We start from the raw sequence: 229,097 nt of genomic DNA on the forward strand, positions 1-229,097 counted from the left end.
CGGCCGGGGTGCCGTCGTCCACGACGTCGGTCAGCAGGGCGGGCAGCAGGTCGTACGCGGCCTTCTCCACCTCCGACTCGATCCGCTGTTCCGCCTGGTCGATGTGGTATCGCTTGAGCTGTCGACCGTCCACCGTGACCGGTCCCGGTGTGCTCAGATCCTTGTCCCGAAAAGCCATGTCGGGACAGTACGACCACTCCCCTGACAGCTAGTGTCAGTGAAGTGCGGGCCAGTCGACTTCTCTCCGTCCTGATGCTGCTCCAGACACACGGGCGGCTCACCGCCGCGCAGCTCGCCGACCGGTTGGCCGTGTCCCCCCGCACCATCTACCGCGACGTGGAGTCGCTGCACGCCGCCGGCATCCCGCTGTACGGAGAGGCCGGGCACGCCGGCGGCTACCAACTGGTCGACGGGTGGCGGACCCGCCTGACCGGGCTGACCGCCGAGGAGGCCGACCGGCTGTTCCTGGCCGGGCTGCCCGGCCCGGCCGGCGAGCTGGGCTACGGCGACGTGGTGGCCGCGCTGCAACTCAAGCTGCACGCCGCGCTCCCCGCACCGCTGCGCGACCGGGCCACCCAGCTGCAGCAACGTTTCCACCTCGACGCGCCCGGCTGGTACGCGGACGGCGACGCGTCCCCGGAGTTGGCCCGCACGGCCGAGGCGGTCTGGCGGCAGCACCGCGTCGAGGTGCGCTACCGGGGGTGGAACGGTGAGGTGACCCGGGTGCTGGAGCCGTACGGCCTGGTGCTCAAGGGTGGTCGGTGGTACGTGGTGGCCGACCAGCCCGGCCGGGGCGCGCCGGCGACCTACCGGGTCAGCCAGATCCTCGCCCTGACCCCCCTTCCGCAGGAGTTCGACCGACCCGCCGACTTCGACCTCCCATCCTGGTGGCGGGCGCACGTGGTGCAGTTCCGCGCCCGGCTGCACCGCGACGAGGCCACCGTGCGGCTCTCCCCCGGCGGCCGGGAGCGGCTGCGGGAGATCGGCAGCGACCCGGTGGTGACCGCGGTGGAGGCCAGCGCCGGGCCGCCGGACGCGCGGGGCTGGGTGACCGCGGTGCTGCCGATCGAGTCGCTCACCCATGCCCACGGTGACCTGCTACGCCTCGGCGCCGACGTCGAGGTGCTGGCCCCGGCGGCGCTGCGCGAGCGGCTGGCCGCCACGGCGGCCGGGCTCGCCGCGCTCTACGCCGCGGGCTGAGCGGTCCCAACACATCCACAATGGAGGTGCCTGAGGGCATCGATTGTCGGCACGGTGTGCCACCCTGGGTGCGTTCTCCCAGCGGTCACCGGAGGTGAGGGTCACGTTACGGCTACGCGCACTGGTCGCCGTACCCGGCACCGGGCCGGTGACCCTCGACGTCCCCGCCGGCACGCTCGCCGCCCTGGTGGCCCCACCCCGGTTCGGCACCGCGGTGGCCCGGGTGCTGGTCGGCCTCGCCGCTCCGGTGACCGGTCGCATCCTGGTCGGTGACCGGGACGTCACCGCGCTGCCGCCGCCACGCCGGCAGATCGGCTACGTGCCCGCCGGTGGCGCGTTGCTGCCGCAACTCACCGTGCGCCGCAACATCGAGTATGGCCAGCGCAAACGCGAACGGGTGCACGAGGTGGCCGACGACTGGACGACCACCGTGGTCGACCGGCTCGAGTTGACGCTCTCCCTCACCCTGCTGCCGCACCAGATCTCCGCCGCCCAGCGGTTCCGGGTGGCGCTCGCCCGGGCGGCGGCCTGCCTGCCCGAGGTGCTCGTGATCGACCTGCCGGCGGGGTCGGCCGGCGACAGTCGCCTCGCCGACCTGATGCCTCGGCTCTCCCCACCCGACGCCCCCGGGGTGGCCGTGCTGGTCTGCACCGCCGACCCGGCCACCCTCGCCGAGATCCCGGTCCGGCACGAGCTGGTCACCGAGCCGAGCGAGGCGACCCGATGAGACCGACCGCCCGCACGAGTCGTCGCACCCTGCTGCGCGCCGCCGCCGCGGGCGTCACCGCCATGGCCGCCGGCTGCTCCGGCGGGGCCCGGTCGGTGCAGGTCGCGGTGGTCTGGAGCACCAGCGAGCTGGACCGGTTCCGCCAGGTCGTCGCCGACTATCCCGGCTCGGTGCAGGTGGTCAGCGCCGGCAACGACATCGACGCGTTTCTGCGGGCCCGGCACCTCGCGGGCACCAGCCCGGACGTGGCGATCCTGCCCCGCCCCGGCCTGGTCACCGAGTACGCGCAGCGCGGTTGGCTGAGCCCGGTGCGCCCGTCCAGCGAGTACGCCGTACCCAACGGGTTGGGCGACCTGCTGACCGCCGACGGCCGGCGCTACGGCGTGTGGGTGAAGGCGGCGCACAAGTCGTTGGTCTGGCACCTGCCGTCGATGCTGCCCGAGCAGCCGACCGACTGGGACGCGCTGGTCGAGCGCACCCGGCAGCTCGGCGCGCTCGCCCGGCGCGACGGCGGCCCGGCGCCCCTGGCCATCGGCGCTGCGGACGGCTGGGTGCTCACCGACTGGTTCGAGAACGTACTGGCCGACGTGGCACCTGAGAGCTACAACGCTCTGGCCAGGGCGGACGCGGACTGGCGGGGCAGTCCGGTGCGCGACGCCCTGGACCGGCTGGCCGGGCTCTGGAGCATCGACGGCGCGTTCCTCGGCGGCGGCCGTCGCGCCCTGCTCACCCAGTACGAGGAGTCGGTGATCCAGGTGGTGCACACCCGGCGTGCGGTGATGCTCTCCGGGGCCGACTTCACCGCCGACGTCGTCGGCCCGTTCCAGCGGGGCCCGGAGGCACCGACCACGTTCCCGTTCCCGGGCGCCCAACCGGGAGGCGGCCCACTGATCGTCGGCGGGGACGCCGCGGTGGCGTTCGCGGACGCCCAGGGCGGGGTCGAGCTGGTCCAGTGGCTCACCAAGGCCGATTCGTTCCGGCCCTGGCTACGTGCCGGCGGCTACCTGTCACCCAACACCAACGTCCCGATCACGAGCTACACCGACGAAGTCGGTAGGAAGCTCGCCCGGGAGATGCAGGCGCCCGGCACGCTGCGTTTCGACCTCTCCGACCAGTTGCCCGGGGCGTTCACCGGCTCGGACGGCGTCGGCATCTGGCGCATCATGCAGGGCTTCTTCGCCGACGTCACCGATGGTGTCAAGGCCGACGAGGCGATCCGCCGCGCCACCGGTCAGCTCGCTCTGGCGGCCCGCAGCGCGGGCGGCGGCCGATGAGCCAGCCGCGGGTCCTCGGCGAGCTGGCCGTGCTCGACGACGTCGGGCCGCCCCGGCGGGGCCGGGCCTATCCGGCGGCGGGGGCGACCTCCGCGCTGCTGCTGCCGGCCGCCGTGCTGCTCGGTGGGCTCGTGCTGTGGCCGGTGCTCCGGACCATGCACGCCAGCGTCACCACCGATGGCCGCTGGGTCGGCGCGGAGCACTTCCGGACCGCGCTCGCCTCCCCGGGCACCGGCGCGGTGGTCGGCCGGACGGTCCTCTGGGCGCTGCTGGTGCCGGCGGTGGTGACGGCACTGGGCTACCTGCTCGCCGCCGCGTCCCGCCGCTCCGAGGAGGGCGGCCTGGTCCGGTTGATCCTCCTGGTCCCGGTGGCGTTGCCGCTGGTCGTCACCGGGGTCACCTTCCGGCTGATGTACGACCCCGACCCGAGCCGAGGGCTGGCCACCCTGGTCGCGGCCCGGCTGACCGGCCGCTCGACCGAGGACGCGCCGCAGTTGCTCGGGCCGGGGCTGGTCACCGTGGCGCTGATGTCGGCGTTCGTCTGGGCCTGGGTGGGCTTGGCCGTGCTGGTGTTCCGATCCGCGCTGGACACGGTGCCGCCGAGTCTCGCCGACGCGGTCCGCGCCTACGGCGGGCGGCGTCGGCACGTCCTGTGGGACGCCCAGTGGCGGCCCCTGCTGCTGCGGACCACCGCGGTGGTCTTCGCGCTGGTGGCGGTCGGCACCAGCCGCACGTTCGACCTGATCCTGGTGATGACGCCCGGCTCGGTCCGCGACGAGGCGTCGGTGCTCGCGCTGCGGATCTGGCAGACGTCGGGTGGCACCACCACCGGCGACGGCGCCGCGCTCGGCGTGGTGTGGCTGGTGGCGGTCGTCGGCGGGATCATGGTGGCCGCGCTCTTCGTCCGGCAGGCCTGGCCGCCGCCGCCCGCCGAGGCCGCCCCACAGCCGGGTCCGGTCGCCCCGCCCCGGCGGGTCATCCGCCTGCTCGCGGTCGGCGCGGCGGTGGCCTGGCTGGTACCGCTGGTGGTGTTGGTCGCCACCTCGGCGCACGGGAGGGTGGACGCCGCCGCGCGCGGCTGGTGGTCGGCGCCACCGAGCGACGAGTCCTACCGCGCCCTGGTCACCGGCACCGAGCTGTGGCGCACGCTGGGCTTCACGCTGCTCCTGGCCACCGCGGTGACCGCCACGGTGCTGGTGGTCGCGCTGTTGGCCGCGTACCCGCTGGCCTGGTTGACCGGGCCGGCCGCACAGGCCACCGGGCTGCTGCTGCTGGCTGCCAGCGTCGTGCCGGTCCAGGTCATCGCCGGCCCGGTCAACGAGGTGCTGGGCCTGGTGCTCTCCTCCGGCACGGCCCAGGGTCTGGCCCTGGTGCACATCGCGTTGGGTGTGCCGTTCGCCGTGCTGGTGCTGCGCAACGCGTTCGCCGACCTGCCGGTCGAGCAGGTGCGCGACGCCCGGCTGGGCGGCCGTCGGTGGTGGCACACCCTGCGCCGGTTGGCCCGGCACAACCTGTCGGCGGTCGTGGCGGTGTCCGTGCTGGAGTTCGTCCAGGTCTGGAACGACCTGGTGGTGGGTCGGCTTTTCAGCGGGCCGGGGGCGTCGCCGCTCGGGCCGTTCCTGGCCGAGCAGACGCGCAGCTTCGTGAGCAACAGCGGCGCGCTGGCCGCCAGTTCGGTGCTCGCCTCGGTGCTGCCGGTGGTGCTGGTGGTGCTGTCGCGGCGGCACCTGGTCGCCGGGCTCGTCTCCGGGGGTGTCCGCTGACCAGGCCGGGCGGTGGCCGCCGCGGCCCGCGCTGGCCGGTGCTGATCGCGATCGGCGGGGTGGTCAGCGGCGTCCTCGCCAACGTGGTCAGCAACCTGGCCAGCAACCTGCTCTCCGAGTTGGCGGCCAGCGTGCTCGGGCCGACGAGCATCGCCCTCGCCGTCGGCGGCATCGTCGGCTTCGTCGTGTACGAGGTACGTCGCCGCCGGGCGGAACGCGACGTCGACCCCGAACCGACCGACGTGCTCACCACACCGGCCGCCGGCGCGCCGAACCTGCCCTACACGGCGGAGTTCACCGGACGCGGCGAGCACGTCGAGGCGGTCCTCAAACTGCTCTCCGAGGAACACGCGGTGGCGGTCCTGGGCCGGCGCGCGGTGGGCACCTCCGCGTGCGCCGTCCAGGCCGCGAACCTGTGCCGGGAAGACTTCCCCGACGGGCAGTACTACCTCGACCTGCGCCGGCACGGCCGACCTCGCTCGGCCCAACAGGTGCTCACCGCGCTGGCCCGGATCCTGGGCACCACCCCACCGGCGTCCGGCCGGCCGGACGCGCTCGTCGCCGCCGCCGACGCGGTGCGCGGCCAGCTCGACGGCCGCCGGATCCTGCTGGTGCTGGACAACGTCGACCGGCCCGACCAGGTCCGGCCCCTCCTGCCGCCGACCGCGCGCACCTGCCGGCTGCTGCTCGCCGGCGGCCCAGCGCTGGTGGGGCTCAAGGGCGTGGTCGCACACTGGATCGCCGAGCCGGGCACCTCCGAGGCGGTCGAGTTGTTCGCCGCCGCGGGCGGGGCCGCGCCCGCCGCCCGGGTTCGCCGTGCCGACCCGCGCACCGACCCGGCGGTACGCGACATCGTCGACCTGTGCGGCCGACAGCCCCGCACCGTCCGCGCGCTCGGTTATCGCACCGCGCAGCACGGCTGGCGGCACTCCGACGTGCTGGACGCGCTGCGCCGCGCGGTGCACACGCCACCACACCAGCGGCTCGCGGTGTCGCCGGCCGCACGGCTGATCACCGAACGGGACACCGCGTACCGGACGTTGAGCCGCGAGGCCCGACGGTTGTACCGGGTGATGTCGCTGATCCCCGCCCCGGTCGACCGGCCGACCATCGCCGCGCTGGCCGGGCGGCACCCCGAGCGGGTGACCGCGCTGCTCGACCAGTTGGCCGCCGCGGCGTTCGTGGTCGGCGCGCCCGGCGACCGGTACGAGATCCGCCCACTGCTCGCCGACAGCGCCCGACTGCACCTGCGGGACGCCGATCCGGTCCGGGCCCGGGTCGCCGCGCAGGCCCGGTTGACCCGGCACCTGGCCGGTCGGGCGGAACGGCACGCGGCCAACCTGGCGGTGCTCGGCGCTCCACCGGACCGGGAGTGGTCGCTGCCGTTGGACGACGACCCGTACGGCTGGTTCGACCTGCACCAGGAGCTGCTGCTGGCGGTGGTGCGGGTGCCGGCCGGCGCGGCCGAGACCCTGCCCCGACGGGTACGCCGGTGGTGGTTCCGGCTGGCCGTGGCGCTCTGCGGGTGGCTGGCGTACGCCGAGCGGCTCGACGAGTGGGAGCAGGTCTGCCGCACCGTGCTGGCCACTCCGACGGCCGACGACCGACCGGAGATCGCCGGGTGGGCGCACAACGAGCTGGGTGTGCTGCGTCGGCGTCGGCACGATCCGCACGGGGCGGCAGCCGCGCTCACCCTCGCGGTGAACGAGCGCGGGCGCGGGGGCACCGCCCAGGCTCGGATGAACCTCGGCCTGGCCCTGCTCGACCTGGGGCAGCTCGACGACGCGGTGGAGCACCTGGAGATGTCCCGGCGGCACCGCTCCGGGGCCGACCGGGCCGGGCACGCCCTCACCGAACTGGGTCTCGGCGCGGCGCAACTCGCCCGGGGTGAGCTGGACAGCGCGCACCACCACCTGGTGCGGGCGGCGAACACCTTCCGGTCGGTGGGTGACGCCCGCGGGTACGCGGCGGCGCTGACCAACCTGGTGCTGGTGCACGCGGGTCTCGGCGAGCACCTGGACGCGGCGCAGGCGTGGCGGGCCGCGCTGCGCGAGTACGAGTCGGTCAACGACCCGACGAGCCGGGCGACGGCTCTGCTCAACGCCGGGGCGACCCTGCTGACCAGCACCCCGGGGCAGGCGCGGGTGGCGTACGACCTGTTGACCGAGAGCCGGCGGCTGCGCGAGGAGACGCGGCCGACGGCAGGGCTGGCGCGCACGCTGCTCTACCTGGGTGACGCCTGCGCCGCGCTGGGCGAGCACGCCGACGCCCGGCGGCACTGGGCGGACGCGGCGACGGTGGCCGAGGAGGTCGGCGACGACCAGGCACTGGCCGCCGCCGACGCCCGACTGGAGGACGACGCCACGGACCGCGTGACGTAGGTCGCTCGGGTTGGCCGGTGGCGAGGCTCTGGGAGACTCTGTGATCGTGGACGCGCTCTCGGTACGGGGACTCAGTCGCAACTTCGGCAACCTGGTGGTGCTCGACGACGTGACTTTCACGCTCCCGGCGGGCCGGATCGCGGTGGTCCTGGGCCCGAACGGCAGCGGTAAGACCACCCTGCTGCGCTGCGTCGTCGGCGCGGACCGCCCGGACGCGGGCGAGGTGCTGGTGCAGGGCCGACGGGCCGACGAGACCGACCCGCAGGTGCGGGCACTGGTGGCCGCCGCCCTGGACGACATCGACTTCTTCCCCGACCTGTCCGTGGTCGAACACCTGGAGCTGGTCGCGTACGCCCACGGGGGTGACGCCGAGCCGGTCGAGGAGGTCCTCGCCGAGCTGGGGCTGGAGCCGGCCCGCGACCAGTTGCCGGTGACGCTGTCCAGCGGTCAGCGCCGCCGGCTGGCGTTGGCCTCGTGTTTCGTCCGGCCCCGTCGGGTGCTGATCCTCGACGAGCCCGAGCAGCGGTTGGACGTACGCGGGCGGCAGTGGCTCACCGAGCGCCTGCTCCGGGAGCGTGCCGCCGGGACCGCCGTACTGCTGGCCTCGCACGACCCGGAGTTGATCGACGCGGTGGTCGACGAGCGCATCGAGATCGGCCGGTGACCGCCCCGACGGCCACGATCGCCGACGAGGCGGCCGGGGTGCCCACCGCCCGGCAACTGCGGACGCACCTGCGTCGGGCGCGCAGCCGGCACCACGACCATTCGCTCGGCGACGTGCTGGGTGACGCGTACGTGATCGTCCTGTTCGTGGGCATGTACGGGTGGTTCGCGGTCAGCGCCAGCCGTGACCTGCTGGATTCCCCCACGGTGGGGCAGGCCGAGCCGGGCGTGCGCTGGTGGTTGGCGGTCGCGGCGCTGCTGGCCGGTGCCGGCCTCGCCTGGCGTGGCCTGCGCGCGCTGGGGCCGCTGCTGGTCACGCCGGCCACGCAGAGCTGGGCGACCAGCGCGCCGGTCGACCGGCGGGCCTGGCTGGCGCCGCGCTTCGTCCTGCTTCTGGTCGGCGCGGCGGTGGGCACCGGGGCGCTCGGGGTGGCGGTCGCCGCGCTCGGCGGTGTCAGCGATCCGGGTGCCCTGGGCTGGGCCGCCGCAGCCGGCGCGGGGTGGGGCGCGGCCGCGCTGGCGCTCAGCGTCGTCGCCCAGAGCAGCCGAGCGGGTCGACGGTGGCCGACGCTTGCCGGTGCGGTCCCGTTGGTGGCGGCTGCCGTGATCACCGGTGTGGTGGTGCTCGTCGGTGGCTTCGGCGACGCGCTGCCCCGGCCGACGGCGACACCGACCATCGCGCTGTTCGCCCTCGCGGTGCCCCTCGCGGGCCTGGGCACGATCCGCGCGGTGCGCGCGCTGCCCCGCGTCGACCGGGCCACGCTGACCACCGGCGCCCAGTTCGCCAACGCCGCCTCCACGGCCATGATCCTGCTGGACCCGAGTCTCCTCGCCGGGCTGGTCGAGAGCCGGCGTTGGCGTCGGGTCGGCCAGGTCCGCAGCAGCCGTTTCCTGCCCGGCCCGGGCTGGTGGGCGCTGCTCCAGGCCGACGTACGGCGACTGCGCCGCCACCCGAGCGCCGTGCTGATCTGGGCCGCGCTGATCGGGGTGCAGTATGCTGCCGCGCTCGCCCTGCCCGGGTTGGCCGGGGCCGCGCAGGTGGTGTTCGCGTACCTCGCCGTCGACCGGCTCACCGGTGGTCTGCGGTCGATCAGCCGCTCACCCGGGCTGCGCCGGGCGCTCGGGGGCAGCGACACCCTCCTGCGCGGGATCCACGTGGTGGTGCCGGCGGTCGGCGCGGCCCTGTGGTGGTTGCTGACCCTGCCGACTGTCGACCCGGGGCCGGCGTGGCTCGCGCCGACGTTGGCACTCGGGGTGGTGCTCGCCGCGTTCCGGGCCGGCACCCGACCGCCGATCGACTACGGCGGCGCGACGGTCAACACCCCGTTCGGGATGGTCCCGGTCCACCTGCTGCGTCAGGGCTCACGCGGGCCGGCGCTGCTCGCCGGGCTGGTGCTCTTCCAACTGTTTCTGGGCTGACCGGCCATCCGCCCGGCCAGCCCAAGGGCGCTCAACCGTCCAACCGGCGGACCATGTTCATGATGGTCTCCACCTGCGCGCCGCCCTTGATCGGGAAGTTGGTCGCACCGAGGTAGCCCCACCAGTCCCAGCAGCCGTTCGGGTTGCTGAGGGTGGTGCTCGCCTGCGGGTAGAGGACGATCAGGTTGTTGGTGTCGGCGTACTGGTTGAGGTTTGCCCGGTCGACGAAGGCCGTGCCCACCGCCCCGGCTCCCTGCACGCATCCGTGCAGGGCGACCAGCAGTCGGCACGACTGGCCGGCCGCGCAGGCCGACGGGACGTAGGCGAAGCCGTTGGCGTCCATGCTCAACCCGTTGGCCCAGCCGTTGACCGCGAACGTGTTCTGGCCGAACCGGACGAGGGTGCCGCCGAGCGCCCCGGTGTTCGGTGCGTCGACCCCGCCGAGCAGTTTGCGCAGCAGCGCGTTCTGCGGGTCGGTGCCGCAGTCGTTGAGGTAGGGCGCCGCGGTCGCCGTGCACCCGAGCGTGCCGTACGGGGTGACCCAGGAGTGACCGGCGGCGGAGCCGCTGTCGTACTGCACGCTGGCCCCGAAGTGCTGGTAGTACCGGACCAGGTCGTCGGTGACGGACTTCTCGACAGTGGTGTCGTTGCCGCCGTGGAACACGTACACCGGATCGCCGGACAGGTTGCCGACCGGGTCGACCCAGCCGTACGACGCCCACGTCCGGGTGTAGGCCTGCAGGGCGGCGAGATTCGTCGGGTACGCGTTGTCCCCGCAGCCGTAGAGCGCCTGCGCGACGGTGTTCTGGGAGCAGTAGTACGGCCCGGCGGCGAACACGGCCGCGCCACGGATGCGCGACGAGTAGGCGACGTGCAGTTGGGTGGCCATGTAGCCGCCGGAGGAGACGCCGGCGACGTAGACGCCGGAGACGTTGTAGGTGCCCAACGACCCGGCGACCGGGGCCTTGGTCGACGGGGTGGCGGCCTGGGCGGGGGCCGCGTTGGTCAGGGCCAGCAGGAGGACGGCGGCGAGGGTGGTGGCGACTTTCAACGGTGTGGACATGGGCGCTCCTCGACAGCGCCGACAGGGGCGTCGGCGCGCGCCGAAGCTACCGTGACATAGAGCACATCGGATATGAGCGCGGCCGACACGGTCGCCGCCGCCGGTGTGGTCCCTCAGGCGGTGTCGCCCGGGGCGAGGTGGCGGTAGCCGGGGATCGTCTCGGTGAACCAGCCGGCGACGCTGGCCAGGCCGCGCTCGTTGAGCTGCGCGTCGTGGATCGGGTACGCCGCGGCGGCGGCCACGGCGGCGGCGAATCGGATCGCCTCGTCGAGGCGCAACCACGACCCCTGGGCCGGGACGAGCAGGGTGTGCACCGGTTCGTCCGGCACGTGCAGTGAGTCGCCGGGGTGGTAGAGCCCGGCACCGACCAGGTAGCCGAGGTTGGGGCAGTCCGGTTGACCCTGGTGGATGGCGGCGTGCCGGCCGCCGTGGGCGCTGACCTCGATGCCGGCCGCCGTGAAACGTTGCCCGGCGCGGACCCGGGTCACCGGCAACGGCGCGAGATCCGGCAGTCGGGCGCCCTCGGGGGCGTACACCGGGACGCCCAGGCCGGCGAGCCGCAGCACGTCCACGTGGTCGGTGTGCTCGTGGGTGACCAGGACGGCGTCCGCGCCGACCAGGGCGCGCGGCTCGCTCCACGTCCCCGGGTCGATGACGAGCACCCCGCCGTCGTGCTCGACGCGGACACAAGCGTGCGTGAATCGGGTGATCCGCATCCGGCGAGGGTATGCCCTCGGCGTCCGGGGACGCGACGATTGGGTCGGCATGCTCGGGGTAGTGCGAACCCCATGCCCCAGCGTTACGAGAACTACCCGAGGGTCGCCGTGGTCACCGGTGCGGACTCCGGCATCGGCAAGGCCTGCGCGGTCGCGCTGGCCGAGGCCGGCTTCGACATCGGCATCACCTGGTACGGCGACCCCGACGGCGCCGAACGGACCGCGACCGAGGTCCGCGCCACCGGTCGTCGGTGCGAGGTCGCCGAGGTGGACCTGACCCGGCTACCGGAGGCGGCGGCGGTGGTGGACGAGTTGGCCGACGGACTGGGCGGCATCGGGGTGCTGGTCAACAACGCCGGCATCGGCGCCTCGACGCCGTTCGTCGACACAGGTTGGGAGCAGTGGCGCGAGGTGCTCGCCGTCGACCTGGACGCGCCGTTCCTGTGCGCGCAACGGGCCGCGCGACGGATGCGGGCCGCCGGCACCGGCGGGCGGATCATCAACATCACCAGCGTGCACGAGCACGCGCCCCGGGTGGGCTCCGCCGCGTACTGCGCCGCCAAGGGTGGGCTGGGTCTGCTGACCCGGGTGATGGCACAGGAGTTGGCCGCCGAGGGGATCACCGTCAACGCGGTCGCCCCGGGTGAGATCGCCACACCGATGACCGGCATGGAGGACGTCGACCCGTACACCCGGGACCGGCCCGGCGTACCGGTGGGGCGACCGGGCGACGCTCGCGAGGTCGCCGCCGTGGTCGCGTTGCTCGCCTCCCCCGCCGCCAGCTACGTCACCGGGGCGTCCTGGCCGGTCGATGGCGGCATGCTGCTGATGGGCCCGCAGGCCAACTCGTTGACCAGCGACGACTGGCGTTCGGTCTGAGCACCCTGAGTAGTCGCGCGCTGCCGTTACCGTCATCCCAGGAGCGGTGGCGGCGATCCGTCCGGGGAAACCGACGCCCCGAACGGGACAGCGAGCAGCAAACCGGGCACGTATCCTCCGCATTCTGGTGATTGCGGGCGGCGGTGGGCCGGCCCGACGACGAAAGGGGACCGGATGCCCGAGTGGGCTGGTCGGGGCGGGCGGCAACGACGCGCCTTCGTCGTCGGTGGGGCACTGCTCGGGGTCGCCGTCGTCATGCTGGTGGGCGCCTGGCGCAGCACCGGCTTCCTCAGCGACCTGCTGCTCAACCTCGGTGCCAGCGTGGTGCTCGCGGCCATCTCGTACGTCATCTTCGACCCGCTGTTCGAGGAGGCCCGCAAGGCACGGGTGCAGGAGCACCTGAGCTTCGACCAGCAGGCGTTCGTGAGCCGGCTGAACCGCTCCGGACGCCGGGTGCGCATCCTCGACACCTGGACGATCCTGCTGGAGCAGCGGCACCGCGAGGAGACCCTGACCGCGATCCGAGCGGCGCTCGGCAACGGCGCCCAGGTGCAGTTGCTCCTGCTCGACCCGGACTGCACCGCCGCCCAGCAGCGCTCCGAGGAGTTGGAACGGCAGCGGGTGGACGTGCCCCGACAGATCCGCGCCAACCTGCGCCACCTGGCCGCCTTCAGCGACGCCCTCGACTCCCGGCTACGGCAACGCCTGCAGGTCCGGCTCTACGACGCGTCCCCGTCGATCCAGCTCTACCAGTGGGACGGGCGGGCGTTGATCTCGTTCTTCCCGATCGGGAAGCTGTCGTTCAACGTGCCTCAGCTGGAGGTCGACATGGACAGCCCGTGGGGCGGGTTCGTGCACGCCCGCTTCGAGGAGTTGTGGGAGCACGAGCAGGCCACCCTGAACCTGGAACGGTACTGGTCGGTCGTGGTCACGCTGCGCCACGACGACTCGGACGTGGTCGAGGTGCGCGTGCCGTACGTGATGGTGGACGGGCAGCACTACGTCGACTGCCGTGGGTTCCGGGTGACCGGGCCGCTGACCGTGCGAGCCATGCTGCCGCCCCGCGCGCCTGGGGCGTCCCCCGCGGTGTTCGCGCTGGCCGAGCCCGCCGACGGCGACCACACGCCGGCCGACGCCGTGAAACGGCACTTCGACCAGAAGTACGGGCACGACAACGGGGACCGGGCGATCTACCGGTTGGTGCCACCACCGGGCCACTCCCGTACCCCGGCTCCCCGCTCGGCGGCGGCCGGCGACACGCACGGACGGTGACCCGACCCGACCGGTCGGCTCGGCACGCGAAACAATGGTGGCCTCGCCCCGTACACCAGGAGGACCGGCCACGTGTCGCCCAGCCCCGCACCGCCGCCCGGGTCGGCGCAGCTGCGCGCCGACTGCGGACGCTGCTTCGGCCTGTGCTGCGTGGTGCCCGCGTTCGCCCGATCGGCGGACTTCGCCATCGACAAGCCGGCCGGGCAGGCCTGCCCCAACCTGGGCCCGGACCACCGCTGCGGCATCCACACCGAGCTGCGGCAACGCGGGTTTCCCGGCTGCACCGTGTTCGACTGTTTCGGTGCCGGCCAGCAGGTCTCCCAGGTCACCTTCGGCGGACGGGACTGGCGGGGCGCGCCCGAGACGCTGCCGGCCATGGCGGAGGCGTTCGCCGTGCTGCGCCCCCTGCACGAACTGCTCTGGTACGTCACCGAGGCGCTGACGCTGCGCCCGCCGGCCGGCCTGCGCGACGAACTGGTCCGCGCCCGCGCCGAGACGGCAGCACTCACCGAGGGTGACCCGACGCGCCTGCGCACGGTGGACGTCGCCGCGCACCGGGACCGGGTCAACCCCCTGCTGTCCCAGGCCAGCGACGCGGCCCGCTCCCCCGGGGGCGTCGACCACCGGGGCGCGCACCTGCCCGGGGCCGACCTGCGCCGAGTCGACCTGCGCCGGGCCAACCTTCGCGGGGCGCTGCTGATCGGCGCCGACCTGCGCGGCGTCGACCTGAGCCTCGCCGACGTCACCGGCGCGGACCTGCGCGGGGCCGACCTGCGCGGCAGCGACCTGCGGAACACCCTCTTCCTGCACCAGTCCCAGCTGGACGCCGCTCGGGGCGACGTACGCACCGGCCTGCCGGCCACCCGCACCCGGCCACCGCACTGGACGGCGCTGCCGCTCACCCCGGTCCGCCAGCCGTCCCGGGCCACGGCCCGTCGCGGCCGGCGCCGATAGGGCCCGGCCCGCGTCAAGTCATGCATGTACCCCGGCGAGCGATGCTCCTCATCGTGTTGATGACCGTGGCGCAGCTCCCGGTCGCGCTGCGGCAACTGCTCGTCGTGCTGCTCGGCCACCAGAACACCGGCAGCTTCGCCACCGCCGGAGTGGCCAGCGCCGGCTGCGGGATCGGGCTGGCGCTCACCGCACCACTGGTCGGCCGGCTCCTGCGCCGGCTCGGTGCCCGGCCGGTACTCCTCGCGACCAGCCTCGCCCACCTGCTCGCCCTGCTCGGACTGGCCGTCACCACCGAACCGGCGGCGTTCGTGGCACTGGCCACCGTGGCCGGGCTCAGCACGCCACCGGCCGTCGGCAGTGGACGCTCCCAACTGGCCCGGATGGTCCCCGCCACCGCGCTGGCCCGCACATACGCGGTCAACGCCGTCGGGCAGGAGCTGCTGTACGTGGGCGGACCCCTCGCGGTGACGCTGAGTCTGCTGATCAGCGGCCCCACGGCCGCACTGCTCGTCTTCGCCGTCATCGGCACCGCCGGGCTGCTCGGCATGGTCGCCGTGCTGCCGCCACGCGACGTCGAACGACAGCCCGGCGGGAAGCGGTCCGCGCTGCCGGGCCGGGCCACCCGCCGCACCGTCGTCGGCACCCACATCGGCTACATGGTCAGCATCGGCGCCATGTGGGTGCTGGTGCCCGCGTTCGCCACCACGGTCGGGCACCCGGACCAGGCCGGGCTGCTGGTGACCATCTGGTCGGTGGGCAGCCTGGCCGGTGGCGTGCTGCTGGCCCGCCGGGGTCGACCCGGCAGCCCGGCGGGGGCGTACCTGACGCTGCTCGGCACGTTGGCCGCCACCTCGCTGGCGCTGCTGCTGCCCCGCAGCGTGCCGCAGATGGCCGTGGCGCTGGCGGTGTTCGGCCTCGCGCTGGCACCGTTCCTCGCCGTCACCGACGAGATCCTCGCCCGATCCACCCCGGTGGCCCGGCTCCCCGAGACGTACGGGTGGTTGCAGACGGCCGGGCAGCTCGGCATCGCCGCCGGGTCCGCGACCAGCGGCGCGGTCAACGACCACGTCGGCAACACTCCGGCGTTCCTGGTGGTCTGCGGCGCGCTGGCGGTGGCGCTGACCGTCGCGCTCAGCCGTCGCCGGACGCTGCGGCTGCCCTCTGCTCCCCCACCGGCCGAGACGGTCGGACCAGCGGTGACCGCCGGCGGGCGAGGTTTCGGCCCGGACGACGCCGGGTAGCCAGCGCCGACGCGGACGGCATCGACGGGGGGCACGGCGTGGGCTACCGAAATCGCCAAGGTGAGCAGCCGGGCGACCCGCAGCACAGCGAGGACGAGGCCGGTCAGGTGCCGTTGGTCCAGGTCGAGGCGGACACCGAGGTCCCGGCGCCGGCCGACACCGACGTTCCTCCGGACGTCGTGACCGAGGGCGACAACTCGGGTGTCGCCGGCGGATCGTCCGGCAGCAGCGGCGGCGGTTCCAGCATGCCCGGCCACCCGGACGCGACCCGCTGACGCGGCCCCTCCACGGGCCGGCGCAACCTCAGCTGCGGGCCGGCACCGCCGAACGGGCCTCGGTCATGCCCTTGTTGGCCAGCCCGTCGGCCCGCTCGTTCTCCGGGTGACCGTTGTGTCCCTTGACCCACAGCCAGGTGACCTGGTGCCGCTCGCAGGCCGCCTCCAGCCGCTGCCACAGGTCGGCGTTCTTCACCGGCTGCTTAGCCGCGGTCCGCCAACCGTTGCGCTTCCAGGACGCCAGCCAACTGGTGATGCCGTTGCGCACGTACGTGCTGTCGGTGTGCAGCTCCACGGTGACCGGCCGATTCAGGCTCTCCAACGCCTGGATGGCCGCCATCAGCTCCATCCGGTTGTTCGTGGTCGGCGTGGCCTCGCCACCGCACAGCTCCCGCTCGTGATCGCCGTAGCGCAGCAGCGCGCCCCAACCGCCCGGCCCGGGGTTGCCACTGCACGCCCCGTCGGTCCAGATCTGCACGCCCCTGCCGGCCGCCGCGTCCACCATGCCCGGCAACCTACCGCGCGGTGACGTCGTCCTCCCTGGCCGGGGGCCAGGGCGCGCCGAGGCGTCGTGCCCCGCCTCCGCGGCAGGACGTCGTGCCCCACCTGCGGGGCAGCTCGACAGGTTCCGGCGCAGACGACGCCGGTCGGTGCCGGTGGAGCGGCCTACCCGCCGGGTGATACGCCGGGCTCCGAGCCGACCACGGCGGGCGGGATGGTTGGCGCGGGTCGGGTGGGCCGCAGCCGGTCGCGGACGCGGTGCGCCGCGTCGCCGGCGGTGGCGGCGATCATCGGCAGCAGCCGGGTGGAGTTCATGATGGCGACCTCCTCGGCCGGTGTGGTCACGCCGTCGAGGAAGCGCAGCACCCGCTCGGCGGGGTTGCGGTCGAAGAGCCGGTCGAAGAAGTCCGGCCCGCCGACTCCGCCCCGGTCCAGCGCCCGCAGCGCCACCGCGTCCATCCAGCGGTGTCGGCGCGGGTACGCCGCCTGCGGCACCGGCGGTCGTCCCGCCGCGAGGGCGCGGGCCACCTGGTCGGCCTGGCGGTACATGGCGGAGAAGGTGAAGCCGGTGGAGGGGCGGGTCGCACCGCCGGCCGTACCGAGTCGGACCACCCGGGGCGAGGGCCGGGCCGGAAACGGCGCGTCGGTCATCGGGATCACGCCGTTCTCCACCTCCCGCACCCGCAGCCCGGCCGGGTCCAGCCCGAGCAGGTCCCGGTAGCCGGCCAGCGCCTCGTCGTACCCGGCGTCGGTGAGCAGGTCGGGCGAGAACTCGGTGTACTCGACCAGGGCGTAGCGGTCGCTCACCGGCAGCACGTAACCGAAGGAGACGCCTCGGGGCGGCTGCGGGGTGCGGAAGTCCATCAGTACCGCGCGTGCCGGGTCGAAGACGGGGCGGTCGGCCTCCAACCACCAGCCGCGGAAGTGCTGCAACCAGGTGGTCCGTCCGGCCCGCGCCGGCGGGCGGGGGCGCGAGTCGAGCACCCACCCGGCCCGTACGGTCCGTCCGTCACCGGTGCGCACCCGCACCCGTGTGCCGTCGTCGGTCACCGTCTCGGCGGGCGCGACGATCCGGGTGGCGTCCAGTCGGCGTTCGGCCTCGGCAGCCCGGTCGTAGACCGGGCCGGAGCGGAGCATGGCGTACCGCAGCGGGGTCAGGTCCAGGGCGCGACGCCGCGCCGCCGTCGCCACCTCGACCTGCTGCCAGCTCGCGCTGAGCAGCGGGTCCAGGTCGGTGCCCGGGTGGCCCCAGAACGCCCAGGTGCGGTCCTGACCGCGCCGGCGGACCGGGTCGACGACGGCGATGCGCAGGTCGTGGACGCCGTGCCGGTCCAGTGCGGCGAGCAGCAACGATGCCGCTCCGCCGCCGCCGAGCAGCGCGAGGTCGACGTCCAGCGGCGCGGAATCGGTCACCGCACCACGCTGCCACACCACTCGACGGCCGCTCACGCCGCTCCCGGGCGGTGCACCGGCCGGCGCGACCTTGACTAGCAACCATTTGGTTGCCTATGGTGATTGGCAACCAGGCAGTTGCATGTTGGGGGAGGGTTGATGGACGAGGCGTTCCGGGCACTGGCCGACCCCAGCCGGCGTCGGCTGCTCGACCGGCTCAACGAGCGCAACGGCCAGACCCTTCGGGAGCTCTGCGACGGGTTGGCGACGACCCGACAGGCCGTCAGCAAGCACCTGTCGGTTCTGGAGGCGGCCAACCTCATCACGACCGCACGGCGGGGCCGGGAAAAGGTGCACTACCTCAACGCCGCCCCGATCAACGCCATCGCCGACCGGTGGCTCAGCCGCTACGACCGTGAGCGCGCCGCCACCCTCGCCGACCTGACCACCGCATTGGAGCGACAACCCATGGAGAGCCCGACCTTCGCCTACACGACGTACGTCACCACCACCCCGCAGCGGCTGTGGGCCGCACTCATCGAACCGGAATTCACCCGTCGCTACTGGGGTGGGATCGCGCTCGTGTCGGACTGGCAGGTCGGGTCACCCGTGCTGTGGCAGGACGCGCCGGGCGACGAGCCCCGCGATCTCGGCCAGCGGGTGCTGGCCGCAGAGCCGTACCGTCTCCTCTCCTACAGCTGGCACGGCTTTCAACCCGAGCACGCCGAGCACTTCGGCTGGTCTGCCGAGGAGCTGGCCTCCCGGCTCGGCGAGCGCCGGTCGAAGGTGACGTTCCAGATCGAGCCGTACGGCACGACAGCCGTCCGGTTGACCGTGATCCATGACGACTTCTCCCCCGACAGCGAGATGCACCGGGCGGTCAGCGGCCAACTCGACGGCAGCGGAGGCTGGCCGGAGCTGCTGGCCAGCCTCAAGACACTCCTCGAAACCGGCGAGCCGATGCCCGAGCCGACCCGGGCCGGCTGACCCGGCGGCCAGCCGGCGTATTTCCGTCGTCGTCGGCAATACCTCGCCATCGACCCAGCCGCGACAGCCCGACATCGACCGGAGGACCGGCGCTGCTCGGGCCGTCCGGGCCTTTCCGCAGCTCTTCCCGCCTTCGGGTGGACACGTGACGGCAACGAGGAATTCTCATTTTCACCTGATCGTGGGCCCAACCCACCTAGTGTTGGGCACACCGGTGCTAGTCACGGAGTTGGCCACCCGAACGACGTCCCACGCAGTCAGCGGACGAAAAGTGAGGGAAGACGCGTATGAAGGTCTCAACAGCACTCTGCTCGGCGGCGCTCGGCGTGGGCCTCGGCACACTCCTGCTGCCAGGCGCCGCACTGGCCGACACCACGGTGTCACCGGCCACCACCCCGGTCGGAGGGACCGTCGTGCTCACCGCGACGACCTGCAACCCGAAGTCGGGTGACGCCCTGTTCCGGGTCACCGGCCCCAACCGCGACCAGAACGTCCGGTCCACGACGGCCGCCGCCGGCGGCGGGCTGAGCGCCGAACTCTTCACCGCCGGATTCACCCTGGGCACGTACACGGTGGCGGCGACCTGCGGCGACGGCAGTTCGGCCGGCAGCGCCACGTTCACCGTCACCCCGATCGGCGGCGCGCCCGCCGGCTCCGGCGGCGACAGCCGCGACAACGGCGCTCTGGCTGCCGGCGGCACGCTGCTCGGCACCGCCCTGGCCGGCGCGGTGATCCTGATCCGCCGGCGTCGTCCGGTGTCCACTGTCGCCTGACCGGCGGCTGTTCCATCCCTGAGGACGGGTGCCCGCGCCGGTGACACCGGCGCGGGCATCCCGACGATCCCTACGGAGGTGCCCACGTGTGGTGGCGGCGGACCCTACCGGCGGTGGTCGCCCTGCTGGGCGTGAGCGGGCTGGGGCTGATCACGGTCGGCCTCACCGCCGACCCGGCCGCGCCGCCACGACCGCCGGCCGACGCGCCACGACGCACCGAGCCGGCACCGGACCTGGTGCCGCTCCCGCGCGCCGCGCCGGTCCGGGTGCAGATCACCGCCATCGGCGTACGCGCGGAGGTCGTCCCGGTCGGGGCCGACGCCGCCGGGGTGCTGGAGGTGCCGCCACTGGACCGGCCCACCCTCGCCGGTTGGTACCGGCACGGGGTGAGCCCCGGCGAGACGGGCAACGCCGTCCTGGTCGGACACGTCGACTCACCGGCCGGTCCGGCGGTCTTCTTCGACCTCGGTCGGTTGCGCCCCGGCGAGCAGATCCAGGTCACCCGGGCCGACGCGCGGGTCGCCACGTTCACGGTGGACGACGTGCGGGCGTACCCCAAGGACCACTTTCCGACCACCCTCGTCTACGGCCCGGCGGACGCCGCCGCGCTGCGCCTGATCACCTGCGGCGGCCGGTTCGACGCCGCGACCGGCAACTACGTCGACAACGTCGTCGTCTTCGCCACCCGCACCGCCTGAGCCGACCCGCCCGCCTGAGCCACCCGCCCCGCTGTCGGGAGCCGGACCCCGCTCGGCAGAATGCGGTGGCACCATCCCTGATCGGGCGGTGCGCCGGCGACGGGGAGGCACACAGTGGATCAGCGACCGGTACGGGACCGGGCCGGTCGAGGCGTACGCGCCCTGGCCCGTCGACTGCTCGGACGGGTCGAGGGCGATTCCCCCAACCCCCGCCGGACCAACCCGGACGCCGTGGTCGACTGCGCCGTCTACGCCAACGGCCGCCGGGAGCCCGGTCGACCGCACTACGCCGACGCGTACGCCCGCGCCCGGCACGGCCGGGACGCCTTCGTGTGGCTGGGACTGCACGATCCGGGCCCGGCGGTGCTCGCCGCGGTCGGCCAGACCTTCGGCCTCGACGAGCTGACCGTCGAACAGGCGCTCGCGGACGGGCACCGGCCCACCGTGCAGCGCCACGGGTCGGTCACGCTGCTGGTCCTGCGCACCGCCGGGTACGTGGAGCACGACGAGCTGACCGACACCTCCGAGGTGATCGACACCGGGGACGTCATGGTGCTGCTCGGTGACCGCTTCGCCATCACGGTGCGGCACGGCGCCGCCGGGGCGCTGCGCAGCGTCCGCGCCGACATCGAGCGCCGCCCCGCGCTGCTGGCCGCCGGCCCGTGGGCGGTGGCGTACGCGGTCTGCGCCCGCATGGTCGACTCCTACCTGGAGGTGGCCGGGCACGTGGAGCGGGACCTGGAGCGGGTCGAGGAGGCGGTGTTCGCCCGCGACCGCACAGCCGACATCCAGCACATCTACCAGCTCAAACGGGAGGTGGTGGAGTTCAAGCGGGCGGTCCTGCCGTTGCAGGCGCCCATGCGTACGTTGCTCGAACCCGACGGCCCGCCGCGTGCCCTGCACCGCTGGTTCGTCGACGTCGACGGCCGGTTGAGCCGGGCGGTGGATCGGGTGGCCGCGTACGACGACCTGCTCACCTCGATCGTCCAGTCCCGACTGGCGCAGCTCGCCGTCGAGCAGAACAACGACATGCGCAAGATCGCCGCCTGGGCGGCCATCGCGGCCACCCAGACCGGCATCGCCGGGATCTACGGCATGAACTTCGACCACATGCCCGAGCTGGCCTGGCGCTACGGCTACGCCGGGGCCGTCACCCTGATGGCGGCGGCCGCCCTGTTCCTGTACCGGCTGTTCCGCCGCTCCGGCTGGCTGTGAACGCCGCAACCCGGCGCCGGCGGCGGGACGCGGGGGCGTGAGCAGGGGCGGGTCTCCGGTGCGGCAGGATAGGGACGTGGGTAAGGGTGCGGGACGTCGGCGGGCGAACACGGCGACGGGACGGGTCTGCCCGTGCGGCTCCGGCCAGACGTACGCGGACTGCTGCGCACCGGCGCACTCCGGCGACAGACCGGCGTCGACGGCCGAGGAGTTGATGCGGTCCCGGTTCAGCGCCTTCGCTCTCGGCGACACCGGCTACCTGTTGCGAAGCTGGCACTCCTCGACCCGGCCCACCTCGCTGGAGCTCGACCCGGGGCAGCGGTGGACCCGCCTGGAGATCGTGGAGACCGAGCGGGGCGGCCTGCTCGACAACGCCGGCACGGTGACGTTCCACGCCCACTACCGGGACGCCGGTCGGCCCGGCACGATGACCGAGCACAGCCGGTTCGTCCGTGCGGACGGCCGGTGGGTGTACGTCGACGGTGACCAGCCCTGACCGCCGATCTGGCGTAGGATGAGGTCGGCGTTGTCCTGCGCCGCACCTCCCTCCCGGCGCTCACGCCGCCGGCAACGCGGAGGCAAAGGGGGCCTGGAGCCCTCGGGACGTGGTGCCACATGCCCCACTCCGGCGGGGTCGGCGGGAGCGTGAGTCCCGGTGACCGTGCCGTTGACCGGGAGCATGTGATGACCAACCAGAGATCGTTCAAGGCCCGGGTCCGGACCCGGATGGAGAAGACCGGCGAGAGCTACACCACCGCCCGCCGGCACCTGATCAATCGGGCCGCGCCGCCGGATACGCCGCCAACTCCGACGTCCACCGCCGCATCTCCTTCGGCGCAGACCGAACCGACCGCCGCGGCCGCCGCTGCGCAGACCGAGCGGATCGCCGACGACCTGATCCGCGCCCGGACCGGCCGCGGCTGGGCCGATTGGTTCGCCCTTCTCGACGCCGCGTCCGCCAGCGAGTGGACGCACACCCGGATCGCCCGCCACCTGGTGACCGTGCACGAGGTGCCGGGCTGGTGGGCGCAGACCGTCACCGTCGGCTACGAGCAGGCACGCGGCCTGCGCGCGCCGGGTCAGCGGCGCGGCGGCGGCTTCGAGGCCAGCGCGAGCCGGACGGTGGCCGTGCCGGCGCTGCGGCTGTTCGAGGCGTTCGCCGACGAGACGACACGCGCCCGCTGGCTGCCCGACGTCGAGGTACGCGTCCGCACCGCCACCGCGCCGCGCATCTTCCGGGCCGACTGGGCCGGTGGTCCCACCCGGATCGTCGTCGGCATCGGCGCGGTCGGCGAGTCGAAGGCCCGGGTCAGCATCGTGCACGAGAAGCTGACCGGAGCCGAGCAGGCCGCGGAGCTGAAGGCGTACTGGCGCGAGCGGCTCGCCGCGTTGAAGGTGCTGCTCGAAACGAACGGAGACCACTGATGAGCATGACCTTCATCAACCTGCCGGTGCGCGACCTGACCACCGCCGCAGAGTTCTACCGGGCGATCGGCTTCACCAGCGACCAGGCCGAACAGGACGGCGGTACCACGGTGCTCACCATCTCCGAGAGCACCCGGCTGGTGCTGCACCTCCGCTCCCGCTTCGAGGCGTACACCGGGGTCGCCACCACCGACACGGAGACCAGCCGGGAGGTCGTCGTCGGGCTGTCGGCGCAGAGCCGGGAGCAGGTCGACGAACTGGTCGACCAAGCGACGGTCGCCGGTGGGGAGTCGCTCGGACCGGGGATGGCCAACGGGCCGATGTACATGCGCGGTTTCCGGGACCTCGACGGCCACCAGTGGTCGTTCCTGCACATGGCCGGCTGAGTGAGCCGCCCGGCGGCGGCTCGTCCAGTCGCCGCCGGGCAGGCCGGTGGTCAGTCCGGCAGATCGGCCGCGAGCTGGGCGAGGCCGGGCAGGATCAGTCAGCAGCAGCTCCCCAGCGGGCCGGGCGGCTGGCGGCGGGTCAGCAGCACCAGCGCCACCACGAGGTACGCCCCGGCGGTCAGCGCGAACGCCACCGCGTTGCCGGCCACCGTGGCGAGCAGACCGTAGCCGGCGTACGTCACGATGATCAACATGTCGGTGGCCATTCCGGCCAGGGATGTGACGGTGGCGCGGGAGCTGCCGGTGATCCGGGCCTGGAGCCCCGCGTCGGCCAGCACGGTGGCCAGCTGCGCCGCACCGAAGGCCACCGCGAGCAGCACGAACCCCGCCGGGTGCCGGAGCAGGGCACCTCCGGCCAGCGCGACACCGACCAGCCCCAGCAGCGCGGCGTAGCCTCGGCTGCTCAGCCGCTCCCCTGCCGGGGCGAGCAGCCCGCCGACGGTCACCCCCGCCCAGAGCAGCAGGAGCAGCAGGGGTACGGCCTGCGCCCCGACGCCGGTGTCCAGGGCGAGCAGCGGGGTGTACTCGTCCAGGGCACCCCAGTCGGCGGCGACCACGGCCACCAGCAGCACGGCGGCCCGTACCGGCGGACGGGTGCGCACCTGCGACACGCCGGCCCGCAGCGTGTCCCACCACCCCAGGTCACCGTCGTCGTCCCGGCTCGCGGGCGGGGCAGTATCGGGCTCGCCCTGCCCTGGTGGTGCGGCACCCACCGGTCGAGCGGCCATCGCCGGCTCGGCGACCGGAACGCGTGCGGCGGCCGGCGCGCGGTGCTCCGGGAACCGGGTGGCGACGATCGTGGCGAGCAGGCAGGCGAGCACGCTGGCCACGCCCACCGCCGGGTAGCCGCCGACGGCGAGCACCGGGCCGGCGAGCACTCCGGAGAGCACCACGCCCAGCACGCCCGCCGTCCGGGACCGCCCGAGCACCCGGGCGTACCGGCCGACCGCGCCGAGCCGGTCCAGTTCGGTCCAGACCAGCGCCTCCAGCGCGCCGGAGACCAACGCTCCTCCGGCCCCCCAGAGCAGAAACCCCATCGCGAACGCCGGGTACGACGGCACCAGCACCCAGAGCGCGAACCCGGCGGCGGTCACCAGCGGGGCGAGGCACAACAGCAGTCGGCGGGACACCACGTCGGCCCACGCGCCGGACGGCACCTCGAACAGGATGCCGGCGGCCGACCAGATGACGAAGAGCGACGAGATCTGCCCGACCGACAGCCCGGTGTCGGCGAAGAACACCACGTACAGCGGGTAGAGCAGGGCGAGGTCGCTGAGGAACGCGTACCCGTAGAGGGTGGCCGTCAGCCGACGGACCGCCGGGTCGGGCACGCTCGAGGCGATGTGAATCATGGGGCCTTCCCGTGGGAGTGGAGACGGACACCGGATGTGCGGTGCCCGCGGTGGCCCACGGGATCGGCCTACGCGGCTGGATCAATGTCGCCAGGTCATGCCCGGATGTTAGCCGCGCACCGTCATGCTCGCCAGCGCTTTCGGCCTGCCCGGACAGCGTGCGGCGGGGTGGGATCCCGAAGGACCCCACCCCGCCGGTGACGTGCGTGTCAGCGCCGGTTCGGATCGACCGGCGGGAGGACCGTGGTCGTCTCACTGTCGTCGCCGGTACGCGGGCCGGGCACCGCGCCGCCGGCACCCACCACCTGGGTCGTGTCGGCGTCACCACGACTCACCACCTGGGTCGCGTCGGCGTCGACCGGTCGGGTCACCATCTGGGTGGCCTCCGGATCGGACGGTCGGGTCACCATCTGGGTGGCCTCCGGATCGGACGGCCGGGTCACCACCTGGGTGGCCTCCGGATCGGACGGCCGGGTCACCACCTGCGTCGCCTCCGAATCGGTGACGACGGACGGCGGACGGGCCGGCTCGGTGTCCGGCGTCGCGGGGGAAGCCGCCGCGCGGGCCAGCTCGGCCTCGGCGTCGCGGCGACCAGCTCGGTAGGCGCGGGCGTGCTCGGCGATCAGCTGCGACTCCTGCTCGGCACGGGTCAGCCACCCCTCCCAACGGCTCTGCATCGGACGGATGAGGCCGCCGCCGACCCCGACGACGAGGATGCCGCCGATCGTGGCCAGCACGGCGATCAGCACGGGAGTGGTGACCGCGGTGGCCACCCCGATCTGGTTCAGCGCGGCGATGACGCCCAGACCGAGGATGAACACCGACGCGGTGGTGGCCAGCACCCGGCCGTACGACAGGCCGCCGAGCGCGCCGCTGATGATGTCCTTGACCGCGCTGGCGATGGCGGCGGCCACCACGACGATGACGATCGCGACGAAGGCGCGCGGGAGCCACGAGATCACCGCGCCGAGCAGGTCGGAGATCGGGTTGGGCCCCCAGATGCCGAAGGCGAGCTGGAGGGTGAACAGCAGCACCGCGTAGTAGACGAGCTTCGCGACGATGTCGCTGGCGTCGTACCGGGAGCGACTCAACGCACGACGGACGCCGCCGCGTTCGACGGCGCGGTCGAAGCCCACCCGCTCCAGGACCTTCTCCACGATCTTCAGCACAGCCTTGGCGATCAGCCATCCGGCCACCAGGATCGCCAGGAAGGCGACGGCCTTGGGCAGGAAGAGCATCACCGAGCGGAGGGCGTCGCCCACCGCGTCGCTGACGTTGTCACTCATCTGGTCATTCCTCACAGGGCAGCGGGACAGTCGGTCCTCGACCTACCCCCACCGGCTTGCGGGGAAACGCCGGCCTGGTTGGACGGGGTCTAGCGCACGGACGAGTCTTGGCAATATTCTCCGGAGTGCGTGCGGCCACTGGAGCTACTTTTCATCCCCCCGCCGTCGGCCGCAGGAGGAGATGTCATGCACGTCGACCATTCCGAAATGGATCGCCGGACGCTGCTGCGGGCCGGCCTCGGTGCCGCCACGGTCGCCGTCGTCGGGAGCGAACTCGCCTTCCCCGCCTCGGCGCAGGCCGCCCCCGGCACCGACCTGGACTGGATCATCAGCTGCGACGAGTGGGCCGCCCGCCCGCCGAAGGACCCGTTGTCGGTCAGCGCCATCGCCACCAACAAGATCATCGTGCATCACATGGCGTTCCCGAACGTCACCGACTACTCCCGCGAGCAGGCGGTCAAGCTGGCCCACGACTGCCAGGACCTGCACATGGACGGCAACGGCTGGTCGGACACCGGCCAGCACTTCACGGTGAGCCGGGGCGGTTACGTGCTGGAGGGCCGCCGGGGCAGCCTGGAGCGACTCGAAGCCGGCGACCGGCAGATGATCTCGGCACACTGCCCGGGCGAGAACGGTCGGGCCATCGGCATCGAGAACGAGGGCACCTACGTCACCGAGACGCCGCCGAAGGCGCTGACCGACTCGCTGGTCAAGCTCTGCGTCGCGATCTGTCGACAGTACGGACTGCACGCCCACGACATCTTCGGCCACTGGGACTTCCGCACCACCGAGTGCCCGGGAGCCGCCTTCTACCGGCAGTTCCCGGACCTGCGTCGGCGGGTGCACGCCGCCCTCGGCACCAAACTGGGCGACGTGCCGGCGCGCCGCTGGCCGGACCTGTGGCGCTTCGTCAACTCCCCCTCGGTCCGGGTCGTGCAGCACCTGCTGGTCCACCGGGGCTACGCGGTGACGGTCAGCGGCACCTTCGACGCCGCGACCGTGGCGGCCGTGCAGGACTGGCAGGCCCGCAACGGCATCCCGGTGGACGTGGACGCCACCCTCACCCCGCCGACCTGGGAGACGCTGGCACCGGAGCTGGACCAGCACGCCGCCGGCGCGCCGGTCACGGCCGTACAGGAGATGCTCGCCACCAAGGGGTACGCGGTCACCGTCACCGGGGCGTACGACCACGCCACCCGGGCCGCGGTGCAGGACCTGCAGGCGCTGCACCGCCTGCCCCGCAACGGCAAGCTCAGCACGAGCACGTGGTGCACGATCGTCGGCGGGTCGGTCCGCCAGTCGTACCGGCACCGTTGAGCCCGTGGCGGCGGTGCGGGTCCGACCCGCACCGCCGCCGGCCCAGCCACCAGCGCGAACGCGCCGGCGAGCGGTTTGAGCCGACGTGCGGGCGGAAAGAGTGCCGGGCATGACATGGGCCCGTCGAGCCGTACCCGCCGCCGCTGCCGTAGCGGCACTCGCCGCGCGGGATCTGATCCAGCGCGACCATGCGCTGCTGCGCAACTTCCCGGTGCTCGGACGCGCCCGTTACCTGTTGGAGGCGATCGGGCCGGAGCTTCGGCAGTACATCGTGGCCGGCAACAACGAGGAGCGGCCGTTCACCCGCGACCAACGCCGCTGGGTGTACGCGTCGGCGAAGCAGCCGACCAGGCGGAGATCGTGCGACTGATGACGCCGGAGGCACCGCAAGGTGGCAGTGCCCCACCGTCGGCCACCGCCGTCGGCGTTCGGCGGGATAAACGCGTGGAGCCGTCGCCGGGAGCACCCGTATCGTGGCGCGGTGCTGATCAGACGCGAGACACCCGCTGACGTCGACGCCATCCGGGCGGTGCAGGCCGCCGCGTTCGCCAAGACCGGCGACGGCAACGGCGTACCGGTTGAGGCGACCCTGGTCGACGCGCTGCGTGCCGACGAGGGCTGGCTGCCCGCGTACTCCCTGGTGGCGGTCGATGCGGACGGCCAGGTGGTGGGGCACGTGGTGGCCACCCGCGGTCGGGTGGGCGGCGAGCCGGTGGCGTTGGGCCTGGGGCCGCTCGGCGTGCTGCCCGGTTGGCAGCGGCGTGGCGTCGGCAGCGCGCTGATGCACGCGGTGCTCGGCGCGGCCGACGCGCGGGACGAGCCCCTCGTGGTGTTGCTCGGGCATCCCGACTACTACCCGCGCTTCGGGTTCGGGCCCGCCGTCAACCTGGGCGTGACCCCGCCACAGCCGTGGGGCCCGCAGTACTTCATGGCCCGTCCGCTGGACGCGTGGCGCGACTCGATCCGGGGTGAGTTCCGCTACGCACGCCCGTTCGACGACCTGTGACAACACCGCGCATCCGCCGCCGGCGCGCCGCTGACCTCGACGGATGCGTCGCGGCGCTCGCCAAGGTTCACCGGATCGACAGGTACCCGCTGAACTGGCCCGCCGACCCGCGTCGCTGGCTACGGGAGCCGCGCCAGGCGGACGCCTGGGTCGCGGTCGACGACGACGCGGCGATCGTCGGGCATGTCTCGGTGCAGGTGCCCAGCCGGGCGGACGCGCCGCTGGCCCGGCCGACGGCCGAGGTGGCACGTCTCTTCGTGGTGCCGAGGGCCAGAGGGTTGGCGCTCGGCGGTGCCCTGCTGGGCCGGGTTCGGCAGTGGGCTCGCGAACGTGGGACCGATCTGTCGCTCGAGGTGACGTCCGAGGGTGCCGCGGCCGCCGCCCTGTACGAGCGCACCGGCTGGCGGCACGTGGGAACCAGCATCGCACCGTGGACCGCACCGGACGGCAGTGCGGTGTCGCTGCGTCACTACGCGCTGTCCTGCGACGCCGTGCCGGCCATCACCGCGAGGCGTCGGGCGAGCAGGGCCGCGGCGTCGCGCAACTCCGGAGGCTCCAGCACCTCCACCTCGTAACTCAGACGTGCGAGGTGCGCCGCGAGCCAGTCCAGGCGCTCCCCGCCGACGACCAGCACGCACCACCCGTCGCGGTCGTCCTCGACCCGTCCCACCTGGGGCGGCACCAACTTCCGCACCTGGTCGGCCGTCGCGCGCACACGTGCCCGGGCGAGATACCGGTACGGCGCCTCGGTCACGGCCCGCTGCACGAAGGCGACCGGGTCCGGGTGCTCGCGCGCCCGGAAGCGCCAGGTCGTGGCGACCGCCGCACCCATCCGGTCCAGGCGAAACGTCCGCCAGTCGTCGCGGTCGACGTCCCAGGCCATCAGATACCAGCGACGACCGGTCGTGACCATCCGGACCGGCTCGACCGTCCGCTCGTGTTGCCCACTGTTGCGGGCCTCATAGGTGAATCGCACCCGCACGGCATCGCGACAGGCCCGGGCCAACGTCACCAGCAACTCCGCGTCGATCTCGGCCACCGGGCCCACGAGCGTCTCCGTGGCGCCGTGCACCGCCCGCACCTCGGCGCGCAGCCGTGCCGGCATGACCTGGTCGAGCTTCGCGAGGGCCCGCAGGGCCGCCTCACCCGCCCCCGCGATGGTTCCGCCCGAGGCGAGGCGCAGCGAGACCGCCGTCGCGATCGCCTCCTCGTCGTCGAGGAGCAACGGCGGCAGCCGGGTGCCCGCACCGAGTTGGTAGCCACCACCGACCCCCGGCACCGCGTGCACGGGATAGCCGAGCGTACGCAGGCGCTGCACGTCACGGCGCACACAACGGTCGGTGACACCCAGCTCGGCGGCGAGGTCTGCGGCCGTCCAGGATGGGCGCCGCTGAAGCAACGCCAGCAACCGCAGCACCCGCTCGGTCGTCGCCTCGACTGTCACGCGCCGATCGTTGCACAACATGCGGAACGTTCCTGTCCGCTATCTACGCAAGGCTGAGCCCATGACCGACCAAGATCACGAGATGGGGAGCTGACATGGCCCGCGACGTGCAGATCACCTTCGACTGCGCCGACCCCGCGGGGTTGGCGGCGTTCTGGGCCGAGGCCCTCGGCTACGAGGTGCAGGGCCCACCCGGGAACTTCGAGTCTTGGGAACAGGCGCTCGACGCGATGGGCGTGCCGCCGGAGAACCGCAACGACGCGTCGGCGGTGGTCGACCCCGAGGGGTTGCGACCACGCCTGTTCTTCCAACGGGTTCCGGAGCCCAAGCGGGTCAAGAATCGCGTACACCTCGATGTGCGGGTCGCCCCCGGGCTGGACGGTGACGAGCGGATGGCGGCCCTGGAGAAGGAGGCCGAGCGGCTCGCCTCGCACGGCGCCACCCGGCTCAGTCGCCATGAGCCCGCTCCCCCGCTGGGTGCCGGTCACCTCGTCATGGCTGACCCCGAGGGCAACGAGTTCTGCCTCGACTGAGCGGTCGTTCGCCCAGCTCACTGCCGTGATTGCCGGGTGCCGTGCGAACATGTGTACGTGTCGCCCGGCGCCAGCATCCTGCACGCCGACCTGGACGCCTTCTACGCGTCGGTCGAGCAGCGCGACGACCCGCGCCTGCGCGGCCGACCGGTCATCGTCGGCGGGGGCGTGGTCCTCGCCGCCAGCTACGAGGCGAAGGCGCGGGGCGTCCGCAGCGCGATGGGCGGCCAGCAGGCCCGCCGGCTGTGTCCGGACGCGATCGTCGTGCCGCCCCGGATGTCGGCGTACACGGCGGCGAGCCGCGCGGTCTTCGAGATCTTCCGGCAGACCACTCCACTGGTCGAGGGGCTCTCCATCGACGAGGCGTTCCTGGAGGTGGGTGGCCTGCGTCGGCTGGTCGGGCCACCGGCCGACATCGCTGCGCGGCTGCGTCGGGAGGTTCGTGAACGGGTCCACCTACCGATCACGGTGGGTGTGGCCCGCACGAAGTTCCTGGCGAAGGTGGCCAGCGGGGTGGCGAAACCGGACGGGCTGCTGGTGGTCGCACCGGACGCCGAGTTGGCGTTCCTGCACCCCCTCCCGGTCGAGCGGTTGTGGGGCGTCGGCCCGGTCACCTCCGCGAAGCTGCGGGAGCACCGGATCCGTACCGTTGGCGAGGTGGCGCGGCTCGGCGAGGCCGCGTTGGTGTCGCTGCTCGGGTCCGGCGCCGGTCGGCACCTGCACGCCCTGGCGCACAACCGTGACCCACGTGCGGTGCAGGTCGGTCGCCGACGCGGCTCGATGGGCGCCCAACACGCGCTGAGCCGTACCCCGCATGCCCCGGCGGAACTGGACGCCATCCTCGCCGGCCTGGTCGACCGGGTCACCCGCCGGATGCGGGCGGCCGGGCGGTCCGGGCGCACGGTGGTCCTGCGGCTGCGCTTCGGCGACTACAGCCGGGCGACCCGCTCGCACACCATCGGCAAGGCGACCGCGGACACGACCCCGCTGCTAGCCGCCGCGCGCGCGTTGCTGCGGGCGGCCCAGCCCGAGATCGACCGTCGTGGTGTCACGCTGATCGGCGTCTCGGTGGGCAATCTGGACGACAGTCCGGTGCAACCGGAGTTGCCGTTCCACCGCGACCCGGGCGCGGAGTTGGACGCCGCGGTGGACGCGGTCCGCGACCGGTTCGGCTCGACGGCGCTCACCCGCGCGGTGCTGCTCGGCCGGGAGCCGGGCGTCGAGATGCCGCTGCTGCCGGATTGACCGATCTGCGTGCGGTGTCCACGCGAGGAGTTGCGACCGGAGACACATCACAGCAGGTCGGCGGTTTAGCCGGCGGCTGACGGGTGACCCTTGGGGGGTACAGCCTGACAAGGGGGGACCCACCATGTCCGACGACACCAGCAACCGACCGAGCCGTAGCGCCGAGCGACCGTACGACGTGACCGACCCGCTGCTCTGGCAACTGGCGATCGACGTGCTGAGCGCCCACGAGCCGGACGACGAGGGTCACTGCCGCAACCTCCAGTGCGCCGGGCAGTCCTGGCCGTGCGCCGCCCGCCAGGGCGCCGAGCATTCGCTGCGCCTGTCCCGCGGCGCGTCCGACTCCGTCGAGTTGACCCTCGACGGCGTCGATGCCGGCGCGGAATCGGTGCCGGCCTCCCGCTGGGGTCGCAACGTCGGCCCGGTGGCGTCGCGTCGAGCGCCGAAGGCGTCTGCCTCGGCTGCGTGACTCGAACCCGGCCCGGCCACTCGGGCTGACCAGCACCGTACACACGAACGCTCGGCCGGTGACCCGGCCGAGCGTTCGTGTGCCATCCGTCAGAGGCTGAGCTTCTGACCGGGGAAGATCAGACCGGGGTCGGCCCCGATCAGCTGCCGGTTGTGCTGGTACAGCGCCTGCCAGCCGCCGGACACCCGGTGGGCGTCGGCGATCTCCGACAGGGTGTCGCCCGGCTTGACCAGGTACGTCTGGCCGCCTGCCGGCGGCGCGGTGCGCTCGTGGCTGCGGGTCGCCGGCTGCTCGCCGCGCGACGACCGCTCCGTGGGCTTCGCGGTGGACTTCGCGGTGGACTTCGTCGACGACTTCGTGGCGGAGCCGCCCGACGAGCCGCCCTTCTTTCCGCAGGTCGGCCACGCGCCGATGCCCTGCCCGTCGAGCACCTTCTCGGCGATGGCGATCTGCTCGCCGCGGCTGGCCAGGTCGGCGCGGGCGGCGTACTTCTTGCCGCCGTAACCGGCCCAGGTGCTCTGCGAGAACTGCAGGCCGCCGAAGTAGCCGTTGCCGGTATTGATCTTCCAGTTACCGCCGGACTCGCACTGGGCGATCGCATCCCAGTTGACTCCGGCCTGGGCCGGGGCGGCCGGGCCGAAGAGGGCGACAGCGCCGGTGACCGCGCCGACGGCCAGGGTGCCGACGGCGAGACGGCGGGTGGTGACCCGTCGATGACGGGGCGTGTGAACAGACGTCATGTGAGCTTCCTCCACGCCGGCGAGGTGAGCTGTCGGGTTCGGGCCGAGGAGCCCGGCCGCACGGTGGCGGCTTCACCCCGAGGTGACGTGCACCGAGGAACATGTGGGTCCCCCGCTCCTGCCCGGGTGACTGGGTTCCGACGGCCGGGGGCAGGATTAGGCGTTGCCGGCCGTGGTGTCCGCAGTGGCGAACCCGACCGACGTTAGGCACGGCCGGTGACGATCGCCCAACCCCTGTGAAGTTCTTCACCGGGGTACGCGGGGCGCCCTCCGCAGCGGTTGCGGCCGGTCGGACACTGTGCAGAGGCCACAGTGGACCGTTTCGGATCAGGCCTCGTGAAGGAACAGGACCACGGTACGGCGCAGCGGTTCGATGTATCGCTCGCCAAAGGAACTCGACGTGTCCGTTGCTGATCGGATGCTCGACGCCGTACGCCGGATCGGCCGGCGGGCCCCTGGTCGGGCGGCCCGCCGGCCGGAGGGGCGACCGTCTACAGAGTGCGCGCCAGCCGGTCGGCGAGCGTCCGGGTGAAGCGGGCCGGGTCGGTCAGCTCACCGCCCTCGGCGAGCACCGCCAGGCCGTAGAGCAGCTCCGCGGTCTCGGTCAGGGCTGCCGGGTCGCTCCCCTGCTCGTGGGCCTTGCGCAGCCCGGAGACCAGCGGGTGCCCCGGGTTGATCTCCAGGATCCGCTTGGTCGGAGGCACCTCGTGCCCCATCGCCCGGTACATCTTCTCCAGGGTCGGAGTGAGGTCGTGGGCGTCGCCGACGACGCAGGCCGGTGAGGTGGTCAGTCGGGAGGACAGCCGGACCTCCCGGACACTGTCGCTCAGGGTGGTGCCCAGCCAGTCGAGCAGGGTGGCGAACTCCTGTCGCTGCTGCTCGCGCTCGGCCTCGGCCTGCTTCTTCTCCTCGTCGGTGTCCAGGTCGATCTCGCCCTTGGCGATCGAGCGCAGGGGCCGGCCGTCGTACGCGCCGACCCGCTCGACCCACACCTCGTCGACCTGGTCGGTGAGCAGCAGCACCTCGTGGCCCTTGGCCCGGAACGCCTCCAGGTGCGGCGAGTTCTCGATGGCGGCCCGGGAGTCGCCGGTGGCGTACCAGATGTCGCTCTGGCCGTCCTTCATCCGCGAGACGTAACCGGCCAGGTCGGTGGGCTCGGCCGCGTCGTGGGTGGAGGCGACCGACAGGATGTCCAGCAGGGTGTCGCGGTTGTCGGTGTCGTCGATCAGCCCCTCCTTGACCACCGCGCCGAACTCGGTCCAGAAGGTGCGGTAGCGCTCGGGGTGGTTGGCCTTCAGGTCCTTGACGGTGGCGAGGACCTTCTTGACCAGCCGGCGGCGGACGATCTGGATCTGCCGGTCCTGCTGGAGGATCTCCCGGGAGATGTTCAGCGACAGGTCGTGCGCGTCGACCACGCCCTTGACGAAGCGCAGGTAGGTCGGGACCAGCGCCTCGCAGTCGTCCATGATGAAGACACGCTTGACGTAGAGCTGGACGCCTCGGCGGCCCTGCGGGGAGAACAGGTCCAGTGGGGCGTGGCTGGGCAGGAACAGCAGCGCCTCGTACTCGAAGGTGCCCTCGCCCTTCATGTGCACGACCTCGAGCGGGTCGGCCCAGTCGTGGCTGACGTGCTTGTAGAACTCGTTGTACTCGGCGGCGTCGACCTCGTCGCGGGGCCGCGCCCAGAGCGCCTTCATCGAGTTGAGGGTCTGCACCTCGCTGGTGGCGGCCTCGCCGTCGGCGCCGGGGCGCTCGACGGTCATCCGGATCGGCCAGGCGATGAAGTCGGAGTATCGCTTGACGATGTCGCGGACGGTCCACTCGGCGGTGTAGTCGTGCAGGTTGTCCTCGGTGTCGGCCGGCTTGAGGTGCAGGGTCACCGTGGTGCCCTGCGGGGCCTCGTCCACCGCCTCGATCGAGTACGTGCCCTCGCCGGTGGACTCCCAGCGGGTTGCGCCGGTCTCGCCGGCCTTGCGGGTCAGCAGGGTGACCCGGTCGGCGACCATGAACGCCGCGTAGAAGCCGACGCCGAACTGACCGATCAGGTCCTGCGAGGCGCGGGCGTCGGCGGATTCGCGCAGTTGGCGCAGCAGCTCCGCGGTGCCCGACTTGGCGATGGTGCCGATCAACTGGACGACCTCGTCGCGGGTCATCCCGATGCCGTTGTCCCGCACGGTGAGGGTGCGGGCCTCCCTGTCGACCTCGAGCGTGACGTGCAGGTCGTCGGTGTCGGCGACGAGGTCCTTGTCGACGAGCGTGGCCAGTCGCAGTTTGTCCAGCGCGTCGGACGCGTTCGAGATGAGTTCCCGCAGGAAGACGTCCTTGTTCGAATAGATCGAGTGGACCACCAACTGGAGGAGCTGACGCGCCTCGGCCTGGAACTCCAACGTTTCGGCCTGCTTGCTCACACCGTCTCCCATCTCGGCTCGTGCGGGGTTTCGCGGAAAGGATACGAGCAGTCACCGGCCGGGGTGCTGCCGCGTCCGGGTCTCATTCCCGATTGAGGGGGGCCACCGGTGTGACATAGCTGACTTTGGTTGACAGAAGTCAGGTGGGATAGCGTGACCGCCATGAAGATCTCTGGAAGCACCGCCCTCGTCACCGGCGCCAACCGTGGCTTCGGCCGCCACCTGGCCGCCGAACTCCTCGCCCGTGGCGCCACCGTCTACGCCGGCGCCCGCAACCCGGACAGCGTGGATCTGCCCGGCGTGACGCCGGTGCGCCTGGACATCACCGACCCCGCCTCGGTGGCCGCCGCCGCCGAGCTGGCCGGCGGCGTGAACCTGCTGGTCAACAACGCCGGCATCGACACCCGCACCGACCTCCTCGAGGGTGACCTGGACCTCGTTCGACAGGAGCTGGAGACCCACTACATCGGCACACTGTCGATGGTCCGGGCGTTCGCGCCGGTCATCGCCGGCAACGGTGGCGGGACGATCCTCAACGTGCTCTCGGTGCTGTCCTGGGTGAACTTCCCGATGCACGGGGCCTACGGCGCCGCGAAGTCCGCCGAGTGGGCGATGACCAACGCGCTGCGCCTCCAGCTCGCCGAGCGGGGCATCCGGGTCGCCGGGCTGCACGTCGGCTACCTGGACACCGACATGGCCGCGACGGTGACCAGCCCGAAGTCCGACCCGGCGGTGATCGCGCGGCTCGGGGTGGACGGCATCGAGGCCGACGCGTACGAGATCGTCGCCGACGACATCAGCCGGCAGGTGCAGGCCGGGTTCCCCGGTGGCGTGTCCGCGCTCTACCCGCAGCTCCCCTGACCCATGACGTGACGGGCCGCCACCGGGAAGAACCGGTGGCGGCCCTTTCTCGGGTACGCGGTCAGCTCGCCTGCAACGCCACGTCGTCGATCACGAAGCTGGTCTGCAGCGACGAGTCCTCGGTGCCGGTGAACCTGAGGGTCACCGTCTGACCGGCGAACCCGGCCACGTTGAAGCTGCGCTGGGTGTAGCCGGCGGCGGCGTTGAGGTTGGAGTACGTCGCCAGCGTGGTGGAGCCGAACTGCACGGTGAGCCGGTCGTACGCCGTGGAGCCGGTGGTCTCGGCGGTGTCGATGTGCAGCCAGAACGACAGCGTGTAGCTGGCACAACCGGCCGGCACGGTCACCGACTGCGTCAGGCTCTCGGTGCGGGTGCTGCCGTTGCCGTTGAGCCACGCCTTGTAGGACCCGGTCCGGGCCGGCTGGCTGCTGGAGTTGGTGATCACGCCGGAGGACGCGGTCCACGGCGTGCTGCCGTTCTCGAAGCCGCCGTTACCGATCACCTGGCCGCCGACACAACCGGGGCTGCCGCCGCCGACAGCGAGCTGCCACAGCGCGTACGCGACACCGTCGGCCGCCCGGTTCAACACGGTGGCGCTGACGTTGGCGGTGGTGTCGCAGGACCGGTGGTAGCACGGGTCGTACGCGGCATTGGCGGTGCCGCCCCACTTGGCCGCCTGGGCGCTGGTCTTACGGGCGCTGGCACCTGCGGCGTAGCCCGAGGTGGGGATGCCGGCCTGCTGGAAGTAGTAGTCGTCGGAGCGACCCTGACCCTCGACGTTCTCCTCGGGCTGCAGACCCAACGAGTCCCAGTACGCCTTCAGCGGCGCCGCCGTGGTCGAGGTGACCCGGTTGATGAAGTAGCCGCCGTTGACCGAGCCGACCATGTCGAAGTTGTAGTAGCCCTTGATGTAGCCGCGCTGGGTGGCGCTGAGCGAGTTGACGTAGAACCGGGAGCCGTTGAGCCCCTGCTCCTCGTCGGTCCACCAGGCGAACCGCACCCGTTTGGTCATGGTCGGGTTCTGCGCGGCCAGGACCAGCGCGTTCTCCAGCAGTGTCGCCGAGCCGGTGGCGTTGTCGTTGATGCCGGGGCCAGCCGAGACGCCGTCCAGGTGGGCGCCGAACATGACCACCTGGTCGGCCGGGCCGCCGGGCCACTCCGCGATCAGGTTGTTCGACGGGTACCTGCAGCTGGAGCAGTACTGCTCGCTGACGGTGTAGCCGGCGGTCTGGAGCCTGCTCTTGACGTAGGTGAGCGAGGCTGTGTAGCCGGCCGAGCCGGCCCGTCGGTTGCCGCCGTTGCTGGTGGCGATGGCATTGAACTGGGTGAGGTGGGCTTGGAGGTTGGTGACGGAAATGTCCGGTGCTGCCAACGCGGCGACGGTGGCGGCGATCGGCCGGGCCATCGTCGTCGCGGTCGTGGGTGACGCGGCCACCGGCTGGGCGGCCAGCGTCACCGTCATCCCGGCGAACACGGCAAGCGCGATTCCCGCGCTCAGCGTTCTGCCTCTCATGAGGGCTCCTCGGGGTTGGAGAGATACCCGAGACACTTACAGATGTCGATGCGATGGGCATCGGTCGTTCGTCCTGTACCACCACCGGTTCGACGATGGGTACCGGCTTCGGCACAGGTGAGTAGAGGTGTCAGGATGGGTAGGTAACACCAGCAGGGGTCGTCGGGCCCGGAACGGGGGCTTGCGATGGGGCCGGGTCGACCGTGACACGACCCAGCATTGACCTGTTCAGCGGCGGTGGCGACACCGGTCGGCTGATGGCGGGGCTGGACTGGGCGCGCACGCCGCTCGGCTCGGTGGACGGATGGCCGCAGAGCCTGCGCGCCGCGGTCCGGCTGGTCCTGTCCTCCCGGTACCCCATGCTGCTGCTCTGGGGCGAGGAGTTCTCCCAGCTCTACAACGACGCGTACTCCACCCTGATCGGCGACAAGCACCCCGCCGCGCTCGGCGACGACGTGCGGGTGACCCTGGCCGAGGGTTGGGACGTGCTCGCCCCACTGATCAAGCAGGCCATGACCACCGGGGTGGCCAGTTGGGTCCCCGCCCTCCGGCTGCTGCTGGAACGGGCCGGCTACCGCGAGGAGGCGTACTTCAGCGTCTCGCACGCCCCGGCCCGCGACGACGACGGCAGCACCGTCGGCGTGTTCACCGTGTGCAGCGAGGTCACCGAGCAGGTGGTCGGCGAACGCCGGCTGCGGTTGTTGCACGACCTGTCCGTTCTCGGTGACGGTCGCACCGTCGACGTGGACGCGACCGGCGCACGCCTGATCGACGCGATCGGCGGTCACCCGCTGGACGTCCCATTCGCTGCCATCTACCTGCGCGACGGGGCGTCCCTGCGGCGGCTCGCCCGCACCGGCGGCGACCAGAGCGCGATGCCGGACACCGTCGACCTGGCCCACCCGGGCCCGGCCGCGCACGCCTGGGGGCTGCCGGACGCCGCCGAGGGTCGTCAGGTCCAGGTGTCCGACGTCGCCGACCGGATGCCGCTGCCCGCCGGCGCGTGGGACGACCCGGTCCACACCGCGCTGGCGCTGCCGCTGCCCTCCGGCGACGAGGACCAGCCGCTGGGTGTCCTGCTGGCCGGGGTCAGCCCCAGCCGAAAGCTCGACGAGGCCTACCGGTCCTTCCACCAACTCCTTGCGCAACAGGCGTCCCTGGCGCTGCGCAACGCGCAGGAGCACGAGGAGGAGCGGCGCCGGATCGAGGCGCTGGCCGAGCTGGATCGGGTGAAGACCGACTTCTTCGCCAACGTCAGCCACGAGTTCCGCACGCCGTTGACCCTCATGCTCGGCCCGCTGGCCGACGCCCTCACCGACGCCACCGCACCCCTGGCGCCCGTGCAGCGGGAGCGGGTGGAGACCGCGTGGCGCAACGCCACCCGACTGTTGACGCTTGTCAACAGCCTGCTCACCTTCTCCAGCCTGGAAGCCGGTCGCGCTCGCAGCGATGCCCGGATGGTCGACCTGTCCGCGCTCACCGCGGAGCTCGCCGGCGTGTTCCGGGCCGCCGTCGAGCGGGCCGGGCTGACCCTGGAGGTGGTCTGCCCGCCGCTGCCACGGCCGGTCACGATCGACCCGGTCAACTGGGAGCGCGTCGTCACCAATCTGCTGTCCAACGCCCTGAAGTACACGTTCATCGGGCGGATCCGGGTCAGCCTGACCGCCGACGACGACGAGGTACGCCTCACCGTCGCGGACACCGGCATCGGCATCGCCGAGCAGGACCTGCCGAAGCTCTTCGAACGCTTCCACCGGGTGCGGGGCGCGCGCTCGCGCAGTCACGAGGGCACCGGCATCGGCCTGGCCCTGGTGCACGAGTTGGCCCGGTTGGAGGGCGGCGAGGTCCGGGTGACCAGCCAGGTGGGCGTCGGCAGCACCTTCACCGTGGTGCTGCCGTGGTCGGCGACACGGCGCAGCGCGGTGACCGGAGCGCCGGTGGACCGGCGGGGCGACGCGGCCCGCGCCGCTGCCGAGGAGGCGGCCGGTTGGCTCGCCGAGGTGGGCGACAGTCCGACGGAGCCCGAGCACGCCTGCGGGCCGGCCGTGGACGAGCTGGCCGGCGCGCGAATCCTCATCGCCGACGACAACACCGACATGCGGGCGTACCTCAGCCGGCTGCTCACCGGGCAGGGCTGGCGGGTACGCGCCGTCACCGACGGCCGGCAGGCCCTCGACGAGGTCCACCGCGAACGGCCCGACCTGGTCCTCACCGACGTGATGATGCCGGTGCTGGACGGTTTCGAGCTGCTGCGCCGGCTACGCGCGGACCCGGCGACCCGTGCGCTGCCGGTGTTGGTGCTGTCCGCCCGCGCCGGCGGTGAGGCCAGCGCGGAAGGGCTGGGCCTGGGTGCCGACGACTACCTGGTGAAGCCGTTCGCCGCGACCGAGCTGATCGCCCGGATCCGGGCCGCCATCCGCCGGGCCCGTGACCGCGACGACCCGGCCGGGACGGGAACGGTCGATGCCGCACCGGCACGGGCCGTGACGGGGGTCGGGGAGCCGACGGCCGAGACCGGGGGGCCGTCGGCGGACGTGCTCGCGAGCACCACCGGCACACCGGGGACCGACGCGTCCGTGCGGGATGCTCCGGCCGACCGGTACGGATCGGGCGACGTCCTGGACGTGGGTTGGACGTACCCGTCCGAGCCCACCTCGGCGGCGGTCATGCGCGGGGATGTCCGCCGGACGCTGCGCGAGCTCGCTGTCGACCCGGACGTGCTGGAGGATCTGCTGCTGGCCGCGTCCGAGGCGGTGAACAACGCCGTCGAGCACGCACAGCGGCCCAGCCGTCCGGAGGTGCGGGTGCGGGTCCAGGTGGGTGACGGTCTGGTCCGGATCTCGGTGCGGGACTTCGGCACCTGGCGGGACCGTCGGCCGGCGATGGACCGGGGCCGCGGCGCGCTGCTGATGAACGCCTACGGCGACGTGCGGCTGGTCTCCACGGTCGAGGGGACGACGGTGACCATCGAGCGTCGGTTGGACGACCCGGCCTGAGTGACCCGCCCGGGGTGACCAGCCGTCGGCGTCAGAGTCGCCCGCCGGCGGCGTCGCGGGCGATGATGCCGTCGAGCCGCTCCCCCGGGGTCAGCGTGGTGGGCTCGAACCAGAAGATCACCACCTGTTTGTCGACACTCCATCGGGCCAGGCGGGCATCGACCTGCCGCCCGTCCACCGTGCCGGTGATGCGGTGGGCGGGGCCGACGAAGTAGCCGAAGGTGGGCACCGGGGCCGTCGACGAACTCTCGTCGTAACCGATCTGATGGAACCCGGGGCTGCGGTCAGCCCCCTGCACGTCGTTGACCAGGATGTCCGTGGTCAGCATGCCGTCCGGGAGGCGGCGACCGGCGGCCAGCCCGATGGTCACCTTCGGCTCGCCGGGCACGGACACCCGGACGACGTAATACACCCGCTGGTCGACGCCGTGGCGCACCTCGCTGTCGATCACCTGGCCCAGCGGCTTCGGCGACGGCACGTCGTCGGCCGTTGGCGGTGGCGGGGTGGGCTCCAACGACCTCGCCAGTGTCGGCGAGACACCGACCGGTGACGGGGCGATGGCGACCGGTGGTGGACGATCGGGCGTCGGCGGACCACCCGACCGGGCGTCGACGGCCACCACGACGACGACGGCGGCCAGCCCGGCGGCGAGCGTCGCCGCCCCGGCTCCGGCGACCCGCCGACGGGTACGCAACCGCCGCCCGTCGCGCATCACGGCGGCCAGGTCGAGGACGGTGTCCGGGCGCTCGGTCGCACGCATGGCGTGGCGGAGCTGCTCCAGCTCGCTCATCGGCGCGCCTCCTCGTCGGCGTGCCGCGGCCCGGCGGTGCGCAGTTTCTCCAGGGCCCGTGAGCTGGTGCTCTTGACCGTGCCCACGGATACGGCGAGCTCCCGGGCCACCTGTGCCTCCGGTAGGTCGAAGTAGTAGCGCAGCACGACGATGGCCCGCTCCCGAGGGCTGAGCGCGCCGAGGATGCTGATCAACCAGCGCCGGGTGGCCACCTCGTCGGCCACGTCTGCGCGCCGCTGCTCCGGCACCTCTTCGGTCGCGTACTCGCGCATCGGCCGCCGCCACCCGTCCACCAGATGGTTGACCAGGGTGCGACGGGCGTACCCGTAGGCGTCGTCGTCGTGGATCCGCGACCACGACGCGTAGGTGCGGGCCAGGGCGGTCTGCGCGGCGTCCTCGGCCAGGTGGTGGTCGCCGGTCATCAGGAACGCGGCGTGCACGAGTCGCGCGGACGCCGCCCGCGCGAACTCGACGAACTCCGCGTCGCCCCGCGCCACCGTGAACCTCCCCCGTGCCACACCGCTATGGACGGGTCAGGTCGGCGAAAGGTTGAGCGGTGGGTCACATCAACTTTTCGGCACGGTCACCCGTCTTCTCCTCCGCGCCGCCGCCGAGCGCCGCGCGAGGGGAGAGACATGTCGACGAAGGTTACCCACCGATGGCGTTCCGCCTCGGCGACGCTGCTACTCGTGGTGGCGCTGCTCACCGGTTGCGGACTGCCGGCCGCCGGGCGGCCTGCGAACGATCCCGTCGCCGCCGGGCCGTCGCCCGACGGGCACGTCGCGCCGGTCGCCACCGGCGGGCCGACCGGGGTCGTCGACGTGGTTCCGAATTCCGTGCCTGCCGTCCCGATCAGCTACCCCGCCTCCGGCGGGAACCGCTGGGCGACAGCGCCCGGCGAGACCGCACCGGCGCGGACCGGCCGTGGCACGTTGCTGCGGTACCGGGTCGCCGTGGAGCGCGACATCCGGGGCCTTCCGGTGGCGGACATCGCCGCGGCGGTCACCGCGACCCTGGACGATCCGCGCGGTTGGACCGCCGGCGGGGCCTGGCGACTGCGCCGGGTGGGAGCCGACGACCCGACCGACTTCACCATCTACCTGGCCACTCCGGGCACCCGTGACACCCTCTGCCAGGACCAGCCGGAGGGCTACACCTCGTGCCGTAACGGTGGTCGGGTGGTGCTCAACGTGGCGCGTTGGGTCAAGGGTGTGCCCGGGTACGGGGCGAGCCTGGCCACCTACCGGGAGTACATGGTCAACCACGAGGTGGGGCACAAACTCGGGTTCGGTCACGAACGGTGCCCCGGTCGGGGCCGACCCGCGCCGGTGATGCAGCAACAGACGTTGGGTCTGCACGGCTGCACCGCGAACGCCTGGCCGTACCCGCAGGGCAAGGTTCGCTACAGCGGGCCGGTCGGGGCGTACGACGACGAGATCCCGCGTCGCGAGGGCGCCTACTCCGCGCACTGACCCCGATCGCTCGCAGGCGCTGCCTCAGGTGCGGCGGCCACGTTCCTGCTCCAGCCGCTCGTCCAGCCGGCCCAACTCGTAGACGGCGTTCAGGCTGGTCGGCAGCCGGCTGACATTGTCCGGCGCGGAACCAGGGTCGGGAGTGGGAGCGGGGGCGGGGGTGGGTGCGGGGGTGGGCACCGGCGCGGCGGAGGGGCCTGGCGCACGGCGACGCAGGACCAGCAGTGCCAGCACCGCCAGGACACCCAGGAGCAGCAGGTAGGACAGGGGCGGCCACCTGTCGCGGGCGGAGTCGGCCGGCGGCGCGGCGACCGGAGCGGGGGCGTCGGCGTCGCGCACGGGCACCTCGGCCTGGCGGGTGCCCGGGCTCTCACCAGCGCCGGGGCGGGCGGGCGCGGCGGGTGCCGCCGGAGGTCTGGCACCGGCAGACGACACGACGGGCGGGGTGGTCACGGTGGGCACCGCGGCACCGGGCCGGGGGGTGGACGACGGCGGGCCTGGCGTGGACGACGGGGTCGGGGTGACGCTCGGCGGGCGGTCGCCGTCCAGCAGGTCGTCGACGAGCCGACCGACACCACCGAGGAGGTCACCGACCGGGCCCGAGGTGGCCGACGGCGACGGTGTGGGCGCGAGGGCGAGGGTCAGCACGAGGGCGACGACGGCAGGCACGACGGCCACCTCCGGTGTATCGATGTGCCAGGCACCGTAACGCATCGTGGTATCGGGTGGGTGACCCTGCCACGCCGGAGGCGGGGACGTGTTGCGCGTCCCCGCCTCCGGCGTCTCTCGTGGTCAGACCGGCAGGCCGCCGACCTGGGTCGAGATCCACGATCGGATCGAGGGCAGGTCGACGTAGATGGACGGGCCGGTGGCGCAGGTGGAGTTGTTGTTGCCGGCCCGGCTGGTCGCGCCGATCAGGTTCCACACCCCGTTGACGCGGCGCACCTGCGGGCCACCGGAGTCGCCGTAGCAGGCGCCGGAGTTGCCGTTGGTGTTGTTGGTGCAGATCTCGTACGGGCCGTTGATGCCGGAGCACCGGCTGTCGGCCACGATGGACGTGTCCAGCTCGTTGGCGACCGCCGGGGCGGAGCCGCAGCCCCGGGGCGCGCAGGTCTGGCCCCAACCGATGATCCGGGTGGCCGTGCCGACCGCGCCGGAGGTGCTCGGGATCGGTGCCGGGGCGTAGGTGACCGAGCTGGACAGTTGCAGCAGCTTGACGTCGACGCTCGGGTGGTTGACCGCCCGGGTCACCCGCACCACGGTGCCGCCGCTGGTGCGGTTGATGCTGCCCACCCGCACCGAGGACGGCGTCGAGCAGTGCTTGGCGGTGACCGCCCAGTTGCCCTTGATCAGGGTGCCGGTGCAGCCGGAGACGTACACCATGAAGGGGTAGTTCTCCGAGGCCGGACGGCCGCCGACCACCGTCGGCGCGATGTCCGAGGCGCCGTCCCAGGTGTACGTGGTGCTGGCCGGTGCGGCCAGGCTGCCGGCGAACAGCGAGTTCACCCGGCTCGCCTCGGCGGAGCTGGGGTTCGCGTTGCGGCAGGAGACCGGTGCGCTGCTGCCGGACATCAGGTCGGAGCAGAGGCCGGTACGCCGGTCCGGCAGGCCCAGGATGTGACCGAGTTCGTGGGCGGCGATGCGGTTGCGGTCGTAGCCCTGGTTGACGGCCGTGCGACCCATCCAGATCCGTCCCGAGCCGAGGCCGGTCGGCTGCGCCCGGGGCCAGCCGTCGTCGACGTAGATGGTGATGCTGGCCGGGGTGCCGGCCAGCAGCCGGACGTTGCTGACCCGGCTGTTCCAGATCTGCGCGGCCTGGTCGAAGTTGGTGCGGAACTCGCCGGTCCGGCTCGCGTCGTAGTAGACGGTTCGGACGGCGGCGGCCGGCGCGCCGGTGGTGAGCTGCACCCCGGCTGCCGCCAGGGTCGCCGCGAGCATGGCCAGCGCCACACGTCGCAGTTGTCGTCGGAACATCACGCACTCCCCTGCGGTCGTCCGGCGACCATCGGCCACCGGTTATCGATGTGTGTCGATGTTAGGCCGTTGGTGGTCGGTAACTGTCATAGCGGAAGCGTCATACCGGCCCGGTCGGCGGCTGTTACCCAGCGGTTACACCGCAGCGAAGCGCCCGTGCCGAGGCAGGACGACGGTGGCGACAGAGGGCCACCGGCAACGTCGCCGCCACGTGACCCCGACCATCGAACGGAGAGCCATGATGAGGATCAGGAGCGCACTGACCGCGTTGGCGGTCGTCCTTGCCGGACTGGTCGCCGGCGTGGGCAGCAGCAGCGCGGCGGGCACCAGAAGCAGCGCGGCGGCCTACTGCGGGATCACCTGGGGCAGCGCGGAGAAGTCGGCCGGCACCCTGAGCGACGCCCCGCTGACCGAGGTACGGACCGGCCGGCACGACTGCTACGACCGGGTCGTGTTCGAGTTCGCCGGGTCGGTCGACGGTTACGCCGTCGGCTACGGCGAGACCTGGACCGAGGGCGAGGGGTTGGCGTTGTCGCCGTACACCGCCGGCGGTGCCCTGCTACGGGTCTCGCTGCGCGCCCCGGCGTACGACGACGCGCACCAGGGCACCGTGCCCTACGCGGTAGGTGAGCACGTCGCGAACCCGCTGCGCTACTCGACGCTGCGGGACGTCGTCTTCGGCGGCAGCTTCGAGGGCTACAGCACCTTCGCGGTGGGTGTTCGGGCCCGGTTGCCGTTCCGCGTGCTCGTGCTGACCGGCCCCGGTGCGCACAGTCGGGTCGTGCTCGACGTCGCCCACCAGTGGTGAGGACGCCTCACCTCGTCGATCATGGAGCTGTGGTGGGTGACATAGCGGGCACCGGTCACCACAACGGGCACCACGACTCCATGATCGACGCAGCCGCGCCACGGGCACGGTAGTCCGGCTAGGCCTCGTGGGTCAGGTGCCAGACCTCGCGCATCGGGGCCCACCAGTCCCCCGAGCCGGGCTCGGCGATCGACTCCTGACACGGGTCGGTCAGCTTCCACCACTCCTGCGTCTGCGGATCGGCGGCGATGAACCGCAGGTCGGCCTCGTAGTCGTCACCGACGTACTCGTAGTAGCCGAAGAGCAGGTCGCCGTGGAGAAAGATGGTGTAGTTGCGGAAGTTGGCGTCGCGCAGCGTCTGCTCGACGCTCGGCCAGACCTCGGCATGCAGCCGCAGGTAGGTTTCCCGCTGGTCCGGGCGAAGTCGAATCACGCAGCCATGACGTTGCACGTCGTGCCCTTTCGTGTGAACTGATCGAGGCGTGCCGAAATCATCCGACCTTAGCGGTTGGACGGTGCTTCGCGGAGAGACTGCCTGGTCTCTGGGATCAGCCGTTCTACCAGGACTGCGCAGCGTGTCGGCGGGTCTACCCTCAGGTGATGGAGGGCCGAGTACTGGTGGTCGAGGACGACGCCTCCATCCGGGAGATCACCGTCCTCGGGCTGCGCCGCGCCGGCTTCCGGGTCGACAGCGCCGTCGACGGGCGGCAGGCCCTGGCGGCGTGGCGGGCCAACCCCCTCGATCTGATCGTGCTCGACGTCATGCTGCCCACACTGGACGGCCTGGAGGTCTGCCGGGAGATCCGGCGGACGAGTCAGGTGCCGATCCTGATGCTGACCGCGCGCACCGACACCATCGACGTGGTGGTCGGGTTGGAGTGCGGCGCGGACGACTACCTGCGCAAGCCCTTCGACCTGCCCGAGCTGGTGGCCCGGGTCCGCTCGGTGCTGCGTCGGGCGAGCGCACCCGTCCCGTCGACACTCATCGAGGTCGGCGGCCTGGAGATCGACGCCGGCGGCTTCGTGGTCCGCCGGCACGGCCGGGAGGTGGCGCTGACCACCACCGAGTTCCGCCTGCTGCTGGAGCTGGCCCGTCGACCCGGCCAGGTCTTCACCCGGGAGCTGCTGCTGCACCTGGTGTGGAGCCACGACTTCCTGGGCGACTCCCGACTCGTCGACGTGGCCGTGCAACGGCTCCGCGCCAAGATCGAGGAGGATCCGGCCCGGCCGCGGCTGGTCCAGACCGTGCGGGGTGCCGGCTACAAGTTGTCGACCGGTTGACGGGAGGGACGGCGATGGCCGGACGCGCGGTGCCCCCGGGCCGCCTGCGGCGCCGGCTGACCGTCGCGTTCGTCCTGGTCGCCGGGGTCTCGGCCGGGCTGCTCGCCGGCGGGACCGGGCTGCTGCTGCGGCAGTCCTGGTGGGACGCGTCGTTGCAGGAGGCCGCCGCCGACGCCCGCTACCAACTCGTCCTCGCCGGGCAGTTCCTCCCCTTGACCGAGCAGCGCAGCACCGACCTGCTCACCAGCTTCGAGGCCAGCGGCCGGCACGTGGTGCTCGTCGACGGCCCGGCCCGCCCCTCGCACCCCGCGTACGCCCCGGAGCTGGGCACCGGGTTGCGGGCCACCGTGGCGGGCGGGCAGCTCGGCTACCAGCGCTCCGCACCGGCGGACCGTCCCCGGCTGTTGGTGGTCGGCGGCCGTATCCCGGGCTCGACCGCCGAGCTGTACGTCCTCACCGTGGAGGACGACGTCGCCACCGACCTGGGTCAGCTGCGGACCGCCCTGGTGGCGGGCTGGGTACTCGTGGTGCTGCTCGCCGCCGGGGTGGGTCACGCGCTGGCCCGTCGCACGTTGGAGCCGGTGGGCCGGGCCAGCCGGGCCGCCCGAGCGCTCACCGAGGGCCTGCTCGCCACCCGCCTGCCGGTACGCGGGCGCGACGAGTTCAGCGCCTGGGCGGCGACGTTCAACGAGATGGCCGAGGCACTGGAGTCGAAGATCGGTGCACTGTCGGCCGCCCAGGCCCGCGAGCGGCGGTTCACCGCCGACGTCGCGCACGAGTTGCGTACCCCGGTGACCGCGTTGGTGGCCGCGGCGTCGCTGCTGCGCGAGCACCTCGACCAGTTGCCCGACGACGCCCGGCCGGCCGCGCGGTTGTTGGTCGGCGACGTGGCCCGGCTGCGCCGGCTGGTCGAGGACCTGATGGAGATTTCCCGGTTGGACGCCGGACGGGAGCAGCCGACCGTCGAGCCGGTCGACGCGACGGCGCTGCTGCACGGCATCGTCGCCGCGCGCGGCTGGGCGGATCGGGTGCTCGTCGGCGGCGACGCCGTCCCGCTGCGCACCGACCCGCGTCGGCTGGAACGGGTGCTGGCCAACCTGGTCGCCAACGCGGTCGAGCACGGCGGCGGGGAGATCAGGGCCACCGTCGTCGGTGAGGGTTCGCTTGTCGTCTTCGAGGTCACCGACCAGGGGCCGGGCATCCCGGCGGAGCATCTGTCCCGGGTGTTCGACCGGTTCCACCAGGTCGACAGGTCCCGCTCCCGGCCGGGCAGCGGGCTCGGGCTGGCCATCGCCCGGGAACACGCGGCCCTTCTCGGTGGCGTGCTCAGCGTCCGCAGCGGGTCCGGCGCCGGTGCCTGCTTCCGGCTGGAACTGCCGGCGGGCAGTGCGACGACCGATGACGATCGCACGGGCCGTTCCGGCGTCGACACTCCGGTGGACGGTGCGGCGTGAGCCCGCGCGGTGTCGTCGGGGCGGTGCTCGTCGCCGCACTGTTCGTGGGCGGCTGTGGAAGTCCCCGCTCCGGGGCGCTCGGCCCGGCGCCCACCACGGCACCGTCGGGCACAGCCCCGGTGACCGCCGCGCCGTCCAGCGCCACGTCGTCCGGACGCCCCGAGCCGACCCCGCCGGCGGACCCGCCAGCGTCGTCCGCGACCACCCCGTCGACGCCGACGAGCGGCCCCGCCCGGGGCACCGTGACCGTCGAGTTGTGGTTCGTCCGCGCCGGGCAACTCGTGCCGACCAGGCGGTCCCGTCCGGCCACCGTGGCGACGTCCCGGCTGGCGCTGACCGAGCTGGCCCAAGGGCCCACAGCGGCGGAGGCCGCCGTCGGGCTGGAAACCCTCGTCCCGGCCGGCGTCGAGGTCACCAGGATCACCGACGGCACGGCGACGCTGCGGGTCCCGTCCGCCGACGACCCTGCGGCGCGGCGGCTCCGCGAGGCACAGGTGGTGTGGACGCTCACCCAGTTCCCCACCGTGCGTCAGGTCCGCCTCGACGGTGCGGACCTGGTCGACCGGGCGGACTACGCGGACCTGCTGCCGCCGATCGTGGTCACCGGACCGATCGTCGGTGAACGCGTCACCACCCCACTCGTCGTCACCGGCACCGCCGACGTGTTCGAGGCCACGGTGAGCGTCCGGGTCCTGGACGCCGCCGGCCGGGAGGTGGCCACCGGGTTCGGCACCGCCAGCTGCGGCAGCGGCTGCCGGGGCGGCTACCGGGTGCTGGTCGGCTGGCGCACGACCCGGGAACAGAAGGGCACGATCGAGGTGTACGAGGTGTCCGCGCGCGACGGCTCGCGGATCAACACGACTACCGTGCCGGTGCTCCTCGCACCCGCCGCCTGACCACCGCGTTCATCGGGCGGACTCCACGAGGAAACGCAATCGTTCCGCCTTCTGCCTGCGACGCAACTCACGAAAGCCTGCACGTTCGGGCAACCGCGAACTAGTGTCGGTACGACATCGTTTCGCGGGGGGTCGTCGAGGATGCTGGGTGGTCAGCAAGTGGGCGCGAGTGCCGGGGTGCCGGCCGCTCGTGGTCCGCGCTGCACCGAAACCGACCTGTTCGCCGTGGTCATCGATCTGGTGCGCGAGGTCGGCTACGACCGGATGACCATCGACGCCGTCGCCGCTCGCGCCCACGTCAGCAAGGCCACCATCTACCGGCGTTGGGACGGCAAGGCCGAGTTGGTCGTCGCCGCTCTGCGCGACCGGCACGTGGGGGTGCACAACCCGCCCGACACCGGCTCCCTGCGCGGTGACCTGATCGAGTTGCTGCGCGCCACGGCGGCGATCTGTGTGGCCGACTGCGACCTCATGCAGGCGTTGACGTTCGCCATGCGGACCAACCCCGAGCTGGAACGCCTGGTACGCCACCAGGTGCTGCCGGCCGGGCGGGTGGCCAGCACCGCCATCCTGGTCCGTGCCGCCGCCCGGGGGGAGATCCCGCCGGAGGCCGGCGAGCGCGAGTTGTTCCACGATCTGGCGCCCGCGCTCACCCTGTCCCGCATCGTCGCGCACGGCCTACCCGCAGACGACGTGTTCCTCACCCAGGTCGTCGACCAGGTGCTGATCCCGGTTCTCCGCTACCAGCACGACCGCCCGTCCCAGGCCTGATCTCTCTCGACATTCGCAACACGGAAGGCTTCACCATGCCCGGAACCACCTCGACCGCCCCCGGCGCGCCCGGCGCCGGGGCGTCGACAGGAGCGCCGCACCCGCGTCGCTGGATCGCGCTGGCGGTCATCGCGGTCTCGCAGCTGATGGTCGTCCTCGACGCCACCATCGTGAACATCGCGCTGCCGCAGGCCCAGGTCGACCTGGGCATCACCGACGCGAACCGGCAGTGGGTGGTCACCGCCTACACGCTGGCGTTCGGCGGACTGCTGCTGCTCGGCGGCCGGATCGCGGACTACTGGGGGCGCAAGCGCACCTTCCTGGTCGGTATGACCGGTTTTGCGCTCGCCTCCGCGCTGGGCGGCCTCGCCACCACGGGTGGCATGCTCTTCGCCGCCCGCGCGTTGCAGGGCGCCTTCGGCGCGCTGCTCGCCCCGGCCGCGCTCGCGCTGCTCACCGTCCTGTTCACCGAGGCCACCGAGCGGGCCAAGGCCTTCGCGGTGTACGGCGCGATCGCCGGCGGCGGGTCGGCCGTCGGCCTTCTCCTCGGCGGGGTGCTCACCGAGTACGCCGACTGGCGCTGGTGCCTGCTGGTCAACATCCCGGTCGCCGCGATCGCCATCGCCTTCGCGCTCCCGCTGGTGCCGGAGAGCCGGGCGCACGGCAACACCCGCTACGACGTACCCGGCGCGATCGTGGTCACCGCCGGCCTGGTCTCCCTGGTCTACGGCTTCACGAAGGCCGCCGAGGACGGCTGGGACGCCACCGGGACGCTCGGCTTCATCGCCGCGGGTGTGGCGCTGCTCGCCGCCTTCGTGGTCATCGAGATGCGCTCCAGCCACCCGCTGCTGCCGCTGCGGATCATCCTGGACCGCAACCGGGGCGGTGCGTTCCTCACCTCGACGCTGATCGGCGCCGGCCTGTTCGGGGCGTTCCTCTTCCTGACCTTCTACTTCCAGGTGGTGCTGCAGTACAAGCCCCTGGAGGCCGGTCTCGCGTCGCTGCCGGTCACCGCCGGTGTGCTGATCGCCGCGGGTGGCGCCAGCCAGCTGATGCCGCGACTGGGCGCCAAGCCGCTGATGCTCGCCGGTTCGGCGCTCGCCGCCGTGGGCATGCTGGTGCTGACCCAGATCGACGTGAACACGTCGTTCCTCACCCATCTGCTGCCCGCCCAGGTCATCCTGGGCCTGGGTCTGGGCTTCACCTTCGTCCCGCTGTCCAGCCTGGCGCTGGTCGGGGTGCCGGAGCACGACGCCGGCGCGGCCAGCGCGACGCTCAACGCCACCCAGCAGATCGGTGGCTCGCTGGGCACCGCGTTGCTGAACACCCTCTACACCAGCGCGGTCGCCACGTACCTTGTCGGTCGGGCACCGAACCCGGTCAACCAGGTCGAGGCGCTGGTGCAGGGCTACAGCGTGGCGTTCGCCTGGGGCGCGGTGCTGATCGTGCTCGCCGGCCTGGCCACCCTGTTCCTGGTGAAGGTGCGCAAGGAGGACATCCCGACCGGTAACACCGTGCACATGGGCTGAGCTGACCGACGTGGCCGCCGGCCGGAACGCCCCGAGCGTGGGGTGGGCCGGCCGGCGGCCGCTTCCGGTAACGTCCCGACCATCGTCGAAAGTCCGTTTGAGGAGATCCATGTCGACCCCTGCTGACCAGATCATCACCGCTCTGCGCGCGGGCCACGAGGAGCTCGCCGCGCTCGTACGGGACCTCAAGGAAGACGACCTGCTCCGCCCGTCGGGTGCCAGCGAGTGGCAGGTGTCCCAGGTGCTGAGCCACCTGGGCAGCGGCGCCGAGATCAACCTGGCGACGCTGGACGCCGCCCGCACCGGTGCGCCCGGCCCGGACGGGGACTTCAACCGCGGCGTCTGGGCGCGCTGGGACGCGATGTCCCCGGCCGAGCACGCCGCCGGATTCCTCGCCACCAACGAGCGGCTGGTCGAGGCGTACGAGGCGCTGGACGCCGAGACCCGGGCCTCCATGCGGATCGACCTCGGCTTCCTGCCCGAGCCGGTCGACGTGGCCACCGCGGCCCGGTTCCGGCTCAGCGAGTTCGCCCTGCACCAGTGGGACACCGAGGTGGCGTTCAACCCGTTCGCGGCGGTGACGCCGGGGGCGGTGACGCTGCTGCTCGACCAGGTCGGCGGCATGCTGTCCTGGACCAGCCGGCCGCAGGAGCTGGCCGGGCGGGAGGCCACCCTGCTGGTCCGGCTGCACGCGCCCGAGCGGACGTTCGGGCTGCGGCTGGGCGAGCGGGTCGAGTTGACCGACGCCCCGGAGCAGCCCGACGGCGAGCTGACCGCCCCGGCCGAGGCGTGGCTGCGGCTGGCCACCGGACGGCTGGGCCCTCAGCACACCCCTGAAGGGGTGCAGGCGACCGGCCCGGTGACCCTGGACGATCTGCGCCGGGTCTTCGTCGGCTTCTGAGCAGCGGCCGTGCGGGCCGGTCTCCCCGGCCCGCACGGCACGTCAGCCCTTCACGCAGACCACCTGCTTGAGGTGCGCGACCACCTCGACCAGGTCCTCCTGCTGCGCCATCACCTCGGTGATGTCCTTGTACGCGCCGGGGATCTCGTCGACCACCCCGGCGTCCTTGCGGCACTCCACCCCGGCGGTCTGCGCGGCCAGGTCCTCCGTGCTGAACGTCCGCTTGGCCTGGGCCCGCGACATCCGCCGCCCGGCTCCGTGCGATGCCGAGCAGTACGCGTCCGGGTTCCCCCGACCCCGCACGATGTACGACCCGGTGCCCATCGAACCGGGGATGATGCCCAGGTCACCCCGGCCGGCCCGGATCGCGCCCTTGCGGGTGACCAGCACCTCCACCCCGTCGTAGCTCTCCTCCGAGACGTAGTTGTGGTGACATGAGGTCGGCTCGTCGTAGGAGACCTGCGGGAACTGCTCGCGCACCACGCCGCAGAGCAGTGCCAGCATGACCGCCCGGTTGCGGCGCGCGTACTCCTGCGCCCACCACAGATCCCGCCGGTACGCGTCCATCTCCGGCGTGCCGGCGAGGAACACCGCCAGATCCCGGTCCGGCAGGTCGGCGTTGTGCGGCAGGCCCCGAGCCACCCCGATGTGCCGCTCGGCCAGCTCCTTGCCGATGTTGCGGGACCCGGAGTGCAGCATCAGCCAGACCCGTCCCTCGTCGGCGCCGCCCTGCTCCAGGCAGACCTCGATGAAGTGGTTGCCCCCGCCGAGGGTGCCGAGCTGCCGCCGTGCCCGCGTCTCCAGCTGCGCCACCCGCCGGTCCAGGCCGGCGAACCGGCCCCAGAAGTCGTCCCAGCCGGCCTGCTCCAGCCCACGGACCCGACGGGTGTCGACCGGGTCCTGCCGCTGGGCGAAGCCGACCGGGATGGTGGCCTCGATCGCCGAACGCAGCGCGGCCAGGTCGTCCGGGAGGTCGGCGGCGGTCAGCGAGGTACGGACCGCCGACATCCCGCAGCCGATGTCGACGCCGACCGCGGCCGGCGAGACGGCCTGCCGCATCGCGATCACCGAACCGACCGTGGCGCCCTTGCCGAAGTGCACGTCGGGCATGACCGCGACGCCCTGCACCCAGGGCAGCGCACCGATGTTGCGCAGTTGCCTGGCGGCCTGCGGCTCGATGGCGTACGGGTCGGTCCAGACCCGGACCGGGGCCCGGGTGCCGGCGAGAGGGGTGAATCCCATGGTGGTCTCCTTCGGTGGTGCGGGTGACCGATATCGATCAGGAACGGGCCATCGGTGGCCGGGCGGCGCGTAGATACGAGAAGGCCGCCCGATCCCGGTGGGGAGGGGCGGCCGGCGGACGCGCGCGTCAGCGTCGCCGTCAGGCGCGCCACCCCGGCCCGGTGCCCCGCAAGGGGTTACAGACAGTGGTCATGAGCGTGGTGAGCAGATAACCGTCGGCAGGAAGCGGACGCCGAGCGGCATCGGTGCGGGCGCGTCGGGACACGGCGTACTCCCCTCGTGGTTTCTCTCGTGGTTGCTCTCTCGACCTTGTACCGATGACAGTAGGAGGGCGGCGGGGCGTCCGCAATGGATATCCCTGTCGACGCGACGCGGTCGGCCCGCGGCGGCCCGACGTCACCTGGCCCCGCCGCGCTCGACGAGAAGCCGGGTCAGGTGTCGTAGCAGCCGTCCCAGGGTGGGTCGAACCCGAGGTCGTCGGGGAGGAACTCGGCATGGTCGGCGCCGTCGTACTCGTGGGACCAGTCGACCAGCCCGAAGACGTGCCCGCCGACCTCGACCTGGAACAGCCGGATGGCGATGTCGGCGAAGAACCGGCCGGGCAACGCGTCCAGCCACTCGGCGAGGCGGGCCTCCGCCCGGTCGATGGAGGCGTCCTCGTCCTCGCTGGTGCCGGCGAACCAGATGTCCGAGTCGACGTGTGTGCCGTCGGCGTCGAAGCGGTGCAGCACCGCGTACCACCGCTTGTGGCGGTACCAGTCGTCTTCGGCTCCGGCACCGTCCTCGAGGGTGGCGGTGACGGAGCCGAAGAACTGACCCTTGTCGTAGTGGCCGATCGTGCTGGTGCGGTAGTCGGGCTCGTGCGCGATCGGCACCAGGTCGGGAATCGCCATGACCCGGGACGCTACGGCAAGGCTATGACTGCGGCACCAGCCGGAACGACTGCGCGGCGGTCCCGTTGCAGGTGTACTGGATGAGCTGGACGCTGTCCGCGGTGGACGCTCCCGGCACGTCGAGGCACTTGCCGCTGAGCCGGTTGACCAGACGGTAGTAGCCGCCGCCCTCGGATTCGGCCCGCCACTGCTGGTTGTTGCCGCCGGTGTAGTTCCAGAGCTGGATCGGCGCGGAGTCGGCCGTCGACACGTTTGTCACGTCGAGCACCTGCGCGCTGTTGTTGCGGTTGTTGACCCGCAGGAAGCCACCGCTGGTCGGCGCGAACTGGTACTGCTGGGCGGCGCTGTTGTTGCAGGCGTACTGCTGGATGGCGGTGCCGTTCGCGCTGGCGGCGGCCCGGGCGTCCACGCACTTGCCGTTGCCCCGGTTGACCACCGTGTGCCAGGCGGTCGGCGAGATGCCGTCGGAGGGCGGGGGCGTCGTCGGGGGCGTGGTGCCGACGCCGGCGAGCCAGTGCAGCCCGTCGATCAGCAGTTGGTTCTGCTGCGGGCTGTCGAAGGTGGAGGACAGCCCGGTCTTGGTGCTGTAGTTCATCGCGTTGTGGCCGAAGTTGGCGTACAGCATCTTGTACTGCCGGTTGCTCCAGACGAGCGGGTAGTAGCCGCCGTACCAGGACTGGTTGGGGTCGGTGCCGACCGGGAAGCTGGACGGGTCGACCGAGGCGAGGATGTCGATGTTGGGGTTCTGCCGCAGGTCGTTGCTCCAGGAATACCATTCGCTGATCGACGAGGGGAACGTCGCGGGCAGGTTGCGGGTGGCGGCGTGGGTGCGGTTGTCGGCGCGCATGGTGACCCGGGTCGGCCCCCAGGTGTTGGTCTGGAACGAGCCGGTGCCGAGGAAGGTGTTGTAGTACCAGCTCCAGCTCGACGGGTTGGTGGTGAACGCGCTGACGTGGAAGCCCAGCCACCCCCCGCCGTTCTGCACGTACTGCTGGAACGCGGCCCGCTGCCCGGCGGGCGGCGCGTCGTCCAGGAACATGATGACCTTGTACTGCGCCAGGTTCGCGGTGTTCAGCAGACCCCAGTTGTTGGTGGCCTCCCAGGAGAAGCCGTGCTGGGCGGCGGCCTGCGGGAACCAGGCCCGGGCGTCCTTGACGAAATCGATGTGCGCGTCGTCCCAGGTGCCGTTGTAGAAGGCCAGGACCTTGAACGTCGGGGCGGCCTGCGCGGAGCGCGAGGCGCTGACCGCGACACCGGCGGTCAACGCGACGACAAGGGCCACGAACAACGACAGGATCCGTCTGGTACGTGTGGAGAGTTCTGCGATCACCTGATCGTCCCTTCGGTGGGGACGCGCGCCGCCGCGTCGAGGTACATCTGTTCACAAGGTTTACAGATAGACGAAAGGTTATTCCTCTCACCTGATCGCGTCAATCGCCGATCGACCGATCGGGTGGGATTCCTGCGGCAACGGGTACCCCGGCCCGGTGACCAGCCCGGACGCCGTCGACGTCGACCAGCCGCTCGCCGTGGACGCACCCGCCGCGCCGCACGACGCCAGCGGCGAACGGGTGTCGACCCGCGACCTGGCCGGCCTCGCGCCGCCGGCCCGGCCCGCGCGCCGCTGGACCCCCGGCCGGGTGGTGGCCACCCCGGCCGCGCTGGACCACCCCCACGGGCAACGGATCGTCGAACGGGTACGGGCGCTGGGCATCGAGGTGGAACACCTGAAATCCAACCGGCTCACCGGGGTACGCGGGCAGACCGACCGGGAAACGTACGCGCGGGCCAAGTCGACCATGGCGATCGTGGTGAGCCCACCCTCGCGGCGCACCCTGCAACCGATCGCGCCCAGCGCCGACTGGCGGGTAGACCTGGCCGAGGGCTGCCCCGCGCACTGCCAGTACTGCTACCTGGCCGGTTCGCTGTCCGGCCCACCTGTCACCCGGGTGTACGCGGACCTCGACGACATCCTGGCCGGGCTGACCGCGTACGCCGGGCGTGGGACGGTGACCAGCCGCAACGCGCGGCGCGCCGACGAGGGCACCACCTTCGAGGCGTCCTGCTACACCGATCCGCTCGCGCTGGAGCACCTGACCGGCAGTTGGCGGCGGGCGGTGCAACACTTCGCCGACTGGGACGCGCCGGTGCAGTTGCGCTGGACCACCAAGTACGCGGACGTGGGCACCTTCGTCGGGCTGCCGCACGCCGGCCGGACCCGGGTCCGGTTCAGCGTCAACTGCGCCCCGGTCAGCGAACGGTTCGAGGGCGGCACCGCCCGGGTGCCGGACCGGCTCGCCGCGCTGCGTCGACTCGCGCTCGACGGCTACCCGGTGGGGCTGACCGTCGCGCCGATCATCGCCCTGCCCGACTGGCGGGAACGTTACGGGGAGTTGCTCGACCAGGTCCGCGCGGCGGTCGACGGGGTCCCCGAGCTGGACCTGACCGCCGAGCTGATCACCCACCGGTTCACCCCCGGCAGCAGGGAGGTGCTGCTCGGTTGGTACCCGCGCACCCGGCTGGAGATGGACGAGGAGTCCCGCACCCGCAAGCGCGGGAAGTTCGGCGCGGTGAAGTACGTCTACCCGCGCGACACGATGGCCGAGCTGCGTGGCTGGTTCACCGCCGAGCTGACCGCCCGCCTACCGGCCTGCCGGATTCTCTACTGGACCTGAGCCGCCCTCACCTCGCGAGGTGAGGGCGGCCCGGCCGCGCGGGCGTTGCCGAGTGGTCAGCTACGGGTGGACCACTGCTGGTTCTGTTGTCCGTTGCAGGACCACAGGATGAGTTTGGTGCCGTTCGCGGTCCCGGCGCCGTTGGCGTCGAGGCAGAGCCCGGACTGGACGCCGGTGATGGTGCCGCTGGCGTTGAGGTTCCATTGTTGGTTGGTGCCGCCGTGACAGTCCCAGATGATCGCCTGGGTGCCGTTGGTGGTGCCCTGGCCGTTGGCGTCGAGGCACTTGTTGCCGTACACCTGGAGTTGTTTGGCGGCGGTGTAGGTCCAGCGTTGCGCGGTGTTGCCGACGCAGTCCCAGAGTTGGACCTGGGTGCCGTTGGTGGTGCTGCCGTTCGGTACGTCGATGCAGCGGCCGGACTCGCCGCCCACGACCTGGACGTTCTGCTGGGGATTTCCGCCTCCGGCGGGCGCATACGCGGCGGCGGTGATGTTGGCCTGCACGGCGTTCTCGGTGGCCGCGGTCGGGTAGCCGGAGGTCAGCACACCCTCGAAGAAGGTGCCCCGGCCGGTGATGCTGTTGTCACCGCCGATGCCGAGCAGGATGGCGCCCTCCTTCTTCATCGGGTGGTAGCCGTTGGGGCGTGGCCCGTCGAAGTAGGTGGTGAGGCTGCCCGACTGCGCGTTGCCGCCCCGGATCGCCCAGTGGTTCGGCTCGCCCTTGACCATGGCGGTGACGAAGCGGTGGTTGATGGACGCGATGTTGTTGTAACCCGCGTTCACCCCGGAGAACAGCCCCCACTCCAGGTCGGCCATGATCCACGGGCCGGCCCCCGCGCCGTAGCCCCACTGCTTGTTGGCGCCGAAGTAGACGGTCTCCATGATGGCGCGCTCGTCGGCCAGGTTGTTCGTCTGCGCGTTGCCGTAGTCGAAGCAGCACCACTGGTTGTAATGGGTGCCGTCGACAACCGCGTAGATCCCCTCCGGCTGGTCGCCGGTCGCGACGCCGTTGGTGTTGTTGTTGCGGTAGCCGGTGCCGGGCGCGATGTAGACGCCGTACGCCTTCTGGCCGCCGACGGTGACCGGCGCGGCCTTCGCGTCGGCGAGGTTGTCCCACCCGCCGGGGGCGGGGCCGGCGAAGCCACCGGGCGGCGCCTGGGTGAGGCGGTTGTTGCGGCCGGACTGGTCGTAGATGACGGTGATGACGCAGGTGGTGTTGGCGCAGAACGTGTCCTGGGTGGCGGCGTTGGCGTAACCTCCCGCGCTCAGCACGCCGACGTCGCGGGTGGTGTTGTCCGACGAGCGTCGGACCTGGTAGAGCGGGCCGTTGTAGGCGCCGTAGAGCGCCCGGGTGGTGCTGTGCGCGGCCACACACGGCGTACCACCCGAGGCGTAGATGTCGCACGGGCCGGTGGTGGCGGCGCGGGCTGGCGGCGGGTCGGAGAGCACGTAGCCACCGGCGCCGGTGGCCAGGAGCAACGGGATCCCTGCGGCGGCCAGGAAGCGGCTGAGTCTTCTTTTCACGTTCGTCGAATCCTCTCGAACGGGTGATGAGGGCGTGGCGCGTGCCGGTGGCCGACACTGCTTGCCAACCACAGTGGAGCGTCGAGGTGGCCCGGCTGGGCATCGGAGTCAACCCGGGAGCGAGCATCATCGATGATCCGGGCGGAGTGAGCGAATCGATTCGACCATGCCCGATGTGATAGACATCATACGTCTATTGTTTGCAATCGAGAAGCGTCGTTGTCTTGAGTTCGGGTGGATCGCTCTGCGGCACATCGCCCTCAGGAGCAGCGGCACCCGCTCGCTACACGCCCACGGCGCCGTCGATGCCCTCGCGGAGGAAGTCGGCGTGGCCGTTGTGCCGGGCGTACTCGTGGATCAGGTGGAGCATCACCAGCCGAAGTGACACGGTCTCGCCGGAGCGGACGTTGAGGCCGGTCACATCCAGCGACGCGGCCCCCCGCTCGATCCGGCGGGCATGCTCGACCTCACGCTCCCAAGCTGCGAACGCCTCCGCCCGGGTGGCCGAGCTGGCGTCGTAGGCCTCCTGGAAGTCGCCGGCCTCCGACCAGACCAACGGAACGTCCTCGCCGTCGATGACCCGTCGGAACCAGGCGCGTTCCACCTCCGCCATGTGCCGCACCAGGGCCAGCAGGGAAAGCGTGGAGGGCGGCATGGACTGCCGGCGCAGTTGCTCGTCGGAGAGGCCCTCGCACTTGAGAGCCAGCGTGGCACGGTGGAAATCGAGGAAGGCGCGTAGCGTCTCCCGCTCGTCGCCAGTGACCGGGGGGCCGATCCGTTCGGTGGTCATTGCGACGATCATGCCGGACGCCCCGACGGCGGCGCTGCTGGGCCAGGCTTCAGCCGACCGACGAGCGGGCAACCGGCGCGGCGAAGAACGTGTCCGGGTACGGCTCGTCGCGCAGGCTGTAGTGCCACCACTCGCGGTCGTAGTTGACGAACCCGGCGTCGGTCATCAGCCGCTGCAACAACCGGCGGTTGTCCCGAGGAGTGCCGGTGATACGGGGGTCGGCGGTGTGCGCCCGGGAGTCGAAACAGTCGAAGCCCGTGCCCATGTCGATGCTGTTGTCGGCGAAACGCTGCCCGCGTGGCGCGGTGCAGGCGACCAGCGGCTGCCCGACCCGGTACGGAGGTTGGCTGGCAGGCGGTTCGTCGACCAGGGTCAGGTCCGCGGTGCTGCCGCGGCTGTGCGCGGTGGGCGCGCCAATGTACCCGTCGGCGAAGAGACGGTCCTTCGCCACGTCCGGGTAGAACTCGGCCTTGGTCTGCTGCTCGCCGGAGCGCTTCGACCAGGCGACGAAGTCGTCCACCGCCGGCTGCGGGCGGTAGCAGTCGTACACCTTGAGGCTGTGCCCGGCGGCAAGCGCGGCGTCCTGCACGCGCCGCAGCGCCTCGGCGGCCTGCCGGGTGAGCAGGCACAGCGGCTCGCGGTAGCCGGTGATCGGACGGCCGACGAAGTTGTGCGGGGTGGCGTAGCGGATGTCGGCGCGGATGCGGGGGTCGAACTCGGTCAGCACCACGAACCCGGGCAGCCGCTCGGCGGGGGGCGGCGTCGGGGCGGGGCGCACCGGCGTCGGCTGGGGTGTCGACTGCGGCGCGGCCGACGAGGCCGGCGCGGGCCGAGGCTCCGCCCGCGAACAGCCGCCGAGCAGCGCGACGAACGCGAGCAGGACGGCGACGCGGGTACGCACCGCTCTTGTCTACCAGCCCAGATCGGGCCGCCGCCGATGGTGGCCGTGATCGACTCGCTTTCGCGGGATACCGGGGTGTCCGGGACAGTTTGATACCGGGACATCACGAAACCCGAGTTGATCAAGACGCAGGCGGCACCTTCGGAGCCGGCCGGCGAGGCCGGGCGGTGCCGTCCGCCCGAGATGTTTCCGGAAGATTTCCGCAACTTTGGTGATCATCAGCACCCACCTGGCATGTCGTCAACGCGCTTCCGTGAGGCAAGATGACGCGTGGAACGGGCACGCCGTTCCGGGACACACGGCGGACGGCACCTTGTTGTCGTTCCTCCGGCTCGGTGAAGGAGACGCGGGTGGGCGCGGACGACGGACGCAGGGTGACCATCACCGCGATCGCACGGGAGGCCGGGGTCTCGGTGCCGACCGTGTCACGAGTGCTCAACGGTCGCTCCGATGTGGCCCCCGGCACCCGGGAGCGGGTCGAGGAGTTGCTGCGCCACCACGGCTACCGGCGTCGCACCAGCCGCAGCGTTCGCCGCGCAGGCCTGGTCGACCTGGTCTTCAACGACCTGGACAGCCCCTGGGCCGTGGAAATCATCCGTGGCGTGGAGGATGTCGGGCACGGCGCGGGCCTCGGCACCGTGGTCTCCGCGATCCACCGGCAGCCCACCGCGGCTCGACAGTGGCTGCAGAATCTGCGCACCCGGGCCACCGACGGCGTCATCTTCGTGACCTCGCACCTGAGCCCGCCGCTGCACGCGCAGCTCCGCCGCCTCAACGTGCCCGTGGTGGTCGTCGATCCGGCCGGCGTTCCGGCCATGGACGTGCCGACCATCGGGGCGACCAACTGGGCCGGGGGGCTCGCCGCGACGGAGCATCTGCTCTCGATCGGGCACCGGCGCATCGGCTTCGTGGCCGGCCCGACGCACCTGCTGTGCAGCCGTGCGCGGCTCGACGGTCACCGGGCCGGGTTGGAGGCCGCCGGGGTGCCGATGGACGACGCGCTGATCTACCCGGGCGACTTCTACCACGCCTCCGGTTTCTCCGGCGGAACGGCGCTGCTCGACCTCCCCGACCCGCCGACCGCCATCTTCGCCGCGAGCGACCAGATGGCCTTCGGCGTCTACGAGGCCATTCGACGCCGCGGGCTGCGAGTCCCGGACGACGTCAGCGTCGTCGGCTTCGACGACCTGCCGGAGGCCCGGTGGGCGTCCCCGCCGCTGACCACCGTGCGCCAGCCGTTGGTCGAGATGGGACGGTTGGCGGCACGGACCGTGCTGCGCCTGTCCCAGGGCGAGGGCATCGACTCGCCACGTGTCGAACTCGCCACGGAACTGGTCGTGCGGGACAGCACCGCCGCGCCGCCGACCGGGTCGCCCGACCCGTCGTGACGGCCGGAACTGTGCCGGAGACCGGTTGGAGCGCTTCCGATCCGGTTCCGGTAAATCCGGCGACGGGTCGGCAACCCGGCCGGGGGGCGTGCGGCTGACGCCGGGCGCGGTGAGCGACGACGGGTCACCCACCGCGCCGCACGGTCAGTGGTGGTGGTGCGGGCGGACGGCCTTGCGGATCGTCGCCGGCAGCGCGGGCGCACCGTCGACCGGTGCGGGGTCCTCGGCGGTCGGGGCCACTCCCCCGGCGGCGATCCGGTCCAGGGTCGCCAGCCCGGCCGCGTCGACCTCGCCGAAGATCGTGTAGTGGGGGCGCAGCGCCGAGTTGGCGTACACCAGGAAGAACTGGCTGCCGTTGGTGTCCGGCCCGGCGTTGGCCATCGCCAGGACGCCCCGGGCGTACACCCGGCGTTCCCCGGTCGGGTCGGTGGGCGCGGGCGGCAGGTCGGTGGGCAGTTCGTCGCGGTACCGGTATCCCGGGCCGCCCTCGCCCGTGCCCGACGGGTCACCGCACTGCAACACGCTCAGCGTCGGGTACGCGGTGAGCCGGTGGCATGACGTGCGGTCGTAGAAGCGCTTGCCGACCAGGTGCAGGAAGCTCTGCACGGTGCACGGCGCGGCGGCCCGGTCCAGGGTCAGACCGATCGGCCCGTGGTTGGTCGCCAGGGTCACCCGGACAGCACCCCGGGCCGGGGTACGTCGCGGGTCGGGCGGCAGCGGCACCGGTCGGGCCGCCGGCTCGTCCGGCGTCTCGGTGTACGCGCACGGGCCGTGCGTGGTACGCGGCGGTCGGGTGGCGGCGTCGGCAGCGGTGAGCTGCGCCGCGGACGCGGTGGTCCCGTCAGCCGACGGGCCTGGCGCGGTGGTCCCGTCAACGGACGGGCCTGGCGCGGCGACCGCGGCGGCGGACGCGCCGACGACCAGCGCCCCGGCGAGGACGGTCACCCCCGCGAGGCGGGTCAGGGCGCGCACCGGCCGGCGGGGTGCCGCCACGCGGGGGCGCGGTGGGGGTTCACTCGACACAGGGATCCTCCTGGACTCGTGGTGCCAGAAAGACCGGAGTCTATGGATGCCAGCGCCGGATGTCGATTCGTCAGGGCAGTCGACGGCGACGCCGCCACAGCAGCCCGCCCATCAGTGCCAGCACGCCCGCGCCGCTGACCGCGGTCACCGACCAGAGCCAGCCCGAGCCGCGGTGCCCCGCCCCGCTGGCCGCCGCCGGTCGGGGAGCACCGGCTGCCGCCAGCGCGGACGGTGCCGCCGACGGTGTGGCGGTCAGCTCGCCCGGATCGACCAGCCGGCCCACCGAGGCGTCCCGGGGCACGGTGAACCCCCAGTCGAGCAGAGCCGCACCCTGCTCCCAGCCACGCTTCGGCGCCGATTCGGCGCCCAGCAGGGTCACCACGAGCCGTCGTCCTCCCCGTTCCGCCGCCCCCACGTAGGTGTGCCGGGCCAGATCGGTGAAGCCGGTCTTGCCGCCGAGCGCACCCGGGTACCGGTAGACGAGCTGGTTCTCGTTCTGGATGTCGAAACCCTTGGTGCGTTGCGCCGGCTGGGCCGGAATCGACGTCTGCTCGGTCAACGCGTACCTGCGGAAGGTCGGCTCGGCGAAGCAGGCCCGGGCGATCAACGCCAGGTCGTACGCGCTGGTGAACTGGCCCGCGCCGTCCAGCCCGGACGGGGTGACCGCGTGCGTCTGGAGCGCGCCGAGGTGGTGCGCGTGCTCGTTCATGGCGCGTACGCCGGCGGCGCTGTCCGTGCCGCTGCCGAGTCGGGCCAGCGCGTTGGCGGCCTCGTTGCCGGAGTTGAGCAGCAACCCGAGCCAGATCGTCTCGATGGCGTACCGGCCTCCCGCGACCAGGCCCACCGCCGAGGAGCCGGGTTCGATGTCCATGTCCTCCTCGGTGACGGTGACCGTCTGCTTCGGGTCCAGCCTGGGCAGCATCGTGGCCGCCAGCAGGAGCTTCTGCACGCTGGCCGGCGTGCCGTACTCGTGCGGGCCGCAACCGCCGAGCACCTGGCCGCTGTCCAGGTCGGCGACCAGCCACGACGTGGCGGTGACCCCCGGTGGCGCGGCGACACCGGCCGGCACGACCAGGCCGGCGGTGTCCAGCCCGGCCCCACCGACGACCCGCTGCGCGGGGACGGCGGGCGGGGGCGACGGCCGGGGTGGACGGGACATCGCCGGCGCCGGAACCCGGGGGCACCGCACCGCCGGCACGGCGGACGCTCCCGCCGCGGCGACCGGCGCGGGAGCGAGCAGGACGGCGGACGTCGTGGCCGCCAGCAGCACAGCTCTCATCTGCCCGACCCTAGTCACGACGATCGCCCGGCGGGACGGGATGCCCCGGTCGGTCAACCCGCGTCGCGCCCGCTGCGCAGATAGTCGTGCAGCGCGGCACTGCCCCGCAGCCTTCGCAGGCTGCGGGTGTGCAGCTCCTGCTCGCGGCGGGCCAGCTCGGCACGGACCCGCTGCGGGCTGCCGGTGGTCCGAAGCTCGCCCAGCACCGCCTCGATGATCTCGAACGGGTACGCGCCTCGACGCAACAGCGCGATGACCTGCGCGGCGCGCAGCTCCGTCTCGTCGTACACCCGGTAGTTGGTGCCCGGGGTGCGGCCCGGCCGCAGCAGTTCCCGCTCCTCCCACAGCCGCAGTTGCGAGGTCCGGACCCCGACCAGGGCGGCGACCTCGCCGATGCGGGCGTCGCGGCGCGGGGTGGGCCGGGCCTGCGACGGGCTGGCCAGCACGGTTTCGAAGGCGCCGAGCACCCGACGGATATCGGCGCGCTCCCGGTCCAGTTCGGCATGCCCGCCGTCGAGCGCCGCGAGGGCCGTCGGCAGGTCGCCCCGGTGCACCGCCGCCATGATCTCCCGGGTACGGATCCAGCCGTGCCCCTCGGCCAGTCGGCGCGCCACGGTGAGCGCCCGCGCGTGCTCGGTCGTGAAGATCCGGTAACCGCTTGCGGTGCGGCGCACCGGCGGCAACACCCCCTGCTCGACGTAGTTGCGCACCTGCTGCACCGAGATCCCGACGGTGCCCGCGAGGTCGACGGCGCGCAGACGTTCGATCGCTCCGGAGGTCACGACGGCAACCATAACGGTTACCACGTGATTTGAGACTTTCCCGAACACTTCGCTGTGGCCTGCTCAGGGATATCGCCGAAAGCCTCTACATGTGGATGAATGAGACAATGGAACCCGTCAGCACCCGGCGGGGCGCGAGTCCCGCCACGACTCCGTGAAGGGTTCGCATGCCGCAGTCAGCTTGGTCCGCCGCCGACAGCCACGACATGATCGAGGTACGCGGAGCGCGGGAGAACAACCTCGCCGACGTCTCGGTCGACATCCCCAAACGCCGGTTGACCGTCTTCACCGGTGTCTCCGGGTCGGGCAAGTCGTCGCTGGTCTTCGGCACCATCGCCGCCGAGTCCCAACGCATGATCAACGAGACCTACAGCGCGTTCCTCCAGTCGTTCATGCCGAACCTCAACCGCCCAGACGTCGACTCGCTGCGCAACCTCAGCGCGGCCATCGTCGTCGACCAGGAGCGGATGGGCGTCAACTCCCGGTCCACCGTCGGCACCGCCACCGACGCGTACGCGATGCTGCGGATCCTGTTCAGCCGGCTCGGCCAGCCGTCGGTGGGCGGCGCGGGGGCGTTCAGCTTCAACCTGCCCGAGGGCATGTGCCTCACCTGTGAAGGGCTCGGTCGGGTCTCCGACCTCGACGTCAACGAGTTGGTCGACGTCGAACGCTCCCTCAACGACGGTGCCATCACCGTGCCCAACTTCGCTGTCGACTCGTGGTACTGGCAGACCATCGTCGGCTCCGGCCTGTTCGACCTGGACGTCAAACTCCAGGACTTCACCCCGCAACAGTGGGAGGACTTCCTGCACAAGCCGGCCACGAAGATCAAGGTGGGCAGCAACAACTGGACCTACGAGGGGCTGGCGGTCAAGGTCAAGCGGCTCCTCCTGGCCAAGGACCGCGAGTCGATGCAACCGCACATCCGCGCGTTCGTCGACCGGGCGGTCACCTTCACCACCTGCGGCGACTGCGGCGGCACCCGACTCAACGCGGCGGCCCTGTCGTCGCGCATCGCCGGACGCACCATCGCGGACTGCTCGGCCATGCAGATCAGCGACCTGGCGACGTTCGTCCGGGGCATCGACGACCCGGAGGTCGCGCCGCTGATCGTCAACCTGCGGGACCTGCTGGAATCCCTCGTCGAGATCGGGCTGGGCTACCTCAGCCTGGACCGCGAGTCGGCAACCCTGTCCGGCGGTGAGGCGCAACGGGTGAAGATGGTCCGGCACCTCGGCTCCAGCCTGTCCGACGTCACGTACGTCTTCGACGAGCCCACCGTCGGCCTGCACCCGCACGACATCGCCCGGATGAACGACCTGCTGCTGCGGCTGCGCGACAAGGGCAACACGGTGCTGGTGGTCGAACACAAGCCGGAGACCATCGCCATCGCCGACCACGTGATCGACCTCGGGCCGGGGGCCGGCACCGAGGGTGGTCGGATCTGCTTCACCGGCGACGTCCCCGGCCTGCGCCGCTCCGACACCCTCACCGGCCGGCACCTGGACCACCGGGTCACCCTGCGCGCCGACGTACGCCCACCCACCGGGCAACTCGCCATCCGCCAGGCCGACCTGCACAACCTGCACGACGTGGACGTGGACATCCCGCTCGGCGTGCTCACCGTGGTCACCGGAGTGGCCGGCTCCGGCAAGAGCTCACTGATCCACGGTTCGCTGCGCGGCCGGCCCGGCGTCGTGATCGTGGACCAGTCCCCGATCCGTGGATCCCGGCGCAGCAACCCGGCCACCTACAGCGGGCTGCTCGACCCGATCCGTACCGCCTTCGCCAAGGCCAACGGAGTCAAGGCCGCCCTGTTCAGCGCCAACTCCGAGGGCGCCTGCCCGGCCTGCAAGGGGATCGGGCTGATCTACACGGACCTGGCGATGATGGCCGGCGTGGCGAGCGTCTGCGAACGGTGCGAGGGCCGACGCTTCACCGACGAGGTGCTCACGTACACACTGCGCGGCAAGAACATCAGCGAGGTGCTGGCCATGTCGGTCACCGAGGCGCACGCGTTCTTCCCGGGTGGGCCGGCGCACCTCATCCTCGGCCGGCTGGTCGACGTCGGGCTGGGCTACGTCAGCCTCGGTCAACCGTTGACCACCCTGTCCGGCGGCGAGCGGCAACGACTCAAGCTCGCCATCCACCTGGCGGAGAAGACCACCACGTACGTGCTGGACGAGCCCACCACCGGCCTGCACCTCGCCGACGTGGACCAGTTGCTGGCCCTGCTGGACCGGATGGTCGACGCCGGCAACACGGTGATCGTCATCGAGCACCACCAGGCGGTCATGGCGCACGCGGACTGGCTCATCGACCTCGGCCCGGGCGCCGGACACGACGGCGGTCGGATCGTCTTCACCGGCACACCCGCCGAGTTGGTCGCTCGCGGCGACACCCTCACCGCCACCCACCTCCGCGAGTACGTCACCGAGCCGGCAATGGTCGCCAAGGGGTGACGCCTGTGCGTGATGCGCGGGGCCCATGCGTGGGCGGACCGGGCTGTGGGCACGGCGGGCCGGGGCGCGTGGAGGTCGCGGCTCAGGCGACGCGGCGCAGCCAGCGCCGCTGCCAGGGCGTCTCGACCGCCTTCGGGTGGTAGCCGGACCGGACCCACGGCACCGCCCGCTCGACCGGCAGACCGTCGAGGATCGCCAACGCGGCCAGGGCCGTTCCGGTGCGCCCCACCCCACCCCGGCAGGCCACCTCGACCCGTTCACCGTCGTGCGCCCGCCGTAGCGCCTCCCGTAGGGCATCGACGGCGTCGGCGCGATCGAGCGGAACCCAGAAGTCGGGCCACCGGATCCGCCGATGCGCCCAGGCCGGCACCGGGCCGGGTGCCAACAGCACGGCGAAGTCGGCGGGCGAGGTAGCCGCAGCGATGCGGCGTCCGCGCACGGTGACCCCACTGGGAAGTACGAGTACGCCCGGCTGCTCGGACCACGGCTGCGCCTCTGTCATCCGGACATTGTGCCGCCGCCCGTTGAGCACAGACAGCGCCGCCCCCGGCCGGTGGGCCGGGGGCGGCGCTGGTGTCGGTGTGCAGGTCGCCTCTCGGCGAGTGGCACGACGCGGCTCCAGCCGAACGGTATTCCGCGAGGGCAATATAGGTGAGGCCCGGGGACACTGAGTCACACCGACACCCTCCACAACCAGCCCGACCCCGACCTTGTTCCCGGACCAGCCTCGCCGCGCACCCCTGCGCCACAGAACCTCGAACCACGAGATCTTGGAACAGTTCCCGTTACGCGAAAACGGAAACTGTCCAAGATCTCGGCGTGGACATGCCGCTGGCCGGCACCCCGTGTGGGGGTGCCGGCCAGCGGTCGGGTCGTTCGGTGGGGGTCAGCTGTTCCAGTGCTGGCCGACCAGGTCGGTGGCCTGCTGCTCCCACTGGGCGTAGGCGTCGGGGTAGGCGGAGACCTGCACGGTCTGTGCGGCCTCGGTCAACGGCATGTCCTGCCACCCGTCGACCTGCTTCAGGCCCTTGAGGAACGCGGTCGTGGAGTACTCAGGGTCGGTGATCTGCTCCGGCGTGCCCCAACCCGAGCTCGGGCGCTGCTGGAACAAACCCAGCGAGTCATGATCGTTGGCATCGCCGAGGTGGCCCAGGTTCTCCAGCTTCGACTCCTGCAGACTCGTCGCGATCGAGATCACCGCGGCCCGCTCCGGCAGACCAGCCTTCTTCGTCGCGGCAATGATCGCCTTCACGTTGGCGGTCTGCTCGTCGTTCAAGGTGATGTGCGACTGCTCGCCCTGCGGCTTCGGCGCCGCCGTCTGCACGGCGGCAGCAACCGGCTTGGCATCCACCGTCGGGGTGGCGGCGTGGGCGGCGATCGGACCGGCGAACACACCACCGGCGAACGCGAGACCAGCAACAGACAACACACTCTTACGCATGATCGTATTCATGGGGGAAGCTCCTTCGGGGGTAAGAACACCCGCCTGAATGCCGCGGATGAGAGCACCTCGTCCGGCGCTGCACTAACAGGGGAAAAGTCTGAGGATCGGCGACCTACAAACCGGGGGGCTTGCGGCACCGGGGGTCGGCGGCCTACGAGCGGGGGCTCGGGCGCCGGGTCCAGGTGTAACGACCCGCAAGGCGGGGTCATTCCGGGGCCGGTCGATACCGTGGCACCCGGTGGAGCGGGGTGCCGGTCGGGCCGGGGTCCAGGTGTAACGACCCGGGGCCGGGGGTGATTCCCGGGGGCTGACCATCGAGCCGACAGGCCGTGGTCCTGCCATCGTCAGGGTGTGTAACGACCCCGACCCGGCCATGATTCCGCCCGACAAGTGCCGCCGATCACAGCCCAAACTAAGCATTACCGGACAAACACCCCGAGCGCCGACGCATACCCACGTCGACAGCGGACCTGACACCTGATCCGGCTGCCTGCGGACGTGACCGGAACCGCGATGATCGACTCGGTTTTCAGGAAGTCGCGGCATCAAACCGCGCCCCGGACACCCCGACATCAAGGAAGGCGAGTCGATCACGGCCCCGGCGGGGAGGTCCGGCCACGTCTCGGGCCACGGACGTCAGGTGCCCAGGTAACGCAGGACGGCGAGGATTCGTCGGCTGTAACCGGCCGTGTGCGCGAGGTCGAGTTTGTCGAAGATGGCGTTGACGTGCTTCTCGACCGCACTTTGCGACACGTGCAGCCGCTGGGCGATCGCGAGGTTTGTGTGGCCCTGCGCCATCTCGTGCAACACGTCCCGTTCCCGTGGCGTGAGCCGACCGAGCGGGTCGGGCCGCCCCGAGCCGGCCACCACCTGACGGACCACCTCCGGGTCGAGGGCGGTGCCTCCGGCGGCGACCCGGTCGAGTGCGTCGAGGAAGTCGTCCACCTGGGCGACCCGATCCTTGAGCAGGTAACCGACCCCCTCGGGGCGGTCGGCCAGCAGCCGGCCGGCGTAACGCCGCTCCACGTACTGGGAGAGCACGAGGACGCCGGTGTCGGGCCACCGTCGACGGATTTCCAGGGCGGCCCGCAGCCCGTCGTCGGTGTGGGTGGGCGGCATTCGGACGTCGGTGACGACCACCTCGGGACGGACGCGTCCGACCGCCTCGACAAGCTCGTCGGCGGTCCCCACCGCTGCGAGCACCTCGTGGTCCTCCTCGGCGAGGAGCCGCGTCAGACCCTCCCGGAGCAGCGTCGAGTCTTCGGCGAGGACTAGCCGCACGGCAACTCCGCCCGCACTGTCGTCGGGCCGCCGGCCGGGCTTGTCACCCGCAGTCGACCGTCCAGCGCAGCGACCCGTCGCGCCAGCCCGGACAGGCCGCGCCCGGTTGGTTCCGCCCCGCCGACGCCGTCGTCGTGCACGCGCATCCGGATCCACCCATCCTGTGCCTCGATATCGACCGTGACCAGGGTAGCGGCGGCGTGTTTCGCGGCGTTCGTGAGCGCCTCACAGGCCACGAAGTAGAGCACCGTCTCGATCTGCCGCTCAGGGCGGACCGGCAGCTCGCAGCGGATCCGTACCGGCACCTCGGATCCGCGGGCGACGATGGCCAGCACCTCGCCCAGATCGCTGCTGTCCAATGCCGACGGGTAGACCCGCCACGCCACCTCGCGCAACTCCTCCACGGCCCGCTGCACGTCCTCGTGTGCCTGTGCGATCAGCGCGCGCGTGCGGTCGGCGTCGCGGGCACGGCGGGCCCGGCCGAGCAGCATGCCGAGGGCGACCAGCCGCTGCTGGAGGCCGTCGTGCAGGTCGCGTTCGATGCGCTGCCGTTCGGCGTCGACCGCGGCGATGACCCCGGCCCGACTGGTGGTCAGCTCCTGGACCCGCCGCGTCAGCTCTGCCCGACTTCCGAGGCTGAGCAGTCGCCGAGCCAGCCGGACGTCCAGCGCCGCGACACTGGCGAACGCTTGGACGTTGAGCAGCAGCAGGACCACCCCGACGCCGATCTGGGACAGGGCGTCGAGGAGGGGCAGTTCTCCGTGCACCGCCGCGCGCAGCACGATCCCGGCCAGCACCAGACCGATGCCGAGCACGGCGTATGCCAGCGCGCCGAGTGCGCCGGGTAGCAGTCGGGCGGCCAGGTAGCCGATCTGCCGCCGGGTCGCCACATCGTCTGGTGTGGGTAACTCTCCCGCCGCGAGCAGCCCGGCGAGGCGGCGACGTTCCATGTGCACCAGCCGCGCCGCGTACCTCCTGGTCAGGCCGACAACCCGACGGTGGGCCGCGGGCACGGTCGCGGCCACGCCGCATGCGGCGGCCGCGATGGCGAGAAAGGCAAGCTCGACACCGGCCGTCGCGATTCCGGCGGCGACGCCGACCGGCAGCCGGAGCCGGTCCCACCACCTGCCGTCTCGCCGCTCCCCCACCACCTCGTCCGCCTTTCGCACCGGGTCTGTCCCGTTGGCTCTGCTTCACCAGACGCGCCAGCCGGCGGGGTGAAGCAGAGCAAGGGAGACGGGGAAGAGTCGTTACCGCTCGTCCGAGGCCCACGATCCGCTGCGGTAGAGGGTGCCGCGACCGGCCGGGTCGGGCACACCGTTCGGCGCGCTCTGCTCGGGGTCGGTCGGTTCGGGGTTGCTTGCGGCGCGGCGGGCTCGCAGCACGCGGGACCCGACGAACCAGGCGGCCGCCGCCACGCAGACGACGATCACCACTTTCTGGAGCATGCCGGCGTAGCCCTCGACCAGGTGCCAGTTGTCGCCGAGCAGGTAGCCGGCGAGCACGAACGTGGTGTTCCAGATCAGGCTGCCCAGCGTGGTGTAGAGCAGGAACGTGCCCACCGGCATCCGCTCCACCCCGGCCGGAATGGAGATCAGGCTCCGGAAGATCGGGATCATCCGCCCGAAGAAGACGGCCTTCACCCCGTGCCGCAGGAACCACGCCTCGGTCCGGTCCACGTCGCTGAGCTTCACCAGTGGGAGCCGGGACACGATGGCGCGCATCCGGTCGCGCCCCAGCGATGCGCCGATCAGGTAGAGCGCGAGCGCACCCACCACCGAGCCCAGGGTGGTCCAGAAGATCGCACCGACCAGACTCATCCGTCCCTGCGCGGCGACGAACCCGGCCAACGGCAGAATCACCTCGCTGGGGATCGGTGGGAAGAGGTTCTCCAGCGCGACCGCCAGGCCGGCACCGGGGCCGCCGAGCCGTTCCACCAGGTCAGTGACGTAACCGACGATCCCGCCCTGCGGGGGTTCCGCCGCGGCGGTGGGGGTTCCGGTGGCGAGCACGGCGTGGGACGTTCGAATCATGCCCCCACGGTACGAAGCGATCCTGAGAGTCGACCATGAGGCCGACCGCCCGACCGCACGGGTCGACCACACCGGTGGGGGTGCGGAAAACCGCACCCCGCTGCGGCTCGCGGCGGTGCAGCCGCCGTGCGTACCCCTGGATGTCGCGGAGAATGCGCGGGCGCACGCCGCCGCGGTGCGCGCGGCGCGCGCCCGGGTGGTGGTCTTTCCAGAGCTGTCGCTGACGGGGTACGAGTTGGACGCGCCGGTCGTGTCCGTCGACGACCCGCGGTTGGCGCCGCTGGTCGAGGCCTGCGCCGAGATGGGCGCGATGGCCCTGGCCGGTGCTCCGGTCGCGGGCGACCACATCGCGATGCTGGCGGTGACCGGGGGCGGTGCGACGGTGGCGTACCGGAAGATGTGGTTGGGCGGCGCGGAGTCCGGCCGCTTTCGACCGGGTGACGCGCCGGCGGTGCTCGACGTGGACGGTTGGCGGGTGGGGTTGGCCATCTGCAAGGACACCGGTGTCGCCGCGCACGCGGCGCGGACCGCGGCGCTCGGGATCGACGTGTACGCGGCGGGTGTTCTGGAGTCGGCCGAGGATTCGGCGGTGATCGACGAGCGGGTCCACCGGATCACGACCGCGCACCGGGTCTGGGTGGCGGTGGCGAGCTTCGCCGGGTCGACAGGTGGCGGCTACACCGAGGCGGCGGGGCGGTCGGGTGTCTGGACGCCGGACGGAGAGGTGTACGCCCGCGCGGGCACCGGCCCGGGCGAGTCGGTCAGCGCCAGCCTCGGCTGAAGGCTGTCGACGCCGGCCCCACTCACGCATGTCGTACGTCTCGGGCAGGATCGCCCCATGAGCACTGTCCCCTCCCGACTGTCGGTGGTCACCCTGGGAGCACGCGACGTCGCCGCGCTGCGGTCGTTCTACCGGTCGTTGGGGTGGCCCGAGCTGCCGGCCAGTGACGACGGCTGGTCGGCCTTCCTGCTCGGCGGTGTGCTGTTCGCGCTCTACCCACTGCCGGAGCTGGCCGCCGAGGCGGCGCCGGGCGTGCCCGCGCCCGCCGGTGGCTGGTCTGGCACCACCCTGGCCTGCAATGTCGACAGCCGCGACGAGGTCGACTCGGCGTTCGCCGCGGCCGTCGCAGCGGGCGCGACCGTGGTGGCAGAGCCGATCGACCGGCCGTGGGGTGGGCGCTCGGGTTACCTCGCCGATCCGGAGGGCAACCGCTGGGAGATCGCCTGGGCGGGCACGGCCCGCTTCGACGAACGCGGCGCACTCATCTCCTTCGGCTGAGTGGTGGTGTTTGCACCCCGACGACGATCTTGAAATGCTTCGCGGATGACTTCCTTCCCGGGGACCTTCGCCGACGACGTCATCGACCAGTCGACCCAGGCGCAGGTCGAGGCGTTCATCGACGAGCACCGCAGAGCGCTCAACGGCTACCTGGACGGGCTGACCGAGGAGCAGGCGCGCCGCTCGTTGGTGCCGTCCCGGACCACGCTGTTGGGTCTGGTGAAGCACACCACCTTCGTGGAGAAGGTCTGGTTCGACGAGGCCATCACCCGCCGGTCTCGCGCCGAGATCGGCATTCCCGCGACCCCGGACGAGTCGTTCGTCCTCGACGACGACGACACGATCGCCAGCGTGCAGCGGGCGCACCGCGAGGCCTGCGACGCCTCCCGCCTCGCGACGTCGTCGCTCGGCCTGGACGACGTGGTGCACGGCAACCGGCGCGGCCCGCTGCCGCTGCGGTGGGTGTACCTGCACGTGCTGCGCGAGCTTGCCCAGCACTGCGGGCACGCCGAGATCCTGCGTGAGCAGATCCTGAGCGAGCAGCGCGGGTAACGCGGCACGGGTCACCCAACCCCGGTCAGCCGGCGTCCAGCACCTCCCGCAGCCGTGCCGCGAACTCCTCGGGCTTGCCCGCGTAACCGAACTCACCGCCGAGGAAGCCGCCGTGGTGACTGGGGAACACCACGGCCTCCTGACCGAGCACGGCCGCCATGCCGAGGGCGGTGCGCGCGGTGTACGTCCCGGCCGACTCCTCCCCGACCGCGATGACGATCCGGGTGGGTGCCGCGGTGAGCAGGTTCGCGTCCGGCCGGTAGTCGGTGACCGCCCACGAGTTCTTCGACAGCAGCGGGTCGTCGCGAGTGCCGTCGTCGTCGGTCGACAGGCCGAACATCGCCGGATCGGGCGTGGGTTGGGCGAAGTAGGCATCGGTGAACTCGCCCTGCCAGGACGTCATCGCGATGAACGCGGCCATGCCGGCGCCGGCCCCCTTCGCCTGGTATGCGTCGTAGAACCCGGCGCGGGCGCGCTCGGCGGCGTCGGCGTCGGGGAGCACGGCGTTGATCGGGGGTTCGTGCGCCACCAACGTGACGACGTCGCCGGGATACGTCGCGACGAGCTCGAGTGCCGTCACCGCGCCGCCGCTGCTGCCGAACACGTCGACCGGGCCGGCACCGAGCGCCTCGATCAGCAGGTGCAGGTCGGCCGCCTGCTGCTGCGGCGTGTGATCGGTCCGGCCGTCCGTGCGGACACTGCGGCCGAGGCCACGCGGGTCGTAGGTGACGACGGTGCGGTCCGTGAGGAGCGGCGCGAGAGCGGTGAAGCCCTCCGCCGCCATCGGCTGGCCGATCAGCAGCAGCGCGGGGCGTCCCCCGGACGGGGGCAGGGGGCCTCGGACGTCGTAGACCAGGTCGACGCCGGGTACGGCGAGGGTGTGCGTCTGCGTTGTCGTCATTCGGTGAGACTACGACCGGCGGGAGCAGGTGGACGGCCACGCCGTGCCGGCGACGTCGAACAGGTGGCCGTCGGTCGTCGACGAAGGGGGCGACCACGAGACGTGCGGCGGAGGTTCACGCTCTGGCCCACCCCGCGGTGTCGGCGAAGCGACGGAGCGTCCAGCGGGCCGGCGGCCAACCGCCCGGGTCGTGATCGCTCGTCCACTCGGTGATCGATGCCGGGGGCACGTCCAGGTCGAACGCCCGGAAGACCGGCTGCGCGCCGAGCGCGTGGAACGCGCCCTCGACGGTCTCGCTGTGACCGACCAGGACCACTGTGGACCCCCGGTGCCGATGGGCGATCTCCATGATCGCTCGGCTGACGCGGACCACCAGTTCGGCCCAGCTCTCGTTGCCCTCCTCGAACGGCCGGAACACACCCCCACCGGCCACCGCGTGTTCGGTGCGGAAGCGGGCGGTCGGCAGGCCGTCGGCGTACGGGGGTGTGTGCCAGGTGCACAGGCCACAGTCGGCCACGGGCCGGACGCCGAACGCGGTGGCGATCGGTTGCGCTGTCTCGACAGCCCTCCGCAGCACGGACGAGTAGACCGCCACGGGTCGGTCGATGGCGACCTCGCCGATGAGCCGTTTGGCGAGATCGTGTGCCTGCTCATGGCCGAGGGCGGTGAGGCCCCGGCAACCACGTGGTCCGCCCACGATTCCCTCGAGCTGGTGGAGCGACTCGCCGTGTCGCACGAAGATCAGACGTGTCCGCATCGGGACATCATGCCAGCGGCATAGACGCAGGTATCAGTCGTCCGTACGGCCGGTGAAGATGCTGCTGGTCTGCGCGAGCAGATCGTCGAGTTGGGCGCCCGTCCGCGCTGCTAGGCGGTCGCGCTCCACCAACTCGGCGATGCGTTCCCGCAGCTCGGCGACACGCTCGGCCCGGTCGCGGGTGTGGCGGTTCAGGTCGGCGAGGTCGTCCCGCAGGTCTTCGGCGGTCTTGCGGTCGACGTCACCGCGGGCCAGCGCGCTGGCGAGCACGGCTGCGAACTGGCCGGTCACCTCGCGGAAACTGACCGGCACCTGCTGCCCGCCGGTCGGGGACGGGGTGCTGGCGGCTGGCGACGGCGAGGGCGACGTCGGCGGTTTCGGCGACTGCGTCGTGGGCTTGGGCGCCGGGGCGGAAGCCGACGGTGCGCCGGCGACGTCGGCCGGGTCGGGTGCGCCCGAGGTGCCGAACTGGCCCTGGGTGAGCAGGGCGCCGAGACCGACGAGCACGGCGAGACCGGCCGCGACCAGCACGGCGAAGGGCCGGCGCGATCGGCGGCGGGCCGGCACGGCGGCAACCGGCGCGGGGCGGACGGCCGAGCGGTCGATCAGGGTTGGTGGGTGGGCTGCCGGCGTGATCCGCAGCAGCTCGGTGGGCGGCTCGACCGGCTGGCCCGCGCCGAAGCGGCGGGCCAGGTGCGCGGCGCTCGGTCGGTCGGCCGGGTTGGCGGCCAGGCAGGCGAGGGTCAGCTCGGCGACGTCGGCGGGGAGGCCGGGCACCCGCAGCGGCGGCACCGGAGTGCCGCGCCGGTGCACCTCTAGGGCGTCCTCCCAGCTCTGCACCGGCAGTGGGGCCTGGCCGGTGAGGGTGCGGTAGAGCAGCGCGCCGAGGGCGTACACGTCGCTGGCCGGGTCGGGTGGGCCGGCTCTCAGCCGCTCCGGGGCGAAGTACGCGGGTGTGCCCATCAGCGGTTCGCCGGACTGGCCGTCGAGGCCGCCGAGCGCGGCGATGCCGAAGTCGAGCACCTTGGCCCCGGTGTCGGTGAGCATGACATTGCCGGGCTTGACGTCGCGGTGCACGACACCGATGCGATGCGCGGCAGCCAGCGCGGCGGCGATCTGCCCGGCCACCCGCACCGCCTCCGGCCAGGGCAGCGGGCCGTTCCGTAGCCGGTCGGCCAGGTTGTGGCCCTCGACCAGCTCCATCACCAGGTACGGGACCACGGCGCCGCCGGCCAGGGTCGCCTCGGCGTAGTCGTACACCTGGGTGACGTGTGGGTGGGTGAGCCGGGCGGCCGCGCGGGCCTCGCGCTGGATGGTGGCCCGCAGGTGCGGGTCGGTGGCGAACTGCCCGGCGAGGACCTTGATCGCGACCGGTCGACCGAGCACGTCGTCGTCGGCCCGCCACACCTCGGACATGCCGCCGAGACCGATCCGCTCGTGCAGTACGTAGCGGTCGTGGAGACGGAGGGTGGGCGTGAAAGGCGACATGGCTTCACCAGTCTGCCTGGCCGAGCGCCACTCGACCACCCTCCGTGCCCGGGCACACACTGTTTGTCCCGTGCGTGCCCGGATGGGTTTCGATCGGGTCAGGAGCAGTGCGGCGTGGCGGGCAGCGGTCGCGGCTGGATGCGGTCGGCGAGCCGGCGCAGGGCGACGGCGGCAGCCTGCCGGGTCGGGGCGAGCGGAGCCCGGCGGGCCCGTTCGATCTGGACCGGGGCGTCCGGTCGGGCCGAGTTGACGTGTCGGTTCATGGCGTCGAGGGCGGTGATGTATCCGGTGGGAAGTTCCATGGTCAACTCCTCGGGACAGGTCCGGTGGAGTCCCGGACGACGAGTGCGGTGGGCAACAACACATGACCGGCCGCGGGGTTCGCGGGCGGGTCGAGCAGCAGTTCGGCGGCGATGCGACCCTTCTCCTCGGCCGGCTGCCGGACGGTGGTAAGGCCGGCCGCGGCGGCCTCGGCGACGTCGTCGAAACCGGTTACCGAGATGGGCGGACGGGCACCGGCCGGCCGAACGGCCAGGGCGTCCAGCACACCGAGCGCGAGGACGTCGGAGCCGGCCAGCACGGCGGTCGGCGGAGCGGGGCCGTCGAACAGCCCGGCGACCGCCTCGGCGGCTGCCTGCCGGCTGTTACCGGGGGCATTGACCAGGGTCAGGTCGGCCCAGCCGACGCCGACCTCGGCGAACGCGTCCGCGAACCCGGCGAGCCGGCCCCGGGTGGTGGGGTGCGGAATCTGCTCCACCCCGGCCACGGTGAGGGGGCCGGCCGGTGCGCCCGGCAGCACGGAGTCGGCGAGCAGCGCCACGCGGCGGTGACCGAGCCCCGCCACGTGAGCGGCGGCGCTGTGCGCGGCGGCCCGCTCGTCGATCCCGACGTACCGCTCGTCGGGGTCAGCGTCGTCGCGGGCAGCCGTGCTGACGAACGGCAACCCCCGCTGCCGGATCACGTCCAACGCCCATTCCTCGTCGGCGACGCAGTAGACGCAGAACCCGTCCACGGCCGCGTTCTCCACTGCCCGCCGGGCATCGGTGACCGCCGGGGGCAGCGGCACCAGCAACAGGCTTGTGCCGTGCCGCTCGGCAGCCTCGCCGACCCCGGCGAGGAAGCGGACGGCGAACGGGTCGGTGAAGGCGTACGACAGGTGCGAGGTGAACAGCACCCCGATCGACCCGACGAAGCCGCGGCGCAGGGAACGGGCGGTGGGGTTGGGGCCGGGGTACCCGAGTTGGCGCGCGGCGTCCAGGATCCGCCCGCGAAGGCTGGCGGAGAGTTGGTCGGGGCGACTGTAGGCGTTGGACACGGTGCTGCGGGAGACGCCGACGGCGTCGGCCACGGCTTGCAGTGTTGGCTTCACCGGCACCTCTCTGTATCGATCCAGTCTGAATCGATACAGAGACTAGCCCGACTGGTCGGCGTCAGTCAATACGATGCGTTCGGTGCCGCCCGCGTGGCGGGCCGCACCGTGACGGCGATCAGGCCGGGTAGAGGTCGTCCAGCAGCCGGCCGAGGATCTCCGGGGTGCGCTCCGGCGGCTCGGCCTCGACGCAGAGGCGCTCCATGGCCACCGCGTAGTAATCCAGGTCGTCACGCTTGTCGAGGTAGAGGGCGCTGGTGAGCTGTTCGATGTAGACGATGTCGGGCAACTCCTGGTCACCGAAGCGCAGGATGGTGAAGGCACCCCCGGCGGCGGCGTGGCCACCGGCTGCGAACGGGATGACCTGGAGCCGGATGTTGGGCGACTTGGTCGCCTCGATGAGGGCGGCGAGCTGACCGCGCATGACCGCGGGGCCGCCGATCGGGCGTCGCAGGGCCGCCTCGTCCACCACGGCCCAGAGCTGCGGCGGGTTCTCCCGGTGAAGCAGCTGCTGCCGTTGCAGGCGCAGGGCGACGCGCCGGTCGATCTCGGCCGGATCGGCCGCGCCGTGCCCGAGCAGCACCACCGCCCGGGCGTAGTCCCCGGTCTGCAACAGGCCGGGCACGAACTGCACCTCGTAGCTGCGGATCAACGCGGCGGCGGCCTCCAGGCCCAGGTACGACTGGAACCAGGTCGGCAGCACGTCGCCGTAGCGGTGCCACCAGCCAGGGCTGTTGGCGTCCCGGGCGAGTTTCAGCAGCGCCTCGCGCTCGTGCTCCTCGGTGACCCCGTAGAGGGTCAACAGATCGGAGACGTCGCGCTCCTTGAAGCCGACCCGACCCAGCTCCATCCGACTGATCTTCGATTCGGAGGAGCGGATCTCCCAGCCGGCGCCCTCCCGGGTCACCCCGCTGGCCTCCCGCAGGCGACGCAACTGGGCGCCGAGCAGCATGCGCAGCACGGTCGGCCCGGTTGTCGGGCCACCCTCGGCGGGAACCATCGTCACGTGCGGACCTCCGGACACCGACCCACGCGGTCGGGTACCTGGCCCGGCCGACGTGTAAGCATGCCATGGACCGACAGTGAGGTGAACTCCTCCGCGCCGGTGATTCGGTCCCACCTCCGGGACGACCCCACCCGGGGCGGTCAGTTGATCAGATGGTCGAAGTCCCCGTCCCGCGCGCCGAGCACGAAGGCGGCGATCTCGTCCACGGTGTAGATCAGCGCCGGCCCTTCCGGGTGCCGTGAGTTGCGAACCGCGATGCCCGCTCCCCCGGGCAGTTCGGCGAGTTCGACGCAGTTGCCGCTCGGGTTGCTACGGCGACTCTTCTGCCAGCTCAGCGGGGGCAACTGATGGATCGGTACGCCATTGGGTGGCTGCTGCATGGAGGCGTCTTTCTGCTCACGAGCCCGCCGGTGGCCGTGGGAGGAGCGGTGACGGCGAGGGGTGCGGTATCGACATCGGACGGTTCTGCACGTGCATCTGCTATTGCATATGCACCGGACGGCGAGCATGATAACGCACATGATCGGTGCCCATCCGTTCACGTTGAGTTACCCCCGCAGGGGCAACCATCAGGCAAAACTGGGCCTGACGCGGCGCGCCGCGTCGACGGAGGGGTGGAGGCGGTCGCGGCGATGGGAGGGTTCGTGCCGGATCCGATGAGTGTCGCCTCCGGCATCTGCGCGGCCGGCGCGCTGCTCTCCTCCTGGCAACTACGCCGCCGGGCGGTCCGCGCCGAGTGCGAGATCGAGCACCTCCAGGCCGAGCTCGCCGCCGAACGCCACGCCGCCAGCCACGACCCCCTCACCGGGCTGCCCAACCGACGTGCCTTCTACCGCCTGGCTGCCGCCCTGCTCACCGACGCGGCCGGCCAGCCGTTGATCGCCGTGGTGCTCGATCTCGACGACTTCAAGCAGATCAACGACCGGTACGGGCACGCCGCCGGCGATCAGGTGCTGATCAGTGTGGCCGAGCGACTCGCCGGCTTCGCCGGGGACAACCTCGTCGCCCGCCTCGGCGGGGACGAGTTCGCCGGGTTGCTCGCCAGTCCCACCGTCGACCGCCGCTGGATCGAGCACTCCACCCGCCGCCTCGCCGAGACCGTCGCCGCGCCGATCCGGCTCAGCGGATGCAGCGTCCGGGTCACCGCCTCCGTCGGGCTCGCCCCGGTGACCGGCCCGGCCCAGCTCACCGAAGCGCTCAGCAGGGCCGACGCCGCCATGTACCAGGCGAAGAGCCTCGGTGGCGCCCGCTCACCCCGGCAGCTGGTCGACAGCGCCCGGCTGGCCGAGCGCTGACCGTTCAGCCGACGGGTGCGCCGAACCACCTCGGCAACTGGCCGAGAAGGTCCGTCTGATCGTCGCCCGCCCACGCCACGTGGCCGTCCGGTCGCAGCAGCACGGCGGGCACCTCCAGTTCGTCGCTGACGTCGACGACGTGGTCGACCCGGTCCGCCCACCCGCCCACGGAGAGCCGGCCGGTCTGGTCGAGCAGCAGCCCTCGACCACCGCGCATCAGCTCGTAGAGGCGGCCCTGCTTCAACCGCACGTCGCGCAGGTGCCGGCCGAGCAGTTCGTGCCCCCCGCCGAAGTCGTAACGGACCCCGATCGCGGTGATCTTCTCGATCAGGTACCGGTTGACCTCCTCGAAGTCCAGCAGCTCCGACAGCAACTGACGCACCGCCCGGGGGCCCGGCTCCGGCGACAGCAGCACCATCTGCGCGCGGGTGTTGGTCAGTACGTCGGCCGCCACCGGGTGCCGCTCGGTGTGGTAGCTGTCCAGCAGTCCTTCCGGCGCCCAGCCGTCGACCTCGGCGGCCAGCTTCCAGCCGAGGTTGAACGCGTCCTGGATGCCCAGGTTGAGCCCCTGCCCACCGGTCGGCGGGTGGATGTGCGCGGCGTCGCCGGCCAGCAGCACCCGGCCGGTCCGGTAGCGCTCGGCCAGCCGGGTGGCGTCGCCGAAGCGGGAGAGCCACCGCGGCGAGTGCACGCCGAAGTCGGTGCCCGCGTACACCCGAAGCTGCTCTTTGAATTCCTCGATGGTCGGCGGGACCGAACGGTCCTCGGCCACCCCCTCGGCGGGGACGAGGACGCGGTACACCCCGTCGCCGAGCGGCCCGAGACCGAATCGCAGGTGGGTCCTGCGGACCTCGGCCACCACGTCGGCCACCGTCTCCGGCGCTACGCCCACCTCCATCTCGCCGAGTAACGACTCGATCTGGCTGGGCTCGCCGGGGAATCCGACGCCGAGCAGCTTGCGCACGGTGCTGCGACCGCCGTCGCAACCGACGAGGTAGCGCGAGCGCACCTGCGTGCCGTCGGCGAGTTCCACGGTCACCCCGTGGTCGTCCTGGCTGAGGCCGACCAGTTCGCAGCCCCGCCGGATCTCGACACCGACGTCGCTGGCGTGCTCGGCCAGCAGACGGTCGGTGGTGGTCTGCGGGATGCCGAGCACGTACGCGTGTGCGGTGTCCAACCCGCCCGGCGACGGCTTGGGGATGGCGGCGAAGAAGCCACCGACCGGGTGCTGCTGGCCGAGCGCGAGGAACCGCTCCAGCAGGCCGCGCTGGTCCATCACCTCGATGCTGCGCGCGTGCAGGCCGAGCGAGCGGACGAACGGGGTCGGCTCGCTGTCCTTCTCGACCACGAGCGTGTGCACGCCGTGCAGCCGCAACTCGGCGGCCAGCATCAGACCGGTCGGTCCGCCGCCGGCAATGATCACATCAATCATGGAATCCCCCGATTTTCCCAGTTTTGGGCTTCGGCAGGAGATTCTGCAGCACCACCCGGGTCTTGCCGCAAGACCCGGGGTGCGATATATGTTGGAGGTGGCAAGGAGGGCATCACCTCCTTGTCTTTCTTCTTTTCCGCCCCTTTCCCCTGGACGGATGCGGTCGCCGCTCAGCTCCGCCGGTCGAGGTCGCGCAGCGCCACGTCGGCGAGAGTGACCAGACCGACCTCGGACACCAGCCCCCGCACGATCCGCGCAGCCCGATCGCGGTCGGCCGTCTCGGCGTCCGGATCCAACGCCTGTCGGGTCCAGTCGGTGAGGTCGTCCAACGCGCGGACCGCGAGGAACCAGGCGAGACGGGCCGGGTCGACGTCGACCGCGCCGTACCCGGCGAGGGCCGCATCCTGCTGGAAAGCGCTGACCGGGGCGAAGGCGAGCACCCCGCCGAGAACGAACATCAGGTCACACTCGGGCGGCGCGAGCACCGCGTCGTCCCAGTCGATCAACCAGACCTGCCCGTCCCTGCCGAGCAGCAGGTTTCCCAGGTGCGGGTCGCCGTGGCAGACCACGTCCGGGCCAGGCCGGGCCGGCTGGTCGACCGCGAGGCGTTCGACCTCCCGGGTCAGCAGCCGGATCTGCCCGGCCGCCGCCGACCACACCGCCGCCAACTCTCCGACCGACGGAGCGGCAGGGTCGCGACGGCCCGGGTCGCACAGTCGCTCGGCCACCGCGCGAGTCGAGGCCACGATCGAGGGGTACGCCGCACCGCCCGCCGGCAACAGTCGCCTCAACTCCTCGGTCACCGGCACCGCGTGCACGGCGGCCAGCACCTCGCCGTACGCGCGCCAGTGCGCTTCGGTCATCGGGCCGTCGAGAGCCCGCTGGTCGGAGACCCAGGGCACCACCGAGAGTCGGCGCCCGTCGTGGTCGACGGACAGCCCACCGTCGCGGGTCCGCAGCGGCGCGGCGATCCCCGGCACCCCCTGGTCGGCCAGGTACGCCGTGACGACCAGGCCGGCCGCAGTGCCACCACCACTCATTTTCACCGCGTACCGGCCGCCGTCGACGGTGTGAGCCAGCCACAGTCGGGCGTGCTGGTCGGCACCGTGGGTCACCTGCTCCATTGCGGAGACCCGCAGGCCGAAGCCGGCCCGGACCTGCTCGGCCGCCCGCCGCGAACCGTCCTCGATCATGCGACCACCATGCCACCGGCCGGGTCACCCGCCCACCGCTTAATCGTGCCCTGGGCGGTGAAGGTGTCCCGGGACGGCGTCGGGGTATGGGGAGGCAGCAACCTCACTCGACGGCCGAAGGGAACCGACGTGGCGAGCATCCGCGCCCTCGTACTCAACTGCACCCTCAAGCCGTCACCCGCACCGTCCAGCTCCGAGCAGCTCGGCCGGGAGGTGCTCGCCGAGTTGGCCGCGCAGGGCGTGGAGGGCGAACTGGTCCGGGTCGTCGACCACGACGTGCGCTTCGGGGTGTCCACCGACGAGGGCGACGGCGACGGTTGGCCGGCGATCCGCGCCAAACTCCTGGCGGCCCAGGTCCTCGTCATCGCCACGCCGATCTGGCTCGGTCAGCCGTCGAGCGTCTGCAAGATGGTCCTCGAACGCCTCGACGCCGAACTCTCCGAGACCGACGACGAGGGCCGGCTCCTCACCTACGGCAAGGTGGCCGGTGTGGCAGTCGTCGGCAACGAGGACGGCGCGCACCACACCATCGGCCAGGTGCAGCAGGCGCTCAACGAGGTCGGGTTCACCCTCGCGGCCGCCGCCGCGACCTACTGGGTCGGCGAGGCACTGCACAAGGTGGACTACCGCGACGCCGGCCCGAAGCCGGACACCACCGGCCGCACCACGAAGGCATTGGCGCTCAACACCGCACACCTCGCCCGGTTGCTCGCCGAGCAACCGTACCCGCCGCCGGACGCGCGTAGCGCCGCGCTCGGCCTGAGTCCCGCGCCGGCCTGACCGCCCCGGAAACCCGGGAGCGGGTCCTGCACGCGGCCCAGGCGGCCCCGCCGGCCCCGGCAACTGCCCCGTATGCGGGGCACCTCTACAGGCGCACGGCCAGGATCTGTTTCCCGACCGGCGCGCCAGCCAACCGACGCGCCGACCGGTCCGCCGGCAGCCGGCGCGCGGCTCAGCGCCAGCCGTAGCCGGCGCGCAGGGCCTGCCCGACCCGGTCGAACCGAGGCCGGTCCAGCACGGCACCCTCACGGCGGATGCTGTCCTCGCGCATGGTGAGCACCCGGTCCAACCGGACCCAGCTCGGCCGGTTGTCCCGGTCCCACTCGCCCGGCCCGAGCGCGAACCAGTGCCGCTGCCCGTCGCGCTCGCTCTGACTGGACAGCATCAGCCCGAACAGCGTCCGGCTGTGCCGCCCGACGACCAGCACCGGACGGTCCTTGCCCTGCCGGGGGTCGTCCTCGTACGGCACCCACGTCCAGACGATCTCGCCGGGGTCGGCCTGGCCGTCGCGCTCCGGGGCGTACGTCAGCTCCCGACGCTGCAACGCGCTCACCTGGCGGCGGCGGGCCACCTGGGCGGGGGCGGGCCCGCTGCGTCGGGGCGACGGGATCACCGCGCCCACCCGGGAGATGCGAGCCGCGACATTCCTCAACAGACCAGCCACGGCGGGCAGCCTACCCGCCGCCCGAGCAGGCGGTGCGACAGACTGGCCCGATGAACGAGGTGCCCCGCGACCTGCCGATCCTGGAACGACGCGCGGTGCGGGTGGTGGTCACGGACAGCATCGACCGGGTGTTGCTGTTCCACACCCGCGACCCCGACCATCCTCGGCTGGGCACCTGGTGGGAGCTGCCGGGTGGTGGCATGGATCCCGGGGAGACCTATCGCGACACCGCGGTGCGGGAGCTGCGCGAGGAGACCGGGATCGTGGTCGCCGCCGACCAGGTCGGGGCGCCGACCTGGCGTCGGCGGGCGAGCTTCCTGCACCGTCAGGTGCGGCACGTGCAGGACGAGGTCGTCGTCACCGTACGGCTGGCGAGTCTCGGTCCCGACGTGGACGAGGCACACCGGCTCGACTACGAGCGGGAGGACTACTTCGGCTTCCGCTGGTGGCCGCTGGCGGAGGTGGTCGCCAGCACGGAACGGTTCTATCCCGGGCAGCTTCCCCGGCTGATCACGTCCTTCCTCGACGGCGAGGAGATCGACGAGCCGTTCGAGCTGTGGTCCTGAGCCGGGCCGAAGGGCACAGTAGGGGCATGACGACCGATCTGCACGGGCCGCTGTCCGCGTACGCCGCACGGCTGCACGCCACGGCCGGCAACCGGCACCACGTCGCCTCCCCGCTGGGTGCCTGGCTGCTCCTCGCGGTCTGCGCGACCACGGCCGCCGACAGCGACCCGGCCGCCGAGGACCTGGCCCGTGCCCTGGGCACCGACCTGGCGGGTGCCGCCGAGGCCGCCCGGGCGCTGCTCGACGCGCCGCACCCGCTGGTCAGGTCCGCCACCGCGCTCTGGCAACGGTCAGCGCGGGGCGACGTCGGGTCGACCGGGTGGCGGGCCGCGTTGCCCAGGACCACCGAGGTCGGCGTGCTGCCCGATCAGGCCGGCCTGGACGCCTGGGCGCGCGAGCACACCGACGGTCTGATCGAGACGTTTCCACTGAAGGTCGGCCCGGACGTGCTCTTCGCCCTCGCCAGCGCCCTGGCCACCCGGGTGTCCTGGGCGACCCCGTTCGACGTCGCCGAGGCCCGCGCCCTCGGCGGCGGCAGCCCGTGGGCGCGCCAGCTACGGCGTGCGCTGCGCAGTCCGAGCCACGGCCACCGGTGCGCGATCGTGTCGACCACGCGGGTCGGTGACGTGATCGTGCACGGCGCGCCGGCCCAGACGACCGACGGCGCGGGGTTGGTGGTCCTCTCGGTGGCGGCCGCGCCGCAGGTGCCGCCGACCGAGGTGCTGGCCGTCGCGTACGACCTCAGTGCCGGCGCGGCCGACGGCACGCCACCGGCCGGTGCCCGCTCGCTGTTCGACCTGCCGCTCGGCGAAACTCCGCTCTGGACGGTGAGCGAGGAACGGACGCGGACCCGGGCCCGCGACGGCCGCGAGGAGCGACACCATGCCGTGCTCCCCTGCTGGTCGGCCCGTAGCGAACACGACCTGGCCGCCCCGACGCTCGGCTTCCCGGCCGCGACCGCGACGCTGGCGAGGACGCTGGCCACACCTGTGGACGGCTTCGAGGCCCGGCAGTCGGCCGTGGCCCGCTTCCACCGGTACGGCTTCGAGGCGGCGGCGGTGACCGGCATGTTCGGGGTGACCAGTCTGCCGCCCGAGGGTCTCGCGCGCACCGCCGAGCTGCGCTTCGGTAACCCGTACGCGGTGGTGGCCGTCGCCACCGACACGCGGACCGGTGGTGTCACCGGGCCGTGGCACGGCCTGCCGGTCTTCTCCGCCTGGATCAGCGAGCCGGAGGACCTGCCCGAGGTCGACGCCACCGACCGGTGATCAGAAGCGCGGGCCGAGGAACAGGCCGCCACTCGCGTCGATGACCTGGCCGGTGATCCAGCGCCCGGCGTCGGAGGCGAGGAACGCGACCACCTCGGCGACGTCGTCGGGTGTCCCCAACCGGTTCAGGGCGGTCGTCGCGGCGATGAGGTCGGCAAGGCCCGGCGGCTCGAAGGCCGCTCCGTTGGTCGCCGTGCGGGTGGCGCCGGGGGCCACCGCGTTCACGGTGATCCCGCGGACTCCGACCTGGTTCGCCAGGGTCATGCTCATCGTCTCGACCGCGGCCTTCGTCATGGCGAAGGACGTCTGCGTGGTGTTGGCCATCCGGGTCGCGGCCGACGAGATCGTGATGACGCGGCCGCCGTCGCGCAGCAGTGACAACGCCCGCTGGGTGACGAAGTACGGCGCGCGCACGTTCACCGCGAAGAGGTGATCGAACTCCGCCCGCGTCGTGACACCGAGCGGGCCGGCCGGCGCGGTCGCCGCGTTGTTGACGAGGATGTCGAGTGGACGCCCGGCCAGGCCGGTCTCCACTCCCGCGAAGAGCGTCTCGACGTCGTCGTCCACGCCCAGCTCCGCCCGGACGGCGAGCGCGGTTCCACCGGAGCGTTCGATCTCGTCGACTGTCGCCGTCGCACCGTCCTCGTCCGTGCCGAAGTGTACGAAGACCATCGCGCCGTTCGCTGCCAGTCGGACCGCGATCGCCTGCCCGATGCCACGCGACGCGCCGGTCACCAGAGCCGTTGTGCCGGTCAGATCGCCCACGCCAACCACCTCACGCGTTTGTTAGTTACTACCAATCTGGTAGCGACTATCACTGAGGTAGTGTCTATCACATGCCCGACCAGCAGTCGACACTGCGCGCGCAACGCCGAGCCGAGACGCAACGCGCGATCCAGGCGCACGCGGTGCGGCTGTTCACCGAGCGCGGGTACGACGCCACCACCGTGAACGACGTCGCCGAGGCCGCGGGCGTGTCTCCCATGACCGTCTATCGACACTTCCCCACGAAGGAAGACCTCGTCCTCATCGACCAGCACGGCCAACTCGTCGCCGACCGGATCGCCGCGTCGCCCGCCACCCAGCCCCTGGTCCGCCGCATCGGCGCCGCGCTCGTCGAATCGACCACGACCCTGACCGACGGCCGTGGTGGGGGTGACCTGTCGGCGAACGGGCAGTTCCTGCTCGCCCGCCTCCGGCTCATGATCGCGACGCCGGCCCTGCGGGCCAAGCACCTCGACAACAACTACGCGCTCCAGCAGGCCATCGTCACCGCCCTCGGGGACGACACCACCGATCCCGATGCCGCGTTCCACGCCCACGCGGCGGCGAGCGCCTGCCTGGCCGCCATGCACACGGCACTCGTGCGTTGGGCCGAGGACGACGGACGAAGCGAGCTGCCCGACCTGATCGCGAAAGCCCTCGCCGCCGCCTTCGGCGACGACGTCGTCCAGGCCCGGCCAGACGCGCCCTGAGCCGCCAGGCTCACCCGCCTTCGTGGACGGAGGCTTCGCCGTCCTGTACCGCCTTGCGCACCTCGTCGTTCGCCGACGTCGCGTCGTAGCCGATCGCACGGAGAAGGTCGCTGGCAGCGGTACGGAGCTGGGTCACCACGGCGTCGCCGAACTCGTCGACGCCCTGGGCGCGGGCCCGGCCCGCCCGGTAGACGGCGTCGCGTACCGCCTGGTGGGTCCTCTCGGTCGGGCGCCCGGCGCGATGCTCGCGGCGCAGCAGTTCGACCGCGTCAGCGAGTCGTCCGACGCTGGCGGACAGGTCGGGGGGAATCCGCTCGCGGTACTGCAATGCCATCGCCGATCGGCGGGCGACTCCCCGGCTGTGTTCGATGACGCGTTCCACCTGCCGGCTCGCACGCGCGAACCGCTCCACGTCCTGCCGGCGCAACCACCGGGCGGGGGCGAGGCTGACCACCTCTTCGGCGCCGCTCAACGCCTGGTGCATCCGGTCCAACGCGGGACCCATGTCGCGGAGGAGATCCAGGGCGCGAATCGCCCGCGGCTGGTCCCCCGTTGTCAGTGCGCCGGACACCTCCCGCAGCTGACCGGCGAGCCGCTGATAGATCGGCGCCGCGTCCCGGTCGAGGATCCGCATCGGGTTCAGCGGCACCAGCAACGCGACCACCACGAGGCCCACCGCGCCGCCGACCATCGCCTCGACGATCCGCGGCCATTCGAGGTTGTTCTGAGCCGGGGCCAGGGTCGCGAGCAGCACCGCCGTACCGCCGGCCTGGCCAACGGCAGCCCCACTGCGCCCGAACAGCACGAGCGTCGCGAGGACGGCAGATCCGACGACGAATCCGGTCTGCCAGAACCCGGTGCCCAGAAAACTCAACAGGAGGTCGGTGGTGGCGATGCCGAGGCCGACACCGAGCAGCAGTTCGATGGTCCGGTGGGCGCGTTGGCCGAGCGCGGCGACGATCGTGCCCACAGCGGCGGAGGGGGCGAAGATCGGCGCGGGGTTGCCCAGCAGGTCGTGCCCGATCGACCAGGCCAGGGCCGCGGCCAGCCCGGCCTGCGCCGAGATGACCAGGGCGGCCTCCAACTGGCTGAGTCGCAGGCGGCCCGCCCGGCCACCGCGACCGCGGATCTGCGCGACGGCCGCCTTGACGCTTTTCACCGAGCACTCGTACCACGCCGCGGCTCCCGATCAATTCGAGTTCACGCTAATCGGGGTGTCCGGCACGAGGCGGGCCCGCCTTCACGGCACGCGAGTGGATCACACAGGGCCTGGTCTGCCGCCGTCGTCGCGCGGCAGTCGCGCCACCATCTCGCGAAACTCCCGTACGGTCATCGCCTCGCGCAGGGTCGCGAAGACAGCTCCGGTTCCGGCCCGGGCGGCGACCGGGTCCACCCCGGCACGCTGCTCCACCCGGCGAAGGAACTCCGCAGGGCCGTCGTCCGGGGGCGGCGGAACCTCGGCGCCGCCGTCGACCGGGGCCGGGCCGGTCAGATACCCGCCGACGTTGTTCGGAAGGTGGCCCACGAGGTCGTCGGGCGCGCCGCCGGTCACCCGTTCGGCCATCGTCTGGAGGACGGCGCGGGCGAGCGCGGCGGCCTGCTCGGTCGGCAGGCCGGACCGCCGGGACACCGCGTCGATGAAGTACGGAAAGCCGTCGCCGTCGGTCACGTCCGGGCGGTTACCCCCGGCCGGCCTCGACAAACTGTGCCGTCAGCGCAGCAGGTCCTCCGCCAGCAGGTGGTCGAAGATGATCTGGTCGACAGCAGAGGTCCGGTGCCGGTCGGCGTAGCCGAGCCAGGCCATCTCGGCGATCTCGCTGGCCGGCTGTAGTCGCCCCTGGTAGCCGGCCCGGTAGCAGGTCATCCGTACGGTGACGCCGGTCGCGTGGCTGTGCGCCTGAGCGGTGAAGGTGCCCAGGTGCATCGCGCCGCGCACGTCCACCTCGACGCTCAACTCCTCGTGGATCTCCCGACGCAGGGTCTGCAGGTCGGTCTCGCCCGACTCGCGCTTGCCACCGGGCAGATACCAGACGTCCTTGCCCTCCGACCGCGTACTCAGTACCCGTCCGTCCTCGATGAGGATCCAGGCCACCTTGTCGATCTCGCGCACGATGTTCCTTCCGGCCGGCGGACCGGGCACGCTACCACCAGTGGCCGGGGCGGACTCACCCGGTCAGCAGGTCGACCAGCAGCGCGGCGGTCCAGCTGAACGCCGGTGAGCCCAGTCCGACGCCGGTGTCCGGATGGAAGTACTCGTGGCAGCCGGCCCCGGCGACCAGACCGATCATCGAGTGGCGCAGCCCGGCGGCCAGTTCCGGATGCCCGTGGGTGAGCAGCCCGCGCCGGACCAGCCAGCCGATGTTCAACCAGCTCGGCCCGCGCCAGTAGCGCAGCGGCTCGAAGTCGGGCGCGGTGCGGTCGTAGGTGGGCAACGGCCGGTCCATCCGCCGGGCCACCCCGAAGCGCGCCGACCGGGCCTCGACCACCAGCGCGTCGACGTGGCGGGTTGGCAGGTCGGGCAGGATCAGCGGAGTCAGCCCGAGCACGGTACGGGCGCCGACCAGCCGGTCGGTGCGCAGGTCCCGGGGTTGGAACGTGCCGGTGACCGGGTCGAAGAGCCGTCGTACCAGCGCTTCGGTGATCCGGGCGGCGCGGGCCCGGTGGGGCTCGGGGTCGTGACCGAGGAGCGCGGCGATCTCGGCAAGCGCGTGCTCGGCGGACCCGAAGGCCGCGTTGAACAGCGGACACTCGACCAGGAACGGATGGTCGGCGGCGAGGTCGCGGTCGGCGTAGCCGTGCTCACGGTAGGCGGCGACGATCGCCAGGTATCGCGCGTAGTCCAGGTCCGTGGGGCGGTGCGCGGCGTCGGCGTGCGCGGTGTCGTGCCGACGGTACGCGCGCATCACCGCCGCCTCGGCTCCGACCGCTGCCATCGGCTCGTCCCAGGCGGGGCTGTTGTCCAACCCGGACTCCCACGGGTGCACGATGCAGACCAGCCCGTCGCCGGCCACGTCACGCCGGTCGGCCAGGTAGCGCTGTTGGGCGACCAGCGCGGGATACAGCCGGCGCAGCGCGTCCAGGCCGGACGACTCGGGTGCCCGCTGGTACGCCAGCCACGCGGCGAGCGCGTGCACCGGTGGCTGGACCAGGCCGGACGTGTCCACGCTGGGGGTGCCCTCGGCGTTGGCGGTGCGCCACATCTCCGGCCCGGGGAAGTACGCGCCGACCCGCAGCGCCGGGTTGAACACGATGTGCGGCACCCTCCCGTCGGCCCACTGGGCCCGGAACAGGCTCGTCAACTCGCGCCAGGCTCGTTCCGGGCGGACCTGGGCGAGCCCGATCGCGATGAACGCGGAGTCCCAGCTCCACTGGTGCGGGTAGAGCGTGCGCGACGGCACGGTGTGGTCGTGTTCCCAGTTGGCGTCGAGCGTGTCGACCGCGAGCCGGCGCAACCCGGCCAGGTCGGCCGGGCCACCCGTGCGGGTCACGGCGACGGTCCCGTCGACGCGCGTCGCCCCGGCGTCGTCGGTCACGCGGCGGCCCGCCGGGGCAGCGCGTGTCGCAGCACGGTGGCGGCCTCCTGCAGGGCCCGGACCGGGTCACCGCGCAGCCGGCACTCCAGGGCGAGCCAACCCCGGTAGTCCAGCTCCAGCAGGGTCCGCACCAGCGCCGGCCAGTCCAGGTGCCCCGCGCCCGGCTGGTACCGGTTGGAGTCGCTGACCTGCACGTGCCCGAGGTAGGGCGCGGCGGCGCGCAGCGCGAGGTGCACGTCGTCCTCCTCGATGTTCATGTGGAACGTGTCGGCGACCACCCGGACCGACGGCAGTGCGAGTGCGGCGCAGAGCGCGACCGCCTCGTCAAGCCGGTTGACCATGTGGTCCTCGTACCGGTTGAGGGGTTCCAGGAAGAGGGTGACCCCCTCGGCCTGGGCGTGCTCGCCCAGCTCGCCGAGGGCGTCGAGGAGGACCTGCCGGTCTCCGGCCGGCGGGCGGGGTGGCTCGAACGGCGGAAGCCGCCGGGAGAACATCCCCCAGGCGGCCGGGGTCATCACCCCGACGCCGCCCAGCTCGGCGATCACCGAGAGCTGGGAGCGCAGGTTCCGGACGGCGTCGGCGGAGCGATCTGGGTCGAAGTCGCCGATGAAGTGGTCCATCTCGACGCAGACGGTGGGCATCACCACCCCGGCGGCGCGGGCCCGGCGCAGCTCCGGCAACCGGTGGGCGAACGCGAGGTCGCCGCGACCGCGTAGTTCGATGCCCTGGTAGCCGAGGGCGGTCGCGAGGGCGTACTTCTGGATCAGGTTGGAGCCCGGCAGGAGTTGTTCCTGGCAGGCCAGCGCGATGGTGGTCATCAGAACCTCAGCACGACTTGGAGGACGTCACCGGCGCCGCGGTCGAGCAGCGCGAGGGCGTCGGCGACCGCGCTGGCGTCGACGATGTGGCTGACCAGCGGCAACGGATCGACGCTGCGGTCGGCCACCAGGTCCATGAAGGTCTGCGCGACCCGGTCCCCGGTCCACCGCCCGGCCATGCTCGGCGCGGGGGTGGGCCCGGAGACCTGGGCGGCCACCAGCTGGATGCGGTTGTGGTGGAACTCCTCGCCGAGGCCGAGCGCGTCGGCCTGGCCCTGGTAGAACCCGGCGGCGACGACCCGTCCGGCGTGTGCGGTGGATCGGATCGCCTCGTGCAGCGCCGGGTACGCGCCGGACAGCTCCAGGCAGACGTCCGCGCCCCGACCGTCGGTGCTCCGACGCAGCGTGGCGGCGGCGGATTCGGTACGGATGTCCACGGTGGTGGCCGCGCCGTATCGGGTGGCGTGTTCCAGCCGGGCGGGCACCGGGTCGACGGCCACCACCCGGGCCCCGGAGAGCACCGCGAGTCGGGTGGCGAGCAGCCCGATGACGCCCTGCCCGAAGACGCCGACCCAGTCGCCGAGGTGCAGGTCGCCCGCGAGCACGGCGGTGAGGGCGATGGCCCCGGGGCGGGCGAAGACCGCGGCGAGCGGGTCCAACCCGGCGGGGAGCGGACGGACCGTCTCGGCGGCGAGCACGGCCTCGGCCCGGTGTCCCCAGATGCCCCAGACCAGCTGTCCCGGGTGCCGGCCGGTGACCTCCGGCGCGACCTCGACGATCTCACCGACCTCTTCGTAGCCGAAGCCGATCAGGGGGTAGGGCACCGGCTTCTGTCGGGGGACGAACATCCGGGCGGCGTCGTCCCAGTCCTTGCTGAGCCGGGGGTTGCTGCCCCGGTAGAGGGTCAGCTCGGTGCCGGCGGAGATGCCCGAGTAGCAGGTGCGGACGCGAACCTGGCCGGGGCCGAGCGGATCCGGGGGGTAGGGCTCGAGGCTGATCCGTCGAGGCCCGGCGAGAGAGACAACCCAGTTGACCATGAGTCACATCCCGGTAGCACTGGGCTCCAGGATAGACACAAAATCGCCATATGTCTTGCTATTGATCAATCGAAGGCGTTGAATCCGTCATGTACCCTTCGAGAGGAGTGCCACTGATGTCAGCACCTCCGAGGCGGATACTCGCCACCACCCTGATCCTGGCACTGACCACGTCCACCCTGCTGGCCTGCGGCGACGACAAGTCGGACAGCAACAGCAAGAAGATCACCGTCTGGAGCCTGGAGGACGTCGCCGACCGGGTGACCGCCACCAAGGCGATCATCGCGGACTTCACCGCGAAGACCGGCATCCAGGTCGACCTCGTGACCGTCAACGAGGACCAGTTCCCGTCTCTGATCGCCGCAAACGCCGCCGCCGGCGACCTTCCCGACGTGGTCGGGTCGGTCTCCCTCGCCGGCATCCGGACCCTCGCCGGGAACGAGCTGCTGCACACCTCGGCGAACGCGGAGGTCGTCGACAGGCTGGGCAGGCAGACGTTCTCACCACGAGCGCTGGAGCTCACCTCCGACGACGGCACACAGCTCTCCGTGCCCAGCGACGGGTGGGGGCAGTTGCTCGTCTACCGCAAGGACCTGTTCGCCGCCGCCAACCTGCCCGCCCCCGACACGTACGAGCGGATCAGCGCCGCCGCGGCGGCGCTGAACACCGGAGGCGTCGCCGGGATCACCGCGGCGACCGCCCCCAGCGACGTGTTCACCCAGCAGACCTTCGAGCACCTGGCGCTGGCCAACGGCTGCCAGCTCACCGACGACTCGGGCGGGATCACCCTGGACTCGCCCCAGTGCGTCGAGGCGTTCCGCTTCTACGGCGACCTGATCCGCACCAGCTCGGTGAAAGGCGCGCAGGACGTGGACACCACCCGGGCCACCTACTTCGCCGGCAAGGCCGCCATGGTGATCTGGTCACCGTTCATCCTCGACGAGCTGGCCGGGTTACGTGACGACGCCAAGCCGACCTGCCCACAGTGCCAGGCCGACCCGGGGTTCCTCGCGAAGAACAGCGGGTTCGTCACCGCGATCAAGGGCCCGAACGGCACCGAGCCGGCCCAGTACGGCGAGATCAGCTCCTGGGCCGTGCTGGACGGCGCGGTGGCCGACCCGGCGAAGTCCTTCGTGGAGTACATGCTCGGGGACGGCTACCCGCGCTGGTTCGGCATGTCCCCCGAGGGCCGCTTCCCGGTCCGCAAGGGCACCCCGGCCGAGCCGGAGGCGTTCCTGACCGCCTGGAACGCCAGCCAGGCTGGCGTGGACGCGAAGAAGCCCCTCGCCGACGTGTACGGCGACGAGGTGCTGGCCACGCTGCGCCGCAGCCCGGACACCTTCCAGCGCTGGGGGCTCACCCAGGGGCAGGGCACGCTGGTCGGCGCCATGCTCGGTGAGCTACCGGTGCCCCGGGCGTTGACCGACGTCTACTCCGGCAAGTCCGACGCCTCGACCGCCGCCGGCCGGGCCAAGAAGGACGTCGAAGCCATCAAGGCGGGGGTCAATTGACCACCACCGCGCCCGGCCCCGGCCGCTCCCCCACCCGGGAGCGGCCGGCGCCACCCCGGCGCCGACCGTTGACCCTGCGCCGCCGCGAGTCCCGGGCCGGGCTCGCGCTTGTCGCACCGACCCTGCTCGTCACCATCGCGGTCATCGGCATCCCGATCGTGTGGACCGTGGTGCTCGCCTTCCAGCGGGTCCGACTCGCCACGCTGCGCAAGACCGGCCTGTTCGGCGAGTTCACCATGGACAACATCGACCGGGTGCTGCACACCCCCGGCTTCGCCGAGACACTGTGGGTCACGCTGATCTACAGCATCGGCGGCACCGTCGGGTCGATCCTGCTCGGCCTGGTCGCCGCGCTGGTGGTCCGCCGGCCGTTCCGGGGCCGCACCCTGGTCCGGGCGTCCATGCTGCTGCCGTACGTGGCACCGGTGGTCGCGGTGACGTTCGTCTGGCAGGTGATGCTCGACCCACAGCTCGGCATCGTCAACGCCTGGGGTCAACGCCTGCTCGGCTGGGACGCCCCGGTGCCGTTCCTGTCCCAGGAGTCGACCGCTCTGACCACCGTGATCGTGTTCGAGGCGTGGCGATACTTCCCGTTCGCGTTCCTGTTCCTACTGGCCCGACTCCAGGCCGTGCCCGGTGAGTTGGAGGAGGCCGCCCGCGTCGACGGTGCCACCCCCACCCAACGCTTCCGGCACATCCTGCTGCCCCAACTGCTGCCGGTGATCGCCCTGCTGGGCGTCCTGCGCTTCATCATGACGTTCAACAAGTTCGACGACGTCTACCTGCTCACCGGCGGCGCGGCGGGCACCGAGGTGGTCAGCGTACGGGTGTACGAGTTCCTCACCGCCCGTACCGACATCGGGGCGGCGGCCGCGCAGGCGGTCGTACTGGCCGTGGTGCTCATCGTGTTCGTGCTGATCTACCTGCGCTTCTTCGGACGAAGGGTGAACTGATGGACCGGGACGTCATCGAGACGGTGAGCCTGCGCTGGCTGCGCCGCCTGGTGATCGCCGCGTTCCTGGTGGTCACCGTCTTCCCCTTCTACTACATGCTGGTCCTCTCGGTGCGTCCCATCGAGCGGCTGCTGCTCGACCCCGGCGCACTGGTGGTCGGCTTCGGTGAGCTGACCGTGGCCACGTACGCCGAGGTCCTCAAGGCCACCGACGACGGCGGCCAGGGGTTCCTGACGTTCATCCGCAACAGCGGCCTCGTCGCGGTCGCGGCGACCGTGCTCACCCTGCTGGTGGCGATCCCCGGCGCGTACGCGGTGGCCCGGCTGCGGTTCTTCGGCCGACGGCAGGTGGACTTCCTGTTCCTGGCGGTCTACCTGTTCCCGTCGATCGTCATCGCGATCCCGCTGTTCGTGGCGTTCAGCCTTGCCAACCTGCGCGGCTCGCTGTTCGGCCTGGTGCTGGTCTACATCTCGCAGACCCTGCCGGTCTCGGTCTACATGCTGAGGAACTACTTCGAGACCATCCCGGTCAGCCTGGAGGAGTCCGCCGCCATCGACGGCGCCGGTCGGCTCGGCATCATCCGCCGGGTCAGCCTGCCCCTCGCCATGCCATCGGTCATGGCGGTCGCGCTCTACGACTTCATGATCGCCTGGAACGAGTTCCTCTTCGCCCTGCTGTTCCTGGTCGACAAACCCCACCGGTGGACGGTGTCGCTCGGGTTGTCGCAGCTCGCCGACGGGGTGGAGGTACCCAAGACGGTGCTGATGGCCGGATCGGTCGTCCTCACCCTGCCCATCGTGATCCTCTTCTTCGCCAGCGAGCGACTGCTCACCGAGGGGCTGACCAGCGGCGCGGAGAAGGGATGATCGGGTCCCCCGCCGCTCCCCCACCGGCCCGGTTACGGTGGCCACATGGCCAACCCGACCCGCTGGGCGACCGACACCGGCCCCGAGCACTCACAGTGGTACATCGACCGGTTCCGCACGTTGGCCGCAGAGGGAGTGGACCTGGCCGGCGAGGCCCGCCTGGTGGACACTCTGGTGGCGCCCGGCTCGCGGATCCTCGACGCCGGCAGCGGCACCGGCCGGGTCGGTGCCGCGCTGGCGCAGCGGGGGCACACCGTGGTGGGGGTGGACGCCGACCCGGCGCTGGTGGACGCCGCCCGCGCCGACCATCCCGGCCCGACCTGGCTGGTCGGCGACCTGGCCGAGCTGGACCTGCCCGCGTCGGGTGAGACGGAGCCGTTCGACGCGGCGGTGCTGGCCGGCAACGTCCTCGCCTTCGTCGCCGTCGGCACCGAACCGGAGGTGCTGCGCCGCGTCGCCGGCCACCTGCGGCCCGACGGGGTGCTGGCCGTGGGCTTCGGCACCGAGCGCGGCTACCCGCTGACCGCGTTCGACGCCGACGCGGTGGCCGCCGGGCTGCGCGTGGAGCACCGCTTCGCCACCTGGGACCTGCGCCCGTGGCGCGACGACGCCCCGTTCGCGGTGACCATCCTGCGCCGGCCGGCCGACTGACACCGCGCGGGCCGCGCGTTGCTTTCCGATGATCAAGAGGTTTGCGTCAGGCTCGCGCCAAGTTCTGACGCAAACCCCTTGATCACCGCCGCCACGGCGCCACGCCGCGGGCCGGCTTCGGGTGGTCAGTCTGGGGCGGCGACGGCCCGGGCGGCGGCCGGGTCCAGGGTCGCGCCGGCCGGCACCAGGCTGACCAGACCGGCCGGCAGCCGCAACGGGCGGACACTGCCGTAGCCGAGCATCGGCAGCACCTCACGGTCGGCCAGCACGTACCGTCGGCCCAGGTCGGTGACCACGGAGACCGCACCGCCGGTCGCGCCGGGCGCCGCGGCGGCCTCGACCACCGCGCCGCGCCCCGGCTCGACCAGCACATGGTCGGCCAGCACCGCGCCGCCGGTCGGCGCGGTGCGTGGCGAAGCCGCCAGGTCCCGCAGCGGTACGCCCCACCGCACCTCACCAACCCCGCCGTCGTCGGCGACGCGGGTGCAGAGCGCCCCGTCGCCGCCGGCCGCCAGCCGGGGTGGGGTCGGCGGCGGGGCGTTCTGGCCGGTCGGCGCGAGGTCGGGCACCGTGGGCAACGCGGCGAACTGGCCCAGGGTCATCGGCACCGGCGCGCCCTGCCCGGTGCGGGCCAGCAGCAACCCGGCCTGCAACTCGGTGATGCCGGCCAACCCGGCGTCGAGGGCCACCGCGTACTGCCGGCCGCCACCGGAGTTGCTCACCAGGTAGACCGTGCCGACGGCGGTGCCCGGCACACGGGTGGCGGGCCGGCCCAGCTCGGGCAGGTCGAGCGGGGCGAGGTCGGTGCCGGCCGGCAGCGAGTTGAGCAGGGCGGGCGCCACCGGCACAGCCTGCGCCCGGGTGGTGGCGAGCGCCGCCAGGACCCGGCTGGGATCGCGGACCAGGTAACGCCGTTGGTGCCAGACCAGGTGCAGACCGCCGTCGGGGTGGCGCAGCAGCAGCGCCTCGTCGCCCAACGGCCGACCGCCGTCGGGCTCGGTGCCGATCAGCAGCGCGGAGCGGGGCGCCTCGCCGGCGGGAACGGTCGAGCAGACCGTCCACGCCGCGGTGGCCAGCCGCCCGGGGGCGGGCAGCGAGTCGGGCGCGTCGGCGATGCCCAGCGGCAGACCGCGCGGCACGCCGTCGATCGTGCGTCGCGAGACCAGCACGGTCTTCGACCGGTCCGCGCCGAGGATGAGCAGCGCGGAGGCGTAGTTGAGCACCGGGTGCAGCTTCTGCTCGCGGTAGACGAACCGGGCGCCGGACTCCTTCTCCACGATCACCGCGCCCGGGTCACGCCAGCCCTTGCCACCACCGGCGAACAGGCCGTAGAGCGCGAAACCACCCAGCAGGATCACCGCGACCAGGACGCTGGCCAGACCCGCGCCAGCCAACCGTCGAAACGGTGACTGCGCGGGGTCGGTCTCCCGCATGACCAGGGCGGCGACCGCCCGTTGGACGCTGAACTGGTAGGAGTGCAGCTGGTCCTGCCGCGACGGCATAAGGTCCCTTCCGGTGGATCGGCCGGGCACAGGATATGCGCTGCGTCGATGTCCCGCGGACCCTGCGTGGCCGTCGACCGTGGGGCAACCGGTACCATCCGTGGACGAATCCGGCGGCGAGAGGGCACCCGTGGGCGCGCGTTTCGAGGAGCTGGCCTGGCGGGAGACCCCGATCGGCGCGATCAGCCTGCGCCGACGCCGGGACCCGGCACTGCAGGTCGAGGTGTACGAGGTCAAGCTCGACGACGAATACCTGATGTCCAGCCTCTTCCCGGTCGCGGAGATCGAGCTGGCCCGGCTGGGTCTCGCCGAGGTGGCCGGTGAGTCGATCGACGTGGTGGTCGGCGGTCTCGGCCTCGGATACACCGCCTGCGCGGCGTTGGGCGACCCGCGGGTGCGTTCGCTGCTGGTGGTCGAGGCGATCGAGGACGTGATCGACTGGCACCGGCGAGGGCTGCTGCCCTTCGCGGCGGGGCTCGCCGAGGATCCGCGGACCCGGTTCGTGCAGGCCGACTTCTTCGCGGCGGTCGCCGGTGACGTCGGCTTCGACGCCGAGGTGCCCGGGCGCCGGTTCGACGCGGTGCTGCTGGACGTCGACCACTCCCCGCGCAACGTCCTGCACCCCAGCCATGCCGCGTTCTATCCGCCGGCCGGTCTGCGCCGCCTGGCCGCCCTGCTGCGCCCCGAGGGCGTCTTCGCGCTCTGGTCGGACGACCCGCCGGACGCCGAGTTCACCGACGCGCTCACCGAGGTGTTCGCGAGCGTACGGGCGCACGTCGTGCCGTTCGCCAACCCGCTGACCGGCGGGGAGTCGGCCAATACCGTCTACGTGGCGCGGACCGGCCCCTGATCGACTCGGGTTTCCGGAAGTCGGCCATTCCGGCCTGATGGAACCCGAGTCGATCAATCGGCATGGTGTCGGCCGGACGGGGAACGTCGGGTCGAGCCGGCCCTACCAGGCGCGGCCGGTCACGGGAGGTCGAGATGCGCGCACTGCTCTGGGTCGTCGGCGTGGTCGCCGGCGTGCTCATCCTGCTCGGGTTGTTGCTCGAAGCGGTCCGCTGGCTGATCATCATCGGTGTGATCGCGCTGGTGATCGTGATCGTCTGGGGCGTCGTCAAGGGGCGGCAGGCGGTGCACCACCAGAGCCGACGGCGCTGACCGGTCAGAACCAGTCCGGCCGCATGTCGAGCGTGGTCCGGTCCCGGCTCTCCAGCAGGTCGAACTGTGGACCGGTGCGGGGCAGCTCGACCGCGAAGAAGTAGCGGGCGGCCTGTCGCTTGCCGGCGTGGAACGCGTCGCCGGCCCCCTCCGGCGGCAGCGCCACCACCTGTTCCAGCCACATCCACGCGATCACGACGTGCCCGACGGCCTCCAGGTAGGCACTGGCGTTGGCCAGCGCGAGCACCGGGTCACCGTCGGCCCACAGCCGGGCGGTGACCGCGGTGACCCGGTCCACCGTGTCGGCCAGCCGGTCCGCCAGACCGGCAGCCTCGCCACCGGCCTTACGGGCCCGCTCGACGGTGTCCTCGATCGTCGTGGTCAACAGCATGAGACCGGCGCCGCCCTGCATCGTCATCTTGCGGCCCAGCAGATCCAGCGCCTGGATGCCGTGCGTGCCCTCGTGGATCGGGTTGAGCCGGTTGTCCCGGTAGTGCTGCTCCACGTCGTGGTCCCGGGTGTAGCCGGCACCCCCGAGCACCTGGATCGCCAGGTCGTTGGCGGTCAGGCACCACTGCGACGGCCAGCTCTTGGTGATCGGGGTGAGCACGTCCAGCAGCAGGTGCGCGCGTTCGCGGTCCGCCTCGACGGGGGCGGTCTTCTGCTCGTCGAGCAGCCGGGCGCAGTAGAGCACCAGCGCCAGCGCCCCCTCCACGTAGCTCTTCTGCGCCAGCAGCATGCGGCGTACGTCGGGGTGGTCGATGATCGGCACCTGCGCCGCGGCGGGGTCCTTCGCAGCGACCGGCCGGCCCTGCGGCCTCTCCCGGGCGTACGCCAGGCTCTTGAGGTAGCCGGTGTAACCCAGCGCGGTGGCACCCGCCCCGACTCCGATCCGGGCCTCGTTCATCATGTGGAACATTTGCGCCAGACCCTGGTGCGGCGCCCCGACCAGCTGACCGACCGCACCGGCACGGCCGCCCGGGGTGTGCCCACCGTCGCCGAAGCTGAGCAGGGTGTTGGTGGTGCCCCGGAAACCCATCTTGTGGTTGAGCCCGGCCAGCACCACGTCGTTGCGCTCGCCGAGCGACCCGTCCGCGCCGACCAGCACCTTGGGCACGATGAACAGCGAGATGCCCTTCACTCCGGGCGGCCCGCCGGGGATCCGCGCCAGGACCAGGTGCACGATGTTCTCGGCCAACTCGTGGTCCCCACCGGAGATCCACATCTTCATGCCGAAGAGCCGGTACGAGCCGTCGGCCTGGGGCTCGGCGCGGGTGGTGATGTCGGCCAGCGAGCTGCCCGCGTGCGGCTCGGACAGGCACATGGTGCCGAAGAACCGGCCGTCCAGCATCGGCCGGACGTAGGTGTCCACCTGCTCGGCGGTTCCGTGCGCCAGCAACAGGTTGACGTTGCCCAGGGTCAGGAACGGGTACGCCGAGGTGGCCACATTGGCCGCCTGGAACCAGGTGAAGCAGGCCGCCGCGACCGCGTGCGGCAGTTGCAGGCCGCCGACCGAGGCGTCCAGCGCGGCGGTGAGCAGGCCCGTCTCGGCGAAGCTGTCCAGCGCGGCGCGAACCTGCGGGATCAGCCGTACGCGCTGCCCGTCGAAGGTGGGCTCGGCGAGGTCCGCGGCCCGGTTGTGCGGGGCGAACTGTTCGGTGGCCACCTGCTCGGCGAGGTCGAGTGCGTCGTCGAACGTCTCCCGGGAGTGCTCCGCGTAGCGAGGACGCTCGACGAGTTGGGACACCCGCAGCCAGTCGTGCAGCAGGAAGTCGAGGTCGCGGCGGGAGAGCAGGGTGGACGGCACGGCACTCCTCAGCGGGCACGGGGGTGGGACGGGCCGGGACGACTGCCCACGGTCGCCCCGGCCCCATCCTGGCGGATCGACCGGGCCCACACCACCGGCGCGGGCAGCGCGGGACGAGCGGACATTGTCACACCGGGCGGCTAGGGTCGCTGCCCGTGACCGAACCCGGAGACGTCCCGCCCGAGGTCCTCGACCGGCTGCGGCCAATCTGCCTCGGCCTGCCGGAGACGTACGAGGAGCCCGCCTGGGTGGGCACCCGCTGGCGGATCCGCAAACGGACCTTCGCCCACGTCCTCACCGTCGATCCCGACCGTCAGGTGGCCCACGCCCGGGCCGCCGAGGTCGACCAGCCGACCTGCCTGCTGACCTTCCGGTCGCCACTCGACGAGATCGCCGGGCTCCTCGGCGGCGGGCACCCCTTCTACAAGCCGGACTGGAGTCCGACCGTGATGGGCATGGTCCTGGACGGGGACACCGACTGGGACGAGGTGGCCGAGTTGCTCAGCGAGAGCTACTGCATGCTCGCCCCGAAGCGGCTCGCCGCCCTGGTCGGCCCGCCGGCCCCGCCGACCGACTGAGCGTGACCGGTGCTGGCGGGCCGGCGGTTTCGCCCGGCACGCTCCGGGGATACCGCCGTGGGTGGCCGGGCCCATCGGCCCCGGTTGGAGCCGAGAACGCCGCCGGGCGGGTGAGGAGCGGGTGGATGTCCACGCTGCCCGCCCCTGGGCCACGCCTGAGCCGCGCCCAGGTCACCCTGTCGTAGGGCGGCGCTAGGGTCCGGGCCATGGCTGATTTCGTGTTGGTGGCAGGGGCGTGGCTGGGGTCGTGGGCATGGGACGAGGTGGTGCCACCGCTGCGGGCGGCCGGCCACGGCACCCACCCGCTGACCCTCTCCGGTCTCGCCGACAGGCGAGGTGTGGCCGCCGGGCAGCAGACCCACGTGCAGGACATCGTCGACGAGGTCGAGCGCGGCGACCTGCGCAACGTGGTGCTGGTCGGGCACAGCTACTCGGGCATCCCGGTCGGCCAGGCCGCCGAGCGCGTCGGTGACCGGTTGCGCCGGGTGGTCTTCGTCGACGCGGAGGTGCCGGTCGACGGCGGCTCGTTCGCGTCCGGCTGGTGGCAGGGCCAGGAGGCGTTCGAGGCGCAGCTCACCGACAACGGCGGTCACTGGCCCCTCGGTGTCGCCGACCTCGACGGCCAGGGGCTCACCGACGAGCACATCGCCCGAATGGTCGCACGCTGCACGCCGCACCCCGGGGCCACGCTGACCGAGCCGGCCGTGCTGACCCGGCCGTTGGGCGAGCTGCCGGCGACGTACGTCAAGTGCCTGCTGGACGGGCCCGAGCCCAACCCCACCGTGGCGAAGCTGCTGGCCAGCGACCACTGGCGACTGGTCACGATGGCCACCGGTCACTGGCCGATGTTCTCCGCACCCGCCGACCTGGCCCGGATCCTGTTGGCGGAGGCGAGCTGACCTGCGTCGTGTGCGGCCCGGTCCCGCTCCGGCGGCGCTGTGGGCGACCAGAGCAGGGCCGGCCCCGGGTGTGACGCCTCAGTCTGGTTGGGCTGTCGGGTCGTCGAGGGTCCTGATGTGGCGCACCGGCGACGCGAGCAGCCAGAGCACGGCGAGCACGCCGCCCAGGCCGGCTACGACCAGGGTCGACCGCAGCCCGATGGTGGTGCCCAGCGCACCGCCGACCAGGGCACCGACCGGTCGGATGCCATAGTTGACGGCGCTGTACGCACCGGCGCGACGCCCGCGCGCGTCGTCGGGTGTCACGGCGGCGATGAGGGCGTTCAGGTTGACGTCCATCAGCATCACCCCAACGCTGGAGACCAGCTCGATGGCGGCCAGCATGGCCACCTTCGTCCAGGTGGGTCCGGACACCAGCGCGATCAGTGCCAGGGGCGCCGGAAAGAGCACCACGCCGATCATGGCGGTCCGGCCCAGTCCGATGGCTCGGGAGATCCGTGGTGCCAGCGCCGCGCCCGCGAGCCCACCGAATGCGCCGAAGCCGAAGGCGACACCGATCGCCCCGGCGGACAGGTCGAGCTCGCGGTTGGCGTAGAGGACCAGCAGCGCGCTGGCGACGAAGGCGAAGAAGTTGACCGTGCTGGTGCAGCCCAGGGCGGCACGCAGCACCGGGTGCCGCAGCACCAGCACGAGCCCTTCGCGGACCAGTCCGAGGGTGGACGACCGACGCGGCGGCGGGGGTGACTCGGTGACCGGGATGCGACCGAGCAACAGCGCCGAGCCCAGGAACGACACCGCGTCGACGACGATGGCGACCGGCGCGCTGAGCGCCTGGACGAGGCCACCGCCGACGGCCGGGCCGGCGATGAACGAGAGCGACCGGCTCATGCTGAGCTTGCTGTTCGCGTCCACGAAGGCCGACCGCGGCACCAGGGCCACGAAGAACGCCTGATGGGCCATCGCGAACAGCACCGCCCCGGCACCGGTCAGCAGTGCCACCAGGTAGAGCTGGGTGAGGGTGACCGCGTCGAGGAGGTAGGCCGCCGGCAGGCTGAGCAGCACCGCCGCGCGGACCAGGTCCGCGATGATCAGGAGCCGCCGCTTGTGGGTGCGCTGGTCCACCCACGCGCCCAGGAACAGGCCCAGCAGGTTGGGCAGCCAGATCAGCGCGGTGAGGACGCTGACCTGCACGGGCGTGGCGGCGAGCAGGGAGACGGCGATCAGCGGGAGCGCCAGCTCGCTGATCCGGTCACCGAACTGGGAGACCGTCTGGCCGATCCAGAAGGTGCGGAACCGCCGGTCGCGGTGCAGGCCCGGCGAGGGGTCGGCGACGGTGGCGGTCATGACTCGGCCTGATCGTCGCCGGACTCGGGCAGGAGGTAACGCAGCATCCGGACGATCCGGGCGCCGTCCGGGGCCGATTCCTCCTTGCGCCGCACGTACGGAGCGATCAGCTCCTCGATCGACTCCTCCAACTGCCGCAACTCGTCGGCGGTGGCCACGAATCGGGTGTCGGCGACGCCGGCCAGTCCGCGCCACTCGGCGTCGAGTCGGGGTTCGTCGTGCAGCAGCCACTGCTGGGGCACCTCGGCCCGCCGGGCGAACATCTCGCCGCGTAGTTGCCGGCCGGCGGCCTGCCCCTCGGCGTCGTCGGGCAGGACGAAGCGGAAACCCCGGGCCGCCGCCTGCCACCAGCGTTCCCGCTTGCTGGTGGCGCCGTCCCAGTCGCTGACCAGGCCGAACGTCGCGAGATGCCGCAGGTGCCAGCTGACCACCGACGGCGTGGCACCGACGTGCGGGGAGAGCCCGGTGGCGGTGGCCGGGCCCTCCCGCTGGAGGTGTTCGAGGATGGCCAGCCGGACGGGGTGGGCCAACGCCCGCAGGGCCTGCGGCTCGTTGATCTCGAAGTCCCCGTACGGATTCTTGAGAGACATGTTTCGAGAGTAGCCTCTCAGATTACGCCCCGGCAACCCCGCCCCGCTCGGACGGCGGCACCGGTCAGGCGATGCCCAACCTGGCCAACGGCTCGACCAGCTCACGCTCCTCGTAGCTGAGGTGCGACAACAGGGCGTCGGTCAGCAGGTCCACCGCCGCACGCAGGTCGGCGAGCCCGTCCGGAGACCCGACGTACGCGACCAGGGCCCGGTCGACACCCTCCAACACGTCGTGGATGACGTGATGCTCCTGCTCCAGCCGGTCCACGACCGGGCCGAGCCTCGGGTCATACGCCCGCAGCCGGGGGAAGAACGACTGGTCCTCGATCGTGTGGTGGGTGGTGACGATGCGGCAGTACGACTCGCAGTAGACGCCGAGCGTCCACCGGTTCTGCCGCATGGTCATCGTGTTGATGTGCGACCGGGCCGCGCCGGCGTCGATCTCGCCGGCCGCCACCTGCTCGATCAGGTCGTGGATCTGGGCCAGTTCGGCGCGCAGGCCGTCGTGGATCTGCACCAGATGCGCACCGGTGGCCTGCTCCTGCGGCGTGTAGGTGCGATCCGGGTCGGGTGCCGGCCCGGTCGGTCGGGTCGACTCGTCCCAGACCTGCTGGTCGCTGCGCCGTACACCGTCGTCGGGGGTCGGGACCACGGCGAACGCGCCGCCGGTCACTGTCGCGCGACTCGGCCGCACCGGAGTGGCGGCGACCGGCCCTGATTCCGGCGTACGCTGCGGCACCGCGCCACGGTCGCGCACCGCCGCGTCCCCGCCGCGCTCCGGTGCCGCACCACGGTCACGTTCGGCCGCGACCAGCTCGCGGACGGCGGGAGCTACCTCGCCCGCGAAGCGGCGCAGGTCGTCGGGGTCGTCGCCGGCGAGGATGAACGCACTCACACCCTCCCCCAGGGCCAACTCGGTCAGCTCCTGCACCCACTGCTCGGCGGGCCCGTTGAGTGGACCACTGCCGACGGCGGAGAACTGGCCGGCGATGTTGAGCAGTCGACGCACGTCCCGGGGCGACCGGCCGGCCTGCTGCGCGGCGTCGTCGATGATCGCGTTGCCCTTGGTGAGGTCACCGGGTTGGAGGTAGCCCAACGTGGGCAGCCAGCCATCGGCCCGGCGGCCGGTGAGCTGGAGCATCCGAGGCTTGTACGCGCCCAACCAGATCGGCACCGCGTGCGCCGGAGCCGGACCGCGCTTGGCGCCCACCACCCGGTAGAAGTCGCCGTCGACGCGAACACCACCGCGCGTCCCGGTGTCCCACACCTGCCGGATGACCTCGATGGCCTCCTCCAGCGCGCGTACGCCCTGGCCGGGGGTCAGCCGTCGGCCGCCCATCGCCTCGATGGCGTCCCAGAACGCTCCCGCGCCGAGGCCGAGGCTGATCCGGCCGCCGCTGAGCAGGTCCAGGCTGGCCACGCTGCGGGCGAGCACCGCCGGTGGGCGCAGCGGCAGGTTCGTCACGTTCGCCGCCAGGTGCACGCGGGTGGTGCGCGCCGCGACGAAGCTCAGCAACGTCCAGGTGTCGAGGAACGCCGGCTGGTACGGGTGGTCCTGGAAGGTGACCAGGTCCAGCCCGACCTGCTCGGTCAGGACGGCGAGGCCGACCGTGCGCTCCGGATCGCCACCGCCGGGGGTGATGAAGGATCCGAAGACCAGGTCGTGGCCGTAGTCGCTCATCTGCGAGCCTCCCGATTCACACGACGCGTCGGACGATGCGCCATGACCTAAACCTTATGCCACTCAGATCATCTGCTGCCAACAAGGTCTGCGTCACTGCGCTACTGTCGTGGGCATGACGGGTGCCACCCACCGGCCGGACCGGCCCGATCCGCTCGACGACGACCTGGGCTGGATGCTCGGGATCGTCTTCCGTGGCTACGTCCGGGCAGCCGACCACGCGCTCACCGACTTCCCCGGCGGCCCACGCGGCTACCAGGTGCTCACCGCGGCGATCAACGGACCGGCCCGCAACCAGGGAGCGATCGCCGAGGAGCTGGGCCTCGACCGCACCGTCCTCACGTACCTCATCGACGACCTGGAAGGGCCCGGGTTCGTCGCGCGTCGGGCGGACCCGGCCGACCGACGCAACCGGCTGATCGACGCCACCGGCGCCGGCCGCGCGGCCTGGGAGAAGCGGCGCTCCGCGCTACGACAGGTCGAGTCGCACCTGCTGGGTGCGCTCGCGCCCGGCGACGCGGCGACGCTGCGGGCACTACTGCAACGGGTCGCCTGCTCGGCCCAGGCGGTGGACCCGCTGCGTGACCTCTGCGAGGTGGTGGCGCAGGTGAAGCCCGCCCCGGCGGCGACGGCGGACCGGTCCGACACCACGTCCGGACGGGTCAGGCGGACTCCCACCCCCCGAGCCCGCCGCCGCGACTGACGCCCGGGCAGGGTCTGCCGCAGGGGCGGGACGCGGGTCCGCCCCGCGCCGCTCGACGGTGGTACGTCGAGCGGCGCCGAACGAACCCGCGGTCCCGCTACGCGCTGGTCAGCGCACGTGCACGAACACCGGGTTCGAGTAGAACCACAGGTCGTCCCACGGGCTCTCCAGCCCGTCGGCGAGCGGCTCGGCCTCGTCGGTGCTGGTGCCGCGAACCCGCGCGTAGGTGTCGGCCTCGACGTTGCGCAGGGTGTGCCGGATGACGTAGCTGTCCCCGTGCCGACGCCAGTCCCGCGGGCCGAACCGGGCCGCCACCTTGGTGGTGGGGTTGGTGTCGGCGTCCAGGCTGGCGCTCGGGCCGGTGATCTGGCCGACGATCAGGTCGACCCGGCGAACCTCGGGGCGGTCCCCGTTCGCGTTCACGCCGTCCAACGGACGGAACGTGATCTCGATCTCGACGTCGGTACGGCTACGACGGCTGACCGTGATGGTCTGACCCACCTCGGCGGTCCTGCCCTGGGACGTGGCGGTGACGTCGAGGCTGCGGATCAGGTCGCCGGTGGTTACCCAGATCCGGCCGTTGCGCAGACCGTCCATGATGTCGCCGTAGTCCTGACGGGCGTGCACGTACGTCTTGCTGTACTCGCCCGGCCAGAAGTCGGAGCCACCGCGGGTCCAGTGCACGTGCGAGTCCGAGGTCGCGGTGATCCACCAACGCCGGCCCTCACCGAGCAGGGAGTCCCACAGCCCGCCGACCCGGGCGGTCATCTGGTCGAAGCCGCCGTAGGTCGGGTGGTTGCCGTACCCACCGCGCTTGCCGCCGTTGAGCGGGCCGGCCTGGTGGCCGGGCGCGCCTTCGAAGCCGATGTAGACGTCCGGCGCGGCGTTGTTGCCGTTGCGGAACTCGCGCGGGGTGTCCTGGCCGTAGACGCCGAGGCCGGGCGCCGAACGGGAGGCGTGGTGGGCGATCACCAGCGGCTTGTGCGGCATGCCCCGGGCGACCTTGAGGAACTCCACCATCTTCGCCTCGGTGTCCCGGGCCGGGTCGGTGGGGAACGCGTCGTACTTGGCGAACCGGCTCTCCAACTCGAAGAGCTGCTTCGCCTCGTCGTCGTGACGCGGGATCATCAGCGTGTGGTGGTCCAACGACGGCGCGTCGAACTCCATGCCCCAGAACTGGAGCACCTCGGGGACCAGCTTGCGCGACCGCAGCAGGTCCGGGTACGCCTGCTCGATGTTCACCTTCGAGTGCGTCGGTCCACCGTGGTCGGTGCACATCGCCCAGGTCAGACCGAAGTTCTTCGCCATGATGGCGTTGGTGACGATCGGGTAGACCGCGTCCGCGCCCTTGTGGAAGACGATCGGGGACTTCGTGGTGTCGAACTCGCCGCTGTACTCGGAGTGGATGTGGTGATCGCCGGCGCGCCACGCCCGGTTCTTGGAACCAGCCCGGTCACTCTTGTCGTCGTCACCCGGCCTGCGGTCCTCGTCGGCCCACGCCGCGCCGGCACCGACCAGCGGGCTGGCCGCGGCCAGCGTCGCGCCGACGCCCGCGTACTTGACCAGCTTGCGCCGTGACAACTGCGCCTGCTCGGTCTCTTCGGCTTGCTTGTCTCTCACGTGAGAGCCTCTCCTCGATCAAGCGAATGCTCTTTCGATCAAGGAGCCTTGAAGAACGTGGTGAACGCCCGTCGTACGGTGGGCGTGCCCACGATGAATACCCTGCCCAGTCATGGCGCGCCGGGCCGGTCCCGCCGCGGCGTCCGGGTCAGATCCGGGCGCGGGGCAGCCAGCCCAGGAACCGGAGCCGGACCCGGGGCAGCGGCAGCGTGGGCAGGTCCTGGGCGGCGGCGACGAGGCAGGAGCCGAGGTAGACGGCGAGGGCGGCGCGCGCGCCACCGAACTCGGCGAGCAGTTGGCTCTGCTTCGTGGCGCAGGGCCACTCCCGACCACATCCGGTGCAGGTCCAGCTCGGCGGGCTGGGAAGGTGCTCCGGCAGTTTCGCCCGGCGGTACCGACCGACGACGCTGTTGTCCGAACGCACGTCGCGTCGCCGCGGCGCGGGGCCCGCGTTGCGGTGCGTCGAGCGGGCGCTGGGAAGGTAGCGCCCGACGGTGCCGAGGAGCACCCCGACCCGGATGAGCGCGTCCGGCCCGACGTGCTGGGTCAGCAACGCGGTCATCAGGTAATGCCCCAGCAGGTCGAAGGCGTCGCGGTTGAGGCGCAGTTCGCGGCAGAGGTCGACGAAGTCCGGTGTGGTCAGGGGCACCCGGTCGTCGAGCGCGCGGTGCAACACCTCGCGCAGGGCAGCGCCCAGCCGCTGCACCGCGTCACCCTCGCCCAGCCCCAGGCTGTCCTCGTCCGCCACCCGGGCCAGCGCCTCGGCCACGGCCAACCGAACGACGCGTTCAGGGTCAGTACTGTCCAACGTTCACCCCTCCGTGGGCCGGTCCACCGGGCGGTGGCCCATTCGTCGGCGACCGCCCGTGGTGATCGTGAATAACATTTCGTTGTCGGCCACACGGGTGGCTAGGACAGCAGACGCAGAACGCGCTGGCGTGTTAGCCGGAAAGCGAAGTCGACCTGCCGACACACGGCTGCGATTCGCGGGACGACGCAGTCATGGTTGTCGTAGGGTGACATTCCCATCTACAGAATTTGCGCCCCCGCTCGCCCAATGGTCAGACCATCTCCGACACCATCGACCGGTCGCTGCCGTCCCGCTCGCGACGTTCCACTCCACCGCACCGCCGGCCACGACGTGCCGGGTCACCGCCGAACACCCCGGCACTCCCGATCCCGCCGCCGGCGCGTTTTCACCGCCGGCGGCACCCGTACCGGACGGAGGCAGCAGCGGATGACGTCAATACCAGTGCAGACCCACCAGTTCGACAGCCACGACCCGGTGGCCATCCAACAGTTCCTCTCCACGACGTACGACCCGAAACTGCTTGTCCACAACAGGCACGGCTACCAGCTCAGTCATCACCGCGTCGACGCCGGCCCCTTCGCCATCGCGACCACCCGCCAGACCGGGCATCTCGGCATCAACGCCAGCACACTCGGCGGCCTGGTCGTCGGCAGCAGCCGAACCGCCCGTGTCGATCGCGCCTGCGACGGATCGACCGACCGGTTCCGGCCCGGTGACGTCTTCCTCGTCACCAGGCCGGAAAAGCCATGCAGCGTACGGTGGCTTCCCGGTGAGGTGGAACTCTGCGTGCTGGACCTCTCGGTCCTGGCGCAGGTGGCGACCACCGCGCCGACCCGGCGGCCCGGTCCGATCCGGTTCACCAACCTGGGTCCCGCCAGCGCGGCCCTCGCCCGGCAGTGGCGCAACACCACCAGCTTCGTCAGTGGTGTGGTGCTGAACAGTCCGGCTGCCGGAACGCAACCGCTGGTGATCGGCAATGCCGCGCGCATGCTCGCCGCGGCGGCGCTCACCGTCTTTCCCAATACCGCCGTCACCGAACCGACAGCCGCCGACCGGCGCGACGCCAGCACCGCCACCCTGCGGCGGGCCATCACATTCCTGGAGGAGCACGCCGACCAGGACATCAGCGCCGCCGACATCGCCGACGCGGCGCGCGTGTCCCTGCGGGCGGTGCAACTCGCCTTCCGCCGTCACCTCGGCACCACCCCGATGGCGTACCTGCGTCGAGTCCGCCTCGATCGCGCGCACCACGACCTGGTGCGGGCCGATCCGCACCAGGAGACCGTCTCGGCGATCGCCAGCCGGTGGGGCTTCGCCAGCCACAGCAGGTTCACGGCCCGCTACCACGCCAGTTACGGCGTACCGCCGCGCGAGACGCTGCACGCCTGAGGCACGACCTTGGCATGCGCACCTTGTGAGGCGACTCGGTCCGACGACAGTCGCCGATGTGAAGGTCCCGTCGCAGGTGGTGTTGCCGCTGGTGACACTGGTGGCACTCGCCGCCTGCGGCACCTCGTCGAGGTCGGCCGGCGAGCAGCCGAGCAGTGCGCCGCCGACACCTCCCACCGCGGCCCCGTCCGCCGCGGTCCGGCCCCCCGCAGCCTTCGACGAGGCGCTGCACGACGAGTTGATCGGAATGTTGGAGCGTGACCAGGCCGACCGCGGGGGCACGCCACAGACCGAGTCCGACCAGGCCCGCACCACACGGCTGAAGGAGATCATCCGTACCCACGGCTGGCCGAGATGACCAGGATCTGCGCGCGGAAAACTAGCCTCGGTCGCGCTCGTGGGTGTCGCGGGCGGCCTGCACCTCGGGCACCGAGGCCTCCAGCAGGTCGGCGAGGCCGCGTAGCTGTTCGGCGACCCGAGCGCCGAGGGGCGTCAGCGAGTATTCGACGCGCGGTGGGATCGCGGTGAGCACCTCGCGCGTGAGCATGCCGTCACGTTCGAGGGTCTGCAGGGTCTGGGAGAGCATCCGCTCGCTGACCCCGTCGATCCGGCGACGCAGGGCGTTGAACCGGTAGCGACCCTCACCGAGCGCCAACAGGGCCAGCGAGGCCCACTTCGAGGTGACGTCCTCGAAAGCCGCCCGGGAGGTGCACCCGCGGGCGAAGACATCGCTGACGAATTCCTGGGTAGGCCCCGCCGGGTCCTGGGCGGGCATGTCGCTCACCTCACCAGCCTACCCCACGGTTACCGACAGACAGTGCTGTAGATTCGTAAGTGCATGCAGATTTGCCACCACTAATCGGAGGTTCCCATGCCCACCTACGCCGTGACCGGCGCCACCGGCCGACTGGGCCGCCTGGTGATCGGGCAGTTGCTCGACAGCGGCGTGCCGGCCGCCGAGATCGCCGCCATCGTCCGGAGCCCGGAGAAGGCCGCCGACCTGGCCGCGCGCGGGGTCGAGATCCGCAAGGCCACCTACGACGACCCGTCGACGCTGCCCGGCGCCGTGGCCGGCGTACGCCGCCTGCTGCTGATCTCCGGCGACACGCCCGGTCAGCGCGTCGCGCAGCACACCGCCGTCATCGACGCCGCGAAGCTCGCCGGAGTCGAGCGGCTGGTCTACACCAGCATCCTCAAGGCCGACACCACCACCAACCCGCTCGCCCCGGAGCACAAGGCCACCGAGGAGGTCCTCGCCGCGTCCGGTCTGACCTACACCGTGCTGCGCAACGGCTGGTACACCGAGAACTACACCGACCAGCTGCCGCAGTACCTGAGTTCCGGCACGATCCTCGGTGCCACCGGTGGCAGCAAGGTCTCCGCCGCGACCCGGGCCGACTACGCGGCAGCCGCCGTGGCGGCGCTGACCCGCGAGGAGGACGGCAACGCCGTCTACGAGCTGGGCGGCACTCCGTTCACCTTCGACGAACTGGCCGAGACCGTCACGGAGGTGACCGGCACCCCCGTCGTCCACCAGGACCTGTCCGCCGCCGAGCTGGCTTCAGCCCTGGAGAACGTCGGCCTCGACGCGGGCACGGCCGGGTTCGTCGCCGCACTCGACCGCTCGATCGCCATCGGCGAGCTGGTGACCGACAGCGACGACCTCAGCCGTCTGATCGGGCGCCCGAGCACCCCGCTGCGTGACGCTATCCGGGCCGCACAGGCCTGAGCCTGGCCGTCGTCCGCGCTGAATTTCCGGGCGGGTGGCGGGACAGACGTCCCGTCGCCCGCCGGATCACGAGGGCCGACCGCGCAGCGTCGACTACTCGCCCTCGTCCTGCTCCTCGGTGAGCTCGGCCAACACGTCGGCCGCGTCCCGGTTACCCCCATCGGCGAGACGCCGTAGCTCGCCGACGTCCGCCCGCTCGGCCGCCAACTCGACGAGCTGGTCGGCGGCGTCCCGGTCGCCCTGGTCGGCGAGACGCCGCAGCTCGACCGTGTCGCCGCGCTCGGTGGCGAGTTCGACCAGCTGGGCCGCCGCGTCGGCGTTGCCGTTCTCGGCGAGCTGACGCAACTCGGCCAGGTCACCCCGTTCGGCCGCGAGTTCGACGAGCTGGTCGACAGCGTCCCGGTCACCGTTCCCGGCCCGTTCGCGCAGGTCGACCAGATCAGGATCTGACATCGCGCACCTCTCCAGCTGACGCGGGACCACGTCGACCAGTCCCGACCACCAACGTGAACCTAGACCAGCCGCCCTCATCGTGGAGCTGCTATCGACGAGCGGACGAGTCACCCCTGACCGGTCACGCGGCCCGCCCACCTTCATTGATCTTGGCTAGGGTGGTGGGCATGCCCGCACACCATCCGCACCGCCACGACGACGGCCGGAGGTGGGCCCCTGCCACGAACCCGGCGCGCCCGGTCGAGCCGGTCGACTGGTGAGCGCGGCACCCGTGCCCGCCCAGCGAGGCAAGCCGGCCACACCTCCTCCCCACCGATCCGGCTGGGCCGCCCGCTGCGCCCGACTCTCCCGGTCGCGCCCCTTCGAGATCACCATCGTCGTGGTCATCCTCGCCAACGGGATCGTGCTCGGCCTGGAGACGTACGACGACCTCAGCCCGGCGGGCACGGCACTGCACTGGCTGGAGTTGTTCTTCCGCGCCGTCTTCGTCGTCGAGATCGGTGTCCGGCTGGCGGCGTACGGCAAACGTCCGCAGGACTTCTTCCGGCACGGCTGGAACGTCTTCGACTTCGTGGTGATCGCGGCCATCTTCATCCCGGGCCTGCACGGCGACCCGGCACTCCTGCGGGTGGTGCGGGTCGCCCGCATGGTCCGGCTGGTGCGGTTCTCGCCAGGTCTGCGGACCATCGTCTCCGCGCTGTGGCGCAGCCTTCCGGGCGTCACCGGCTTCCTCGCCCTGGCGGTGGTGACGCTCTACGTGTACGGCATGGCCGGCTGGTTGATCTTCGGCAACAGGTACCCGGAAGAGTACGGCGACATCGGCCGGTCGCTGCTGACGTTGTTCGTGCTGCTGTCGTTGGAGACGCTGCCGGACCTCATCGCGCAGGGCATGGCCATCTCGCCGTGGACGCTGCTCTACTACGTCAGCTACGTGGTCATCACCGTCAACCTGCTGCTCAACATCCTCATCGCGGTCATCGTCAACTCGATGGAGGAGGCGCGCCGGTTGGAGATGACCGAGCGGTTGGCCCCCGACTACGACGAAGACGGCGACGGCGTACCGGACGAGGTGGACCGCATCGCGCTGACCCAACGGCTGGACGACCTGCGGGCGGTCATCGCCGAGCTGGAGCGGGAGTTGCGGATCGACCGGGAGGACGGGCACGGCCGGCCGCACCGGGACGGCACCCGCACCAGACGGTGATCCGACACTCGCGCTGCGTACGCCGGTTCGGATAGTGTCGGCGGCGGTCCCACCGCTTCGGCCGAAGGGGCGCCAAGATGACGACCACTGTCGACAGTGCCCAGTCCACCACCGATGTCACCGACACGCTCGGCGCCGTCATCGACGAGGTGATCCGGCCGCAGGCGGCGTCGGTCGACCGGGAGGGCGTCTTCCCCCGGCCGGGTGTCGACGCCCTCGCCGCGGCCGGCCTGCTCGGGCTGGCCTCCTCCACCGAGGTCGGCGGCGGCGGCCACGGCATGCGGACGGTCGCCGAGGTCGTCGAGCGGCTGGCCGCCGAGTGCGGCTCCACCGCGATGGTGGTGCTCATGCACTACGCGGCGACCGCCGTCATCGAGGCGCACGGCCCGCGCGAGGTCCGCGCGGCCATCGCCACCGGCGGTCACCTCACCACCCTGGCCTTCTCCGAGTACGGGTCGCGCAGCCACTTCTGGTCGCCCACCGGCACCGCGACCGCCACCGACGACGGCAGCGTCCGCCTCGACGCCCGCAAAAGCTGGGTCACGTCGGCCGGCGAGGCCACCAGCTACGTCTGGTCGAGCCTCCCGTTGTCCGGCGGCGCCGGCCCGATGACACTGTGGCTCGTGCCGGCCGACAGCGCCGGCCTGACCGTGACCGGGGACTTCGACGGGCTCGGCCTGCGCGGTAACGGCTCCCGGCCGATGACCGCCGACGGGCTCCGGGTCCCGTCGACGGCCATGATGGCGGCCGACGGGGCGGGGCTCGACACCGCGCTCGGCGCCGTCCTGCCCTGGTTCCTGGTGCTCAACGCCGCGTTCTGTCTCGGTCTCGCCGACAGCGCGGTCGCCGAGGCGGGCCGTCACCTCACCGCGACCACGCTCACACACACCGGCGCCGCCCTGCGCGACGGGCCGGTCACCCGCCGGGACTTCGCCCGACTGATGATCCGCACCGACGCGCTGCGTGCCTTCCTGGGCGACACCCTCACCGCTCTGGAAACCGGCCGGGACGACGCCATGCTGCGCGTGCTGCAGGTCAAGGCGCTCGCCGGCGAGACCGTCGCCGAGGTGACCGACGGGGCGATGCAGCTCTGCGGCGGCAGCGCGTTCCGCAAGGAGTTGGGCCTCGAGCGTCGTTTCCGCGACTCGCGCGCGGCCCGGGTGATGGCACCCACCACCGACGCGCTGCACGACTTCGTCGGTCGGGTCGCCACCGGCCTGCCGCTGCTCGACGAGGCGAACCGCTGATGCCGGCGCCCAGCGTCCTGATGGGAGCGGTCGCGTACGACCCGAAGGTGGTGACCATCTGGGAGGGTTTCCGCGCCTGGCTGCGCGGACGCGGCCTGGACTTCGACTTCGTCCTCTACTCGCACTACGAACGGCAGGTCGAGGATCTCGTCGCCGGGCGGATCGACGCGGCGTGGAACTCTCCCCTGGCCTGGCTGCGCGCCGAGCGACTGGCGGTCGCCGACGGCACGACCGTGCGCGCCTTGACCATGCGCGACACCGATCAGGACCTCACGTCGGTCGTGGCGGTCCGGGCCGACTCGCCGGTACGCCAGGCCGCCGACCTGGCCGGGATGACGGTCGCCGTCGGAGCGGTGGACAGCCCTCAGGCGACGTTGATTCCGCTGGGTCACCTCGCGGCGGCCGGGGTCGAGGTCGACGTACGCCGCTTCGATGTCGGCGTCGGTCTGCACGGCGACCACATCGGTGGTGAGCGCGACGCCGCCCGTGCCCTGATGGCCGGGGAGGTCGACGCCGCCTGCATGATCGACGGCAACCACCTGGCGTTCGTCCGGGAGGGCACCCTGCCGCCCGACGGCACCCGGATCATCGCGCAGACCACGCCGTACGACCACTGCAACATGACGGTCCGTGATCCGGAGTCCGCCGGGGTCCAACTCTTCGGCACGCTGCTGCTCGGCATGTCGTACGCCGATCCGCAGGTGCGTCCGCTGCTCGACCTGGAGGGGCTGACGGCCTGGAAGGACGGCCGGACCACCGGGTACGACGCCCTGGCCGGCGCGGTCGACGCCGCCGGCTTCTACTCCCCCGACGGGCGGGTGACGGCCTCGGACTACCGGCCGTGAGCGCGACACCGGCCGCCGACGCCGAGGTCCACCTTGGCGGCCTGGGTTTCGGCCGGGGCGCGCACCTGCTGGTGCAGCGTGCCCTGGCCCGGTTGCCGCCCGGGGGCCGGCTGGCGGTTCTCGGCCGCGACCCGGCGTTGCCGGCGCACCTGCCCGCCTGGTGTCGCAGCCGGGGCCATCGGGTCGAGTCGCCCGAGCGGGACGACCGCAGCGAGGTGGTGGCGGTGGTCGTGCGGGGCACGGCGGACGACGACCGCTGGTTCGGCGCGGAGCGGGCCGGGTCGGCCCTGCCGACGACGCTCAACAGCCGCCCACCGGCGCGGTGGGGACTCGGCGCCCGGGGCGCGCTGCTCGAAGCCGGCGGCCCCGAGGCCCGGTTCGACCTGGACGACCGCGACCTGGTGTGGGCCGACGTCGCTCCGCACCTCTACGCGCAGGCGGCGGCGCGGCAGTGGGACCCGCAGACCGCGGTGCCCTGGGCGGATCCGTTCACGCTGCCGGCCGACGTCGAGGCCGCGGTGGTGCAGGTGATGACCTACCTGGTCGAGAACGAGCAGGCCGCTCTCGTCGTGCCGGCCCGGTTCGTCGGGCGGATCCACCCGCACTTCCGTGAGGTGGTGCAGCTGCTCGCCGTGCAGATGGCCGACGAGGCCCGGCACATGGAGGTGTTCGGCCGACGGGCGCTGCTGCGGGGCGCCGAGTTGGGCACGTCGTCGGCCGGCGGTCGGCAGTCGCTGTTCACGCTCGTCGCGGAGTCCGACTTCGCGTTGGCGTCGTTCCTGCTCTCCGTGCTCGGGGAGGGCAGCTTCGTCGACCTGCTCTCGTTCCTGCACCAGTTCGCGCCGGACCCGGTGACGCGCCGGATCTGCTGGCTCGCGATGCAGGACGAGCGCCGACACGTGGTGTTCGGCATGGCCCACCTGGAACATCAGGCACAGCTCGACCCGCTGCTGCGCGACCGGCTGCGGGCGGCCATCCACCGCCGTCACGACGCGCTGGCCGACACCGCCGGCCTCAACGCGGACGTCTTCGACGCGCTGGTGGTGCTCGCCGCGGGTGGTTGGCGTCCGGACGACGTGTCCGCCGGCTTCGACCGGGTGCAGGCCCTGCAACAGGCGATGGACCAGGGTCGCCAACGCCGGCTGGTACGCCTGGGTTTCCGGGCCGACGAGGCCGCCGCGCTCTCGGCCCTGCACACCCGCAACTTCATGTAGGCGCGACCCCCGCACACGACGTGTCGTGTGCGGGGGTCGAGGTCCCACCGGTCAGCGGCCGCTGGTCACTGGCCGAGCAGGGTCCGGATCTGCTGCGCGTAGCCGGCCACGGTGAACTCCGGGCCGACGGAGTCCACCAGGATCAGGTCGTTGATGGTGTGCGCGGTGCGCAGCGACAGGATGGCCTGGTACTCGGGCGAGTTGTACCAGGCCTTCGCGGTCTCCGCGTCCGGGAACTCGATCAGCACGACCGAACCGGGCCAGCTTCCCTCGATGACCTGCACCTCGGCGTCGACCGCGAGCCACCTGGCGCCGTACGCCTCGGTGGTGGCCTGGACCTGCTCGAGATACCGCAGGGACTCCTCGGTCGGGATTCCGCCGGGGATACGCAGGTGGTTGATCAGGTACGTGCTCATGTCCGACTCCTCAGTGCGGGTGATGGGTCAGCCGGTCGAAGGCGTACGACCGGTCGTCTTATAACTGGTACAGAGCTGCGACTCAGGGACGATGCCCGTCGTCACGTGTGGTGACCGACGCGGATCAGGTGAGGATCCGCGTCGTGGTGATCGCGAAGAACTCCCGCAGGGCATCCGGGTGGCCGGAGGCCTTCGCCCGTGCCGCAGCACCCTCGTAGCCGGAGACCACGAAGCCGGCGAGATCACTGGCGGGTTCGTCGCCGTGCAGCTCCCCGGCGGCGCGTGCCTGTTCGATCGCCACCGCGAGAGCGGCGACCCAGCGGCCGAAGCCGGCGTCGACGGCGGCACGCAGCACGTCGCTGTGCGCCGGGATCTCACTGGCGAAGTTGCCCAGCAGGCAGCCCCGGTCACCCATGGTGTCGCCGAGGCCGGTGATGTAGCGGAGATGGTCGACGATTCGCTCGCGCGGCGTGCCGCCCCGCTTCTCGTCGAGCATCTCCAGCCCCATCGCCGCGGAGTATCTCGCCACCGAGTCGAGGGCGAGGTCCTCCTTGCTGGCGAAGTGGTTGTAGAAGGTGCCCTTGGGCGCTCCGGCGGCGGCGACGATGTCCTGGACGCTCGTGCCGTTGTAGCCGCGCATGTGGAACAGGTCCAACGCGGCGTCGGACAACCGTTGCCGCGTCCCGGCGGAGGCTGGCGACTTCGGTCGTGGCATCTCGGGGCACCCCTTTCGGTGGCGGGTTTCGGCCGGCTGACGTCCACCACGATATGACCGGTCGTCTCGGAATGCAAACACTGTGACCACGGTCATCCCGCAGTACCGTGGAGCGGCCATGGACACGAACTCCGACGCGGTCCGCGAGGAACTGCTGCGGCTACGCGCACAGACCGAGGCGCAGGTCACCGCCCTGGACGGCGACCTGCGCAGCCTCTTCGAAGCGTCCCGGGCGTCGAACGCCGACGACGAACACGACCCCGAGGGCAGCACGATCGCCTTCGAACGCGCACAGCTCACCGCCGTCCTGGACGCGACCCGCCGCCGCCTGGCGGAGCTGGACGTCGCGCTGCGACGGGTCGAAGACGGCAGCTACGGCGTGTGCGAACGGTGCTCCCGTCCCATTCCCGCCGAACGTCTGGTCGCCCGCCCGTCGGCGCGGACCTGTGTGGCGTGCGCGAGCCGGCGGTGACGGCACCGGGCCCGTCAGGTGATGACGGAGCTGCGCCGTTCCAGCAGGACCACGTCACGCCAGCGTCCGTGGTGGCGACCGACCCGCTCACGTACGCCGACCACACGGAACCCGGCCCGTTGGTGAAGTGCCAGGCTGGCCGCGTTCTCCGGGAAGACCCCGGACTGGATAGTCCAGATGCCGGCCGCCTCGGTCGAGGTGACCAGCGCGTCCAGCAGCAGGCGGGCGACGCCACGACCCTGGGCGGCCGGGTCCACGTAGACGGAGTGTTCGACCACACCGGCGTACACCTCCCGGGTCGACGTCGGCGAGACCGCCACCCAGCCGAGGACCGCGCCGAGGCTGTCGACGGCCACGAACCGGTGCGCGGTCAGGCGCGCGGCGTCGAACGCAGCCCAGGTCGGCGCGGTGACCTCGAAGCTGGCGTTGCCGGCGTCGAGACCGGCCTGGTAGATGGCCAGGACCCGGTCGGCGTCGGCGTCGGACATCGGCCGGACGGTGACGTCGACCATCAGCGGGTTCCCCTCCCGGCGTAGACGGCGCGGTCGCCGAGCTCCTCCTCGATGCGGATGAGCTGGTTGTACTTGGCCGTACGGTCCGAACGCGACAGCGAGCCGGTCTTGATCTGGCCGCAGCCTACGCCCACGGCCAGGTCGGCGATGGTGGTGTCCTCGGTCTCGCCGGAGCGGTGGGACATCACCACCCGGTACCCCGCCTTGTGGGCGGCGTCCACCGTCGCGAGGGTTTCGGTGAGCGTGCCGATCTGGTTGACCTTGACCAGGATCGCGTTGGCGTAACCGCCCTCGATCCCGTCGCGCAGCCGGTCGACGTCGGTGCAGAAGACGTCGTCGCCGACCAACTGCACCCGCTCCCCCGCCAGTGCCGTCAGCCGCTGCCAGCCGGCGATGTCGTCCTCCGCCATCGGGTCCTCGATCGAACTGATCGGGTATCGGGCGGCCAGATCCACCAGGTGGTCGATGTGCTCCTCGACGGAGCGCTGACGTCCCTCGCCGACGTAGTCGTAGACACCGCCACTGTGGAACTCCGAGCTGGCCGGGTCGAGGCAGATCGTCACCTCGTTCCCGGGCTCGTAGCCGGCGTCCTCGATGGCGCGCAGCACGAAGCGCAGCGCCTCGTCGGCGGTCGAGAAGTTCGGCGCGAACCCGCCCTCGTCGCCGACGTTGGTGTGGTATCCGGCCGCGGCGAGAGATGCCTTCAGGGTGTGGAAGACCTCCGAGCCGACCCGGACCGCCTCGGCGAAGGTCCGCGCCCCGACCGGGGCGATCATGAACTCCTGGAAGTCCAGCGGGTTGTCGGCGTGCGCGCCGCCGTTGATGACGTTCATCATCGGCACCGGCAGCAGGCGGGCGCCGACGCCACCGACGTAGCGGTAGAGCGGCTGCCGGTGAGCCACCGCCGCCGCCTTCGCCGCCGCGAGGGACACCGCGAGGATCGCGTTGGCGCCCAGTCGGCCCTTGTCCTTCGACCCGTCGAGATCGATCATCGTTTCGTCGATCAACGCCTGGTCCTCGGCGTCGAGCCCGATCACCGCGTCGGCGATCTCGCCGTTGACGGCGGCGACCGCCGTCGTGACGCCCTTGCCGTGGAAACGCGCGGGGTCGCCGTCGCGCAGTTCGACCGCCTCGTTCGCCCCGGTCGACGCGCCGGACGGTACGGCCGCCCGGCCGACCGAGCCGTCGCGGAGTTCCACGTCGGCCTCCACGGTCGGGTTGCCCCGGCTGTCGAGGATCTGCCGAGCACGCACCCGGTTGATTGCCGTCATCACACACTCCCTGGTCACACTGCCTTTTCGCAGCCAGACTGGCAGGAAACGGCGGTCCCGGCACCGCGACGATGGACACGTTGACCCGTACCCCAGGGTGCGGGTTTAGGGTCGCGGGATGCGGGTGGGTGAGCTGGCACGACGGACCGGGACCACGGTCCGGGCACTGCGGTACTACGAATCGGCCGGGCTGGTCGTGCCCCGGCGGCTCGGCAACGGTTACCGCGAGTACGACGCGATCGCGGTGCGGCTGGTGGCGCAGATCCGCGAGCTGATGGCGCTCGGCCTCACCGTCGAGGAGACCCGGCCGTTCGTCGAGTCGATCGCCGGTGGCGCCGACGACACCGACGTGTGTGCGGCGGCGGTGGCGACGTACCGCAGCACCATCACCAACCTCCAGGAGCGGATCGGCAGGTTGACCGCCCAGCGGGACGCGCTGGACGCACGCCTCGACGCGGCCGCGACCCAGGTCGTACCCGGCGGTGGCACGGTCGAGGGCGACCCCGCCGCGCTGGTCGGCACCGGCCTGCCGTCGCTGTCCTTCTACGGCACCGACGGCCGCCCGGTCGACCTCGGCGCGCTCGGCGTCGGGCGCACAGTCATCTTCGTGTACCCACTGACCGGACGGCCGGGCGTCGACCTGCCCAACGGGCTGCTGGAGGTGCACGGCGCCCGGGGCAGCACCGAGCAGGCCGCCTGGTTCCGTGACCACCACGCGGAACTCCGCGCGGCCGGTGCCGCCCGGGTGTACGGCCTGTCCGCGCAGTCGACCGGGTACCAGCGGGAACTCGCGTACCGGCTGCGGCTGCCCTACCCGCTGATCCCCGACCCGAGGCTGACCCTGGCCACCGCGCTGCGCCTGCCGACCCGCACCGCGGGTGACATGACGCTCTACGAGCGGCTGACCCTGATCGTCGCCGACGGCGTGGTGGAACACGTCTTCCACCCGATTCCGGACCCGGCGTCGCACCCCCTGCACGTGATGCGATGGCTCACCAAGCGACGCCGGGCCCCCGGATCGGTTGCCGCCTAGAAGTCGTCGTCGAAGGCGACGGTGCCGCTCACCCCGACCTGGTACGCCGACACCCGGCGCTCGAAGAAGTTGGACAGTTCCTGCACGTCCTGCAACTCCATGAAGCCGAACGGGTTGCTCGACCCGTAGTGCGGGGCGATGCCGAGCTGGGCGAGACGACGGTCGGCGACGTGCTGGAGGTACTCCCGCATGTCGGCCAACGTCAGGCCGGGCACGCCGTGACCCAACAGGTCCTCGGCGAACTGCACCTCACACTCCACGGCCTCGGTGAGCATCTGCCGCACCTGGTCGGCGAGGTCGTCGTCGAACAGGGCCGGCTCCTCGTTGCGAACGGTGTCCACCACGTCGAACGCGAACGCCATGTGCATGGACTCGTCGCGGAACACCCAGTTGGTGCCTGAGGCGAGGCCGTGCAGCAGGCCACGGGAGCGCAGGAAGTAGACGTACGCGAACGCGCCGTAGAAGAACAGCCCCTCGATGCAGGCGGCGAAACAGATCAGGTTGAGCAGGAACCTCCGTCGGTCCTCGCGCGAGCGCAGCTCCCGCAGGTCGTTCAGGGAGTCGATCCAGCGGAAGCAGAACTCAGCCTTGCGGCGGATCGAGGGGATGTTCTCGATCGCGGCGAAGGCGGCGAACCGTTCGGTCTCGTCGGGCACGTACGTGTCGAGCAGGTTGAGATAGAACTGGACGTGCACGGCCTCCTCGAACAGCTGCCGGGACAGGTAGAGGCGACCCTCGGGGCTGTTGACGTGCTGGTAGAGGTTGAGCACCAGGTTGTTGGCGACGATCGTGTCGCCGGTGGCGAAGAACGCCACCAGGCGACTGACCAGATGCCGCTCGGCGGGTGACAGCTTGTCCAGGTCGGTGAGGTCGGCGTGCAGGTCGACCTCCTCGACGGTCCAGGTGTTGCGGATGGCGTCGCGGAACCGGTCGAAGAAGTGCGGGTAGCGCATCGGGCGGAGGGTGAGGTCCATCCCGGGGTCGAGCAGCATGTGCGTGGTCCTCGTGTCGGTGGTGCCGGTGTCGGTGGTGCCGGCGTCGGTCGTGGTGTCGGCGGGGGTCACTGGCAGGCCTCGCACGACTCGGGGTTCTCCAGCGAGCAGGCCAGCGCGTCCGCGTCGACAGCGCCGACGGTGATGGGCGCGACCGGTGCGACCGCGCTGACGGTGGCCTGCTGGATCCGGGTCGCGGGACGCGAGCGCAGGTAGTAGGTGGTCTTCAGCCCGGCCTTCCAGGCGTACAGGTACATCGAGGAGAGCTTGCCGATGGTCGGCGCGGCCAGGAACAGGTTCAGCGACTGGGACTGGTCGATGAACGGGGCACGGGCGGCGGCCAGGTCGATCAGCGCCCGCTGCGGCAGCTCCCACGCGGTGCGGAACAACTCCCGGACGCCGGCCGGCAGCTCGGCGATGTCCTGCACCGACCCCTCGGCCCGCTTGATCGCCGACCGGATCCGGTCGGTCCACAGGCCACGGGCCTTCAGCTCGCGGACCAGGGCGGTGTTGACCTGGAGGAACTCCCCGGACAGCGTCTCGCGCTTGAACAGGTTCGACACCTGCGGCTCGATGCACTCGTAGCACCCGGCGATCGAGGCGATGGTCGCGGTCGGGGCGACGGCCACCAGCAGCGAGTTACGCAGCCCGTGCGCCGCGACCCGTTCCCGCAGCGCGTCCCACCGGGCGGTCTGCGTACCCTCGACACCCCACAGGTCGGGCTGCAACTGGCCCCGCGCGGCCCGGGTCTGGGCGTACGTCGGGTGCGCGCCGAACTGTCGCGCCAGGTCGGTGGAGGTCTCCAGCGCGGTCAGGTACAACTCCTCGCTGACCCGGGTGGACAGCTCCCGGGCGGCCGGCGAGTCGAACGGCAGCCGCAGCGCGAAGAAGACGTCCTGCAGGCCCATCAGCCCGAGCCCGACCGGCCGCCAGCGGGGGTTGCTCGCCGCCGCCTGGGTGGTCGGGTAGTAGTTGATGTCGATGACCCGGTCGAGGAAGGTCACCGCGGTACGGACCGTGGCGCGCAGCCGCTCCCAGTCGATGCCACCGTCGACCAGGTGGGCGGCGAGGTTCACCGAACCGAGGTTGCACACGGCCGTCTCGGCGTCGCTGGACACCTCGACGATCTCGGTGCAGAGGTTGGACAGGTGCACCACGTTGCCCGGTTCGGCGGTCTGGTTGCACAGCCGGTTCGACGCGTCCTTGAAGGTCATCCACCCGTTGCCGGTCTGGGCCAGGGTCCGCATCATCTTCCCGTACAGCTCCCGCGCCGGGACCTGCCGCACGTAGCGGCCCTGCGCCTCGGCCTCGCGGTACGCGGCGTCGAACCGCTCCCCCCACAGGTCGGGCAGTTCGGGCACCTCGTGCGGGTCGAACAGCGACCACATCTCGTCGGCCTCGACCCGGCGCATGAACTCGTCCGGAACCCAGTTGGCCAGGTTCAGGTTGTGGGTGCGCCGGGCGTCCTCGCCGGTGTTGTCCCGCAGTTGCAGGAACTCCTCGATGTCCGGGTGCCACGGCTCCAGGTAGACGCACGCCGCGCCCTTGCGCCGGCCACCCTGGTTGACCGCGGCGACGCTCGCGTCCAGCGTGCGCAGCCACGGCACGATCCCGTTGGACTGCCCGTTGGTGCCGCGGATCAACGCGCCCCGGGACCGGACCCGGGAGTACGCGATGCCGATGCCGCCGGCGAACTTGGACAGGTTGGCGACCTGGGCGTACCGCGCGTAGATCGAGTCCAGCTCGTCGAGCGGAGAGTCGACCAGGTAGCAGGAGGACATCTGGGTGTGCCGGGTACCGGAGTTGAACAACGTCGGTGAGCTGGGCAGGTAGGCCAGGCTGGACATCAGCCGGTAGAAGCCGACCGCCTCGTCCGGCGTACGGGACAGGCCGCAGGACACCCGCAGCAGCCAGTACTGCGGGGTCTCCAGCACCAGCCGCCTGGTGGGGTGGCGCAGCAGGTACCTGTCGTACACCGTGCGTAGCCCGAAGTACTCGAACCGCCGGTCGCCGTCCGGGTCGACAGCGTCGTCGAGCATGTCGGCGTGTGCGGCGACGAGCGCGGCGGTGTCGTCTCCGATCAGGCCCTCGGCGTGGCCGACCCGGATCGCCGCGCTGAACGAGGCGATGCCCTGCCGACGCACCTCCTTGTCGACGTAGCCGGCCAACAGCCGGGCGGCGAGGCGCGAGTACTGCGGCTCCTCACCGATCATCTCGGCCGCCGTCTGGATGGACAGCCGGTCCAGTTCGGCAGTCGTCGCGCCGTCGTACAGGCCGCTGATGGTGCGGGTGGCGACGCGCATCGGGTCGACGTCGGTCAGGTCGTCGGCCCACCGCTCGACCGCCCGGACGATCTTGTTCACGTCCACGGGTTCGGTGGCGCCGTCGCGCTTGCGGACCTGCATCGGCGTCCGCCGCAGGGCGGCGTCGGCGCTGGCCGGGACTACCTCGGTGACTGTCACCACTCGCTCCTCGGAGTTCGAGACCTGGTGGTCCGGACGCGAGGAGACAGACACCGACGGACGCCACGCCAGCCCGGCGTGGGTCAGGTGGCGTCAGCCGTCCCACGCGGCCTCGGACCGCCGCCCACCCGGGTGCGGGTACGCGGCGCGCTGGCAGGTCTTCGGACTCGTGGGCACGACCGGGCTGGCCGGTCTCCTACTGGCCGTCGCTTCCCAGGCCGCTTGGTGGCCCAGTGCTGATGACGGCTGTCGTTCCCACTCACCGCTGCGGGACAGTCCCGGAATTCCACCGGGTTCCCTCTTGCCTCGACCGCGCCGGATGAGCGGCCGAACCAGCTGCGTTCGACACCATATATAGGGACGCGGCGGTTGTCACACCCCACATGTCGGTGTCGGCGTGTCGACGGCCGAGCGGTGACGACCGTCACCCGGCCGCGCCCCCTTCTCGCGACCTCGTCGTGCCACCGGCCGCCGGCACCGGCAGTCCGGGGCGGGCAGTCGCTGGCAGCGATCCACAAAGGTGTGATGTATAGAGTCCACAGAGGTAAGGAATGTTGCGCATAATTCGCCGTCGATCTGCCCACCCGAAGCGAACATCCAACCTTCAGAACCCCACCCGACCGCCGATGCCGGCCCTGACCGCTGCGCCTCTGACACCCCCGCCGCCAGCGGTTCATTCCTGACCCGAAACATTGGATGTCTGCGCCGACTAGGTGATCGACGTCGTTGACGCATCTGATTCAGCCTCCGTATACTCCAAATGATCATCTGATCTTTGGCCTAGCCGGGCGAGGAGCGCATGCCGCAGATCACTGCTGTCACCGTCGAGGACGTCCGCTTCCCCACCTCCCTGACCGCTGACGGGTCAGACGCCATGAACAAGGACGGCGACTACTCGGCGGCCTACGTCGTCCTGCACACCGACGGCACCGACAGCGTGGGCGCGCCGCTCGCGGGCCACGGCCTGACCTTCACCATCGGTCGGGGCAACGACATCGTCGCCGCCGCAGCGGTCCACCAGGCACAGAACCTCGTGGGTCTGGACGTGGCGACGATGGCCGCCGACATGGGGGCGGTCTACCGCCTGCTCACGTCCGACTCGCAACTGCGGTGGCTCGGGCCCGAGAAGGGCGTCGTCCACCTGTCGCTCGCGGCCGTGCTGAACGCCTCGTGGGACCTGGTCGCCCGGCTCGCCGACAAACCGCTGTGGCGCCTACTGGTGGACATGTCCCCCGAACAACTCGTCGACATCGCGGACCTGCGCTACCTCTCCGACGCCCTGACCCGGGACGAGGCACTGGCCATCCTGCGGGCCAAGGAGAGCACCAAGGCCGACCGCCTCGCCCAGCTCGACCGGACCGGCTACCCCGCCTACACCACCTCGGCCGGCTGGCTCGGCTACGGCGACGACAAGCTGCGCCGGTTGTGCCAGGAAGCGGTCGACAGCGGCTACGGCTACGTCAAGCTCAAGGTGGGCGCCAACCTCGACGACGACATCCGCCGGTGCGCGATCGCCCGGGAGATCCTCGGCCCGGACCGCAACCTGATGATCGACGCCAACCAGGTGTGGGACGTCGGTCAGGCCATCGAGTGGGTCACCGCCCTCGCCCGCTTCACGCCGCTGTGGATCGAGGAGCCGACCAGCCCGGACGACATCCTGGGCCACGCGGCCGTCCGCCGGGCCGTCGCCCCGATCGGCGTCGCCACCGGCGAGCACTGCCACAACCGGGTGATGTTCAAGCAGCTGTTCCAGGCCGGAGCCATCGACTTCTGCCAGCTGGACACCGGCCGGTTGGCCAGCATCAACGAGATCGTCGCCGTGCTGCTCCTCGCCGCGAAGTTCGACATCCCGGTCTGCCCGCACGCCGGCGGCGTCGGGCTGTGCGAGATGGTCCAACACGTGTCGGTGCTCGACTACGTCGCGGTCTCCGGAGATCTCACCAACCGGGTCACCGAGTTCGTCGACCACCTGCACGAGCACTTCACCGACCCGTGCGTCATCCGCGACACCGGCTCGGGCAGCGGTTACGTCCTGCCCGACCAGCCCGGCTACTCCACCCGGATGCGCCCCGAGTCGATCGCGCTCTACCGGTTTCCCGACGGCCACTACTGGGCGGCGGCAGACCCGACTACCGTGTCATCTCCGGAGGCGGCGTACGTGATCGCGGGTGGGAAGGCCACCCCCGCCGGCCGCTAGGGGAATCATGTCTCGCACTGACGAAGTGGTGAACGGCATCAAGCGGATGATCCTGGACGGGAAGTTCAAGCCCGGGGACCGACTGCCGATCGAGAAGGACCTCGCCGAGTCGCTCGGCGTCTCCCGCGGCTCGCTGCGCGAGGGGATGTCGGCCCTGTCCATCCTCGGCATCGTCAACATCCGCCAGGGTGACGGCACCTACGTCACCAACCTCGACGCGCCGCAACTGCTGGCGCCGATGGGCTTCGTGGTGGACTTCCAGGGTCAGGGCGACCCGCGGCACATCCACACCGTCCGGCGGCTGCTGGAGTGCGAGGCCGCCCGGCTGGCCGCGACCAGGATCACCGACGAGGCGCTCGCCCAGGCGGGGGAACTCCTCGACGAGGCGGCCCGGATGGTCGGCCAGACACCGCAGGACCACGAACGCATCCTCGAGATCGACATCGCCTTCCACCGGATCATCGCCGTGCACGCCGAGAATCCGGTGCTCGTCGGCCTGATCGAGGCCTTCGCCGGGCGCACCATCCGCGGGCGGCTCTGGCGGAGCCTGCACGAGGAGGGCGCGGACCGGCGCACCCATGACGAACACGTGGCGATCCTGAAGGCCCTGGTGGCCCGCGACCCGGAGCGGGCCCGCACCCGGATGGCGAACCACCTGATCGGTGTGGAGGAGTCCCTGCAGGGGTCACCCGACGACGCGGACGCGACCACCGAGACGACGCGATCCTGACCGTCGAGCCTCACGGCTGGACGTCGAGCAGCCCCGCCTCGTACAGCGCCACCCAGAGCTGGTCCGGGACGTCGGCGTCGAAGCGGCGCAGGGTCTCGGTCACCTGGACCGCGTTCCGCACGCCGACCACCGTCGAGACCACGGCCGGGTGCCGACGGACGAACGCCAGCGCCGCCTGGGGCAGCGTGACGCCGTACGTCTGGCAGACCCGGGCGATCCGGCGGGCCTGGCCGACCACCTCCAGCGGTGCCCGCTGGTAGTTGTAGGCGGCGTCGCTCGGCGGCAGGTCCCGGGCCAGCAGCCCGGAGTTGTAGACCCCGGCGATCACCACACCGACGCGGCGGGCCTGCGCGGCGGGCAGCAGGTCGGTCAACGCGCCCTGCTCCAGCAGCGTGTACCGGCCGGCGCACATCACCACGTCCACGTCGGTCTCGGCGACGAAACGGGCCAGCATCGCGGACTGGTTCATCCCCGCACCGATCGCGCCGACCACGCCCTGCTCGCGCAGCTCCACCAGCGCCGGCACCGCCTCGTACGCGGCCTGCTCCCAATGGTCGTCCGGGTCGTGCAGGTAGACCACGTCGATCCGGTCCAGGCCGGTGCGTCGAAGGCTCGCCTCCACCGAACGGTGTACGCCGTCGCGACTGAAGTCCCAGACCCGCCGGTGGTCAGCGGGCACGTCGAACCCCTGCGGGTCACGCAGGTGCGCGCTCTCCGGCGACGGCACGAGCAGCCGACCGACCTTGGTGGACACCACGTACTCGGCACGCGGGCGGGACCGGAGGGCGGCACCCAGACGTCGTTCGGACAGGCCGAGCCCGTAGTGCGGCGCGGTGTCGAAGTATCGGATGCCGCCTTCCCACGCGGTGTCCACGGCGGCGGCGAACTCCTCGTCCGACGTCGCCCGGTAGAGGTTGCCGCCCTGTGCGGCACCGAAGCCCAGTGGGCTGAGCCGCAGCGGTGGGCGGGCGGCGTCCACGGTGGTCCGTCGACCGAGTGGGCCTGTCATCGGCCACGCCAACCGTCGCCGTCGGCCAGGCTGTCCGCCGTCACCGCTCGTCCCGGTCCGCGCTGGTGCTCCCGGTCATCGCCGCGACGAGGTCGTCGGTGCTGACCTCGTCGGCGCGAAGTTGGGCCGCGCGGCGACCGAGGCGCAGCACCTCGACCCGGTCGGCGATGTCGAGCACCTGCGGCATGTTGTGGCTCACCAGCACCACCGACATGCCGGCGTCGCGGGCGCGTCGGACGACGTCGAGGACCCGCCCGGTCTGGACCACCCCGAGCGCGGCGGTGGGTTCGTCGAGGATGACCACGTTGGTCGCCCAGATGATGGCACGGGCCACCGCGACGCACTGCCGTTGCCCACCTGACAACATGGCGATCGGGGTGGTGACCCGCGGGATCCGCACACCGAGTTCGTCGAGGGCCGCGGCGGCGCCCTGCCGCATGGCGCGTTTGTCCAGCAGCCCCAGCCGACCGAGCGGTCCGGAGCGCAGGATCTCCCTCCCGAGATACAGGTTGGCGGCCACGCTGAGGTCGTCGGCGACGGCGAGATCCTGGTAGACGGTCTCCACCCCCGCGCGCCGGGCGTCGACCGGGGTCGAGAACTGCACCGGCCGACCACTCACCCGGATCTCGCCCTCGTCCGGCGGATGCACACCGGAGAGCGTCTTGATCAGCGTACTCTTCCCGGCGCCGTTGTCGCCGATCAGCGCGACGACCTCACCTCGGTGGACCGTGAAGTCGGCTCCACGCAACGCCTCGACGTGCCCGAAGCGCTTGACGATGCCGCGGGCCTCCAGGACCGGTGGGTCCCCGGCGGGCGGCAGTGCGTCGGCGGTGGCCGTCGGAGTCGCGCCCATCACTGCACCGGGGGGTTGGCGCAGCTGGGCTCGAGCACCGCCTTGATCTCCGCCGAGTCGATGTTCTCCTTGGTGACGAACGTGACGCCGGTGTCGGCCGAGGCGAGTGGCGCCTTGTCCCGGAGGTGCTTGACCATCTTGTCGACGCCGAAGTAGCCCATCTTGAACGGGTTCTGCACGACCAGCGCCGAAATCTGACCGCTGCGCAGCCCGGCCACCTCGTCCGGGGCGGCGTCCCAACCGATGATGACCACCTTGCCCGACTTGCCCGCCGCCTGGATGGCCTGTGCGGCGCCGAGCACACTCGGCTCGTTGGCCGCGAAGATGCCCTTGAGGTTGGGGTTGGCGGTGAGGATGTTCTCGGTGACCCGCCGCGCCTCGTTGACGTCACTGCGGCTGGGCTGCTGGCCGACCAGCTTCAGGTTGGGGAACTGGGCCAGGCCGGCCTTGAATCCGTCGACCCGCTCGGTGTTTGTCTGTGATCCGGGCTGGAACTCGACCAGGGCGACGTCGTGGTTGCCGGGGCCCAGCTCGGTGGCGAGCAGCTTCGCCGCCTCGGTCGCCGAGGCGCGGTTGTCGGTGGCGAAGAGCGGCACGCCGGACGGCTGCGGGCTGGTGCCGGAGTCGATCATCGCGACCGGGATCTTGGCGGCGAGCGCCTTGTCGGTGGCGGGCGCCAGCGCGCTGGAGTCGGTCGCCGCGTAGACGATGCCGTCGACCTTCTTGGTGACGAAGTTCTGGATCAGGTTGACCTGGCCCTCGACGTCGGTCTCGGCGGTCACCCCGTCCCACTGGACGGTGACGTCCCCCGCGCGCTGCGCGGCACACTCCGCACCCGCCTTCACCGTGTTCCAGTAGTCGGCTCCGACGGCCTTCGGTACGACGGCGAGCTTCAACGGACCGCTCGTGTCCTTGGTCGCGCCGTCTCCGCCGTCCCGGACCTCGACTCCGCCGCACGCGCTGAGCAGAGCGGTGGCGGCGACCGCGGCCAGGATGGCCTGTGCGCGCAGGAGGGGCTTGCGCCCCGGTCGGCTGGTGGTGGTGTGTGCCATGGTGTGTGTCCTTCCTCGTTCGGACTCGTGGAATGGCATGTCAACCCCGCGATTCCAGCCGCCGGCGGCGGTACTGGTCGAAGTAGACGGCGGCCCAGATGATCAGGCCGACGATCACCTGCTGGTAGTGGATGCTGATGTCGAGCAGGACGGCCCCGTTGCGCACCAGGGCGATGAGGAAGGCGCCGATGATCGTCCCGACGATCCGACCCTGGCCCCCGAACAGGCTGGCTCCGCCGATGACCGCGGCGGCGATGACGTCGAGCTCCAGCGAGATGCCGTAGTTCGGCTGGCCGGAGTTGACGCGGGAGGCGGCGATCATGCCACCGAGCCCGACCAGCACGCCCGCCAGCACGTACACCCCGGTCAGGTGACGTCCCACCCGGATGCCGGAGCGGCGCGCGGCCTCCAGGTTGGAGCCCATCGCGTAGGTGTACTGACCGAAGCGGGTCTGGGAGAGCAGGAAGGCGACCCCGACGGCGACGAGGACGGTGATCACGACGGCGAACGGAATGCCGATGATCTCCCCGTTGCCCAGCAGCTGGAACGACCGGGGTAGGCCGTAGACGCCGACCGCGCCGGTGATGATGAAGACGAGACCGCGGCCCACGGACATCGTTCCCAGGGTCGCGATGAACGGCGGAATCCGGGCCGCCGTCACCAGCAGCCCGTTCAACAGCCCGGCCAGCGCGCCGACGCCGATCGCGACCGCCGTCGCGGCCCAGAGGGAGAAGCCGAGGTCGCGGACGACCATCGCGCCCAGCACGCCGGCGAGCGCGGCCACCGACCCCACGGACAGGTCGATGCCCTTCGTGATGATGACCATCGTCTGCGCCGTGGCGATGATGGCGATCACCGCCGTCTGTGCCCCGATGTTGAAGAGGTTGTCCGCCGTCAGGAAGTAGGGACTCGCGAAGGTCAACGCGACGAACAGGACGACCAACGCGGTGGCGGCGGTGAACTCGGAGACGGCGTGGGAGATCCGCTCCCGGAACCAGTCAGCGAGTTCGCCGCGCTGCGTGCCGGCGGATGCCTCGACGGTACTCATCGTCGGACCTGACCTCCCCAAGCGTGGGGCCAGCACTCGACGGAGAACCCGCCGTCGTGCCGAGCACCTATGAGCGACCGAGCCTCCCCGGAGAGGAGAGGGTCTGGCCTGAACCTGCCTCACCGTGACGATAGATCAGATGTTTCCCTTGATCAGCCGTTACCATGCCATGCGCGAATGCGCGTTGCCAAGGTCTTACAACTATGTTTTGTCATCGTTACCAGAGCCGCCTGGCACATAGGTCTGATCACAACGGCACGACTGCGGGCCGACCGGCACGGGCCCGACCGCCGACGTGCGGCCGGCAGACGATTGACCAGCGACGGTCCATACAGGATCGCGAAGTCCGGCCCCAACGCCCATGCGCGCCTCGCACCTTCCGGTGGACCAACCCGAGCATGTTATCGATAACATCCTATGCCCGGGGACGGTCACGGGCACGGCCGTGTCGCCGAGACCTACCGACCGCTCAGCCCACGCGCCAACTGCCGGATCACGACGGCGCCACTCGGTACTCCCGGCAGGCGGTCCGTCGCCAGATCGCCGCACGCTCGTCGTCGGCCAGCGGGTCCAGCAGGTCGCCGAGGACCCGCACCCAGCGGGTGTACGAGGTGGCGAGCAGACACACCGGCCAGTCCGAGCCGAACATCAGCCGGCCCGGCCCGAACACGTCGAGCGCGTGCTCGACGGCCGGCCTCAGGTCCGCCGCTGTCCAGGGGCCACCGCTCACCTCGGTCACCAGGCCGGAGAGCTTCGCCGTCGTGTTGGGCTCGGCGGCGAGCGCCCGTAGGTCCCGGGGCCAGTCGCCCAGACCGCCGCTCCCGAGCGACGGCTTACCGAGGTGGTCCAGGACGAACCGCACCTGGGGCAGATCGCGAACGAGCCGGGTGGCCGCCGGCAACTGATGATGGCGTACGAGCAGGTCGAAGGCGAGGCCGGCAGCACCGACCGCGGCGATCCCCCGTCTGACGTCGGAACGGTCGAGATACGCCGGGTCGGGCTCGGACTGGACGGGATGACGGATCCCGACGAGCCGCTCGCCACCTCGTGCCGCCCGGAGTCGGTCCAGTCGCTCGGCGACATCGCCGGCGGTGAGGTCGACCCAACCGACGACCCCGGCGATGAGGGGGTCGTCGGCCGCGATCCCCAGCAGCTCGGGCGTCTCCGACCGGGCGGCGACGGACTGCACGACGACGGTCTGGGTGACTCCGGCGGCCCGGGTCGCCGGGCCGAGATCGACCGGGGTGAAGTCGTCGTCGATCGCGGCCATGGTGTGCGGGTCGATCCAGGGCTGCGGGTGCCGGGCCCGAACCCAGAGGTGATGGTGCGCGTCGACGATCCCTGGCTGCCGTGCGGCGTCACCGGGCGTCATCGAACCCGTCCCGGGCGCGCTCACGTCCACCCCACACCCCGCTCAGCGAATGGTCGAACGTCCGGTCGTTCCAGTGCCACGGACCCGATCTGGCAGTTTGACCATGTTAGCGGTAACAGGCGGATCGCAGGCCGCAGAACGCGCGCACCAGCGGGAACTCGGCAGGCACGCTCCCAGCCGGCCACGAACACCTTTGCGGTGTCGGATCCGCCGATACCGACGCCAGCCCCTGCGCGTCGGCCGGTGGCGCGTCCATGTTCGGGGCCGGGTTGACCGCCTGAGGCGGCACCGATACCGTCGACCCACTATCTGCGGCGACGCGAGGGAAGCCGGTGTGATTCCGGCGCGGTCGCGCCACTGTGAGCGGTTCCCCCACCTGACGAGGGGCCGCGAGCCAGGACGCTCGGTCGTCCGCAGCCTTGCGATGGGGACGCGTCATCCCCGGGGAGGTCCGTGATCACATGTCCAGTTCCACGTCCAGCCAGCCGTTGGTCAACCCCGCTGGCACCACGCGTCTGCTGTGGACGGTGTTGGCGACCGTCGTCGCGCTCACCCTGCTGGCCTACCTCGTCGCCTTCGACCAGGGCGCGGTGTCGCGCAGCGGCATGTACCTGCACGAGCTGATGCACGACGGCCGGCACCTGCTGGGTGTTCCGTGCCACTGAACGCCACCACCGCTCCCCCGTTCGTCACCGTCCTCGTCCGCGGGCTGCTCGCCGGCCTGATCGCCGGGCTGCTCGCCGGGACGTTCGCCTATGTCGCCGGCGAACCGCACGTCGAGGCGGCCATCGCGATCGAGGAGGCGGCGTCGGCGCACGCCGAGCCCGCCGCGGGCGCGCACGACCACGAGGATGCCCTGGTCGGCCGAGATGGCCAGCGTGGCGGCCTGTTCCTGGCCACCGGCCTGTTCGGTGCCGCGATGGGTGGTCTGCTGGCCACGGCGTACGTCCTGCTGTCGCGCCGACGGCGCACCTACGACGACGGACGGTCGGGCCTGCTGCTGGCCGGCGCGGCGCTGCTCGGCGCGGTGATCGTGCCGTTCCTCAAGTACCCGGCGAACCCGCCGGCGGTCGGCGACCCGGCCACCATCAACCAACGCACCGTCACCTACCTGCTGATGGTGGTGCTCGGTCTGGTCGCCGTCTGGGCGGGCTCGCTGGGCTACCGGTCGGTCGGCGCCCAGGCGCCGCTGTGGCAGCGCGTCGCCGTGGCCGTCGGCGGATTCCTGCTGGTCACCGTGGTGTCCTACGTGGTGCTTCCCTCGTTCCAGGAGGTCCCCGCCGACTTCCCGGCGACATTGCTGTGGGACTTCCGGCTGGCCTCCCTCGGCACCCAGGTGGTGCTCTGGACCGGGATCGGCCTGCTGTTCGGGGCCCTGATGCACCACGACCGGCGTCGCCGGACCGCCGCGGCACTTCCGAGCACGTGACCGCCACCAGCCTCCGGCTGGTCGCCCACGCGCACACCACCGCCCTGCGTCGGGCCAGCTTCGGCGGATCCGACGACGGCCTGGACGAGGGCGGCCTGCGGGCCGCCCTCGCGCTGGCCCAGGCTCGACCGGACCGACGTGGGCACCTCGGCGTCGACGGCGCGTGCGTGTCCAGTCCGGCGGCGGCGGCCACCCAGACCGCCGACGCACTCGGCCTGCTGCCCACCATCGATGAGGCGTTGGCGGACTGTGACCACGGCGACTGGACCGGGCGGTCGATCGAGGAGATCGCCGTCGAGCAGCCGCAGGCGCTGCACGAATGGCTGTCCGAACCGGAGTCCGCACCGCACGGCGGTGAATCCGTCGCCGCTCTGCGGGACCGCGTCGGTCGCTGGTTGGACGGGCATCGAGGCGCTGACCGGCGAATCACCGCGGTCGCCCACCCGCTGGTGATCCGGGTTGCGGTCGTGCACGCCCTGAACCTGCCGCTGGCGACGTACCGGCAGGTGGAGGTGGAGCCGTTGGCGATCGTCCGGCTCACCGGCCGTGGGTCGCGGTGGCACCTCCGACTCAGCGCGGCCCGCGCCCACCCCCCTGCCTGATCCACTCGCGTTCGTGGAAGTCGGGGCATCCATGTGGTCTCGATACCCCGAAGTCATCAGATCCGAGTCGATCGTCGTCCGAAAGTCGGCCGCTGCGGGATCAGCCCGCGCGAGTGTGGACCAGTGCGGCGGCGGCCAGGGCGGCGTCACGCCCGTACGCGAGAAGCGCGTATTCCGCCATGGTGGCCGACGATATACCGCACTGCGGCGGTCAGTCCGCCCCGCGTTGGGCGGGCCGTGAACACGGCCCGCCCAACCCGTCTACTCCGTTCTAGCCGGTGACCGTGAACGGTCGGGACACCTTCGTCGCCGACGTCGCACCGGTCAGCGTGACGCTTGTCGCGCCCGCCTTCGCCGATCCCGGAACGCTCACCGTCGCGCCCGAGATGACACCGTCACCGTTCGCGCGCACGGTGCTGACCGCGACACCGTTCCCGAAGGTGATCGCGACCACCTCGTTCGGCACGAAGCCGGAACCGTCGACCGTGATCGCCGTTCCACGCGGCCCCGAGGCCGTCAACAGCGCCACCCTCGGCTGGTAGGTCCGTGCCTGCGCCTGCTCGGTCACCTGGACGGTGGCCGTGGCCGGCGTACGGGAGGACGCGCCGGTCGCGGTGACCGCGTACCGGCCGGGCTGCGCGTCGTCGGACGTCGGGACCGAAACTCGGACCGTTCCCTTCGCGGAGGCCTCGACCTTCGTGGTCCGGGCCGGGTCGGTGCCGACGCTGACGGTCACCTGCTCGCCTGCGGCGAACCCGCTGCCGTCGACGGTGATCGCACCGCCGGTGGTGACGCTGCCCGCCGCGGAGAGCGCGATCGCCGGCTGCGATCCGCCCCTCGCCACGGTCACGGTGAACGCCTCGGTGCTGCTGGACAGCGTGTCCCACGCGGTGACGCGCACCGTGTAGGTGCCCTCCCGGGAGTAGGTGTGCTGCCCGCTCATCGCACCGGACCCGTCGATGGTGACGTCGTCCGGAGCAGTGCCGTCACCCCACTGGACACGGGCGCGGTAACCAGTCGTACCGGGAACGCCACCGGTCACCGAACCGAGGCTCGCCGCCAGGGCCTGTCCGGCGTTCGCCGTCTGGTCCTTCGGTGCGTCGGTGGTCAGCGCGGGGGCCGGCGTGCCGTCGTCGGCGACGGCGAACACGTGGATCCGGCCCGCCGAGCGGGGGTCGCCGGTCTGCGTCGGCAGGGTCACCGACACCAGCGTCTTGCCCGCCGGGATCTGGTACGGCGCGGTGGCGAACAGGAACGGCTGGGCGCCGTCCCGGCTGGTGCCGTGCAGCCGGTACGCCGTCTTGGCGACGATGACGTTGCCGTAGGACGGGGTGCCGTTGGCGTTGCCGCCCAGCGTCCAGTCGCTCATCTGGATCGGGATGCTGGCCGTGCTGCCGTCACTGAACGTCGCCGTGCCGGTGGTGCTCTGGTTGCCCTGCGTACCGGCGCCGATGAACGAGATGCTGCGGGCATCGGCCGGCAGGTCCAGCACGACGGTCGCGCCGTTGCCGGTGGCGTTGTCCGGCTGCCCGGGCGGGATCACCGGCAGCGTGAACTGCAGTGCCGTTCCGGGAACCTGCTGCCGCTGGCCCTGGACCGCGCCGCCCGCCGTCAGGGCGGCCCGCGAGTACGCCCACGACTTGGCGTCGCAGTCCGCGGCGAGGACCCCTTCGTCACCGACACAGACGGTGTCGAAGGCGGCGGTGAGGCCGGACGTCGGGGCGTACGCCACCTCGACGCCGACCGTCGCGGAGCTCTGGCTCTCGCCGTCGGTCACCGTGACGTTCGCCTGGTGGTAGCCCGGCGTGGCGTAGGTGTGCGACCCGCCGACGCGGTAGACGGCCCGTGAGCTCAGCGTCAGGGTGCCCTCGGTGACCGGCGTGCCGTCACCCCAGTCGATCGTGGCCCGGTAGCCGTCGGCGGTGCCGCCGGTGACGGACGCCAGCGGCACCGAGACGGGTACGCCGGAGGTTGCGTGCACGCTGCCCTCGGCGGTCACCGTGATGTCGCCACCGCCGATGGCCACGTCGCCACCGGCGAGCAGCTCGATCTCGGCGAGGTTGGTCTGCGCGGCGCCGACGGTCTTCGTGACGGCGAGTCGGAACTGCGCGAACCGACCTGGCTTGTCGATCGTGTACGGGCGGGTCTGGTTGCGCCATCGGAACGCCTGGTCCCTGCGGGAGTCCAGGGTGCTCCAGGTGATGCCGTCGTTGGAGCCCTGCAGGCGCCAGTCCGCCGGGTCGCCCGCACTCGCACCGGACGTCACGGTGTAGTACGTCGGCTTCTGCTTGCCACCGCGGTTGGTCCAGGTGATCTGCGGGGTCGCCGAGGTGAAGGTCAGCTGCGTGGTCGACGAGTCGTCGAACAGCTTCGCCGCGTCCTGACCGCCGGTCGCGGTCGCGGTGCCGAGACCGGGGCCGGTGGTGTCCTGCAACGGCTTCGGCGCGTCGTCGCCCTTGGTCAGCGACGGGGGCGCGTCCTTCTTGCCGCCGCCCCAGGACGACGGGTTGGGGCCCATCTGGAAGTCGATGGTGCCGCCCTTGGCGAGCGTGGTCACGTCCAGGGACAGACCGTGCTGCTTCTTGCCGTTGACCTTGACGTCCTGCACGTAGATGTTGCGCGTGCTGTTGGCCGGCGCGTTGACGACGATGTCGCCGTTGGGGCGACGCACGGTCATCCTGGTGAACTGCGGCGATCCGATGGTCCACTCGGACGAGCCGGCCTGCAGCGGGTAGATGCCCAGCGAGCTGAGGATGTACCACGACGACATCTCGCCGTTGTCCTCGTCACCCAGGTAGCCCTGGCCGATCTCGCTGCCGACGTAGAGGCGTCGCAGGATCTCCCGTACCGCCGCCTGCGTCTTGGCCGGGGCGCCGGCGAAGTTGTACATGTACGGGATGTGGTGCGACGGCTGGTTGCTCATGCCGAGCTGACCCATCCGTACCGCGCGCGCCTCGACCATCTCGTGGATGATGCCGCCGTACCCACCGGGCCGGTCGGCGTTCTCCGGGGTGGAGAAGAACGTGTCGAGCTTGTCCCGCAACGCCTTCTGCCCGCCGTAGAGGTTGGCGAGGCCCTGGCCGTCCTGCTGGGCGGTGAAGGCGAAGTTCCACCCGTTGGTCTCGGTGTAGACGCCGCCCCAGTCAAGCGGGTCGCCGGCGAGGAAGTTACCGGCGGCGTCGCGGCCCTGGAAGAGCTTCGTCTTCGGGTCGAAGAGGTGGACGTAGTTGCGGGCACGCTCCAGGAAGTAGCGCGACTCCTCCTTGAGCCGGGCGCGCTCCGACTTCGGCGTGGCCGGGTCCTTGGCGAGGGCCGCGCCCATGTTGCCGATGCCGTAGTCGTTGATGAAGCCCTCCAGCGCCCACGACACCGACTCGTGCGTGGAGGTGGGCGTGTAGCCGAGGAACAGGGAGGTCTCGATGCCCTTGCGGCCGACCGCGCTGCGCCCGGACGCGACGGTCGCGTCCTTCACCGCCGCGTCGTACGCCGCGAGCGGGTCGGGCAGCTCGACCCCGGTGAGGTACGCCTGGGCCAGGGCCACGTTGGAGCTGGTGCCGGTCATCAGGTCGGCGTAGCCGGGAGACGACCAGCGGGCGATCCAGCCGCCGTCACGGTAGTGCTGGACGAACCCGTCGGAGATCCGGGCGGCGACGTCCGGGTACAGCAGCGAGTAGGCGGGCCACACGGTGCGGTAGGTGTCCCAGAAGCCGTTGTTGACGTAGATCTGCCCATCGACGATCTTCGCGCCGGTCTGGGTGGGGGTCGACGCGCCGGTGGGCGCGGAGACGGGGCTCGCGTACTGCCAGCGCGGCGCGGCGGCCGTGCCGGTGTTCTCCGACTGCGAGTTCGGGTAGAGGTTCAGCCGGTACAGGTTGGAGTACAAGGAGACGAGCTGCGATTCGGTGGCGCCCCGCACCTCGACCCGGCCGAGCCGGTCCTTCCACACCGCCGTCGCGGCGGTGTGGACCTGGTCGAAGCTCTTGCCGGTGACCTCCAGATCGAGGTTGCGGCGGGCCTGGTCGACGGAGAGGAACGACGTCGCGAGGCGCATCGTCACCTCCCGGGTGGTGGAGACGTCGAAGGTGGCCGAGGTCGCGGCGGAGGCCGTCGGGGCGCGGTCGAAGGAACCCGCCACGAACATGCGGCTACGACCTGCGGAGAAGCCGCTTCCGTTGTCGACCCAGCCGGTGAAGGCACCGTCCGTGCCGATGGTGAACGTGCCGTTGTAGAAGACGAGGCTTCCGGTCGCCTGCCCGGTCGGGAAGGTGAACCGCATGATCCCGGCGTGATCGGTCGGCGACATCTCCGCGACGAGGCCGTTCTGCAGCGTGACCCGGTAGAGGTCCGGCCGTGCGATCTCGTCGTCGTGGCTGAAGGCGAGCGCCCGGCTGGCCGGCTGACCGGTCAGCGGGCCGCCGCCGACGACCGGCATCACCGACATCTGGTTGCGGTCACCCATCCACGGGCTCGGCTCGTGGGAGATCGCGAGGCCCTGCAACATGGGCAGGTTGGCCTCGTTGTTGATCCGGTGGTACTCGTACTCCCACGAGTCGGAGGTCGCGTCGGTCACCGGGGTGAAGAAGTTGAACCCGTTCGGCACGGCGGTGATCGGCAGGTTGTTGCCGCGCGAGAAACCGCTGGTGGAGTTGGTGCCGCGTCGGGTGTCGACGTAGTTGGTCAGCTTCGTGCCGTCGATCGACGCCGGTTCGGCCGTCAGCTCGACGTCGTCGAGCCACCCCTGGAACTGGGTGTCCCCGGTGGCCTGCGGGTTGTCGTACGCGAGCAGGATGCGGTCGATCGTCTTGCCGCGGGCGACCGTGCCGAGGTCGGCCTGCACCAGGTTCCACTGGTCGGCGAAGAGCACCTTCGACGCGCCCTGCCCGGCGGCGGTGAGCGGGTAGCCGTGCTGGTCGACCGGTGAGCGTCCACTCAGGTAACTGCCGTCGGTGAAGTGCAGGTCGACGGCGGCGTAGGTGGACGGGTACCGGGTGTTCCCGGTGGTGAACTCGGGGAAGATCTTGTACGACAGTCGGGTCTTCGGCCCCACCGGGACGTTGACGTCGAACAGCTTGTTGGTGGCGTACGAGCGGCCGTTGCCCTCGGCGCCGCCGGAGTAGCGCAGCGCGGCGAGTCCGGTGAAGCCGACGTCCGGCTTCGTGGTGTAGCCGCCGTTCGGCCCGGCGGTGGCCTCGCTGACCATCGGGGTGGCCGGCGGACGGACGTCCGAGCCGTCGCTGACGTTCCAGTCGGCCAGTTGCAGCAGGGAGTCACCGGAGTTCGCGGTGACGTTCAGCCGGTAGTAGGCGTAGGCGTTCGTGTTGGTGAAGCTGTACCGGTTGGTGGCGAACCGGCCGCCGAACGTCTCGCCGGCGCGCTTGTCCAGGTCGGTCCACGTGCTGCCGTCGGCGGACCCCTGCACGACGAAGTCCCTGGGGTCGCGGGTCGGCGCGTCGTTGGCCGCGGTCAGCGAGTAGCGCGTGACGGTCACCGGCTTCGCGAACCGGTAGGTCACCCAGCCGGTCGTCTGGAACACGAGCCACTTGGTCGACGAGTCGTCGTCGGCGAGGTTCGCGGCGATCTCTCGCGGTTGGTACTCGTCGCTCGCGGTCACCGCGCTGACCTGCCCGAGCAGGCTGCCGGGCAGCGTGGTGACCTTGCCGCTCAGGTTCGCCTGGACCGGCTTGCCGTTCGCGCCGACCTCCACGGTGCTGGTGGCGGGCTGCGGGTCGGCGGTCTCGAACGAGGAACTGAAGTTGCCGGGTGTCGCCGAGGCGGGGGCGGCGTTGGCCAGGGGTGCGGCCACCAGCAGTCCCAGCGGCAGCAGGACGGCTGTCGTGGCGGCGACCAGGCGGGGGGACAGGGAACGTGCGGGGGGGCTATGTGACATGGGGGACGGTGCCTTTCGACTCGAACCGGGTCGAGTACGTCGAAGGTCGGGGCAGTGTGGAGCGTGCGGTGGTGCTGGTCAGGCCCTGACATCGTTGTCATACCGGTTGGCGACCAACGACAGTCGGAGCGGTGAACTGTTCGCTGATAGTTCCGGGCGTACCACGGCCCTGTCAACGGGTTGCCCGGAGCGACGCGTACCGGGCCTCGACGTACGCACTTGCGCACGTCGAGGCCCGGCCACGATCAGCAGTAGAGGTTGGCTCCGGCCGACACACCGAGGATGCCGACGAACTGCTGGTACCTGGTGACGCGGCTCTGCACCTGGGCGGGGTTACCACCGTTGCACTCGATCGAGCCGTTGATGCTGCGGATCGTCTGGCCGAACCCGGCGCCGGTGACCATCGCGTTGTGGGCGGTCATGGTGCCCGGCCCGTTCTGCGTCATCCAGTACCAGATCCCGGTCTTCCAGGCCACCGCGGCGTCCGTCTGCACCAGCCACGGGTTGGTCAGCAGCGGCAGGTTGAGGGCGTTCCCGGCGGCGTTGTAGTTGAAGTTCCAACTGAGCTGGATCGGCCCGCGTCCGTAGTAGGCGGCCTGCCCCGCCGGGCAGCCGTAGGGCTGACCGGGGTCGCAGTAGTGCGGGTAGTTCGCGGTGTTCTGCTCGACGATGTGCACGAGCCCACCGGTCTCGTGGTACACGTTCGCCAGGAAGGCCGCGGCCTCCTGACGTTGCACGGTGGTGCTGCCGCTCTTCGCGAACGCCGGGTAGGCGCTGAGCGCGGCGACGAGCCCGGAGTAGGTGTAGAAGGAGTTCCGACCCGGGAACATCTGGTTGAACTGGGCCTCGGTGACCACGAAGCCTCCCGGGTTGGTGGGCGGCGGGGTGGTCGGTGGTTGGCCACCACAGGTGTACGGCTCCCAGTACCAGGTGCTGACGATGGGGTCGTACCCGGGATTGTCGTGCTCGGCGACGTAGTAGAGACCGTTGGTGTAGCGCACGATCGCGCCGGCGGTGTACCAGGTTCCGGCGACCCAGTTCGGATGGTTGCAGGTGCCTCCGGTGGGCGGCGTGGTGCCTCCGCCGCACGCTCCGAGATCCTCCCAGACGCCCGTCGTCCCGGGCGGCGCCTCGTTCTGGGTCCACCACTTCGCCCGGTAGTTGCGGCCGTTGTGTGACACCTGGGCGTCTCCCCAGTAGACGGCAGAGGCCTGCCACGATGCTGAGCAGGCCGCCGCCGACGCGGCGGTGGGCGGGATGACCGCGACCAACGCGCCGGCGACGATCAGTGCCGCCAGCGCGGCCAGCGCGCGCAGTCTCGTCATGTGATCACTCCTTCCTGGGAACCCATTGGCCGAAATCCGGACGGATATCGACGGGGATGACTGTAACATCTTCTGTTCGGAGTCTTAACTGTTTCTCTGGACACCAACCACGGCAGCCCCGCCGGGGTACGCCCCTCATCGACCCCGGTATTTCCGGCGGCTTTTCCGGATCATGTCGCGACGGATCGAACGACAAGCATGATCGGACCGTCGACACGGAAGGCCCCCGCCAACCAGAGATGCAGCACAGCGACACATTGACGCCTCGCGACGGTCGCTGATGCGTTCCGGAGCTGTTCCGGAAGTTGTTGACGCGTTGGAATTCTCGCTGCAATACTCCGATCCATCGAGGTCAATGCGTCGACATCGGTCGACGTGACCTCCCCACTCATCCACACCCGTCCGGACCGTGCTGCCCACGCACCGCGGCGCGGCCGGGCCTGCGAGAAGGGGCATCAGATGAGCAGGCTCTTCCCCCGCACGGCCCTGTGGTCGAGGCGGTTGCGCGCGGCGCTCGCCGTCCTCGCCACCGCCGTCGCGATGTGCGGTGTCGTCCTCGCGGCCACCTCCACCGCGTCGAGCGCCGCCACCTGCAACGGGTACGTCGGTCTCACCTTCGACGACGGCCCGACCGGCAACACCAGCGCGCTGCTGAACGTGCTGCGCAGCAACGGCGTACGGGCCACCATGTTCAACGTCGGGCAGAACGTCCAGAACAACCGCTCGGCCGCGCAGGCACAGGTCGCCGCCGGCATGTGGGTCGCCAACCACAGTTGGAACCACGCGCACATGACCTCGATGAGCCAGTCGCAGATGCAGTCGGACCTGTCCCAGACCAGCTCGGCGATCCAGTCGGCGACCGGCAGCCGACCGGTGTTGTTCCGGCCTCCGTACGGGGAGACCAACTCCACGCTCCAGTCCGTCGCGTCCTCGCTCGGCATGCGTCAGGTGCTCTGGGACGTGGACTCGCAGGACTGGAACGGGGCCAGCGTCAGCCAGATCGTGGCCAACGCGAGCCGCCTGCAAGCCGGTCAGGTCATCCTCATGCACGACGGGATCCAGAACACCCGCGACGCCATCCCGCAGATCGTGGCCAACCTGACCAGCCGCAACCTGTGCCCCGGCATGATCTCGCCGTCCACCGGCCGTGCCGTCGCGCCGGACGGCACGACCCCGCCGACCGACGGCGGCACCACCCCACCGCCCACCGGCGGCACCTGCACCGCGACGGCGACGACCACCAACGTCTGGGGCGACCGGTACAACACGTCGGTGACGGTCAGCGGCGGCAGCACGTGGACGGTGGTGGTCGCCCTGACCTCACCGCAGCGGGTCTCCACCATCTGGAACGGCACCGCCACCTGGGACAGCAGCGGCACCGTCATGACCATGAAGTCCAACGGCAGCGGCAACACCTTCGGCTTCACCACGATGACCAACGGCAACAGCGGAGCCCGTCCACAGATCCGCTCCTGCACGTCCGGCTGACCCGGCCGGATCGAGACGTGCGCGGCGGGTGCGCCCGGCACCCGCCGCGCACCGGGCACCCGTCGAGCGGATCGGGTGCCCTAACCTGCCCCCATGCGACACACCCTCACGCCGGGGGACGACACCCTGCACGGCCACTTCTCCCCCGACTTCCCGCCGGTGCTCACCATCGATCCCGGCGACACGGTCACCTACCGCACCCTGGACTGCTGGTGGTCGGCCGGCCCGTACCCGGGCGGACCCAACCGGGACCGGCCCCGGGTCGCGCAGCATCGCCCCGACCACGGACACGCGTTGGTCGGTCCGGTCGCGGTCCGCGGCGCACACGCTGGCCAAACCCTCGCGGTACGCATCGACGCGGTCGTCCCGGGCGCCTGGGGGACCACTGTGGCCGGTGGTTGGCCAAGCACGTTCAACCAGCGCTACGGCGTATCGGAGCAACCGGTGGTGCACGCCTGGGCGCTGGACCCGGTGACGATGACCGGCCGCAACCAGCACGGCCACACGGTCGCCCTGCGCCCCTTCATGGGAGTGCTCGGCATGCCGCCGGCCGAGCCGGGACGGCACTCGACCATCCCGCCGCGACGCTGGGGCGGAAACCTGGACTGCAGGGACCTCACCGCCGGCAGCACCCTCCTGCTACCGATCCCGGTGGACGGCGCGCTGTTCTCCGTCGGGGACGGGCACGCCGCACAGGGCGACGGCGAGGTCGGCGGCACCGCGATCGAGTGCCCGATGGACGAGGTGACACTGACCTTCGACGTTCGCGACGACTTCCCGGTCACCGGCCCGGTGGCGCGCACCCCGGACGCGTGGCTGACCCTGGGCGTCGGCGCGACCCTCGACGACGCCACGTTCACGGCGCTGGACTCGATGCTGACCCTGATGCAGCGGCTGCACGGGCTCAGCCGCGCCGACGCGGTGGCGCTGGCCAGCGTCGCGGTCGACGTACGGGTGACGCAGATCGTGAACCAGACCGTCGGCGCGCACGCGGTGCTGCGCGACGACGCGCTGGGCTGGCCGGGGCGGTGATCGCTCGCGTCCGGGCCGACGAACGTGGGCCGATTCTGTCGGGGGCGGTCGTTAACGTGTGGTCACTGTCGCCGCGCCGGCCACGTCTGGCCGGTCGCTGACCCCTCGGAGGCCCCCCATGTCCCAGGAGACGACCTACCTCGAACTGTCCGAAGTGGACGGTGCGCACAAGTTCTACGAGGTCATCGTCGACAACGCCACGCTGACCGTGCGCTACGGCCGGATCGGCGACCAGGGGCAGGTCAAGGCGAGCGCCTACCCGGACAACGCCCGGGCCCGCGCAGCCGCAGCGAAGAAGATCGGGGAGAAGGTCCGCAAGGGCTACTCGCCGGCCGTCCCGGGTGTCCGACAGAAGCGCACCGTCTCCCGGCGGCAGATCGTCAGCACCCGCTCGACCGCCCACACCGCGCCGGTGCTCTGGCGCTACGACTCCGGCGCTCCCGCCTTCGGCATCTTCGTCGACGGGCAGCACTGCATGGTCGGCAACGAGCAGGGTGTGATCACCACGCTCGACCACGACGCCCGGGTGCACAGTCAGGTGCGTCTGCCCGACGGCGTGAAGTGCATCGTCGCCGACGACGCCTGGGTCTACGCCGGCTGCGACGACGGCAACGTCTACGACCTGTCCGGCAAGGTGCCCCGGGTGGCGTACGCGATCGCCCCGGAGATCGACATCTACTGGCTGGACATCCACGACGGCGTCCTGGGCGTCTCCGACGCCGACGGCGGGATCACCGCCGTCGACCACGAGGACGAGTTCCTGTGGCGCAGGCCCGGGCGGGGGCGCTCGGCGTGGATGGTGCGGTGTGACCCCGACGCGATCTACCACGGCCACTCGCAGGGGGTGACCGGCTACGAGTGGCGTACCGGCCGCGAGTTGTGGCACACCAGGACCGGTGCGGTGCTGTTCGGCTGGCAGGAGCACGGCAGTGTGTTCGCCGGGACGGGCAGTCGCGAGGTGGTGCGCCTGTCCAAGACGGGTCGGCACCAGCGCAGCTACTTCTGCGACGCCCCGGTCTTCTCCTGTGCGACCGCCGAGGGCGGCCGGTATGTCTTCGCCGGCGACAGCCAGTCCTCGATCTACTGCTTCGACGCGGAGGGCACCCGGCTGTGGAAGCTCGGCACCGGATGCGGCTCGGCGTACTCCATGCAGTACCACGACGACCGGCTCTACGTCGTCACCACCGGCGGCCATCTGGCCTGCATCGACGCGAGCGAGCCGGCGATCCGCGCCGCCCAGGCCGGTGACGTGCCCGAGGTACGCGACATCAAGGCACCTCGTCAGGCCCCGCGGCCGGTGGAGCCGACAGTCGTCGAGGTGACCAGCGACCTCGGCGGCGGCGTGGTGGTGCAGTGCCTGGACGATCGGGGACGGTTGCGGGTCCAGGTGCTGTCCGACGGCTACCGGCGCGACTGGTCGGTGCAGTTCCCCAAGGGGATCCGCGAGCCGGGCGCCCGCTACCTGGTGACCGAGGTCCGCGAGTCCAGCCGTGGCGGGTTCTACCGGGCGTTCGGCGACATCCGCCGCCTGCGCTGACCAACACGGCCGTTCCTGCCGCCCGGCCGGGGACAGCACCACGCTCGGCCCGGCGGCGGCACGCCGCCAGCCTGGCCGGCTGGCACCCACCCGCGCCCGCCACGCTGGACGGCTGGCCCATCCGCCCCCGGCCGGGCTGGGTAGCCTGGGCCCATGATCTTCATTACCGCCAAGTTCCGCATCCTGCCCGAGCACGCCGACCGGTGGCCGCAGATCGCCGCCGAGTTCACCGAGGCGACCCGGGCCGAGCCGGGTTGCCTGTGGTTCGACTGGTCTCGCAGCGTGGACGACCCGACCGAGTACGTGCTGGTCGAGGCGTTCCGCGACGGCGAGGCCGGCGGGGCGCACGTGCAGTCCGCCCACTTCCGCAAGGCCCAGGAGACCCTGCCGCCGCACCTGGCCGAGACCCCGCGCATCGTGAACGCCACCGTGCCGCAGGACGACTGGTCGCTGCTCGGCGAGATGGCCGTCCCCGAGGGCCGCTGACCGGGCTCTGACCGTCGGGCAGTCGGCGGGCCGTCGCCGACCCGCCGACAGCGGAGCCGATCTGCCGCTAGCGGAGCCGACCTGCCGACAGCGGAGCCGACCGCCGTTGACGGCACCGCCCTGTCCTCAGCGCGGCCGGCCCCACCGCTAGCGGAGCCGGCGGGCGGTGAACCGGGCCGGCGGGTCGGCGATCACGTCCTGCGCGGCGACGAGTTGGATCTCCCGGGTGTCCGCCGCGAGGGTCGCCTCGAGCACGGCGAAGACGGACGCGATGGTGCGTTCCAACGCGATCGCGGGTGAGCCCGTCGTCCAGAGGTGCGCGAGGTAGAGCGCCGCGGTGACGTCGCCCCCGCCGTTCGGGTTGATCGGCAGCAGCGGGGTGGTCACCGCCCAGGCGCCCTCGTCCGAGACGGCCACCACCTCCAGCGAGTCCGGCGGCAGGTCGCCGTGCAGCACGCTGGTAACCAGGACGTGCCGTGGACCGGTCGCGCGCACGGCGTCGACCGCGTCGAGCACCTCCGCCAACGAGTTCGTCGTACGACCGGCGAGGAAGTCCAGCTCGAAGTGGTTCGGCGTGATGATGTCCGCACGCGGCACGACGGTGTCGCGCAGGTACTCCGGGATGCCCGGGCGGACGAACATGCCCCGACCGGCGTCGCCCATCACCGGGTCGCAGCAGTACACCGCTGCCGGGTTGGTCGCCTTGACCTTCTCGACCGCGTCCAGGATCACCGCGCCCATGGCCGGGTCGCCCTGGTAGCCGGACAACACCGCGTCGGCGCTGCCGAGGACCCCGCGGTCCTCGATGCCCGCGATCACCTCTGCCACGTCCGCCGCCGGGAGCATCGGTCCACGCCACGCGCCGTAGCCGGTGTGGTTGGAGAAGTGCACCGTCAGGACCGGCCAGACCTCGTGCCCGAGCCGTTGCAGGGGAAACGCCGCCGCCGAGTTGCCGACGTGACCGTAGGCGACCGACGACTGGATGGACAGGATCTTCACCGGCCCATCATGGCCGTTGCGGCGGGGACGACACGCGCGGCCCGCCGTTTCTGTCGGCTGGCCCACTCGCCGCTCGCCCCTTTCTGCGGGCACGAACGGGCGGCCCGGACCGTGTCGTCCGGGCCGCCCGAGCGGTGGCGGGGCGACCGGCGCGCTGGCTGGCCGTCCCGTCGTACGGTCAGCCGCCGAGGCTCGCCGCGGCCGAGGCGATCGACGAGGCGAAGTAGCTCACCTGGGTGTAGACACCGGGGTAGTTGGGCCGGGCGCAGCCGTTGCCCCAGCTGACGATGCCCACCTGGATCCAGGCGTTGGAGGCGTCACGCCGGAACATCGGGCCGCCCGAGTCTCCCTGGCAGGTGTCCGTGCCGCCGCTGGCGTAGCCGGCGCAGATCTCCTGGGCGGGGATCAGGTCCCCGCCGTAGTTGGCGTTGCAGGTGGAGTCGCTGACGAACGGGACGGTCGCCTTGAGCAGGTACCGCTGCTGGCCGCCACCCTCGCGAGCGGCGCCCCAGCCGGCGACGGTGAAGGTGCCGCTGTCGTACGCGGTGGTGCTGGCGATCGGCAGCGTGCTCAGCCCGGTGACCGGGCTGGCCAGCCGGATCAGCGCCCAGTCCCGGCCGGCGCCGTTGTAGCCGGGGGCACGGTAGACGTAGTTGGACCGGACGGTGATCCGGCTGGACGACTGGAGGTCCACCGTCCCGAGCGTCGCGGTGATGCTGGTGTTGGTGCCGGTCGAGCCCACGCAGTGGGCCGCGGTGAGCACCAGCCGGGGGCTGTAGAGCGCCCCGCCGCAGCCCATCGAGAGTCGCACCATGAACGGGAACTCGCCCTGAGCGGCGCGGGTGCCGCCGACGACGTTCGGCGTCATGGGGTTGTCGGCCGCGGCGGCCGGCGCGGTGAGGGTGAGGCTGGCCGCGGTCACCGCGGCCAACGCGGTGGCCAGCAGGCCAGTGAGGGTACGCCAGCGAACCATGCATTCCTCCGCATCAGAATGGCACGCCTCGTGAGCGCACCGGCATTCGAGATAGCGGTCATCATATTGAGGGACATGGATCTAGCGGGTCATCCTCTCTGGGTCGTACCACCGGCGCTATGGATCTCGGCCGGCGCGCCGCGCCGACCCCGGCGGACGTCTCGCGGGCAAGCGTTCGTCACCCGCCCGGCGTGCCGGTGCTCTCCCGTCGGATGAGCCGGAACGGCGTCTGCACGGTCAGCGGCGCCGGGACCGCCGCGCCCTCGATGCGCGCGACGAGGCGGCGCACCGCGAGACGGCCGATCCCCCTCTTGTCCGGTGCGATGGTGGTGAGGGTCGGCGTACCGAAACGCCCCTCCTCGATGTCGTCGATCCCGACCACCGCGACATCCTCCGGCACCCGGAGGCCGGCCTCGGCCAACGTCCGCAGCGCGCCGATGGCGACCAGGTCGTTGTATCCGAACACCGCGTCGGGCGGGTCACCGAGGGCGAGCAGGTCACGCATCGCCCGCTTGCCGTCGAGCCGGCCGAACGCGTCGGTGCGGGCGACCAGCCGCGAGCGGTACGGCAGGCCGGCTGCGGCCAGGGCCTCCCGGTAGCCGCGTACGCGCAGGTGCGCCGACTGCCGGTCACCACCGGGCGTGGCGCCGATGAACGCTATCCGCCGACGGCCGATCGCCACGAGGTGCTGGATCGCCGTGTGGCTGGCGGCGACGTTGTCGATGGCGATGTGGTCGTGCGGCACGTCGTAGACGCCCTCACCGATCAGCACGAGCGGGGTGTCCGCGGTCCGGGCCAGCACCTCCTCCCGGCCGATCCGCACCGGACTGAGGATCAGCCCGTCGATGATGTGCCGCCGGGTCCCGTCGAGGAGCGCCAGTTCGGCCTCCCGGTCCGCGGCGGTGTTCTCCATCACGAGCGTGTAGCCGAGCCCGGCGGCCTCGGCGATGGCGATCTCGGCGAGCTCGGCGAAGTAGGGGTTGTTCAGCTCCGGGACGGCCAGGGCGATCAGCCCGGTACGCCCCCGGCGGAGGTGCCGGGCGCCCAGGTTGGGGCTGTACCCGAGCTCGTCGATCGCCTGCTGCACGCGCTGCCGGGTCCGCTCCCCCACCGGCCGGTACCCGTTGACCACGTTCGAGACGGTGGCCAGCGACACGCCGGCGCGTTGGGCGATGTCCTTGAGGTTGACGCCCATCCACCGCCCCTTCGCGCAGGGAACCGCCGGTCCGCCAGGCATCGACAGACAAGGATTGACGGGAGGCCCGACGCGGCTCTATAACGTTATACAGGTGATGACGGATGTCAATATGCCTACCACCCTGGCGCGTGGAGATCCCACCGACATCCGTCGACGACGTCCGTCCCTCGTCAACGACCACCCGATGCCCACCGCCCACGCGCTTCGGGCTTGGCTGCACCGCCCGCGGCGACTCGCCCCCCGGAGACGGCATGACACGTCAGGTTCCCGCCCGCCCCGCCCTGCCACTGCTGCTCATCCTCGCCCTGGTCGTCGGCGTCCTCGCCGCGCCGGCGCACGCCGCACCGGCCAAGACGCCGCCACTGACCACCCCCTGGACCAGCCAGGCCCTGGCCGGCACACCACTGCCCGAGTACCCGCGACCCCAGATGACGCGACCGGACTGGCTCAACCTCAACGGCGAGTGGCAGCTACGCCAGTCGGCCACCGACGACGCCCCGCAGTTCGGCACCGACCTGCCCGAGCGGGTCAACGTGCCCTTTCCGGTGGAGAGCGCCCTCTCCGGCATCCAACGGGCCGCCAACGACAACCGCAACTACCTGTTCTACCGGCGCACGGTCACCATCCCGGCGAACTGGTCCGGGCGCCGGACCCTGCTGCACTTCGGCGCCGTCGACTGGCAGAGCACCGTCTGGGTCAACGGCGTCCGGGTCGGCGCGCACACCGGCGGCTACGACGCCTTCACCTTCGACGTGACCCCCCAGCTCACCGCCGGCACGAACGAGATCGTGGTCAAGGTCTGGGATCCCACCGACACCCGCCAGAACGGCAGCCTGCCCGCCATCGGCAAGCAGACCAAGACACCCGGCGGGATCTTCTACACCCCGAGTTCGGGCATCTGGCAGACGGTGTGGCTGGAGCCGGTGCCCGCCGCCTCCATCAGCAGCGTGGACGTCTACCCGAACCTGGGCAACAACACCCTGCGGGTCCGGGTCTTCACCAGGGGCAACGTGACCGGCCACAGCGTGCTCGCCGAGGCGCTGAGCGGAAGCACCGTGGTCGGAACGGCCACCGGCGGCTTCACCGACTTCAGCGTGCCCGTGCCCAACGCCCGTCGCTGGTCACCCGACGACCCGTTCCTCTACAACCTGCGGATCACCCTGCGCAACGCCGGAGCCGCCACGGTGGACCGGACGACCCACTACTTCGGCATGCGGGAGATCACGACCGGTCTGGTGAACGGAGTCCTGCGCCCCAAGCTCAACGGCCAGTTCGTGTTCCAGGTCGGCACCCTCGACCAGGGCTTCTGGCCGGACGGCCTGTACACCGCGCCGACCGACGCCGCCCTCGCCTTCGACCTGCAGAAGCACAAGGACCTGGGCTTCAACATGGTGCGCAAGCACATCAAGGTCGAACCGCAGCGCTGGTTCTACCACGCGGACCGGCTCGGTCTGCTGGTGTGGCAGGACATCCCGTCGCTGACCGCGCAGGACGTCGACCCCACCGACGCCCAGCAGGCACAGTTCGAAGCGGAGGCACGAGAGATCGTCGACGAGCACCGCAGCTCGCCCGCCGTGGTCGCGTACACGCCCTACAACGAGGGCTGGGGTGAGCGGTCCCTAGCCGACACCCGGCGGGTCGCGCAGAACATCAAGAACCAGGACCCGACACGCCTGGTCAACCCGCACAGTGGCCACAACTGCTGCCAGTCCCTCGGCAACCCCGGCAACGGCGACATCGACGACTGGCACGTCTACCTCGGGCCCGACTCGCCCGCGCCGTCGAGCAGCCGGATCGCCGTCCTCGGCGAGTTCGGTGGGCTGGGCCTGCACACCCCGGGTCACGAGTACAGCCCGAGTGGCAGCTTCTTCGCCTACGAGTGGCAGACCAGCTCGAACGCCCTCACCGACCGGTACGTGGGGCTGGTGCAGGGCAGCCAGAACCTGATGCTCGGCAAGGGACTCAGCGCCTCCGTGTACACCGAGATCACCGACCTGGAGGGTGAGCTGAACGGCTTCCTCACCTACGACCGTCAGGTGATCAAGATGGATCAGGCGCGGGTCCGCGCCGCCAACACCGCCCTGATCAACGCCTCGAAGACCATCGGCAGCTCGGCGCCCGTCGCCCTGCCGGTGAACACCCGACGGTCGTTGCAGGTGACGACACCCGGTTACACCAACCGGTACCTACGTCACCAGGACAGCCTGGCGTACACGGAGGTCGTCGACGCCGCGAGCTCCGGCCTGCTCAAGGCCGACGCCACGTACACGATCCGGACCGGCCTGGCCGACGCCGGCTGCTACTCGTTCGAGTCGGTCAACTTCCCCGGGCAGTACCTACGCCACCAGAACTCCCGGGTCCGCAACTCGCCGGACGACGGCTCGGCGCTGATGCGTGCCGACGCCACCTGGTGTGCGCGGGTCGGGCTGACCGGGGCGGGGGTGTCGCTGGAGTCGTACAACTTCCGGGGTAGGTACCTGCGGCACCACAACTCGGAGGTCTGGCTCAGCAACGGCGCCGGCGGCGACGCGTACAACACACCGACGTTGTGGACCGCCGACAGCACCTGGACCATCGCCGCCCCCTGGACGCCCTGACCGCGTACGAGGGCAGTTCGTCACGACAGGACGTCGCGAGGGGCCTCCGGCCAGGCCGGAGGCCCCTCACGAGCTGGGCGTCGTCGCGAAGCCCTACTGTCGGGACCGCGACCGGCGGCCTACGTCACCCGGCGGCGGGAAGATCGTTCTTCCGGTCATGAGGGAGAGCGGCACGTCGGGTCCACCGTCCGTCATGGCCGGTCGTCCGCCCCAGATCGTTGCGTGGTCACCGACGACAAGGCCCGACTCGCAAGTTGCATCCAGCCGGATTCAGCTGTCCGTTGCAACCCGCATTATGCCGCTCATTAAATAGACGTTCCTCAATCTTGACTTGTGCAGCCACTCAGCGCACCGTAAATGGCCACAGGCAGATGCGCGCCATTATCGGCCCGACTGACATGGATCGTTAAATGGGTGCGCTGCCGATTTCGCGCCGCGCGTACCAGGAGGCGTTCCATGCGGTTGAATCCGTTCGCCGGGATCTACCTCACCGATCCGGCAAGCATCTGGCGGCGCATTCTCGACGATCCCGCCGGGGTGCACTACGCCGAGGATCTGGGTCTGTGGTTGATCAGCAGGCACGCCGACGTCCGGCGGGCCCTCGCCGACGTGGCGACGTTCGGAAGCACCCTCACCCTCGCCCCGGTCTACGAGGTGTGCCCGGAGGCCATGAGCGTGCTCATCCAGATCGACGCGCCGCCCACGACGGCCGCCGCGGACCCGCCGGTGCACCCCCGCACCCGTCGGGCGCTCCGGGCGACCTTCGCGAACACCGCCGAGCGGGTCGAGGCCGACTACGGCGCGATCGTTCGACGCAGGGTCGACCAGCTGGTGTCCCGGCTCGCCGCCCGCCAGGGCGACCAGGTCGACCTGATCCCGGCGTTCGCCACCGAGCTACCCCTGCTGGTGGTCCTCGACATCCTCGGGGTGCCCGAGGCCGACATCGGGCGGATCAGGAGTTGGGCCGACGGCCAGATCGCCCTCGTGTGGGGGCAGCCCGACCCGGCCGAGCAGGTACGCCTGGCACGGGATCTGCTGGAGTTCTGGCACTACTGCGAGGAGCTTGTCCGCCGGCGCGTGGACAGCGGACACCAGGGCGACGACTTCATCAGCCGAGCCCTGGCCTACCGGGACGATGACGACGCGGTGCTGACCGTGTCCGAGGTGGCGAGCCTGGCCTTCAATCTCCTGGTCGCCGGCCACGAGACCACCGCCGGGCTACTCGCGCACGCCCTCGACCAGGCACTGTCCACACCGCAGCACTGGTCCGCGCTGACCGCGGACCCGGGGAGCGTCCCCGCGTTCGTGAGCGAGACGCTCCGGTTCGCGCCCGCCATCGACGGCTGGCTGCGGGTGACCAGCCGGGAGGTCACCCTGGGAGCGGTGACGATCCCGGCGGGGGCGCGTTGCCTGCTGTTGATCGGAGCCGCGAACCGCGATCCTGCGGTGTTCGCCCACCCGGACCAGTTCCATCCACAGCGGGCGGACGTGGGCAATCACCTGTCGTTCGGCCACGGACCACATTTCTGCATCGGAGCGGGATTGGCGAGACTGGAGGCCGAGATCACCATCACCCGGCTCACCAATGCCATTCCCGGACTACGCCTGGCGAACGATCAGCAGCGCTCGTACAAGCCGAATGTCGCATTCCGTGCACACCGCACGCTGCTCGCGACAATCGACGGCCGAAGGCCCGCCGACATCCCGGCTTCGCGCGACGAGGTGGCTGCCGAAGCGCACGCCGCGTGACATGAGCGAGCGCCAGCAGGCCGGATCGAGGGTGGGGCGGGTCGTGTTGCCGGCCCCACCCGGCACAGGCAACGGGTCCGGCGCGCAACCTTCCCGCTTTGCCCGACGATCAATGTCGGCGAACGTCTTCACACCCATCGCTTCCTGGGTTAAGAATTGCCCTCTATGAATGTTCAGCTCATCCGCCAATCCCGATCTGGCGTCCGCTGCTGATTCCCGTAGCCACGAAGGTGAGCGCATGGAGCACACGTCCCCGTCGAGCTCTGCTCACTCTGCGGCCAGTCAGCGGTTCCGCTGGGAACTGCGCGACTGCCGGGTCCGACGGGGCCTGACCCAGCGAGCCCTGGCGGATCTGGTGCGGTTCAGCCGGGAGACGGTCGCGGCGGTCGAGTCGGGTCGCCGGTTCGGCAGTCACGAGTTCGCGCTGCGCTGCGACGACGTGCTCGGCACCGGCGGCCGGCTCGCGGCGCTCTGGCCGCAGGTGGCCGCCGAACAGTTGGCGGCCGACGGTCGCCGGGGCCCCCGCGACTCGCAACCGCCTCGGCCGCAGCGGGCGGTGCCGCGGCAGCGTGATCGGCGCGACGCGCGTGACCCGGGCGCCGTGGTGGACGCGATCGACGAGCTGCGTGAGCTGATCGGCCAGGTGCTCAACGGCCCGGCCGAGCCGGGCGACGCGCAGCGACGGCAGACGCCCGACGGCACGCAGCGGCGGCAGCCACCCTCCGACCCCCGCGACGACCAGCGCTGACCCCACGGATCCGGATCGACCTCAGGGCGTCACCGGTCGCTGACGTTGGGTACAGATGCTGGTACGGGCAGTTTGTACCACGACCAGGTCTGGTCTACGAGCGCCGCTTCCGGCCGAATGGGACTTGCATTCGGCAACGTGCGGATAGACCGTCATCGACGAGTCGTGGGAGTCAATCTTGGCGTCGAGCACCAGGTCCCACGCGGCCAGACCCTACCCGACCCGTCGACGCGGTTGGAAGATAGCCGGCCGGATGCGCCTCATCGTCGCGGCGCCGCTGGTCGCCGTGATCGGCTTCGCCGGGCTCGCGCTGACCGAGAGCGCTCGCCAGACGGCCCGTGCCAGCGACCTGCGGATCCTGGCACAGGTCGGGGCCGAGGCCGGTGACCTCGCCTACCGCCTGCAACGCGAACGGATCGCCGCCGCCGACCTGCTGACCTACGGCGCGCCGGAACAGCAGGACGCCTTCGGCGCGGAGATCGCCGCCACCGACAACGCGGTCAGCAGCTACCGGAAGCAGCGAGGGCGACTGACCGCCGACACCGACACCAACCGGGCCCTCCTGCGCCGCATCGACGCGGCCCTGGACGGGCTCGCCCCGCTGCGCACCCAGGTGCGCACGGCGACCCACGCCTCGGTGTCGGCGATGACCTTCAGCTACCGCATCGCGATCGCTGATCTGATCAGCTTTCGGGAAGCCGTCTCGCACGGCGTGGTCGACGCCGAACTCGCCGACGGGATCCGCGCCTCGGCGGCGCTGTCGAAGACGGCCGAGGCGATCGGTCAGCAGCAGGTCGCGGTGCTGCGGACCGTCGCGGGCGGCGAGCTGACACCGGCCATGCAGCAGGACATCACCGCCGCCCGTACCAGCTACACCGAGTCGAGCCTGTCGTTCCTGGCTCTGGCCCCACCCGAGTGGAGCAGTTGGTGGGAGCAGGCCGGCACCGGCAAGGAGGCGCTCGCCCTGCAGCGGATGCAGGACGAGGTGTCCCGGGCCCAGCCGGGCTCTCGATTGCAACTGGAGACCGGCAGTTGGGTGTCCACCACGCAGACCCGTGTCGCCCGCCTGGCCGAGCTGCGGGCACGGGTCGACGCCGCGGTCCGTGACGACGTGCGGGCCGCGCACGCCGACCAACGTCGCCGAGCCGTCGCCGAGGCGGTCGGCGTCCTGCTGGCGCTGGTCCTCACCGCGCTGGTGACCTGGGTCGTCGCGCGGCAGATCACCCGTCGCCTGCGTCGCCTGCGGGACGCGGCGAACGCGGTGGCGTTCGAACAGCTCCCCGCTGTGGTGGCCCAGCTCCAGCAACCGGGCAGCGCCGCCGTCGACCCGGACAAGTTGGCCCGTCAACACTCCACCGCCGCCCTAGAACCGTCCAGCGACGACGAGATCGGCGAACTGGGCCAGGCGTTCAGCGCGGTCCACCAGGCCGCCGTACGGACCGCCGCCGAGCAGGCCGTCATGCGCGCCAACACCGCCGACATCTTCATCCACCTGAGCCGCCGCGAACAGCGGCTCGTCGATGCCGTCCTGGCCCAGGTCGATCTGGTCGAACGGGACGAGACCGACCCCGACCGGCTCCACCAGCTGTACACGCTGGACAACCTGGCGACGCGGATGGGACGGATCAACGCGAGCCTGCTGGTGCTCGGCGGCGTCGGCGTCGGTCGCGTACGCCAGCGCGACGTCCCTCTGCAACAGGTGCTCCAGGCGGCGCTGTCCCAGATCGAGCACTACGCGCGGATCCGACTCGGCATGATCGACGGAGACGTCGCCGTGGCGGCCAAGACCGTCGACGAGGTCGTGCACCTGCTCGCCGAACTCATGGACAACGCGACGACGTACTCGCCGCCGGGCAGTGAGACCTGGGTGAGTGGGCGGAGCCTGGGCGACCGCGTGATCATCCAGATCAGCGACGAGGGCGTCGGCCTGTCGCCCCAGCGGATGCAGCAGCTCAACGAGCTGTTGGCCCGCCCGCCGGCCATCGACGTGGCCGCCGTACGGGCGATGGGGCTGGTCGTCGTCGGTCAGCTCGCCGAACGGCTGGGAGCCACCGTCCAACTGCGACGCGGCCCCCGACGCGGCACCCTCGCCGAGGCGACGCTCCCCGCGGCGATCATCCGGTCGCTGCCGCCGGAGGAGTACCTGCTCGCACCCGGACGCCTCTCGCGGCGGGCGGCGCGCACGACCAGCGCCCCACCGCCGTACCAGCCGCGCCCGGAACCCACCGCCGGACGCCCTCCGGCCGAGCGGACCCTGCCCGCGGCGCCGGTGTTCCGACCGGCTGCCCCAACCCCGGACCGGGGTGACGCGCCCACCGAGGAGCTCCTCATCTTCGAACAGGTCAACCACTGGTTCCAGAGCGACGTCGTCGACGGCCACGAGAACGGGCAGTGGTCCAGCCCCGCCGACGACGCCTGGCGCACCGCCGCCCAGGCGCACACCCCCGACGTCGCCACGACCACCACGTCCGGTCTGCCCAAACGGCAACCACAACGGCATCTCGTGCCCGGCGGCGTGACCGGGGCCCAGCAGCAACAGAGATCCGAGTACCGCGACCCGGCCCAGGTGGCGACGGCGATGGCCGCGTACGCGCGGGGTGTGGCGAACCGCCGGCGCACCCCGATCAACCTCGGCAACAAATGACGCGACAGGAGAGCACGTGAGCGACCAACAGGATCTCGGCTGGCTGCTGGACAACTTCGCCGCCCGCGCCAGCGAGGTCAGCCATGCGATCGCCATCTCCAGCGACGGACTGATGGTGGCCGCCACCCGCGACCTGCCACCGGACCGGGCCGACCAGCTGGCCGCGACGGGCAGCGGGCTCGTCAGCCTGCTGCGCGGGGCGGCGGCATTCTTCGACGCCGGCGCGGTGATCTCCAACGTCACGCAGCTCGAGGGCGGATTCATGTTCTCGATGGCCTTCAACGACGGCGCCTCGCTGTTGGTGCTCGCCGCACCCGAGTGCGACGTCGGCAAGGTCTCCTACGAGATGACCGAACTGGCCAACCGCATCGGCGACGCCCTCACCCCCGCGGCCCGGGCGGCACTCGCCCGCAGCCGCTGACAACCCCGGCGCCCCCACGCCGGAGACCCTCCTTCCCCTGGAGAAAGACATGCCTCTCACCACCCCTCGGCGCAGCCGTGCCCTCACCGCCGCACTGCTCGCGGTCGTACTGACCGGCAGCGCGGCCTGCGGCGACGACGCGCCGGGAACGAGTGCCGGCGGCTCGATAAAGATCGGCCTGCTCGCGTCACTGTCCGGGACGTACCAGGCCGTCGGTACGGAGATCCGCGACGGTTTCCAGCTCTACCTCGATACCCATGACGGCAAGCTCGGCGGTCGACAGGTCGACCTGGTCGTCGCGGACGAGGGCAACGGCGCCCAGACCGCGGTCCCGGCGGCGACCAAACTCCTCAAGCAGGACCGGGTGTCCGCGCTCACCGGCATCGTCGGCGGCGGCTCGGTAGCCGGAGTCGTACCCCTGCTCGACGAGACCAAGGTGCCCCTCGTCGGCTCCAACGGGCGACCGGAACTCAAGGACGTCTCCCGCGTCTGGCACACCTCGTACCTCTCCGACGAACCCGGAGCGGCGATCGCGCAACACGTCCGGGACAACGTGAAGGGCTCGGTGTACGCGATCGGCCCGGACTACCAGGGCGGCTGGGACGAGCTGCGGGGGTTCACCGAGGCGTTCGGCAAGATCGGCGGGAAGCTCGCCAACACCGATGGTAAGACGACCTTCACCCCGTTCCCGGCCACCACGAACTTCACCCCGTACTTCGCCCGGATCAAGGCCTCCGGGGCGGCGGCCGTCTTCACGTTCTACGCCGGCAGCGCCGCCGTCGACTTCGTCAAGCAGTACGCGCAGTCCGAGATCAAGGACGTCCCGCTGTACGCGGCCGGGTTCCTCACCGAGGGCGGTGTGCTCAACGCCCAGGGCGACGCGGCTCGCGGCATCTACTCGGTGCTCAACTACTCGCCGGACCTCGACAACGCGGAGAACCGCGCCTTCGTGGCGGCGTGGAAGGCCAAGCACGACGGTTCGCCGACGACCTACGCGCTCGCCTCGTACGACGCGGCGGCGGTGCTGGACCGGGCGATCGGCGCCGCCGGTGACGACCCGACCCCGGAGGCCATCAACACGGCCATCGGCCAACTCGGCCAGATCGCCAGCCCGCGCGGCACCTGGCAGTTCTCCACCAGCACGCACTCGCCGGTGCAGAAGTGGTACCTGCGGCAGGTCCGTCAGGACGGCCGGGCGCTGTCCAACACCGTCGTGGGTGACCTCGCGACCGTCGGCCGGTGATCGCGGTGGCGGCCGGCACGAACCGGATCGACCCGTACCTGATACCGGCGCTGGACGGAGTCGCCTACGGGCTGCTCGTGTTCGTCGCCGCGTCGGGCCTGGTCTTCTGTTTCGGCGTCGCCAACATCCTCAACCTGGCGCACGGCATGCTCTACGCGATCGGCGGTTACACCGCCGCGGCGGTGCTCGACGGCGGCTGGGCGAGTCTGGCGTTGGCGCTGGGGGTCGGTGTGCTGGCCGCCGCGGCGGCGGGTGTGCTCCTCGCCGGTCTGCTCGCTCCGGTCGCCGCCGGTAACCACCTGAGTCAGGCGCTGCTGACGTTCGGTGTGGCGCTGGCCGGCGGCAGCCTGCTCGTCGCCGGTTTCGGTCCCGACGATCCGCAGGTCCAGGTGCCCGCCGCGCTGGAGGGTTCGGTGGTGGTCGCCGGTCACCGCTACGCCGCGTACCGGCTGGTCTTCATCGTCGTCGCCGCGGTGATCGCCGCCGCGCTCTACCTCGTGGTGCGGCGCACCAGGGCCGGGATGCTGGTCCGCGCGGCGGTCGACGACGCGGAGATGGTCGCCTGCCTGGGCGTGAGTCCCGCGCGGATCCGCGCCGGTGTGCTCGCCGCCGGCGGCGCGCTGGCCGGCGCGGCCGGGGTCCTGGGCGCGCCCATCATCGGCCCCGGCACGGACACCGCCGACACCGTGCTGCTGTTGTCCCTGGTGGTTGTCGTCCTCGGGGGTCTCGGGTCGATGGGGGGCACCCTGCTGGCCGCGCTCGCCATCGGCGAGATCCAGACGCTCGGGGTGGCGTTGCTGCCGTCCGCCGCCCCGTTCCTGCTGTTCGCCGCCATGGCGGCGGTGCTGGCCCTGCGCGCACGTGGCCTGGCCAGCAGATGGAGGACGACGTGAGGGACGAGGTGATCCGGCGGGCACGAGGCACCATCGCGGCACTGGTCCTGGCCGGCCTGGTCGTGGCGCCCTGGGTGGTCGACGACTACACCACGGCGATCCTCGCCCGGACGCTGGCGCTGGCCCTGGTGGGGGTGAGCGTAGCCCTGCTCACCGGTGTCGCCGGCATGCCGACCCTCGGCCAGACCGCGCCGTACGCGGCGGGCGCCTACGCGTGCGCCGTGGTCGGCAGCCGGGTCTCCGACGTCGGCGTCGTGCAGCTCGTCGTCGCGGCGGGCGCCGGGGCGGTGCTGGCCGCGCTCACCGTGCCGCTCGTCGTACACGCCAGAGGGGTGGTCGTCCTGATGATCACGCTGGCGATCGGCGAACTCGCCGTCGTCGTCCTCGGCCGGTGGCGGTCGGTGACCGGTGGCACGGACGGGTTGGCCGGCATCGCCGCGGTCCGCCCGTTCTGGGGCCTTCCGGTCCTCGCCAACGACCAGGCCCGTTACCTGTACGCCCTGGTCGTCGCGGCCACTGTGGTCGGCGCGGTGCTGGTGCTGCTGCGTACCCGGGCCGGGCTGCTGCTGCGGGCCGGCCGGGACGACGAGGCGCGGCTGCGGGCCAGCGGGCACCGGGTGCCGCTGTACCTGTCCGGCGCGCACATCGCCGCCGGGGCGATCGCCGGTGCCGCCGGCTCACTGCTGGTCGTCGCCCAGCAGTACATCTCCCCCGCCGATTTCGGCTTCGACACGTCCGCGCTGCTGCTGCTCGGTGTCGTCATCGGCGGCACCGCGTCGGTCGGCGGCGCCCTGGTCGGCGCGGCGCTGGTCATCGCTGCCCGGGACTGGTTGTTCGGGCTGCTGCCCGGGCATGCGCCGCTGGTGTTGGGCCTGCTGTTCGTGGCCACGGTCTACCTGCTGCCCACCGGCGTGAACCGGGTCCGGAGCAGGGTGCGCCCGCCGAGCGCCTCGCCCGACCGGCCGGGCGTGCGAGCCGCCCGGGAGCAGGCCACGGTCGCGGAGTCGCACCGATGAGCGGCCTGCTCGACGTCCAGGACGTCAGCGTGCGGTACGGCTCGCTCGCCGCGCTCGACGGCGTGCACCTGCGCATCCACGACGGCCAACGACACGCCCTGATCGGCCCCAACGGAGCCGGCAAGACGACCCTGCTCAACGTGATCGGCGGGTCCACGAAGCCGCAGCGCGGCACGGTGCGCTTCGACGGACGCGACGTCGGGCGGCAGGGACCAGCGGCCCGCGCCCGACGAGGCATCAACCGCATCCACCAGCGTCCCGCGGTCTTCCCGACGCTCACCGCGACGGAGAACATCGTGGTCGCGGCGTTGCCGCGGGTCATCCCACGGCGCAGATGGTGGCCGGGCGGACACCGACGCGCCGCACAGCACCGGGCGGGCCCGCTGCTGGATCAGATGGGTCTCGCCGACGTCGCGGCGGTGCCCGCCGGGCACCTCGCGCATGGGCAACGACGCCAGTTGGAGATCGCGATGGCCCTTGCCGGCCGCCCCCGCCTGCTGCTCCTCGACGAACCGGCGTCCGGGCTGTCCGCCATCGAGGTCGGCCACCTGGTCGAGGTGCTGCGGGCGCTGCCCAGGGCGGTCGCCGTGCTCCTGGTCGAACATCGACTGGACCTGGTGTACGCCCTCTCCGACACGGTCACCGTGCTGCGCGACGGTCGAACCCTGGCCGCCGGCACGCCGGACGAGATCCGAACCTCGCCGCTGGTGCGGCAGGCCTACGCCGACGGGGTGGCCTGATGTTGTCCGTGGATCGTCTGTGCGCCGGCTATGCCGGAGGGATCGTGCTGCACGAGGTCAGCCTGCGGGTACGCACCGGCAGCATCCAGGCCGTGGTGGGTCGCAACGGCGCGGGCAAGAGCACGCTCGTGCACACGATCGCCGGGCTGGTGCGAGCCTCCAGTGGTCGCATCGAGGTCGGCGGGCTGCACGTGGCCGGCCGGCAACCGCACCGCGTCGCCCAGTCCGGCGTCGGTCTGGTCCCGCAGGGCCGGCGAGTCTTCTCCCGGTTGACCGTGGCCGAGCACCTGCACCTGGCGGCGGCGCCGTGGCGGGCCCGCACCTCCGGCGGCGAGGGCTGGACCGTGGACCGGACCCTCGAACTGCTGCCCAGACTGGCGGTGCGGCTGCGACACCGCGGCTGCGAGCTGTCCGGCGGCGAGCAGCAGATGCTGGCGATCGCCCGCGCGCTTCTCGGCCAACCACGGGTGCTGCTGCTCGACGAACCGTGTGAGGGCCTGTCGCCCGACCTGGCGGCGCGGGTCCGCGAACTCGTCAACGGGCTGGCCGCCGACGGCTTGACCGTGCTGCTCGTGGAACAGCAACTCCAGCATGCGATCGAGATCGCGGACCGGGTGGCGGTGCTGGAGTACGGCCGGGTGGTCTACGACCGACCCACGGCCGAGGCCCGCGTCGACCCTGCCCCGCTGGCGGCGATGGTGAGCGTCGCCACCGCCCCGATGCCGCCGCCACCCGACCGACCGGCCCCTCGGCTCTGGGCCGACACCCCCACGTCACCCGACCCCTCGGAGAGGTAGACACCGATGGAAACCGCTACGAGCGACGGCACGTACACGTTCGACAACGGCCAACCGGACGCCGTTCCCCAGATGCACGCGCTGGAGTCCTTCCTGGACCCGATCACCACGCGCCGCCTGGCCCGCCCGGTGCTGCGACCGGGTGCCACCTGCTGGGAGGTCGGGGCGGGCGGCGGCTCGATGGCCCGGCGGATCGCCCGCGCGATCGGCGACGACGGCTCCGTGCTCGCCACGGACATCGACCCGACACACCTGGTGGCCGAGGGCAACCTGCACGTACGCCGGCACGACGTGCGCACCGAACCGCCGCCCGGGGACGCGTTCGACCTCATCCACGCCCGGCTCGTGCTGCTGCACCTCCCCGATCGTCGAAGGGTCCTGCGTACGCTCACCGGCGCGCTGGCTCCCGGCGGATGGCTGGTGGTCGAGGAGTTCGACTGCACGCAGCCGCTACGCGTCCTGACCGCGCCGTCCGACGATGCCGCGAAGCTCTTCGGGCAGGTGATGGACGCCATGATGGGCGTCCTGGAGGACCACGGCGCCGACCTGGGGTGGGCACAGGACGTGCACACCGAGATGGCTCTCGCCGGCCTGACCGACCTGGACACCATCACCCACTCGCAGAGCTGGGCCGGCGGTACGACCGGAGCGTCGCTCTACGAGACGAACTCCCGCCAGTTGGAGCCGGACCTGCTCGCCGCCGGGTTGTCGCCGAACCAACTGAACGCCTTCCGGCGGCTGGTCCGTGACCCCGGGTTCGCCGTCATGTCGTACCACTTCGTCTCCACGCGGGGCCGTCTGCCGGAATGAGCAGGTAGACCACCGCGCGGAGAGCGGTCACGCCGCCCGTAGCCTTCCCGCCGCAGCACGCCCCCCGCTGAGCCGGACAGCTCTACGGAGGCATCGACCGCACCGGCCGGGCTCCCCGCGAGGGAGCCCGGCCGGTCTGCGCCCGTGGCGCCTGGCCTCCCGGTCGCGGTGCAGGGGGTACGTACCGCACGTGCGCCGACTGAATGAACAGCGAGCGTCTCGCGACGGCGTCACCGCTCGGGCCGAGCTGGTAGCAGTCGATCCAGGCCCATCCGTCGTAGGTGATCCAGTCAAGAACCCTGATGACTCGTACGGTGATGGGGCGCATGAACTGAACGCTGACAGCTCGGTCCAGCCGCAGGATGTCACCTGCCTTCATGCCGGCTTCCTCGTCCGCCACACCTTCAGCGTCAGCCCGGCAGCCCTCAGCTTCGGGCAACCATCAGATTGGCAGCGCGGGCACGTGGCGCGATTGTGGAGGTCGACGACAAACCCGGCCATGATCACGGTAAATGGAGGTTCTGGGCGAGGCTGCTCAAGCATCACTGCTCATCAGGTCTCTGGAACCACTTCCATCGGCGCACGGGGACCTTCCCTCGTTCTTGAGAGACCGGCACGGGTGCCTACCCCTAGATCACTCTCCGTGCCGGTCTCGCTGCTACGTTAGAGCCTGTCTGTGCAACCTGTCTAGACAGGTTGTCATCGTGTCGTGGCACGGAGGAGGTTTCAGGAAGATCGGGAGTACGGTGGCGAACGTGCCTACCCGCACCAGCAGCCCCGTCGATATCGCCAGGTGGCCGACGAGCTACGCCGCCGCATCGAGGCTGGCGCTATCCCACCTGGCTCATTGCTGCCCAGTGAGTCGACGTTGATGGCTGACTTCTCAGTCGCCCGCGGGACCGTTCGTGAAGCTTTGGCGTTGCTGCGCTCCGAAGGCTTGGTGCTGACGGAGGTGGGACGTGGCACCTACGCGCGCCCGATCGCGCCCGTGCGCCGGGTGGCCTCAGAGCGGTACCGCAAAGAGCTGGAGCAGGTCCGGAGCGGCGAGCTCGGCACGTCGTTCACGGCCGATCAGCAGGTGAAGTGGTCGGCCTACAGCTTGGACAAGGACTTCCGGGAGGTGCCGGCCGTTGCGGCGATAGCAGAGCTGTTCAACGTGGAGCCGGGGACGATGCTCCTCGAGCGTCACTTCCTTTTCCGCACCCACGGCGTTCCGCAACAGATGTCCGTCTCACGCCTGTTGCTGGACATGGTCGCTGGCACCCCAGTAGCCAACCCCGAGAACGAGCCTTGGCCTGGTGGCAACACGTCGCAGCTCTACAGCCTTGGGCACACCATCACCAGCATTCGCGAACGTCCTGCGTGGAGAATGCCGACCTCGGACGAGGCCGAGGCGCTGCGCATCCCTGGTGGAGTCCCCGTGATCGTCATCACCAGACAGACCTATGTGAACGACTGGGTAGCCGAGGTGGCGCACATCGTGATGCGGGCTGATCGAGTTGAGTTGGACTACCTGATCCACCTCAGCTAGCCGACCGTGCGGATGAGTCGAGGAGCGGTCAGGCAGGGTTCACCTCATTCCTGCCAGACTGCTCGGGTGATCGTCAGGCTTGCGGAAGAGCAGGACTTCTACGGCTTCCTTGGCCTGGCGGCCCAGGTCGAGTGCTGGTTCGGCCCGATGGTCGAGGATCGCGGCTTCCAGAACGCTGTGCGCAAGCACATTCACCGATCCACAGCGATCGTTGCTGTCTCCTCGGGGCCCGATCTCCTCGGTGGGTTGTTGTTCGCGGCGAAGGCCCCGACCCACCACATCCACTGGCTTGTCGTAGCTGAGCAGTCACGCGGGAAGGGTGTTGGTCGTGCACTGATGACAGAGGCGATGCGCAGGTTTGTGCGGGGCTCAGGCTCCGTCGAAGTGGTCACCTTCGGCGCCGATCACCCGGCCGCCTGCGTCAGTGGTGCGCGTGCCTTCTACGAACGCCTTGGTTTCACCCCTGCCGAGACCGCCGATCCCGGTCCGGAGGGCGGTTCCCGACAGGTCTTTCGCCTGGCCGTCGCCTGATCCATCCGAGGGTGGTCCAGGCGACGCGGACACCACCGAGCCGGGCCCTGGCTCAGCGCGGAGTGGTCTCCTGGTCGGCCAGGACGACCAGGTCGTCGGGGCGGGTCGACAGCGGCGCCGTCGCCCCGTCGAGCCACACGAGATAGCCCACCGGCGGGCCGGACGAAGCCCACCGGGCACCGATGATCGTGGCCGACCGCCCGCCGTGCGGCTGCGCGAGCAGGCGTACCCGGGTGCCCGGCGCGTGTCCGTCGTCGGCGACGATGAGCAGCGCGTCGAGGATCTGCCGGACCCCGGCGACGGGCAACCCCGGAACGTACGGCTCGCCCGCGTAACCCAGACGCGGCGTCATCATCGTGCTCAACAGCGCGGTCTGCCGGATCGCCTCCTGGCGGACCTGTCCCTCCACGCTGCCTTCGGCCATGGTCAGCGCCTTCTGGATGCCCGACCAGAGGGCCGGTGGCTCCTGGTCGAGCAGGCGGCGGGCTTCGCGGTCGATTTCGGCGCAGGCCGTGTCGAGCGCGGTGTCCTCGCCGAGTTCCGCGATCCAGGCGAGGTCCCCCACCTCGGGCAGCAACCCCGGCGACTCGGCCACGATCACGATGTACAGCATCGCGAGCAGTTCCTCGCGGCCCTCGCCGTGATAGAGCGAGCCGACCCCGCTGCCGGTACGCCCACGGCTGGGCGGGAACCGCTCGACGAGGTGCTGCGCGCGGCCATGAGGCAGGACCGCGGCCCGCCTGGTGTCCGACACCCGCTCCTCGAACGACCGCCGCTCACGGCGTTCGACAAGCAACTGGCGATGCGGATCGAACCCGAGCGGATAGATCGTCCGCCCATAGCGGGAAAGGGTTTCGCCGGGCCGGAGGCCGACGGACTCGAGTTGCCGGGCGGCCTCCGAGTAGGCAACGCCCGCCCTGGCCGCGTGCTCCCGGATGGCGCGCTTGCGGGCGCGTCCCGGGGCCGGGGTCCGCCGGGGAATGGGATCAGACATGACGCCTCCGGTGCAGCCCCACGCACTCCACCGAACGGGCGGCGTGGCCGGCACGCCGGGAGTCGACATAGCGGCGCGGAGTCGGAGACTCTTGGCCCCGGCATGCGGTCAGGCGTGGGCCACCACATCGGGCGCTGGCAGGCGCTCTGCCGTCGTCAGCATATCGCGACTTCGACAGATGGTGCGGCCGCGCAACCGTTGGCCGGCCTCCCAGCCGGTCTGTCCGGCGGGAGTCGACTCGATCACCACACCGCGCGGGCCGGCCGACGCCGGGCGGTCACCTCGGGACGTGGAAGCGTAGGTGCGTGACGTGTGGTGATTCGATGACCGCGGTACGTTCGAGTTCGATGCGGTCGGTGCCGAGGTCGTCGAACGGGCGCGTGCCGGTGCCGAGGAACACCGGTACGAGTTGGACGTGGATCTCGTCCACCAGCCCGGCCCTGACGAACTGTCGTCCTGTGGTGGGCCCGCCCATGATGAGGACGTTCCGGTCGCCTGCTGCCTGTCGCGCCTGGCGCAGCGTGCTGTGGAGTCCGTCGTTGACGAACGTGAAGACGTCGCTCTTCATCCGCAACGGGTCACGCGACTCGTGAGTGACCACGAAGCACGGCACCGGAAACGGAGTGTCCTGCCACAGGTCCACACCGACGTCGAACGTCCGTTTGCCGATCACCACGGCGCCGGTCGTGGCATGACGCTCCCGTACCTGCGCGGCGTCGACCCCGACCGGGGTGACGCCGTCGGCCGCCACAGCGCGATCCCCGTCGGCCTGGAACAGCCACTCGTGCAGCCGCTCGCCGCCTCTGCCCATCGGTTGTCCGGCGGTGACGTCGGGGCCGGCGGCGAAGCCGTCCAACGACACGCTCATGCTCAACACCGTGCGGCCCATCGGGCCCTCCTCATCGGTCCTGCCAGCGGTAGATCATCAGTCCTTCCAGCGGTAGAGGTCGCGCAGCAGGGAGATCTCGGCGCCGTGATGGATCAGCTCCCTGTTGATGTGCAGGACGATGCCCTCCATCGGAAACCGTTCGGGACCCACCGTGGGCGGATTCTCCAGGTCAGTGTCCGAGAGCTCGCGGACCCCCGCGTTCCATCTCCCGTACATCTCATCGAGCTGTCGCAGCGCCTCGTCAGCGGTCCCCGCGTAGGCGAATGTCTGGGAGTCGACCTCCTTGCCGCCGAAGTGCCATCCGACCCGATAACCCAAGCAGGAGACGATGATGTGCGCCAGCCGCCAGGCAATCGTGGTCACCGGCGCCGGCACCGGGGCAGGGGACGCGAAGTCCATCGTCCACTCCCCCGAACCTTCCGACATCGGTGTCCCCGACGTGTCACGTGGGCGGATGCTCCAGCAGCCACGCACCGGCTCCCAGAAGTACTCCTCGTCGGCAAGACCGTGCAGCCGCGGCCTCAGGTTCTTCTGCCAGTGCCGGTCCAACTGGTCCGCAATTCGCTCGCTCCTTGTCACTTCCGCAACCTACACACAACGCAAGCCTGACGATGCCCCTCGCGCGCGCCGTCGCCGGCCGTGCGTGCGTGCCCACCATCGCCGACCAGCCGGTCATGTCGTCGCCTCCGATTGCCCCACCAACCAAGATCACCGGAGACACCTCAGCGAGGCGACGACCGTGTCAGCGGGTGTCGGTGGCGTGTCAGGGCGGTGTCGGCGGGCCTGCGCATGCTGTACGCATGACAGCTGACCTGGTGATCGAGGCCGAGGGCCTCGTCAAGACCTTCGGGAAGACGAGGGCGCTGCAGGGCGTGGACCTCGCGGTTCCCCGGGGGACGGTGCTCGGGGTGCTCGGCCCCAACGGCGCCGGCAAGACCACCGCCGTACGCATCCTCTCCACCCTGCTGACCCCGGACGGCGGAACCGCCCGGATCGGCGGTTTCGACGTGGTACGGGACGCCGAGCGCGTTCGGCAGAGCATCGGCCTCACCGGCCAGTACGCCTCGGTCGACGAGGACCTGACCGGCCGGCAGAACCTGGAGCTGTTCGGCACCCTGCTGGAGCTGGGGCGCGGCGGCGCCCGGCGACGGGCCGCCGAGCTGCTCGACTGGTTCGACCTGACCGACGCCGCGAACCGGCCGGCCAAGACCTACTCCGGCGGCATGCGGCGACGGCTGGACCTGGCCGCCAGCCTCGTCGGTTCCCCCGACGTGATCTTCCTGGACGAGCCGACGACCGGGCTCGACCCGGCCAAGCGCGAGGACATGTGGGACGTGGTCCGTTCGCTGGTCGGCAACGGCTCGACGGTGCTGCTCACCACGCAGTACCTGGAGGAGGCCGACGCGCTCGCCGACGCGATCACGGTGATCGACCACGGTCGGGTGATCGCGCACGACACACCCGAAGGGCTCAAGCGGGTCGTCGGTGGGCAGACCCTCGAGGTCCGGCCGTCCGACCCGGCCCAACTGCCCCGGACCGCGGAGATCCTGACCCAGGTCGGCTCCGGCGGGCAGGCCGACGAGATCCGCAAGGGCGTCCTCGCGGTGCCCGTCACCGACGACGCGGCCCTGACCGAGAGCGTCGCGCGCTTCGCCACGGCCGGCATCGCGATCACCGAACTGTCCCTGCACCTGCCGAGCCTCGACGAGGTGTTCTTCACCCTCACCGGGCGTACGGCGTCCGAAGACGACACCACCCGCCCCACGGAGGTCGCGGCATGAGCACTCTGATCGACGCACCACCCACCCGAAACCGGGCGCTCTCGACGACCACCCCGAACCCGCGACCGTTCCGACTGGTCCGGCACTCGTTGGCACTCGCCAAGCGCAGCCTCATCAAGACCTGGCGTACGCCCGAGGCGCTCATCGACGTCACGTTGCAGCCGGTGCTGTTCCTCGTCATCTTCGTGTACGTCTTCGGCGGCGCGGTCGCCGGATCGACCCACGACTACCTGCAGTTCCTGCTGCCCGGCATCCTGGCGCAGACCATCGCGACAGGCGCCATCGCGATCGGCGTCAACCTGAACACCGACATCGCCAAGGGCATCTTCGACCGGTTCCGGTCGTTGCCGATCCCCCGCTCCGCACCACTGGTCGGCGCGGTCCTCGGCGACGTCGTCCGGTACGTGATCGTCACGGTGTCGACCCTCGCGATCGGCTACGTGATGGGCTTCCGGATCGAGACCGACCCGTTCCGGGCGATCGCCGGGTGTCTGCTCGCGGTGCTGTTCGCGCTCTGCCTGAGCTGGCTGCCGGTGCTCGTGTCGATGAAGGTCCGCACCGCGGGTGCCGTGCAGGGCGTGATGTTCGCGCTGATCATGCCGCTGAGCTTCGCGTCCAACGTGTTCGTCGGCGCCGACACCCTGCCCGGCTGGATGCAGGCGTTCGTGGACGTCAACCCGATGACCCACCTGGTGGCGTCGGTACGCGGCCTGTTCCTCGGCACCCCGCTCGGCTCGCACGTGTGGTGGACGCTCGCCTGGTGCGCCGGCTTCGTGGTGCTGTTCATGCCGCTGGCGCTGCGCGCGTACCGGAAGAAGATCTAGCTCAGGCGAGCAGGTCGTTCATCAGCTCGCGGATCCGGGCGACTGCGGCGGCGACCGACCGCTCGCGCCACACGGCCAGCAACGGCTCACGCTGCTCCTCGTCCCCGAGGGCGGCGTCGAGCCGTTCGGCGTTTCCGGGCGGAAAGAACGTCCCGACGTGGGTGCCGACCCGCGCCCCGAGCGTGAACAGTTCCCGCGCGGCCTCGTCGTCACCCCGGTGCGCCGCGAGTTCGGCGCCGCCCTGAGCCCACGCGCCGATGATGGGCAGGTCCTTCGAGGAGAGCGCGTCGTCCCGGGCGAGGGTCAACAGGGCGACCGCGTGAGCGTCGGCGTTCTCCCCCGGCACCGGCCGTGCCTGCGCCACCCGCAGGTCGAGGACCGCCACCGCGACCCGGAGCATGGCCCGGGGCTGTGGCTGCGGGCTCGTCCAGCCGTCCAGGATCCGGGTCACCCGGACGCCGTACGCGCGGGCCTCGTCGTCCCGCCGGTGTTGCCAGGCCAGGTGGGCCAGCCCGAGGCACGCGACGGCGGCGTCCACCGCCTCGCCGTCGCCCGGTGCGGCCGTCTCCACCAGCCGTCGTTCGGCTTCCCCGTCACCCGTCAGGGCGAGCTGCACGTCCAGCCGTACCCGGATCGACCGGGCATCCTGGGTGGCGCCGACCATCTCCATGTGGCGGACGCTGCGCGCCAGCCACTCGGCCGACCCGGTGTGCCCGCGCGGATTGAGGAACTGCCCGACAGCCCCGGCCGCCATCGCCATGCCCCAGTGGTCACCGACGACCGCGAAGCGGTGGTACGCCTGCTCGGCGTCGATGACCGACGCCTCGGGCATGCCACCGTTCTCCCGGACCGCGGCGCGGGCGAACAGGCCGAGGGCCTGCACGTACGGGTCGGGGTGCGCGACCATCTCGTCAGCGGCCTTCACGCTCCGCTCCGAATCGGACACGTCGAACTCGGGCAGCGCCGACGCGAGCGTGGTCAACCGGGACGACACCTCGCCGGGACGCTCGGCGAGCAGCGTCCGAAGTGCCCGCCGGGAGAGCACCGCGAGCCGGAGTTCGCCGCTGATGCCGGAGTTGAGCCCGATCAGCAGGCACACCCAGGCGAGACGGTCAGCGTCGGGTAGTGGTCTGCCGACCGCGCGACCGTGCAGGATCGCGGAGCGGCGCCGTCGGTCCGGGTCGTCGACACCCAGCAGGCCCCGCGCCCACCCGAGGACCTCCAGGTGCAGGCCGCGCACCGTCCAGAGATGGAACAGGGCCGTCGCGACGTCGATCGTGGCGGGCTCGTCGTCCTGTTCGAGCGCCCAGCGCAGGGCTGCGAGCAGGTTGTCCTGCTCGGCGGCGCAGTGGTTGAGGGCATCGACCTGTTCCGGGCCGACGAACCGGCCGGCGAGCGCCACCGCCTGGTTCCGGGCCCACCTGACCAGGCCGGTCATGGCCGACGCGTGGGCACCCACGGCGTCGAGGCGGGCTTCGCCGTACTCGCGGACCGTTTCGAGCATCCGGTAGCGCGGCGGACCGTCCCCCTCGACCAGGGTCAACAGGGACTGTTCCACGAGTGTCGCCAGGCCGCGGCGGACGTCCGGGGTGCGGGCGACCGCGGCGGCGAGGTCGGCGGTGAACGGCGCGGGTATGACCGCGACCCGCTGGAGCAACTCCCGGTCGTCCTCGGCGAGCAACTCCCTGCTCCAGTCGACCATCGCCCACAGGCTCGCGTGCCGCTCGGGCAGGCCGCGCAGGGCGTCGTCGAGCAGCGCGAACCGGTCGCTCAGTCCGGCGAGGACGTCGTCGATCGGCATGTGTCGCAGCCGTGCGGCGGCGAGTTCGAGGGCCAGGGGCAGGTTGTCGAGCCGGTGACACAGCGCGAGCGCCCGTGCGGTGTCCCAGGTCGGCACCGCACCACCGGCTCTCGCCCGGGACTCGATCAGGGCGAGCGCGTCGTCGTCCGGCAACGCGGTCAACCGGTGCACCAGTTCGCCGGCGAGGCCCAGCGGGGCCCGACTGGTCGCGAGCACGGTGACCTCCGGCGAGGTCACCGCGACCAGGTCCGCGACGACGGTGGCCACCGCGTCGAGGACGTGTTCGCAGTTGTCCAGCACGACCAACCCGTCGAGGTCGGGTGCCACGGCGCGAAGGCGTTCCTCGGGGCTGAGCACCCGCCGTTCCAGGCCCAGGTTGCCGCCGGTGGCCGAGGTGTCCGCGCCCCCGAGGGCCGCGAGCACCGTGGGCAGCACCTCGTCGGACGAGCGCAGGCCGGCGAGTTCGATCACGCGTACCGACCGCCCGGCCGCCGCCGCGCGACGGGTCACCTCGGCGGCGAGACGGGTCTTGCCCGCGCCGCCGGTCGCCACGATGGTCACCAGCGGCGCGTCGGCGATTCCCGCCACCACGGCCGTGACATCGCGTTCCCTGCCGACGAGGGCGGTCATCGGCCGACGCCAGGCGGCGGGCAGGGCGATCCGCGTCGGCTGCCGGGGCGACGCCTCGACGATCGGGGTGGTCAGTTCGCCGCGCAGCAGCGCCAGGTGCACCTGTGTGATCACGGGTGACGGGTCGGTGCCGTACCTGTCGGCCAGTTCGGCCCGGAGTCTCTGCACCACTTCCAGCGCCTCCGCCTCCCGCCCCTGCGCGGCGAGGACCCGGACGAGCAGGGCGGCGGACGGCTCGTCCGGCGGCGTACGCGCGACGAGCCGACCCAGGTCGGCCTCGTCGAACGAGCCTGCGCCGGCGAGTGCCGCCTGTGCGCGCAGCGCGGCGACGTCCGCGAACAGGCGAGTGTCCTCCGCGGTGTCGAGTTCGGGGACCTCGGGGAACAGGGCACGCGCCTGGTCGGCCAGGCCGCGGGCGGCGCGCACGTCACCGCAGTGGAGCACGGTCCGTGCCCGGTCGACGAACGCCCGCGCCTCGACCGCGTCGACGGTGACCTCCTCGGCGGGCAACCGGTATCCGCCCGGCACCGCGACCACGGGCAACCCGAGTCTGCGCACCCGGGACACGAGCGCCTGCACCGCACCTGTCGCGTCGTCGGGTGGCGCGCCGTCCCACACGGCGTCCACGAGCAGACTTGTCGAGACCGCCCGTCCACGCGCGTCGACGAGCGCGCGGATCACCGCCGCGAGCCGTTCACCCCGAACGGGCTGGCCGTCGACAGCGAACGGACCGAGGGTCGTGATCTGCACGGACCCAGCATCCCTCACGCGCGCGCGGGTCCGACGACCACCGGTCCGTCCCGATGACCACGGCCCGATCGCCGGCTTGACACGCCGGCATTCCGTTAGGTTAGCCTAACCTCATGAAGAGCGAGTTGGCGTCGGCCAACGGGGAGCGCAGCCTGTCCGGCGTCGACCTCCGACTGGGCTACCACGGTGTGCCGGTGGTGCACGGCGCCATGATCGACCTTCGCGCGGGCGCCGTCACCGCGCTGGTGGGGCCGAACGGCAGTGGCAAGTCCACGCTGCTGCGGGCCCTGGCCCGCCTGCATCCGATCGAGTCCGGCCTGGTCCACCTCGCCGACGGCGTCGCTGCCGCCAGCCTCCCGTCCCGGGAGTTCGCCCGCCGGGTCACCCTGCTCGCGCAGAGCCGGCCGGTGCCCAGCGGAGTCACCGTCCACGACGTCGTCGGCTACGGTCGCCACCCCTACCGGGGGCGCTGGCGCAGGGAGGATCCGGACGGTCCCGCCGCCATCGCCCGCGCGATGGACGTCACCGGCGTCGCCACCATGGCCGAGCGTCCGGTCGACGAACTCTCCGGAGGCGAGTTGCAGCGGGTGTGGCTGGCCACCTGCCTGGCCCAGGACACTCCGGTGCTGCTGCTCGACGAGCCCACCACGTTCCTCGACCTGCGCTACCAGGTGGAGATCCTGGACCTGGTCCGCGACCTCGCCGACGACCACGGCGTCGCCGTCGGCGTCGTCCTGCACGACCTCAACCAGGCCGCCGCCGTGGCGGACGAGGTGGTCCTGCTGCAGCAGGGCAGGGTCCGCGCCACCGGCGCCCCGGCCACCGTGTTCACCGAGGAAGCCCTCACCGAGACCTACGGAATTCGCATCGAGGTGACCACCGATCCGATCAGCGGACTGGTCACCACCCGCCCCGTCGGGCGGCACGCGGTCCGCGCCCTGGTCTGAAACACCCCTCATCCACAGCAGAGAAAGACCGTCATGACCCGTACCCGTTTCACCGCCCTCATCGCCGTCGTGGCCGCCCTGACCCTCGGCGCCTGCGGCACCACCGAGAAGGCCGCCGCTCCCGAAACCTCCGCCTCGGCGGCCGGCGGGCCGGTCACCATCACCGACAGCCGCGGCAAGGAGATCACCCTCAAGGCCCCGGCGACCAAGGTCGTCGGGCTCGAGTGGGGCGAGGTCGAGATGCTGGTCAGCCTGGGCGTCATGCCCGTCGGCGTGGCCGACCCGAAGGGCTACGCCACCTGGGTCACCTCCGCGAAGCTCGACCCGAGCGTCAAGGACGTCGGCGTTCGCGGCGAACCCAGCATCGACTCGATCGTCGCCCTCCAGCCCGACCTCGTCGTGATGGAGGACGACCGGGGCGGCACCATCGTCAGTCAGCTGGAGAAGTTCGTCCCCGTCGTGGTCGCCAAGGCCAGTGACGCCACCGACAACCTCGGCCGGATGCGCGCGGACCTCAACATGATCGCGAAGGCCGTCGGCAAGACCACCGAGGCGGAGAAGCTGCTCGCCGACTTCGACACGGCCATCGCCGACGGCAAGAAGAAGATCGCCGACGCGGGCGCCGCCGGCCAGCCGTTCGCCATCGCCGACGGCTGGAAGGAGGGCAGCACCGTCAGCATCCGGATGTTCGGCAAGGGCGCGCTCGTCTCCCAGATCGGCATCCAGCTCGGCCTCACCAACGCCTGGACCGGCAAGACCGATGAGGTGTGGGGCCTCGGCCAGACCGACGTCGAGGGCATGACCGTGCTCAAGGACCCGAACATGCGTCTCTTCTACAACGCCTCCGACGGCGACGACGTGTTCGCCGACGGTCTCGCCAGCAACGCCATCTGGAAGTCACTGCCGTTCGTGCAGAAGGGCAACCTGCACAAGATGCCCAACGGCATCTGGACCTTCGGCGGGCCGCTGTCCGGTAAGCAGTACATCGACGAACTCGTCAAGACGTACACGGTGTGAGCGTGCTGAACGCACCCCCACGCCCGGAGCCGGCCACCCGGCCGGCTCCGGGCGGACGTCCGGCGATGCCCCGCGTCGTCGGTGTCTTCGTCGCGGCGATCCTGCTGCTGCTCGTGGTCAGCGCAGTGCACCTCACCCAGGGCACCTCGACCGTCGGCGCCCTCGACCTGCTGCGACTCGTGACCGGCACCGACGACGAGGCAGCCCGCGTGCTGATCGCCTCCCGGGTGCCCCGGCTGCTCGCCGGCCTGGCCATCGGCGTCGCGCTCGGGTTCGCCGGAGCGGCGTTGCAGTCGATCGCCCGCAACCCGCTCGCGTCCCCCGACACCCTGGCGGTCAACGCCGGCGCCCACCTGGCGATCGTCTCCGTGGCCGCGTTCGGCGTCTCGCTGCCCGCGCTGCCCGCCGGCGGCCTGGCATTCTGCGGAGGGTTGGCCGCCGCCGGCCTGGTGATGGCCATGTCCTCCGGTGGGCAGGCCGGCACGACCCGGCTCATCCTCGCCGGCTCGGCGACCGCGCTGGCCCTCGGGTCGGTGACCACGCTGCTGCTGCTCCTGTTCGAGCAGGCCACCATCGGGCTGTTCGCCTGGGGCAACGGCTCGCTGGTGCAGAGCGACCTGACCGCGCTGACCCAACTGGCCCCGGTGATCGTCGGCGCCATCGTCGTGCTGATGCTGCTCGGGCACCGCCTCGACATCCTCGCCCTCGGCGACGACACCGCCACCGTGCTCGGCCTGGACGTGCGTCGTACCCGGCTCACCGTCATGGTGCTGGCCGTGCTGCTGTCCGCGGCGGCCGTCACCCTCACCGGCCCGGTCGGTTTCGTCGGCCTGTGCGCCCCGGTGATCGTCCGGCTGCTCGCCCCCGTGGTGCCGGGGGTGCACCGGCACCGCGTCCTGCTGCCGCTGTCCGGCATCGCCGGGGTCATCATCGTCCTCGGCTCCGACGTGCTGCTGCGCGCCGTGATGGGCGGGCAGGCCGGTGTGGACATTCCCACCGGTGTGGTCACCACCCTGTTCGGCGCGGCGATCCTCATCTGGTTGGCCCGCCGGCACCGCGATGCGGGCCCCACCCGCCGCCCGCCCGGCGGGCACGCGGCAGTCCGCTCGGCAGCCTTCCACCGCGGCGTCCTCACCGTCACCGCCGTGCTGACCGTCGCCGCCGTGGCCGTCGGCATGCTCGCCGGTGACACCTGGGTGCTGCTGGGTGACGTCGTCAACTGGATCAACGGCACCACCGGGCCGGCGTACACCTTCGTGCTGGACCAGCGGTGGCCGCGCGTCGCCGCGGCCGTCCTGGCCGGCGCGGCGCTCGCGGTGGCCGGCACCACCGTGCAGGCGGTCTGTCGTAACCCGCTGGCCGAACCGGGCATCCTCGGCATCACCGCCGGGGCCGGGCTCGGCGCCGTCTCGCTGCTCACCTTCGTGCCGCTGGCCGGGGTGTGGGCCGTCTCCGGCGTCGCCGGCCTCGGCGCGATGCTGGCCTTCGCCCTGGTGTACGGCCTGGCCTGGCGTGGCGGGCTGAGCTCCGACCGACTGGTGCTGATCGGCTTCGGCGCCTGGCAGGGCGGCATGGCGGTCATCACCTACCTGGTCGTCGCCTTCGACCCGTGGAACACCGGGAAGGCGTTGACCTGGCTGTCCGGCTCCACCTACGGCCGGATGCCCACCCAGGTGCTCCCCGTGCTGATCGCGCTGCTGGTGCTCACCCCGGCCGTGGTCGCCGCCCGGCGCGAACTCGACCTGATGGCGCTCGACGACGACACGCCCCGGGTGCTGGGCGTCCGCCTGGAACGCACGCGACTGGTCGCGCTCGGCGCGGCGGCACTGCTCACCTCCACCGCGGTCTCGGCCGTCGGGGTCATCGGCTTCGTCGGCCTGGTCGCCCCGCACGCCGCCCGGGCGCTCGTCGGTGGCCGGCACTCCCGGGTGCTCCCGGTGGCCGCGCTGCTCGGCGCGGCGCTGGTCAGCATCGCCGACACCGTCGGGCGGACGGTCATCGCACCAGCCCAGGTTCCCGCCGGCCTGGTCACCGCCATGATCGGCGCCCCGTACTTCGTCTGGCTGCTGTGGCGCTCCCGCGCCGTCACGAACAACCCCCGGTAGACGCCGGCCCAACCCCGGAGAGGCACCCATGACCGAGACCCTGTCCATCGCCCCGTGGCGCGTGTTCACCGTCACCGTTCGCGCGGTACGCCGACTCAGCCCGTCCTTCACCCGGGTGACCTTCACCGGCGTGGACCTCGACCGCTTCGCCGACAACGGGTACGACCAACGGATCAAGCTGGCGCTGCCGCTGCCCGGCCAGCCTGGGGTGGATCTTCCGGGGGGAGCCGACTGGTATGCGAAGTGGCGGGCCCTGCCGGAGCACCTGCGCAATCCGGTGCGCACCTACACCGTGCGGGCGGTCCGACCGCACCTGGCCGAGGTCGACGTCGACCTGGTGCTGCACGGCGACGGTGGGCCGGCGACGCGCTGGGCTCGGCGGGTGAGCGCGGGCGACGAGATCGCCATCGTCGGTCCGGACGCGGGCTTCGACGGCAACCACGGCGGGATCGAGTTCCGGCCGTCGGCCGGGAGCTGCCTGCTGCTGGCCGGGGACGAGACCGCCGTTCCGGCGATCGCCGGCATCTGCGAGCGACTCCCCCTGGATGCCCGGGGCACGGTCCTGCTGGAGGTGCCGGACGCCGACGACGTGTTGCCGCTGATCACGCCCCCCGGCATCGAGGTCCGCTGGCTGCCTCGCGGACGCGACGGACACGGCAGCCGGTTGGTGCCCGCGGTCGCCGCCGCGGCAGAGGAACTGCTCATCCCGGGCCCTTCGGGGGCCACGCAGCCCGTCGCGGACGTGGACGTGGACACCGAGATCCTGTGGGAGGTTCCCGAGGAGGTGGCCTCGGTGCCGCTGTACGCGTGGCTGGCCGGGGAGGCCGGTGTCATCCGCACCCTGCGGCGACACCTGGTCGCCGAGCGAGGGATGGACCGGCGGGCGGTGGCGTTCATGGGTTACTGGCGTCTCGGGCACGCCGACGGCGCCTGACCGCCGCGAGGCGCGTCCAAGGCCGGGCGGCGGCACCTCCAAAATCGGGACGGCCGCGCCTCCAAGGCCGGGACCGACGCGCGTCCGAGGTCGGGGACGGCCGCGAGGTGCGTCGGAGGGCGCGCGGTGCGTACAGTTTCGGGTCGGACTTGGGGCGAGCCGGGGTGATCCGGCACGGGATACGGGACGAGACGACGACGCATGACGGTGGACGACATTACCGAGAACGGTCAGAAGGGCCTTGACCGCGAACGCGATCAGAAGGGCATCGACCGAGAGCGGCTGGAGGCCTGCCTCAGCGTCTTCGAGGCGTTGGAGGCGCTGCCCTCCGACCATCCGGACGTGCTGCGGGTGCAGCGGGCCACCGCCCGGCTCTACAAGGTGGTCAAGCAGCGGCGACGGGAGGAACGGCGAGACGCCATCCTCGCGGCCGACCGGGCGGTGACGGAGGCCACGGCCACCGGTGCTCCCGGGAGGATCGACGACGAGACCCAGGGCATCCCGCTCGCTACCTCGGTCGCGGGCGAGACGGCGGGCTTCCTGCACAATCCCCGCGGCTGTTACGTCTGCAAGCAGCGCTACCGCGAGGTGGACGCCTTCTACCACCAGCTCTGCCCGTCCTGTGCCGCACTGAACCGGGAACGCCGCGACGCCCGTACCGACCTGACCGGCCGACGCGCGCTCCTCACCGGCGGCCGGGCCAAGATCGGCATGTACATCGCGTTGCGACTGCTGCGCGACGGCGCCCACACGACGGTGACCACGCGGTTCCCGCACGACGCGGTCCGCCGGTTCGCCGCGATGCCGGACAGCGCGGACTGGCTGCACCGGCTGCGCATCGTCGGGATCGACCTGCGCGACCCCGCCCAGGTGATCGCGCTGGCTGACGACGTCAGCAGCCAGGGCCCCCTCGACATCCTGATCAACAACGCGGCGCAGACCGTGCGCCGCTCCCCCGGGGCGTACGCGCAGCTCGTCGCCGCGGAGGCCGCTGCCCTGCCGGACGGCCCGCTGCCGGAGCTGATCACGTTCGCCAAGCCGGGCGGGCAGGGCGCCACGGGAGGCAGCCTCACCGCCGGGCTCACCCCGCACGCGCTCACCGCACTGGCGCTCACCAGTCGTTCCGCCTCGCCGGAGCGGATCGCCGCGTCCACCGCCATCGACGCCGGGGGCCTCGTGCCGGACCTCGACTCGGTCAACAGCTGGGTCCAGCGGGTGCAGGAGGTCGACCCGGTCGAGCTGCTCGAAGTGCAGCTGTGCAACGTCACCGCGCCGTTCGTGCTGGTCAGCCGGCTGCGCCCGGCGATGGCCGCCGCGTCGGCCCGCCGCAAGTACGTGGTGAACGTGTCGGCGATGGAGGGCCAGTTCGGCCGCGGCTACAAGGGGCCGGGGCACCCGCACACCAACATGGCCAAGGCCGCGTTGAACATGCTGACCCGCACCAGCGCCGAGGAGATGTTGACCGACGGCATCCTGATGACGAGCGTCGACACCGGCTGGATCACCGACGAACGGCCGCACCCGACGAAGATGCGACTGGCCGACGAGGGCTTCCACGCCCCGCTGGACCTGGTCGACGGCGCCGCCCGGGTGTACGACCCGATCGTCCGCGGCGAGCAGGGCGAAGACCTGTACGGCTGTTTCCTGAAGGACTACGCGCCCTGCGCCTGGTGATCGCCCGCAACGACGAGGAGAAGAACATGTCAGACGACCGTGAGCCGTGGCCGACGCTCGACGAGCTGCTGCGCGAGGAGAGCGAGCTGGAACTCGCGGGCCTGTCCGAGACGGACGCGTACGAGCTGGGGATGCTCGCCGTCGCCGCCGCGAGTGAGCAGCGCCTGCCGGTGTCGATCGGGGTGTGGCGGGCGGGGCGCCAGCTGTTCCACTGCGGCCTGCCGGGGTCGACGGCGGACAACGACGCCTGGCTGCGCCGCAAGGGGCGGGTGGTGATGCGGTTCGAGCACTCGTCGCTGTACATGGCCCGGTTGTGCCAGGACAAGCAGGTGACGCTGGCCGAGAGGTTCGGCCTGCCGGCGTCGCGGTACGCCGCGGCCGGGGGCGCGGTGCCGCTGCGCGTCCGGGGCACCGGCGTGGTCGGCTGGGTGGGTGTCTCCGGGCTGCCGCAGCTCGACGACCACCGGTTCGTCGTCGACGTCCTCCGCAAGCTCCCGCGCTAGCCGGGCGGGCCCGGCGGCCTCTACACCAGGCCGCCGGGCTGGTCGTCAGCGCGCCCGTCGATTGGCGCGCAGCGCGCCGAGGAGCACGCCGGGCCGGGCCAGCGAACGCGGGTGCTCGCGCATGGACACGACGTCGTTGAACCGGCGCGCGGTTGCCACGTCCGTGACGGTCGCGGCGATGATCTGTCTGCTCGCCCAACTGGAGATCCGGTAGCCGCGCGGGTAGGGCCCGTCGACATGGGGCAACGCCAGGTCGGCGGAGGTCGAGATCGACCACGCGGCGTCGACCACCACCTGCTGCAACGCGAGGAAGTGGCGCGCGGGCACCCGCGGATCCGGCTGGGACCGCAGGTACGTCGACAGGCAGGCCGCGTGCAGGGCCGCCGACGTCATGCCCTGCCCGTACACCGGGTTGAACGACGCGACGGCGTCGCCGACGCTGACCAGGCCGGCCGGGAACCGCTTCAGCGCGTGGAAGTCCCGTCGGCGGCTGTCGGCATGGTGGTAGGTCTGGACGTCGCCCAGCATCTCCTGGTCGGCGACCTCGCCGAACTCCGGCGGGAACTGCTCCCGCAGGCGACGGACGAAGTCCTCCGGGGTGCGCCCCGGGCGGTCGTCGCCGTAACCGGCCATCATGGCCATCCACCGGCCGTCCTCGATGGCGAAGAACGCGGCCCCGGCCACGTCCACCGCCCTCTTCGGGGTGTGCAGTGCCAGCACGACCGTCGAGGCCGGGGTGACCTCCGGGCGGCGGAACAGGGCGGTCGCGTAGTTGAGGTGCACGGTCATCCGCCGGGTCACCGGCCGCTCCCAGCCGGCCTGCTCCAACCAGTCCGAGAGTCTGCTCGACCGGCCCATGGCGTCCACCACGAGGTCACCGGTCTCGACGCCGGTCACCCCAGCGACCTCGCAGCGGACCCCGCTGACCGCCGCGCCGTCGAACACGAGACCGGTGGCGCGTGCGGTGACCGTCTTGACGTTGGGCAGTCGGAGCACCTGTTGGCGGATCAGCCCCTCCAGGAGCGGGCGGCTGCCCGCCAGACTGTCGGCGTCGTCGGGGACGACGACCTTCGCCCGGCCGTCGAGGTAGTTGCGCCGCGCCTCGGGCGGCGCCTCGACCGCCCCGCGGGCCAGCGCCGCGTCGCGGAATCCGGGAAACAGGCGCTCCAGCTGGAGGAAGCCGCCGGGCAGCAGCGCGTGCAGCTGCGTCCCCTGGGGTACGCCGGGCCGCGCGCCGGCCAGCTGCGGGTCATCCCGGTCGATGATGACGACGCTGTCGGCGTGATCGGACAGCACCCGGGCGGCCAGCAGGCCGGCGACACTGCCGCCGACCACCACGGCCCTACCCATCGTCGGGAAGGGCTGGTCAGGGGGTCGAGCCGCGTTCAGCTCCGCGAAGACCCGTGATGGGGAGAGGGACATCGTGCTCTCCAAGTGAAACGAAGTGTGGCGCCCTCCGTGTCCGCCAGCGTTCGCTGGGCGGGCGGACCGGTGGACGGTCGTCCGGCGTGACGCTCGCCGATCGTCGCACAACCACCCGAACGCCAACTGCTCGTGTCCGCCAGATGACCGCGTGTCGGACGACGGGATCGAGACGACTGTGTCGGGGTCAGCGGGTGCCCATTGGGGCGAGCCCAAGGTCGCCAAGCGTGGCTGCGCCGCGTTTGGCATGATCGCCGCCGGCGAACACCAGGGTACGCGCGGACTGGTAGCGGCAGCCGGCAACGCCGAACGCATCCGCAATGGCCAGCAACGCCTTCTGGTCGCCGTCGAGCAGAGCTCGGGCTCGTTCCACAATGGCTGCGGCGACAGCGTTGCCGGCCACCACGATTCGGGCCTCGTTCAGCCGGTCGTGGGCGTCGGGGCTGTCGGCGAGTACGGCGGCTTCGGCGCGCAGTGCGACGTACCAGTGGAGCCAGACCCAGGTGAGCGACTTCCACACCTCGGCGGGCTCGGGGGTCATCCGTCTCAGCGCCACCTGTGCCTGACCTCGGTGCAGCAGATGCATCGCGTCGAATACTGCCCGATAGCCGTGGATGTGTTCCGGTGGTGCGCCAAGTTGGTCGAGGACCGTGGTCCAGACACGGCGAGCCTCCTGGTCGTCGCGGAGGCCGTGGATCATGGCCACGCCGGCCGCCGCGGGACCGAGGACCGACCTGGCGGGTCGGCCGGCGCGCTGCCAGGCGTCGAGGAACCGGACGCTGCTGGCGAGTACCCCGCCCACGTCGCCGGCCAACGCGTCGACCACCAGTAGCCAACTCGTGGCACGATGACCGACTTCGACCAGCAGCGGATGGTCGGCGATCTGCCTCGCCCAGCGGCGGGCTGCCGACAGGTCTCCCCCACCGAGGCCGGCCTCGGTGGCGCTCCCCAGAGCGTCCAGCATTTCGTGGGTGCTGGCCGGAGTGGCCGGTAAGGGTGAGAGCAGCGCGATCCGGCGACGCGCTGTGGACGCACTGATGAACGTCTCACCGGCCCATCCCTGGGCACCGGTGAGCGCGTCGAGAGCGGCGGACGTGGCCAGCGGCTCGCCTACGCGGTACGCGAGTTCGACCGCCCGCTCGGCCCGCGCGACGGTCTCCGGTACGTCATTGTCGGGCGGGCCCTGGGGGGCGCCGAACGCGTCGGTGAGCACCCCGGCCTCGGCCAGGGCCACCGCGGCTTGGGCGGCGGGGTCGTCCCCGGCCAGCTTCCGCGCCTCGGTGATGAGCGCGATCGCCTCGTCCCGTGACGGCAACCGTTCGAACTTGCTCCAGAAGCGGTAGGCGTTGGTGGCGGCGGTGGCCAGTTCGCAGGCGGCGACGGCGGCGTCTCCGGAGCTGAGGGCGGCCTCCGCGGCCTCGCGGTGCAGGCGGTACATGTCCTCACCGCGCATCCGGCACGCCGCCACCGCAGCGGCGTGCCGGAGCATCGACACGGTGACGCCGGGGGCATCGGTGAGTGCGGCGGCCTGCTCGTAGCGCAGTTGGGACTCGCCCACGAGATTGCGGGTAAAGGTCAGCTCCGCCAGATGGCGGGCGAGGCGATACGCGTTCGAGCGCTGCTCTGGCCGGCTGCTCGCCCAGGCCAGTGCGGCGCGGAGGTCGTCGGCCACCGGGTCGAACCGGGTCCGCCACTCCGTTCGATCGACCGCCAGTTCAGTGGCCTTGGCCAGGCACCACCGAAGGTGCCGGGAGCGGGCGTCGACCAGCTCGCCGGCCTCGGTGAGCCGCTCCGTCCCGTACTGGCGGATGGTTTCCAGCACCCGGTACTCGGTTCCGCCCGAAAAGGCCGTCACCACCAGCAGGCTCTGTTCGGCGAGCCGGGCCAGACCGTCGGCGACGATGCCCTCCTCGGTCCCGACGACGTCGGCCACGATCGAGGCGGTGAACGGCCCCGCGAACACCGACACCCGACGCAGCAGCGCCCGGTCGGCCGGGTCCAGCAGGGCGTGACTCCAGTCCAGTGTCGCCCGTACCGAACGGTGCCGGTCGTCGGCGCGGGCACCCCCGGTGAGCATCCGCAGCGGATGGGACAGGGCGGCGGTGATGCCGTCCAGCCCAAGCGTGGGATACCGGGCGGCGGCCAACTCGATGGCCAGTGCCATCCCGTCCAGCCGCTCGCAGATCGAGGCGATCTGGTTGTGCAGCAGAGGATCCAGAGGCCAGCCCACCGCCGCCGCCCGCTGCATGAACAACGCGACCGCGTCCGACTCGCCGTCGACTGCCAACGACAGCGGCGGCACCGGATACACCCGTTCGAACGGCACCACCAGCCGTGCCCGGCTGGTGGCCAGCACCGTCATCGCGGGGCACGCCGCCAACAGCCGCTCGAGAAACAGCGCCACCCCGTCCACGACGTGCTCGCAGTTGTCGAGCACCAGCAATGCCTGATGGTCCGCCAGCGCAGCGACCACGGACGTGGTCATGTCGCGGCCGGGCTGTTCGCCGAGGCCGAGGGCAACGGCGACCGCAGGCGCGACCATGTCGGAACCGGCGACCGGGACCAGGTCCACGAACCACACGCCGTCGGGGTACTCGTTCGCGGTCTCGGTGGCCACCGCCAGCGCGAGCCGAGTCTTACCCACTCCGCCGGGGCCGACCGCGGTCACCTGACGGTGCGCTCTGATCAGCTCAGTCAACTCGGTCCGCTCGCGCACCCGGCCGATGAACGAGGTCAGCGGGGCCGGCAGAACCGGCGCCTGGCGAGCTGCGCCGTTGCCGGCCAGCTCAGGCGCACGCTGGGCGAGCGCGCGCCGGTCCGGGACCTCCAGCTTGCGCAGCAGCGAGGAGACGTGAGTTTCGACGGTACGCACCGAGATGAACAGCCGTGCCCCGATCTCGGCATTGGTGAGGTGGGCCCCGAGCAGCGCGAGCACCTCAGCTTCCCGAGGGGAGACGTCAAGCACCGGCCCATTCTGTCGTAGGCCCTCCGTGCTCCGGTTCCGTGGTCGGCTCCGTGGTCACCACGGATCCGATCCGACGTCCCCGAGACCATGCTGGGAACACACGTCAACCGGGCCCACAGCGGCCGACGAGCTGAAGGAGTCACCATGACCGGCCCTACCACCCAGGGGATCAAGACCGTGCTGCATCCGGTGTCGGATCTGGCTAAGGCCAAGCCGGTGTACGCGGCCCTGCTTGGCGTCTCCCCGACTGACGACTCGTCCTACTACGTCGGATTCAACGCAGCGGGCCAGCACATCGGGCTCGTGCCGGGCGGGGGCCCCCAGCGTGCGACCTCGCCGGTGGCCTACTGGCACGTGGCGGACGTCGAGGCGAAGCTGGCCGCGTTGAGCGCCGCTGGCGCCACCGTGACCGAGCCCGCACACGACGTCGGCGGCGGTCGCCTCGTGGCCAGCGTGACCGACCCCGACGGCAACGTACTGGGGCTGATCCAGGACCGGTGAGCGCCCCCCGGCCGTCATCGGCAGAAAACGGCGAAACGGTGCTGGCGACACAGCAGGTCTGCCACCTTCGCGGCGTCCCAGCCGCAATCCGACATCACGAAAGGAACCTCGGCCATGGCCTCCATCGACTCTGTCACGCTCGAAGTGGCGGAACCCGAAGCCGCCCACGATTTCTACACCATGGCGTTCGGTCTGGGTGCCAGACTGCGCGTACGCGCCTCGCAGGCGCCCACGACCGGCTTCCGGGGGTTCGCCATGTCGCTCGTGGTGTCCCAACCGAGCACGGTGGACAGCTTCTTCGGCACCGCTCTGGACGGTGGAGCTACACCACTGAAGCCGGCCGCGAAGGGTTTCTGGGGCTACGGCGGAGTACTACGTGACCCGTACGGCACGATCTGGAAGATCGCGACCTCGTCGAAGAAGGACGTCGGACCCGCCAGCCGGCACATCGACGACATCGTCCTCCTGCTGGGTGTGGCCGATGTTGCCGTCACCAGGAGGTTCTACGTCGAGCGCGGCTTGCCCGTGGCCAAGAGCTTTGGCCGCAGGTACGTCGAGTTCGCCACGTCAAATATCAAGCTGGCGCTCTACGGTCGCCGCGCCGCTGCGAAGGACGCCGGCGTTTCTCCCGACGGCACCGGATCACACCGACTCTCCATCGGCAGCAGCACCGGAACCTTCACCGACCCGGACGGTTTCGAGTGGCAGACCAGGTGAGCCAGCGGTCGGGTTTGACAGCCTTACAGATAGCGGGCTATCCATAAGTGATCTGTCCGAAGGGTAGCTCGGGGTGCAGGACGTCGTGCTGGCCATGTTGGCGAAGGAGCCGGCACACGGGTACGACCTGCGCGCCGAACTGGCGGTCGAGTCCCCATCGCGTGACGGTCAGCGTCGACGACTTCTGACCCGGCCCGACGGGGGCCCGGCCGCCTCGACCCGCGACAGCGGCCCGGCTACCTCAGCCCGCGACGGTGGCCGGGGTCCGCTCCGGTGCGCGTCGCCCGACCGCGAAGCTGACCACTCCCAGGGTCAGTCCGACGATCGCCAGGACCACGCCCACCCAGGCCGGTGCGAGGTAACCGAGGCCGGCGGCGATGGCGACGCTGCCCAGGGCTGCGCCCAGGCTGTTCGCGATGTTCATGGCCGACTGGTTGAGCGCCGCGCCCATCAGCTGCGCCCCCGGGGCGACGGTGATCAGGCGCGCCTGGAGGACCGGCCCGAGATAGAGGCTGGTCGCACCGACCAGGAACGCGCCCACGAAGAGGCCGACGGTTGTCGACGCGACGAGGCTGAACGTCGTGATGCTCACGATCATCGCGACGAACCCGATGATCATGCTGCGCCGCAGGTCCCGGTCCGCCAACCAGCCACCCAGGGCGTTGCCGACGGTCATGCCGAGCCCCACCGCCACCAACACCCAGGGCACCGTCGCGGCCGAGAGACCGGCGACGTCGGTGGTGACCGGTGCGATGTAGGTGTCCACCGCGAAGAACCCGGCGAATCCGACCGCGCCGGTCGCGGCGACCAACCAGACCTGCGAGGTCCGCAGCGCTCTCAACTCGGCGGCCGGCGAGCCGTCGACCGCCGCGGCGACCTCCGGGACGACCGCCAGGACCGCCAGCAGGGTGAGCACGAAGACACCGGCGATGACCAGGTACGCGACGCGCCAGCCGGCCGCCTGCCCGAGCCGCGTGATGAGGGGTACGCCGACCACGTTGCTCACGGTCAGGCCGCTGAGCACGATGGCGAAACCACGGGCCTCGTTGCCGGGGCCCATCAGGGTGGCCGCGAGCAGGCCGGCCGCACCGAAGTACGCGCCGTGCGGCAACGCCGCCGCGAACCGGGCCACCAGCACCAGGTCGAAGGTGGGGGCGATCGCGGACGCGACAGTGCCGACGGCGAAGAGCGCGAGCAGGCCGAGCACGAGCTTCTTGCGCGGCAGGCGCGCGCTCAGCGCGGCGATCAGGGGCGCGCCCACGACCACGCCGAGCGCGTACGCGGTGATCATCCAGCCGGCGCGGGCGACCGCGTTCGACGACGACTGGGCGTACTCCTGCGGGAGCAGGCCGCGCGCGATGTCGGGCAGCAGGCCCATCGCCACGAACTCGGTCAGACCGATCGCCACACCACCCAGCGCCAAAGCCACCAGCGCCGCCACCCGTCGTCCTCTGCTCATCCCGATCACCGAAAAAATTTAGCAACAGCGTTGCGTAATAGAGTGGCGAGATGACTCGCATCACTGCCGACGTCACGTTCCTGCGCGGCTACAACCAGGCACGGGTCATGGCACTGGGGCGTACCGCGCGAACCTTCGAACGGTCGACAGTTGTCGAGGCCACCGGCTTGACGCCACAGGCGGTCTCCAAGGTCATCGCACGCCTGACCGGCGACGGCCTGATCCGCCCCGCCGGTCTGCGTCGCACGGGCATCGGCAAGCCCGCCGTGGTCTACGAACTCGTTCCCGACAGCCGGTACGCGATCGGCGCCCACGTGGCCCGGCGCACACTGCGGCTGGCCCTGGTCGACCTGGCCGGCGCCGTACGCCACTCGGCGGTCAGGCCGCTGCCCGGCGACTTCACCCCTGAACAGCTTCTCGACGCCCTGACTGCCGGCATCGGGGCGATCACCGGCGACAGCGACGTGCGGGGCCGGCTCACCGGGTTGGGCATCGGCATGATCGGCCCGTTGGACCACGCCAACGGCCTGGTCCGGGACGCCCACGGTCTGCGGCACTGGCACGACGTACCGTTGCGCGAGATCGCCGAGAAGCACCTCGGCCTGCCCGTCCACCTCGACAAGGACGTCACGGCGGGGATCACGGCCGAGGCCTGGCGGCACGGCGCGACGTTCGGCGACGCGGCCCTCATCATGATCGAGTCGGGTATCGGTGGCGGCTTCTGGCTGGGCGGCACCGCCCACCGCGGCGCGCACACCAACGCGGGCGAATTCGGCCACACGGTCGTCGACCTGAACGGACCCCGCTGCGTCTGCGGCCGCCACGGATGCCTGGAGATCGTGCACCACCACGCCGCCGAGGCCGGAGACATCACCCAGGCCGCCCGCGTCGTGGCGGTGGGCGTCGTGAACCTGCTCCAGACCCTCGATCTCGCCCACGTGGTGCTGGCCGGCGCGGACCTCCTACGGCATCCGCAGACCTATCTCACGGCCGTGACCGAGGCCGTGCGGGCCGACGCGCGGCGCGCGGACTGGCTCACCACGACGGTGACGGTGTCCAGCCTCGGCGCGGACGCCATCGCCGCAGGCGCCGCCATGCAGGTCCTCGACCGGCACTACGGCGTGCCGGAGCTGGCCCCGATCTGAGCGTCGCCGGACCGTCCGGCCGCGGGCGGGGTCGCCAACATCGGTCGCCGGCGCGCCCAGGCGTGCCGCGCCGTCGAACCGCTACGCCACCAGTGCGGCGGATTCCACATGGGTGCATCCGCTAGCCGGGCTCTCGCTGGCGGCGATGACCGCGTCGAGCCGGTCCCGCGCGTTGCGGAGTTGGCTGATCTGCTCGTCGATGCGGGCACGTTCGGCACGCAGCAGCGCCCGGGACTCCGGCGTGTTGACCTTCGCGTCGACGCAGGGCAGCAGGTCCAGGATGGTGCGGCTGGACAGGCCGGCCGCGTACAACGTCTGGATGAGGTGCACCCGCTCCAGAGCGCTGTCGCCGTAGTGACGCTGCCCGCCAGTGCTGCGTGCGGCAGTCAGCAGGCCCTGCTCCTCGTAGTAGCGCAGGGCGCGCACCGACACCCCGGCCGTTGTGGCGAGTTCCCCGATGCGCATGGACCCTCCCCCGGCCGGTGACGCCTGCCACACGACCTTGTCCCTCACGTTCACGTCAGGTTTTAGCGTAGCTCGCGTACCGCTCGTTTCTGAAACTCCTCAGGAGGCCACACGTCATGCAGATCAACGGTTCGATCGCGCTGGTCACCGGGGCCAACCGTGGCCTCGGCCGACACTTCGCCCGACAGCTGCTGGAGCGCGGCGCGGCCAAGGTGTACGCCACGGCCCGCAACCCGGAGCAGGTCGACATTCCCGGTGTCGAGAAGCTTCGGCTGGACATCACCGACCCGCGCTCAGTCGCGGAGGCGTCGGCCGCCGCGTCCGACGCCACTCTTCTGATCAACAACGCCGGCATCACCACCTTCACCAACCTGGTGAACGGGGACCTGGGCAAGATCCGATCCGAGCTCGACACCCACTTCTGGGGGACCCTGAGCATGGTCCGGGCGTTCGCACCGGTGCTGGGCGCGAACGGCGGAGGGGCGATCCTCAACGTCCTGTCGGCGTTGTCGTGGTTCTCCTACGACGGGGCCAACGCCTACGGCGTGGCGAAGGCGGCCGAGTGGAGCCTGACCAACGGCATCCGGCTGGAACTCGCGGGCCAGGGAACCCTGGTGACCGGCCTGCACCTGGGCGCCGCCGACACCGACATGATGGCCCACTACGACGGCGACAAGATGGACCCCGCCGACGTCGTACGCGTCGCTCTGGACGGCATCGAAGCCGGCCGGATCGAGGTCCTCGCCGACGAGTGGAGCGCGCACGTCAAGGCGTCCCTCGCCAACGATCCGAGCGCCTTCTACGCCCCGACCGGACGATAGTCGTTTGGGCATGTGCGGGCGTCGCCACGACGTCGTGCTCACTGGCAGACGTGCCACTCACCATCCTCCTTGACCAGCCTCATTCCCTGCGTGAACTGGGCTCCCGTGCTTTCCTGGACCGCCTGGACGGTGGCCGTCGCGGTAACCCGCCCGTTGTAGTTGCTGACGTTCACACCGACGATCTCGTAGCTGCTGATCTTCAACTGGGCGGCCTGGATCCGGGCGAATTCCTCCAGCGTCATGGTTTCGCGCACCTCGCCGCACAGCCGCCCGTAGGCGCCCGGGTAGTTGCCGGCCTGGACGTCGTCGAGGAACGCCACCGTCGCCGCCCGGGCCGGCTCCACGGCCTCCTTGACACTGCGGTAGAACCAGAAACCTCCGCAGGCACCAACCGCGCAGCACACCACGAGCACCGCGGCGACGACGATCAGGACGGTACGAGTGGTCCGGTTGGGCTTCGGGCGGGGAACCATCATGGGCTCGTACGTCATGGCCCGAAGGGTAGGAACGCCCAGCAAGCGCCGTACGCCCGCTGGACACCTGTCGGTTCAGCCGGCGGAGGCCGACGGACCCGGCGTCGGCGGGCCACCGGCGACCGCGCCCGGGCGCGGCGTCGCGGTCGGGGCTGGCCGAAGACCAGCGGGTACGGGCAGTGCGCTGCCCTTGACGAACTGCTCCCAACCAGTGTTCCAGGCCGTCCAGCCGTTGCCCGGCTGTAGCCGGACCTCGGTGCCGGTGAAGGTGACCAGATCACCGACCTGGGTGACGCCCATCAGCCAGTCGGCGTTGGCAGGCGAGACGTTCGTGCAGCCGTGCGACACGTTGCGGTGTCCCTGATCCGACACCGACCAGGGCGCGCCGTGGATGAACTCACCGCCCCAGGTGAGCCGTTGCGCGTCCTCGACGTTCACCACGTAGCCGCCGTTCGGCTCGCCGCGTGTGTCGAAGGTGGTGCGCTGGTGCTTCTCCATGATCACCATCTTGCCGCTGGACGTCGGTGTCCTCGGCTTGCCCAGGCTGACCGGGATCCTGCGGATGACCTTGCCGTCGCGCAGCACGCGCATCTGCTTCGTGGCGTTGTTGACCTCGAGCGCCACCTGACGCCCGATCCTGGACGTCGCGGTGCGGTCGGCGTCACCGACCCGGTTCCCGCCGATCGGCAGGCCCTCCAGACCGGCGCGGACGCTGATCGTCGTGCCCGGTCGCCAGAAGTCGGGAGCGCGGTAGTAGACCTGGCTGCCGTCGTCCACCCAGGACCAGACCCCGGGCTGCGGTGGGTCCGTCCTGACGAACAGCCGACGCTGCACGTCGGCGCGGGCCGCCCTGGCGATGGGCGGATCGAATCCGATGGTCACCGGCATCGCCGTGCCGTACGTCCGGTCGTCTCCGAAGTACAGCGTGCTGGTCACCTGCGGCTTCGTCGACGTCGGCATGGTGGTGAAGGTCGTCGTGCGGGTGGTGCTCGCGCCGGAGTCGCCGGTAGCGGTCACCTCCGCGGTGTAGGTGCGCTGCGGTCCCAACGGAACGGTGGGCACCCAGGCCGAGCCGTCCTCCCGTCGTTCCGCCCTGACCAGCATGCCCCTGTCGTCCGCGATGCGCACGGCGGTGACCTTCCCGCCGGTGACCAGCGCCGTGACCTCGGCGCTGACCGGCACGTCGCGGGACCGGTCGGCCGGCGTGAGGGTCAATTCCGGCGCCGGCACCCGCCGCTCGACGGGCCGCACAGCGGACTTCCGCTCGGCGGTGCACCCGCCGAGAACCAGTGGTGTCGCCGCGACGGACACCACCACCAGCGCCATCCGTCGCCTCAACCCCATCGAACGCCCCCGGTTCTCGTGTTTCCGTGGCGCAATTCTTCCGCGCCGGGCGCACGCGTCGCGCCGTTTCCGGCAATCACGAAGAAAAGTCGGAACCGGTTCGTCGCCGCGCTGCCCCGTGCCCGGCCGGCGACTCCCCAGAAAGTGGAGTATCCGCACGGTGCTCGATTACAGTTTTTCGAAGAAAATCAGGGAAATGAGACTGATTCGACAGCTCAACCACTCCGCAAAGCGGATCGAGCAATCGCAGAGCGATATTTAAGGGAGACTTAATCGTCTCGGTTGGAATTGAGCAGGGGGTCGACTCGTATTCTTCGTTCTCGGAAGAAAGGTGACCCCTCTTGTTCAATATGCGATCCACCCCCAGGCTTCGCCGTTCCGTGACCGCCCTGCTGATGGTGAGCGTGGTGTTCGCCGGCGGTTGCAAGGAGGCTCCCGGAACGCCCGGTGCGTCCAGCCCCTCCAGCGACACCGGCATCGGCTCGTCCGGACCGGAGACGCCCACGTCCGCCGTTCCCGGCGAGGCGTCGGCCACGCCGAGCGCCTCGGCTGCCCCGTCCGCCACGGGTAAGCCGGCGACCCCGTCGACCAGCACCGCCCCGCCCACCGCCTCCGGTGGCTGGATCACCGTCGACCCCGCCACGCAGGCCGCCGCGACGAAGGCGTTCTTCGCGCGTAAGCCCAAACCGGTGACCGGCAACCCGGTCAAGGTGCCCGAGTTCAACGTCGGCTGCAAGACCAGCCACCACAACAGCGACGACCCGATCGTGCTGCCCAAGCTGGTCGGCGGCTCCCACAACCACACGTTCTGGGGAAACAGGTCGACCGACGCCAACTCGACCGCCGAGTCGCTGCGGGCGTCGAAGGCCACCACCTGCAACTCGCCGGACGACCAGTCCGCCTACTGGGTGCCGACGATGTACCAGAACGGCAAGGTCGTCGACCCGACGGAGGTGACCGTCTACTACGGTTCCCGCCTGAAGGACCCGAGCAGGACCCAGCCTTTCCCGTTCGGCCTGCGAATGATCACCGGTAACGCGAAGAACCAGGTCGACACCCCGGACAAGCAGGGCAACCACTTCTGGTGCGCCGGCATCGGCGGCGAGATCGGCCGCAGCGCGGACAAGACGTTCCCGGTCTGCGCCAAGACCGCGAACATCGTCCGGCAGATCACCTTCCCGGACTGCTGGGACGGCAAGCACCTGGACAGCCCGGACCACAAGGCGCACATGGCCAACGGCGACCACACCGGGGCCTGCCCGAAGAGCCACCCGGTGCCGGTCCCCTCGGTGTCCTTCGTGATCTCGTACCCGCTGAGCGCGAACACCGACGGCATCACGCTCGCGTCCGGCACCTCGTTCTCCATGCACGCGGACTTCTTCAACGCGTGGAAGGACGAGGCGCTCGCCGTTCGGGTGCGCAACTGCCTCGACCAGGGCGTGAAGTGCAACTCGGCCGGTAACTTCTAGCCGGCGCGGTACGACGGCGGCGGCCGGTCACCCCCTTAGGGCGACCGGCCGCTGTCGCGTCGGGCCTGGACGAGTGAGTCCTCATTCAAGACGGGGCCGACGGCGTGCGCTTTGGCTGGCCCGCCATGTCGATGTGCTGTCGAGCGGTATACCTCAGAGGTATGAATATGACTCTGAGGTATACCGCTCACTACCGCATCCGCCCCCAGGGAGGTGACCGACGGTCACCGCCGGCCGCTGGCCGCTGGCCGCTGGCCGCTGGCCGCTGGCCGCTGGCCGCTGGCTGCTGGCTGCGCCCACCGCCCCGGCCAGGGTTGAGGCCTTAGTCGTCTAGAGCCTCGCGGCGCCCGCCTCGGTGGCCTCCTGCACCGCCGAGGTACGGCGGAGCTCGGCCCGCTGGTCGCCAGCCTCCTCCCGGTCCGGACCGGCCACCCGGGCCGCCCGGTTGGTGGTCGCCGCCGCCTGGTCACCGGTCACGCCACCACGGATCCGGTTGTTGGCGGCCACCTGGGCGACCGGGTCGTTGCCCGTCACCGTCAACTGACCGTTGATGATGTTGTCGTCCACGGTGACACCACCTGTGGTGCTGGTGATGCTGACGTCGCCACCCCAGTAGCCACCGGAGGCGCAGCTGTCGAGGCCACCGTTCGGGCCGACCTGCACTCCGCCCAGGTTGCCGGCGAACGTGGCCTTGCCGCGCACCGCGCTGCCGCACACCACGCTGCCGGTGGCGCTGTTGAGCACCGACAGCGTGCCGTCGACGAACGAGTCGTGCAGATCGGTGTAGTAGGTGCCGGTGCTGCTGACATTGCGCTCCACCTGGGTGCCCCGGTCGAGCCGGACCTCACCGGCGCCGACGGTGACGTTCCCGGCGACCGTCGACTCCTCGGCGAAGAGGAAGCTGTCGATGGTCGCGCTGCCCTTCGGCCGCACCGTCACGGTGCCCGTCCGGGCGTCCTTCAGAAAGATGCCGTAACCACCGGCGGCCAGCACCACCTGGCCGTCGACAGTGGTGTCGGTGGCGTCGAGGTAGCCGTCGGCGGAAACGCGTACCTCACCACTGACCCGGCCACCGGTCACCACCAGGTTGCCGCCGGCCGCGACCGTGACGTTGCCGGTGATCGTGGTGCCGGTGAGCGCGCAGGACTCGCCGGCCGGCACGTACAGGTCGTTGGGAACGGTCACCGCACCGCCGGTGCCGATGCAGTGGGTGACCAGGTCGGCGTGGGCGGTCGGCGCGACGGTCAGCACCGAGGCGGCGACGACGGCGGTCACGGTGGCCAGTTTGGCGACGGTACGTCCGGGCATCGTGGTACTCCCTGTCGAGAAGATTCGAGGACTCATGCGCCGACGTCCGATCGGGCCGCGGCCCGGACGATGGCGCCCTGCTGTCGCCGGTCGAGCGTTCCGCCGGTCACCAACGCGAGGGTGACCGCCTCGACGTGCCGGACGAAGTCGGCGTGGCCGGGGTAGTCGGCGTGTTCGTCGATCAGATCGTTGATGGTGCAGCCGTTGCCGGTGTCGACGTTGCCGACTCCGGTGTCGTCGCCGTCGATGACCACCGTGGCCCGGGTGTCGGACTCCGGGCAGGCGTCGGTGCCGTCGGCCACCACGGTGAACGTCGCCGACTGCTCGGCGGACGGGTTCCCGGCGGTGTCGGTCGCCCGGAACCGCACCGTGTGTGCGCCGAGGGCGCGAACGGTGACCGGAGCGGAGTACGCGGTCCAGGCACCGGTGTCGAGCGCGTACTCGACGGTCGCCACGCCCGAGTCGGCGTCGGTGGCCGTGACGGTCACGGTCGCGCCGCCGACGTACGCGCCGTCGTCGTTGCGCTCGCCGGTCACCGTGGCGGTGACCGTGGGTGGCGTGGTGTCCTCGGCCTGCGGCTCGACGACGGTGAAGTGGGACATCTGCTCGGCGGACGTGTTACCGGCGACGTCCGTCGCGCGGTAGTGCAGCATGTGCATCCCGGCCGCGGTCACGACGACCGGAGTCGTGTACGCGGTGAAGGCAGCCCCGTCCAACGAGTACTCGATGGTGGCGACACCGGATCCGGCGTCGGTGGCGGTCAGCGTGGCGGTGGCCGTACCGACGTAGTTGCCGTCCCCGTCGCGGTCGCCGGCCAACGTGGCCGCGACCACCGGCGGGGTGGTGTCCTCCTCCCCCGGCTCGACGATCCGGAACGACACCGACCCGACGGCGCTGGTGTTGCCGGCCTGGTCGGTGGCCCGGAACTGCACCGAGTGGTCACCGATCGCGGTCACCCGCACCGGCTCGGTGTACGGCGTGAAGCTGGTGTCGTCGACCTGGTACTCGACGGTGTCCACACCGGAGTCGGCGTCGGTGGCCGTGACGGTCACCGTGGCCGCGCCGAGGTAGTTGCCGTCGGGGTCCTGGTCACCCGCCACGGTGGCGGTCACCGTCGGCGGTGTGGTGTCGCCGCCCCCGCCGCCCTCGGTGACGACCAGTTCGCCGACCATCTGGCTGTGGCCGGGGATCGAGCAGAAGTACCGGTACCGGCCCGGGGTGAGGGTCACTGTCGCCTGGTGGCGGCCGTTGTTGGCGTCGAACGGGCTGGCCAGGATGTTGAGGGTCACGTCGTGGTTGTAACCCTCGCTGCTGGTGTCGAAGGTCAGCGTGTGCGGCATGCCGATGGTGTTGCCGGTGGCCTCGCTGTTCTCCCAGACGATCGTGGTCTCGCCGGCCACGGCGGTGGCGGGCGCGGACTTGTAGCGGGTGATGTCGCCGTCGGCGGTCCAGGTCAGCACCTGTGCCGCGGCTCGGGGGGCGGCGGAGGCCGGCGTCGCCACCCACGGGGTCACCGTGAGCAGGAGCGCCGCCAGCACTGCCGTTATTCGTCGGGGCATCGTCTCTCCTAGAGTTCCCGTACGCGGACGTTGCGGAACTCGGCCAGGTCGTTGTCACCGTGGTTCTGCAGACCGATGAAGCCGCGCAGGAACTGCCGCAGGTCGGTCGGCGGGTCGCCGGCACGCGACGACTGCTTGCCGGGCGTGTTGTCGAACTCGTTGATCACCACGCCGTTACGGATCATCGTGTAGTGCTGCCCGACGACGCGGATCTCGTAGTCGTTCCACTCGTTCTTCGGCGTCACGCCGGCTTGGGCGAGCGGCACCGGGTCGAAGTTGTAGACCGAGCCGGTCTTCTGCGGCTCGCCGGTCTCACCGTCGTAGATCTGGATCTCGTGTCCGCAGTAGATCGCCATCCACGCGGTCGAGGTCCGGGCCGAGCCGATCGTGCCGCAACTGCCCGGTGGGCGCTGCTCCAGGGGAGTTCGCAGGTCCGGGAACCGGATGAAGACACCGGTGTTGGCCCGGCCGGTGCCCGGCGCGATGTCCTTGAACTGGAGCCGCAGCGAGAAGTCGCCGAGTTCCTTCGTGTGCCAGAGCATGCCCAGACCACCGCTGGGCCGCAGCGACCCGTCCGGCTGGATCGCGAACGACCCGGTCGGCGCCTGCTGCCAACCGCGCAGCGACTCGGCGGTGCCGTCGAAGAGCGGCTCGTACCCGGTGTGCCCGTCCCGGCCGATCTCGGACGCGGCGGCCAGCCGGGTCAGGGTGCCGGCCTCCCGGGCGCTGAGCAGGTCGTCGTCCTGCAACACGCGGGCCACCGCGTTGACGTGCCGGACGAAACCGTCGTGGTCGGCCCAGGTGCTCTCGTCGTCGATCAGGTCGTTGGCCGTGCAGCCCTGCCCGACCGTACGACTGGGCACGCCGGTGTCCGTGTCGCCGAGCCACACGTTCTGCCGGTCGTCCGGCACCGCGCAGCCCACCGTGACTGTGCTCTGCACCGTCGCCGTCTCACCGTCGGCGTACGTGACGGTCAGCTTCGCGGTGTAGATGCCGACCTTGGCGTACGTGTGCCGGGGGTTCGCCTCGCTGGACGTGGCGCCGTCGCCGAACTCCCACCGGTGGCTGACGCCGCCGGAGCGCGAACCGTCGAAGGCGATGGTCAGAGGCTTGTTCTGCACGGCGACCGAGTTCGCCGCCGGCACGGGGGTGGGCGCGCCACCGGTGTAGGTGATCCGGATCAGCTTCTGGTTCGGGTGCAGGCTGAAGAACCCGCCGCCGTAGTCCAGCAGGTAGAGCGCGCCGTCCGGGCCGAACTTGGCGTCCATCCAGCTCTGCAGCCGTGCGTCGCCGTTGCCACCCGGGATGATGGTCCGCAGCGACTCGGCGTACAGCGGTGGGGCGGCCTGCGGCACACCGGCCGGGTCGACGGTCACCGCGACCCGGTTGGCCGAGTTCGACTGGTCACCGATGAACCACTTGCCGTCCCAGTGCTCCGGCCACGCCACCCCGCTCTTGGTGTCGACGAGGCTGCGGTGGTACGTCGGGCCGGACATGATGGCCTGCCCGCCGCCCCGCAGGTACGGCTGGGTGTAGGTGGCGTCGGCCGCGACGTAGGTCGGCAGGCCGCTGCCGTCGGTCCGCTCCGGGAACACCGGGCCGCCGCCGTCCGGTGAATACCAGATCATGTTGTCCCGGGCGGCCGGGATGTCCACGAGTCCGGTGTTGCGGGGCGACTCGTTCTTCAGGTTGTCGCAGTCGTACCAACCGGTCAGCACCGTCGCGTCGGTGCTGCTGCGGTCCCGGTACGGCTGCCGGTTGCCCATGCAGTACGGCCAGCCCTGGTTACCGGCGGAGGTGATGATGGTGGCCGTCTCGTACTTGGCCGGGCCCAGGGTGGGGCTTGGCGACGAGGCGTCCGGGCCGACCCAGCCGGCGGTCAGCCACTGGTGCACCGGGTCGATCTGCAGGCGGGCGATGTTGCGCACGCCCATCACGTAGATCTCCGGGCGGGTCTTCTCGGTGCCCGGCGGGAACAGGTTCCCCTCGGGAATGGTGTACGTGCCGTCCGCCTCCGGGTGGATCCGGATGATCTTGCCGGCGAGGTCGTTGGTGTTACCCGACGTGCGGCGGGCGTCCTGGAACGAGATCCCCTGGTATTCCTGGGTCCAGTTGTTGCCGGCGTAGCCCTGCGACCCCTCGGAGGAGTTGTTGTCGCCGGAGCCGACGTAGAGGTTGCCCTTGGCGTCGAACGCCATGCCGCCGCCGGCGTGGCAGCAACTGTGGATCTGCACCGGGAACTGGAGCAGGTCCTTGCGGGTGCTCTGGTCGACGGACTGCGCCTGCCGGTCGTAGGTGAACCGGGAGACGGTGCGCTGCCCGACCCGCTTCACCCGGTCGACCGAGTCGTGCGGCATCCAGTAGACGTAGAGCCAGCCGTTCTCGGCGAACTTGGGGTCGGGCACGATGCCGAGCAGGCCCTCCTCGTTCTTCACCAGCTCGGAGCCGCTGCCCCGGTTGCCCATCACCTCCAGGGTGGTGAGCAGCTTGGCCTGCTTGGTCCGCGGGTCCCACGAGTGGATCGTGCCGCAGCCCAGGCCGACGTTCGGGTTGGTCCAGTCCGCGATCGGACCACTCGGGCAGGCGGCCTTGCCGACGTAGAAGACCGTGCCGTCCGGCGCGATGGTCAGCCCGTGCGGTTCGCCGATCTGGTCCAGTTGCCCGGTCTGGTTGGCCGCGGTGAGCCGCTCCACCTTGTAGTTCGCGGCGATCGTGGCCTGGCAGTCGCCGCGCACGCGACCGGTGGTCCAGTTGAGGGCCCCGGTGAGGTGGGTGCGGAACGCCTCCTCACCGTAGCTGCCCTCGGTGTGGCCCATGCCGGTGTAGAACGACCGGCCGCCGTCGTAGTCCCGGCACCAGGACACCGGGTGGAAGGCACCGTTGGCGGCCGCCCCCGGGTTGTAGTGCCGCTCCTCGACCTGGGCGAGGGTGTGCACGGTGCCGATCGGGTTCGGGTCCCAGTTCTCCCACCGGTCGGAACGGGTGATGGTCAGCGGCAGCGACGCCGTGGCCGGGTGTTTGCGGTCCAGGATGTTCACCACCGCGCGGTTCACGGCGGGAGGCTCCGGGGCGGTGGTGCTGCCGGTGAACAGGCGCAGGTCGGCCAACTGGGTCAGCGGCTCCCCGCTGTTCGCGGTGATGTTCAGGCGGTAGCGCGTGAACTCCTGCGGGGTGGCGATGTCGAACCGGCGGGTCTGGTACCGGTCGGGGAAGGCCTGGCCGGTGCGCCGGTCCAGATCGGACCAGCTCTGGCCGTCGGTGGAGCCCTGCAGGGTCCAGTCCTTCGGGTCGCGGCCGGAGGAGTCGTTGGCCGACGTCAACGCGTACCCGGTCACCCGCTTGGCGGCGGCCAGCTCGTAGGCCACCCAGGCGGTCGGGGTGCGGACCAGCCACTTGGTGTTGGCGTCGCCGTCGGTCAGCTTCTCCTTGGTCTCGTTCGGCGCGTTCTCGCCGCTGGCGGTCACCCGGGCCACCGGCTCGGCCACCGGGATGGCGCCGGCCGGGCGGGTGCCGATCAGGCCGGTGAACCAGGTCGAGTCGACCTGGGCGCGCGCCGCGTCGGCGATGCCGACGAAACCGCCGCCGGCCTTCATGTAGCTCTGCAGCGCCGACTCCTGGTCGCGGTTGAGCGCGGCGCCCGTCGCGGAGAGGAAGACCACGCTGCGGTACGCGGACAGCCCCGCCGTGGTGAAGACGCCGGGGTCCGTGGTGGCCGTGACATCGATGTCATGACCGGCACCAAGCTGTTTGATGGTGTCCACGGCGCGGGACACCGGGTCCTGTTGCTCGGCCACCGGCCCGTGGTACACGAGGACCGCTGTCCTCTGTGGTTGTGCCGCCTGCGGGGCGGCTTGCGTTCGCGGCGCGGCTGCCGCCGTCGTCGCGGGAATCAGTGTCGCCAAGGCCGCTACCGCGGCGAGGGCTCGTCGAATCGTCCTGGTCATCCCCGTCCCCACTTTCGGTCAGCTTCCGTGCGTGTGGGTGTGGCCCTGGAACCGGTGGATCGCCTCCTCGGCGCCCGGTGGCATGCTGCCGTCGGCGTTGCGCACCAGGAAGATCCCGGCCATGCCGCCGTCGGAGTGCGTCTGCACGTGGCAGTGGTACATCCACGCCCCGGGTCCGACGCCCTCCCCCGCCAGCACCTGGAAACCGAACGAGCTGCCGGGATTTAGGTCCTTGTTGTCGACCACCAGGCTGGGATCGCTCGGCCCCTCCAGCATTCCGGTGCGGTTGTCCGCCCAGCGGTGGGCGTGCAGGTGGAAGGTGTGGAACAGGTTGCCGTGCCCGATGGCGATCCACTCGACGCGCTCGCCCAGATTCGCCTCGAACATCGGGGTCGCCGGAGCCATCTTGTTGTTGATCATCATGTCGTGGAACACCGCCGTGAACTGCTTCGACGGCAGGATGTCGCCACGCCGCCGGACGATCAGCGCCCCGTACAGGCCCTTGGCGACACCGCCGGTGCCGTGGTCGGTGCCCATCGCGTGGTCGTGGTAGTGCCAGTAGCCGGCGCTGCCCGGCATGTACCGCCGGCCCGAGGCGGCCACCATCTCGTGGGAGCGCCAGACGTACGTCCGCGTCTCGCCCGGGTTGTTGAACGAGGCGTTGAACGGGCTGCCGTCGGACTCGGTGCTGTAGTCCACCCCGTGCGGATGGATGGACAGCCGCTGGCTGGTGGTGTTGACCAGGGTGATCTCCAGGGTGTCACCCTCGTACATCTCCAGGACCGGCCCTGGGACGGTGGCCTGGCCGGGTGCCAGGCCGTAGCCGAACAGGTTGCCCGGCAACTGTTCGGCGTAGATGGTGATCTTCTTGGTGACGCCGGCGGCGGCCCGGGCGGGGCTGCCTCCGAACGCGGCGCCGATCGCCGGGGCGGACGCGCCCAGCGCTCCGGCGGCGAGCGCTCCGCTGGCGATCAACGATCTGCGGGACAGGTGGCGGTGAGGGCCACCAGCGTGATCGTCCATGGGTCTCCGTTCCCAACCGGGCGAAGACGCGACGAGGGCAGGGTGCATCGACCCGAGCACGGGGGCGGTAGCACGACTGAGGGTGAGGCTCGTCGCGAACTTTGCTCGGCAGACTCAGAACTTTCGGTGGATGACAGCAACTTATGTAATCCATCGACGGAAGTACAGGTCTGATTGCAAAAAGATTACCTTGACATCACGACGGCCGTCGATTGACATGAAGCTGACACGCACAGATCGACGCCGGGCTGCCATCGATGAGGCAACCCGGCGAAGGGACGTACGGGAGCTGTCGTCAGAGGTTGTGGCGGTCGTCCGCCGGCAGACTGGGGGCAGCCGGCGGCTCGGGGGCCTCGTCGGTCTGACCGAGCTGCGCGACATGAGTCGGGTCGAGGACCCGGGAGAGGAACGCACGGGTCCGTTCGTGTTTCGGGGCGCCGAGCACCTCCTGCGGCGGCCCCTGCTCGACCACCACCCCGCCGTCCATGAAGACGACCCGGTCGGCGACGTCGCGGGCGAACGCCATCTCGTGCGTCACCACCATCATCGTCATGCCGTCCTCGGCCAGTTTGCGCATGACGGTGAGCACGTCCCCGACCAGCTCCGGGTCGAGCGCGGAGGTCGGCTCGTCGAAGAGCATCAACTTCGGCTCCATCGACAACGACCGGGCGATCGCGGCCCGCTGCTGCTGCCCACCGGAGAGTTGCGCCGGGAACGCGTCGGCCTTGTCGGTCAGCCCGACACGGTCCAGGTTGAGCCGAGCGATCCGCTCGGCCTCGGCACGACCACGCCGCAGCACCCGGCGCTGGGCGATGGTGAGGTTGTTCAGCACGGTCAGGTGCGGGAACAGGTTGAACGACTGGAAGACCATGCCGATGCTGCGGCGTGCCGCGTCGATCTCGACGTCCGGGTCGGTCATCTCGACCCCGTTCACCCAGATCCGGCCGGCCGTCGGCTCCTCCAACAGGTCGACGCAGCGCAGCAGCGTCGACTTGCCGGAGCCGGACGGGCCGATGACGCACACCACCTCGCCCTGGCCGACCTCGAAGTCGATGCCCTTGAGCACCTCGAGCGGCCCGAAGGACTTGTGCAGGTCGCGGATCTCCACGGCGGGGCGGGACGGGGTGGTCGTCATGCGGGTCACCGAGCCTTGGCGTAGCGGAGTTCGAGGCGACGTACCACCTGGGACAGGGGCAGGGTGATGATCAGGTAGGCGAGGCCGGCCACCAGGAGCGGGGTGGCGTTCACCCGGTCGTTGAGCATGTCCCGACCGAACTTGGTGATCTCGATGGTCTGCGCCGTCACGCCCAGCACGTAGGCCAGTGACGAGTCCTTGGTGAGCAGGATGAGCTCGTTGGTCAGCGGTGGGATGACGATCCGGAACGCCTGTGGGATGACGATCGTGCGCATCGCGGTGAAGTGGGACATGCCGAGGGTCCGCGCCGCCTCCATCTGCCCCCTGGGGACGGCCTGGATGCCGGCGCGGATGGTCTCCGCCATGTAGGCCGCGGCGGTCAACCCGAGGCCGATCGCGATGGACCCGAACACGCCACCCGGGATCTCCCGTTCCGGAAAGGCGATCGGGATGCCGTAGCCGACGAGGAAGAGCACCAGCAGCGCGGGCAGACCCCGGAACAGCTCGATGTACGCCGTCGCCACCCAGCGGTACGGCGCCACCCGGGACAGCCTCATCAGCGCCAGGATGGTGCCGAACACCAGGCCGAAGGCGAACGCGCCCAGCGTGTAGAGGACGGTGTTGCGCAACGCGACGGTGATGACCGTCGGGAACATCGACCTGATGATGTCGACGCGGAAGAACGCGTCGGCCAGCCGGCCCCAGTCCGCGGCGAAGGCCACCGCGGCGATGACGGCGATGAAGACCAGGTACTGGATCCCGAGGGACAGCCGCTCCCGCTGGCGGCGTCGCAGCTTCACGTTGGCTCGTTGCCTTCCCGGAGTTACCGACCCGGAGGGCGCGCGGGACGCGCACCCTCCGGCACTACGCGTGCGATCAGGCGCTCGGCCGCTTGCCGATCCACTTCTCGTAGATCGTGTCGTACGTGCCGTCCTGCTTGGCCTTGGCCAGCACCTCGTTGACCTTCTTGAGCAGCTCGGGGTTGGCGTCCTTCTTCACGGGGAAGCCGTACTGCTCGCCGGTGTCGAACTCGGCGGTCACCTCGAACCCGCCCGGGTTCTTCTTCAGGTACTCGGTCCAGACCGGCAGGTCGTTGACGGCGGCCTCGACCTGGCCGTTGGCGAGGGCCTGCTGGAGAGCGGCGAGGTCCTCGAACTCGACGAGTTGCAGGCCCTTCTCCGTCTCGAACTTCTTGGCGTAGTCACGACCCGTGGTGGCCGCCTGGACGCCGAGCTTCTTGCCCTTGAGGTCGTCGAGCGACTTGTACGCCTTGCCGGTCTTCGTCAGCAACGCCTGGGTGGCGTCGAAGTACGGGTCGGAGAAGTCCAGCACCTTCTTGCGCTCGTCGGTGATCGTCATCCCTGCGGCGGCAGCGTCGCACTTGCCGGTGTTCAGGTCCTGGCCCGACTTGATCCCCTCGAACGGGGTGTCGACGATGGTCTGCTCGACGCCCAGCTCCTTGGCCACCAGGTCCATGATCTCGACGTCGAAGCCGGTCACCTTGCCGCTGGCGTCCTTCGACTGGAACGGCGGGTACGGCAGGTGGGTGCAGACGGTCAGCTTGCCCGCCGTGACCAGCTTGACCCCGCTCGCCTGGACCTCGCTGTCGTCCTTCTTGGCGCACCCCGCGGTCACCGCGAGGGCGGCGATCGCCACGACGAGACCGGCCTGACGCACGGCGCTTGGGAACCTCACGGCTGTGTCCCTCCGGTTCGGCTTCCATAGCGTAGAAAGCCAGTCTGGTTCATAGACTTTGCGATTAGCGACCGTACCCGATCCGGCCTGCCGTCCCCAAGATCACGCCGTGGCCGTCCGACGGGTGCGGCGGGAGCGCCGTCGGCGAACCCGACACCTGGGCAGGAACGTGCCTCAGCCGCCGGTCCCCTCGGCCGCTCCGTCCGGAGTGAGGGCCCCTTCGTGGGGGTCTGTGTCCAGGAACACGTGCTGGTGGCCGTGGCCGGCGTCGACGCTGATCTGGTCGAGCTGGGTCGCCGCGACCGACCAGATCGTGGAGGCCTCGGCCGCCTGCCGCGTGGTGATGTCCAGCAGAGCCGCCTGGTGGGCGGCAGGAACGCCGGCGGCCAGGGCGTAGGTGTCGACGGCGAGCGATGCCTGCTGCACGGCTCCGCGCAGACCTCCCCGGGCCACGTTGGTGGCGGTGGTCCCCGACGGCGGGTCGGCGAACGGCTCGGCGGCCTTGCGCATGATCTCCTGCCAGGCGCGCGCCTGACCCGGGTCCGGCGCCCGTCCGGCGGTCTTCGCCTCCTTGACGGCGGCCAGGACGGGGGCGATCTGGTCGCGGACGCGTCGGGCCGTCTCGGTCAGCTCCACGATCTGCTGGGCGTCCCGCTTCGCGTCGGCTTCCTGGATGCTCGCGATGGTCGCCTCGGTGGCGTCCGGACGGCCCACCTGGTAGCCGACCAGCCCGCCCAGCAGCGCGGTGACCAGTGCGATCACCCCCGCGACCGCCACGACGCGAACTGTGCGACGACGCCGCACATCGGGCTTGTCCGACAGGTAGGAAGGCCGGCCGGTGCGACGCGCCACCGCATCTCCTCACATCGATGGTCTGGGGGCCACAGGGTAACGGTCCCCGAGCACGCCCGTCGATAGTGCCGACCGGGCGACGCGGAGGGCGCAGCGGGTGGGCACGCCTAGACCGGGTAGCCCCATTCGGCCAGTGGCTTCTCCAGCGAGCGTTCGATCGCGGCGAGCTGCGTCGGGCTGAGTTCGTCCCGGTACGCCGCCGCCCGGCCCGGCGGAAAGTCGTACCGGGAGAAGCCCTTGTCGAACGCGGGGGACCAGGGCAGCCCCAGGAAGTCGAGCATCCGGCCGACCTGTTCACGGGGGTGCTCGACCAGGTCCTCGTAGCGCACGTCGAGCCACTGGTCGGCGGGGTGCCGCAGGCGGGCCTGCGCGAAGGCCTCCATCAGCATCTTCCAGCCCAACGCGGCGAGCACCGGGAAGGACCTCCCCGACTCGAACCACTCCTCCCGCAGGTCGGACGGGAGCGGGCCGTAGATCCAGTTGTCCGGGCCCCGCCAGCCGTCCCACCAGCCCATCTGGAGCCAGGAGTTGGCCACCGCCCGGCCGTCGCGCACCACGTTGACCACCCGCAGGTCCGGGTACGCGGCGTGCAGCAGGCCGGTACGCGGCCAGCCGGTGACGTGCTGCACCAGTTGCTGGCAGCCCTGCCGGGCGATCCGCTGGTCGAAGAAGGCCCGCAGCCGCCGGGCCACGAAGGGCGTCAGGTCCTCGGCCACCAGGTCCCGGCATGGGCGGGAGAAGCCGCCGAGCACCTGCCGGTCGAGCAGGTGGTACGCCTCCGACGGCGCCACCCGGAGCCGGCCCCGCTCCAGCAACCGCCGGCTGTGTCGCAGCGAGGTCATGCCCGCCGGGCGCGGCGCCGAACGCCGGTAGAGCGTCCCGTTGAACCGGCCCTTGAGGTTGAGCCGGGCGAGCTTGTCGTCCAGGCCGGAGACGAAACCGACCTCGGGGTGCCGGGAGAGCAACTCCTGGACCAGGGTCGAGCCGCAGCGACCGGTGCCCACCACCAGTGAGAGCATCGTTCAGCCTTCCTGCCGGGTAGCGGGTGACGAGGGGACGACGGGGTCCGGACGGGTCGTGGCGGCGGGAGGCGTGGCCGTCCGACGGCGTACCGGGTAGCCGAACCGGGACAGGGCCAACCCGGTCAGTCCGGTCACCACCGCGTACGCGCGGGTGGAGAGCCCGGTCAGCCACTCGGTGTCGGCGATCACGGGGACCAGGCCGGTCCGGTGCCGCGAGGGATTGCCGGCCACCGAATGGGTGGGCGCCAGTCGCGCCGTGTCCGGTGTCGGGAAGGGCAGCTCGTCCGCGGTCGCGCCGACGAACCGGACGATCCGTGCGGTGGTACCGGCCGGGTCGGCGACGAAGTCCTCGTAGCGCACCCGCAGATAGCGGTCGTCGACGGGCCGGCGACCCCACAGTCGTACGGTGGCGGTGTTCCATACCAGCCAGAGCAGGGCGGCCTTCCAGACCGGTGGCCGGCTCATCAACCGGTCGTCGGCACGCCCGTCCAGTGGGCGTCGCCGACGCCAGGAGTACGCGGTCGCCCGCGGGTCGCGGACCACGTGCAGGACGTACAGGTCGATGCCGGGCAGGGCACCGAGCAGGGCGCCGTACGGCGGCAACTTCGAGGAGTCGACGATGACCCCGTCGGGCCGGTCGGCGAGGGCGTGTTCGGCGATCGAGGCGTACAGCCGGGCCAGGTGCGTGTCGTCGGGGTGACCCGCGACCGGCCGCTGCCCCCGACGCCGTCGGCGCAGCAGCGCGGGCAGCCCGCGCAGGCGCAGCCGCTCGGCCAACCGGCCGGCGATCCCGGCCGGGTCGGCCCCGGCCAGGTCGGCGCGTACGCGAGTCCAGAGCGGACAGTCGACCAGTGGCGCTCCGCAGCCGCAGGGCCGGTTCTCCAGGATGCCCCGCCGCCACAGGTAGCGCAGCTCACCCGCCGCGAAGAAGCCCGGCACCTGCCCCAGGACGTTGGTGACCAGCGTGCTGCCGCTGCGACCGCTGCCGGCGAGGTAGAGCACCCGGACCGTGCTCACCGGGCCGCTCCCCCGCCGGCCGTCGCCCGGCTGGTCCGCCGCCGCGTCGGCAGCGCCTCGGCGGCCTCCTCGTACAGCGCGCGGATACGGCTCAGGTGCAGGTCTGGGGCGAACTGCCGGGCCACCTTCGCCCGGCCGGCCTGCCCCATCCGGTACGCCCGTGCGGGGTCGGCCAGCAGCGCGTTCAGCGCGTCGGCGAGGTCCGCGGGTCGGTCCGCCCCGACGATGCTGCCGTCCATCGTGGGGTCGACCAGCTCGGGGAGCCCACCGAGGTCGGTGGCGACCACCGGGACACCGCAGGCGAACGCCTCCAGCACCGCCATGGGCTGGTTCTCGTGCCACCGGGAGGGAACGGCGACCACCGTCGCCGACCGGATCAGCTCGTGCAGGCGCGGCTTGTCCAGGCGGCCGTGGAAGCGGATCCGGCCGGGCACCCGGCGCGCGGCGAGCGCCTCCAGGTCGGGTCGGGCCGGGCCGTCGCCGGCGACGTCCACGGTGACCCGGTCCGGCAGTGCGGCTACCGCCTCGACCAGCACGTCGACACCCTTCTCCGCAGCCAGCCGGCCGGCGAAGACGACACCGCCGCCGGGTGTCTCCTTGGCGGCGATGCCGCTCAGGTCGACGAAGTGGTTCACCACCCGCAGCCGGTCCGGGTACACGCCGGCGCGACGCATCACGTCGGCCAGGAACTCGCTCGGGCTGACGAAGACCTGCACCGGGTCGTACGCGTCGAACTGCCGGTGCAACCAGGACTCGACCGCGAGCAGGCCGCTGCGCGACAGCGATCCGTCCTTGCAGCGGCGGCGGGCCGCCTGCAGGGGGCCTCCGGTGACGCAGGCCTGGCAGGGGCGACCCCGGTCCAGCAGTTGGTAGCTCGGGCAGGCGAGCTTGTAGTCGTGCATGGTCAGCACGCACGGCACGGCGGCCGACCGCGCCGCGGCGAGCACCGACGGCGAGAGCTGGTGGTAGATGTTGTGCAGGTGCAGCACGTCCGGCCGGAAGTCGTCGATGACCCGGGCCAGCCCTCGGCGGCTCGTCGGTGACCACAGCATCCGGCCGGCGGCCATCGCGCGGGGCCGCAGCCCGCTCGGCGCCGGCTCCAGCTCCACTTCGGTGGGAAACCACTGCGCGTACGGCAGCGGCGACTCGTTCTCCGGGTGGCTCATACCGAAGTAGGCGACCGTGTCCCCCGCCGCCCGCTGCAGGTCCGCGAGGTCGAGCAGGTAACCCTCGGCACCGCCACGGCGGTAGAGGAACTTGTTCACATGCAGCACGCGCATCGACTCGGCCTGCTCACGTCGATCGGGCGAACCGGGCCCGGAGGTGACGACCGGGGTCTGCCCGCCCCGGTCAGGGCCCACCGTATGCAGGGCAGGTCTGCGAGTCCAGTTCACCTATGGCATGTACCTGAACGGTTGATCTTCGTATGCCCGTGCGGCCCGCGGCCTGGCTTCCCGCCATGATCTCCCGATAGCCTGGCTGCGCCGCCGGTCGTCCCCCGCTCCCACGGGGCCGGACCGGTGCCCGACCGAGGAGGACCCGTGGCAGCCGACGACGAGGTCTCCGCCCTCGCGTACACCGCGCGCCGGATCGGGCGGCATCTGCGCTGGGCACGCACCGAGGGGATCGGACGGCTGGTCGAGGAGGACCGCCTCGACCCGGTCGAGCGGATCGGCACCGCCCTGGCGAAACGACGCTGGCGCAGGCGGGCCAGCCGGGCACCCGGCTCGGCGATGCCGGTCTACCTGGTCGGTCTGCAACGATCCGGTACGAACATGCTGGTCCGTGGCCTGGACGCGGCCCCCGAGGTCGAGGTCCGCAACGAGAACGACAGCACCCTCTTCCACCGCTTCCAGCTCCGTCCGGACGCGGTGCTGACCGCCACGATCCAACGCAGCCGGCACGCGTACGTCCTGGTCAAGCCGCTCTGCGAGAGCCACCGTGTGGACGAGTTACTGGCCCTGCCGGGGCTGACGCCCGGCCGCGCGCTCTGGGTCTACCGCGACGTCGACGACCGGGCCCGCTCCGAGGTCGCCAAGTTCGGCGACGCCAACCTGCGGGCGCTGCGCGCCATCGCCGACGGCAGCATCGGCCGACGGTGGCAGGGGCAACGCCTCGACGCCGACGCCGTCGAGCTGATCCGGGCGCACGACCCGCAGAGGTTGGACCTGCACAGCGGCGCGGCGCTCTTCTGGTACGTCCGCAACTCGCTCGTCTTCCAGCTCGGCCTGGACCAGCGTGCCGACGTGCTGCTCTGCCGCTACGACACAGTCGTCGCGCAACCCGCGGCACAACTCCGGCGGCTCTGCGCGTTCCTCGACTTCCCCTACCGACCGGGGCTGCACGCGCACATCGCCCCACGCCAGTTCCACGACGCCGGCACGGCGGGCCAGGGGCCGTTGCCGATCGACCCGCGCGTCCGGGCTCTCTGCGACGAGCTGACCGACCGGCTCGACAGTCGCGCGGCCGACGCCCGGTCCGAGACGAAGGCGGCCGACCGTGGCTGAACCAGCGACCCGTACCGCGCCGATCTTCCTGGTCGGCTGTCAGCGCTCCGGCACCACGATGGTGCGCCTCGTCCTGGACTCACACTCCAGCATCAGCTGTGGCCCCGAGACCAGGTTCCTACCCGACCTGCGACGGATCGTCGGGCGGGACTGGGAACGGTTGGCCCGCTTCGGCTTCCCGCGCGAGGACTGGCTGCGCCGGATCCGGGACTTCTTCGGCGGCGTCCACGCCGACTACGCCGCCGCGCGGGGCAAGACCCGGTGGGCCGACAAGACCCCGCTGTACGCGATGTCGCTCGACTTCGTCACCGAGGTCTTCCCGGACGCCCAGATCGTGCACCTGATCCGGGACGGCCGCGACGTGGTGGTCTCGCACCGCAAACGGTTCGGCTACTGGTCCGCCGTCAAGTGCGTGGTGAAGTGGCCCCGCTACATCCGCGCCGCGCGGGCGGTCGGCGCCACCCTGCCCCCGGACCGCTACTACGAGCTGCGGTACGAGCAGGCGGTGACCGAGCCGGAGAAGACGATGCGCGGGCTCTTCGAGTTCCTCGGCGAACCGTGGGAGGACGGCATCCTCGACTACGACAGCAAGCAGCACGACGTGGCGCAGAAGTACACCACCGAGGCGGAGAAGCGGCGGGCCGCCGCCAGCGTGACCGCACCGATCTACGGCTCGCGGGTCGGCACCTACCGCCGCGAACTCGACCCGTTCCTGCGGCTGTTGGTCTGGGTCTTCTCCGGTCCGACCCTGCGCTCCCTCGGCTACCGGTGAACCGCTCCCGCCGGCTGGGCGCGTTCGCCGCGGCCCTCGTCGCCGCGCTCCTGGTCACCGCCGGCTGCACCGCCGGCGGCGACGATCCCCCGGCGGCCCCACCGAGCGCCGGCACCCCATCTGGTACGCCCGCGCCGGGACGCGCCGCCAACGGGGTGAGCAACCCGTTCGGCGCGCACTGGGACTGGTCGCGTTACCAGCAGTTCGCACCGTACCTGCGGCGGATCGCCGGGTCGGCGACCTACGAGGAGATCTCCTGGTGCGAGATAGAACGGACCTCGGGGCAGGTGGACTGGGCCGGGTTGGACGAGATCGCCTCCCGCAGTCGGGAGTTGGGCATCACCCTGCACCTGAAGATCCGTACCGGGGTGTGCTGGGCGACCGGTGGCACCGCGCGCCACACCCGGGGAGCGGCGAACAAGACCGAGTCGGCGATGCCCAGCGACCTCGCCGCGTACCAGCGGTTCGTCCGCTCGGTGGTGCAACGCTACGGCCCGTACGGGGTACGCGAGTACGCCATCGAGAACGAGGTCAACGCGCCGAGTTACTGGGCCGGCAGCCCCGAGGACTACGTACGGCTGGTCAGAGCCGCCGCCGAGACGATCCGCGCGACCGACCCGCAGGCGCGGGTGGTGGACTCCGGCATCAGCAGCGTCGCGTACGGCATGGGTGTCGCCGACCGGCTGGTGCGCGCCGGTCGGGCACCCGAGGCGGTCGCCGCCTACCAGGCGTACTTCCAGCGCCGGGTCGGCACCAGGGGGCAGCAGATCCCGGCGGTCACCGGGGCGGCGCAGCTGGTCAAAGCGCTCGCCACCGAGACCAACAGCCGCAGCCTGCGGTTCCTGGCAGCGACCGAGTCGCTGTTGGCCGACCGCACGGTCGACGTCCGGCAGGTGCACTTCTACGAGCACTTCAGCGGGGTCGCGCCGCTGCTGGACTACCTGCGCGCGACGACACCGGCCGGCACGCCGATCCAGGCGTGGGAGGTCGGACAGTTCTGGCGCGACGGCGACGGTGACCCGGCCAGCCGGGCCGCCGAGATGGTCAAGACGGTCACCCTGCTGGCCGCCGGGGGAGTCGGCGAGATCAGCTGGTTGCCGTTGGCGTACAACCCGAACAACGCGGCCGGCAGCGAGGTCCGCTACGGCCTGCTCGACCCGGACGGCACCGAACGCGAAGCCGGCCGGATGTTGGCGAGCCTGGCCGACGCGGCCCGGGACGCCACCCTCACCCCGTTGCCGGCCTCGGTGGCCGACAAGCTGCACGGGGTGGCCTTCGTCCGTGGTGGGTCGAGCACGTTGGTGCTCTGGTCGGCGTCGACCACGCCGGTGACCGTGCCGGCGACGGGCGCCCGGAGCGGGGCGGTGGGTGCCCCGCTGCGCGCGGCCGGTGCCGGCACCACCGTGACCGACGTCCCCGTCCTGCTCCACGCCGACCAGCCGGTCGACCGCATCCTCGCCGCCGTGCGCTAGAGCCTGGCCTCGTCCGCCCCCGGCGGCGGTGACCGACGGTCACCGCCGCCGGTCGACGCCGTGCGCTAGCCGGGCCAGGGGTCGGTCCAGCCGAGCAGGGCGGCCAGGCGGGCGTTGTGGGGCGCGAAGTACACGCCCAGCCGGTCCCGCAGCTCCGGGGTGAGCTGGGAGGTGCCCCGGTCGACGCGACGGGTGTGCCGGGTGAACGCCTCGGGTGTGAAGGCCGGCAGGTCGAGGAAGTCCAGGATCGCGCCGTACGTGCCCGCCGGGTCGGCGTGCAGGTCCTCGGTGCGGGCCAGGTGGATCCGTTCCCGGGGGACGTGCGCGAACCACCGCTCCAGCTGCTCGGCGTAGCGGCCCCGGGCGACGTACGAATAGTTACGCAAGGCCCGGTGCGCGGCGGCGCTGTCCGGGCCGCCCCTCGTCGCCCGGGCCAGCCGCTCCTCCTCCGCGTCCAGCGCGTCGGCGAAGGAGAGCGGCTCGACGCCGTACGAGCGGGTGTGCAGGTAGTGCGAGTACGCCCGCTGCACGGGATCACGCAGCAGTGCGACGAAGCGGGCCTGCGGCAGGGTCGCCGCGACCCGGGCCGGCACGCTCGGGTGGAACAGGTAGTAGGGGCTCGCCTCGAACGTGCGCTCGTCCGGGGAGAGGCGTGGGAAGTGCCCCCGGTACCAGCGCGCGCCCCGACCATGGTGGACGCTGAAGTACTGCAACTCCTTGCCGGTGGCCACCCGCACCCCGGGATGCGCGGCGAGGTGGTGGTACAGCGAGGTGGTGCCGCACCGCTGACCGCCGATCACCAGGAAGTCGGGCAGCGGGCCGGGCTCGCCCGGTCGCGCGGCGCGTGCCCACGCCCGCGCCGTGCGGACACCCCGGCGCAGGTGGTCGGTGACCTGACGCCGAACGGGCGCGCTCACGAGCCGGCCCCGCCGGTGCCCGCACCCACGGGCGGGCCGGCGGCGGCGCGGCGGCCGCCCCAGCGGGTCACCGAACGCAGCACCATGACGTCCTCCCGACTGAGCCCGAGGGCGAGCACCCCGGCGCAGTACGCCCCCACTATCGCGGTCAGACCGACCGTGAGCTGCGTGACCCAGCCCTCGACCAGCCACCGCACACCGAACCCGACGGCCAGCGCGACCAACGCCGCGACCAGGCCCTTGAGCATCCCGGTCGTCACCGGCACGGTGTGCACCTGCGCGCGCACCTGCCAGACCCGGGCGACGTTCACCGCCGCCAGCGAGACGGCCCAGGCCACCGCCGCGCCGAGGATCCCGTACGCCGGGATGAGCCACAGGTTGAGCAGGACGTTGAGCACCAGGGCGGCGAGGTTGTCGACCATGTTGACCGAGACCCGGCCGGACATGTTCAGCAGCGTCCCGCACGGCCCGGTCGCGGCGTTGACGAGTTGGCCGAGCGCCAGCACGACAGTCACCGCCGCACCGCCGGCCAGACCGGGCCCGCCGACCAGCCGCAGCAGCTGTTCCGGGAAGACCAGCAACGCCACGAAGGCCGGCAGCGACAGTCGGAGCACCCAGCCGGTGGCGACCCGGTAGATCCGGCGGACCTCGTCCAGCCGACCCTGGTGGTAGAGGTGCGCCAGGTACGGGCCGAACGAGGCGTTGACCGGCGCGAGGACGAACACCGCGATCGTGACCAGCCGGGTCGCCACGTGGTAGACGCCGATCGCGTCGGCGCCGTAGTCGAAGAACCCGAGCAGCAACGCGTCCATCCAGATCAGCCCGGTCGAGGAGAGCGAGGAGACCCAGCTGACCGTGGAGAAGCGGAACAGCTCTCCCGGCCGGTACGCGGGCCGGACGGCCGGCACCCGGCGGACCATCCGGGCCAGCGCCACGAGAGCGAACGCGGCGGCGCTCCAACTCGCCACGACCAGGGCCCAGAACGCGCCGGTCAGGCCCGCCCCCACGGTGAGCGCCAACGCGGTGAGCACCAGCCGGGCCCCCGGCTCGTAGACCTGGCCGATGAGCGCGTAGGCCCGTTGGGTGCGCCAACCCCGGGTGGCCGCGAGGGCGGCCTCGCAGACGGTCGAGGCGGGCAGGCACAGCGCGACCAACCGCAGCCCGGTGGTGAGCTGTGGGTCGTGCAGTGCCCCGGCCAGCCACGGCGCGCCGACCGCCAGACCGACCGCGATGACCGTGGACGCCACGGCCGAGATGCCGATCCCGAGGCGGATCGCGCCCCGCATCGCGGCCGGATCGTCGTCGACGAGGTGCACCGCCACGAATCGGGTCAGCCCGGCGCGGAAACCGGAGAGCGAGAGTAGCCCGAGCAACGACAGCACGGCGTAGACCTGGGCGTACCGGCCCAGCTCGCGTACCCCCAGTACGCGGGCCAGCAACAACATGACCAGGAAGAGCGCCACCTGGCTGAGCACCGCGCTCGCCAGGTTCAGCATTCCGCCGCGCGCCATGCCGCGTACCTGCTGGTCGCCGGCCTCCGGCGGGGCCGGCGGCCGGCCGGTCAGCTCGCCTCGCACCTGGCGGCCCGTTCCCGGGCGGTCACGGCCGTGCCGCGGGCACGGTCTGCGCCGGCACCAGCGGCTCGGCCGACGGCGGGTCGCTCGGGGCCGGCGCGGGTGCCGGGCGAACGGCCAGGCGTGCCCGCGAGAGCAGTTCGAGGACACCCACCAACAGCACTCCGAGCAGCAGTCCGGCGCCGCCCACCGGCAGGGCGGTGCGCACCAGCTCGGCCATCCGGCTCACCTCGTGCGCCTCGCCGATGCTCGTCACCTGCTTCGGATCGGCGGCCTGGGCCTGGGCCCGGGCCGCCTGCAACCCCTCCCGCGCCTGGGACAGCGCGCCGGTCGCCGCGTCCCGCTGGGCGAGCAGGGCCTGGTAGTCGGGGAGTTTGGGCCCCAGCTCGTCGAGCTTCCTCTGCGCGGCGGTGATCGCGGCGGCCGCCGCGTCCGCACCCCGGCTGTTGCCGACCGCCTGCATGGACAGCTGCTGCTGCCGCAGGCTGGTCAGCTCGCTCAGCGTCGCCTGGTAGATGCGGTCCGGCTGGGACACCTTGTTGGCCTTCTCCCACTCACCGATCGCCTTGGTGGCGGCGGTGACGTCGGCGTTGGCCGCCTCGACCTCGCCGGTGGCGATCCCGACCTGGGAGGAGAACAGGAAGGCGAGCGCGCGGGTGGTGGTCGCGCTCAGCACCGGCGCGACATTCGTCCGGTCACCGGCGGTGTACGTCACCTCCAGTTGGCTGCTCGCGCCCACCTGGGTGACGGCGAGGCCGTCGCGCAACCGCTCCGCCGTCACCCCGGTGTCACCCGCCACGTCGGCGAGGACCCGGGGTGAGGTGACCGCCGCGCCGAAGGCCGCGACGAACTGGTTCGCCGCCTGCGTCCCGGTGTACTGCGTCCCGGCCGCTCCGCCCACCAACGCCGGTGCCGCCACGTACGCGGTGCCGCTGTACTGCTGTGGTGCGAGCAGGACGATTCCGGCCGCCGCGCCGGTGGCGAGCAGCGGCACCCCCACGAGTACCCAGAGGCGCCGCCGGGCGACCCGCAGGTAGTCGACGATCTCCACTTTTTCCCCAATGCTGTCGTTCACTCAGACCGGGACAGACGTGCTTCGCGGCTGCTCGCCGGCCAGGTTCGGAGCCGGGTGGCGGGCGATCGCACTGGCCGCCGCGGCGAACGCGACGAAATACCAGAGCGTAACCACATTGGAAATGACGTTGGACGCTGCGCTGATCGCCACGAACGCGATGGCACAACCGGCGAATCCGACAGCGACGCCCCGCTCGAAGCTGCCCGGCGGCGCCCGCCGCAGCGCCCTGTGCGCGGTGTGCAGGAAGGCGAACAGCATCATCAGGTACGCCCCGAGACCGAGCAACCCGGTCTCGACGTACGCCCGCAGGAAGTCGTTGTGCGGCTTCTTCGCCTCGTCGGTCTCGCGCTGCGTCATGTTCGGACCGATGCCGGTGGCCGGGTTGCGGTCGGCCAGCGTGACGATCTCGGTCCAGTAGCCGATCCGCCACGCCAGGGTGTTCCCGGTCGGGTCTCCGCCGACCGATCGTGAGGTGCCGAGTTGGGCGAACCGCTCGCCGACGGCGGGCACCAGGGCCACCCCGGCGACCGCCACCACGCAGAGGGTGACCAGCATCCGCTTGCTGCGGTGCAGCACCGCGACCACGGCCAGGCCGATCGCCGCGCCGAGCAGAGCGCTGCGGGTGTTGGTCAGCAACAGGAACAGCAGCGAGAGCCCGAGCAGCACGCCGAGTGTCACCCGCAGGCGGCGACCCAGGAAGCGGTACACCGCGAACCCGAAGATCACCATGAACATCAGGTAGCGACCGAACGTGGTCGACTGGCTGAACGTGCCACTGATCCGGGTGAAGTCGCCCTTCACCTCGGCCGGCGGGCTGCCCAGCAGCGACAGGACGACGGTGTAGCCGAGCGCCAGCACCAGCGAGACGTAGCAGGCGAGCAGGACCCGACGGACCGCCGCGGTGTCTGGCATGAGCTGCTCCAGCACCACGAACATCGCCACCACGGTGAGGATCCGCAGCGCCTCCAGCAGGCTGTTCGCCGGCCGGGTCGCGCCGAGGGCGCTGACCACGCTGCTGGCACCGACGAGCAGCATGGCCCAGCCCAGCGGAGAGCCGCGCAACCGGCCGTGCCGGCTGAGCTGCGCGGCCAGCCAGAGCCCGGCGGCGAGGAGGAACAGCACCGCGAGCAGAGTGGACGGGTCCACCGCCCGGGCCGCGCCGGCGGAGTCGGCCTGGCCGGCACTCGGCCCGGTGAGTTTGAACAGGTCGACGCAGGAGCGGACCGCGAGCATCAGCAGCACGTACCCGGAGAAGCGGGTCAGCGCGAGGACGGCCACCGCGACGCCCGCGACCGCCGCGAGTGGCAGCACCATGCCCTTCCGGTCACCGGCCGCCATCGAGACTCCCGCGACCACCGCCACGACCGCGGCGGCCAGTGCCGCGCCGCCGGTGAGCAGGCGGGTCGGGGCGAGCCGCTTGGTCATGAGCGGAGTGACCTGCTGCGTGTGTTGTTCCACTGATCCCACTGAACCGAATCGACACTGCCCGGCCGCTGCCGGGCGCGGCCAACCGATGTCCTCCCGGCACAAGATCGGTTCAATCTAGCCCGGTCACCTCCACGGAAGAAGGGGCCGTTGCACCGACTGTCGGTCCCCCACAGGGCTGAGCCGACGTCGCACCGACGAACGGGCCGCACGGTCAGTCGGTGGCCGTCGGCAGTCGTGCCCTGGCCCGCCGTCCGGTCGCCGGAACCAGGCTGAGGTAGAGGCGCTCCAACTCGTGGGCGGCGGTGTCCCAGCTGTACATCTCGGTGACCCGGTCACCCAACGCCTTCGCGCCGGCCCGCTCCCCCGCCAGGTCCGCGAGCAGCGCCGTCAGGACCCGGACCAGGTCGTCCTCGTCGCCGTCGCGGAACAGCCGCCCTCCAGCGGCATCCGACTCCAGCACCTCCACGTGCGGCGCGATGTCGCTGGCGACCACCGGAAGCCCGTACGCGGCCGCCTCCAGCAACGTCAACGGCAGCCCTTCCAGGCGGGACGGCTGGACGAAGCCGGCGGCGTTGGCGTACAGCTCGGCGAGCAGCTCTCCGTAGGCGAACCCGGTGAAGACGATCCGGTCGTCTCCCTCGGCGGCACGATGCAGCTGCTCCACGTAGTCGTCGGTGAACGACGAGCCGCCGACGATCGCCAGCCGCATCCTGGTGTCGGTCCGCCGAAAGGCCCGGATCAGCAGGTCGGCGGCCTTCTCCGGGACCAGCCGGCCGACCAGCAGCAGATAACCGCCGGGGGTCAGCCCGAACCGGTTCCCGATCTGACGGCTCGGCGCCGGCCCTGCCGGGTTGACGCCGTTGGGGATGTAGGTCGTGGGCCGACCGAACCGGGTCTCGTAGTGGGTGGCGAGCCCGCGGGAGACCGCGACCCGCTGGTGCGGGACGTAACCGCTGAGCCAGTGCGCGCTGCCCAGCACCGTACGCGCGACGAGCCCCCACTTGGCCCGCTGGTTGTCCAACCCGTGCACGGTCAACACCACCCCCGCTCGGGAGAACCAGCGGGGCACCGGCGCGACCAGGGCCGGCCCGAGCCCGTGGTAGTGCACGATGTCGGGCCGTCTGGTCATCGCCGCCACGGTCGAGGTGGCCGCGTGCACGATGGCGTCGAGGTGCTTGCTCGCGATGGTGTGCACCTCGCGCAGGCGTACGCCCCGGTAGTCGTCGGCCGGCATCTTCCCGTAGCTCCGGCGGCAGTAGACCGTGACCTCGTGCCCGAAGCCGGCCAACCGGCTGGCCATCTCCTCGACGTGCCGTTCGATGCCGCCGTAGGTCGCCGGCATCCCCTTCTGCCCGATCATCGCGATCCGCAGTGGACGCCAGGCGGTGCCGGTGTCGGCGACGCCCGCTCGGGACTGCCGGGCGGGGACCACCCGCTGCCGGGGTATCGCAGGGATTCCGGCGTGCTGGTCCGCTTCCTCGGCCTGCAGGTCGGTATGGGCCACGATGACTCCCTGCGTGACTAGGTGCGCGCCCGCCACCCGGGCAGATCAACACCTTGCCACGAACGGGCCCGTTCGCCAGCTGATCAACTAGACAAAAATTCATCCATGGGATTCGTTAGACAGGGAATGTCATCCAGATGACATCGAGGTGGACCGTGATGGCACCGAGGGCGCGACCTCAGCGGGTGGCCGGCTCACCCTGCTTGAGCACCTTGCTCCGGCCCCTCAGCAGGGTCAGCGCGACGGGGATCGCCACGGCGACACCGACGCCGGTCCACAGCAGCGGGTTGGTCCGCAGTTCCATGGGCAGTTGCTGGACGAGGACGAGGACGCCCATCACCACGACGAACCAGCCGAACGACTTGCGCAGGACGTCGGCGGGGATCCGACCGGCGAGCCGCCCACCGGCAACGCTGCCGACGATGGCAGCGACGGTGACCGCTGCCGCGAGGTTCCAGTCAATGCTGACGCTGGACAGGTAGCCGGCCAGGCCGGCGAACGACTTCATCGCGATGACCACCAGCGAGGTTCCGACCGCGACCGGCATCGGCAGGCCACCGAGCAGGGCCAGGGCGGGCACCACCAGGAAGCCGCCGCCAGCGCCGACCAGGCCGGTCACCAGTCCGACCACCAGACCGTCGAGGATCACCCGCAGCACCGGCAGTTCGTGCGGCACTGCCCTGCCCTCGGCGTCGCGCCGACCGCGAATCATCGTGACCGCGGTGGCCAGCATCATCACGGCGAACCCGGTGAGCAGGAACCCCGCCGGGATGAACCCGGCCAGGCGTCCGCCGACGTAGGCACCGATCATGCCGGCGAAGCCGAAGATCAGGCCGGTACGCCAGCGCACCCGGTTGGCACGAGCATGCGGAAGGACGCCCACCACGCTGGTGGCGCCGACAACGAGCAGCGAGGTCGCGATGGCTTCTTTCGCGGGCAGCTCGGCGACGTAGACCAGCAGTGGCACGGCGAGGATCGATCCGCCGCCGCCGAGCAGCCCGAGGCTGACGCCGATCAGCACGGCCAGGCCGATGGTCAGCGCCAGGGTCGGTGTCACGCGCGTTCACCGGTGCTGCCACCCAACTGGCCGACGATGGTGTCCAGGTCACAGTTGGCGCCCCGGTTGTACGGCAGTCTGCCGAGCAGCATGCCCATGGCGCAGGTGTTGGTGACAGCGGCGAAGGTGAGGCCGGCGCCGATGAATCCGGCCACCCACTTCAGCTGCGGCACGAACACCGAGCCGAGGACGCTGACCAGCACGATCGAGCCGGCGACGAGGCGGACCTGGCGTTCGAGGTCCCACCGGGGGGCACCCCGCCTGATCGGCGCGTTGGCCGCCTGCCAGGCCATGATGCCGCCGTCGAGGACCTTCAGGTTCGGCAGACCGACGCCGGCCAGAGTCTGCTCCGCCTGAGTGGCGCGGGCACCGGAGCGACAGACCAGCACGACGTCCTCGTCCAGGTGGCGGCGCAGCTCTTCACGGTGCTCCTTGAGCAGGTCGAGCGGCACGTTGTAGGAGCCGGGGATGTGCGACGTCTCGAACTCCGCCGGGGTACGCACGTCCAGCAGGCGCGGCGCATGGCCGGAGTCGATCAGCTCCCGCAGCCCGGTGGCATCGACGGTGGCGGGGCGGGTGGTCTCGGAAGCGTTCATTTCTCCTCTTTCACGGGCAGGTCGCAACACACATGGCAGGGGGTATCCGGCCGACACCTCGACGGCGTCGGCCGGTGGTCCGTCCTGTTCGGATCAGGCGCCGGTGGCCATCGCCACGCCGGCGCGCCCGGCCTGGTCGAACGTGTCGTCGATGACGACCACCTCGCGGCCGGCGTTCGCCAACAGCGACGCCGCCGCGGTGGCCCGGTAGCCGGAGCCGCAGTGCACCCAGACGGCGCCGACCGGTACGTCGGCCAGCCGCATGGGCAGTTCAGGCAGCGGGATGTGCAGGGCGCCGTCGATGTGGCCGGTCCGCCACTCGTTGGTCATTCGCACGTCGAGGACCACGTCCGCGGCAGGGAGGCCGGCAGGAACATGCCCGGCGCGGGCCGCAGCGAGGGTCACGAAGTCGGACATCCGTAGCTCCCGTAGCTGACCGGGCTCGGCTGCCCACCGCTCCACCTCGCCGGTGACCTGCGCGGCCGGGCGGTCGATGCCGATCCGGACCAGCTCCCGCTGGGCATCGGCGACCTGTCCCGGGGTCTCGGCGAGCAGGGTGATCGGCACTCCCCAGTCGATCAGCCAACCGAGCCAGGTGGACATCGGGCCGTCCAGTCCGAGGCTGACCGTGCCGGCCACGTGCACGGCCGCGTACGCCTTGCGGTGCCTCAGGTCCACCACCCACTGCCCGTCGGCCATCCGCTCGCGCAGTTCCGCGGCGTCGGCGCGGGTCACCGGGGTGAGGTCGACCGGGGCCGGCCCGGCCAGGTTCGCCACGCCCATGTGGGCGTAGTACGCGGGGTAGGCGTCGAGACCGGCGAGGGTCTCCGTGACGAAGTCCTCTGCGGCCAGCCTCAGGACCTGGTTCTTCGCCTTCTCCCGGCCGATCGTCGACTCCGGGGCGTCCGATTGACTGGCTGAGCAGAAGCTGCCGAACCCGTGCGTCGGCCACACCTCGGCCCCGTCGGGCAGCAGATCCGCCAGCCGCTTCGCCGAGGCGTGCTGGTGGTGGGCCAATTCGTGGGCGTACTGCTTGCCGAGCAGGTCGGTGCGGCCCGTCGTGCCGAACAGCAGTGATCCGCCGGTGAAGACACCGGCCGGCCGCCACTCGCCGTCGATGGCCTCGTCCAGCACGTACGACAGGTGGTGGAAGGTGTGACCCGGCGTGGCGAGCACCCGCAGCCGTAGCGAGTCGGAGACGGCCACCTGGTCGCCGTCGGAGACGCGGGTCCGCTCGAAGCCGACCTCGTCGGCCGCGGCCACCAGATAGTGGGCGCCGGTGATCCGGGCGAGTTCCAGCCCTCCGGAGACGTAGTCGTTGTGGATGTGTGTCTCCACGACGTGGGTGATGCGGACGCCCAACGCCCCGGCGAGGTACATCACGCGGTCGATGTCGCGCTGGGGGTCGACCACGATCGCCACCCGCCCGTCGGAGGCGAGGTAGCTGCGATCGCCGAGGGATGACGTCTCGACGATGGAGACCTGAACTGACATGTCTACTCCTTCATGTTCGACAAAGCGTGCATACCCCGGGGGGTATGCACACGGCACACTGGTGCCAACTTCTCCACTTGCACGGCGCCACCCCCACCCACGCCGCGGCTACGGCGTGGGTGGTCTAGGGACCTGCGTCAGGCGAGGGCCAGGAAGAGCTTCTCCAGCTCCTCCTCGGTCATCTCGGGCTCTTCGCCACGGTCACGCGCCGCACCGCAGTGCCGCATCCCCGAAGCGATAATCTTGAAACCCGCCCGGTCGATCGCTTTGGACACCGCGGCGAGCTGGGTCAGCGCCTCGCGACAGTCCTGGCCGCTCTCCATCATCTCGATAACCGCGTTGAGCTGACCTCGAGCCCGCTTGAGCCTGGTCAGCGCATCCGACGTCATCTCCGGTCGTAGTTTCATCGACGCCTCCTCCGTCCGAGCATACCCCCGGGGGTATCGGTTTCGCCAACCATTACCCGATCGACCCCGCGTGCAACTGGCCACAGCCGTACAAGGCCGACGAGCCCCGGCCAATCCCCTGAAGGATCGGCCGGGGCTCGTCGTGTCGAGCTGTCAGGCGATGTCGAACCGGTCGAGCTCCATGACCTTGGTCCAGGCGGCCACGAAGTCCGTCACGAACTTGTCACGGGCGTCCTGGCTGGCGTAGACCTCGGCGAGGGCACGCAGCTGCGAGTTGGAACCGAAGATGAGGTCGACCGCGGTGGCGGTCCACTTCACCTCGTCGGTGGCCAGATCGCGGATCTCGTACACGTGCTCGTCGGACTTCGACGCGTTCCACCGGGTGCCCGGGGACAGCAGGTTCGCGAAGAAGTCGTTGGTGAGCACGCCCGGCCGGTCGGTGAGGACACCGTGCTGGGTGCCGCCGGTGTTGGCACCGAGGGAGCGCAGACCGCCGACGAGGACGGTCATCTCCGGCGCGGTCAGGTTGAGCATGTACGCGCGGTCGACCAGCAGCACCTCCGGCTGGGTCTTCTCACCCGGACGCAGGTAGTTGCGGAAACCGTCGGCGCGCGGCTCCATCACGCGGAACGACTCGGTGTCGGTCTGCTCCTGGGTCGCGTCCGTGCGGCCCGGGTGGAACGGCACCGTCACCTCGACGCCGGCGTCACGCGCCGCCTTCTCGACGGCGGCCGAACCGGCCAGCACGATGAGGTCGGCCAGCGAGATCTTCGCGCCGCCGGCCTCGTTGAACTCCCGCTGGATGCCCTCCAGGGCGCCCAGGACGGTCGCCAGCTGCTCGGGCTGGTTGACCTCCCAGTTGCGCTGCGGCTCGAGGCGGATCCGCGCGCCGTTCGCGCCACCGCGCTTGTCGGTGTGCCGGAAGCTCGCGGCGGACGCCCAGGCGGTGGAGACCAGCTGGGCGGTCGTCAGACCGGACTCCAGGACCTTCGCCTTGAGCGCGGCGACGTCGGCGTCACCGACCAGCTCGTGGTCGACGGCCGGCACCGGGTCCTGCCACAGCTGCGGCTCGGCCACCCACGGACCGAGGAAGCGCTCGACCGGGCCCATGTCGCGGTGCAACAGCTTGTACCACGCCTTGGCGAACGCCAACGCGAACTGGTCCGGGTTCTCCAGGAAGCGGCGCGAGATCTTCTCGTACGCCGGGTCGACGCGCAGCGACAGGTCGGTCGTGAGCATCGTGGGCTTGTACTTCTTCGACGCGTCGAACGGGTCCGGGATGATCTCCGCAGCGTCCTTGGCGACCCACTGCTTGGCACCGCCGGGGCTCGTGGTGAGCTCCCACTCGTAGCCGAACAGGATCTCGAAGAAGCGGTTGCTCCACTGCGTCGGCACGTCGGTCCAGGTCACCTCGAGACCACTGGTGATCGTGTCGCCGCCCTTGCCGCTGCCGTGGGTGCTCAGCCAGCCGAGGCCCTGCGCCTCCAGTGGGGCACCCTCGGGCTCCGGGCCCACGTGGTTGTCGGCGACGCCGGCGCCGTGGGTCTTGCCGAAGGTGTGGCCACCGGCGATGAGGGCGACGGTCTCCTCGTCGTTCATCGCCATCCGGCCGAAGGTCTCCCGGATGAAGTGCGCCGCGGCAGCCGGGTCCGCGTTGCCGCGGGGGCCCTCCGGGTTGACGTAGATGAGACCCATCTCGGTCGAGCCGACGCCGGGCGCCATCTCCTTCTCGGAGGCGTAGCGCTCGTCGCCGAGCCAGGTGTCCTCCGGGCCCCAGAAGATCTCCTCGGGCTCCCAGGCGTCCTCACGACCGAAGCCGAAGCCGAAGGTCTTGAAGCCCATCGACTCCAGGGCGACGTTGCCGGCCAGCACGAGCAGGTCGGCCCAGGAGATCTTCTGGCCGTACTTCTGCTTGACCGGCCAGAGCAGCCGACGAGCCTTGTCGAGGTTGGCGTTGTCCGGCCAGCTGTTCAGTGGGGCGAAGCGCTGACCACCGTCGCCGGCGCCACCGCGGCCGTCCTCGATGCGGTACGTGCCGGCGGCGTGCCAGCTCATCCGGATCATCAGGCCGCCGTAGTGGCCGAAGTCGGCCGGCCACCAGTCCTGCGAGGTGGTGAGCACCTCGACGATGTCCCGCTTGAGGGCCTCGACGTCGAGCTTGGCGAACTCCTTGGCGTAGCTGAAGTCCTCCCCCAGCGGGTTGCCCTTGGACGAGTGGGCGTGCAACACCGAGAGGTCGAGCTGGTTGGGCCACCAGTCCCGGTTGGTGCGCGGACGACCGCCGGTCTTCGGGGTCGGCGAGTCGATCGCCGGGTTCTCGCTCTCGCTGCCGTGCGCGGTCACCGAGTCGTGCGCCACCGGGCAGCCGGCCGCTGCCTTCTGGTCCACGCCCTGCGCACTGGTGGGGCCGTTGTCCTGGGTGTCGCTCATGTACTTCCTTCCGAGCTTGCGGATCTCTGGGGCGTACGGTCGGTCGCGCAGTCGGGGCAGATGCCCCAGTAGACGACCTCCGCCTCGTCGATCACGAAACCGTGGTCGACGGGGGCGGTGAGACAGGGGGCGTGACCGACGGCGCAGTCGACGTCGGCGATCACGCCGCAGGAGCGGCACACGACATGGTGGTGGTTGTCCGCGACCCGGGACTCGTAGCGGGCGGTCGCACCGGCTGGCTGGATACGCCGCACCAGACCAGCGTCGGTGAGCACACGCAGCACGTCGTACACCGCTTGGTGGGAGACCGTCGGATGATCCGCCCGCACCAGCGCGATCACGGCGTCGGTGCCGACGTGCGGGTGGTCGCGCAACGCCGCGAGCACCGCCAGTCGGGGCCGGGTCACCCGCAGCGAGGCGGCCCGCAGTTGCGCCTCGAAGTCGGACATCACCTGCCGAACACTAGCCCACTTTTCTGGAACGAATCAAGTTTTGCCGGGGTCCGCGCGCCGCTGTGGCGAAGGATTCACCCGGGTCCTCCGCGATAGTAGAAATAATCCGGACGGCCATGTCGAGAACCGACACCTGGCTTCGTCCCCGGGGTGAACGCGACCGCGACGGGTCGCACACCAGCGTCGAGGAGACATCACCATGGCCAAGTACCTGCTGCTCAAGCACTACCGCGGCGCCCCCGAGGCGGTCAACGACGTGCCCATGGACCAGTGGGCGCCGGCGGAGGTCTCGGCCCACATGCAGTACATGCGCGACTTCGCGGCCCGACTCGAGCAGACCGGCGAGTTCGTCGACGGTCAGGCACTCGCCCCCACCGGGACGTTCGTCCGCTACGACGGCGAGGGTCGCCCGCCCGTGACCGACGGCCCGTTCGCCGAGACCAAGGACCTCATCGCCGGCTGGATGGTGATCGACGTCGACAGCTACGAGCGCGCCGTCGAGCTGGCCGGGGAGTTGTCGGCCGCCCCGGGCGCGGGCGGCAAGCCGATCCACGAGTGGCTCGAGCTGCGCCCGTTCCTGACCGAGCCCCCCACCATCACGGAGTGAACGAGTCCCTGCTCCGGGGCCTCACCCCGAGCGTGCTCGGCATCCTCGTCCGCCGCGGAGTCGACTTCGCGGCGGCCGAGGACGCCGTGCAGGACGCGCTGGTCGAGGCGGTCCGCGTCTGGCCGGCCGACCCACCTCGCGACCCGAAGGGCTGGCTGGTCACCGTGGCCTGGCGCCGCTTCCTCGACGCGACGCGGGCGGACGCGGCGCGCCGCCGACGCGAGGACGCCGTGGACGAGGAGCCGCCACCCGGACCCGCGTCGGCGGTGGACGACACGCTGTGGCTCTACTTCCTGTGCGCCCACCCGTCGTTGACGCCGTCGTCGGCGGTCGCGCTCACGCTGCGCGCCGTCGGTGGCCTGACCACCCGCCAGATCGCGCACGCCTACCTCGTCCCCGAGGCGACCATGGCGCAACGCATCAGCCGGGCGAAACGCACCGTCTCCGGAGTGCGGTTCGACCAACCGGGCGACGTCGCGACCGTCCTGCGCGTCCTCTACCTGGTCTTCAACGAGGGCTACTCCGGCGACGTCGACCTCGCCGCCGAGGCCATTCGGCTCACCCGGCAGCTCAAGGCTGCGATCGACCACCCCGAGGTGGCCGGGCTGCTCGCCCTCATGCTGCTCCACCATGCCCGCCGCGCCGCCCGGACCGCGCCCGACGGGAGCCTGGTGTCCCTGGCCGAACAGGACCGCGGCCGGTGGGACACCACGTCGATCGCCGAGGGCGTCGCGATCCTCCAGGCGGCTCTCGCCCGCGACCGACTCGGCGAGTTCCAGGCCCAGGCCGCCATCGCGGCACTGCACGCCGACGCGCCCGCCGCCGAGGAGACCGACTGGGTGCAGATCGTCGAGTGGTACGACGAACTGGCGCGCCTGACCGACAGTCCGATCGTCCGGCTCAACCGCGCGGTGGCCGTCGGCGAGGCCGACGGCGCGCGTGCCGGTCTCGCGGCACTCGCGGCGCTGGACGAGTCCCTGCCCCGCTACCGGGCGGTGGCCGCCTACCTGCACGAACGCGACGGCAGCGTGGCGACGGCCGCCCGGCTGTACGCCGAGGCGGCCCGGGAGGCTCCCAACCTCGCCGAGCGCGACCACCTGACCCGCCAGGCCGCGCGGCTCAACGCCCTTCCGCCCCGCTGACCGGCGTCCGACTCCCCCGCTCCCTGGCGGTCATCGGATGATTACGGTCCGGAAAGTGTCCGGAAGTTTTCGGTCGCCCATCCTCGCGCCGAGAACGATCATCACGGCCACCAGCAGATTCCGGCCAACGCAGATCGACTATTGACCTGGATAGACATCCTCCTGCGCGAGTTCACCGGCCATCGCAGGCCTACCGCCATGTTTCCGAAAATTGTTGACAAGGCGACGACCAGGTTAATACCGTCGCCATCGACGGCGCTCAATTACCGTCGATGGCAGTCACCGCGACCCATTCCTCCGGTCGTCGTGCAGGACGACCGACCAACCACCACCACAGAGCGGCACGACGACAGTGGCCGTCACCGGGCCACCGGCACCCTGCCGAGACGTGCCGCGTTGCTGACCCCCGGGCCAGCCGTCACGAGGAGGAAACACGTACATGAGCGACACCAGCCACATTCCCATCGCACCATCCAGGCGTGGCCGCCTGCGGCTGCTCCTGGGCGCCGCGTGCGCCGCCGTCCTGGCCGTGACCGGCACGATGACGGCCACCAACGCGTACGCCGAGGCGGATCGCACGCTCACCTCGAACCTCACCGGCACCCACAACGGGTACTACTTCTCGTTCTGGAAGGACAGCGGCAACGCCAGCATGACGTTGCGTGCCGACGGCCGATACACCAGCAGTTGGGACAGGAGCACCAACAACTGGGTCGGCGGCAAGGGTTGGGCCACCGGCAACCGACGGACGGTCACCTACTCGGGCAGCTACAACCCGGGCAACAACAACACCTACCTCGCCCTGTACGGCTGGACGCGCAACCCGCTCATCGAGTACTACGTGGTGGAGAACTTCGGCACCTACAACCCGAGCAGCGGCGCCCAGCGGATGGGCACGGTCACCACCGACGGCGGCACCTACGACATCCTCCGCAGCCAGCGGGTCAACGCCCCGTCGATCGACGGCAACCAGACGTTCTACCAGTTCTGGAGCGTCCGCCAGCAGAAGCGCTCGAGTGGCACCATCACCACCGCCAACCACTTCGACGCCTGGGCCCGCGCCGGCCTGAACCTCGGCAGCAACCACAGCTACCAGGTGATGGCCACCGAGGGTTACCAGAGCAGCGGAAGCTCCGACATCACCGTCCGGGAGGGCAGCGGCGGCGGCAACCCGACCACCCCGCCCACCACCGGCAATCCGGGGACCGGCAACTGCAACGCGACGCTCTCCGCCGGCCAGCAGTGGGGTGACCGGTTCAACCTGAACGTCGCGGTCAGCGGCACCAACAGTTGGGTGGTCAGCCTCGGTCTCAACGGCGGTCAGAGCATCCAGAACAGTTGGAACGCCTCGGTCAGTGGCACCAGCGGCACCGTCACCGCGAGGCCGAACGGCAACGGCAACAACTTCGGCATCACGGTCATGGCCAACGGCAACTGGACCTGGCCGACGGTCACCTGCCGCACCGGCTGA

Annotated in this window: 210 protein-coding genes and 3 riboswitches (1 of these 213 running past the window's edge); of the genes, 106 read left to right on the plus strand and 104 right to left on the minus strand. The window is 71.5% G+C overall.

Features of this window, described 5'->3' with window-relative positions; all coding sequences use genetic code 11:
* On the minus strand, positions 1-178 hold the beginning of the coding sequence (locus ABGB10_RS08000) for a hypothetical protein (protein ID WP_347660207.1). 302 nt of this gene lie to the left of the window's left edge; 178 of the gene's 480 nt are visible here — the first part of the coding sequence; it begins with the start codon at positions 176-178; its stop codon lies beyond the left edge, outside the window.
* A 44-nt stretch (positions 179-222) separates the two neighbouring features.
* Between ABGB10_RS08000 and ABGB10_RS08005 the strand changes: the two genes are divergently transcribed.
* The 7 genes from ABGB10_RS08005 (at position 223) to ABGB10_RS08035 (ending at position 9,427) form a co-directional block, all read left to right on the plus strand.
* Positions 223-1,200, plus strand: coding sequence for a YafY family protein (locus ABGB10_RS08005; RefSeq protein WP_347660208.1), 978 nt, complete (start codon positions 223-225; stop codon positions 1,198-1,200).
* 94 nt (positions 1,201-1,294) lie between these two features.
* Positions 1,295-1,927, plus strand: coding sequence for an ATP-binding cassette domain-containing protein (locus ABGB10_RS08010; protein ID WP_347660209.1), 633 nt, complete (start codon positions 1,295-1,297; stop codon positions 1,925-1,927).
* Positions 1,924-3,201 carry an extracellular solute-binding protein gene (locus tag ABGB10_RS08015; protein WP_347660210.1) on the plus strand — a complete coding sequence of 426 codons (1,278 nt, stop codon included), beginning with the start codon at positions 1,924-1,926 and terminating at the stop codon, positions 3,199-3,201. The genes ABGB10_RS08010 and ABGB10_RS08015 overlap by 4 nt, the downstream gene beginning before the upstream one ends.
* Complete coding sequence (locus ABGB10_RS08020; protein WP_347660211.1) at positions 3,198-4,964, plus strand: hypothetical protein; 1,767 nt, start codon at positions 3,198-3,200, stop codon at positions 4,962-4,964. The genes ABGB10_RS08015 and ABGB10_RS08020 overlap by 4 nt, the downstream gene beginning before the upstream one ends.
* 38 nt (positions 4,965-5,002) lie before the next feature.
* Positions 5,003-7,345, plus strand: a complete 2,343-nt coding sequence (locus tag ABGB10_RS08025) for a tetratricopeptide repeat protein (RefSeq protein WP_347660212.1) — start codon at positions 5,003-5,005, stop codon at positions 7,343-7,345.
* A gap of 40 nt (positions 7,346-7,385) precedes the next feature.
* Positions 7,386-8,009 carry an ABC transporter ATP-binding protein gene (locus ABGB10_RS08030; RefSeq protein ID WP_347660213.1) on the plus strand — a complete coding sequence of 208 codons (624 nt, stop codon included), beginning with the start codon at positions 7,386-7,388 and terminating at the stop codon, positions 8,007-8,009.
* Complete coding sequence (locus ABGB10_RS08035) at positions 8,006-9,427, plus strand: DUF6297 family protein (protein WP_347660214.1); 1,422 nt, start codon at positions 8,006-8,008, stop codon at positions 9,425-9,427. Before ABGB10_RS08030 ends, ABGB10_RS08035 begins: the two co-directional genes overlap by 4 nt.
* Before the next feature lie 31 nt (positions 9,428-9,458).
* Here the strand turns inward: ABGB10_RS08035 and ABGB10_RS08040 are convergent, their stop codons facing one another.
* The gene (locus ABGB10_RS08040) at positions 9,459-10,490 is read right to left on the minus strand and encodes a PHB depolymerase family esterase (RefSeq protein WP_347660215.1); all 1,032 of its coding nucleotides are present in this window, start codon (positions 10,488-10,490) and stop codon (positions 9,459-9,461) included.
* A gap of 113 nt (positions 10,491-10,603) precedes the next feature.
* Complete coding sequence (locus ABGB10_RS08045; protein WP_347660216.1) at positions 10,604-11,206, minus strand: MBL fold metallo-hydrolase; 603 nt, start codon at positions 11,204-11,206, stop codon at positions 10,604-10,606.
* Positions 11,207-11,278: 72 nt separating this feature from the next.
* On the opposite strand from ABGB10_RS08045, the gene ABGB10_RS08050 reads away from it, so the two are divergent.
* The 5 genes from ABGB10_RS08050 (at position 11,279) to ABGB10_RS08070 (ending at position 15,827) form a co-directional block, all read left to right on the plus strand.
* Positions 11,279-12,085, plus strand: coding sequence for an SDR family oxidoreductase (locus tag ABGB10_RS08050; protein ID WP_347660217.1), 807 nt, complete (start codon positions 11,279-11,281; stop codon positions 12,083-12,085).
* Between the two features lie 174 nt (positions 12,086-12,259).
* Positions 12,260-13,357, plus strand: coding sequence for a DUF5919 domain-containing protein (locus ABGB10_RS08055; protein ID WP_347660218.1), 1,098 nt, complete (start codon positions 12,260-12,262; stop codon positions 13,355-13,357).
* A 72-nt stretch (positions 13,358-13,429) separates the two neighbouring features.
* Complete coding sequence (locus tag ABGB10_RS08060; RefSeq protein ID WP_347660219.1) at positions 13,430-14,311, plus strand: pentapeptide repeat-containing protein; 882 nt, start codon at positions 13,430-13,432, stop codon at positions 14,309-14,311.
* Between the two features lie 41 nt (positions 14,312-14,352).
* Positions 14,353-15,552 (plus strand): MFS transporter, encoded by a 1,200-nt coding sequence (locus tag ABGB10_RS08065; protein ID WP_347660220.1) that lies wholly within the window; start codon positions 14,353-14,355, stop codon positions 15,550-15,552.
* 38 nt (positions 15,553-15,590) lie between these two features.
* Positions 15,591-15,827, plus strand: a complete 237-nt coding sequence (locus tag ABGB10_RS08070) for a preprotein translocase YidC (RefSeq protein WP_347660221.1) — start codon at positions 15,591-15,593, stop codon at positions 15,825-15,827.
* Positions 15,828-15,855: 28 nt separating this feature from the next.
* Here ABGB10_RS08070 and rnhA read toward each other — a convergent pair whose 3' ends face one another.
* Positions 15,856-16,332: a ribonuclease HI gene (rnhA, locus tag ABGB10_RS08075; protein ID WP_347660222.1), complete on the minus strand. Its 477-nt coding sequence runs from the start codon at positions 16,330-16,332 to the stop codon at positions 15,856-15,858.
* A gap of 161 nt (positions 16,333-16,493) precedes the next feature.
* Positions 16,494-17,741, minus strand: coding sequence for a lycopene cyclase family protein (locus ABGB10_RS08080; protein ID WP_347660223.1), 1,248 nt, complete (start codon positions 17,739-17,741; stop codon positions 16,494-16,496).
* A 138-nt stretch (positions 17,742-17,879) separates the two neighbouring features.
* Here ABGB10_RS08080 and ABGB10_RS08085 point away from each other — a divergent pair, with 138 nt between their 5' ends.
* From ABGB10_RS08085 to ABGB10_RS08115, 7 genes are all read left to right on the plus strand, one after another.
* Positions 17,880-18,707 (plus strand): metalloregulator ArsR/SmtB family transcription factor, encoded by an 828-nt coding sequence (locus ABGB10_RS08085; RefSeq protein WP_347660224.1) that lies wholly within the window; start codon positions 17,880-17,882, stop codon positions 18,705-18,707.
* Between the two features lie 287 nt (positions 18,708-18,994).
* Positions 18,995-19,480, plus strand: coding sequence for a hypothetical protein (locus ABGB10_RS08090; protein WP_088989855.1), 486 nt, complete (start codon positions 18,995-18,997; stop codon positions 19,478-19,480).
* 86 nt (positions 19,481-19,566) lie between these two features.
* The gene (locus ABGB10_RS08095; RefSeq protein ID WP_347660225.1) at positions 19,567-20,178 is read left to right on the plus strand and encodes a class F sortase; all 612 of its coding nucleotides are present in this window, start codon (positions 19,567-19,569) and stop codon (positions 20,176-20,178) included.
* A gap of 114 nt (positions 20,179-20,292) precedes the next feature.
* Positions 20,293-21,393 carry a magnesium and cobalt transport protein CorA gene (locus tag ABGB10_RS08100; RefSeq protein WP_347660226.1) on the plus strand — a complete coding sequence of 367 codons (1,101 nt, stop codon included), beginning with the start codon at positions 20,293-20,295 and terminating at the stop codon, positions 21,391-21,393.
* 76 nt (positions 21,394-21,469) lie between these two features.
* Complete coding sequence (locus tag ABGB10_RS08105; RefSeq protein WP_347660227.1) at positions 21,470-21,889, plus strand: YchJ family protein; 420 nt, start codon at positions 21,470-21,472, stop codon at positions 21,887-21,889.
* A gap of 188 nt (positions 21,890-22,077) precedes the next feature.
* Positions 22,078-22,818: a hypothetical protein gene (locus ABGB10_RS08110; protein ID WP_347660228.1), complete on the plus strand. Its 741-nt coding sequence runs from the start codon at positions 22,078-22,080 to the stop codon at positions 22,816-22,818.
* Complete coding sequence (locus ABGB10_RS08115; RefSeq protein WP_347660229.1) at positions 22,818-23,204, plus strand: VOC family protein; 387 nt, start codon at positions 22,818-22,820, stop codon at positions 23,202-23,204. Before ABGB10_RS08110 ends, ABGB10_RS08115 begins: the two co-directional genes overlap by 1 nt.
* 98 nt (positions 23,205-23,302) lie before the next feature.
* Here ABGB10_RS08115 and ABGB10_RS08120 read toward each other — a convergent pair whose 3' ends face one another.
* Positions 23,303-24,616 (minus strand): MFS transporter, encoded by a 1,314-nt coding sequence (locus ABGB10_RS08120; RefSeq protein ID WP_347660230.1) that lies wholly within the window; start codon positions 24,614-24,616, stop codon positions 23,303-23,305.
* Between the two features lie 209 nt (positions 24,617-24,825).
* A complete protein-coding gene (locus tag ABGB10_RS08125; RefSeq protein ID WP_347660231.1) occupies positions 24,826-25,902 on the minus strand; it encodes a hypothetical protein in 1,077 nt (358 codons plus the stop codon).
* Positions 25,903-26,109: 207 nt separating this feature from the next.
* On the opposite strand from ABGB10_RS08125, the gene ABGB10_RS08130 reads away from it, so the two are divergent.
* The 4 genes from ABGB10_RS08130 to ABGB10_RS08145 all read left to right on the plus strand — a co-directional run bounded on the left by ABGB10_RS08130 (position 26,110) and on the right by ABGB10_RS08145 (position 28,800).
* Positions 26,110-27,219 carry an N-acetylmuramoyl-L-alanine amidase gene (locus tag ABGB10_RS08130; protein ID WP_347660232.1) on the plus strand — a complete coding sequence of 370 codons (1,110 nt, stop codon included), beginning with the start codon at positions 26,110-26,112 and terminating at the stop codon, positions 27,217-27,219.
* A 109-nt stretch (positions 27,220-27,328) separates the two neighbouring features.
* The gene (locus ABGB10_RS08135) at positions 27,329-27,589 is read left to right on the plus strand and encodes a hypothetical protein (protein WP_347660233.1); all 261 of its coding nucleotides are present in this window, start codon (positions 27,329-27,331) and stop codon (positions 27,587-27,589) included.
* Between the two features lie 111 nt (positions 27,590-27,700).
* Entirely contained in the window at positions 27,701-28,225 is a 525-nt protein-coding gene (locus ABGB10_RS08140; RefSeq protein ID WP_347660234.1) for an N-acetyltransferase, read from the plus strand.
* Positions 28,222-28,800 carry a GNAT family N-acetyltransferase gene (locus tag ABGB10_RS08145; protein WP_347660235.1) on the plus strand — a complete coding sequence of 193 codons (579 nt, stop codon included), beginning with the start codon at positions 28,222-28,224 and terminating at the stop codon, positions 28,798-28,800. Before ABGB10_RS08140 ends, ABGB10_RS08145 begins: the two co-directional genes overlap by 4 nt.
* Here the strand turns inward: ABGB10_RS08145 and ABGB10_RS08150 are convergent.
* Positions 28,695-29,669: a YafY family protein gene (locus ABGB10_RS08150; protein WP_347660236.1), complete on the minus strand. Its 975-nt coding sequence runs from the start codon at positions 29,667-29,669 to the stop codon at positions 28,695-28,697. The two genes, ABGB10_RS08145 and ABGB10_RS08150, sit on opposite strands and share 106 nt — an antisense overlap.
* Positions 29,670-29,764: 95 nt before the next feature.
* Between ABGB10_RS08150 and ABGB10_RS08155 the strand changes: the two genes are divergently transcribed.
* The 3 genes from ABGB10_RS08155 (at position 29,765) to ABGB10_RS08165 (ending at position 31,916) form a co-directional block, all read left to right on the plus strand.
* On the plus strand, positions 29,765-30,202 hold the full coding sequence (locus tag ABGB10_RS08155) for a VOC family protein (RefSeq protein WP_347660237.1): 438 nt from the start codon (positions 29,765-29,767) through the stop codon (positions 30,200-30,202).
* 57 nt (positions 30,203-30,259) lie between these two features.
* A complete protein-coding gene (gene dinB, locus ABGB10_RS08160; RefSeq protein WP_347660238.1) occupies positions 30,260-31,447 on the plus strand; it encodes a DNA polymerase IV in 1,188 nt (395 codons plus the stop codon).
* Between the two features lie 124 nt (positions 31,448-31,571).
* On the plus strand, positions 31,572-31,916 hold the full coding sequence (locus ABGB10_RS08165; protein ID WP_347660239.1) for a hypothetical protein: 345 nt from the start codon (positions 31,572-31,574) through the stop codon (positions 31,914-31,916).
* Positions 31,917-32,005: 89 nt separating this feature from the next.
* On the opposite strand, the gene ABGB10_RS08170 is transcribed toward ABGB10_RS08165, so the two are convergent.
* Together ABGB10_RS08170 and htpG are read right to left on the minus strand one after the other, a co-directional pair.
* Entirely contained in the window at positions 32,006-32,656 is a 651-nt protein-coding gene (locus ABGB10_RS08170) for a transglycosylase family protein (RefSeq protein ID WP_347660240.1), read from the minus strand.
* A riboswitch (cyclic di-AMP (ydaO/yuaA leader) is annotated at positions 32,656-32,829 on the minus strand. (Overlaps the previous gene by 1 nt.)
* A 318-nt stretch (positions 32,830-33,147) precedes the next feature.
* A complete protein-coding gene (htpG, locus tag ABGB10_RS08175; protein WP_347660241.1) occupies positions 33,148-35,064 on the minus strand; it encodes a molecular chaperone HtpG in 1,917 nt (638 codons plus the stop codon).
* A 162-nt stretch (positions 35,065-35,226) separates the two neighbouring features.
* On the opposite strand from htpG, the gene ABGB10_RS08180 reads away from it, so the two are divergent.
* Positions 35,227-35,925: an SDR family oxidoreductase gene (locus ABGB10_RS08180; protein ID WP_347660242.1), complete on the plus strand. Its 699-nt coding sequence runs from the start codon at positions 35,227-35,229 to the stop codon at positions 35,923-35,925.
* A 61-nt stretch (positions 35,926-35,986) separates the two neighbouring features.
* On the opposite strand, the gene ABGB10_RS08185 is transcribed toward ABGB10_RS08180, so the two are convergent.
* Positions 35,987-37,438: a M28 family peptidase gene (locus ABGB10_RS08185; protein WP_347660243.1), complete on the minus strand. Its 1,452-nt coding sequence runs from the start codon at positions 37,436-37,438 to the stop codon at positions 35,987-35,989.
* A gap of 203 nt (positions 37,439-37,641) precedes the next feature.
* Between ABGB10_RS08185 and ABGB10_RS08190 the strand changes: the two genes are divergently transcribed.
* Positions 37,642-40,434 carry an ATP-binding protein gene (locus tag ABGB10_RS08190; RefSeq protein WP_347660244.1) on the plus strand — a complete coding sequence of 931 codons (2,793 nt, stop codon included), beginning with the start codon at positions 37,642-37,644 and terminating at the stop codon, positions 40,432-40,434.
* A gap of 31 nt (positions 40,435-40,465) precedes the next feature.
* Here ABGB10_RS08190 and ABGB10_RS08195 read toward each other — a convergent pair whose 3' ends face one another.
* Positions 40,466-41,224 carry a hypothetical protein gene (locus tag ABGB10_RS08195; protein WP_347660245.1) on the minus strand — a complete coding sequence of 253 codons (759 nt, stop codon included), beginning with the start codon at positions 41,222-41,224 and terminating at the stop codon, positions 40,466-40,468.
* Positions 41,221-41,721, minus strand: coding sequence for a SigE family RNA polymerase sigma factor (locus tag ABGB10_RS08200; RefSeq protein ID WP_347660246.1), 501 nt, complete (start codon positions 41,719-41,721; stop codon positions 41,221-41,223). Before ABGB10_RS08200 ends, ABGB10_RS08195 begins: the two co-directional genes overlap by 4 nt.
* A gap of 138 nt (positions 41,722-41,859) precedes the next feature.
* Here ABGB10_RS08200 and ABGB10_RS08205 point away from each other — a divergent pair, with 138 nt between their 5' ends.
* The gene (locus ABGB10_RS08205) at positions 41,860-42,696 is read left to right on the plus strand and encodes a DUF3152 domain-containing protein (protein WP_347660247.1); all 837 of its coding nucleotides are present in this window, start codon (positions 41,860-41,862) and stop codon (positions 42,694-42,696) included.
* A 24-nt stretch (positions 42,697-42,720) separates the two neighbouring features.
* Here ABGB10_RS08205 and ABGB10_RS08210 read toward each other — a convergent pair whose 3' ends face one another.
* Both ABGB10_RS08210 and ABGB10_RS08215 read right to left on the minus strand, forming a co-directional pair.
* The gene (locus ABGB10_RS08210; RefSeq protein ID WP_347660248.1) at positions 42,721-43,365 is read right to left on the minus strand and encodes a hypothetical protein; all 645 of its coding nucleotides are present in this window, start codon (positions 43,363-43,365) and stop codon (positions 42,721-42,723) included.
* A 123-nt stretch (positions 43,366-43,488) separates the two neighbouring features.
* Positions 43,489-44,670 carry a snapalysin family zinc-dependent metalloprotease gene (locus tag ABGB10_RS08215; RefSeq protein ID WP_347660249.1) on the minus strand — a complete coding sequence of 394 codons (1,182 nt, stop codon included), beginning with the start codon at positions 44,668-44,670 and terminating at the stop codon, positions 43,489-43,491.
* Between the two features lie 241 nt (positions 44,671-44,911).
* On the opposite strand from ABGB10_RS08215, the gene ABGB10_RS08220 reads away from it, so the two are divergent.
* Positions 44,912-45,478, plus strand: coding sequence for a hypothetical protein (locus ABGB10_RS08220; RefSeq protein ID WP_347660250.1), 567 nt, complete (start codon positions 44,912-44,914; stop codon positions 45,476-45,478).
* Positions 45,479-45,596: 118 nt separating this feature from the next.
* Here the strand turns inward: ABGB10_RS08220 and ABGB10_RS08225 are convergent, their stop codons facing one another.
* On the minus strand, positions 45,597-45,911 hold the full coding sequence (locus ABGB10_RS08225) for an L-rhamnose mutarotase (RefSeq protein WP_347660251.1): 315 nt from the start codon (positions 45,909-45,911) through the stop codon (positions 45,597-45,599).
* A 167-nt stretch (positions 45,912-46,078) separates the two neighbouring features.
* Here ABGB10_RS08225 and ABGB10_RS08230 point away from each other — a divergent pair, with 167 nt between their 5' ends.
* From ABGB10_RS08230 to ABGB10_RS08255, 6 genes are all read left to right on the plus strand, one after another.
* Positions 46,079-46,759: a response regulator transcription factor gene (locus tag ABGB10_RS08230; protein ID WP_347660252.1), complete on the plus strand. Its 681-nt coding sequence runs from the start codon at positions 46,079-46,081 to the stop codon at positions 46,757-46,759.
* A 14-nt stretch (positions 46,760-46,773) separates the two neighbouring features.
* Positions 46,774-48,213: a HAMP domain-containing sensor histidine kinase gene (locus tag ABGB10_RS08235; RefSeq protein ID WP_347660253.1), complete on the plus strand. Its 1,440-nt coding sequence runs from the start codon at positions 46,774-46,776 to the stop codon at positions 48,211-48,213.
* Positions 48,210-49,109, plus strand: coding sequence for a Gmad2 immunoglobulin-like domain-containing protein (locus tag ABGB10_RS08240; protein ID WP_347660254.1), 900 nt, complete (start codon positions 48,210-48,212; stop codon positions 49,107-49,109). Before ABGB10_RS08235 ends, ABGB10_RS08240 begins: the two co-directional genes overlap by 4 nt.
* 159 nt (positions 49,110-49,268) lie before the next feature.
* Positions 49,269-49,880 (plus strand): TetR/AcrR family transcriptional regulator, encoded by a 612-nt coding sequence (locus ABGB10_RS08245; protein ID WP_347660255.1) that lies wholly within the window; start codon positions 49,269-49,271, stop codon positions 49,878-49,880.
* A gap of 35 nt (positions 49,881-49,915) precedes the next feature.
* Positions 49,916-51,409, plus strand: a complete 1,494-nt coding sequence (locus ABGB10_RS08250) for an MFS transporter (RefSeq protein ID WP_347660256.1) — start codon at positions 49,916-49,918, stop codon at positions 51,407-51,409.
* A 109-nt stretch (positions 51,410-51,518) separates the two neighbouring features.
* Positions 51,519-52,310 (plus strand): maleylpyruvate isomerase family mycothiol-dependent enzyme, encoded by a 792-nt coding sequence (locus tag ABGB10_RS08255; RefSeq protein ID WP_347660257.1) that lies wholly within the window; start codon positions 51,519-51,521, stop codon positions 52,308-52,310.
* A gap of 42 nt (positions 52,311-52,352) precedes the next feature.
* Here ABGB10_RS08255 and ABGB10_RS08260 read toward each other — a convergent pair whose 3' ends face one another.
* From ABGB10_RS08260 to ABGB10_RS08270, 3 genes are all read right to left on the minus strand, one after another.
* On the minus strand, positions 52,353-53,552 hold the full coding sequence (locus ABGB10_RS08260) for an RtcB family protein (RefSeq protein WP_347660258.1): 1,200 nt from the start codon (positions 53,550-53,552) through the stop codon (positions 52,353-52,355).
* A 431-nt stretch (positions 53,553-53,983) separates the two neighbouring features.
* Entirely contained in the window at positions 53,984-54,445 is a 462-nt protein-coding gene (locus ABGB10_RS08265) for a hypothetical protein (protein ID WP_347660259.1), read from the minus strand.
* A 22-nt stretch (positions 54,446-54,467) separates the two neighbouring features.
* Entirely contained in the window at positions 54,468-55,775 is a 1,308-nt protein-coding gene (locus tag ABGB10_RS08270; RefSeq protein WP_347660260.1) for an RICIN domain-containing protein, read from the minus strand.
* A gap of 157 nt (positions 55,776-55,932) precedes the next feature.
* Between ABGB10_RS08270 and ABGB10_RS08275 the strand changes: the two genes are divergently transcribed.
* Positions 55,933-57,120 (plus strand): spore photoproduct lyase family protein, encoded by a 1,188-nt coding sequence (locus ABGB10_RS08275; RefSeq protein ID WP_347660261.1) that lies wholly within the window; start codon positions 55,933-55,935, stop codon positions 57,118-57,120.
* A 56-nt stretch (positions 57,121-57,176) separates the two neighbouring features.
* Here the strand turns inward: ABGB10_RS08275 and ABGB10_RS08280 are convergent, their stop codons facing one another.
* The 3 genes from ABGB10_RS08280 to ABGB10_RS08290 all read right to left on the minus strand — a co-directional run bounded on the left by ABGB10_RS08280 (position 57,177) and on the right by ABGB10_RS08290 (position 60,334).
* Positions 57,177-58,598: an arabinofuranosidase catalytic domain-containing protein gene (locus ABGB10_RS08280; protein ID WP_347660476.1), complete on the minus strand. Its 1,422-nt coding sequence runs from the start codon at positions 58,596-58,598 to the stop codon at positions 57,177-57,179.
* 328 nt (positions 58,599-58,926) lie between these two features.
* Entirely contained in the window at positions 58,927-59,433 is a 507-nt protein-coding gene (locus ABGB10_RS08285) for a DinB family protein (protein ID WP_347660262.1), read from the minus strand.
* A gap of 49 nt (positions 59,434-59,482) precedes the next feature.
* Positions 59,483-60,334 carry a M15 family metallopeptidase gene (locus ABGB10_RS08290; protein ID WP_347660263.1) on the minus strand — a complete coding sequence of 284 codons (852 nt, stop codon included), beginning with the start codon at positions 60,332-60,334 and terminating at the stop codon, positions 59,483-59,485.
* A 350-nt stretch (positions 60,335-60,684) separates the two neighbouring features.
* Between ABGB10_RS08290 and ABGB10_RS08295 the strand changes: the two genes are divergently transcribed.
* On the plus strand, positions 60,685-61,722 hold the full coding sequence (locus ABGB10_RS08295; protein WP_347660264.1) for a LacI family DNA-binding transcriptional regulator: 1,038 nt from the start codon (positions 60,685-60,687) through the stop codon (positions 61,720-61,722).
* A gap of 144 nt (positions 61,723-61,866) precedes the next feature.
* On the opposite strand, the gene ABGB10_RS08300 is transcribed toward ABGB10_RS08295, so the two are convergent.
* From ABGB10_RS08300 to ABGB10_RS08310, 3 genes are all read right to left on the minus strand, one after another.
* Positions 61,867-62,715 carry a peptidylprolyl isomerase gene (locus tag ABGB10_RS08300; protein WP_347660477.1) on the minus strand — a complete coding sequence of 283 codons (849 nt, stop codon included), beginning with the start codon at positions 62,713-62,715 and terminating at the stop codon, positions 61,867-61,869.
* A gap of 100 nt (positions 62,716-62,815) precedes the next feature.
* A complete protein-coding gene (locus ABGB10_RS08305; protein ID WP_347660265.1) occupies positions 62,816-64,024 on the minus strand; it encodes a D-alanyl-D-alanine carboxypeptidase in 1,209 nt (402 codons plus the stop codon).
* Between the two features lie 53 nt (positions 64,025-64,077).
* Complete coding sequence (locus ABGB10_RS08310; protein ID WP_347660266.1) at positions 64,078-64,806, minus strand: MerR family transcriptional regulator; 729 nt, start codon at positions 64,804-64,806, stop codon at positions 64,078-64,080.
* A gap of 167 nt (positions 64,807-64,973) precedes the next feature.
* Here ABGB10_RS08310 and ABGB10_RS08315 point away from each other — a divergent pair, with 167 nt between their 5' ends.
* A complete protein-coding gene (locus ABGB10_RS08315; RefSeq protein WP_347660267.1) occupies positions 64,974-67,268 on the plus strand; it encodes an excinuclease ABC subunit UvrA in 2,295 nt (764 codons plus the stop codon).
* 82 nt (positions 67,269-67,350) lie between these two features.
* Here the strand turns inward: ABGB10_RS08315 and ABGB10_RS08320 are convergent, their stop codons facing one another.
* From ABGB10_RS08320 to ABGB10_RS08340, 5 genes are all read right to left on the minus strand, one after another.
* Positions 67,351-67,770 (minus strand): protein-tyrosine phosphatase family protein, encoded by a 420-nt coding sequence (locus tag ABGB10_RS08320; RefSeq protein WP_347660268.1) that lies wholly within the window; start codon positions 67,768-67,770, stop codon positions 67,351-67,353.
* A 384-nt stretch (positions 67,771-68,154) separates the two neighbouring features.
* On the minus strand, positions 68,155-68,721 hold the full coding sequence (locus ABGB10_RS08325) for a hypothetical protein (protein ID WP_347660269.1): 567 nt from the start codon (positions 68,719-68,721) through the stop codon (positions 68,155-68,157).
* Positions 68,722-69,348: 627 nt separating this feature from the next.
* The gene (locus ABGB10_RS08330) at positions 69,349-69,993 is read right to left on the minus strand and encodes a response regulator transcription factor (RefSeq protein ID WP_347660270.1); all 645 of its coding nucleotides are present in this window, start codon (positions 69,991-69,993) and stop codon (positions 69,349-69,351) included.
* On the minus strand, positions 69,984-71,162 hold the full coding sequence (locus tag ABGB10_RS08335; RefSeq protein ID WP_347660271.1) for a histidine kinase: 1,179 nt from the start codon (positions 71,160-71,162) through the stop codon (positions 69,984-69,986). The genes ABGB10_RS08330 and ABGB10_RS08335 overlap by 10 nt, the downstream gene beginning before the upstream one ends.
* An 81-nt stretch (positions 71,163-71,243) precedes the next feature.
* The gene (locus tag ABGB10_RS08340) at positions 71,244-72,026 is read right to left on the minus strand and encodes a DedA family protein (RefSeq protein WP_347660272.1); all 783 of its coding nucleotides are present in this window, start codon (positions 72,024-72,026) and stop codon (positions 71,244-71,246) included.
* On the opposite strand from ABGB10_RS08340, the gene ABGB10_RS08345 reads away from it, so the two are divergent.
* From ABGB10_RS08345 to ABGB10_RS08355, 3 genes are read left to right on the plus strand one after another with little or no spacing between them, the layout of a single operon-like run.
* Positions 72,025-72,807 (plus strand): carbon-nitrogen hydrolase family protein, encoded by a 783-nt coding sequence (locus tag ABGB10_RS08345; RefSeq protein ID WP_347660273.1) that lies wholly within the window; start codon positions 72,025-72,027, stop codon positions 72,805-72,807. The two genes, ABGB10_RS08340 and ABGB10_RS08345, sit on opposite strands and share 2 nt — an antisense overlap.
* A gap of 57 nt (positions 72,808-72,864) precedes the next feature.
* Positions 72,865-73,305: a VOC family protein gene (locus tag ABGB10_RS08350; protein ID WP_347660274.1), complete on the plus strand. Its 441-nt coding sequence runs from the start codon at positions 72,865-72,867 to the stop codon at positions 73,303-73,305.
* 45 nt (positions 73,306-73,350) lie between these two features.
* The gene (locus ABGB10_RS08355) at positions 73,351-73,857 is read left to right on the plus strand and encodes a DinB family protein (protein WP_347660275.1); all 507 of its coding nucleotides are present in this window, start codon (positions 73,351-73,353) and stop codon (positions 73,855-73,857) included.
* Positions 73,858-73,882: 25 nt separating this feature from the next.
* Here ABGB10_RS08355 and ABGB10_RS08360 read toward each other — a convergent pair whose 3' ends face one another.
* The 7 genes from ABGB10_RS08360 to ABGB10_RS08390 form a co-directional block, all read right to left on the minus strand.
* The gene (locus ABGB10_RS08360) at positions 73,883-74,758 is read right to left on the minus strand and encodes an alpha/beta hydrolase (RefSeq protein WP_347660276.1); all 876 of its coding nucleotides are present in this window, start codon (positions 74,756-74,758) and stop codon (positions 73,883-73,885) included.
* Positions 74,759-74,873: 115 nt separating this feature from the next.
* Positions 74,874-75,515 (minus strand): histidine phosphatase family protein, encoded by a 642-nt coding sequence (locus tag ABGB10_RS08365; RefSeq protein ID WP_347660277.1) that lies wholly within the window; start codon positions 75,513-75,515, stop codon positions 74,874-74,876.
* Positions 75,516-75,548: 33 nt separating this feature from the next.
* Positions 75,549-77,003, minus strand: a complete 1,455-nt coding sequence (locus tag ABGB10_RS08370) for a serine/threonine-protein kinase (protein WP_347660278.1) — start codon at positions 77,001-77,003, stop codon at positions 75,549-75,551.
* A 98-nt stretch (positions 77,004-77,101) separates the two neighbouring features.
* Positions 77,102-77,305, minus strand: coding sequence for a hypothetical protein (locus tag ABGB10_RS08375; protein WP_347660279.1), 204 nt, complete (start codon positions 77,303-77,305; stop codon positions 77,102-77,104).
* Between the two features lie 2 nt (positions 77,306-77,307).
* Complete coding sequence (locus ABGB10_RS08380) at positions 77,308-78,351, minus strand: LacI family DNA-binding transcriptional regulator (protein ID WP_347660280.1); 1,044 nt, start codon at positions 78,349-78,351, stop codon at positions 77,308-77,310.
* A gap of 139 nt (positions 78,352-78,490) precedes the next feature.
* Positions 78,491-79,378, minus strand: coding sequence for a helix-turn-helix transcriptional regulator (locus ABGB10_RS08385; RefSeq protein WP_347660281.1), 888 nt, complete (start codon positions 79,376-79,378; stop codon positions 78,491-78,493).
* A 140-nt stretch (positions 79,379-79,518) separates the two neighbouring features.
* Positions 79,519-79,758 carry a DUF397 domain-containing protein gene (locus ABGB10_RS08390; RefSeq protein WP_074309213.1) on the minus strand — a complete coding sequence of 80 codons (240 nt, stop codon included), beginning with the start codon at positions 79,756-79,758 and terminating at the stop codon, positions 79,519-79,521.
* A 264-nt stretch (positions 79,759-80,022) separates the two neighbouring features.
* Between ABGB10_RS08390 and ABGB10_RS08395 the strand changes: the two genes are divergently transcribed.
* Positions 80,023-80,673: a GGDEF domain-containing protein gene (locus ABGB10_RS08395; RefSeq protein ID WP_347660282.1), complete on the plus strand. Its 651-nt coding sequence runs from the start codon at positions 80,023-80,025 to the stop codon at positions 80,671-80,673.
* A 4-nt stretch (positions 80,674-80,677) separates the two neighbouring features.
* Here ABGB10_RS08395 and rox read toward each other — a convergent pair whose 3' ends face one another.
* Complete coding sequence (gene rox, locus ABGB10_RS08400; RefSeq protein WP_347660283.1) at positions 80,678-82,105, minus strand: rifampin monooxygenase; 1,428 nt, start codon at positions 82,103-82,105, stop codon at positions 80,678-80,680.
* A 170-nt stretch (positions 82,106-82,275) separates the two neighbouring features.
* Positions 82,276-83,298, minus strand: a complete 1,023-nt coding sequence (locus tag ABGB10_RS08405) for a phosphotransferase (protein ID WP_347660284.1) — start codon at positions 83,296-83,298, stop codon at positions 82,276-82,278.
* A gap of 129 nt (positions 83,299-83,427) precedes the next feature.
* Between ABGB10_RS08405 and ABGB10_RS08410 the strand changes: the two genes are divergently transcribed.
* On the plus strand, positions 83,428-84,078 hold the full coding sequence (locus tag ABGB10_RS08410) for an NAD(P)H-dependent oxidoreductase (protein ID WP_347660285.1): 651 nt from the start codon (positions 83,428-83,430) through the stop codon (positions 84,076-84,078).
* A 172-nt stretch (positions 84,079-84,250) separates the two neighbouring features.
* Here the strand turns inward: ABGB10_RS08410 and ABGB10_RS08415 are convergent, their stop codons facing one another.
* Positions 84,251-84,742 carry a type II toxin-antitoxin system PemK/MazF family toxin gene (locus ABGB10_RS08415; protein ID WP_088989909.1) on the minus strand — a complete coding sequence of 164 codons (492 nt, stop codon included), beginning with the start codon at positions 84,740-84,742 and terminating at the stop codon, positions 84,251-84,253.
* Positions 84,743-84,792: 50 nt separating this feature from the next.
* On the opposite strand from ABGB10_RS08415, the gene ABGB10_RS08420 reads away from it, so the two are divergent.
* Together ABGB10_RS08420 and ABGB10_RS08425 are read left to right on the plus strand one after the other, a co-directional pair.
* Positions 84,793-85,308, plus strand: a complete 516-nt coding sequence (locus ABGB10_RS08420; protein WP_347660286.1) for an NUDIX domain-containing protein — start codon at positions 84,793-84,795, stop codon at positions 85,306-85,308.
* A gap of 26 nt (positions 85,309-85,334) precedes the next feature.
* Entirely contained in the window at positions 85,335-86,576 is a 1,242-nt protein-coding gene (locus ABGB10_RS08425) for a hypothetical protein (protein WP_347660287.1), read from the plus strand.
* Here ABGB10_RS08425 and ABGB10_RS08430 read toward each other — a convergent pair whose 3' ends face one another.
* The gene (locus ABGB10_RS08430; RefSeq protein ID WP_347660288.1) at positions 86,577-87,341 is read right to left on the minus strand and encodes an SDR family oxidoreductase; all 765 of its coding nucleotides are present in this window, start codon (positions 87,339-87,341) and stop codon (positions 86,577-86,579) included.
* Positions 87,342-87,412: 71 nt separating this feature from the next.
* On the opposite strand from ABGB10_RS08430, the gene ABGB10_RS08435 reads away from it, so the two are divergent.
* Positions 87,413-88,051: a helix-turn-helix domain-containing protein gene (locus ABGB10_RS08435; RefSeq protein WP_347660289.1), complete on the plus strand. Its 639-nt coding sequence runs from the start codon at positions 87,413-87,415 to the stop codon at positions 88,049-88,051.
* A 10-nt stretch (positions 88,052-88,061) separates the two neighbouring features.
* Here the strand turns inward: ABGB10_RS08435 and ABGB10_RS08440 are convergent, their stop codons facing one another.
* From ABGB10_RS08440 to ABGB10_RS08465, 6 genes are all read right to left on the minus strand, one after another.
* Positions 88,062-89,210, minus strand: a complete 1,149-nt coding sequence (locus ABGB10_RS08440; protein WP_347660290.1) for an FUSC family protein — start codon at positions 89,208-89,210, stop codon at positions 88,062-88,064.
* A gap of 99 nt (positions 89,211-89,309) precedes the next feature.
* Positions 89,310-89,720 carry a DUF2267 domain-containing protein gene (locus tag ABGB10_RS08445; RefSeq protein WP_347660291.1) on the minus strand — a complete coding sequence of 137 codons (411 nt, stop codon included), beginning with the start codon at positions 89,718-89,720 and terminating at the stop codon, positions 89,310-89,312.
* Between the two features lie 42 nt (positions 89,721-89,762).
* On the minus strand, positions 89,763-90,161 hold the full coding sequence (locus ABGB10_RS08450; RefSeq protein WP_347660292.1) for an NUDIX domain-containing protein: 399 nt from the start codon (positions 90,159-90,161) through the stop codon (positions 89,763-89,765).
* A gap of 55 nt (positions 90,162-90,216) precedes the next feature.
* The gene (locus ABGB10_RS08455; RefSeq protein ID WP_347660478.1) at positions 90,217-91,512 is read right to left on the minus strand and encodes a hypothetical protein; all 1,296 of its coding nucleotides are present in this window, start codon (positions 91,510-91,512) and stop codon (positions 90,217-90,219) included.
* Between the two features lie 68 nt (positions 91,513-91,580).
* On the minus strand, positions 91,581-92,402 hold the full coding sequence (locus ABGB10_RS08460; protein ID WP_347660293.1) for a sugar phosphate isomerase/epimerase family protein: 822 nt from the start codon (positions 92,400-92,402) through the stop codon (positions 91,581-91,583).
* Positions 92,402-93,439, minus strand: coding sequence for a zinc-binding dehydrogenase (locus ABGB10_RS08465; protein WP_347660294.1), 1,038 nt, complete (start codon positions 93,437-93,439; stop codon positions 92,402-92,404). Before ABGB10_RS08465 ends, ABGB10_RS08460 begins: the two co-directional genes overlap by 1 nt.
* A gap of 116 nt (positions 93,440-93,555) precedes the next feature.
* Here ABGB10_RS08465 and ABGB10_RS08470 point away from each other — a divergent pair, with 116 nt between their 5' ends.
* Genes ABGB10_RS08470 through ABGB10_RS08485 form a run of 4 tightly spaced genes read left to right on the plus strand, consistent with a single transcriptional unit; the run spans position 93,556 to position 97,420 of the window.
* Positions 93,556-94,950 (plus strand): extracellular solute-binding protein, encoded by a 1,395-nt coding sequence (locus ABGB10_RS08470; RefSeq protein ID WP_347660295.1) that lies wholly within the window; start codon positions 93,556-93,558, stop codon positions 94,948-94,950.
* On the plus strand, positions 94,947-95,903 hold the full coding sequence (locus ABGB10_RS08475) for a sugar ABC transporter permease (RefSeq protein ID WP_347660296.1): 957 nt from the start codon (positions 94,947-94,949) through the stop codon (positions 95,901-95,903). Before ABGB10_RS08470 ends, ABGB10_RS08475 begins: the two co-directional genes overlap by 4 nt.
* Entirely contained in the window at positions 95,903-96,769 is an 867-nt protein-coding gene (locus ABGB10_RS08480) for a carbohydrate ABC transporter permease (RefSeq protein WP_347660297.1), read from the plus strand. The genes ABGB10_RS08475 and ABGB10_RS08480 overlap by 1 nt, the downstream gene beginning before the upstream one ends.
* A gap of 45 nt (positions 96,770-96,814) precedes the next feature.
* Positions 96,815-97,420: a class I SAM-dependent methyltransferase gene (locus tag ABGB10_RS08485; protein WP_347660298.1), complete on the plus strand. Its 606-nt coding sequence runs from the start codon at positions 96,815-96,817 to the stop codon at positions 97,418-97,420.
* Between the two features lie 125 nt (positions 97,421-97,545).
* Here the strand turns inward: ABGB10_RS08485 and eccB are convergent, their stop codons facing one another.
* A complete protein-coding gene (gene eccB, locus ABGB10_RS08490; protein WP_347660299.1) occupies positions 97,546-98,922 on the minus strand; it encodes a type VII secretion protein EccB in 1,377 nt (458 codons plus the stop codon).
* A 130-nt stretch (positions 98,923-99,052) separates the two neighbouring features.
* Between eccB and ABGB10_RS08495 the strand changes: the two genes are divergently transcribed.
* Both ABGB10_RS08495 and ABGB10_RS08500 read left to right on the plus strand, forming a co-directional pair.
* Positions 99,053-99,772, plus strand: a complete 720-nt coding sequence (locus ABGB10_RS08495) for a spermidine synthase (RefSeq protein WP_347660300.1) — start codon at positions 99,053-99,055, stop codon at positions 99,770-99,772.
* A gap of 134 nt (positions 99,773-99,906) precedes the next feature.
* Positions 99,907-100,083, plus strand: coding sequence for a hypothetical protein (locus ABGB10_RS08500; protein ID WP_347660301.1), 177 nt, complete (start codon positions 99,907-99,909; stop codon positions 100,081-100,083).
* A 4-nt stretch (positions 100,084-100,087) separates the two neighbouring features.
* Here ABGB10_RS08500 and ABGB10_RS08505 read toward each other — a convergent pair whose 3' ends face one another.
* A complete protein-coding gene (locus tag ABGB10_RS08505; protein ID WP_347660302.1) occupies positions 100,088-101,890 on the minus strand; it encodes an acyl-CoA dehydrogenase in 1,803 nt (600 codons plus the stop codon).
* Between the two features lie 155 nt (positions 101,891-102,045).
* On the opposite strand from ABGB10_RS08505, the gene ABGB10_RS08510 reads away from it, so the two are divergent.
* Together ABGB10_RS08510 and ABGB10_RS08515 are read left to right on the plus strand one after the other, a co-directional pair.
* Complete coding sequence (locus ABGB10_RS08510) at positions 102,046-102,468, plus strand: MmcQ/YjbR family DNA-binding protein (protein WP_347660303.1); 423 nt, start codon at positions 102,046-102,048, stop codon at positions 102,466-102,468.
* Positions 102,469-102,674: 206 nt separating this feature from the next.
* On the plus strand, positions 102,675-103,367 hold the full coding sequence (locus tag ABGB10_RS08515) for an alpha/beta hydrolase (protein WP_347660304.1): 693 nt from the start codon (positions 102,675-102,677) through the stop codon (positions 103,365-103,367).
* Positions 103,368-103,445: 78 nt separating this feature from the next.
* Here ABGB10_RS08515 and ABGB10_RS08520 read toward each other — a convergent pair whose 3' ends face one another.
* From ABGB10_RS08520 to ABGB10_RS08530, 3 genes are all read right to left on the minus strand, one after another.
* Positions 103,446-104,711, minus strand: a complete 1,266-nt coding sequence (locus tag ABGB10_RS08520; RefSeq protein WP_347660305.1) for an MFS transporter — start codon at positions 104,709-104,711, stop codon at positions 103,446-103,448.
* Positions 104,708-105,301, minus strand: coding sequence for a helix-turn-helix domain-containing protein (locus ABGB10_RS08525; RefSeq protein ID WP_347660306.1), 594 nt, complete (start codon positions 105,299-105,301; stop codon positions 104,708-104,710). The genes ABGB10_RS08520 and ABGB10_RS08525 overlap by 4 nt, the downstream gene beginning before the upstream one ends.
* A 64-nt stretch (positions 105,302-105,365) precedes the next feature.
* The gene (locus ABGB10_RS08530) at positions 105,366-106,982 is read right to left on the minus strand and encodes an LLM class flavin-dependent oxidoreductase (RefSeq protein WP_347660307.1); all 1,617 of its coding nucleotides are present in this window, start codon (positions 106,980-106,982) and stop codon (positions 105,366-105,368) included.
* A gap of 115 nt (positions 106,983-107,097) precedes the next feature.
* Here ABGB10_RS08530 and ABGB10_RS08535 point away from each other — a divergent pair, with 115 nt between their 5' ends.
* Positions 107,098-107,685, plus strand: coding sequence for a MarR family winged helix-turn-helix transcriptional regulator (locus ABGB10_RS08535; protein WP_347660308.1), 588 nt, complete (start codon positions 107,098-107,100; stop codon positions 107,683-107,685).
* 108 nt (positions 107,686-107,793) lie between these two features.
* On the opposite strand, the gene ABGB10_RS08540 is transcribed toward ABGB10_RS08535, so the two are convergent.
* Both ABGB10_RS08540 and ABGB10_RS08545 read right to left on the minus strand, forming a co-directional pair.
* On the minus strand, positions 107,794-109,305 hold the full coding sequence (locus ABGB10_RS08540; protein WP_347660309.1) for a phosphoesterase: 1,512 nt from the start codon (positions 109,303-109,305) through the stop codon (positions 107,794-107,796).
* Positions 109,306-109,453: 148 nt separating this feature from the next.
* Positions 109,454-110,113 carry a hypothetical protein gene (locus ABGB10_RS08545; protein ID WP_347660310.1) on the minus strand — a complete coding sequence of 220 codons (660 nt, stop codon included), beginning with the start codon at positions 110,111-110,113 and terminating at the stop codon, positions 109,454-109,456.
* 429 nt (positions 110,114-110,542) lie between these two features.
* Between ABGB10_RS08545 and ABGB10_RS08550 the strand changes: the two genes are divergently transcribed.
* Together ABGB10_RS08550 and ABGB10_RS08555 are read left to right on the plus strand one after the other, a co-directional pair.
* On the plus strand, positions 110,543-111,505 hold the full coding sequence (locus tag ABGB10_RS08550; RefSeq protein ID WP_347660311.1) for a helix-turn-helix transcriptional regulator: 963 nt from the start codon (positions 110,543-110,545) through the stop codon (positions 111,503-111,505).
* 58 nt (positions 111,506-111,563) lie between these two features.
* Entirely contained in the window at positions 111,564-111,863 is a 300-nt protein-coding gene (locus tag ABGB10_RS08555) for a hypothetical protein (RefSeq protein WP_347660312.1), read from the plus strand.
* Positions 111,864-111,884: 21 nt separating this feature from the next.
* Here ABGB10_RS08555 and ABGB10_RS08560 read toward each other — a convergent pair whose 3' ends face one another.
* Entirely contained in the window at positions 111,885-112,280 is a 396-nt protein-coding gene (locus tag ABGB10_RS08560) for a helix-turn-helix domain-containing protein (protein WP_347660479.1), read from the minus strand.
* Positions 112,281-112,376: 96 nt separating this feature from the next.
* Here ABGB10_RS08560 and ABGB10_RS08565 point away from each other — a divergent pair, with 96 nt between their 5' ends.
* Complete coding sequence (locus ABGB10_RS08565) at positions 112,377-113,234, plus strand: SDR family oxidoreductase (RefSeq protein WP_347660313.1); 858 nt, start codon at positions 112,377-112,379, stop codon at positions 113,232-113,234.
* A 93-nt stretch (positions 113,235-113,327) separates the two neighbouring features.
* On the opposite strand, the gene ABGB10_RS08570 is transcribed toward ABGB10_RS08565, so the two are convergent.
* Complete coding sequence (locus ABGB10_RS08570; protein ID WP_347660314.1) at positions 113,328-113,687, minus strand: hypothetical protein; 360 nt, start codon at positions 113,685-113,687, stop codon at positions 113,328-113,330.
* Between the two features lie 256 nt (positions 113,688-113,943).
* On the opposite strand from ABGB10_RS08570, the gene ABGB10_RS08575 reads away from it, so the two are divergent.
* The 4 genes from ABGB10_RS08575 (at position 113,944) to ABGB10_RS08590 (ending at position 118,197) form a co-directional block, all read left to right on the plus strand.
* The gene (locus ABGB10_RS08575; RefSeq protein ID WP_347660315.1) at positions 113,944-114,891 is read left to right on the plus strand and encodes an ion transporter; all 948 of its coding nucleotides are present in this window, start codon (positions 113,944-113,946) and stop codon (positions 114,889-114,891) included.
* Positions 114,892-114,968: 77 nt separating this feature from the next.
* Positions 114,969-116,138 carry an acyl-CoA dehydrogenase family protein gene (locus tag ABGB10_RS08580; protein WP_347660316.1) on the plus strand — a complete coding sequence of 390 codons (1,170 nt, stop codon included), beginning with the start codon at positions 114,969-114,971 and terminating at the stop codon, positions 116,136-116,138.
* On the plus strand, positions 116,138-116,983 hold the full coding sequence (locus tag ABGB10_RS08585) for a PhnD/SsuA/transferrin family substrate-binding protein (RefSeq protein ID WP_347660317.1): 846 nt from the start codon (positions 116,138-116,140) through the stop codon (positions 116,981-116,983). Before ABGB10_RS08580 ends, ABGB10_RS08585 begins: the two co-directional genes overlap by 1 nt.
* A complete protein-coding gene (locus tag ABGB10_RS08590; protein WP_347660318.1) occupies positions 116,980-118,197 on the plus strand; it encodes a sulfurtransferase TusA family protein in 1,218 nt (405 codons plus the stop codon). The genes ABGB10_RS08585 and ABGB10_RS08590 overlap by 4 nt, the downstream gene beginning before the upstream one ends.
* Positions 118,198-118,262: 65 nt before the next feature.
* On the opposite strand, the gene ABGB10_RS08595 is transcribed toward ABGB10_RS08590, so the two are convergent.
* Positions 118,263-118,613: a DUF1330 domain-containing protein gene (locus ABGB10_RS08595; protein ID WP_347660319.1), complete on the minus strand. Its 351-nt coding sequence runs from the start codon at positions 118,611-118,613 to the stop codon at positions 118,263-118,265.
* A gap of 124 nt (positions 118,614-118,737) precedes the next feature.
* A complete protein-coding gene (locus ABGB10_RS08600; RefSeq protein WP_347660320.1) occupies positions 118,738-119,328 on the minus strand; it encodes a TetR family transcriptional regulator C-terminal domain-containing protein in 591 nt (196 codons plus the stop codon).
* A gap of 118 nt (positions 119,329-119,446) precedes the next feature.
* Between ABGB10_RS08600 and ABGB10_RS08605 the strand changes: the two genes are divergently transcribed.
* Complete coding sequence (locus ABGB10_RS08605) at positions 119,447-119,800, plus strand: TraR/DksA C4-type zinc finger protein (protein WP_347660321.1); 354 nt, start codon at positions 119,447-119,449, stop codon at positions 119,798-119,800.
* Positions 119,801-119,814: 14 nt separating this feature from the next.
* On the opposite strand, the gene ABGB10_RS08610 is transcribed toward ABGB10_RS08605, so the two are convergent.
* Complete coding sequence (locus ABGB10_RS08610) at positions 119,815-120,312, minus strand: N-acetyltransferase family protein (protein WP_347660322.1); 498 nt, start codon at positions 120,310-120,312, stop codon at positions 119,815-119,817.
* Complete coding sequence (gene eno, locus ABGB10_RS08615; RefSeq protein WP_347660323.1) at positions 120,312-121,583, minus strand: phosphopyruvate hydratase; 1,272 nt, start codon at positions 121,581-121,583, stop codon at positions 120,312-120,314. Before eno ends, ABGB10_RS08610 begins: the two co-directional genes overlap by 1 nt.
* Before the next feature lie 118 nt (positions 121,584-121,701).
* Here eno and ABGB10_RS08620 point away from each other — a divergent pair, with 118 nt between their 5' ends.
* Complete coding sequence (locus ABGB10_RS08620) at positions 121,702-122,616, plus strand: MerR family transcriptional regulator (protein ID WP_347660324.1); 915 nt, start codon at positions 121,702-121,704, stop codon at positions 122,614-122,616.
* On the opposite strand, the gene ABGB10_RS08625 is transcribed toward ABGB10_RS08620, so the two are convergent.
* Positions 122,613-123,608, minus strand: a complete 996-nt coding sequence (locus tag ABGB10_RS08625; RefSeq protein ID WP_347660480.1) for a ribonucleotide-diphosphate reductase subunit beta — start codon at positions 123,606-123,608, stop codon at positions 122,613-122,615. The two genes, ABGB10_RS08620 and ABGB10_RS08625, sit on opposite strands and share 4 nt — an antisense overlap.
* Positions 123,609-123,676: 68 nt before the next feature.
* On the minus strand, positions 123,677-126,013 hold the full coding sequence (locus ABGB10_RS08630) for a ribonucleoside-diphosphate reductase subunit alpha (RefSeq protein ID WP_347660481.1): 2,337 nt from the start codon (positions 126,011-126,013) through the stop codon (positions 123,677-123,679).
* A gap of 191 nt (positions 126,014-126,204) precedes the next feature.
* Positions 126,205-126,422, minus strand: a riboswitch (cobalamin riboswitch).
* A gap of 447 nt (positions 126,423-126,869) precedes the next feature.
* Between ABGB10_RS08630 and ABGB10_RS08635 the strand changes: the two genes are divergently transcribed.
* Positions 126,870-128,267: an enolase C-terminal domain-like protein gene (locus tag ABGB10_RS08635; RefSeq protein ID WP_347660325.1), complete on the plus strand. Its 1,398-nt coding sequence runs from the start codon at positions 126,870-126,872 to the stop codon at positions 128,265-128,267.
* A 7-nt stretch (positions 128,268-128,274) separates the two neighbouring features.
* A complete protein-coding gene (locus ABGB10_RS08640) occupies positions 128,275-128,997 on the plus strand; it encodes a FadR/GntR family transcriptional regulator (RefSeq protein WP_347660326.1) in 723 nt (240 codons plus the stop codon).
* Between the two features lie 10 nt (positions 128,998-129,007).
* On the opposite strand, the gene ABGB10_RS08645 is transcribed toward ABGB10_RS08640, so the two are convergent.
* The 5 genes from ABGB10_RS08645 to ABGB10_RS08665 all read right to left on the minus strand — a co-directional run bounded on the left by ABGB10_RS08645 (position 129,008) and on the right by ABGB10_RS08665 (position 134,331).
* Positions 129,008-130,006 carry an aldo/keto reductase gene (locus ABGB10_RS08645; RefSeq protein ID WP_347660327.1) on the minus strand — a complete coding sequence of 333 codons (999 nt, stop codon included), beginning with the start codon at positions 130,004-130,006 and terminating at the stop codon, positions 129,008-129,010.
* A gap of 40 nt (positions 130,007-130,046) precedes the next feature.
* Complete coding sequence (locus ABGB10_RS08650; RefSeq protein ID WP_347660328.1) at positions 130,047-130,859, minus strand: ATP-binding cassette domain-containing protein; 813 nt, start codon at positions 130,857-130,859, stop codon at positions 130,047-130,049.
* On the minus strand, positions 130,859-131,911 hold the full coding sequence (locus ABGB10_RS08655) for an ABC transporter substrate-binding protein (protein WP_347660329.1): 1,053 nt from the start codon (positions 131,909-131,911) through the stop codon (positions 130,859-130,861). The genes ABGB10_RS08650 and ABGB10_RS08655 overlap by 1 nt, the downstream gene beginning before the upstream one ends.
* Positions 131,912-131,951: 40 nt before the next feature.
* Positions 131,952-132,959, minus strand: a complete 1,008-nt coding sequence (locus ABGB10_RS08660; protein WP_347660330.1) for an ABC transporter permease — start codon at positions 132,957-132,959, stop codon at positions 131,952-131,954.
* A gap of 493 nt (positions 132,960-133,452) precedes the next feature.
* Positions 133,453-134,331, minus strand: a complete 879-nt coding sequence (locus ABGB10_RS08665) for an amidohydrolase family protein (RefSeq protein WP_347660331.1) — start codon at positions 134,329-134,331, stop codon at positions 133,453-133,455.
* A 324-nt stretch (positions 134,332-134,655) separates the two neighbouring features.
* Positions 134,656-134,734, plus strand: a riboswitch (cobalamin riboswitch).
* 58 nt (positions 134,735-134,792) lie between these two features.
* Here ABGB10_RS08665 and ABGB10_RS08670 point away from each other — a divergent pair.
* The 3 genes from ABGB10_RS08670 to ABGB10_RS08680 are packed head-to-tail and all read left to right on the plus strand — an operon-like array spanning position 134,793 to position 136,362.
* Positions 134,793-134,996: a CbtB domain-containing protein gene (locus ABGB10_RS08670; protein ID WP_179778661.1), complete on the plus strand. Its 204-nt coding sequence runs from the start codon at positions 134,793-134,795 to the stop codon at positions 134,994-134,996.
* Positions 134,987-135,760, plus strand: a complete 774-nt coding sequence (locus tag ABGB10_RS08675) for a CbtA family protein (RefSeq protein ID WP_347660332.1) — start codon at positions 134,987-134,989, stop codon at positions 135,758-135,760. Before ABGB10_RS08670 ends, ABGB10_RS08675 begins: the two co-directional genes overlap by 10 nt.
* The gene (locus ABGB10_RS08680) at positions 135,757-136,362 is read left to right on the plus strand and encodes a histidine phosphatase family protein (protein WP_347660333.1); all 606 of its coding nucleotides are present in this window, start codon (positions 135,757-135,759) and stop codon (positions 136,360-136,362) included. Before ABGB10_RS08675 ends, ABGB10_RS08680 begins: the two co-directional genes overlap by 4 nt.
* Before the next feature lie 271 nt (positions 136,363-136,633).
* On the opposite strand, the gene ABGB10_RS08685 is transcribed toward ABGB10_RS08680, so the two are convergent.
* Both ABGB10_RS08685 and ABGB10_RS08690 read right to left on the minus strand, forming a co-directional pair.
* Complete coding sequence (locus ABGB10_RS08685) at positions 136,634-142,249, minus strand: GH92 family glycosyl hydrolase (RefSeq protein ID WP_347660334.1); 5,616 nt, start codon at positions 142,247-142,249, stop codon at positions 136,634-136,636.
* A gap of 245 nt (positions 142,250-142,494) precedes the next feature.
* On the minus strand, positions 142,495-143,574 hold the full coding sequence (locus tag ABGB10_RS08690; protein WP_347660335.1) for a glycoside hydrolase family 19 protein: 1,080 nt from the start codon (positions 143,572-143,574) through the stop codon (positions 142,495-142,497).
* 459 nt (positions 143,575-144,033) lie between these two features.
* On the opposite strand from ABGB10_RS08690, the gene ABGB10_RS08695 reads away from it, so the two are divergent.
* The 4 genes from ABGB10_RS08695 to ABGB10_RS08710 all read left to right on the plus strand — a co-directional run bounded on the left by ABGB10_RS08695 (position 144,034) and on the right by ABGB10_RS08710 (position 148,117).
* The gene (locus ABGB10_RS08695; protein WP_347660336.1) at positions 144,034-145,062 is read left to right on the plus strand and encodes a polysaccharide deacetylase family protein; all 1,029 of its coding nucleotides are present in this window, start codon (positions 144,034-144,036) and stop codon (positions 145,060-145,062) included.
* Positions 145,063-145,155: 93 nt separating this feature from the next.
* Positions 145,156-146,094, plus strand: a complete 939-nt coding sequence (locus ABGB10_RS08700; RefSeq protein ID WP_347660337.1) for an acetamidase/formamidase family protein — start codon at positions 145,156-145,158, stop codon at positions 146,092-146,094.
* A 118-nt stretch (positions 146,095-146,212) separates the two neighbouring features.
* The gene (locus tag ABGB10_RS08705; RefSeq protein ID WP_347660338.1) at positions 146,213-147,631 is read left to right on the plus strand and encodes a PQQ-binding-like beta-propeller repeat protein; all 1,419 of its coding nucleotides are present in this window, start codon (positions 146,213-146,215) and stop codon (positions 147,629-147,631) included.
* 153 nt (positions 147,632-147,784) lie between these two features.
* Positions 147,785-148,117 (plus strand): putative quinol monooxygenase, encoded by a 333-nt coding sequence (locus tag ABGB10_RS08710; RefSeq protein ID WP_347660339.1) that lies wholly within the window; start codon positions 147,785-147,787, stop codon positions 148,115-148,117.
* Positions 148,118-148,264: 147 nt separating this feature from the next.
* On the opposite strand, the gene pdxY is transcribed toward ABGB10_RS08710, so the two are convergent.
* From pdxY to ABGB10_RS08725, 3 genes are all read right to left on the minus strand, one after another.
* Entirely contained in the window at positions 148,265-149,116 is an 852-nt protein-coding gene (gene pdxY, locus ABGB10_RS08715) for a pyridoxal kinase PdxY (protein ID WP_347660340.1), read from the minus strand.
* Between the two features lie 178 nt (positions 149,117-149,294).
* On the minus strand, positions 149,295-150,089 hold the full coding sequence (locus tag ABGB10_RS08720; protein ID WP_347660342.1) for a serine protease: 795 nt from the start codon (positions 150,087-150,089) through the stop codon (positions 149,295-149,297).
* 178 nt (positions 150,090-150,267) lie between these two features.
* Positions 150,268-151,284 (minus strand): LacI family DNA-binding transcriptional regulator, encoded by a 1,017-nt coding sequence (locus tag ABGB10_RS08725; RefSeq protein ID WP_347660344.1) that lies wholly within the window; start codon positions 151,282-151,284, stop codon positions 150,268-150,270.
* A 254-nt stretch (positions 151,285-151,538) separates the two neighbouring features.
* Between ABGB10_RS08725 and ABGB10_RS08730 the strand changes: the two genes are divergently transcribed.
* The 13 genes from ABGB10_RS08730 to ABGB10_RS08790 all read left to right on the plus strand — a co-directional run bounded on the left by ABGB10_RS08730 (position 151,539) and on the right by ABGB10_RS08790 (position 167,007).
* Positions 151,539-153,884, plus strand: a complete 2,346-nt coding sequence (locus ABGB10_RS08730; protein WP_347660345.1) for an AbfB domain-containing protein — start codon at positions 151,539-151,541, stop codon at positions 153,882-153,884.
* A 456-nt stretch (positions 153,885-154,340) separates the two neighbouring features.
* Positions 154,341-155,633: a cytochrome P450 gene (locus ABGB10_RS08735; protein WP_347660346.1), complete on the plus strand. Its 1,293-nt coding sequence runs from the start codon at positions 154,341-154,343 to the stop codon at positions 155,631-155,633.
* Between the two features lie 238 nt (positions 155,634-155,871).
* Positions 155,872-156,381: a helix-turn-helix transcriptional regulator gene (locus ABGB10_RS08740; RefSeq protein WP_347660347.1), complete on the plus strand. Its 510-nt coding sequence runs from the start codon at positions 155,872-155,874 to the stop codon at positions 156,379-156,381.
* A gap of 253 nt (positions 156,382-156,634) precedes the next feature.
* A complete protein-coding gene (locus ABGB10_RS08745) occupies positions 156,635-159,025 on the plus strand; it encodes a nitrate- and nitrite sensing domain-containing protein (protein WP_347660348.1) in 2,391 nt (796 codons plus the stop codon).
* A gap of 16 nt (positions 159,026-159,041) precedes the next feature.
* Positions 159,042-159,446: a roadblock/LC7 domain-containing protein gene (locus ABGB10_RS08750; RefSeq protein ID WP_088989969.1), complete on the plus strand. Its 405-nt coding sequence runs from the start codon at positions 159,042-159,044 to the stop codon at positions 159,444-159,446.
* Positions 159,447-159,495: 49 nt separating this feature from the next.
* The gene (locus tag ABGB10_RS08755; protein WP_347660349.1) at positions 159,496-160,689 is read left to right on the plus strand and encodes an ABC transporter substrate-binding protein; all 1,194 of its coding nucleotides are present in this window, start codon (positions 159,496-159,498) and stop codon (positions 160,687-160,689) included.
* Positions 160,686-161,582, plus strand: coding sequence for a branched-chain amino acid ABC transporter permease (locus tag ABGB10_RS08760; protein WP_347660350.1), 897 nt, complete (start codon positions 160,686-160,688; stop codon positions 161,580-161,582). The genes ABGB10_RS08755 and ABGB10_RS08760 overlap by 4 nt, the downstream gene beginning before the upstream one ends.
* Entirely contained in the window at positions 161,579-162,598 is a 1,020-nt protein-coding gene (locus ABGB10_RS08765) for a branched-chain amino acid ABC transporter permease (protein ID WP_347660351.1), read from the plus strand. Before ABGB10_RS08760 ends, ABGB10_RS08765 begins: the two co-directional genes overlap by 4 nt.
* Positions 162,595-163,338 (plus strand): ABC transporter ATP-binding protein, encoded by a 744-nt coding sequence (locus ABGB10_RS08770; RefSeq protein WP_347660352.1) that lies wholly within the window; start codon positions 162,595-162,597, stop codon positions 163,336-163,338. The genes ABGB10_RS08765 and ABGB10_RS08770 overlap by 4 nt, the downstream gene beginning before the upstream one ends.
* Positions 163,338-164,135, plus strand: a complete 798-nt coding sequence (locus ABGB10_RS08775; RefSeq protein WP_347660354.1) for an ABC transporter ATP-binding protein — start codon at positions 163,338-163,340, stop codon at positions 164,133-164,135. The genes ABGB10_RS08770 and ABGB10_RS08775 overlap by 1 nt, the downstream gene beginning before the upstream one ends.
* A gap of 6 nt (positions 164,136-164,141) precedes the next feature.
* Positions 164,142-164,945, plus strand: a complete 804-nt coding sequence (locus ABGB10_RS08780) for a methyltransferase domain-containing protein (protein ID WP_347660355.1) — start codon at positions 164,142-164,144, stop codon at positions 164,943-164,945.
* A 793-nt stretch (positions 164,946-165,738) separates the two neighbouring features.
* Positions 165,739-166,476 carry a GntR family transcriptional regulator gene (locus ABGB10_RS08785; protein ID WP_347660356.1) on the plus strand — a complete coding sequence of 246 codons (738 nt, stop codon included), beginning with the start codon at positions 165,739-165,741 and terminating at the stop codon, positions 166,474-166,476.
* A 66-nt stretch (positions 166,477-166,542) separates the two neighbouring features.
* Entirely contained in the window at positions 166,543-167,007 is a 465-nt protein-coding gene (locus ABGB10_RS08790) for a GNAT family N-acetyltransferase (RefSeq protein ID WP_347660357.1), read from the plus strand.
* A 52-nt stretch (positions 167,008-167,059) separates the two neighbouring features.
* Here ABGB10_RS08790 and ABGB10_RS08795 read toward each other — a convergent pair whose 3' ends face one another.
* From ABGB10_RS08795 to ABGB10_RS08805, 3 genes are all read right to left on the minus strand, one after another.
* Entirely contained in the window at positions 167,060-168,001 is a 942-nt protein-coding gene (locus ABGB10_RS08795) for a hypothetical protein (RefSeq protein WP_347660358.1), read from the minus strand.
* Between the two features lie 277 nt (positions 168,002-168,278).
* A complete protein-coding gene (locus ABGB10_RS08800; RefSeq protein ID WP_347660359.1) occupies positions 168,279-168,890 on the minus strand; it encodes a dihydrofolate reductase family protein in 612 nt (203 codons plus the stop codon).
* Positions 168,891-168,926: 36 nt separating this feature from the next.
* Positions 168,927-169,469: a DinB family protein gene (locus ABGB10_RS08805; RefSeq protein WP_347660360.1), complete on the minus strand. Its 543-nt coding sequence runs from the start codon at positions 169,467-169,469 to the stop codon at positions 168,927-168,929.
* 221 nt (positions 169,470-169,690) lie between these two features.
* On the opposite strand from ABGB10_RS08805, the gene ABGB10_RS08810 reads away from it, so the two are divergent.
* The gene (locus ABGB10_RS08810; protein ID WP_347660361.1) at positions 169,691-170,671 is read left to right on the plus strand and encodes an ATP-binding cassette domain-containing protein; all 981 of its coding nucleotides are present in this window, start codon (positions 169,691-169,693) and stop codon (positions 170,669-170,671) included.
* Positions 170,668-171,495: an ABC transporter permease gene (locus ABGB10_RS08815; RefSeq protein ID WP_347660362.1), complete on the plus strand. Its 828-nt coding sequence runs from the start codon at positions 170,668-170,670 to the stop codon at positions 171,493-171,495. Before ABGB10_RS08810 ends, ABGB10_RS08815 begins: the two co-directional genes overlap by 4 nt.
* A 1-nt stretch (position 171,496) precedes the next feature.
* Here ABGB10_RS08815 and ABGB10_RS08820 read toward each other — a convergent pair whose 3' ends face one another.
* Positions 171,497-174,676: a BTAD domain-containing putative transcriptional regulator gene (locus tag ABGB10_RS08820; RefSeq protein WP_347660363.1), complete on the minus strand. Its 3,180-nt coding sequence runs from the start codon at positions 174,674-174,676 to the stop codon at positions 171,497-171,499.
* 113 nt (positions 174,677-174,789) lie between these two features.
* Here ABGB10_RS08820 and ABGB10_RS08825 point away from each other — a divergent pair, with 113 nt between their 5' ends.
* The 6 genes from ABGB10_RS08825 to ABGB10_RS08850 all read left to right on the plus strand — a co-directional run bounded on the left by ABGB10_RS08825 (position 174,790) and on the right by ABGB10_RS08850 (position 181,856).
* A complete protein-coding gene (locus tag ABGB10_RS08825; protein ID WP_347660364.1) occupies positions 174,790-175,623 on the plus strand; it encodes an ABC transporter ATP-binding protein in 834 nt (277 codons plus the stop codon).
* Positions 175,624-175,656: 33 nt separating this feature from the next.
* A complete protein-coding gene (locus tag ABGB10_RS08830) occupies positions 175,657-176,640 on the plus strand; it encodes an iron-siderophore ABC transporter substrate-binding protein (protein WP_347660365.1) in 984 nt (327 codons plus the stop codon).
* A gap of 5 nt (positions 176,641-176,645) precedes the next feature.
* Positions 176,646-178,745: an iron ABC transporter permease gene (locus tag ABGB10_RS08835; protein ID WP_347660482.1), complete on the plus strand. Its 2,100-nt coding sequence runs from the start codon at positions 176,646-176,648 to the stop codon at positions 178,743-178,745.
* Positions 178,746-178,773: 28 nt separating this feature from the next.
* Positions 178,774-179,679, plus strand: coding sequence for a siderophore-interacting protein (locus tag ABGB10_RS08840; protein ID WP_347660366.1), 906 nt, complete (start codon positions 178,774-178,776; stop codon positions 179,677-179,679).
* 201 nt (positions 179,680-179,880) lie between these two features.
* Complete coding sequence (locus ABGB10_RS08845; RefSeq protein WP_347660367.1) at positions 179,881-181,353, plus strand: SDR family NAD(P)-dependent oxidoreductase; 1,473 nt, start codon at positions 179,881-179,883, stop codon at positions 181,351-181,353.
* A 26-nt stretch (positions 181,354-181,379) separates the two neighbouring features.
* Positions 181,380-181,856 (plus strand): heme-degrading domain-containing protein, encoded by a 477-nt coding sequence (locus tag ABGB10_RS08850; protein WP_347660368.1) that lies wholly within the window; start codon positions 181,380-181,382, stop codon positions 181,854-181,856.
* A 45-nt stretch (positions 181,857-181,901) separates the two neighbouring features.
* Here ABGB10_RS08850 and ABGB10_RS08855 read toward each other — a convergent pair whose 3' ends face one another.
* Together ABGB10_RS08855 and ABGB10_RS08860 are read right to left on the minus strand one after the other, a co-directional pair.
* Positions 181,902-183,278 (minus strand): FAD-dependent oxidoreductase, encoded by a 1,377-nt coding sequence (locus tag ABGB10_RS08855; RefSeq protein WP_347660369.1) that lies wholly within the window; start codon positions 183,276-183,278, stop codon positions 181,902-181,904.
* 187 nt (positions 183,279-183,465) lie between these two features.
* Positions 183,466-186,243: a LuxR C-terminal-related transcriptional regulator gene (locus tag ABGB10_RS08860; RefSeq protein WP_347660370.1), complete on the minus strand. Its 2,778-nt coding sequence runs from the start codon at positions 186,241-186,243 to the stop codon at positions 183,466-183,468.
* 144 nt (positions 186,244-186,387) lie between these two features.
* Here ABGB10_RS08860 and ABGB10_RS08865 point away from each other — a divergent pair, with 144 nt between their 5' ends.
* Both ABGB10_RS08865 and ABGB10_RS08870 read left to right on the plus strand, forming a co-directional pair.
* Complete coding sequence (locus ABGB10_RS08865) at positions 186,388-186,744, plus strand: VOC family protein (protein WP_347660371.1); 357 nt, start codon at positions 186,388-186,390, stop codon at positions 186,742-186,744.
* Between the two features lie 114 nt (positions 186,745-186,858).
* Positions 186,859-187,461 (plus strand): glyoxalase, encoded by a 603-nt coding sequence (locus ABGB10_RS08870; RefSeq protein ID WP_347660372.1) that lies wholly within the window; start codon positions 186,859-186,861, stop codon positions 187,459-187,461.
* 241 nt (positions 187,462-187,702) lie between these two features.
* On the opposite strand, the gene ABGB10_RS08875 is transcribed toward ABGB10_RS08870, so the two are convergent.
* Entirely contained in the window at positions 187,703-188,920 is a 1,218-nt protein-coding gene (locus ABGB10_RS08875; protein ID WP_347660373.1) for an MFS transporter, read from the minus strand.
* Positions 188,921-188,970: 50 nt separating this feature from the next.
* Between ABGB10_RS08875 and ABGB10_RS08880 the strand changes: the two genes are divergently transcribed.
* A complete protein-coding gene (locus tag ABGB10_RS08880; RefSeq protein ID WP_347660374.1) occupies positions 188,971-190,065 on the plus strand; it encodes an ROK family protein in 1,095 nt (364 codons plus the stop codon).
* An 81-nt stretch (positions 190,066-190,146) separates the two neighbouring features.
* On the opposite strand, the gene ABGB10_RS08885 is transcribed toward ABGB10_RS08880, so the two are convergent.
* Positions 190,147-190,530, minus strand: coding sequence for a MerR family transcriptional regulator (locus ABGB10_RS08885; protein WP_347660375.1), 384 nt, complete (start codon positions 190,528-190,530; stop codon positions 190,147-190,149).
* Between the two features lie 116 nt (positions 190,531-190,646).
* On the opposite strand from ABGB10_RS08885, the gene ABGB10_RS08890 reads away from it, so the two are divergent.
* Complete coding sequence (locus ABGB10_RS08890; RefSeq protein WP_347660376.1) at positions 190,647-191,351, plus strand: SDR family oxidoreductase; 705 nt, start codon at positions 190,647-190,649, stop codon at positions 191,349-191,351.
* Positions 191,352-191,389: 38 nt separating this feature from the next.
* Here ABGB10_RS08890 and ABGB10_RS08895 read toward each other — a convergent pair whose 3' ends face one another.
* Positions 191,390-191,842 carry a hypothetical protein gene (locus ABGB10_RS08895; protein WP_347660377.1) on the minus strand — a complete coding sequence of 151 codons (453 nt, stop codon included), beginning with the start codon at positions 191,840-191,842 and terminating at the stop codon, positions 191,390-191,392.
* 57 nt (positions 191,843-191,899) lie between these two features.
* Positions 191,900-193,168 carry an Ig-like domain-containing protein gene (locus ABGB10_RS08900; RefSeq protein ID WP_347660378.1) on the minus strand — a complete coding sequence of 423 codons (1,269 nt, stop codon included), beginning with the start codon at positions 193,166-193,168 and terminating at the stop codon, positions 191,900-191,902.
* A 380-nt stretch (positions 193,169-193,548) separates the two neighbouring features.
* On the opposite strand from ABGB10_RS08900, the gene ABGB10_RS08905 reads away from it, so the two are divergent.
* Complete coding sequence (locus ABGB10_RS08905; protein ID WP_347660379.1) at positions 193,549-194,637, plus strand: DUF1996 domain-containing protein; 1,089 nt, start codon at positions 193,549-193,551, stop codon at positions 194,635-194,637.
* A gap of 330 nt (positions 194,638-194,967) precedes the next feature.
* On the opposite strand, the gene ABGB10_RS08910 is transcribed toward ABGB10_RS08905, so the two are convergent.
* The 11 genes from ABGB10_RS08910 to ABGB10_RS08960 all read right to left on the minus strand — a co-directional run bounded on the left by ABGB10_RS08910 (position 194,968) and on the right by ABGB10_RS08960 (position 209,472).
* Entirely contained in the window at positions 194,968-195,945 is a 978-nt protein-coding gene (locus ABGB10_RS08910; RefSeq protein ID WP_347660380.1) for a hypothetical protein, read from the minus strand.
* Between the two features lie 32 nt (positions 195,946-195,977).
* Positions 195,978-197,504 carry a plastocyanin/azurin family copper-binding protein gene (locus ABGB10_RS08915; RefSeq protein ID WP_347660381.1) on the minus strand — a complete coding sequence of 509 codons (1,527 nt, stop codon included), beginning with the start codon at positions 197,502-197,504 and terminating at the stop codon, positions 195,978-195,980.
* 8 nt (positions 197,505-197,512) lie between these two features.
* Complete coding sequence (locus ABGB10_RS08920) at positions 197,513-201,448, minus strand: ThuA domain-containing protein (protein WP_347660382.1); 3,936 nt, start codon at positions 201,446-201,448, stop codon at positions 197,513-197,515.
* Between the two features lie 18 nt (positions 201,449-201,466).
* Entirely contained in the window at positions 201,467-202,471 is a 1,005-nt protein-coding gene (locus ABGB10_RS08925) for a multicopper oxidase domain-containing protein (protein WP_347660383.1), read from the minus strand.
* 295 nt (positions 202,472-202,766) lie between these two features.
* On the minus strand, positions 202,767-203,606 hold the full coding sequence (locus ABGB10_RS08930) for an amino acid ABC transporter ATP-binding protein (protein WP_347660384.1): 840 nt from the start codon (positions 203,604-203,606) through the stop codon (positions 202,767-202,769).
* Positions 203,607-203,611: 5 nt separating this feature from the next.
* Positions 203,612-204,406 carry an amino acid ABC transporter permease gene (locus ABGB10_RS08935; protein ID WP_347660385.1) on the minus strand — a complete coding sequence of 265 codons (795 nt, stop codon included), beginning with the start codon at positions 204,404-204,406 and terminating at the stop codon, positions 203,612-203,614.
* Between the two features lie 76 nt (positions 204,407-204,482).
* The gene (locus ABGB10_RS08940) at positions 204,483-205,301 is read right to left on the minus strand and encodes a basic amino acid ABC transporter substrate-binding protein (protein ID WP_347660386.1); all 819 of its coding nucleotides are present in this window, start codon (positions 205,299-205,301) and stop codon (positions 204,483-204,485) included.
* Positions 205,302-205,475: 174 nt separating this feature from the next.
* Positions 205,476-206,153 carry a hypothetical protein gene (locus tag ABGB10_RS08945; RefSeq protein WP_347660387.1) on the minus strand — a complete coding sequence of 226 codons (678 nt, stop codon included), beginning with the start codon at positions 206,151-206,153 and terminating at the stop codon, positions 205,476-205,478.
* 107 nt (positions 206,154-206,260) lie between these two features.
* Positions 206,261-207,172: a sulfotransferase gene (locus ABGB10_RS08950; protein ID WP_347660388.1), complete on the minus strand. Its 912-nt coding sequence runs from the start codon at positions 207,170-207,172 to the stop codon at positions 206,261-206,263.
* A 3-nt stretch (positions 207,173-207,175) separates the two neighbouring features.
* Complete coding sequence (locus ABGB10_RS08955; RefSeq protein WP_347660389.1) at positions 207,176-208,192, minus strand: sulfotransferase; 1,017 nt, start codon at positions 208,190-208,192, stop codon at positions 207,176-207,178.
* The gene (locus ABGB10_RS08960; RefSeq protein WP_347660390.1) at positions 208,189-209,472 is read right to left on the minus strand and encodes a glycosyltransferase family 4 protein; all 1,284 of its coding nucleotides are present in this window, start codon (positions 209,470-209,472) and stop codon (positions 208,189-208,191) included. Before ABGB10_RS08960 ends, ABGB10_RS08955 begins: the two co-directional genes overlap by 4 nt.
* 261 nt (positions 209,473-209,733) lie before the next feature.
* Between ABGB10_RS08960 and ABGB10_RS08965 the strand changes: the two genes are divergently transcribed.
* From ABGB10_RS08965 to ABGB10_RS08975, 3 genes are read left to right on the plus strand one after another with little or no spacing between them, the layout of a single operon-like run.
* Complete coding sequence (locus ABGB10_RS08965; protein ID WP_347660391.1) at positions 209,734-210,699, plus strand: hypothetical protein; 966 nt, start codon at positions 209,734-209,736, stop codon at positions 210,697-210,699.
* Positions 210,692-211,471 (plus strand): sulfotransferase, encoded by a 780-nt coding sequence (locus ABGB10_RS08970; RefSeq protein ID WP_347660392.1) that lies wholly within the window; start codon positions 210,692-210,694, stop codon positions 211,469-211,471. The genes ABGB10_RS08965 and ABGB10_RS08970 overlap by 8 nt, the downstream gene beginning before the upstream one ends.
* Positions 211,468-212,943, plus strand: coding sequence for a hypothetical protein (locus ABGB10_RS08975; protein ID WP_347660393.1), 1,476 nt, complete (start codon positions 211,468-211,470; stop codon positions 212,941-212,943). The genes ABGB10_RS08970 and ABGB10_RS08975 overlap by 4 nt, the downstream gene beginning before the upstream one ends.
* A 65-nt stretch (positions 212,944-213,008) precedes the next feature.
* Here ABGB10_RS08975 and ABGB10_RS08980 read toward each other — a convergent pair whose 3' ends face one another.
* The 11 genes from ABGB10_RS08980 to ABGB10_RS09030 form a co-directional block, all read right to left on the minus strand.
* Positions 213,009-213,860, minus strand: a complete 852-nt coding sequence (locus tag ABGB10_RS08980; RefSeq protein ID WP_347660394.1) for a sulfotransferase — start codon at positions 213,858-213,860, stop codon at positions 213,009-213,011.
* A complete protein-coding gene (locus tag ABGB10_RS08985) occupies positions 213,857-215,437 on the minus strand; it encodes a flippase (protein WP_347660395.1) in 1,581 nt (526 codons plus the stop codon). The genes ABGB10_RS08980 and ABGB10_RS08985 overlap by 4 nt, the downstream gene beginning before the upstream one ends.
* Positions 215,438-215,459: 22 nt before the next feature.
* On the minus strand, positions 215,460-216,485 hold the full coding sequence (locus ABGB10_RS08990; protein ID WP_347660396.1) for a Wzz/FepE/Etk N-terminal domain-containing protein: 1,026 nt from the start codon (positions 216,483-216,485) through the stop codon (positions 215,460-215,462).
* A gap of 24 nt (positions 216,486-216,509) precedes the next feature.
* Positions 216,510-217,967 (minus strand): O-antigen ligase family protein, encoded by a 1,458-nt coding sequence (locus ABGB10_RS08995; protein ID WP_347660397.1) that lies wholly within the window; start codon positions 217,965-217,967, stop codon positions 216,510-216,512.
* 181 nt (positions 217,968-218,148) lie between these two features.
* Positions 218,149-219,441: a glycosyltransferase family 4 protein gene (locus ABGB10_RS09000; protein WP_347660398.1), complete on the minus strand. Its 1,293-nt coding sequence runs from the start codon at positions 219,439-219,441 to the stop codon at positions 218,149-218,151.
* 178 nt (positions 219,442-219,619) lie between these two features.
* Positions 219,620-220,498: a sulfite exporter TauE/SafE family protein gene (locus tag ABGB10_RS09005; RefSeq protein WP_347660399.1), complete on the minus strand. Its 879-nt coding sequence runs from the start codon at positions 220,496-220,498 to the stop codon at positions 219,620-219,622.
* The gene (locus ABGB10_RS09010) at positions 220,495-221,094 is read right to left on the minus strand and encodes a rhodanese-like domain-containing protein (protein WP_347660400.1); all 600 of its coding nucleotides are present in this window, start codon (positions 221,092-221,094) and stop codon (positions 220,495-220,497) included. Before ABGB10_RS09010 ends, ABGB10_RS09005 begins: the two co-directional genes overlap by 4 nt.
* Before the next feature lie 93 nt (positions 221,095-221,187).
* Positions 221,188-222,588 (minus strand): MBL fold metallo-hydrolase, encoded by a 1,401-nt coding sequence (locus ABGB10_RS09015; RefSeq protein ID WP_347660401.1) that lies wholly within the window; start codon positions 222,586-222,588, stop codon positions 221,188-221,190.
* Between the two features lie 137 nt (positions 222,589-222,725).
* Complete coding sequence (locus ABGB10_RS09020) at positions 222,726-222,995, minus strand: metal-sensitive transcriptional regulator (RefSeq protein WP_124858664.1); 270 nt, start codon at positions 222,993-222,995, stop codon at positions 222,726-222,728.
* Between the two features lie 153 nt (positions 222,996-223,148).
* The gene (katG, locus tag ABGB10_RS09025) at positions 223,149-225,425 is read right to left on the minus strand and encodes a catalase/peroxidase HPI (RefSeq protein ID WP_347660402.1); all 2,277 of its coding nucleotides are present in this window, start codon (positions 225,423-225,425) and stop codon (positions 223,149-223,151) included.
* Entirely contained in the window at positions 225,422-225,877 is a 456-nt protein-coding gene (locus tag ABGB10_RS09030; protein WP_347660403.1) for a Fur family transcriptional regulator, read from the minus strand. The genes katG and ABGB10_RS09030 overlap by 4 nt, the downstream gene beginning before the upstream one ends.
* 199 nt (positions 225,878-226,076) lie before the next feature.
* Between ABGB10_RS09030 and ABGB10_RS09035 the strand changes: the two genes are divergently transcribed.
* The 3 genes from ABGB10_RS09035 to ABGB10_RS09045 all read left to right on the plus strand — a co-directional run bounded on the left by ABGB10_RS09035 (position 226,077) and on the right by ABGB10_RS09045 (position 229,097).
* Positions 226,077-226,484, plus strand: coding sequence for a YciI family protein (locus ABGB10_RS09035; protein ID WP_347660404.1), 408 nt, complete (start codon positions 226,077-226,079; stop codon positions 226,482-226,484).
* Entirely contained in the window at positions 226,481-227,626 is a 1,146-nt protein-coding gene (locus ABGB10_RS09040; protein ID WP_347660405.1) for a DUF6596 domain-containing protein, read from the plus strand. Before ABGB10_RS09035 ends, ABGB10_RS09040 begins: the two co-directional genes overlap by 4 nt.
* Before the next feature lie 439 nt (positions 227,627-228,065).
* A complete protein-coding gene (locus ABGB10_RS09045) occupies positions 228,066-229,097 on the plus strand; it encodes a glycoside hydrolase family 11 protein (RefSeq protein WP_347660406.1) in 1,032 nt (343 codons plus the stop codon).

This window comes from Micromonospora sp. B9E7 (genome assembly GCF_039871815.1).
Taxonomy (GTDB): domain Bacteria; phylum Actinomycetota; class Actinomycetes; order Mycobacteriales; family Micromonosporaceae; genus Micromonospora.

Excerpts from the sequence above, each read along its gene's own strand:
- ABGB10_RS08125 (WP_347660231.1), bottom strand. The coding sequence starts at position 25,902 with ATGAGTGACAACGTCAGCGACGCGGTGGGCGACGCCCTCCGCTCGGTG.
- ABGB10_RS08585 (WP_347660317.1), top strand. The coding sequence starts at position 116,138 with ATGCCGGCGCCCAGCGTCCTGATGGGAGCGGTCGCGTACGACCCGAAG.
- ABGB10_RS08570 (WP_347660314.1), bottom strand. The coding sequence starts at position 113,687 with ATGTCAGATCCTGATCTGGTCGACCTGCGCGAACGGGCCGGGAACGGT.
- ABGB10_RS08525 (WP_347660306.1), bottom strand. The coding sequence starts at position 105,301 with ATGTCTCTCAAGAATCCGTACGGGGACTTCGAGATCAACGAGCCGCAG.
- ABGB10_RS08120 (WP_347660230.1), bottom strand. The coding sequence starts at position 24,616 with ATGATTCACATCGCCTCGAGCGTGCCCGACCCGGCGGTCCGTCGGCTG.
- ABGB10_RS08720 (WP_347660342.1), bottom strand. The coding sequence starts at position 150,089 with ATGGTTCGCTGGCGTACCCTCACTGGCCTGCTGGCCACCGCGTTGGCC.
- ABGB10_RS08485 (WP_347660298.1), top strand. The coding sequence starts at position 96,815 with ATGGCCAACCCGACCCGCTGGGCGACCGACACCGGCCCCGAGCACTCA.
- ABGB10_RS08885 (WP_347660375.1), bottom strand. The coding sequence starts at position 190,530 with ATGCGCATCGGGGAACTCGCCACAACGGCCGGGGTGTCGGTGCGCGCC.
- ABGB10_RS08515 (WP_347660304.1), top strand. The coding sequence starts at position 102,675 with ATGGCTGATTTCGTGTTGGTGGCAGGGGCGTGGCTGGGGTCGTGGGCA.
- ABGB10_RS08055 (WP_347660218.1), top strand. The coding sequence starts at position 12,260 with ATGCCCGAGTGGGCTGGTCGGGGCGGGCGGCAACGACGCGCCTTCGTC.
- ABGB10_RS08050 (WP_347660217.1), top strand. The coding sequence starts at position 11,279 with ATGCCCCAGCGTTACGAGAACTACCCGAGGGTCGCCGTGGTCACCGGT.
- ABGB10_RS09045 (WP_347660406.1), top strand. The coding sequence starts at position 228,066 with ATGAGCGACACCAGCCACATTCCCATCGCACCATCCAGGCGTGGCCGC.
- ABGB10_RS08355 (WP_347660275.1), top strand. The coding sequence starts at position 73,351 with ATGACTTCCTTCCCGGGGACCTTCGCCGACGACGTCATCGACCAGTCG.
- ABGB10_RS08020 (WP_347660211.1), top strand. The coding sequence starts at position 3,198 with ATGAGCCAGCCGCGGGTCCTCGGCGAGCTGGCCGTGCTCGACGACGTC.
- ABGB10_RS08165 (WP_347660239.1), top strand. The coding sequence starts at position 31,572 with ATGTCCGACGACACCAGCAACCGACCGAGCCGTAGCGCCGAGCGACCG.
- ABGB10_RS08815 (WP_347660362.1), top strand. The coding sequence starts at position 170,668 with ATGAGCACTCTGATCGACGCACCACCCACCCGAAACCGGGCGCTCTCG.
- ABGB10_RS08340 (WP_347660272.1), bottom strand. The coding sequence starts at position 72,026 with ATGATTCGAACGTCCCACGCCGTGCTCGCCACCGGAACCCCCACCGCC.
- eno (WP_347660323.1), bottom strand. The coding sequence starts at position 121,583 with ATGACGGCAATCAACCGGGTGCGTGCTCGGCAGATCCTCGACAGCCGG.
- ABGB10_RS08625 (WP_347660480.1), bottom strand. The coding sequence starts at position 123,608 with ATGCTGCTCGACCCCGGGATGGACCTCACCCTCCGCCCGATGCGCTAC.
- ABGB10_RS08735 (WP_347660346.1), top strand. The coding sequence starts at position 154,341 with ATGCGGTTGAATCCGTTCGCCGGGATCTACCTCACCGATCCGGCAAGC.
- ABGB10_RS08780 (WP_347660355.1), top strand. The coding sequence starts at position 164,142 with ATGGAAACCGCTACGAGCGACGGCACGTACACGTTCGACAACGGCCAA.
- ABGB10_RS08665 (WP_347660331.1), bottom strand. The coding sequence starts at position 134,331 with ATGACGCCCGGTGACGCCGCACGGCAGCCAGGGATCGTCGACGCGCAC.
- ABGB10_RS08740 (WP_347660347.1), top strand. The coding sequence starts at position 155,872 with ATGGAGCACACGTCCCCGTCGAGCTCTGCTCACTCTGCGGCCAGTCAG.
- ABGB10_RS08915 (WP_347660381.1), bottom strand. The coding sequence starts at position 197,504 with ATGCCCCGACGAATAACGGCAGTGCTGGCGGCGCTCCTGCTCACGGTG.
- ABGB10_RS08325 (WP_347660269.1), bottom strand. The coding sequence starts at position 68,721 with ATGAATACGATCATGCGTAAGAGTGTGTTGTCTGTTGCTGGTCTCGCG.
- ABGB10_RS08365 (WP_347660277.1), bottom strand. The coding sequence starts at position 75,515 with ATGCGGACACGTCTGATCTTCGTGCGACACGGCGAGTCGCTCCACCAG.
- ABGB10_RS08110 (WP_347660228.1), top strand. The coding sequence starts at position 22,078 with ATGACCAACCAGAGATCGTTCAAGGCCCGGGTCCGGACCCGGATGGAG.
- ABGB10_RS08870 (WP_347660372.1), top strand. The coding sequence starts at position 186,859 with ATGGCCTCCATCGACTCTGTCACGCTCGAAGTGGCGGAACCCGAAGCC.
- ABGB10_RS08425 (WP_347660287.1), top strand. The coding sequence starts at position 85,335 with ATGACGACCGATCTGCACGGGCCGCTGTCCGCGTACGCCGCACGGCTG.
- ABGB10_RS08600 (WP_347660320.1), bottom strand. The coding sequence starts at position 119,328 with ATGCCACGACCGAAGTCGCCAGCCTCCGCCGGGACGCGGCAACGGTTG.
- ABGB10_RS08350 (WP_347660274.1), top strand. The coding sequence starts at position 72,865 with ATGAGCACTGTCCCCTCCCGACTGTCGGTGGTCACCCTGGGAGCACGC.
- ABGB10_RS08620 (WP_347660324.1), top strand. The coding sequence starts at position 121,702 with ATGCGGGTGGGTGAGCTGGCACGACGGACCGGGACCACGGTCCGGGCA.
- ABGB10_RS08775 (WP_347660354.1), top strand. The coding sequence starts at position 163,338 with ATGTTGTCCGTGGATCGTCTGTGCGCCGGCTATGCCGGAGGGATCGTG.
- ABGB10_RS08195 (WP_347660245.1), bottom strand. The coding sequence starts at position 41,224 with ATGAGCGAGCTGGAGCAGCTCCGCCACGCCATGCGTGCGACCGAGCGC.
- ABGB10_RS08800 (WP_347660359.1), bottom strand. The coding sequence starts at position 168,890 with ATGGGCCGCACGGTGTTGAGCATGAGCGTGTCGTTGGACGGCTTCGCC.
- ABGB10_RS08260 (WP_347660258.1), bottom strand. The coding sequence starts at position 53,552 with ATGGGATTCACCCCTCTCGCCGGCACCCGGGCCCCGGTCCGGGTCTGG.
- ABGB10_RS08660 (WP_347660330.1), bottom strand. The coding sequence starts at position 132,959 with ATGAGTACCGTCGAGGCATCCGCCGGCACGCAGCGCGGCGAACTCGCT.
- ABGB10_RS08535 (WP_347660308.1), top strand. The coding sequence starts at position 107,098 with ATGACGGGTGCCACCCACCGGCCGGACCGGCCCGATCCGCTCGACGAC.
- ABGB10_RS08065 (WP_347660220.1), top strand. The coding sequence starts at position 14,353 with ATGCTCCTCATCGTGTTGATGACCGTGGCGCAGCTCCCGGTCGCGCTG.
- ABGB10_RS08840 (WP_347660366.1), top strand. The coding sequence starts at position 178,774 with ATGACCGAGACCCTGTCCATCGCCCCGTGGCGCGTGTTCACCGTCACC.
- ABGB10_RS08595 (WP_347660319.1), bottom strand. The coding sequence starts at position 118,613 with ATGAGCACGTACCTGATCAACCACCTGCGTATCCCCGGCGGAATCCCG.
- ABGB10_RS08655 (WP_347660329.1), bottom strand. The coding sequence starts at position 131,911 with ATGGCACACACCACCACCAGCCGACCGGGGCGCAAGCCCCTCCTGCGC.
- ABGB10_RS09010 (WP_347660400.1), bottom strand. The coding sequence starts at position 221,094 with ATGAACGCTTCCGAGACCACCCGCCCCGCCACCGTCGATGCCACCGGG.
- ABGB10_RS08635 (WP_347660325.1), top strand. The coding sequence starts at position 126,870 with ATGCCGCAGATCACTGCTGTCACCGTCGAGGACGTCCGCTTCCCCACC.
- ABGB10_RS08085 (WP_347660224.1), top strand. The coding sequence starts at position 17,880 with ATGGACGAGGCGTTCCGGGCACTGGCCGACCCCAGCCGGCGTCGGCTG.
- ABGB10_RS08710 (WP_347660339.1), top strand. The coding sequence starts at position 147,785 with ATGATCTTCATTACCGCCAAGTTCCGCATCCTGCCCGAGCACGCCGAC.
- eccB (WP_347660299.1), bottom strand. The coding sequence starts at position 98,922 with ATGCCGTCGCGGCAGGACCAGCTGCACTCCTACCAGTTCAGCGTCCAA.
- ABGB10_RS08725 (WP_347660344.1), bottom strand. The coding sequence starts at position 151,284 with ATGGGCGTCAACCTCAAGGACATCGCCCAACGCGCCGGCGTGTCGCTG.
- ABGB10_RS08755 (WP_347660349.1), top strand. The coding sequence starts at position 159,496 with ATGCCTCTCACCACCCCTCGGCGCAGCCGTGCCCTCACCGCCGCACTG.
- ABGB10_RS08205 (WP_347660247.1), top strand. The coding sequence starts at position 41,860 with ATGTCGACGAAGGTTACCCACCGATGGCGTTCCGCCTCGGCGACGCTG.
- ABGB10_RS08305 (WP_347660265.1), bottom strand. The coding sequence starts at position 64,024 with ATGAGAGCTGTGCTGCTGGCGGCCACGACGTCCGCCGTCCTGCTCGCT.
- ABGB10_RS08460 (WP_347660293.1), bottom strand. The coding sequence starts at position 92,402 with ATGACCACCATCGCGCTGGCCTGCCAGGAACAACTCCTGCCGGGCTCC.
- rnhA (WP_347660222.1), bottom strand. The coding sequence starts at position 16,332 with ATGGTGGACGCGGCGGCCGGCAGGGGCGTGCAGATCTGGACCGACGGG.
- ABGB10_RS08640 (WP_347660326.1), top strand. The coding sequence starts at position 128,275 with ATGTCTCGCACTGACGAAGTGGTGAACGGCATCAAGCGGATGATCCTG.
- ABGB10_RS08170 (WP_347660240.1), bottom strand. The coding sequence starts at position 32,656 with ATGACGTCTGTTCACACGCCCCGTCATCGACGGGTCACCACCCGCCGT.
- ABGB10_RS08670 (WP_179778661.1), top strand. The coding sequence starts at position 134,793 with ATGTCCAGTTCCACGTCCAGCCAGCCGTTGGTCAACCCCGCTGGCACC.
- ABGB10_RS08685 (WP_347660334.1), bottom strand. The coding sequence starts at position 142,249 with ATGTCACATAGCCCCCCCGCACGTTCCCTGTCCCCCCGCCTGGTCGCC.
- ABGB10_RS08950 (WP_347660388.1), bottom strand. The coding sequence starts at position 207,172 with ATGCTCTCACTGGTGGTGGGCACCGGTCGCTGCGGCTCGACCCTGGTC.
- ABGB10_RS09035 (WP_347660404.1), top strand. The coding sequence starts at position 226,077 with ATGGCCAAGTACCTGCTGCTCAAGCACTACCGCGGCGCCCCCGAGGCG.
- ABGB10_RS08090 (WP_088989855.1), top strand. The coding sequence starts at position 18,995 with ATGAAGGTCTCAACAGCACTCTGCTCGGCGGCGCTCGGCGTGGGCCTC.
- ABGB10_RS08135 (WP_347660233.1), top strand. The coding sequence starts at position 27,329 with ATGACATGGGCCCGTCGAGCCGTACCCGCCGCCGCTGCCGTAGCGGCA.
- ABGB10_RS08650 (WP_347660328.1), bottom strand. The coding sequence starts at position 130,859 with ATGGGCGCGACTCCGACGGCCACCGCCGACGCACTGCCGCCCGCCGGG.
- ABGB10_RS08745 (WP_347660348.1), top strand. The coding sequence starts at position 156,635 with ATGCGCCTCATCGTCGCGGCGCCGCTGGTCGCCGTGATCGGCTTCGCC.
- ABGB10_RS08405 (WP_347660284.1), bottom strand. The coding sequence starts at position 83,298 with ATGATCGAGGACGGTTCGCGGCGGGCGGCCGAGCAGGTCCGGGCCGGC.
- ABGB10_RS08770 (WP_347660352.1), top strand. The coding sequence starts at position 162,595 with ATGAGCGGCCTGCTCGACGTCCAGGACGTCAGCGTGCGGTACGGCTCG.
- rox (WP_347660283.1), bottom strand. The coding sequence starts at position 82,105 with ATGATTGATGTGATCATTGCCGGCGGCGGACCGACCGGTCTGATGCTG.
- ABGB10_RS08250 (WP_347660256.1), top strand. The coding sequence starts at position 49,916 with ATGCCCGGAACCACCTCGACCGCCCCCGGCGCGCCCGGCGCCGGGGCG.
- ABGB10_RS09015 (WP_347660401.1), bottom strand. The coding sequence starts at position 222,588 with ATGTCAGTTCAGGTCTCCATCGTCGAGACGTCATCCCTCGGCGATCGC.
- ABGB10_RS08360 (WP_347660276.1), bottom strand. The coding sequence starts at position 74,758 with ATGACGACAACGCAGACGCACACCCTCGCCGTACCCGGCGTCGACCTG.
- ABGB10_RS08910 (WP_347660380.1), bottom strand. The coding sequence starts at position 195,945 with ATGCCCGGACGTACCGTCGCCAAACTGGCCACCGTGACCGCCGTCGTC.
- ABGB10_RS08610 (WP_347660322.1), bottom strand. The coding sequence starts at position 120,312 with ATGGTCGACGTCACCGTCCGGCCGATGTCCGACGCCGACGCCGACCGG.
- ABGB10_RS08235 (WP_347660253.1), top strand. The coding sequence starts at position 46,774 with ATGGCCGGACGCGCGGTGCCCCCGGGCCGCCTGCGGCGCCGGCTGACC.
- ABGB10_RS08645 (WP_347660327.1), bottom strand. The coding sequence starts at position 130,006 with ATGACAGGCCCACTCGGTCGACGGACCACCGTGGACGCCGCCCGCCCA.
- ABGB10_RS08830 (WP_347660365.1), top strand. The coding sequence starts at position 175,657 with ATGACCCGTACCCGTTTCACCGCCCTCATCGCCGTCGTGGCCGCCCTG.
- ABGB10_RS08255 (WP_347660257.1), top strand. The coding sequence starts at position 51,519 with ATGTCGACCCCTGCTGACCAGATCATCACCGCTCTGCGCGCGGGCCAC.
- ABGB10_RS08875 (WP_347660373.1), bottom strand. The coding sequence starts at position 188,920 with ATGAGCAGAGGACGACGGGTGGCGGCGCTGGTGGCTTTGGCGCTGGGT.
- ABGB10_RS08850 (WP_347660368.1), top strand. The coding sequence starts at position 181,380 with ATGTCAGACGACCGTGAGCCGTGGCCGACGCTCGACGAGCTGCTGCGC.
- ABGB10_RS08115 (WP_347660229.1), top strand. The coding sequence starts at position 22,818 with ATGAGCATGACCTTCATCAACCTGCCGGTGCGCGACCTGACCACCGCC.
- ABGB10_RS09020 (WP_124858664.1), bottom strand. The coding sequence starts at position 222,995 with ATGAAACTACGACCGGAGATGACGTCGGATGCGCTGACCAGGCTCAAG.
- ABGB10_RS08220 (WP_347660250.1), top strand. The coding sequence starts at position 44,912 with ATGAGGATCAGGAGCGCACTGACCGCGTTGGCGGTCGTCCTTGCCGGA.
- ABGB10_RS08230 (WP_347660252.1), top strand. The coding sequence starts at position 46,079 with ATGGAGGGCCGAGTACTGGTGGTCGAGGACGACGCCTCCATCCGGGAG.
- ABGB10_RS08465 (WP_347660294.1), bottom strand. The coding sequence starts at position 93,439 with ATGGTCAACTGGGTTGTCTCTCTCGCCGGGCCTCGACGGATCAGCCTC.
- ABGB10_RS08865 (WP_347660371.1), top strand. The coding sequence starts at position 186,388 with ATGACCGGCCCTACCACCCAGGGGATCAAGACCGTGCTGCATCCGGTG.
- ABGB10_RS08690 (WP_347660335.1), bottom strand. The coding sequence starts at position 143,574 with ATGACGAGACTGCGCGCGCTGGCCGCGCTGGCGGCACTGATCGTCGCC.
- ABGB10_RS08960 (WP_347660390.1), bottom strand. The coding sequence starts at position 209,472 with ATGCGCGTGCTGCATGTGAACAAGTTCCTCTACCGCCGTGGCGGTGCC.
- ABGB10_RS08435 (WP_347660289.1), top strand. The coding sequence starts at position 87,413 with ATGCCCGACCAGCAGTCGACACTGCGCGCGCAACGCCGAGCCGAGACG.
- ABGB10_RS08550 (WP_347660311.1), top strand. The coding sequence starts at position 110,543 with ATGACGTCAATACCAGTGCAGACCCACCAGTTCGACAGCCACGACCCG.
- ABGB10_RS08730 (WP_347660345.1), top strand. The coding sequence starts at position 151,539 with ATGACACGTCAGGTTCCCGCCCGCCCCGCCCTGCCACTGCTGCTCATC.
- ABGB10_RS08930 (WP_347660384.1), bottom strand. The coding sequence starts at position 203,606 with ATGACGACCACCCCGTCCCGCCCCGCCGTGGAGATCCGCGACCTGCAC.
- ABGB10_RS08695 (WP_347660336.1), top strand. The coding sequence starts at position 144,034 with ATGAGCAGGCTCTTCCCCCGCACGGCCCTGTGGTCGAGGCGGTTGCGC.
- ABGB10_RS08855 (WP_347660369.1), bottom strand. The coding sequence starts at position 183,278 with ATGTCCCTCTCCCCATCACGGGTCTTCGCGGAGCTGAACGCGGCTCGA.
- ABGB10_RS08420 (WP_347660286.1), top strand. The coding sequence starts at position 84,793 with ATGAACGAGGTGCCCCGCGACCTGCCGATCCTGGAACGACGCGCGGTG.
- ABGB10_RS08530 (WP_347660307.1), bottom strand. The coding sequence starts at position 106,982 with ATGAGCGACTACGGCCACGACCTGGTCTTCGGATCCTTCATCACCCCC.
- ABGB10_RS08630 (WP_347660481.1), bottom strand. The coding sequence starts at position 126,013 with ATGCAGGTCCGCAAGCGCGACGGCGCCACCGAACCCGTGGACGTGAAC.
- ABGB10_RS08810 (WP_347660361.1), top strand. The coding sequence starts at position 169,691 with ATGACAGCTGACCTGGTGATCGAGGCCGAGGGCCTCGTCAAGACCTTC.
- ABGB10_RS08580 (WP_347660316.1), top strand. The coding sequence starts at position 114,969 with ATGACGACCACTGTCGACAGTGCCCAGTCCACCACCGATGTCACCGAC.
- ABGB10_RS08480 (WP_347660297.1), top strand. The coding sequence starts at position 95,903 with ATGGACCGGGACGTCATCGAGACGGTGAGCCTGCGCTGGCTGCGCCGC.
- ABGB10_RS08500 (WP_347660301.1), top strand. The coding sequence starts at position 99,907 with ATGCGCGCACTGCTCTGGGTCGTCGGCGTGGTCGCCGGCGTGCTCATC.
- ABGB10_RS08185 (WP_347660243.1), bottom strand. The coding sequence starts at position 37,438 with ATGAGAGGCAGAACGCTGAGCGCGGGAATCGCGCTTGCCGTGTTCGCC.
- ABGB10_RS08315 (WP_347660267.1), top strand. The coding sequence starts at position 64,974 with ATGCCGCAGTCAGCTTGGTCCGCCGCCGACAGCCACGACATGATCGAG.
- ABGB10_RS08605 (WP_347660321.1), top strand. The coding sequence starts at position 119,447 with ATGGACACGAACTCCGACGCGGTCCGCGAGGAACTGCTGCGGCTACGC.
- ABGB10_RS08390 (WP_074309213.1), bottom strand. The coding sequence starts at position 79,758 with ATGCAGCAGCCACCCAATGGCGTACCGATCCATCAGTTGCCCCCGCTG.
- ABGB10_RS08470 (WP_347660295.1), top strand. The coding sequence starts at position 93,556 with ATGTCAGCACCTCCGAGGCGGATACTCGCCACCACCCTGATCCTGGCA.
- ABGB10_RS08265 (WP_347660259.1), bottom strand. The coding sequence starts at position 54,445 with ATGGCGATTCCCGACCTGGTGCCGATCGCGCACGAGCCCGACTACCGC.
- ABGB10_RS08565 (WP_347660313.1), top strand. The coding sequence starts at position 112,377 with ATGCCCACCTACGCCGTGACCGGCGCCACCGGCCGACTGGGCCGCCTG.
- ABGB10_RS08180 (WP_347660242.1), top strand. The coding sequence starts at position 35,227 with ATGAAGATCTCTGGAAGCACCGCCCTCGTCACCGGCGCCAACCGTGGC.
- ABGB10_RS08700 (WP_347660337.1), top strand. The coding sequence starts at position 145,156 with ATGCGACACACCCTCACGCCGGGGGACGACACCCTGCACGGCCACTTC.
- ABGB10_RS08130 (WP_347660232.1), top strand. The coding sequence starts at position 26,110 with ATGGATCGCCGGACGCTGCTGCGGGCCGGCCTCGGTGCCGCCACGGTC.
- ABGB10_RS08845 (WP_347660367.1), top strand. The coding sequence starts at position 179,881 with ATGACGGTGGACGACATTACCGAGAACGGTCAGAAGGGCCTTGACCGC.
- ABGB10_RS08285 (WP_347660262.1), bottom strand. The coding sequence starts at position 59,433 with ATGACCACCGAACGGATCGGCCCCCCGGTCACTGGCGACGAGCGGGAG.
- ABGB10_RS08825 (WP_347660364.1), top strand. The coding sequence starts at position 174,790 with ATGAAGAGCGAGTTGGCGTCGGCCAACGGGGAGCGCAGCCTGTCCGGC.
- ABGB10_RS08320 (WP_347660268.1), bottom strand. The coding sequence starts at position 67,770 with ATGACAGAGGCGCAGCCGTGGTCCGAGCAGCCGGGCGTACTCGTACTT.
- ABGB10_RS08895 (WP_347660377.1), bottom strand. The coding sequence starts at position 191,842 with ATGACGTACGAGCCCATGATGGTTCCCCGCCCGAAGCCCAACCGGACC.
- katG (WP_347660402.1), bottom strand. The coding sequence starts at position 225,425 with ATGAGCGACACCCAGGACAACGGCCCCACCAGTGCGCAGGGCGTGGAC.
- ABGB10_RS08925 (WP_347660383.1), bottom strand. The coding sequence starts at position 202,471 with ATGGACGATCACGCTGGTGGCCCTCACCGCCACCTGTCCCGCAGATCG.
- ABGB10_RS08155 (WP_347660237.1), top strand. The coding sequence starts at position 29,765 with ATGGCCCGCGACGTGCAGATCACCTTCGACTGCGCCGACCCCGCGGGG.
- ABGB10_RS08345 (WP_347660273.1), top strand. The coding sequence starts at position 72,025 with ATGCCCCCACGGTACGAAGCGATCCTGAGAGTCGACCATGAGGCCGAC.
- ABGB10_RS08795 (WP_347660358.1), bottom strand. The coding sequence starts at position 168,001 with ATGTCTGATCCCATTCCCCGGCGGACCCCGGCCCCGGGACGCGCCCGC.
- ABGB10_RS08045 (WP_347660216.1), bottom strand. The coding sequence starts at position 11,206 with ATGCGGATCACCCGATTCACGCACGCTTGTGTCCGCGTCGAGCACGAC.
- ABGB10_RS08705 (WP_347660338.1), top strand. The coding sequence starts at position 146,213 with ATGTCCCAGGAGACGACCTACCTCGAACTGTCCGAAGTGGACGGTGCG.
- ABGB10_RS08015 (WP_347660210.1), top strand. The coding sequence starts at position 1,924 with ATGAGACCGACCGCCCGCACGAGTCGTCGCACCCTGCTGCGCGCCGCC.
- ABGB10_RS08375 (WP_347660279.1), bottom strand. The coding sequence starts at position 77,305 with ATGGAACTTCCCACCGGATACATCACCGCCCTCGACGCCATGAACCGA.
- ABGB10_RS08920 (WP_347660382.1), bottom strand. The coding sequence starts at position 201,448 with ATGACCAGGACGATTCGACGAGCCCTCGCCGCGGTAGCGGCCTTGGCG.
- ABGB10_RS08560 (WP_347660479.1), bottom strand. The coding sequence starts at position 112,280 with ATGCCCGCCCAGGACCCGGCGGGGCCTACCCAGGAATTCGTCAGCGAT.
- ABGB10_RS08370 (WP_347660278.1), bottom strand. The coding sequence starts at position 77,003 with ATGTCGCCTTTCACGCCCACCCTCCGTCTCCACGACCGCTACGTACTG.
- ABGB10_RS08900 (WP_347660378.1), bottom strand. The coding sequence starts at position 193,168 with ATGGGGTTGAGGCGACGGATGGCGCTGGTGGTGGTGTCCGTCGCGGCG.
- ABGB10_RS08040 (WP_347660215.1), bottom strand. The coding sequence starts at position 10,490 with ATGTCCACACCGTTGAAAGTCGCCACCACCCTCGCCGCCGTCCTCCTG.
- ABGB10_RS08520 (WP_347660305.1), bottom strand. The coding sequence starts at position 104,711 with ATGACCGCCACCGTCGCCGACCCCTCGCCGGGCCTGCACCGCGACCGG.
- ABGB10_RS08890 (WP_347660376.1), top strand. The coding sequence starts at position 190,647 with ATGCAGATCAACGGTTCGATCGCGCTGGTCACCGGGGCCAACCGTGGC.
- ABGB10_RS08880 (WP_347660374.1), top strand. The coding sequence starts at position 188,971 with ATGACTCGCATCACTGCCGACGTCACGTTCCTGCGCGGCTACAACCAG.
- ABGB10_RS08215 (WP_347660249.1), bottom strand. The coding sequence starts at position 44,670 with ATGTTCCGACGACAACTGCGACGTGTGGCGCTGGCCATGCTCGCGGCG.